Genomic DNA, 220,152 nt, shown 5'->3' with positions numbered 1-220,152 from the left:
GCTGCAGGCGGGCGTTGTAGTCGGCCTGCGCCAGGTCGATCCAGCTGATCTTGGCGCCGGTATAGGCCTCCCACGGCTTCAGGAAGCCGCGGAACAGCACGTTGTGCAGGTTCTGGTTGTTGAGACCCATGAAGGTCAGCTCGACGCCGGCGAATTCGCCTTCCTTGACGTTGGCCTTGGTTGCTTCAAGGCAAAGCTCTCCGACCTTCTGGAAATCGGCATCGGTTGGTTGACCTTTGCCGACACCGGGGATCTGCAGGATTTTCGTGCGCAGCTCGCTGGCGGCGGAGGCCGGACGCGTGAACGCGCCAAGCCCGGCGCCGGATGCGGCGGCGATAGCGGCCATGCTGGCCGCACCCTTCAATATGTCGCGCCGGGTGGCTCCCGCGCCGACCATTTTCTCGTAAAGACCGACTCTCATCTACCATTCCTCCCAGAACAAAGCCGTGAATTGATACGCCAATATTTCGGACGCCGAGACGTCGGCGGTTCTCCTTGATAGTACGGGGACGTGGGACCCCACCCTGCGTCGCCTGGAGTTCCGCTTTCCGGGTGAAAGGTCCGGCATTCGGATTGGCAACTATCACTATTCGCACAACGGGATGCTGTGTCAACGAGAATGGATTTTTATCTATAAGAGACCGACTTGCCCTTGCCGTTGGCGTTGGCTAGCTTCACCGCAACGAGAGGGAGGACGATGGCTCAAGTCGCAATCAGCAAGGTGGCCAAGGCGTTTGGAACCGTCAAGGTTCTGCATGAGGTCAGCGTCGATATCGCCGACGGACAGTTCGTGGTGCTGGTTGGCCCCTCGGGTTGCGGCAAGTCCACGCTGCTCAGAATGGTGGCCGGGCTGGAGACCGTTTCCGGCGGCACGATCGCCATCGGCGACCGCGTCGTCAATCATCTGCCGCCGGCCAAGCGCGACATCGCCATGGTGTTCCAGAACTACGCGCTCTACCCGCACAAGACGGTGGAGCAGAACATGGCCTTTGCCCTCAAGCTGCGCAAAACCGATCCGGCCGAAGTCGCCGAGCGGGTCAAGCGCGCCGCCGACATCCTCGATCTCAATCCCTATCTGAAGCGCTATCCCCGGCAGCTCTCCGGCGGCCAGCGCCAGCGCGTGGCGATGGGGCGCGCCATCGTGCGCAATCCACAGGTGTTCCTGTTCGACGAGCCACTCAGCAATCTCGACGCCAAGCTGCGCGTGCAGATGCGCACCGAGATCAAGGAACTGCATCAGCGGCTGAAGACCACCACGATCTACGTTACCCACGACCAGATCGAGGCCATGACCATGGCCGACAAGATCGTCGTCATGCGCGATGGCCGCATCGAGCAGGTCGGCGCGCCGCTTGAGCTGTTCGACCGGCCGGCCAATTTGTTTGTCGCCGGCTTCATCGGCTCACCGTCGATGAACCTGCTCAAAGGCATCATGCGCAAGGGCGACAAGCCGGGCGTCGAGATCGCTGGCACGCTGTTCCCGATTGCCCCGAACAGCGCCGCGCAAGACGGGCAGGCCGTCGTTTATGGCGTGCGCCCGGAACATCTGGAGATCCATCCCGACGGTGTGCCGGCGAAGATTTCGGTGGTCGAGCCGACCGGCTCGGAAACGCTGGTGTTCCTGCGCTTCGGTGAGGGCGAGATGGTGGCGCTGTTCCGTGAACGCCACGACTTCAAGCCCGGCGACACGCTGACCCTGAAGCCGAGACTCGACCAGATCCATCTTTTCGACGCCGAGACAGGCAAGCGTCTCTGATCTCAACGTCTCTAATCTCAAACGGGCTTCACGAGGACTATCATGCTCAAAGGCATCAATCCGCTGCTCAATGCCGACGTGCTGCAGGCATTGCGGGCGATGGGCCATGGCGATGACCTGATCATCGCCGACACCAACTTTCCGTCGGATTCGGTGGCGAAGCAGACCGTGCACGGCAAGCTGCTGCGCATCGACGCATCGGCGGCGCAAGTAGTGAAGGCGGTGCTGTCGCTCTATCCGCTGGACACATTCGTCGATGACTCGGCCGCGCGCATGGAAATCGTCGGCAAGCCGGACGAGATCCCGCCGGTGCAGAAGGAAGTGCAAAAGGAAATCGACAAGGCCGAAGGCAAGGCCTGGCCGATGATTTCCGTCGAGCGCTATGCCTTCTATGAGCGCGCCAAGCAGGCCTATTGCGTCATCCAGACCGGCGAACGCCGCTTCTATGGCTGCTTCGCCTTCCGCAAGGGCGTTGTGCCGCCGGATGCGGAGTAGCAGCATGGCCACCGGCAAGCCTGTCGTCATATTGGGCGTCTTTGTCGCCGACACCGCCTATCGCGCCGATCGCCAGCCGCGCATGGGCGAAACGATCCTCGGCAATTCGTTCAAGCTGGGCCCGGGCGGCAAAGGGTCGAACCAGGCCGTTGCCGCCGGCAAGCTCGGTGCCGACACCACCTTCCTGACCCGGCTTGGCGTCGACGCCTTCGCCGACATGGCCAAACGGACCTGGCAGGATGCCGGCGTGAAGAGCGCCGTCATCGACACGCCGGAGAGCTATACCGGCGCTGCCTACATCTTCGTCGAGGAGGGCAGCGGCAACAACGCCATCATCGTCAGCCCTGGCGCCGCCATGCTGATCTCGCCGGCCGACATCGAGGCCAACGGGGATCTGATTCGTGGCGCCGGCGTTTTCGTCACGCAGCTCGAACAGCCGATCGACGCCGCGACGCGGGCGCTGGAGATCGCGCGCGGGGCAGGGGTGACGACCATCCTCAACCCCGCTCCCGCGGCAAAGCTTCCCGACCGCATCTACACGCTGTGCGACTATCTCACGCCAAACGAGACCGAGGCCGAGGAATTGACCGGGCTGAAAGTGTCCTCGGTCGATGAGGCGCGGGCCGCCGCCGGCAAGCTGCTTGAAAAGGGTGTCGGCACGGTCATCGTAACGCTCGGCGACAAGGGCGCGCTACTGCACACGAAGAGCCGCTCCGAACATATCCCAGCCATCAGTGCCGGGCCGGTTGTCGAAACCACGGGTGCAGGGGACGCCTTCAATGGCGGCTTCGCCGCAGCGCTGTCGCGAGGCGTGGAGCCGCTGGAGGCTGTGCGCTTCGCCTGCGCCGTGGCCGGCATTTCGGTGACGCGTCCCGGCACCGCGCCGTCGATGCCGACGCTGCAGGAGGTCGAGGCACTGCTGGCGAAGGGCTGAGACAATTGAGGCTCGCGGCCCAACCGAGCCATCAGGCTGTTCCAGCGCTAACGCATGTCGCCAAAAGTGACCTCGGTTTGGGAGAACTGCATACATCAAAACAAGGACCCAAAGCGCGTCGCATGAATCCGCTTCAATGCGACGCGCCCTAGATGTCCCGCAGGCGATGGCCTGACCGCTTACTGCTTGATGTAGCAGCGTTTTTCTTGATCAGGCGCAGGATCGCCGAATGTATCGTTGTCGCATTGGACACCATTGCGGAACACGTCCTGCGTGAATCGGCCGCGCGCCCCGTATCTGACCACCTTGCGGCCATCGAAGTCGCAGTATTCGCCTTCGTCGGCACAGGCCGCCCACCTCTCGCGGCGCGGCTCGTCGTAATTGTCATCCGACTGGTCGCGGTCGCGCATGACGATGAAACACGACTTTGGCCTGCCCGGTGCGGGGTCGCCAAAAACGCGATTTGTGCAGGGTACCGCGTTTCGCTCGAAGTAGCGCGAGGTTGTGCGGCCCCGGGCGCCGTAGACCACCTCGGCGGGATACGGCAGACGACAGATGCCGCCCTCGCGCGCGCACGGCTGCAGCCGGTCGGCCGACGCGGTCGCTGGGAAAAGGGCGGTGGCGACCGTCGTTACGGCACCCAGGTAAACGAGCGTGAATATCGTGCGTATAGGAATGTTTGGTGCGATTGACACTATAAGTCCTCCATACCGTTTCGGCAGCATACCGGTGCAGCTCCGCTACCTGCGAAATGAATCGAGCGCTTTGTGGGCAAATCCGCAAGCGAAATTCGCAAGATCAAACGCGGCTCAACCCAGGCTGAGTCGGTTCAGGAGCTGCTTTTCAGCCTATTGGAGTGGCGTCCCGTTTGCCACACCGTCACGCATGCATGGCGGTTTTTTTGAAGACGGCTGTGAAGACAGTCGGCCCCTTACGGTCGGCACGGAATGATCACCGGCCGCCAGGATACAAGCCGCCGACAAGGCGCAAAGGCCGCGCCTCGACACTTCATTTCTGAAAGTGGACTTTGACAATTCATGTCGACATTTCCCTTGTGCCAAGGGTTTGAAACCCTTGAGAGAAATGGCGCGAGTGACGGGGCTCGAACCCGCGACCTCCGGCGTGACAGGCCGGCACTCTAACCAACTGAGCTACACCCGCGCATTGACGAGCACGTGTCAGCCGTGTTCGTCGTTGGGGCGCTGGATAAGGGGTTCGCCACCGGGTGTCAAGCGCACCAAACCATCATAACAGCAAACTGGAGAAGGTTTTTTGACAGCCGGCGTTTTGTTGACAAATCCGGCCTGCGAACATGGCGTCGCCTGTTCATTTGGCCTTGCGAAGCCGGTCCCGACCGCTTAAAGGTCCGCGCCGGAGCGGGCGATTAGCTCAGTTGGTAGAGCGCTTCGTTTACACCGAAGATGTCGGCGGTTCGAGCCCGTCATCGCCCACCATTCCAATCACCCCACCACTCCACATTGTCCATGAGCGCCACGTCAGTGGCGAATGTCGCGCGCGGTTGGCTGTCTATCGGCGGCCGCATCGCAAACGCGCCTCAGATCGGCATGGATGTTTTTGGTGTTCAACAGCTCGGCTGCTTCCGGGTAACCCTCGGCCAGCAACGCGGCAACAATCTCGCCTGGAGAGGTGTGGACGCCACCTTCCGCTAAAGCATGAGCCCGCTGGTAGATATGGCTTGTTCTGATTTCGTCGACCATTCGCAAACCCCTCGGTTGACTAGAACTGATAGACAACCCTTGAGGTGCGGATGTGTTCCATGCAACTTACGAGGGAATACTTGCCGGCGTCGATGTAAAGATCACGGCGGTACCATCCGGAAATCCTTACCCTCGGGCAGCAATTGTCCGCCGTCGACAACAATCGTCGTGCCGGTGATGTAGCTGGCGTCGTCGGAGGCGAGGAACAGGAAGGCATTGGCGACGTCGCGCGGGCTGCCGAGCCGGCCGAGCGGGATGGAATCCTCCATGTTCTTGATATAGGCGGCACCGCGATGCAGCTGGATGGCTTCGGTCAGGATATTGCCGGGCTCGACGCCGTTGACGGTGATGCCGTAACCGGAGAATTCGAGAGCGGCCGAACGGATGAAGCCGTTGATGCCTGCCTTGGTCGCCGAATAATGGCCGTGGCCCGGACTGGTGACATGCGGACCGGTGATCGATGAGGTGAACAGCATGCGTCCGTAGCGCTGCGCCTTCATCGGCACCAGTGCGGAGCGGGTGGCATTGAAAGTGCCGCGCAGATTGACGGCCATGACGCGGTCCCAGTCGTCGGTGCTGGTATTCTCGATCAACTGCCAGGGATAGATGCCGGCATTCTGCACGATGATGTCGAGCCGGCCGTGATGCTTCAGCGTCAATGCCACCGCGGCCTCGGCGTCGCGCATTTGCGAGATGTCGGTGCCGATGAAAGGAGCGCCAAGCTCATCCGCGGTCGCTTGTCCGGCCTCGACATCGGTGTCGGCGAGCACCAGCCTTGCACCTTCTTCGGCGAAGCGCAGTGCGGTGCCTTTGCCGATGCCGCTTGCGCTGCCGATGATCAGCGCGACCTTGTCGTTCAGTCGGGTCATGTGAGCCGTCCTGTCATGCGAGTCTTTGGCGAATGGTTTGCTTGAAAGCGTCGAGCAGCACGGCGGCCAGCACCAGCAGGCCATGGATGACCTGGGTGAAATTGGCCGGCAGCCCCATCAGATTGATCGCCGTGTTGATGGCGGAGAGGAGAAGCACGCCGGCATAGACGCCGGGCAGCGTGCCGACGCCGCCCTTCAGGCTGACGCCGCCGATCACCACCGCAGCGAAAGCGTTGAACAGCAGGCCGACGCCGAGATTGGCGGTGGCGCCCGAGGTGCGGATCGCCAGCAGCCAGCCGGCAAGGCCGGCAATGGCGCCGGCCAGCACGAAAGCGATGATGAGGTTGCGGTTCACCCGGATGCCGGCGCGGAAGGTCGCCGTTTCGTTGCCGCCGATCATCACCAGGTGCCGGCCAAACGGCGTCTTGGCCATGATCAGCGAGAAGACCACGAAACAGGCGATGGCGATCCAGGCGGTGAGCGGCAGGCCGATCAGCCGCTGGATGCCGAACCAGCGGATGGCGGGTGCCAGATCCTGCGCCGAGCGGCCGCCTGAAATGACCAGGACAAGACCGCGTACCCAGATGTAGGAGGCCAGCGTGATGATGAAGGCGCTCATCTTCACCTTGACCACCAGATAGCCGTTGAAGGCGCCGATCAGGCCGCCGACGGCCAGCGCCAACAGCAGCGACACCGGAACCATCAGCCATTCCGGATGCAACTGGACGCCAAGGCCGATGCCCGACGAGCAGAACAGGATACCGACCGCCATGGCGCTGAGCGCCGCCACCGATTCGACCGACAGGTCCATATGGCCGGCGATGATGACCAGCGCCAAGCCGATCGACATGACGCCGAGCACGCTCGAGGCCTCGATGATGTTGGCGAAGATGCCGAGCTGGAAATAGTTCGGGATGAAGATGGAGAAGACCACCAGCACGAACAGCAGCATGAACCAGACGAGGTTGTCGAGGACGAACTCCAGGGCATGGCGGGTGCGAGGGTTCATGGGCTGATCCGGCTGGCGCATGTCTCCGAAAATCAGTTCGATTTTCGCAACGATGCGCGGATTGGAATTGCGGAGGATCGGCTCCGGGCCGTGAGGGCCCGGAGCGTGCAGGCGAGGTGCCTATTCGACCGACTTGACGGTGTCCGTCGGCGGCTTCTGGTTGCCCCAGAAGGCCGGGTTGTCGACATTTTCCTTGGTGATGGCCGCACCCGGGATCTTGATGTTCGGGCCCCAGGCTTCCTTGGTCACGGTCGATTTCAGGCCAAGCACGTCATATTCGCCGGGCTTGATCTCCTGCTTCTTGACCACCTTGTCCATGAACATGGCGACGGCCGCGGCTTGCGCGTAGAGCGGCTGCTCGACTTCGACGTTGAGCCAGCCCTTGCGGATGAGGTCAAGGCCGACCGGAGCGCCGTTCGAGCTCATCAGCATCACATCGCCGGGCTTCTTGCCGGCAGCCTCGAGCGAGGCGACGGCGGCGACCGAGAGATGAGCGGCATGGCTGAAGATCAGGTCGATGTCGGGGTTGGCCAGCATCTGGTCGGCAACGATGGTGCCGGCGTTGCTGGCTTCCCATTGCATGGCCGGAAGCGAGATGATCTTGACGTCCGGAAACGCCTTCATCTTCTCCTCGAACCCCTTCTGGATGTCGAGCGTGTAGGGATCGCCGGGGTCACCCAGCACCTGCAGCACCTTGCCCTTCACCGAGCCGTTCTTGGCTTTCAGCAGCTTTTCGGCCTGGTCGGCGGCGACATAGCCGATTTCGACCGTGCCGGCGACCGAGGTGAAGTCGGACGGCGTGGAGGTGATCTGGCGGTCGAATTCGACCACCGGAATGCCGGCAGCACGCGCCGCCTCGATGGACGGCTTCAGCGCGTTGAAATCGACGGCGGCCAGGATGATCGCCGCCGGTTTGAGGGCGATGACGTCGTTCATCTGCGATTGCTGGGCGTCGGTCTTGTTGTCGGCGTTCAGCGTCTTCATCTCATAGCCGGTCTGCTTCAGGAACAGCTCCAGCGCACTCACCGAGCCGGTCTGGAACTCGTCGAGCAGTGTCGGCACCATGTAATAGACGACACCCTTGGACTGGGCGAATGCCGGCGTGAGCGTGGCAAAGGCCAGTGCCAGGATACCGAAGACAGCAAGAAGTATTCGCTTCATGTCATTGGCTCCCTGTTAAGCCGGACCCCTCTTTTGTCCCTCAGCCCGCCGGTCCGGCACCGGCAAGCGTCTCTCCGGTGATCATGTTGATCACCGCATCGGGACTTGTTTTGTTGCGTGCGACATCGCCGGCCACGACGCCTTGCCGGATCACCACGATCCGGTCGGCGACCTGAAAGGCCTGCTGCATGATGTGGGTGATGATGACGACGCCGATGCCCTGGCTCGCCACCTGGCGGATCATGTCGAGGCCGCGCCGCGTCTGCTCGACGCCAAGGGCGGCGAACGGCTCGTCGAGCAGCACCAGCTTGCCGCCCCAATGCACGAACCTATTGAGCTCAATGGCTTGCCGCTGGCCGCCCGAGAGGTGCTCGACATTGGTGCGCAGCGACGGAATGCGGGTGCCGGCGCTGGCCAGCGCCTTCTCGACGACGGCCTCCATGGCGCGCTCGTCAAGCACGGGAATGCCGAGAACCTTCCTGGTGATCTCGCGGCCCATGAAGAAATTCGCCACCACGTCGACATTGGTGCAGAGCGACAGGTCCTGGTAGACAGTTTCGATGCCCGCCGCCTTGGCCTCGGCAGGCGATCGGGCGAGAAACTCCTTGCCCTCGAACAGCATGCGGCCCGAGGTCGGCTCCAGTCCGCCTGATATGATCTTGACCAGTGTCGATTTGCCGGCGCCGTTGTCGCCGAGCAACGCCACCACTTCGCCCTTGCCGATCGAGAAGCTGATTCCCTTCAGCGCTTCGATGGCGCCATAGTTCTTGGTGACGTTGTCGAGCACCAGCAGCGGTTCGCTCATGCCGCAATCTCCTTGGCTGTCAGAAGATCGCGGCCGCGTTCACGTTCGGGGGCGAACATCTGACCGAAGCGCGGCGACAGCACTCCCGAAACCGCAAGTGCGGCGGCGCCGCGCAGCACGGAATGCTGCCCTCCGCGCGCGACCATGACCCGGGGCGTCGTGCGGTCCTTGCGCGCCGAGACGGAGTTGTGCAGGCCGTCACCCGAAGCGGCCAGCCGTTCGAGCAGATCGGTGGACGCCAGCCCGCCGAGGATGACCGTTTCAGGATCGAACAGGTTCTCGATGATGGCGATGGCATTGTGAAAGATCGGCGCGACTTCCGCGACCCAATCGGCCTCTGTGCCGTTCCAGCGCCGGAGCGCCTCGAGCGAAAGGTACCTTTCGAGGCAACCGCTGTTGCCGCAGGGGCAAGGCTGGCCGCCGGGAACGACGGGGATGTGCCCGACCTCGCCGGCATTGCCCCAGGCGCCACGCTGCACGCTGCCGTCATGAACCATGGCGCCGCCGAGGCCGACGCCGAAATAGAGGTAGTAATATTCGGAGAATTGCGCGCCGAGGCCGTAGAGCCGTTCGCCCATGGCCGCGGCCGCCATGTCGGTCTCGAAGAAGGCCGGCAGTCCCGTCGAGGCCGCCAGCCGATCGCGCAGCGCCACATCCTTCCAGCCGGTCATGGTGGTCGGGCCGACGAAACTCATGGATTCGACACCGAACGGTCCGGGCAGGGCCAGGCCAACCCCGAGGACCCGCCCGCCGGCCCGCAATCCGGTCAATTCGGACACCATGGCCCCGATCAGCTCGAAGGCGTGGTCGGGCGTCGCGTTCGGGGCCTCGCGGTAAGTGCTCTCGATCACGTCGCCGCTCAGATTGATCAGGGCGGCATTGATGCCGAGCGGGGTGATGTGGATGCCGACGGCATAGCCCCCCTCGGGATTGATCCGCAGCGTCGCCGGCGGCAGGCCGCGCCCCTTCGGTTCCTCGCGCACGGAGAGGATGTAGCCCTGCTCCACCAACTCGCGAACGATGGTCGATACGGTCTGGACGGTGAGGCCGACGCGGCTGGCGATCTCGCCGCGGGCGATCGGCCCATGCAGGCGAATGGATTCAAGCACGATGCGCCGGTTGTACGGCCGCCCGAATTCCTGATTGGTCCCTCGCAATGCCATGCCTTGCGCCCCCGATTGACATCAGGTTCGCATCAAAGATTTATTTAGTCAAATGGAATTCAAAAATAAATCAGAACGTGTTCCAATCCGGGAGAGCCGCAAGCCGCATCCGGGCCTAGGCCCTGTTCACGTCCCGCCTTTGGCCGATTGCGCCATGGCGAAACCGCTTCAATGGTGAGCAAGCATCGCAACCGTTGAACAGAGCATGGAGTAGAGATGATCGAACTGCCGTTTGCCCGCGACGAATACCAGCAGCGGCTTGCCAAGATCCGCGCCGAGATGGCGAAGCGCGGCCTCGAACTCCTTGTCGTCAACGACGTTGCCAACCAGCACTACATCACCGGCTATGATGGCTGGTCGTTCTACACGCCGCAGGTGGTGCTGGTACCCCTGGAGGAGGTCGAGCCGGTCTGGATCGGGCGCGCCATGGATGCGGCCGGTGGCCTCCTGACGGCCTGGATGAAGCCCGAAAACGTGGTTGGCTTTCCGGAGGATCATGTTCAGCGTGCCGATCGTCACCCCATGGACTGGATCGCCAACTGGATCGTCGCCAAGGGATGGGGAAACCGCCACGTCGGCATCGAGCTCGAAGCCTATTATTTCTCGCCGAAAGCGCATGCCCGGCTGGTCGCCGGACTTCCCAATGCGAAATGGCACGATGCCGATCTGCTGGTGAACTGGATCCGTGCGGTCAAATCGGCGCCCGAGATCGCCTATCTGCGCAAGGCGTCGACCCTGGCCGAAGCCGCCGTCGCACGAGCCTTCGAGGTGATCGCGCCCGGTCTGCGCGAATGCGATGCGATTGCCTCGATCCAGGCGGCGCAGATCGCCGGCAGCCCGGATTTTGCGGGCGACATAACCGCTCTTCCGCCGACAATCCTCGGCGGTGAGAATGCCTCGGCCCCGCATATCATGTGGAGCGACAGGCGGTTCGGAGACAATGAGACGATTGCGCTGGAACTCGCCGGCGTCTGCCGCCGCTATGCCGCTGGATTGGCGAGAACGATGCAACTCGGCAAGACGCCGGCGCGTGTCGCGGACACGGCAAAGGCGGTGATCGAGGGCATGGACGCGGTGCTCGACGCGGTCAGGCCGGGAACGGCTGCCGAAGCCGTTGAAGCTGCATGGCGCAAGGTCATCCAGCGTTACGGGCTGAAGAAGGAGTCGCGCATCGGCTATTCCATCGGCGTCGCCTATCCGCCGGATTGGGGCGAACACACGATCAGCCTCAGGCCGGGTGATAAGACGGTGCTTCAGCCCGGCAACGTCGTTCATTCCATCCTCGGCATGTGGATGGACGGCTGGGGCATCGAGATCAGCGAGACCATCCTGGTCACCGAAACCGGCCATGAGACGCTGACGAAGTTCCCGCGAGAGATCCATGTCAAATCCTGAGGGTTCGGCCATGGCAGGCGGTGTTGCCAGTCTCGGCGCGGTCGATATCGACGCCGGCATTCTCGACCAGATGATCGAGATCCGCCGCCATCTGCACCGCAATCCGGAACTGTCGAACAGCGAAGCGAACACGCAGAATTATCTTAGGCAGATGCTGGCCGGGCAGGGAATCGGCGACATTCGCGATGTCGCGGGCTTTGGTCTTGCGGTCGACATTGTCGGCACCGGCAAGCCGTCGAACCGGAAGATTGCCATTCGCGCCGACATCGATGCCTTGCCCATCGAAGAGGAGTCCGGTGTCGACTACGCATCGACCAATCCCGGCGTGATGCATGCCTGCGGCCACGACGCCCACGCCTCGATGGGTTTCGCGGTTGCCGCGCACCTCCATCGATCAAGGGCTGATTTTGGCGGAACCGTCCGCCTGATCTTCCAGCCGGCCGAGGAGGATTCGCCCTCGGGCGGCAGGCGGGTGGTGGAAGAGGGGCTGCTCGACGATATCGACGCCGCCATCTGCCTTCACGTCGACCCCTATACGCCGTCCGGCAAGATCGCGGTCCGTTCAGGTCCCTATACCCTGGCGTGCGACACGTTCGATGCAATCGTCACCGGCGAGGCGGCGCATGCGGCAAAACCCTATGAGGGCGTCGATGCGATTGCCGTGGCCTGCTCCATGGTCGGGGAATTGCAGAAGATCGTCGCGCGCGAGATCGACCCCTACGATCCCCTGGTCATTTCAGTCACCGGCATCAATGGCGGCAGCGCCTACAATGTGATCGCCGGCAAGGTCGCCTTGAAAGGCACTATTCGCAGCGGCAGCGACGCAACCCGCGAGCGGGCCTGGCGGCGCGTTCGCGAAATCCTGGAGGGCATGGCGGCGAGTCACGGCGCCCGTGTGGATCTCGTCATCCACAAAGGCGAACCGGGTGTCGTCAACGATGGCGAGATGGCCGAACTGATCGCCGCCAGCGGCAAGGCGTGTATCGGCGCCGACAATGTTCTCAACACGCCCGGATGGACCATTGCCGACGATTTTGGCTACTACAGCGAGAAGCGTCCGTCGGTCTATTTCCGGCTCGGAATCCGCAACGAGGCGGTCGGATCCGGTTTTCCGCTTCACCATCCCAGGTTCCGTGTCGATGAGGCAGCCTTGAAGATTGGCGCGGCCACGCTGGTTGCGGCGGCGACCAGATTTCTGTCGACGCAACCGGAAAATGCTGACTGACCCAAGCGGTCCAGGGTCGGCTCGTGCCAGCCATGCACGAGCCGGAAACAGGCCTGTTCAGTATTTGATGACCCGGCGTTCGACCAGCACCACGGCACAGAACAGCACGATCGACAGGCAGGATGACAGCACGATCGCCGCGTAAAGCCGGTCGGACTGGTAATTGAAACTCGCCTGGATGATCAGTGCGCCGAGGCCCTTGTCCGAGCCGATCCATTCGCCGACGATAGCGCCGATCACCGCCGTCGCCGAGGCAATCCGGAGCGAGGAGAACAGCATCGGCAGCGCGCGGGGCAGGCGCAGGCTCCAGAAAATCTCCGAACGTGTCGCCGACAGCACCCGGAACAATTCGTGCTCATTGTCGCTAGCCGAATCCAGGCCGCGGATCATGTTCACCAGCGTCGGGAAGAAGCAGATCACCGCGGCGATGACGATTTTCGGTGTCATGCCAAGCCCGAAGATCAGGATGATGATCGGCGATAGCGCCAGGATCGGAATGGTGTTGAAGAACAGCACGATCGGAAAATAGGTCGCCTGCAGGATGCGGTTGTGCACGAACAGGACCGCCAGCAGCACGGCGGCCAGATTGCCGATGACGAAGCCCGCCAGCGCCTCGATCAGCGTTGGCCTCAAATTGTCCATGAGCAGCGCGAAATTCTTCTGGAAGACGCCCGATATGGCCGTTGGCGTCGGCACGATATAGGCCGGCACGCCAAGCAGGGGCAGCAGATATTGCCAGGCGAGAAGCAGTGACGCGGCGCCAAGAACGGGCAGGGCTATTGCCATTTGCGGCGAGAGCGGCACCTGCCTCATGATGCCTGCTCCAGCGCGGTCCGCAGTTCCGCCATGGCGGCGACGATCGCCGGGTCTTCGCGCGTGCAGCGGTTGCCGTCCTGTTTGAGCGGCCGTAGGTCTAAATCCTTGATCAGCCGCCCTGGATTGGCGGCGAGAACGATGACCCTTTCACCGAGATAGGCGGCTTCGGCAATCGAATGGGTGACGAACAGGATCGTCGTGCCGGTGCGCCGCCACAGGTTGAGAAGCTCGTCGTTGAGCCGGTCGCGGGTGATCTCGTCGAGCGCCCCGAACGGTTCATCCATGAGCAGCAGCTTCGGCTGGCCGAGCAAGGCGCGGGCGATGGCCACACGCTGGCGCTGGCCGCCAGAGAGTTGATGCGGCAGGCGTTCGCCAAAGCCGGCAAGGCCCATCAGTTCCAGCAATTCGTCGCTGCGGTCTTCGATCTTGCGGGTCAGGCTGCCTTGTCCGACGCCAAGCGGCAGGCGGACATTGTCGCGCACCGTGCGCCAGGGCAGCAGGGTCGAATCCTGGAAGACGAAGCCGACATCGCGGCGCGAACGCACCGCATGCGGCGTGTCGCCGAGCACGCTGATCGTGCCGCCGAGCGGGTCGAGAAGGTCAGCGACCACGCGCAGCAAGGTCGACTTGCCGCAGCCGGACGGTCCGAGGATCGACAGGAAGGAGCCGGCCTCGACGCTGAGGTCGAGGCCGGAAAGCACCTTGACGGCCGCTTGGCGGCCGTCATAGCCGACATCCAGCCTGCTGGCTTCGATCGCGTTCGCCATCAGGCGGCGGGCGCATCGAGCTTCGGCCGCTCGGCAGCCGAAAGTTCGAGGATCTTGGTGGTGTAGACGTCGGCCGCCTTGGGCCGGCCGTTGGGGTACTGGCCGACCTTGTCGAGCAGCGCCAGCTGATCTTCGATCGAGGCAGGATCGAACGTGCCCCAGCCGTCCTTGGCCGTCGCGCCGTCGAAGGAGAGTTTCAGCACGAGGTCGACGGTCTTCTCTTCCCAGCCAAGGTCCATTTCGGGATAGGCGGCGACCATCTTCTTCACCGCTTCCTGCGGGTTGGCGTGCACCCAGCCCCAGCCCTTGGCGACCGCGCCGATGAACTTGGCCAGCGTGTCCGGGTCCTTTTCGATCGCCGCGTCGGTGGCGAAATAGACGTCGGCATAGGAATTCAGGCCGAGGTCGCGCACCAGAAGGTCGACGCGGTCGTCGCCGACGACGCTGAGCGCCTGCGTGTTGGTGATCCAGCCACCAATGGCGTCGACATCGCCGCGCACCAGCGGCCCCTTGTCGAAGCCGACATTGATGACGGTGAGGTCGGACGCGCTCATGCCGTTCTTGGCCAGGATCTCGTCCATGACGAAACGTGCCGTCGGCTGGATGCCGATCTTCTTGCGCTTGAGGTCGGCCACGCCCTTGATCGGATTCGAGGCCTTGGAGGTCAGCGCATAGGGGCCGGTGCGGAAGCCGCAGGCGATGATCTTCACCGGCACGCCGCTGGCGCGCGCGGCAAACAGCTGTGGCGTCTCGGAGAATTGGCCAAGCTGTGCCGCGCCCGATATCACCGGCGGCACGGTCGAGGCGTTGGGCCCACCCGGGCTGAATTCGACGTCGAGCCCGGCATCCTTGAAGTAGCCATTGGCGACGGCGGCGATATCGCCGATCTGGCCGTTGGACATCAGCCAGTCATATTGGATGATGACCTTGCCGGCGGCCTTCGCGCCCGGCGTCAGCACCAGCTGCATTCCGCCCGATGCCACGGCAACAGCCGCCAGGCCGGACCTCATGAAGCTGCGGCGATTCATGTCGTAATTCCCATTCATTTTTCGCTCCTGTTGCAAGACTGTCTCGTCTCTTCATCGCGCGCCGTTCCCTTGGCGCGGTGTCGTTTACGGCTGTTCGTCGTGGTAGTCGCCGGGGCCGCCGTCGAGCCAGGCGTAGAGTTCCCAAAGCGTGTCGTCCGGGTCGGTGAAATAGGCGCAGCGCGCGTTCCAGACATAGTTTTCGGGCGGGCCATAGAACGGCACACCTTTCGCCGTCAGCTCGGCATGCAGCCGGTCGATCTCCTGGGGCGTATTGAGCTGGACGGCGACGCAGACCTTGTGGGCATGGCGTGGCGACTTCAGTTTCGAAACGCCAGTATGCTGGCCGATATGGTCAATCTCCCAGGCGGCCAGTGTCACGCCCTCGCCATGGAAGTCGGCGAAACCCTCGGCGCGGCGACGCAGGCGAAAGCCGAGCTTGTCGACATAGAACTCCACGGTCCGCTCGATGTTTTCGACGAGAAGGCAGACATCTGAAATTCGATATGCGGTCCCCAGCGACATGACTATTGGCCTCCGTCGGTACGCCGGGTGCGCAATGGCAGTTTGACGCCGACACGGTCGGCCGCGCCGATGATGTGCGCGCGCATTGCAGCCTCGGCAGCCGCCGGGTCACCAGCGACCAGCGCCTCATAGATGCGCACATGCTCACCGACATTGACTTCGACCAGGTCGTGCAAGGGGTTGGTCTGCCGGGCGTAATAGATCGAGCGCCGGATCTGTTCGCAGACGAAGGAGATGAAGGTGTGGATGTAGCTGTTGCCGGTGGCCCGGGCGATTTCGCGATGAAACAAAAGGTCGGCATCGATGCTGCCGTCCTCCCAGCGCTCCTCGCCGCTCATGCGGTCGAGCGCTGCTTTGATGGCGTCGAGATGCTCCTGGTCGCGCCGCTCGGCAGCGAGTGCTGCCGACTCGGCCTCGAGGATGCAGCGCAGCTCGAACAGCCGCTCCATGTTCTGCCCCTCCTTCAGCGTCTCGCGGTCGATGCGGATCGCCGCGCGCTGCTCCGGCGCCAGCACGAAGGAGCCGATGCCTTGCCGTGCCTCCACCATGCCGTCGGCACGCAATTGCGCGATCGCCTCGCGCACCACGTTGCGGCTGACGCCGAATTTTTCGGAGAGCTGTTGTTCCGTCGGCAACAGGGCGCCCGGGTTGAGATCGCCGGACTCGATCTCGCGGCTGAGGAACGCCGCCACCCGATGCGGCAGCGCCTCGACAGTGCCGATGGCGGCCAGTCGTTGTTTCATAAAAAAGTCTCCGTCGCGGGAAAGAGGCAGCCCGGGTTCATAAGCCCGTTCGGATCGAGAGCGTCTTTCAGCGTGCTGACGAGCCGGCGCTGGACGGGGGGCATTCCAGCCCAATAGACACTCTGACGGGTGCGCCCGATGCCGTGTTCGGCGCTGATCGAGCCACCAAGTGCGTTGACGATGTCGTACAACCCGGTGGTGATTGCGGCGCCCCTGGCGCGGGCGTCGGACTCGGCAAGGTCGAGTGGCGGCAGCACGTTGAAATGGATATTGCCGTCGCCTGCATGACCGTAGGCTTGCGAAATCCAGCCCGGATGCTCCAGCGTGACAAAATCGCGGGCCTGGACGATGAGCGTGGGGATGTCGGAGATGCGCACCGACAGGTCGGTGCGCACGTGGTAGCCGCGCTTGGCCTGACCCTCGACCAGCCCCTCGCGAATGGCCCAGAACGCCCTGGCCTGTGCGCCGCTTTCTGCCAGGACGGCGTCAGTGACGAGTTCTTCTTCCATTGTGCGGGCAAGGAAATCCACCAGCAGGGCGCGCAAATCGATGGCGGCACCCGACGACAATTCGAGCAGCACATGGACAGGGGCCGAGACCGGCGCGACCATGTTCGGGTCGATGAGGCGTGCCCGCTCCATGCATTCCGCGCCGATGATCTCGAAGGCGGATATCAGGTCGGAGCATCCGCGTCGGGCTAGTCTGAACAGAGCTATCGCCGCTTCGAATGAAGGTAGCCCCAGATACGCCGTCTCGATCCTGCCGGGTCGCGGAAAGAGCTTCATTTCGACACCGGTAATGATGCCCAACGTTCCCTCGGCGCCGATGAAAAGCTGCTTCAGATCGTAGCCGCGATTGTCCTTGCGCAGGCCGGAAAAGCCGCTCCACAATTCGCCGTCCGGCAGCACCACTTCCAGCCCGACGATGAGGTCGCGAGCCATGCCGTAGCGCAGCACATTGACGCCGCCTGCATTGCTGGAAGCGTTGCCGCCGATCTGGCAGCTGCCTTGAGCGCCGAGTGCCAGCGGAAACAGGCAGTCCTGGTCCTCTGCCGCATCCTTGATGTGCTGCAGGATGCAGCCGGCATCGGCCTGCAGCATGAAATTGTCGGCGTCGACAGAGCGGATCCTGTTCAGCCGCTCCAGGCTGATGACCACCGCACCGCGTGCCGTGCCGATGTCGATCGCGCCCGCGACAAGCCCGGTGTTACCGCCTTGCGGGATTATCGCCAGCCCAAGCGTGCCGCACAGCCGAACCGCGGCCTGGACCTCGGCGACAGATGCCGGTTTCAGCACGGCAAGGGCGCCGCCATGATGATCGCCGGACCAGTCCACGAGGTATTTCGCCATGTTGGCCGCATCGGCGGCCACACCGCCTTGCCCCAGGAGATGCTCCAGGGCGGCAAGGAAGTCAGGCGAAATGCCGTGAATGGTCATTATCGGATTGGCGCTGGTGTTGTGGCGTATGGTTATACATATCATCCTACAACTTAGATCCTGTCAACTCGAACAGGTCGATCTGCCGTGGACAGAGTAGCAGTGCGAGCATAGCTGGTTGATTTTCTACCCCTTCTCACTCAGAAGAGTGCATTGGAGGGGAGGTAATAGTGTCAAAACTTACAAGTTTTTGGAGCGTCACGGTCTCAAGCGAAAGCGCCAGCCGTCAGCTGTTATGTTTCCAGAACGGCGTATGACACAGATATTGCATGAGCGCTGCGTTATCGAGGGTGCTGAGTTTGTGACGCCGCACATAGAAAATGCGTTACTTTTCAACGACCAGCAGCAAATACGAACTTATGCGATTGAGAAGGCCGCGAAGTCCGGTTTTCTACTGGAATTTGGCGTCTTTGACGGGACAAGCATCAACCATTTTGCCGACAGACTTTCATCAGGCGGCGACACGCGGCCGATCTTTGGATTCGATGCTTTTCTAGGTCTTCAGGAAAACTGGGCTGGAACTGACTTCCAAGCCAAGGGCCAGCAGTTCAACAGAAACGGCATTGTGCCGACGGTTCGGCAAAATGTGAGCCTGACAAAGGGCTGGATTGAAGATACGCTTCCAGCGTTTCTTGAGCAGCACCAAGGTCCAATTGCCTTCATTCATATTGACACGGACACCTACACGCCCTGCAAAGCCATTCTCACACTCTGCAAGGACAGGCTCGTCAGTGGCAGCGTCGTCCTGTTTGACGAACTGCTCTGTTACCCAGGATGGCGATTTGGAGAGTGCAAGGCGCTGAACGAGGTGTTGAAGCCAGAGCAATACACTTGGGCGGCCTTCGAAGAACAGCGGGCCGCGCTTGTCATCAACTGATGATAAGGGTTTAACTTTCAGGACTCGCGCGCCTCAGAGATACTGGGCGACCTTCTTGCCGACGGTGAGGAACCGCAAGGGATCGATAGCTTCGCCATTGTGGCGCACTTCATAATGCAGATGCGGGCCGGTCGAGCGGCCGCTGCTGCCGGTCTTGCCGATGACGGCGCCGGCGTCCAGCTTCTCGCCTACGGTCACGTCGATTTCGCTGAGATGCCCGTAACGGGTCGCAAAGCCGTTGCCGTGATCGACCTCCACCATACGGCCATAGCCGCCATTCCAGCCAGCCTTGGTGACGATGCCGGGCGCCGTGACTTTTGCGTCCATGCCGATGGGCGCCCTGAAGTCCATGCCCGAATGGAGTGCGGCGGTGCCGAGGATGGGATCGGTGCGCACGCCGAACGGGCTGGTGACGGAGTGGCCGGGGGCAGGGTTGGCTAGCGGCAGCTGACGGGCTTCCTTCTTGAGATGGTCGAGTGTATCCAGCGCCTCGTCCAGTTCCTTGACCTTGCTGTCGAACATCATCGAACTGTCGAGCGGGATCAGCGGTCCGCCGACATCGCTCTCGTTCTTGCCGAAATCGCTGTCGACCGGCAGGCCCGCCGCCTGGAGCGCCTGGGTGATCGCGTCGGCGCTCTTATAGGCATTGTCCGCGAGCGTGCTGATGCGGGTGAGCTGTTCGTTCTCGATGGATTTCAGCGACTGGTTGATCGAGACGAACAGCCTGTCGGCACGATCGGCGGCGGAAGCGCTGGGCAGCGGATCGGTGCGGGTCGACCACAAGGAGAACGGCCTGGTGTCGGCGGCGCCGAGGTCGGCGCTCAGGCTGGCCACTGCGTAGTTCTGCGCCGGCTGGCTGATGCTGCCGGTCACCTCGGCGTGCTTGTCAGGTTTGGCAGCCGCTGCCGGATCCTCAAGGGGCACCGTTCCGACGTCATTCTCGGCGCGTTCGAGCAGCGGGCCGAGACGGCCGTGCCGCTGGCTGAGCTGTGTCTGGCGTTCAAGCAGTTCGCTGACCTTGGTTTCCATCAATTGCTGGTCGAGCAACTGGCGGCTGGTGATGCGGTCGACCTGGGCGCGAAGTGCTGAAATGCGGTCTTCGTAGGCCTGCTGCATGCGCGCCTGGCGCGCGGTGGTGGCGCCGATCAGGTCGTCGCGCAAAACGAGATAGGACGTGGCCATGAGGTAACCGATGGCAATGGCGGCGAGTGCTGAACCGATGAATGCCGCGAGCCAGGGCCGGATCGTAAAGTGCCTGATCTCGTTGCCGCGAGCGATGATGACCGTGTGGGGTTCCTTGCGCCTGCCGAAGACTGCGGACTGACCGGTTGCGTTCACGGGACCAAGCTTTCGTTTACGACACCACGACTGCCTGATTACACATTATTAGGGTTAACAAAGGCTTTCTGGGCCGATTGCGCGGCGCGGAATGCACGCGGCGCGGGCAAAGGGTTGCATGAAAACCGCCAAGGGAGCGGCCTTCATGCCGCTAAGCCATTGGCAATGAGCAACAATTTGCCGCCAGCAGAACGGCTTGTCGCTCGCGGATCAAGGTCCAGAGTTCCTTAACTGTCTTCGATTGCATTTACTTGACTGTTTTCGATTAAAAGCGTGATGGGGTTTGGGGTTCTATTGAAGATGGCAATCCAAGGGATGCTGAGCGATCTGGTTGGCAAGATGCTCGACAAGTTGTCGGGCACCAGTCTGCTGGCGACCGGGCTCTTGCTGCTGACGGCCCTTGTCAGCGCGCTCGTGGCCTATTGGCGCACGGTCGAGGAGAAGAGCTGGAAGGAGTTCTTCGAGTTCGTTATCCCGCATGAGGTCATCACCCATCCCTCGGCGAAGGCCGACCTGATGTTCTGGGTGACGAAGAAGGCGCTGATGCCCTTCCTGATGCTGCCCGCTGGAATTGTCTTCGTCTCGGCGGTGGGCTACGGCACCAACTGGCTGTTTTCGACACTGTTCCAGTTCCAGCCGCCTCTGATCGAGGGACCGGCCGGGCCGGTGACGGTGCTGGCCTTCACCGTCACCATGCTGCTCGCCTACGACATTTCCTATTATCTCTATCACGTGGCCCAGCATCGCTATCCGGTGCTCTGGGAACTGCATAAGGTGCATCACTCGGCCGAGGTGATGGTCGGGATCACTAAGGACCGGGTCCACCCGCTCGACGAGCTGATGAATCGAGCCTGGGACGGCTTCGTCGTCGGCGTCTGCTTCGGCATCTGGTCGCTGATTTCGCTGAACCTTGTCGAACTGACCGTCTTTGGCGTCAACGTCTATGTCATGCGCAACATCCTGATGATGGATTTCGTCAGGCACACGCATTTCAAGATCTCGTTCGGCCCGCTCAACAATTTGATCCTGTGTCCTCATTGGCATCAGCTGCATCACAGCACCGATCCACGCCACTACGACAAGAATTTCGGGCTGCTGTTCTCATTCTGGGACCGGCTCTTCGGAACATTGTGTGTGCCGAAGCCCGACGAGGACTTCAAGTTCGGGCTGGTCGACCGCGACGTGCGCGACTACCAGTCGCTGGCCGGCCTCTATGTCATGCCGCTGAAGCGGATGTGGGGGCATATTGCCAGGCGCATCAGGCCTGGAAAGCCACGGACTTCGCGATCATCGGAAGGGACACTGCCATGAACGCTCCCTTCGTGCTCGCCATCCCGCGCACACGCACCTTCGAAGTCGTGACATCGGCGGCGCGCCTTGCCGAGATCGCACCGGCCTGGAGCGCGCTCTGGCAGCGGGCCGGCGGGCTTGTCTTCCAGCACCCCGACTGGATCGCGGCCTGGTGGCGCACCACTCCGCATCAGGAGCGGCGCACGCTCAGGATCGGGCTTGCCTGGAGCGGCGACCGGCTCGATGGCGTGATAGCGCTCGCTACCTTCAAGCGCTCCGGCATCCGCATACTCGAATGGGCGGCGAAGGATCACAGCGACTATGGCGATGCGCTGGTTGCACCCGACAGCGATCCACAGGCGATCTCCCGCCTCTGGCAGCACATTTTTGATCAGGGCGGCTTCGACCTCATCTATCTCAACCGTCTGCTGCCGGATGCCGGTGTTCATGCTCTTCTGGACCCGGCCCCGCGCCATGGCACGGCGCTTCGGCCCAACCACCGCAGTGAAATCAGCTACCGTGTCGCAGGCCCCTGGCGCAGTGGGGCGGAATGGTTCGAGACGCTGTCCAAGAAAGCCCGGCAGAACTACCGTCGCGGCCGCAAGCTCATGGAAGAAGGCGGTACGTTGCGCTTCCGCCTGCTGGATGCGGACGAACCGCGCGAGCCGGTGCTCGCACGGGTCGCGGCGCTAAAGCGCCTCTGGCTCGTCAGGCATGGCCGCGTTTCGGACCTGTTCGACAAGGACTCGCCTGTTCTCACAGCGCTTATTTCGGTGCTGGCCGAGCTCGGGCTGTTGCGTATCTTCGTGCTGGAACTTGACGACACGATCGTCGCCGTCTCGATCAATTTCGAGCAGCACGGCACGATGATGGCTTTCATTACCACCTATGATCCCGAACACGAGCGCGCCTCGCCGGGCATGGTGCTGATGATGGATTATATCCAGTGGTCGCTCGACCGTGGCCTTGCCAAAGTTGATTTTCTCTGCGGCGGCGAGGATTTCAAGCGGCGCTTCGCCACCCAATCCGTCACGCTGTCGTCGAAGATCGGCGCGCGTGGCCTGCGCGGTCATCTCGCCGCGCTAGCCGATCGTGTGAGCCATGTTGCGAAATCCTGGCGAGCGCAGCGGCAGCCGAAGCCAGAGACACCCGACGAGTAAGGACGGCTCGTGTGGGCCGTCGCGACGCTCAAAGCGCGCGAACGGCCTCCAGCACCTCTTCCGCGTGGCCCTTGACCCGGACCTTGCGCCAGATCCTGGCGATCCGCCCGTCACGGCCGATCAGGAAAGTCGCCCGCTCGACGCCCATGTATTTGCGGCCATACATCGATTTTTCGACCCACAGATGGTAGGCCTCGATCACCTTGCGCTCCTCGTCGGCGGCGAGGTCGATGGTGAGGCTGTATTTCGATTTGAACTTGTCGTGCTTCTTGACGTTGTCGGGTGACAGACCGATCACGACGGCGCCGGCCTTCTCGAATTCGGGTTTCAGCTGTGAAAAGCTGATTGCCTCTTGCGTACAGCTCGTCGTGTCGTCCTGCGGATAGAAATAGAGGACGACGGGTTTGCCGGACGAGGACGAAAGACTTAGAGACCCGCCGCCATCCCGCGGCAGGTCGAATTGCGGCGCAAGGTCGCCCACGTCGAGGTCAGCCATATCGATGCCCTTGTTTGAGGTTACGCGCGAAGCCACACCGATATAGTGTCGACCGGGGATTCGTCCACGAGCGAATTTGTACAACGGAAGAATGCGTGGATCAGGAGCAACCGCAGCACGAGAAGATCAGGTTCAGGCGTGACGAGATCACCGACCTGGGGACCTTGCCGTCCGCGTGCCGCGTTCCACCGCTCGGTCAGGCGTCGATCGGCCGCGGCTTCCGCATCGTTTCGCGCGTATTTGCCGGCATGGTCGCGCTCGTCCTGCTGGCCGCGGTCGTTGTCTATCTGGTCGGGGCGTCCGGCATCGGCTCCGAGCGGCTTCGGGCGGAAGCGGAAACCGCCATCGAGAAACTCGCCGGCGTCGATGTCCATGTCGCGGTCGGGCCGGCGCGCATCACGCTCGACAGTTCGAGCTTCGTCGCGCTTCAGGTGAGCGACGTCAGCCTGAAGACATCGGATGACAAGCCGATGGCGGATGCCGGCCGCGTGCGCTTCGGCATGCGCCTGATACCGCTGCTTTGGGGAGAGGTGCGGCTGACCAGCGCCAGGATCTCGGATGCCCATATCGTTGTGGCGGCGATGCCGTCCGGTGGCGACTGGACAGCACAATTGCGCAATGAGGACGGCCTCGTCGATCCGGAGAAACTGTCCGACGCCGTGTTCGGCAACATCCATCGCGCGCTGGACGCCGTGCGGGAAGATTCGCTGCGCCGGATCGAACTCAGCAATGTCGAATTCGTGCTGCCCGACACCGGAGCGATCAAACGGGTCAAGATCGCCGACGCCACCGTCGTACAGTCGGGGCCAGGCGGCGTGGAGTTTTCCTCCGAGGCGGATGTCGACGGCAGAAAGGTCACCGTTGCCGCTTCCGCCACCCGCGATATCGTGGCGCACCGGGTGACGGCGCTGAATGCAAGCATCAATCTGGTGGCTGCCGATGAAACCGCTGCCAGCGCAGGCAAGCTGGGTACGGTGGCTTTGAAACTGACAGGATCGGAAGGAGCCGGCGCCACCGCATCAAGGCTGACGGCCGCCCTGTCGTCGACGGGTTCCGTGCTCGATCTTGGCACGCGCGGTTTGCTGCCGGCCGACGTCGATGTCGATGTCACGCTTGTCGATGGCAGCAACAAAATCCAGGTCGACAAGTTGCTGCTGAAAACCGGCCGGTCTTCTTTCAATTTCGGCGGCTCGATAGGGCCAAAGCCCGCGACCGGGGCGGCGGGCGAGGAACCCTCCTATCGTTACGACCTGACCAGTGACGGTTCGACCCTGGCGCCATCGGAGTCGCCTGAGCCGGCGCTGACGTTCCTCGCGCGCATCGCCGGTGTCTATCAAATCAAGAGCCAAAAGTTGGTGGTCGAGCAGATCGCGGTTCGGTCAGACGCTCCCGGCGAGGTGCTCGGCACCGCGGCCGTCACGTTCGTTGACGGCAAAGCTCCCGGCATCAGCCTGGCACTCAACGTCCATGATATGCCGGTCTCGCACGTCAAGCAGCTGTGGCCGTGGTTTTCGGCGCGCAATGCGCGGCTCTGGGTGCTGAACAACCTGTTTGGCGGCCGCGTCGTCGATGGCAATCTTCAGTTCCAGGTTGTGCCGGATCGCCTCGGCAACGGCGTGCCGCTTGCTGCCGACGAGGTGTTCGGCCGCTTCCAGATCGAAGGGTCGCGTTTTGACACCGCCGGCCGCATTCCGCCGATACGCGACGCGGTCGGCGTCGTCGCCTTCCACGGCAATGACGTCGATGTTTCGCTCTCCTCGGGCACTGTCTTCATGCCCAGCGGCCGCACCGTGGCGGCCAGCAACGGAACGCTGACGGTCAAGGCGGCGAACAGCCCGCCGGTCATCGGCGCACTCGACATCGACGTCGAGGGAGAGGCGCCGGCTGTCGCGGAACTCGCCTCCTACGAACCGATCAATGCCATGCGCCATGTCGGCTTCCTGCCGGAGGATCTGTCCGGCAACGTTACCGGTCATGTCCGGGCTGACATTCCGTTGCAATCCGGCGTCGACACCTCGAAACTCGACTGGCTGGTGTCGCTCGACTACACCGGCCTGTCGCTGGCCAAGCCATTCGATGGACAGACCGTGACCGATGCCGACGGCTCGATCACGGTCGATCCCGAAAAGGCAGTGATCTCCGCCAAGGCATCGCTGAACGGCATTCCTGCCGAACTCGCTCTTGTCGAGCCGCTGGCCGATGATGGGCCGCCGCGCAGCCGCAAGGTGGCGCTGGTGCTCGACGACAAGATCCGTGCCGCAGCCATGCCCGGCCTGACGCCGCTGCTGGGCGGAACGGTAAAGGTCGCGATCGACAAGAGCGGCAGCGGCAATCAGAACGTCTCGGCCGACCTGACCAACGCCGGGCTGGACATCCCCTGGGCCGGCTGGAGCAAGGGGGCAGGGGTTCCAGCCAACGTCACCTTCGTCATGACCAAGGCCGGCGACACCACGACGCTGTCCGATTTCAACCTCGACGGCAAGACATTCTCCATCGACGGCACTATCGTACTGGTCAACGGCGCTCTGTCGTCGGCGAAGTTCAGCAAGGTCACCTTGAACCGGGGTGACGATGTTGCGATTTCGGTGAAGCGGTCGGGCAAGGGCTATGCGGTCGACATCACTGGCAACGCGCTCGACGCCCGCTCGCTCATCAAGCAGTTCACGTCCGATGTGGACACCGCAACCAAGACGACCGGAACAGACAACATTTCCGTCAGCGCCGATGTCGAGCAGCTCACCGGCTTCCACGACGAGCAACTGTCCAACCTGAAGCTCGATTACAGCGCTGCCGGTTCCAGGGTGAACGGACTGAAGGTCAGCGCCACGGCAAGTTCGGGCGCGGCCATCACCGTCAGCAACACCACCGGCGGTGGCCAGCGCTCACTTAACGTGCAGTCCGCGGACGCCGGCGCCATATTGAGGTTCCTGAACGTCTACGAACACATGGAAGGCGGCGCGATCACGCTGGCCCTGTCGGGAACCAGCGACGGGCCGATGAAGGGCAAGGTCGACACCAGCAATTTCTTCATCGTCAACGAACCGAAACTCGCCTCCATCGTCTCGACCACGCCGGCCGGCGACAACCGCAGCCTCAACCAGGCGGTCAAGGGCAATCTCGACACGTCGCGGGTGAAGTTCGAGCGCGGTTATGCCGAGATCGAGAAAGGCAGCGGCTATCTCAAGCTGACCAATGGCGTGCTGCGCGGTCCGCGCATCGGCACGACGTTCCAGGGCATTCTCTACGACCAGAACAACAATATGGACATGACCGGCACCTTCATGCCGGTCTATGGCCTCAACCGCATCTTCGGCGAACTGCCCATCGTCGGCGCCCTTCTGGGCAACGGCCGCGACCGCGGCCTGATCGGCGTCACCTACCGGCTGAGGGGCAATGCCAACAAGCCGGTGCTCGACGTTAACCCGCTGTCGGTGATCGCACCGGGCATATTCAGGTCGATCTTCGAATACCGGTGAGCGGCCTCAGGCTGGCCGCACCAGAACGTGCTTTTTCTTGCCTAATGAAAGCTTTACCACGTTTTCCGGACTCAAATCCTGAAGCGTGACCATGCGGCGGTCGTCGCTGACCGACTGGTCGTTGATGCGGACCGCACCGCCCTGGATGTGCCGCCGCGCCTCGCCATTGGACGACGCCAACCCAGCCGTGACCAGCAGCGACAGGATGCCGACGCCGGCCTCCAACGCGGCCTTGTCGGCCTCGACGGTAGGCAATGTCTCGGCGAGCGCGCCTTCCTCGAAGGTTTTGCGCGCGGTTTCCTCGGCCTGGCTTGCCGCGTCGCGACCGTGGACGATCGCCGTCGTCTCCGTGGCCAGGATCTTCTTGGCTTCGTTGATCTCGGAGCCGCCGAGTGCGGCCAGCCGCGCGATCTCATCGAGGGGCAGGCGGGTGAATATCTTCAGGAAGCGCTCGACATCGGCGTCCTCGGTGTTGCGCCAGTACTGCCAGAAATCATAGGGCGAGAAGAGGTCGCCGTTGAGCCAGACAGCACCTTTTGCCGATTTGCCCATCTTGGCGCCCGACGATGTCGTGAGCAGCGGCGTGGTCAGGGCGTAAAGCTGCGGCGTGCCCATGCGATGGCCGAGATCGACGCCATTGATGATGTTGCCCCACTGGTCCGATCCGCCCATCTGCAAACGGCAGTTCTGGCGCCGGGCGAGTTCGACGAAATCGTAGCCCTGCAGGATCATGTAGTTGAATTCGAGGAACGACAGCGACTGCTCGCGGTCGAGCCGCAGTTTGACGCTGTCGAAGGTCAGCATGCGGTTGACCGAAAAATGCCGGCCGACATCACGCAGGAACTCGACATAGTTGAGCTTCATCAGCCAGTCGGCATTGTTGACCATGATGGCGTCGCTCGGGCCGTCGCCGAAACGCAGGATGCGGCCGAAGATGCGCTTGATGCCTTCGATGTTGGTGGCGATCGCCTCAGGCGTCAAAAGGCTGCGCTGGTCGTCGCGGAAAGACGGGTCGCCGATCATCGACGTGCCGCCGCCCATCAAGGCGATCGGCCGGTGTCCGGTCTCCTGCAGCCAGTATAGCATGGTCGCCGAGATCAAATTGCCGATATGCAGGCTGGTCGCGGTGGCGTCGTAGCCGACATAGGCGGTGACCGTTTCCTTGGCGAAAAGCTGGTCGAGGCCGGTCTCATCCGAAATCTGGTGGATGAAGCCGCGCTCGCTCATCGTGCGCAGGAAATCGGATTTGAAGGCAGGCATATTTTGTTTCCCGAAAGCGTCCGCCCGGTCCTGCCGGGCATGTGTGAACGGGCGCGTTTAGCATCCAAGCGCCGTGAGCAAAAGTAGATTCCGGTTTTGCGAGAGATCGCCGATGCGCCAAGGATCACAAGATGCCTGACGATCACCCGTTGTTGAAACGGTGCGACGAGCCGTCCGGGACGAATGCTTGCTTCATCGTTTCGGCTGGCGTAATGAGGCGCCGCGCCAAAGGTTCTTGCAGCCCACGACCTCGAGCGGCACCGCACGGCATCCATTAATGCCATATCCGACGACAGAGCCCCGACGCGACATGCCGGACGCATTGATATCCATCGTCATTCCTTGCAGGAACGAGGCGGCAAACCTGCCGCTGCTGATCGACGAGATCGAGGCGGCGATGGCCGGGCGCGACTTCGAACTGATCATCGTCAATGACGGCTCGACCGACGAGACCGCTGCCGTGCTGGCCGAACAGGCGGCACTTCGCCCGTTCCCGGTGCGGGAATTGCGGCACCAGAAGTCAGCCGGCCAAAGCCTCTCCGTGCGTTCGGGCGCATGGGCTGCGCGCGGCGGCATCGTCGCCACGATCGACGGTGATGGCCAGAATGATCCGCAATACATTCCGGTCCTGGTCGATGCCTTGCGGCAGGCCGGCCCCGATTTCGGCGCAGCCCAGGGGCAGCGCCTCAAGCGCCGCGACAGCAAGGTCAAGCAGCTCGCGTCGCGTTTCGCCAATTGGCTCAGAAACGCCATCCTGCATGACGAGACGCGCGACACAGGCTGTGGGCTGAAGGCGGTCCATACGGATATCCTGCGCAAACTGCCGTTTTTCGATGGCACCCACCGCTTCGTTCCGGCCCTGGTCATCCAGGAAGGATATCGCGTCGTGCATTGCGACGTCGTCGATCGCTCGCGCCGCCACGGCAAGTCGAATTACGGCATTTTCGACCGCGGCCTGCAGGGCGCGCTCGATCTCGGCGGTGTCTGGTGGCTGCGCCGCAGGCGCCGCAGAATGCCAAAAGTAGAGGAAATCAAGCGTGGTTAACGTGCTTCAGGAATTGGGAACCTGGCTTCACCAGGTTTTTGTCAAGCAATTCGACGCTTGGATCCTGCTGGGGTTCATCGCCCAATTCTTCTTCACCATGCGTTTCGTCGTGCAGTGGCTGGCATCTGAAAAGGCCAAGCGCAGCGTCGTGCCCGTCGCCTTCTGGTTCTTTTCCCTGTTCGGCGGCGGCCTGCTGCTGATCTATGCCATCGTGCGTCAGGACCCGGTGTTCATCGCCGGCCAGGCCATGGGCATGTTCATCTATGTCAGAAATCTCTGGCTGATCGCCAATGAGCGCAAGGCGGCGGCGATGACCAAGGTCGATTGAGCGGCCGTCAAGACATGATCAGAGAGGCTCAAGCATGGCGTTGAACAGGAACTACATCCTTCTCTTCCTGTTCAGCCTGGTGATGACGCTTTCGGGGCTGGCGTCCCTGCCGCCGATCGACCGCGACGAGTCGCGCTTCGTCCAGGCCACCAAGCAGATGGCGGAAAGCGGCGACTATGTCGACATCCGCTTTCAGGAGGCTTCGCGTTACCAGAAGCCGGTCGGCATCTACTGGCTGCAATCTGCCGCCGTGACGCTGAGCGGCAAGGGCGCCGAAGCCCCGATCTGGGTCTACCGCACGATCTCGGCACTCGGCATTGCCATTGCGGTGCTGGCGATCGCCTGGACGGGGACCAATCTTTTCGGCGCCAATGCCGGCATCGCCGCCGGCCTTGTCATGGCGGCCATCTTCGCTACGGCCTTCGAAGGCCGCGACGCCAAGACCGATGCGATGCTGCTGGCCTGCTGCGTGGCGGCGCAAGGCGCGCTGGCGCAGATTTATCTGGCATCGCGCCGCAACGAGCCGGTCGCCGGCCATCTCTGGTGGATTTTCTGGATCGCGCAAGGCGCGGCCATCCTGATCAAGGGGCCGATCGCGCCGCTTTTGTCGGCGCTGACCATCGCGGCGCTGTTCGCCTTCGAGCGCGATGGGCGCTGGCTGTCGAAGCTCAGGGTCGGACGTGGCCTGCTGCTGGTCGTGGTGATCGCGCTGCCCTGGCTCGCCGCGATCACCTGGAAAAGCCACGGCGCTTTCCTGCAGCAGGCGGTCGGCAAGGACATGCTCGGCAAGGTCGCCTCGGGCGAGGAATCGCACGGCCTGCCGCCCGGTTTCTACATGTTGACCTATTCGCTGTTCATGTGGCCGTTCGGGTTGATCGCGGTCGGCGCCGGTCTGCAGGCCCTCAATCGTCTGCGCGACGATGTCAGGCTGCGCTTTTGCCTCGCCTGGTACATCCCGTTCTGGCTGGTGTTCGAGCTCATCCCGACCAAGCTGCCGCATTATGTCCTGCCGGCCTATCCCGGCATGGCGCTGCTGATCGGCTGGCTGCTGACATTGCAGCCGGAGGATGCCAATGCGCCGCTGAAGCGCTGGCAGCAATGGTTGTGGTGGTCGACGGCCTTCGGCCTGGTCGTGGTCAGCCTCGGCCTGGCGGCGGTCTGCATCGGGGCGCCGATCTACATCACCCACACCTTCTCCTGGTGGAGCATTCCGGCCGCTGCAGCCGCACTCGGCACGGGCTACTTCGCTTTTTCGCGGCAGTTGCAGGTACCGCTGCCTCGCATCGGCGCCACCGCCGCCTGTGCCGGCATCACCTATGCCTTGCTGTTCGGCGTCATCGCCCCGTCGCTGAAGCCGATCTGGCTGAGCCCGGCGATCAAGCAGGCAGTGCTTGCCAACAAGCCTTGCGACACGACGGTGCTGGCTTCGGCGCGGTATCAGGAACCGAGCCTGGTGTTCCTGGTCGGCACCAAGACGGTGCTGACCGATGTCGGCGGCGTGGCGGAACATCTGCTTGCCGATCCGGCCTGCGCGTTGGGGCTGGCGCCGATCGAGGACGAGCAGAAACTGAATGGCATGCTGTCGGTTCGGGGCAAATCGGTGAACCGTGTCGCCGAGATCGACGGCCTCAACTATTCGTCGGGAGACAAACTATCGCTCGGCCTCTATCGTGTGGCCCCGTGACGGCTCGTCCATGACAGGGTCGAATTCCCAATGCTCGTGAAATCGCGCCCTTCAGTTTCCGGTCGGCTCCTTGGGGTAGGGCGCCGATCCCTAAGCAATTTTCGCGAGACCTCGCAGATCATCAGAAGGCGCTTTGCCGTTCGTCCCGCGCGTTACCCCAACATCGCATGGCCGGTTTGGGTCATGGTTTGGGTGTTGCTGACCGGGGCGGCATTCGTTCGCCTCGATACACCTGCAGGGATGGTTCATGGCCAATGGTCCGGAGCCCGCCTTGCCGAATTCCTGACCCAGTTCGCTCTCGGAGGCTGGTACCTGATCCCGTCAGCGCTTTTGCTCGTCGCGGCCAATCTGACCGATTGGCGCAGCCTTTCGCGGCGGCGGCTGATGCTGGTCTACAACTGGACCTGCCTGGCTTTCCTGGTGCTGAGTTCAGTTGGCCTGTCCGGTCTGCTGGTCAATGTGCTGAAATATGCGATCGGCCGGGCGCGCCCGCTCTACTTCCAGGATTTTGGCGTGCTCGCCCTGCATCCCTTCGCCTTTGACGCGCGCTTCGCCGGTTTTCCCTCAGGCCATGCCACGACGATGGGGGCGGTCTTCGGCGTTCTCCTGCTTTTGTTCCCGAGGCGTTGGTATATTGCCTTGGTGATCACCGCCTGTTTCGCCTCGACCAGGGTCTTCGTCGGCGCCCATTATCCCAGCGACACCGTTGCCGGCTTCGGCCTTGGCTGTGCGTTTGCACTCGTCTGCGGGCTGGTCTTTGCCCGGCTCGGCTTCATCTTCCGTCCGGCAGCATCGGGGTTGCCGGGTCGCAAGGCATCGTTCCGGCTGATTGCTCCGGAAAGATAAGCCGCTGCCGGATTAGTTGCTGTCCAGGCCGCCGTAGGACCGTACCAGGCGAACCATGTCGGATGCGTTGGCGACTTCGTTTTCGAGCCCTTGCGCGACGCCAACGCGGTCGGCGACGGGACGGTTCTGGCTGACCTTCCACTTGCCGTGAATTTCGCTGATCTCGATTTCCAGCCCGATGATACCCTTGATCTGCGACTGGATGAACGGCGCCGGCGCGTCGGTCACCGCCCAGGGGGCTTCGCGGGGGCCCTCCTGCGATAGGGTCAGGTCGGCGATCTGCTGCGCCAGCCAGTCCTGGTCATCGATAACCTTGGCGGTGCCGCGCACCTGCACGATGGCATAGTTCCAGGTCGGCACCACCTTGCCGGTCTCGCGCTTGGTCTCGTACCAGGACGGCGTCACATAGGCGTCGGTGCCCTGGAAGACGATCAGCCGGGGCGATGACGGGTTTTCCGCGATAAGTTTCCAGTGCGGGTTCGCCTTGGCCAGGTGAGCCCGCAGTCTGCCGTTCGGCGACGCTTCTGCGTCGAGCAGGAACGGAATGGCGTCGGCGACCGGGCCGTCAGGCCCGTTCGAGATCAGCATGCCGAGCGGATGCGCCCTGATCAGTCCATGCAGCACGTCAGGCCGCGTTTCCTGGAAATGGGGAGGCTCGTACATCGACGCTGGCGCCTTTCCCTGCTTATCTCAGCCGCTTCGGCCGCGGATCGGACAATTCGCCCGCCAGCCGGCGATCGAGATAGTCGGCGCATTCCTCGATCAGCAGATCGGCGTCGTTGGCGAAAAAGTGGTTGGCGCCGGGCAAGGTCTTCTGCGTGATGGTGATGCCCTTCTGCGTATGCAGCTTGTCGACCAGGCCTTGCACATCCTTCGGCGGCGCCACCTTGTCGGCATCGCCGTGGATGATCAGGCCCGATGACGGGCAGGGCGCCAGGAACGAGAAATCATAGGTGTTGGGCTGCGGCGCGATCGAGATGAAGCCTTCGATCTCGGGCCGGCGCATCAAAAGCTGCATGCCGATCCACGAGCCGAAGGAATAGCCGGCAACCCAGCAGCTCTTCGAATCCGGATGCAGAGACTGGACCCAGTCGAGTGCCGCCGCCGCGTCCGACAATTCGCCGGTGCCGTGATCGAATTCGCCCTGGCTGCGGCCGATGCCGCGGAAATTGAAGCGCAGCGTGGTGAAATCCCGCTTCTGGAACATGTAGAAGAGGTCGTAGACGATCTTGTTGTTCATCGTGCCGCCGAATTGCGGATGCGGGTGCAGCACAATGGCAATCGGCGCGCTCTTTTCCTTGGAAGGCTGGTAGCGTCCCTCCAGGCGACCGGCCGGACCGGTGAAAATGACCTCAGGCATGAAATACTCCACTTGGGTAATACGAATGCGCGGCGCCCGGAACGTGTCTTCCTCTGGCCTTGACGCAGGGCGAGCGTCTTCTTAGAAGCTAGTTTAGAACTGTTCAAAACTGAGTGGCCTGACGTCGAGCCCGGCCACCCGCGCCGCAAGCCGCGTAAATAGGACGGCTCGCCTTGGAATTTCAAGGAAATAACGCCATACGACAACCGAATGGCGTCTGACAGGATCAACTGGACGAAAATGGCCGCAAAACGCGCCTATCTCGACTACAATGCCAGTGCGCCGCTGCTCCCAGCGGCACGCGAGGCTATGGTCGCGGCGCTTGACGTGACCGCCAACCCGTCATCGGTTCATGCCGAAGGCCGCGCCGCGCGGCGCCTGATCGAGACGGCAAGGCGCGAGGTCGCGGCACTGGTGAATGCCAGGCCCGAACATGTCGTGTTCACCTCCGGTGCGACCGAGGCCGCCTCGACGCTGCTTTCACCCGATTGGCAGATGGGGCGCGGCAGCGTGCGCATGAGCCGGCTCTACGTCAGCGAGGCCGACCATCCCTGCCTGTTGAATGGCGGACGCTTCCCGGCAGCGCAGGTGACGCGCATCGGCGTCGATGCCGATGGCATTGCCGACCTGGTTGCTTTGGCGGCGGCGCTTGGCAATCATGACAAGGCCGATGGCCTGCCGCTGGTGGCAATCCATGCCGCCAACAACGAGACTGGCGTCATCCAGCCGATCGATCGGATCGCCGGGATCGTCAAGGCAGCCGGCGGCATTCTTGTCGTCGATGCGGTTCAGGCCGCGGGCCGCGTTTCGATCGACATGTCAGCGGGTTACGCCGACTATTTGATTCTGTCCTCACATAAGATAGGCGGCCCCAAGGGCGTCGGCGCCATCGTTGCCGCTGCCGATCTGATGATGCCGAAGCCGCTGATCAATGGCGGCGGCCAGGAAAAGGGCCATCGCGGGGGCACGGAAAACCTCGCCGCCATCGCCGGTTTTGGCGCTGCTGCACGCGAGGCGCTGGCCGGACTGCCGGAGGTCGATGCGGTGCGCAAGCGGCGCGACGCGATCGAAGCCATCGTGAAAATGCTGGTGCCGGAGGCGGAAATCTTTGGAGCCGGCGCGCCAAGGCTTGCCAACACGACATTCTTCGCTATTGCGGGCGTCAAGGCCGAAACCGCGCAGATCGCCTTCGATCTCGCCGGCGTGGCGCTGTCGGCCGGCTCCGCCTGTTCGTCGGGCAAGGTCGGGCCAAGCCACGTGCTGAAAGCCATGGGTTACGGCGACAGTCTTGGCGCCTTGCGTGTGTCGATCGGTTTGGCGACCGGCGCTGACGACATCGAGTTGTTCCGCACCGCGCTGGCAGGCATTGCCGCACGGCAAGCCGCCAGGGAAAAGGCGGATAGAGAAGAAGCCGCGTAGCGGTTGGACGATTTTGGGCCCTTCGGCCTGGTAGAGCCGTGCGTTTCATGCTGGCCGGGTGAATTTCCGGTCGAGACGCACTATATGGAACTTACGCTGCCGCGAGCGCTTCTTCGGCGTTCATTCCGGTGGTGCCATAGTTTGAAAACTGTCGGGCCTTGACCCCGGCGTGGATGGAGAACGCATATGCCTGCTGTGCAGGACACGATCGATCGGGTCCGAAAGATCGACGTCGACCAATACAAATACGGGTTCCAGACCGAGATCGCTGTCGACAAGGCCCCCAAGGGCCTGAGCGAAGACATCATCCGTTTCATTTCGGCCAAGAAGGATGAACCGTCCTGGATGCTGGAATGGCGCCTGGAAGCCTATCGGCGCTGGCTGACGCTGGAAGAGCCGACCTGGGCGCGCGTCCATTATCCGAAGATCGATTTCCAGGACATCTACTTCTATGCGGCGCCCAAGAGCACGCCGGGCCCGTCGTCGCTCAGCGACGTCGATCCCGAACTCTTGAAGGTCTACGAGAAGCTCGGCATTCCGCTGCGGGAACAGGAAATCCTCGCCGGCGTGCAGAAGACCGATGCCTCCGATCTCGAGGAGCCCAGCGACAACGTCTACAAGTCCGGCCGCGTCGCCGTCGACGCCGTGTTCGATTCCGTCTCCGTCGTCACCACCTTCAAGAAGGAGCTGGCGCAGTCCGGCGTCATCTTCTGCTCGATCTCGGAAGCCATCCGCGAGCATCCGGAGCTGGTGAAAAAGTATCTCGGCTCCGTGGTGCCGACCTCCGACAATTACTACGCGACGCTGAATTCGGCCGTCTTCACCGACGGCTCCTTCGTCTTCGTGCCCAAGGGCGTGCGCTGCCCGATGGAGCTGTCGACCTATTTCCGCATGAACGAGAAGAACACCGGCCAGTTCGAGCGCACGCTGATCATCGCCGAGGAGGGGGCTTACGTCTCCTATCTCGAAGGCTGCACGGCGCCGCAGCGCGACGAGAACCAGCTGCATGCGGCGGTCGTCGAACTGGTGGCGCTCGACGATGCCGAGATCAAATATTCGACGGTCCAGAACTGGTATCCCGGCGACGCCGAGGGCAAGGGCGGCATCTACAATTTCGTCACCAAGCGCGGCGACTGCCGTGGCGACCGTTCGAAGATCTCGTGGACGCAGGTCGAGACCGGCTCGGCGATCACCTGGAAGTACCCGAGTTGCATCCTGCGCGGCGACGATTCCCAGGGCGAGTTCTATTCAATCGCCGTGTCGAACGGTTATCAGCAGGTCGACAGCGGCACCAAGATGATCCATCTCGGCAAGAACACGTCGAGCCGCATCATTTCCAAGGGCATTGCCGCCGGCTTCTCGCAGAACACCTATCGCGGCCAGGTCTCGGCGCACCGCAAGGCGACCAACGCCCGCAACTTCACCAACTGTGACTCGCTTTTGATCGGCGACCAGTGCGGCGCGCACACCGTGCCATACATGGAGGCCAAGAACTCGACCGCGCAGTTCGAGCACGAGGCGACGACGTCGAAGATTTCCGAGGATCAGAAATTCTACGTCATGCAGCGCGGCATTCCCGAAGAGGAAGCGATCGCGCTGATCGTCAACGGCTTCGTCAAGGACGTCATCCAGCAGCTACCGATGGAGTTCGCCGTCGAGGCGCAGAAGCTGATCGGCATCTCGCTGGAAGGCTCGGTGGGGTGATCGTGTCGCAGTTCCGAAACATAGTTTCTGGATTGTTTGCTGGTCTCCTAGGCGGAGCCTCGCCTGTTTTGTCAACGGCACCGGCCTATGCGGTCGAAGAGAAAGAGGTGGGGAACGCTGACAGCCTTCTGCTTTCGATGTCCAAGGAGTTTCTTGAGAATTCCGGATTCGTATCAGGCCTTGGGCTGGATGGTTCGAAGCTCGATTATTCCGTCGAGAGCTTGAAGCAGATCGACACCGCCTTGCAGAAACTCCACGACGAGTTGCCGGACGAAACGGACGGAAAAGATCTGACAGCGGTTGCAGACAAGCAGCTGCAATTCGTCACGCTTAGCTTGGGTTCTTATGTAGGCGAGGTCCTGCGCAGAAACTTAAGGCAAAGTGCCAGATGGGAAGAATTCGAATCGCTTTCGGACGATGAAAGGCAACTGTTCGGAAATGAGAAGGAACTCGGAAACGCCTATTTCATTCGGTGGGCTGATGGAGTGGTTTTCCCTTTGAGCAAGGTGTTGAAGTTCATCAAGAACGGAGACGAGGACAGCGTCTATTTCTACGCGAGGGTGGTTCTCCAGGATACCAAGCAGGTCGATGGCGATGGCACCACAACTTCCCGTTAGCGAAATCTGGTTTGCCGTTCGCTGGCGGCGGCTTTGGGCGGTCCGTCGCGAGGGCAACATCGCGATGGCGAAATACGCCGGCGCGACCGTCATCTCGGCATTTGCCGGCATTCTTTTGGCAGCCTTTGCCAACCTCTACGTCGGCATCGCCGTCTTCGCAGGTTGCTTCGGCCTGTCCTTCTGGTGGTTCAAGGCGCTGCAGCGCAGCCACACCGACTATTCGATCACTTACGACGACTATTTCAGAGAAAAGAACAATGCTTGAAATCAGAAACCTCCATGCCCGCATCGTCGATGACGGCACCGAAATCATCCGCGGTCTGAACCTGACGGTGAAAGCCGGCGAGGTCGCCGCGATCATGGGCCCGAATGGCTCCGGCAAATCGACGCTGTCCTATATCCTCGCTGGCCGCGAGGACTATGAGGTCACCGAAGGCGACATCCTCTACAACGGCCAGTCGATCCTCGAAATGGATCCGGCGGAGCGCGCCACGTCAGGCATTTTCCTAGCCTTCCAGTATCCGATGGAGATACCGGGCGTGGCGACGATGGAGTTCCTGAAAGTGGCGATGAACGAGCAGCGCAAGGCGCGCGGCGAGGAGCCGCTGAAGATCCCGGAGTTTTTGAAGCGCGTGAAGGAAGCAGCCGCTTCGCTCAGCATGGACATGGCGATGCTGAAGCGGCCGCTCAATGTCGGCTTCTCCGGCGGCGAGAAGAAGCGCGCCGAGATCCTGCAGATGAAACTGCTGGAGCCGAAGCTGTGCGTGCTCGACGAGACCGATTCCGGCCTCGACATCGATGCGCTGAAGATTGTTTCCGACGGCGTCAACGCGCTGCGCGCGCCCGACCGGGCTTTCCTGGTCATCACCCACTACCAGCGCCTGCTCGAACACATCGTGCCTGATACAGTGCACGTGCTCTACAAGGGCCAGGTCATCAAGTCCGGCGACAAGTCGCTGGCGCTCGACCTCGAAGCCAATGGCTATGCCGGCGTGATCGGCGAAGCCGCGTGAGATGCCAGAAGGCAAGGTCAAACTGATGAATATGCACACACAACCGCAACGGACACCGGCCGAAACAGCGTTGATCGACGCGTTCGGCGACCGGCTGTCGCTGCTGCCGGGCGACGGCGCTGTGATGCTGAAGCGCGACGACGCGATCGAGGCGATCAAGCACGGCCTGCCGACGCGGCGCGTCGAATCCTGGCACTACACCGACCTGCGCCGGCTGTTGAACGCGGTGCCGGACTTCGATCCGTCAGCGGCGGCAAAAGCCGTTGCACCGATCGTCGAAGGCTCCGCTGTGTTGGCAATCCTGAACGGCAAGTCCGACGCGAAGACGCCTGATATCGAAGGCGTCACCGTGCAGCGCCTGTCGGAAAAGCTGACCGACGGCAGCATTGCGCCGGGCCTCGATCCGTATGGCAGCGATGATGCGATCGGCGCGCTGAACACCGCCTTCGTCGCCGACGGCTACTTTGTCGATATCGCCGATGGCAGGGAATTGGAAAAGCCGATCGAATTGCAGAATGTGCAGGCCGGCGGCCAGACCCATGTGCGCCTGCCGGTTCGCGTCGGCGCCGGCGCCAAGGCCGTTATCGTCGAGCGTCAGGCGGGTGATGGCGCTGCTCTGGTCAGTTCTGTCAGCCAGCTCGTGCTCGGCGAGGGCGCCGAGGTGACGTGGCTGATCGTCCAGGAGCAGCCGGAGACGGCGACGCATCTGGCGCAGTTCAAGGCCCATATCGGCAAGAATGCGAAGCTGACGCTGTTCGTCATGAATGCCGGCGGCAAGCTGGTGCGCCAGGAGATCATGGTCAGGACGACGGGTGAGGGCGCCGACTTCAAGCTGCGTGGCATCAACCTGCTCGCCGGCGATACCCACTCCGATGTGACCATGGTGCTCGACCACGCTGTGCCGCACACGACCTCCACCGAGATCATCCGCAACGTGGTGACCGGCAAGGCGCGCGGCGTCTTCCAGGGCCGCATCAATGTCCATCAATATGCGCAGAAGACCAACGCCAAGATGGCCTGCAACACGCTGCTGTTGTCGGACGATGGCGAGTTCTCGACCAAGCCCGAGCTCGAAATTTTCGCCGATGACGTCATCTGCGGCCATGGCGCGACAGTCACCGAGATCGACCACGATCATCTGTTCTACCTGATGGCGCGCGGCGTCGACGAGAAGAGCGCGCGGGGCTTGCTCGTCAAAGCGTTCGTCGCCGAGGTAATCGAGGAACTGGATGACGAGACGATCGTCGAGGCGCTGGAAGCGCGACTCGACGACTGGTTTGTGACGCACGGGTGAAATGATGAACGCTCCAGGCAAGATCGGAGATTTCTACGACGTCGAGGCGATCCGCCGCGACTTCCCGATCCTGTCGCGCGAAGTCTACGGCAAGCCGCTGGTCTATCTCGACAATGGCGCCTCGGCACAGAAGCCTCAGGTGGTGCTCGACACCATCCAGCACGCCTACAGCCAGGAATACGCCAACGTCCATCGCGGCCTGCATTTCCTGTCCAATGCCGCGACCGACGCTTATGAGAAGGCCCGTGAGACGGTGCGCCGCTTCCTCAATGCGCCGAGCACCGACAACATTGTCTTCACCTCCAACACCACCTCGGCGATCAACACCGTCGCCTATGGCTATGGCATGCCCAATATCGGCGAGGGCGACGAGATCGTGCTGTCGATCATGGAGCACCACTCCAACATCGTGCCCTGGCATTTCATCCGCGAGCGGCAGGGCGCCAAGCTGGTCTGGGTGCCCGTCGACGATCTCGGCGTCTTCCACATCGAGGAATTCGAGAAGCGCCTGACCGACCGCACCAAGCTTGTCGCCATCACGCAGATGTCGAATGCGCTGGGCACGGTGACGCCGATCAAGGAGATCGTGCGCATCGCCCATGCTCGCGGCATTCCCGTACTCGTCGACGGCAGCCAGAGCGCCGTGCATATGCCGATCGACGTGCAGGACCTCGACTGCGACTTCTTCGTCTTCACCGGCCACAAGGTCTACGGTCCTTCCGGCATCGGCGTGCTCTACGGCAAGAAGGACATTCTCGCCGGGATGCGCCCCTTCATGGGCGGCGGCGAGATGATCGAGGAGGTGACGGAAGACATCGTCACCTACAATGAGCCGCCGCATCGTTTCGAGGCCGGTACACCGCCGATCGTCCAGGCGATCGGGCTCGGCGCGGCACTCGACTATATGGAAAAGATCGGCCGCGAGCGCATTGCCGCACATGAGGAAGACCTCAAGACTTACGCGCATGAGCGGCTGCGCGCCATCAACTCGCTGCGCATCTTCGGCGATGCGCCGGGCAAGGGCGCCATCATCTCCTTCGAACTGCAAGGCATTCATGCCCATGACGTGTCGATGGTGATAGACAGGCAAGGCGTGGCGGTGCGCGCGGGCACCCATTGTGCCCAGCCGCTGTTGAAACGCTTTGGCGTAACCTCCACATGCAGGGCATCGTTCGGCATGTATAATACCAGGGCCGAAGTCGACGCTTTGGCCGAGGCGCTCGAAAAAGCGCGCAAATTCTTCGGGTGACGATCATGGATGACGCTAGCAACACCACCGAGGCCGCGCCGGAAGCGGCCATCAATCCGCTGGTTTCCGCTTCGGCCATTCCCGCCGACGAACTCGCGCGGCTGACCGACGACATCGTCTCGGCGCTGAAGACGGTCTATGATCCGGAAATTCCAGCGGACATCTACGAACTCGGCCTCATCTACAAGATCGACATCGAGGACAACCGCTCGGTCAAGATCGACATGACGTTGACCGCCCCTGGCTGCCCTGTGGCTGGCGAAATGCCGGGCTGGGTGGAGAATGCCGTTGGTGCCGTCGAAGGCGTCTCCGGCGTCGAGGTCAACATGACCTTCGATCCGCCCTGGTCCGCAGACCGCATGTCGGAAGAGGCGCAGGTCGCGGTGGGCTGGTACTAGGCAGGTAAAGGCTGGCGCACTTGCGCCAGGGGTAAAACTTCACCATTTTAGGTGAGGAATCATTCGGCAGGCCTTGAACCTGCATGGAATGGAGAAGGAAAAAGAATGGGACGCTTCGCCGTCATCACGATGACCGAAAAGGCCGCCGACCGGGTGCGCGAGATTGTGGCTACCCGTGACAGCGCGCACGGCATCCGCCTCGGCATCAAGAAGGGCGGCTGCGCCGGCATGGAATATACGGTCGACCTGGTGACCGAGCCCAACACCAAGGACGACCATATCGAGCGCGATGGCGCCCACGTCTATGTCGCCCCGGAGGCTGCCCTTTTCCTGTTCGGTACCGAGATGGATTTCGAGCAGACGACGCTGCGCACCGGCTTCACCTTCCACAACCCGAACCAGAGTTCGGCCTGCGGCTGCGGCGAATCCGTCGAGCTGAAGCCGGCCGATCTCAAGGCGTTGGCAGAGGCACGCGCCTCAGCCTGAGCCCCGGTCGAGCTTCCAAATCCACACCGAGCCCGTGACCGGATGGCCGTCGAACACGTGACCGTCACCATATCAATCCGGCCGCATCTGCCCGCCGACGATGCCGCACTGGCGCATCTTTTCGAAGAGATGCAGCGGCACTATCGGGTGCCGTGCCCGCCGTTCGAGACCATCGTTGCCGATCTTGCCGGTCTGCCGGCCGGCGTTGAGATCCTGGTCGCCGAAACGGACAGGATCATCGGTTTTGCCATCTGCTCGACGATCTATCCCGGACCCGGCCTGCGCACCGGCTTCTTCCTGAAAGAGCTTTTCGTCTCTGCGGCCTATCGCGGCAGCGGCGCCGGACGCCTGCTGATGCAGGCGCTGGCGCGGATCGCCCTGCAGCGCGGCCATGGCCGCGTCGACTGGACCGCCGACGGCGAAAATGAGCGGCTGCTGACCTTCTATGACGGCCTAGGCGGTACGAGGCAGCCGGACAAGGTTTTTTTTCGGCTGAGCGGCGATGCGTTCACGGCTTTGGCGAACGAGGAAGGCTGAGGTGGCAACTTAGCTGTTGGCGCAGAGGCCGGCTCACTCCACCCACATGCCCGTCCGCTTGTGCCAGTCGGCGATTGATTCTTCGGGGTAGACGTCGAACGCCTTGTCGCCCTTGCCGATATCGGGCTCGACCCAGTTCGCCTTGTATTTCAGCATCAGATGCACCTTTTCAGGTGGTCTCGGCAGGTCGCTATCGATCGCCGAAGCGAAGGGATGCACCAGCTCCGGCCAGGTCGGGTCGTAGAGCCAGAGCGCCGACCCGCACTTGCGGCAGAAATTGCGCTCGCCGGTCGAGACTTCGCAATGGGGATGCTCGTCGTCCTCGATCTCGGCGCGGTAGACGCCTAGGCTTCTCTTGCCCCTGATGTTCAGCGTTTCGTAGTCGGCGCCGAGATTGATGGCGAAACCGCCGCCGCCCTGCTGCTTGCGGCAGATCGAGCAGTAGCACAGCATGAACGGCACGGGCGTATGGCTTTCCACCTCGAAACGCACGGCGTTGCAGCGGCAGGATCCCTTGAGCAGAAGCGGCATGACAAAAACTCCGACGTAATGGTCTCAACCTGTCAGCATGATTTTGGTTGCGCGATGACAATGTCAAATGCCGGTGACATGATCGCCAAATGGACAATGAACGCATCGCCGAACTGTTCGCGGGGCTGGGCCCGGTCAGCATCCGCAGACTGTTCGGCGGCAAGGGCATCTATTTCGACGGCGTCATCGTCGCCATCGTGCTGCGCGGCGAATTGCTGCTGAAGGCCGACGAGCAAAGCGCCCCCGACTTCGAAGCCGCCGGCTGCAAGCAATGGACCTATACCGGCTCGCGCCACGGCAAGCTGGTCGCCATGCCCTATTGGAGCATTCCAGACAGCGCTTTTGACGATCCCGACGAGATGACGGTGTGGGCACGCCGCGCCTATGAGGCGGGGCGAAGGGCTGGGAAGTGACGCTGCATTTCGAGTCATGGCGGTGCCGAACTATTGGAAACGCCGAGGGACAGCACCCCCCTCTGGCCTGCCGGCCATCTCCCCCGCAAGGGGGGAGATCGGCAGCTTCAGCACCCCGCTAATTTTGCAACGTCGATGATTGGCGAAATCGGCGATGAAAGCTAATCTCCCCCTTGCGGGGGAGATGTCCGGCAGGACAGAGGGGGGTGCTGCCCCGCCGACGTCGGCTGCCCTACAGCGCCTTCGCAATCCGCGCCGCCAGCCGCGCATTGTTTTCGACCAGCGCGATGTTGGTCTTCAGGCTCCGGCCGCCGGTCAGTTCGAGGATTTTGCCCAGCAGGAACGGCGTGACCGCCTTGCCGGTCACGTTGAGCGCCTCGGCAGCCTTCTGCGCCGCCTCGATATAGCCGGCCATCTCTTCAGCCGGGATTTCGTGGTTCTCGGGCACCGGGTTGGCGATCAGCATGCCGCCACCCAGGCCCAGCGCAACCCTGGTCCGGTAGAAATGCGCGATCTCTTCCGGCTTGTGCAAGGTCAGCGGCGCGCGGAAGGGTGACTGCCGCGACCAGAAGGCCGGCATGGTCTCCGAGCCATGGCCCACCACGGGCACGCCGCGCGTTTCCAGAACCTCCAGCGTCTTTTCGATATCAAGGATGGCCTTGGCGCCGGCCGAGACGACGATGACCGGTGTGCGCGCCAACTCGTCGAGGTCGGCGGAGATATCAAAACTCTTTTCGGCGCCCTTGTGCACGCCGCCTATGCCGCCGGTGGCGAACACTTTTATCCCCACCATATGTGCCGCGATCATCGTGGCGGCGACTGTCGTGCCGCCAGTGCGCCCTTGCGCGACGGCAAAGCCGAGGTCGGCGCGTGACAGCTTCATGGCGTCACCGGTCATGGCCAGCGATTCGCGCTCGCCGTCGGAAAGGCCGATCTTGATGCGGCCGCCAACCACGGCGATCGTCGCCGGCACGGCACCGCCGTCGCTGATGATCTTCTCGACATTCGCCGCCATGGCGCCGTTGTCGGGATAGGGCATGCCATGGGTGATGATGGTGCTTTCCAACGCCACCACCGGCCGCCCGGCGGCCAGCGCCTGCGCCACCGGCGCGTGGATGTCGATGAAGGGGCGGGCGGTCTCTGGGGTCATCTGCATCTCCAACCGGAGTGCGGCGCATCGGTCTGGATACGCGCTTCACTCAGGCACTATGAATTTGCCGGTCTCATGCCACTTCCCTGGCCTCCGGCACAAGGGCCAGCGCTTCAGTGAAGCTTGCTGCGCTGAAATCGGGAACGGCGTCGGCGCTTTCGATGGCTAGCGTCGCCGCCGCGACGCCGTCGCGCAAGGCCTGGCGCAAAGGGATGCCGCGCAGCAAGGCCGCGATCGTTGCACCCGCCAGTGCGTCGCCGGCACCGGTGACATCGGCAACCCTCCTCGGCGGCGGCGGCAGGATCGAGAAGGCGCCTGCTTCGTCGAAACCCAGCACCGGTGCGCTGCCCGCCGTCACGATGCCGCTGGCAAGGCCACTGCATCGCAACCCGTCGATGAGATCTCGGTCGGCGGCATCGGCATGCACGCCGGCCAGCGCGATGGCCTCTCGCCGGTTCATGAACAGCTGAGCCAGCGCGCCGAGCACCGGTATCAGCCGGATCACCTTGGCCGGCGAAATGGCAATGGCGAATACAGGTTTGCCGGCGGCAAGCGAAACCAGCCGCTCCAACGCTGCCGACGGCAGATTGGCGTCGCACAGGACGGCATCGGCGGCACTGATCGCCTCGCGGACCTTGGAGCGCCTCATCTGCTTGGGGAACGCCAGATCGTATAGCGCCATATCGGCAAAGCCCACGATCAGTTCGCCCTCGCGGTCAATCAGCGCCGTATAGCTCGGCGTCGTGCGGTCGAGGAACACGGCCGACAGATCGGCAATGCCTGCTTCCGCTATGGCGCGTGAAACCGTGTCGCCCGCCGCATCGCCGCCCCGCATCGAAAGCAGTGAAGCCGAGGCGCCGCGCCGCACCGTGCTGCGCAGCGCGTTGAAGACGCCGCCGCCGACATCCTCGCGCATCGTGCCCGGATTGGACGCGGCCGGCACATAACCGCCGGACACCTGGCCACGCCGGTCGATATGAGCGCCGCCCACGGCCAGTATTTTCTTGGATTTCACCATGCCGGCGATATGACCTTTGTTATTCCAGTCGCACAAGCGCTAGGCTGTGCGACGGAGCTTCGCATGCAAGGCAGCGATTCGGCGGATCGAAACAAGGAAGCCGTCTGGCCCAATGCGAGGTGCCTTCCTGTTCGATGATTTGGTACGAAAAAAGAACAAATCCGGATATTGTTTGTTTTTCAGATATTTGATCCCTCTTGCCAAACGAGAACAAAAAAGGTACAAAATGGCAGGGATTACGGATTGTCCGGCGTTCATTGACGACCAAGGGGTGATGTATCATGGCTCAGAATTCTTTGCGGCTTGTAGAGGATAAGGCAGTGGACAAATCAAAGGCTCTGGATGCGGCGCTGTCGCAAATCGAGCGGGCGTTCGGCAAGGGCTCAATCATGCGGCTCGGCGCGAACGAGCAGGTCGTCGAGATCGAAACGGTGCCGACCGGCTCGCTCGGCCTCGACATCGCGCTTGGCGTCGGTGGCCTGCCGCGCGGCCGTATCATCGAGATCTACGGGCCGGAAAGCTCGGGCAAGACGACGCTGGCGCTGCACACCGTGGCCGAAGCCCAGAAGAAGGGCGGCATCTGCGCCTTCGTCGACGCCGAACATGCGCTCGATCCGGTCTATGCCCGCAAGCTTGGCGTCGACCTTGAAAACCTGCTGATCTCGCAGCCCGACACCGGCGAGCAGGCGCTGGAGATCTGCGACACGCTGGTGCGTTCCGGCGCCATCGACGTGCTGGTGGTCGATTCGGTGGCGGCGCTGACGCCGCGTGCCGAAATCGAAGGCGAGATGGGCGATTCGCTACCGGGCCTGCAGGCCCGTCTGATGAGCCAGGCGCTGCGCAAGCTGACCGCTTCGATCTCGCGCTCCAACACCATGGTCATCTTCATCAACCAGATTCGCATGAAGATCGGCGTCATGTTCGGCTCGCCCGAAACCACCACCGGCGGCAATGCGCTGAAATTCTACGCTTCGGTGCGTCTCGACATCCGCCGCATCGGCTCGGTCAAGGACCGCGACGAGGTCGTCGGCAACCAGACCCGCGTCAAGGTGGTCAAGAACAAGCTGGCGCCGCCCTTCAAGGTGGTCGAGTTCGACATCATGTATGGCGAGGGCGTGTCCAAGACCGGCGAACTGGTCGACCTCGGCGTCAAGGCCGGCGTGGTCGAGAAGTCGGGCGCCTGGTTCTCGTACAATTCGCAGCGTCTCGGCCAGGGCCGCGAAAATGCAAAACTGTTCCTGCGCGACAATCCCGATACCGCGCGCGAGATCGAACTGGCGCTGAGGCAGAATGCCGGGCTGATCGCCGAGAAATTCCTCGAGAATGGTGGCTCCGAGGGCAGTGGCGACGACGGTTTCGAGGACGAAGCCGGCGCGATGTAGGGCAATTGCCGGAGTTCGGCCATAATCCCGGTCTATGATCTGTGGCTTAAGTAACTGAGTTCTGTAGTATCGCGTTCAAAACCGCCGGCCTTCGTGCCGGCGGTTTTCGTTTTTGGGGGACGGCAAGCTCGTCAGTTGGCCCAATTCCGTGTTTCTGGACAGGCTGGGGCGTGCCCGCTAAAAGGCCAAATCTATTTCTGCAAAGCAGAGACCAGTTTCCGCCGGCCGCGCCGGCGGTTTTCGCGAAAAGGCAGCAGTCATGAGTGGCGTGAACGAGATCCGGTCGACCTTTCTCGACTATTTCCGCAAGGAGGGCCACGAGGTCGTGGCCTCGAGCCCGCTCGTGCCGCGCAACGATCCGACATTGATGTTCACCAATGCCGGCATGGTGCAGTTCAAGAACGTCTTCACCGGGCTGGAGAAGCGGTCCTATTCGCGTGCCACCACCGCCCAGAAGAGCGTGCGCGCGGGCGGCAAGCACAACGACCTCGACAATGTCGGCTACACCGCTCGCCATCTGACCTTCTTCGAGATGCTCGGCAATTTTTCGTTCGGCGATTACTTCAAGGAGCGCGCCATCGAGCTTGCCTGGAATCTCATCACCAAGGAGTTCGGGCTGAACAAGGACAAGCTGCTGGTCACCGTCTATCACACGGACGACGAGGCGGCCGGCTTCTGGAAGAAAATCGCCGGCTTCTCGGACGATCGTATCATCCGCATCGCGACGTCGGACAATTTCTGGGCGATGGGCGACACCGGTCCCTGCGGTCCTTGCTCGGAGATCTTCATCGATCGTGGTGAGCACATCTGGGGCGGTCCTCCTGGCAGTCCCGAGGAAGACGGCGATCGCTTCCTCGAATTCTGGAACCTGGTGTTCATGCAATATGAACAGGTGACGAAGGAAGAGCGCGTCGACCTGCCGCGTCCGTCCATCGACACCGGCATGGGTCTGGAGCGCATGGCGTCCATCCTGCAAGGGGTGGAAAGCGTCTTCGAAACCGACCTGTTCCGGCATTTGATCGATGCGGCGTCCTCCGCGCTTGGCCGCGCTCCCGATGCGGAAACGGTGGCGTCCTACCGCGTCATTGCTGATCACCTGCGCTCGTCCTCCTTCCTGGTCGCCGACGGCGTGCTGCCGTCGAACGAAGGCCGCGGCTATGTGCTGCGCCGCATCATGCGTCGCGCGATGCGCCATGCGCAGTTGCTCGGTGCGAACGAGCCGCTGATGTGGAAGCTGGTGCCGGCGCTGGTACGCGAGATGGGCCAGGCCTATCCCGAACTGCTGCGCGGCGAACAGTTGATCACCGAGACGCTGAAGCTCGAGGAGACACGCTTCCGCAAGACCCTGGTGCGCGGCCTCGGCCTGCTCTCCGAGGCGACGGAAACGCTGCATGCCGGCGACATGCTGGACGGCGAGACGGCCTTCAAGCTCTATGACACCTACGGTTTCCCGCTCGACCTGACGCAAGACGCGCTGCGCCAGCGCAGCATCTCGGTCGATCTTGCCGGCTTCACCAACGCGATGGAGCAGCAGAAGGCCGAGGCACGCAAACATTGGACCGGGTCCGGCGAGGCTGCCACCGAGACCGTGTGGTTCTCCGTGCGCGAAAAGACCGGGGCCACCGAATTCCTCGGTTATGAAACCGAGCAAGCGGAAGGTCTGATCCAGGCGCTGGTCAAGGACGGCAAGACCGTCGACAGCGCCGGCAAGGGCGACGCCGTTGCCGTGGTCGTCAACCAGACGCCGTTCTATGGCGAGTCCGGCGGCCAGATGGGCGACACCGGTGTGATCTCCGGCGAAGGCTTTTCGATCGAGGTCTCCGACACGCAGAAGAAAGCCGACGGGCTGTTCGTGCATCTGGGCAAGGTGGCAAGCGGCACCGTCAAGACGGGCGCTGCTGTCGAGCTCAAGGTCAACCATGCGCGCCGCACCGGGCTGCGCGCCAACCACTCCGCCACGCACCTGATCCACGAGGCGCTACGCGAGGTGCTGGGCACCCATGTCGCGCAGAAAGGCTCGCTGGTCGCGCCCGAGCGTCTGCGCTTCGACATCTCGCACAACAAGCCGATCTCGGCCGAGGAGCTCGAAGAGGTCGAGCGCATGGCCAACGAGATCGTCGTGCAGAACAGCCCGGTGACCACGCGCCTGATGTCGGTCGACGATGCCATCGCCGAGGGCGCCATGGCGCTGTTCGGCGAGAAATATGGCGACGAGGTACGCGTCGTGTCGATGGGCACCGGCTTGCATGGCGCCAAGGCCAACCGGCCCTATTCGGTCGAGCTCTGCGGCGGCACGCATGTCAGGGCGACCGGCGATATCGGCCTGGTCCGCGTCGTCTCCGACAGCGCTGTCGCAGCCGGCGTGCGCCGCATCGAGGCGCTGACCGGCGAAGCCGCGCGCAAGCATCTCGACGAGCAGGACAGGCGCCTGAAAGCGGCGGCAGCCGTGCTGAAGATCTCGCCCGCCGACGTGCCGGCGCGTGTCGAGGCTTTGCTTGACGAGCGCAAGAAGCTCGAGAAGGAACTGACGGAAGCGCGCAAGAAACTGGCGCTGGGCGGCGGTGCCGCGGCAGGTGCTCCGTCGGAGAACGAGACCGTCGCGGGCGTCGGCTTCCTCGGCAAGGCGGTCTCCGGCGTCTCGCCGAAGGATCTGAAGCCGCTGGCGGATGCCGGCAAGACCTCGCTCGGTTCCGGCGTCGTCGTCTTTGTCGGTGCTGGTGAGGACAACAAGGCGAGTGTCGTCGTCGCCGTCACCGACGATCTGTTAAGCCGCTTCAGCGCCGTCGACCTGGTCCGCGTGGCCTCCGCAGCACTTGGCGGGCAGGGCGGTGGCGGCCGGCCTGATATGGCGCAGGCCGGCGGACCGGATGCGTCGAAGGCCAACGATGCGATTGCGGCTGTAAAGGCGGCACTCGAAGCCGCATAAACTGCCGGAATCACCCTATGTTCAGACGCAGCGCTTTCCCTCATCTGGCTTCCGCATCTTCTCCCGTGAACGGGGGGAAGGGCGCTCTCGGGCATGATTTCGCTAATTATCGTCGTTGAAGAATGGCCGCGGAGGTCTCGGCCAGCTTCTTTCTCCCCGTGTGCGGGGAGAAATGCTCGGCAGGGCAATGAGGGGCGGCGCTAACGCCGAGCAAGTTCGCTCGATTAGCCAACCTTTTCGGTGCGCACAAAGCTCGGGCGTTCGACCACCCGCGCATACCAGTCCCGGATATCCACGAACCGTGCCAGCAGATCCCGGCCTTCAGCGACCTTGGCGAAATAGGCAAGGATCGGCGCGGCATGCAGGTCGGCCAGCGTCAGCTGATCGCCGAGCAGCCAAGGTCCTTTTGGCTTCAGCGAGGTCAGCACTTTCAGCACGATCTCCGCCTGGCTCAGGCCGCCAGCGATCAGGGCCTCATCCGGCTCAGCCTTTTCCAGCCGCTCGACGGCGACGTCCCAGACCATGGCGCGGTAGCCATAGGCGTCGAGCATGCCTGTCATCTGGCCCATCCTGGCGCGGCCGCGCGCCTCGGCAGGCTGCAACGACGGGCCGTCGAAGGCTTCGTCGATATAGCGCGCAATCGCGTTCGTCTCGAACAGCCGGAACCCGTCATGCTCGAAGGCCGGGATGCGGCCGAACGGGTGATGCTCCAGATACCAGGCCGCAATGCCTTCGGCGGCGAAGATATCGAGCGGCACGAGTTCGTAGTCGATGCCTTTCTCCTCCAGAGCCAGCCGCGCGATGCGCACATAGACGCTGTAATCCGCGCCGTAGAGAGTTGGCCTGGTCATGCTGTCAGCTCTTCGCTTTCGCTGGCCTCAAAAAGCGAAGGCTCCTTTCGGAGCCTTCGCCATCTGGAAATCTGGGTTCTTACCCCATCGCCTTCTGCAAATTCTCGTCGATCTTGTCGAGGAAGCCGGTGGTCGACAGCCAGGGCTGATCGGGACCGATCAAGAGCGACAGGTCCTTGGTCATGAAGCCGGATTCGACCGTCTGGATGCAGACCTTCTCCAGCGTGTCGGCAAAGCGCTTCAGCTCGGCATTGTCGTCGAGCTTGGCGCGGTGGGCGAGGCCACGCGTCCAGGCGAAGATCGAAGCGATCGAATTGGTCGAGGTTTCCTCGCCCTTCTGGTGCTGGCGATAGTGGCGCGTGACGGTGCCGTGCGCGGCTTCCGCCTCGACGGTCTTGCCGTCCGGCGTCATCAGCACCGAGGTCATCAGGCCGAGCGAGCCAAAGCCTTGCGCCACCGTGTCGGACTGCACGTCGCCGTCATAGTTCTTGCAGGCCCAGACATAGCCGCCAGACCATTTCAGGGCGGAGGCCACCATGTCGTCGATCAGGCGGTGCTCGTACCACAGCTTCTTGGCCTTGAACTCGGCCTCGAATTCAGCCTCGTAGACCTCCTGGAAAATGTCCTTGAAGCGGCCGTCATAGGCCTTGAGGATGGTGTTCTTGGTCGACAGATAGACCGGATAGTTGCGCAGCAGGCCGTAGTTCAGCGAGGCGAGGGCGAATTCGCGGATCGACTCGTCGAGATTGTACATGGCCATGGCCACACCGGAGCCGGGTGCATCGTACACATCATGCTCGATCACCTGGCCGTCCTCGCCGACGAACTTGATCGTCAGCTTGCCTTTGCCCGGAAAGCGGAAATCGGTGGCGCGGTACTGGTCGCCGAAGGCGTGACGACCGACAATGATCGGCTTGGTCCAGCCGGGCACCAGGCGCGGCACGTTCTTCATGATGATAGGCTCGCGGAAGATTGTGCCGCCGAGGATGTTGCGGATCGTGCCGTTCGGCGACTTCCACATCTTCTTCAGCTTGAATTCCTCGACGCGCTGCTCGTCGGGGGTGATCGTCGCGCATTTCACCCCGACGCCGTATTTCTTGATGGCGTTGGCCGAATCGATCGTAACCTGGTCGTTGGTGGCGTCGCGGTGCTCGATGCCGAGGTCGTAATATTCAAGCTTCAGGTCGAGATAAGGATGGATCAGCTTGTCCTTGATGAACTGCCAGATGATGCGGGTCATCTCGTCGCCGTCGAGTTCGACGACCGGGTTCGCCACCTTGATCTTCGCCATGAAAGAATGCCTCGTTGCTGGGATATGGGACGGCCTTGCCCGCGTGGGGTTCGGCCAGGGATGCCGCCCGTATATCAAAGCGCTTTTGGCCGCGCAAACGGCGATCGGTCACGAATGTGAAGCCATGGCCGCGATCATTTGCCAAAGCTTCATTTTCGCGGCTGAATATGGCAGGGAACGCTGAAATGCCGCAAACAGCAGTTCATTGACAATCATGCCCGTCACCAAAGATCCCGATAGCACCACGGCCGCCGGTCCGGCCATCATCCTCGTCGAGCCGCAGCTTGGCGAGAACATCGGCATGGTCGCCCGCGCCATGGCCAATTTCGGCCTGTCCGAGCTGCGCCTGGTCAACCCGCGCGACGGCTGGCCGAGTGAAGGCGCGCGCCGCCGCCAGCCGCGCCGACCACGTTATCGACGCCGTGAAAGTGTTCGACGATCTGGCCTCGGCGCTGGCCGACCTCAATTTCGTTTTCGCCACCACCGCCAGGCAGCGCGACGGCTTCAAATCCGTGCGCGGGCCGGTGGAGGCGGGCAGGGTGCTCCGCGCCCGCCACGGCATGGGGCAGCGCACCGGCATCCTGTTCGGCCGCGAGCGCTTCGGTCTCTACAATGACGAGGTCGGCCTTGCCGACGAGATCGTCACCTTTCCGGTCGATCCTGATTTCTCCTCGCTCAACATCGCGCAAGCCGCGCTGCTGATGTCCTATGAGTGGATGAAATCCGGCCTGGAGGACGAGACCAGGACCAATTTTTCCGGTCCGGAGATGAAGCCGGCCAGCAAGGAAGAGCTGCACGGCCTGTTCGCCTATCTCGAAGGCGCGCTCGAAGCGCGCGGCTATTTCCGGCCGGCGCCGAAGAAGCCGAAAATGGTCGACAATCTGCGCGCCGTGCTGACGCGCGCCGGCTTCGCCGAACCGGAGCTGAAAGTGCTGCGCGGCATCATCTCGTCGCTGGACAGGTTCTCGCCGGCGATGCCGCGCGGCGATGGTTCGCCGGGCGATGATCCGAGGCGTTTGCCCGCGGCGGCCGCTCGCGCCCGCAAGGCGGATGCGGCCGCCCATGTAGCTGACGTTAGCGGTGACGATAGTGACACGCCGCCGCTGGGCGGCAAGGGAACCGACAATGACTGACCAGCCGATCCTGATGTTCGATTCCGGCGTCGGCGGGCTGACCGTGTTGCGCGAGGCGCGCGTGCTGATGCCGGACCGGCGCTTCATCTATGTCGCGGACGATGCGGCCTTTCCCTTCGGCGCCTGGGAAGAACCGGCGCTGCGGACCCATATTTTAGAGCTGTTCGCCAAGCTGCTTGACCGGTTTGAACCCGTCATTTCCGTCATAGCCTGCAACACTGCCTCGACGCTGGTGATCGACGCGCTGCGCGACGCCTTTCCGGGCCATCCCTTTGTCGGCACCGTGCCCGCGGTCAAGCCGGCGGCGGAGCGCACGCGTTCGGGCCTGGTCTCGGTGCTGGCGACGCCGGGTACAGTGAAGCGGCAATACACACGTGACCTGATCAGCAAGTGGGCGCAGAAATGTCATGTCCGCCTGGTCGGCAGCGACAGGCTGGCGGGACTTGCCGAGGCCTATATGCGCGAGGGCTTTGTCGACGAGGAGGCCGTGCGCACCGAGATCGCGCCCTGCTTCATCGAGCGTGATGGGATGCGGACCGATATCGTCGTGCTGGCCTGCACGCACTATCCGTTCCTGGTCAACCGCATGCGCAAGACGGCACCCTGGCCGGTCGACTGGATCGATCCGGCCGAAGCGATCGCCCGGCGCGCGCTTTCGCTGCTGCCGCCCGTCGATGGGCCGCTGCCGCAAGGCGAGCCCGATATTGCCGTCTTCACCTCCGGCAAGGCGGATTTCGCCATCAGCCGGCTGATGCAGGGATTTGGACTGGCCGTACGCTAGGCGGTGGCGTAAACCTCGGCCGCTCAAACAGGTTCGAAGACGATGCTGCGCTGATCCGGATCTGCCGAGACCAGTTTCAGCGTCACACCATCACCCTGCTTCAGTCCAGGGGCCTTTACGGTGGCAACGACAGGCATGTCGGCAAGCTGGACACGCACGCCATGGTTGACGTCGGTCACAACGGCCTTGAACGTCTCACCCTCGCGTCCCCTGAGCATCACCGCCTCGGCAAGGTCGATGGCCGCATGGTTGATCTGCGAAGCCCGGGCATCCGAACGTCCCATCACTTTCGGCAATCTGGTGAACGCGTCGGTGACGGCCTGCGGCACGGGCTGGCCGTTGGCGATTGCCAGCGCACAGCGCACGACATAGCGGTCGGCCAGCCGCCTGAGCGGCGCGGTTGCGTGGGCGTAGGTTGCAGCCATCGCCTCATGCCACGGGACGACGCCCTCCTGATAGGGCTGATAGGACGCGCCGGAGCCAGCATGGCGGATTTCCAGCATCAGCGCCGCCTGCTGCTTGTTGGTCGGATCAAGCGTCCGCTGATAGTCGTGCAAGCTGGTGGAGGCCGGCCAGGATAGCCCGAGAGCCTGCGCCGCATTGCGCAGCCTTTGCACCTTGGAAGCGTCGGGCTCCGACATCACCCGGAACAACCCGGTCCGGTGCGCGAACATGGCGTCGGCGATCGCCATGTTTGCAGCCAGCGAAAGCGCGGCGTTGTCCTGTTCGGATTGTAGCAGCGGTCTGAACGAAAGCTTGAATGTGCCGTCGGCGAGCCTTTCAACCTCCTGCTCGGGTGGGTCGACGCGCGACGCGCCACGACGCTGCTCGTTCATTGCCATGCGCCGCGCCATTTCGGCGAAGCCGGCGGGAACGTCGGAGGCCTGCACGCTGTCATAGGCGAGCTTCGCGCGGCTTTGAATGATTGCCCGCTCCGCGCCGTCCAATTTTGTCGCACCGTCCTCTGCGATGCGGACCGTGAAGATGACCGCTGGACGCGGTCCATCCGGCAACAGGCTCGCCGCACCTTCGGCGATTGCCGGCGGGTAGAGCCCGGCCTTGCCGTCCGGCAGGTAAAACGTCTCGCCCCGCGTCCAGGCTTCGAGATCGATGGCGTCGCCGTCCTCGACAAACCAGGCGACGTCGGCAATGGCATAGTGCAGCAGAAGATCACTGCTGCTCGCTTCGATCGAGAACGCTTGGTCGAGATCGGTGGAGGCAGCCGGATCGAGCGTGACGAAGGGTATGTCAGTTCGATTGGCATGCTGGTTCGGCACACGTCGGGCCGCCGCCTCCGCCGCGGCCATGACCTCAGCCGGAAATCCATCCGGCACGTGGAATTCGGTGCGGATTTTCGCCAGGCCGGAGGAGAGAGCTTGTAAGGGGTCTGTCAGAGACTTCATTCAACTGTCCTACACCGGGGCCGCGGACACGGGAAGGCAGCCGACGAGTTCGTCAAAGCCTGGTCCGCAGGCGCTGGAACTGCCGCCCAAGCTCGGCGTTTCTCCTGACAGCAAAGGAGAAAAATCATGCCAGCCAAATCACAAGCTCAGCAAAAGGCCGCCGGCGCGGCGCTATCCGCCAAGCGCGGCGAGACCAAGAAAGGTGAACTCAAAGGCGCGTCGCGCGAGATGTACGAATCGATGACCGAAAAGCAACTCGAGGAATTCGCCGAGACCAAGCGCAAGGGCCTGCCCGAGAAGAAATCATAAGGCGGCCATCAATGATGGTGGTAGTCGCAGCGCTTCACTTTCTTCGTGACCCAGTGGGGACCGCCATTGCTCCAGACACGTCTGGTGATCTTGACCCAATGGCAGTTGTTTTTTCCGCCGGCCACAGCGAGGTTCGGCGAAGCGAGTAGGGTCGGGCCTGCAAGCAGTGCGACCAGAAGCAAGGTTGCGATCTTCATAGGGCTTCTCCATTGCCTGACGTTCGATTTCTAGCGAATCGCGGCAATCATCCCCAATCACGAAGTCGGGAACGTTAGGAGGTTAGGCCACGGGAGGAGCCGCGGGCGTTCCCGGATTTGACAGCCATTCAATGCGAAAGGGCCAGCGACGGATCGCTGACCCTCCTCGGATTTCTTCCAAGAGAAGCTTGCCCCTGGCTAAGCCGGTCTCACCAGCGGTGGCAGCGCCTTACCTTTGTCACGATCACCTTGCGATGACCGTGCCGCCACACCACTCGCTTCTTGACGATGACGCGGCAGACCTGTTTGTGGCCGTGCCAATGGCGCGCCATCGCCGGTTCCGGCGCAACCGCCATCGAACCTGCAAGCACCGCGGCGCCTGCCAAGGTAAGGAAGAACTTCTTCATGCTAATTGGACTCCTCTAGCTCCAGATCCCTTCCTGGTGCCGTTGGCGCAAAACCTCCCGCCACATCCGGCATCGCATAACGTCAGCGACGGTATATGGTTGCGCCATGCCGAGCCAGGCGAAAGCTTGACACCGGTTAAATCTCGGTTTAACCAGCCGCCAACGCCGGGCAGCGATGTCCGGTGTTTGTTTTGTATGCGTAAGACCGGTCGCCTTGGTTTCTGGTTTTGTTTGAACTGACGTGTCCCGTGGGTTTTCCGCCGCGTTGCGTGGGAAAACCCTGTCAGGTCTCGAAAACGGAGGCCAGAGGAGGGCGCGTTTCCTTCACCCGGACCATGAGGTGCCGGGTGTGTTGTTTTTGAAAAGGGAATGCGATGAGCAAGCGCGAATCCGCTAAGTACAAGATCGACCGCCGTCTCGGCGAAAATATCTGGGGCCGCCCGAAGTCCCCGGTCAACAAGCGTGAATACGGCCCCGGCCAGCATGGCCAGCGCCGCAAGGGCAAGCTTTCCGACTTCGGCCTGCAGCTGCGCGCCAAGCAGAAGCTGAAGGGTCACTATGGCGACGTTTCGGAAAAGCAGTTCCGCAAGGTCTATGAAGAGGCCGACCGCCGCAAGGGCGACACCTCGGAGAACCTGATCGGCCTGCTCGAGTCGCGTCTCGACGCGGTTGTCTACCGCTCCAAGTTCGTGCCGACCATTTTCGCTGCCCGTCAGTTCGTCAACCACGGCCACGTCAACGTCAACGGCAAGCGCGTCAACATCGGCTCGTACCGCTGCAAGCCGGGCGACGTCATCGAAGTGCGCGAAAAGTCGAAGCAGCTGGTCATCGTCCTGGAATCGGTCGGCCTCGCCGAGCGCGACGTGCCTGACTACATCGAAGCCGATCATAACAAGATGGTCGCGACCTTCTCGCGCATCCCCGGCCTGGCGGACGTTCCGTTTGCCGTGCAGATGGAACCGAACCTGGTCGTCGAATTCTATTCGCGCTAAGCGAACGCTTTTCTGCGATACCGAAAAGGCCGCCCTTCGAGGCGGCCTTTTTGTTTCATGTTACCGCTTTGCGGTTTCGATTTTCCGGCCGATGCGCTAATCCGGGCGAACGTCACATCCCGGGGCCGCCGCGCCATGAATATGCAGCCAGACATAGAGACGCTTGAACCGATCGCCGAGGGTGGTTTCCATCCGCTGTTCGCCGATGTGCCGTCCTCGGTCGAGTTCAACAAATTGCGCAAGCGGCTGCTGCGGCTGACCCGCCAGGCGGTCGAGGATTTCTCGATGATCGTGCCCGGCCAACGCTGGCTGGTTGCGCTGTCGGGCGGCAAGGATTCCTACGGCCTGCTCGCCATCCTGCTCGACCTCAAATGGCGCGGGCTGCTGCCGGTCGAACTCTTGGCCTGCAATCTCGACCAGGGCCAGCCGAATTTCCCCAAACACATCCTGCCCGACTATCTCAACGCCAACGGCATTGCCCACCGCATCGAATACCAGGACACCTATTCGGTCGTCACCGACAAGCTGCCGCAGGGCAGCACCTATTGCTCGCTCTGCTCGCGGCTGCGGCGTGGCCATCTCTACCGTATCGCGCGCGAGGAGGGGTGCTCGGCGCTGGTGCTCGGCCACCATCGCGAGGACATTCTCGAAACCTTTTTCATGAACCTGTTCCATGGCGGCCGACTCGCCGCCATGCCGCCAAAGCTGCTCAATGACGAAGGCGACGTCATGGTGCTGCGGCCGCTGAGCTATTGCGCCGAGATCGACCTCGAAAAATTCGCCGCCGCGATGCGGTTCCCGATCATCCCTTGCGACCTCTGCGGCAGCCAGGAAGGTCTTCAGCGCAACGCCATGAAGGCGATGCTGGACGATATCGAAAAGCGCATGCCCGGCCGCAAGGACACTATGATCCACGCACTGTCCAACACCAGGCCGTCGCATCTGCTCGACAGGAAACTGTTCGATTTCGCCGCTCTCAACGAAACCCTCACACGCAGGCAAGATGCTCCCGATGACATTTGACGACAACGCGATCGACTGGCTGGCCAGCCTGCTGGCCGAGGCGGCCGACACCGAAATCATGCCTCGCTTTCGCCGGCTGGGCGAGGGCGACATCAGACAGAAGACTTCGGCCGCTGATCTGGTGACGGAAGCCGATGTCAACGCCGAGCGGCTAATCACCGCCAGGCTGCGCCAACGCTATCCCTCGGCCATGGTTGTCGGCGAGGAAGCCTGTTCCGACAATCCGACTCTGCTCGATGGTCTGGGCGATGCCGATCTGGCCTTCGTCATCGACCCGGTCGACGGCACCTTCAATTTCGCCTCCGGTGTGCCGCTGTTCGGCGTCATGCTTGGCGTCGTGGTCAAGGGTGAGACGGTCGCTGGCATCATCCATGATCCCGTTGGCAAGGACTGGCTGATCGGCGCCAAGGGGGCGGGCAGCCATATCCGCCATGCGCATGGCAGCCTGGAGACAGTGCGGGTTGCCGCGAGCGCGCCGATCTCTGAGATGACCGGCGCGGTCTCCTGGCAATACATGGCCGAGCCCGACCGTACGCGGCTGGCCTGCAACCAGACCAAGACGCTGTCGCAGTTCAACTACCGCTGCGCCGCCCACGAATACCGCTTGCTGGCGAGTGGCCATGGTCATTTCGTCGTCTACAACAAGCTGATGCCCTGGGACCATCTGGCCGGCGTGCTGATCCATGCCGAAGCCGGCGGCCATGCCGCGCGCTTCGACGGCACAGCCTATCTGCCATCGCATGTCGGTGGCGGTCTGCTGGTCGCCCCCGACCGGGAAAGCTGGCAGGAGTTGCGCCGCGAACTGTGGGCTGAGTAGGATCAATTCCTGCGGCCCGCGCTTGACCGCCAGGTTTGCGCGGCCGCAAAACTGGCGCTTTCGCGTGGGGCTCTCTGAAATGACATCTCGGTTCGCAATTTTTGCGACGGCTCTTGTTTTGTTTGCAAACGCCAACGCGGCAATCGCGCAAGAGCGTCCCTGCCACAGTGCCGATCCCGTCGACACCCTTAAGGAGATGTCGGACGCCATCTATGCCTGTTGGAAACCGCCGGCGGGAACCGCGGGCATGTCGCTCACGCTGCAGTTCTCGCTGCGCCGCAACGGCACGCTGATCGGCAAGCCTCGCGCCACGTACTCGGATCTCGGGACCGATCCGCAACTCAGCCGGGCCTTCGTGGCATCCATCCTCAAGGCACTCGACGAGGCACTGCCGTTGCCGTTTTCGGACAGTATGGGCGGAGCAATCGCGGGACGCATGCTTGCGCCTCGCTTCACGGCGGCGATTGAAGGTGCATCCTGATGCAGCTTAGAGCTGTTCACCGTTTCACGGAAACGGCGACCCGCTCTAAGTCCTTGTTTTGACGCAATTCCGGACGGAAAACCGTTCACACTTTTCCTGGAATTGCTCTAATGCAGGTCGGTGACATGCCCTGAAACGGGTGGATTGTGCGGCTGGAACATCTTGCCGCGCTCGGCGATGAGGATCATCAGCAGCGCCGCGACCGAGACGCTGCAAAAGCCGGCGGCAAGCGGCGTCACAGTGCCGTTGAAAGCCTGGCCGATCAGCGTGCCGAGAATGCCGCCCAGAAACGTCTGCATGAAGCCCAGGATGGACGACGCCGTGCCGGCCAGCTGGCCGAGCGGCTCCATGGCCAGCGCATTGAAATTGGCGCCAAGCGCACCGAAGGGAAGCATGGCGCTGGCAAAGAAGGTGACGAAAAGCCAGAGCGGCATCTTGATTTCCAGCGAAACGACCAGCCAGGCCAGGCTGATGACCAGAAACAGCAGCAGCGCGCTCTGCGACAGCCGGCGCATGCCGATACGGCCGACAAGGCGCGAATTCAGAAAATTGGAGAAGGCGAGCACGCCCGCAACCCCGGCGAAGATGACCGGGAACATCTCGCCGACGTTGAAGATGTCGACATAAATCTGCTGCGCCGAGGCGATGAAGCCGAACATGGCGGCAAAGACGAAGGTGCTGGCAAAGGCGTAGCAGAGCGCGATGCGGTTGGTAAGCACGATGCGGAAGCCACCGACGACGGAGGCGACCGTCAGGGACCGGCGATATTCGGGACGCAGCGTTTCAGGCAGGCGCAGCAGCGACCACGCCGACACGATCAGCGCGCCGACGGCCATGGTGACGAAGATGTAGTGCCAGGTCGCGAACAGCATGATGAACTGGCCGATGCCGGGCGCAATGACCGGTATCGCCATGAACACCATGAAGATCAGCGACATCACCTCGGCCATGCGCCGGCCTTCGAATGTATCGCGCACGATCGAGACCGCGATGACGCGTGTGGCGGCCGCGCCGATGCCTTGCACGGCGCGGCATATCAGCAGCGTTTCAAAACTTGGCGCGATGGCTGCGGCGGCGGCCGCCGCCACGTAGATGATCAGCCCGGCGACGAGCGGCGAGCGGCGGCCGAACCGGTCCGAGATCGGCCCGAAGAACAGTTGGCCGCCACCAAAACCCAGAATGTAGGCGGTGATCACATATTGCCGGTGGTTTTCATTCTCGACACCCAGCGAGGCGCCGATCTGCTGCAGTGCCGGCAGCATGATGTCGATGGCCAGCGAATTCAGCGCCATCAGCGCCGCGCAGAGCGCAATGAACTCCCAGCGCGGAATAGGCAGTTTGATTGCCAATTGCGGCGCTGATGATTGCTGGTCCACGGCAAGTCCGATCTCTCAAGCAAAAATGCGCCGGCGGGCCGGCGCATTGGCTCGTCTTGGTCCCAAATCAGGGACGTAAAAATTGCCGAGGTGGGGCTGCCCCGGTGTTCAGTGCAGTCGTTACGACCTGCCCGAAACCGAAATCAGGCAGTGGCTTTGACGCTCACGCCCTTTTCGACCAGGAAGGTCTGCAACTCGCCGGCCTGGAACATCTCGCGGATAATGTCGCAGCCGCCGACGAACTCGCCCTTGACGTAGAGCTGGGGGATCGTCGGCCAGTTGGAATAGTCCTTGATGCCCTGGCGCAGCTCTGCAGAGTCCAGGACATTCACGCCTTTGTAGTCGGCGCCGATATAGTCGAGGATCTGGACGACCTGGCCGGAAAAACCGCACTGCGGGAAACCGGGCGTGCCCTTCATGAAAAGGACGACGTCGTTGCCCTTCACTTCATTGTCGATGTAGTCGTTGATACCGCTCATGGAACATCCTTTCACGCCTGTGGGAGTCAGGCTCGAAGCATGTCCTTCAAATAAACCCATAGGTTGCCCGAAACAAGACATTAGCCGCGCCATGGCCGAAATGGCGCAAAGGATGGGCCGGCTTGGGCCAAGCGGGTGTCGGTTGGAACGGCCTCAGTCGGGAACGCTGGTCTGCAGGGCCAGTGCGTGCAAGACGCCGCCCATATTGCCCTTCAGCGCGTCATAGACCATCTGGTGCTGCTGGACGCGGCTTTTTCCGCGAAAGCTCTCGGCCACGACTTCGGCTGCGTAGTGGTCGCCGTCGCCGGCGAGGTCGCGGATCGTCACCTTGGCGTCCGGAATGCCGTCCTTGATCAGTTTTTCGATGTCGTGGGCATCCATTGCCATAGCAGAATTCCTGTTTCGGGCGGGCGGCAACGCCCGTGCGATGAGAGTCGGGATAAACCTAAAGCCTTTCCGGCCGGGTTTGAAGCTGTTCCGTCCGGCACCAACGCGATTGTAGCCTAAGGCGCATTTTCGTCCGGACGGACCGCATCGGCTGTGGGGTCGTCGTCGCGCATCGAGAAGGCACGGCCAAGGCTGAAGACCAACATGTAGAGCGGGATGTTGACCGCCAGGTTGGCGATCGGCAGATAGCTGGTCATCCGCCAGACGGGCGAGAAGAACGGCCGGCCGTAACCATCGCAGGCCAGCGAAGAGCCATACTCCCACAGGGCTCCCAGAATGGCTGCAACGGCGAAAAGCTTGATGCAGGTGACGACCCGGCCTGTCCTTGCGGGTTCCGGCAAAAGCCGGCTCCAAAGCACCAGGCAGACGATCGGAACCGCATAGATGAGGTTCTGCAGCACCAGCATGGGCAGCGTTCCGTTGGCCGAAGCCAGGAACTGCTCACGCCTTTCCAACAGCGGGCAAACCTCGCTCGAGGTCGTCGACAGCAGGAAGAAGACGAACGGTCCGAGGAACCAGAAGAAGAACAGCGACGGCCAGAAAACGACTGCAAGCAGCGCCCGGACGGCCAGTCTCCTGTGATCGAGCATGATCTTTTTCCGAAAACCGGGGTCCACTTTTCGGGATCATGCTCCGCTCAACTGGCCTGGTCCATGAAACGGGGGAACCAGCCTTCGTGGGCGGCCTTCAGGTCGCTGACCGGGATCGCCCTGGCGTCGCCGAGCTTCAGCGTGTCGCCACCGGTCGAGCCGATCCACGGCGCGAAGATGCCGAGTTCGCCCTGCTGCTTGCGGATCGCGTCCCACTCCTCGCCATGCGGGTCGATCGACAGCGTCAGCAGATAGCGGCCCTGATCCTCGCCGAACCAGACCGGGATCGGATCGGTGCCGACAAGCCCGGGAACGGTCGCGCCGATGCCCGACGCCATCGCCATTTCGGCCAGCGCCACCGCGATGCCGCCATCGGAAACGTCATGCGCTGCGGTGATAATGCCGGACGCGATCAGCGAACGGACATGGTCGCCGACACGCTTCTCATGCGCGAGGTCGACCGGCGGCGGCGGGCCATCCGTGCGGCCATGGATGTCCCTGAAATAGACGGACTGGCCAAGATGCGTGCCCCAGGAGGCCGGAGCGCCGACCAGCAGGATCATCTGGCCCTCAGCCGCAAAACCTGTGCGCACCATCTTTGACCAATCGGCGATCAAGCCGACGCCGCCGATGGTCGGTGTCGGCAGGATGCCCTGGCCGTTGGTCTCGTTGTAGAGCGAGACATTGCCCGACACGATCGGGAAGCCGAGCGCGCGGCAGGCATCGCCAATGCCTTTCACCGCGCCGACCAGCTGGCCCATGATCTCGGGCCGTTCCGGATTGCCGAAATTGAGATTGTCGGTGGCGGCCAGCGGCAGCGCGCCGGTGGCGGTGAGATTGCGCCAGCATTCAGCCACGGCCTGCTTGCCGCCCTCATAAGGATCGGCCTCGCAATAGCGCGGCGTCACGTCGGAGGAGAAGGCGAGCGCCTTGGTCGCATGGCCTTCCACCCGCACCACGCCGGCATCGCCGCCGGGAAGCTGCAGCGAATTGCCCTGGATCAGCGTGTCATACTGCTCCCACACCCAGCGGCGCGACGACAGATCCGGTCCGCCGAGCAGTTTTAGCAACGCCTCAGTGACATCGGCCTGCGGAACGTCATTGGCGGCAAGCGGCGCCGGCTTCTTCGGCTCAATCCACGGCCGGTCGTATTCCGGCGCCTTGTCGCCAAGATCCTTGATCGGCAGATCGGCGACCTGGTCGCCCTGATGCAGCACGCGGAAGCGCAGGTCGTCGGTGGTCTTGCCGACAATGGCGAAGTCGAGGCCCCATTTGTGGAAGATCGCCTCGGCTTCCTTTTCCTTCTCAGGGCGCAGCACCATCAGCATGCGCTCTTGGCTTTCCGACAGCATCATCTCGTAGGCGCTCATGCGCTCTTCGCGCACCGGCACCTTGTCGAGATCGAGCTCGATGCCGAGGTCGCCCTTGGCGCCCATCTCGACAGCCGAGCAGGTGAGGCCGGCCGCACCCATGTCCTGGATGGCGATGACGGCGCCGGATGCCATCAGCTCGAGGCAGGCTTCCAGCAGGCATTTTTCGGTGAAGGGATCGCCGACCTGCACGGTCGGGCGCTTCTCGTCGATCTTGTCGTCGAATTCGGCCGACGCCATGGTGGCGCCGCCGACGCCGTCGCGGCCGGTCTTGGCGCCGAGATAGACGACCGGCAGGCCGACGCCCTTGGCTTCCGACAGGAAGATGGCATCGGTCTTGGCAAGGCCCGCGGCAAAGGCGTTGACCAGGATGTTGCCGTTGTAGCGGGCGTCGAAATTGACCTCGCCGCCGACCGTCGGCACGCCGAAGGCGTTGCCGTAGCCGCCGACGCCGGAAACCACGCCGCTGACCAGATGCCGGGTCTTGGGGTGGTCCGGCGCGCCGAAGCGCAGCGCGTTCATCGCCGCGATCGGCCGTGCACCCATGGTGAAGACGTCGCGCAAAATGCCGCCGACGCCGGTCGCCGCGCCCTGGTAAGGCTCGATGTAGGAGGGGTGGTTGTGGCTCTCCATCTTGAAGACGACGCAGTCGCCGTCGCCAATGTCGACCACGCCGGCATTCTCGCCCGGGCCCTGGATGACCTGTGGCCCGGTGGTGGGCAGCGTGCGCAGCCACTTCTTCGAGGATTTGTAGGAACAGTGTTCGTTCCACATCGCCGAAAAGATGCCGAGCTCGGTAAAGCTCGGCTCGCGTCCGACAAGGTCGAGGATGCGCTGATATTCGTCGGGCTTCAGCCCGTGCGCGGCAATGAGCTCTGGGGTGATCGGCACGGAATTGGAAATGGTCATGGGCGGCGATTTATGTCCATGGAGCGGGGATTTTGAGTCCCCTCATATCGCAAGCTTTGCGGCCGATACACCCGTCGAGCGTGGAAAAAAGACAGAAAGCAACAAGGTGACGACCGGGATGGCCTTCACAGTGTGGAATGCAAAGCCGAATGGAACGCTACGATGTGCCGGCCGTTAGGTCTCAACCACTCAGGAGACCGGACCATGGCTACCAAGCAAGGCAAGAAAGACAATCGCCTCTCGGACAAGGAGGCTATGCATATTGCCGAGACCACCGACGTTTCGCCAGGGCAGGCCAAGGAACTGGCTGAAAAGCACGGCAAGGACAAGGCCAGGAAGGAAGCAGCCAACTTCAAGGCCGAAGGCTGAGCCAGGCCCAGCCCTCTCAGGAGAAGCTGTCGTAGCCGGCGCGGCCCTCATCGAGCAGTCGCCGAAGCACTGCAACGCCATTGGCGACATCGCCGCGCTGCCTCGGCTGCGAAACGCCGAAGCGGATGCCGTGAAAGACCTGCTCGGAGCGGCCGGCCTTGAATTCATCCTCGTCGTCGATCAGCACACCATGTTCCAGGCAGGCATTCTTGAAGGTGCCGGAAAGCCACGGGTCGGGCAAAGTCAGCCAGACAAACGGCACCTTGTCGTGCGACTTGAACGCGAAACCGGCCAAAGTCTCGCGCACGATCGCGATGCGGGCGCTGATTTCGGCGATGCTGCGCTTGCGGATATCGCTGGCCTGACCGGAAAGCACCAGGCGGGCATTCACCTCCGCCAGCAGGAAGGGCATGCCGCCGGTCATCATCTTGTGGGCGACACGGATCCGGTGGCGATAGGCAGGCGGGCAGGAGAGCCAGCCGCCGCGCATGCCGGCCGCGACCGACTTCGATAGGCCGCCGGCCACGATGGTTCTTTCCGGAGCATATTCGGCGAGTAATGGTGTCGGGTCATCGGTCAGGTGGCCGTAGAGATCGTCTTCGATTAGAATGACATTGTATTCACGCGCGACCCGCGCGATCGCCTCGCGGCGCGCAGGCGACAAGGTCACCAGCGTCGGATTCTTGGCCGTCGGCATCAGGAAGATCATTCTGGGATGCTTTTGCGCGCAGACGCGCTCGAAATCGGCAGGGTCGAGACCTTCGTCGTCCGATGCCACCAGCGCTGTGCGCCGGCCGATCAACCCGGCGCTGCGCGAGATCTGCGAATAGGTGAGGTGCTCGAAGGCGACATAATCGCCGGGCGTGGTGAGTGCAGCGATCGCCGCCATCACCGCGGCATGGGTGCCGAGCGTCGGAACGATGCTGTCGGCGGCCGGGCGGAAGGCGTTGCGCGACAGCCAGCGGGCGCCGGCTTCGTACCATCGGCCAGGAAAATCGCGCGTATAGCTTGAAATCTCGTGAGGGTGATCCTGCGCGGTGCGCGACAGCACCTCGGCGACAATGACGCACTGACCGACATCGGGCGCTGCCGTGCTGTCGAAACGCAGCTTGTCCTGCGGGGCATCGACGGTGCGCGTGCCTTCCACGCCGACGTCGCGTGCCTCCGGCTTTACGCCGTCGGCGCGCTGACCGAGCACATAGGTTCCCCGCCCGACCTCACCGCTCACCAGCCCGCGCTCGCGCAGCAATTGATAGGCCCGGCCGACCGTGCCGACGGTGGTGCCGATGTCGTAGGCGAGGTCGCGTTGCGGTGGCAGTTTTGTCCCGGCACCGATGACGCCCTGGTCGATGCCCGCTTCAACGGAATCCGCAAGGCGTTGATAGAGCGGCCCGGCGCCGGCGGTCAGATCTGGAAGCCAATTTGTCATGGTGACAATTTTGTATATTGCACCAGAATGTGAGTCAATACATATCAATCGCGCACCAAAAGGGGTGCAATTGATATTTTTTGCAGAAAGAAAATGGATACAATAGCGACAATCCGTCATTCAAGAGCCGCGTTTCCAGGCGAAACGCTACCCCCGTCAGGTCGTAGCGGCTTTGTCGGCCGTCTGGTATGGGTGGTCATCTCGCTGGCGAAATGGATCGACCATTTGCTGGAGCGCCGGCGCGGTCGCCTGGCATTGCTGGAAATGACCGACGATCAGCTCAAGGACATCGGCCTCTCGCGCTGCGATGCCCACCGTGAGGGTATCAGACCCTTCTGGGAATAGACGCCGATCTAACGGACCCGTTTGGTCCCGCGATGGCCGATGCCTTGATCGATAAAAACGGCGACGACGCAGATCACCAGGAACAGCGCGGTGATGGCCAGCGCCGCAATGGCGACACTGGCTGCGCCGTTCTTGGCGACGTCGAGGAAGGGGTAGGGCACCTCGCCAGCGAATGGTGCCCGTATCAGCGCATAGGCCAGATAGCCGATTGGATAGAGCATCCACCGGGATATGTCGCTCCAGCGCGTCCGGCCGTCGGCGCCTGCGATCAGCCACCACAGCACGAACAGAACCGGCGTCACGTAGTGCAGCAGCACGTCGCAGAGCAGGAACAGACCTTGCGGCTGCCAGAGTCGCGCCAGAACCGTGGCATAGACGATGAAGACCAGGGTGATCGAAACCGCGATACCCGCGCGCATCCGGGACCCGACGAAGGCCGGCAGCCACGCATAGAAGCTGGGTGACAGCAGGGATGTGTAGACCAGCACGGCGCCAATGTTGGTCAGGATGGTGAAGAAGCTGAAGTAGAAGACGATCGAGGCAAGCAGGGTGCGACCGGCTTCCATCGACGCTGGAATGCTGATGCAGAACTGCAGGACGAGGCCGGCCAGACCGATGGCCAGACCCACCACCTGCAGGAAGCGGCCCATGGTCAGGCGGTTGCGGCGCAGGCCGGGTTGCCGGCTTGCCAGCGGGCAATGTCCGAGCCGATGCGCGCGCCGAGTGGGTCGTTCATCAGCGGCCCGAAGGCGTCGACGCGGCTCGAATTGCCTTGCGCCTGCACGACCAGCAACGGTTTGCCGCCATAGTGCTTGGCCGGCACCAAAAGGAAGCGCGGCGTGCCGCTGAACGAATTCAGCTCATTGGCCATCTGATATTGCTTGAAAGCTGGATCCTTGCTGGCGATCCAGCACTTGTGTGCGGCGATAGCTACCTGTTCCATGGCCAGCAACGAGGCGCTCTTGCCCGAGGGGACAGGCGTGCTCTTCGGGGTCGATTGGCACGACGCCAGGGCAAAGCCTGCCGCGGCAACCAAGGCGATCGTCTTGCTCTTGATCAAGCGGCACCCATCTCGAGTTCGGACAGAAAGATTTTCTGGCCGTCTGTCATCTCGCCCCACACCCGCGACAAGGCCGGATGCTGCGAAGCGATCTGCTCATAGGCATCGAATTTGGGATAGGCGTCGAGCAGGTCCTGGCGGCCCGTCATGGCGCGGAAATTGTTGAAGATGAACCGGGTCGGCGTTAGCCACGCATCGGCGAAGCTGATGTCGTCGCCGAGCGCGAAGGGGCCTTGCGCCAAGCGCGCCTCGATCGCCGCCAGCCCGTGATGCAGGCGGGCGAATTGGGCGTCGATCTCGGCATTGTTGCGCTTCGGCACGAAATGCAGCTCGAAAAGCTTCATTGTCGGCGTCAGCACGTCGAGATCGGTGATGCGGGCGAACATGCGCACCAGGGCGCGGTCCTTGGAATCGGGCGGCAGCAGCGCCGGCTCCGGGAACCGCTCCTCGAGATACTCGGCGATGACAACCGATTCGACGATGGTTTCACCCGAGCCGGTGATCAGCACGGGAATCCGGTTCATCGGCGAGATGGCGCGAAATGCTTCGGGGATCGGAAAACCCGGCGGCGGCGCGATGATCTTGAGCGGCACGTCCTTGATATAGGCCAGCGCCCGCACGATCGACGAGTAGGGGGACAACGGCCGCGAATAGAGTTTCATGACCGTCTCTCTCCCCAGAGCAATGGACGTGATGTCCTTGTAAACTTTACTGCATTTGCGGCTGAAATCGTCAAGCGGCGATGCCGAGCGCGCCTTCGAAGAGCGCACGACCGTCGCTGCCGCCATGGGCGGCTTCGATCAGGTTTTCAGGATGCGGCATCAGGCCGAGCACATTGCCTTGTTCGTTGATGATGCCGGCAATGTCGTTGATCGAGCCATTGGGATTGGTGCCCTCGGCATAACGGAACACCACCTGGCCTTCGCCTTCGAGGCGGGCAAGCGTTTCGGCGTCGGCGAAGTAATTGCCGTCATGGTGCGCCACCGGCGAGCGGATGATCTGGCCCGGCTGATAGCGGCGGGTGAACATGGTGTTGGCGTTGGTGATCTCGAGCTTGATCTGCCGGCAGACAAACTTCAGCGAGGTGTTGCGCATCAGCGCCCCCGGCAGCAGCCCGGCCTCGACCAGGATCTGAAAACCGTTGCAGACGCCGATGACCGTGACGCCCTTGGCGGCTTTTTCGGCGACCGCCCGCATCACCGGCATGCGCGCGGCGATCGCGCCACAGCGCAGATAGTCGCCGAAGGAAAAGCCGCCCGGAATGGCGATCAGGTCGACATCCGGGATTTCGGTGTCGGTCTGCCAGACGGTGACCGGCGGTTTTCCGGAAATCTTGGTCAGCGCCGCGATCATGTCGCGGTCGCGGTTGAGGCCAGGCAGGAGGACGACGGCTGATTTCATTTTGGTTCGTAAGGCCTCTGAGCTTCGGCTAGTTCGCGCAGGTCGAGACGGCGTTCGATATGTTCGAGCCGATCATCTTGGCGAGCCAGCACACCATAGATGTTCTTCACGTCACTTTCAGTGGCTATCAGATGACCGCGGATGGAGCCTAGCTCGGATTTTACCTCTCCAAGCGTCAAATCCATCCTGTCCAGCCGAGATTGGATGGACTTGAGGACTTCGAATATCAAGCTTCCATCGATTTCAGCCATCAGCCCCTCCGGTACAACCTCAGGTAATGGCTACACTATAATTCTCGATCACCGTGTTCGCCAGCAGCTTGTCGCACATGGCTTTCAGGTCGGCCTCGGCCTTGGCCTTGTCGCTTTCGGCCAGTTCGACGTCGAACACCTTGCCTTGCCGTACCGCGCCGACGCCATCAAAACCCAGGCCGGACAGTGCGTGTTCGATCGCCTTGCCTTGCGGGTCGAGAACACCGTTCTTGAGGGTGACGGTAATGCGGGCCTTGATCACGCTGGACATGCTCCTGTTCTAAAGTATCGGGTTGCAAGCCGCGATCAGTGCGGCTTGCCTTTGACGCCGTCGGTCGAGGCGACAAGCACCGGCCCGGTGGGACGCGGCGGCTCATTCTCGTTCATGATGCCGAGGCGGCGGGCGACTTCCTGGTAGGCTTCGACGAGGCCGCCCATGTCGCGTCGGAAACGGTCCTTGTCGAGCTTGTCCTGCGTCGCCACGTCCCACAAGCGACACGAATCCGGCGAAATCTCGTCGGCGACGACGATGCGCATCATGTCACCTTCGAACAGGCGGCCGCACTCGATCTTGAAGTCGACGAGCTGGATGCCGACACCCATGAACAGGCCGGAGAGGAAGTCGTTGACGCGAATGGCGAGCGCCATGACGTCGTCGATCTCCTGCGGGCTCGCCCAGCCGAAGGCGGTGATATGCTCTTCCGACACCATCGGATCGTCGAGCGCGTCGGCCTTGTAATAGAATTCGATGATCGAGCGCGGCAAAACGGTGCCTTCCTCGATGCCGAGGCGCTTCGACAGCGAACCGGCGGCGACGTTGCGCACCACCACTTCGAGCGGAATGATCTCGACTTCCTTGATCAGCTGCTCGCGCATGTTGAGCCGGCGGATGAAGTGGGTCGGGATGCCCATGCGGTTCAGATGGTTGAAGATGTACTCGGAAATGCGGTTGTTGAGCACACCCTTGCCGTCGATGACCTCGTGCTTCTTCTTGTTGAACGCGGTTGCATCGTCCTTGAAGAACTGGATCAGCGTACCCGGTTCGGGTCCCTCATAGAGGATCTTGGCCTTGCCTTCATAAATGCGGCGGCGATTTTTCATCTGATTTTTTCTCTGGATTTGCGGGCAGGCGGCAAGCGACCAGTTCCTGTCCGTCCGCCTAAATTAGTGCGGCGACGGCGGGGTTCAATGCCGGGTCTATCCCAATCACATCATTTGCTCAATCGGCAAATCCTTCCAATCAACCGCTTTCGGGACTGAAATGCCGCAGCGCAGCATATGACGAAGCGTATTGACCGGCCCGCGACCTTTTGGTTTGTGCTTCAGCAACACACATATCACCTGTCAACGAATCGGATTTGACCCGGAGGGACGCCATGAGCAGCATGAAAGACCGCGAAGAGGGCTTCGAGCGCAAATTTGCTTTCGACGAGGAGCTTCGGTTCAAGGCCGCGGCACGCCGCAACAAGGCGCTCGGCCTGTGGGCCGCCGAAAAGCTCGGCAAGTCGGGCGCTGATGCCGATGCCTACGCCAAGGAAGTCGTCGTCTCCGACATCGAGGAAGCCGGCGATCACGACGTGTTCCGCAAGATCCGCAAGGATTTCGATGCTGCCGGCGTCGAGCAGTCGGACCATCAGATCCGCCGCACCATGGACGAGCTGATGGCGCAGGCGATCGAGCAGATCAAGAACACCTGATCCCGACGGAGCAGGTTCCGCAAAAGTGTCCCGCGGTTTTGCGACAGAACCTGCGACAAACAAAAGGAAGCAGGGTTCCGCAAAAGTGCCCACGGTTTTGCGACAGAAACTGCGATAAGGAATGACTGGACCAATCGACCGCCCGGCCAAGCCGGGCGGTTTTTCTTTGCCTTTGCCGTGGTTTCCGGCTGAAACTGCTGATGTTAACGAGGAAAGAGATTAGATGTCCCTGAAGTCCCGCCTTGCCGCCGATGAAACGCTGATCACCGCCTGGTCGGGTGTGCCGGACGCCCTGACCGTCGAGATTCTCGCCAAACAGGGCTTCGATGCCATCACGCTCGACATGCAGCATGGCGGCCATCATGAGGACAGCGTGCTGCGCGGTCTTGTGCCGGTGCTTGCCGCAAACAAGCCGGCCCTGGTGCGCATTCCGGTCGGCCGCTTCGACATGGCAAGCCGGGCGCTCGATTTCGGCGCCGAGGCAGTCATCGCGCCGATGGTGAATTCGGTGGCCGATGCAAAGCTGTTCGCGGCGGCGATGAAGTATCCGCCGCTCGGCGAGCGCTCGTGGGGGCCGACCTATGCCTTTCCACGCCACGGCAAGGGTGATTATGCCGAATGGCTGCGCGACACCAATCAGCGCACGATGGCTTTTGCCATGGTCGAGACGCGCGCCGCGCTCGACGCGCTTGACGGCATCCTCGACACACCGGGCATCGACGGCATTTTCCTCGGCCCATCGGATTTCTCGATCGCCTGGAGCAACGGCACGGTCGTCAATTCGACGCTGGAAAGCATGATGGAGACGATAGCGTCGGTCGCCGAGCGCACCCGCAAGGCCGGCAAGCATGCAGCGATCTATGTCGTCGAACCGGCAATTGCCGGCCGTGTCGTGTCGATGGGCTACCGCCTGCTCGCCACGGGATCCGAGCATGCGCTGATTTCATTGGGCGCAAAAACTCTGCTGAAGAGCATCAAGGATTCCATCGGCGCCTGAGGCTGCTCTACGCCTTCAGGTCCGTCAGGAATTTGGCGAAGGTCATCGATCCCTCGGGCCAGGGGCCGAAGCCTGAATCCTGGTTGAGATGGCCGGTCTCGCCGGCATCGATGAACAGCGAGCCCCAGGCGCCGGCGATGTCCTCGGCGACATCGAAGGCGCAGAACGGGTCGTTGCGGCTGGCGATTACGATCGACGGAAAAGGCAAGGGCTCGCGCGGATAGGGGCCGAAAGTCATCAGGTGCTTCGGCTTGAGCTTGGGGTTGGCGACATCGGGCGGCGCCACGAAGAAGGCGCCGGCGACCGGCTTGACGAATTGCGGGATGGCCTGCACGGCCGCCGCGACGCCAAGCGAATGCGCAACGATGACGACCGGCCGCTCGGCCTCGTTGACCGCTTTGGCCACGCTCACCGTCCAGTCCTCGCGCACCGGCTTCGACCACTCCGCCTGCTCGACGCGGCGTGCCGTCGACAGTTTCGACTGCCAGCGCGTCTGCCAATGCTCAGGCCCCGAATTGGTGTAGCCGGGAACGATCAGGATATCTGCGTCTTTGACTTTCATGGCGCTGAGATAGCGAGCCCGATTGCCTCATGCAACCGTTGATAAGCACGCTCCTGCTCACAATGGTGAACACCATGTTCGCTTTTCGCTGTCTTGTGTGAACGATCGCGATAGACGATCTGTCGTCAGGAGAGAAACAGCCGTGGGGGCCGGATTTTGGCGCTGACACGACGTACAATGATTGGCGGCGCCGGGCTCCTAGCTTTGGGAGCTTCATCAAGCGTTGCCGCAACGGAGACAATGATGAGCGAACTGCCATTTGCCGCCACCACGCCGGTGAGCGTTGCCCGCGTCGGCCTGAAGGCGCGCGACGCCGAAGGTCTTGCCGCCTATTACCGCAAAGTCGTTGGCCTGCAGGAGTTGAGCCGTGCCGATGGCGCGATCACGCTCGGCGCCGGCAGCCGCCCGCTGCTGGTCCTCGAGCCGGACACCTCCGCCAAGCCCGACGATCCGCGCAGCGCCGGCCTGTTCCATACGGCTTTCCTGCTGCCCAGCCGTGCCGATCTCGGCCGCTGGATCAACCACGCCATATCAGACAAGATCTCTATCGACGGCGCTTCGGACCATCTGGTCAGTGAGGCGCTGTACCTGACCGACCCTGAAGGCAATGGCATCGAAATCTACGCCGACCGCCGTCCGCAGGACTGGAAATGGAACGGCGACAAGATTGCCATGGCGACCGAGCGGCTGAATATTCCGTCCCTTGTCGCCGAAGTGCCGGCAGGCGATGCCGGCTGGCAAGGCGCGCCGGAAAACAGCATCGTCGGCCATGTCCATCTGCGCGTCGGCAGGCCGGAAGAGGCCGAGGCCTGGTGGAACCAGGAATTCGGCTTCGACACTGTGGCCAGATATGGCGGCCAGGCGGTGTTCTTGTCGTCCGGCGGCTACCACCACCACATCGGCGCCAATGCCTGGCAGAGCGCCAGTGCCGGCCGTCGTGATCCGAGCCGGTCTGGTCTGGCCTGGGTCGAGATGCGTTCGGACAATGTGGCCAGCGAGAGCAGCCGTGAGGACCCCTGGGGCACGGTGATCAGGACCGTTCCCGGAAAGGCGTGATTTGACGCTGGCACAGCGTCTTTCTCCCCGTCACTATACGGGGAGAAATGCCCGGCAGGAGGGGCGGCGCCGAGGTTGCGAGGTTATCGTTTCTGACACAAAGCGATGGGTAGCTTACCGCCGAAGTCGGCGCCGCCCCTCATCCGCCTTTCGGGCGTTCGTCGTTCGAAAAGCCAAGCAATTGGCTTTTCGTTCGCTGTGCGGACCACTCCTCACCTCCCCGTGAACGGGGAGAAGGGAAGATCAAGCTTCCCCAAATACCCGCCTGAAAATCGTATCGACATGCTTGGTGTGATAGCCCAGGTCGAATTTCTCGCGGATTTCCGCCTCGGGCAGGGCGGCGGTCACTTCCTTGTCGGCCAGAAGTTCCTCAAGAAAATCAGCGCCTTGCTCCCACACCCTCATGGCGTTGCGCTGCACCAGCCGGTAGGAATCTTCGCGTGATAGGCCGGCCTGCGTCAGCGCCAGCATCACGCGCTGCGAATGCACCAGGCCGCGGAACTTGTTCATGTTCTTCAGCATGTTCTCGGGATAGACGACAAGCTTGTCGATGACGCCGGTCAGCCGCGACAGCGCGAAATCGAGCGTCACCGTGGCGTCCGGGCCGATCATGCGCTCGACCGATGAGTGCGAGATGTCGCGCTCGTGCCAGAGCGCCACATCCTCCATCGCCGGCAGCGCCATGGAGCGCACCATGCGGGCAAGGCCGGTGAGATTTTCCGTCAGCACCGGATTGCGCTTGTGCGGCATCGCCGACGAGCCTTTCTGGCCGGGCGAAAAATACTCTTCCGCTTCCAGCACCTCGGTGCGCTGCAGATGCCGGATCTCGGTCGCCAGCCGCTCCATCGATGAGGCGATGACGCCGAGCGTGGCAAAGAACATGGCATGGCGGTCGCGCGGGATCACTTGCGTCGACACCGGCTCCGGCTTCAGCCCGAGTTTTGCCGCGACATGTTCCTCGACATAGGGGTCGATGTTGGCAAAGGTGCCGACAGCGCCTGAAATCGCACAGGTGGCGATGTCTTCCCGTGCGTGCACCAGCCGCTCGCGGCAGCGTGTGAACTCGGCATAGGCCTGCGCCAGCTTGATGCCGAAGGTCGTCGGCTCGGCATGGATGCCATGGCTGCGGCCGATGGTGACCGTGTCCTTGTGCTCGAAGGCGCGTCGCTTGAGCGCGGCAAGCAGGCCGTCGATGTCGGCGAGCAGGATGTCGCTGGCGCGGGTAAGCTGGACGGCAAAGCAGGTGTCCAGAACATCCGAAGAGGTCATGCCCTGGTGGATGAAGCGCGCGTCCGGTCCGACGAATTCGGCAAGATGGGTGAGGAAGGCGATGACGTCATGCTTGGTGACGCGCTCGATCTCGTCGATCTTCTCGACGTCGAATTTCGCAGCATTGCCCTTTTCCCAGATGGTTTTCGCAGCAGCTTTCGGGATGACACCGAGCTCGGCCAGCGCGTCGCAGGCATGGGCCTCGATTTCGAACCAGATGCGAAACCGGGCCTCGGGCGACCAGATGGCGACCATTTCCGGCCGGGAATAGCGAGGGATCATCGGTCAGTCCTGATGTATCTAGAGCAATCCAGGAAAAGTGCGCAGGGTTTTTCCGTCCGGAATTGCGAAAAAGAAGGAGTTAGAGCGGGTCGGCGGTTCTACCAAACGCTGAACCGCTCTGGGTTAGCCCGCGTCCTAACAGAGGCGGACAAAATGCTCAACGCCGCTGCTGTGCAAACCAGAGGCTGGCGGCAAACAAGGCGACGAAACCAAGCGGAAAATAGAGCCTGATGCCCAGCATCACGAACTGGTACAGCGCCACCGCCATCGTGAAGACGAGCTGAAACCCCCAGGTGAGGGTGAAGACGGGCGCATGCCATTCGGCATAGTAGGACCGGTATTGCAAGGCATAGAGCCCGGCGGTCAGCCCGATCGTCGCGGCGGCAAGGCAAACCATTGTCGCGGCGAAGGCGACCTCCCGACCCCTTCCGAGCGAGACAAGCCGGGCCGCGAACAGGCCAAGCGGAAAGGCCAGGGCGCCGCCGCCCGCAAACAGCAGTGATACGGTGCGGATCTTATCCGGCGTCACCCAACTATCCAGCAAAAGGTTGACGAGCGCACTGGCGCCCATCGTGGCGGCCCATAGCAAGGCGCCGAGAAGTGCCGTGCGCGGCGTCGGTATCGCTCTGTACACGCGGCCAAAGGCACGATTGCGCCTGGCGGGTTGAGCAATGGGTGTCACAGGCGGCCGGTCACGGCGATCCAGCGGAAGTCCGGCCCCTCGAAGCCATATTGGCGCACCGCGATCAGCACCGCATAGGCGCTGAGGCTGTCTAAGGAGAATGTCTGCACAGCACCGATGCGGTAGCCGTTCGGGCAGCCGCGGCTCTTGGGGACCGCCTTGTCCTCGTGCAGCAATTTGGTGGTGCCGCCATCCTGCGCCTCGATGCGCAGCAGCCGAAAGCCATTGATCTCGCCCTGGCTGTCGCAGCCTTCGGTGTTGTTCATGCCGATCTCGTCCAACCGGAACTCGAGCGGCTGGTCGACCGGAGAAAAGATCGGCCGTGGATTGACCACCATGCGGTGCGGATCGGCCGAAAGCTCGGTCACCGGGTTGAAACCGGCGGTGATGCCGCGGTTGGCGCTCAACTCGGCCTGGCTGATAATGGCCTCACCTTTCTGCCGGGCCTGAAGGCGGGCGGCGTCCAGTTTGGCATTCTCGTCGTCGAGCCGGACCCGGATCGGCGTGCCCTTGAGAAAGCTGTCGGTGCTTGTGTCGATGTAATAGCGATTGGCATAGGGAAAGCCCGACCCGTCCTGGACGCCATACTCCTCGAAGGCGAAAACGCCGCCGTCCTTGGTGAAGCCAAGGATTTCAAGCTCGGCGACATCGCCGGCCTGGGCGGCGACCGACGCAGCAAACTGTGCGGCCAGGGAAACGGCAAACAGGAAAAGCAGTCGCATTGTTTCACTCCGACAGCCCCGATCGTTCAATCCCTAGCACGGCCGAATCAAAACGTCGTGCGGGTCAAAAGCCGATGCATCCAATCGGCCCGTCATTTGTTATTGTCGGCAGTCCCAATGGAGAACCACCATGACCGACACCAGCAAAATTCGTGAGCATATGGAAGTGGTCGGCGCCGATGGCGTGCATGTCGGCACTGTCGACAAGGTCGACGGCCAGCGCATCAAGCTGACCAAGGCCGACAGCGGCGAGGGTGCTCACAAGGGTCATCACCACTACATTCCTCTGGCCCTGGTTGCCGAGGTTGATGGCAAGAAGGTGTGGCTGTCGGCGAATTCCGATGTCGCGGTGACCTTCGAGGAAGAAAAATCCGATCCGGTCTGATAGGGCGACCCGCTCTAGCGGCGCGACGACCAGACCTGAAACAGATCGTTGTCGGCTGGCGTCGCGGCAAACACGCCGCGGCTGATGGCGCGCGCCATGGTGGCGCCGGCCGCGGCGTAGAGGTCGATTGCCGCATCGGCTTCGAGCTGGATGCCGCTCCTGCCGGTCGCCAGTGCGAACACCAGATCACCGTCGGCCGGGGTGTGCGTCGGCCAGATGGCGCGCACGAAGCCGTCATGCGCCGACATCGCCAGGCGTTTTGCCGCGGCCTTGGTGAGAACCGCGTCCGTCGCGATGACGGCGATGGTGGTGTTGCCACCGGTCTCCATCTGCCGGCCTGCCTGCTTGTCGCGGTATTTCAGCAAGATGTTCCTGGCATCGTCCGGCATCGGTGAGGGATAGCCAAGCCTGCCGAACTCGTCGCCGATTTCGAACGGCGCTGCCCAGAAATGGCGGGTGCGGCTGACGGTCACCGAGCCGGTCGGGTTGACGGCCGCCAACGCACCGATGGTGACGCCATTGTCCAAAAGCGTCGAGGCGGAGCCCAGGCCGCCCTTCAATCCCGCGGTCAGCGCACCGGTGCCGGCGCCGGTCGTGCCGAGTTCGAAATCCGTGCTGGCGGTTTGCGCGGCCTCATAGCCGAGGTCACGGTAAGGGGGATAGCGGCCCCAGTCCTTGTCGCCGCCATTGCGCAGATCGAACAGGATCGCCGCCGGCACGATCGGCACGCGAAAGCCGCCCACTTCGAAGCCGATGCCGCGCTCGCGCAGCGCCGCCTGCACGCCGGACGCAGCATCAAGGCCGAAAGCCGAACCGCCCGACAGCACCACCGCATGGATCGCCTCGACCGAATTGTGCGGTTCGAGCAGGTCCGTCTCACGGGTTCCCGGCGCGCCGCCGAGGATCTGGACGCCGGCCACCGCCGGTTCGTCGCACAGCACCGTCGTTACGCCGGACTTCAGCCTGGCATCGGCAGCGTTGCCGACGCGCAGACCGGCAACGTCGGTGATCAGGTTGCGCGGACCGGTGCGGAACATCAGTTGCTTTCCAGAGGTACGAAGCGCGTGCCGTCGAAGCGGAAGACGCGGTAAGGGCTCTGGCTGAGGTCGCCCTTGGCGTCGAAGCCGACCGGCCCGATCGCCGTGGTGAAGTCATGCCCGGTCAGCGCCTCGGTCAACGGCTTGCCCGAGGTTTCGGCCAAAGCCGACGCCGCCTTGGCAATCTCGACCGCCGCATAGGCCGGCAGTGCATAGCCGTCGGGCACGATCTTTTGCGCGGAGAAGTTTTCAAGCACTTTTGAGTCGGCGACATCGGCCCATTCGGGCGGTGCGATAATCAGCGTGCCGGTTGCATATGGCACGTCACCGGGCGGCGTGCGCAGGTTTTCGCCACCGGCAAAGACAATGCCGGCCTGCAACTGGCCGGCATCGCGGCCCATGATGGCGATGTCGTCGCCATCGCCGCCGGCAAAGACATGCGTGGCGCCAGCTTTCTTCAGCCGCCCGACCAGACCGATCTGGTTGTCGAGTTGCGGCCGGAACGTGTCGACGAAGACGGGTTTCAGCGCCGCTTGCTCGGCCGCCGCACGAAACGTTTCGGCCATTTCGCGACCGTAGATGGTGCCGTCATCGATGATGGCGAACAGCTCGTTCTGCCACAGGCGGATGAGGGCGGAGGCAACGGCGTTGCGCTCATCGTCGCCGCGCGGCCCGAGGCGATAGACGGGCCAACCGGTCTTGGCGCGGCGGTCTGTCAGGCTTTCGGTGCGCACGCCGATGGTGATGACCGGAATATTGGCGTCCTTGAGGATCGGCATCGCCGCCTCGATAGCGTCGGTGCAAAGGAAGCCGACGACAATACTGACCTTGGCCGCCGCGAAGTCCCTGGCCGCCGCGGCACCCCCATCGGCGGTGCAGGCGTCATCCACGGTCTTGAGTTCGATGCCGTTCGCTTGGGCCGCCAGGCTGGTGCCAGCCGCGATCTGCTTGCCGAGAATTGCCGATGGTCCGGACAAGGGCGCGGCGACGCCGACCAGCAGCGTCTGCGCGTTCGCGCTGTTGGCCACGAACAGCCAGACCAACGCCGCTATTGTTCTCGTCCCAGGTCGCATTCGAGCGATGGAGTCCTCCGTGCCGGCTTTACGCTTTGGCACTATTTGCCGCCAAGACCTAAAGGCTGCCCGGCCTTGGTGCAACACGCGAATTTGGGGATATGGGCCAAGCACTTCGCTTGTGGCGTGTCCTGTCTGGCCATATATGTCAGGACGATACTGGCCATGGAATATTCCCGGTGCTGAAGAAGAACGATATTGGGCCGCAGGCCTATCGCGACGCGATGAGCCATTTTGCTGGCCACGTCCATGTGGTTACAACAGACGGGCCCGCCGGAAAGCGCGGCACGACGGTGATTGCCGCCTGTTCGGTATCGGACACGCCCCCGACCATTCTGGTCTGTCTCAACCGTGAAAATGCCAAGAACGAGCTGTTCGTGCAAAACGGCCGGTTTGCCCTGAACACGCTGGCCTCGCACCAGGAGCCGCTGTCGATCGGTTTTTCTGGCATCACCGGTCTGCCGCTTGAAGAGCGTTTCGCGCTCGGCGAATGGGATGTGATCTCGACCGGCGCGCCGACGCTGAAGGGCGCACTCGCCGTGTTCGACTGCGAATTGATCGACACCAAGGACCTGGCCACCCATCGTGTGCTTTTTGGCAAGGTGACAGGTCTGCGTATGGGCGATAATTTGCGGCCGCTGATCTACCACGCCCGCGGCTATCACGTCCTGGACAGCGGAGCGGCGGCGTTCACGGAGAAAGAATGACCGAACTGAAACCGCGCCCCGTGCCGCGGACGATCGACGAGACGCTCGATCTTCTGACCGGCGCGGACTATGTGGCGGACCGGTCGCTGGCGACCGTGCTTTTCCTGTCGCTGCGCATGAACCGGCCCTTGTTCCTCGAGGGCGAGGCCGGTGTCGGCAAGACCGAGATCGCCAAGGTGTTGGCGCGGGCGCTTGGCCGCCGGCTGATCCGCCTGCAATGCTATGAGGGCCTCGACGTCTCCTCGGCCGTCTATGAGTGGAACTACGCCGCGCAGATGATCGAGATCCGCATGGAGGAGGCGGCCGGCAAGGTCGACCGCTCCGCCATGGAGCGCAACGTGTTCTCCGAAAAATATCTGATCCGCCGCCCGGTGCTCGATGCGCTGACCGGCAAGACGGGGGCAGCCCCGGTCTTCCTGATAGACGAGCTCGACCGCACCGACGAAGCCTTCGAAGCCTTCCTGCTCGAAATCCTGTCCGACTACCAGGTGACCGTGCCCGAACTCGGCACCATCAAGGCCGAAGAGCCGCCGATCGTCATCATCACCACCAACCGCACCCGCGAGATCCACGACGCATTGAAGCGGCGCTGTCTCTATCACTGGGTCGATTATCCCAATGCCGAGCGCGAGCTGGAGATCGTGCGCCGCAAGGTGCCGCAGGCCAACCAGCGGCTTTCGGCCGAGGTGGTTTCCTTCATCCAGAAGCTACGCCAGATCGAGCTGTTCAAGGTGCCGGGCGTTGCCGAAACCATCGACTGGGCCGGTGCGCTGACGGAGCTCGACAAGGTGGCGCTCGATCCCGAAACCGTGTCCGACACGATCGGCGTGCTGTTGAAATACCAGGACGATATTGCCCGCATCGGTTCGGGCGAAGGCCGGCGCATCCTCGACGAGGTCAAGGCCGAGCTCGCGGCGGCGCAGTAGCGGCCATGAACGCGCCGGGTGCTCACCCCAAAGAGGCCGACCCCAGAGAGGCGACGCCGGACGGGCGCATCGCCGACAACATCGTCTATTTCGCCCGCACCTTGCGCAAGGCCGGCATGCGGGTCGGGCCGGCCTCGGTCAAGGATGCCATCGAGGCGGTGCTGGCCGCCGGCATCGGCTCACGCGACGATTTCTACTGGACGCTGCACGCTGTGCTGGTGTCCAGGCATGAGGATCACCCGACCTTCGACGAAGCCTTCCGGCTGTTCTGGAAATCGCGCGAATTGATCGAGAAACTGCTGGCGATGTTTTCGCCGGTGGCGCCTGACGCCAGGGAGAAGCAGAAGCCGCGCGCGGCCGAAAACCGCGTCAGCCAGGCGATGTTCGAGGGCCATCAGAAGAACCAGCCACCTCAGGAAGTCCCCGAGGTCGAGGTCGATGCCCGCTTTACCTTTTCCGGCAACGAGGTGTTGCGCGGCAAGGATTTTGCCCAGATGAACGCCGCCGAGATGGCCGATGCCAAGAAGGCCATCGCCGAGCTGCGATTGCCTTTCGACATGGTGCGGACCAGGCGCTTCAGGGCCGACGCGCATGGACGCCGCATCGACCCGCGCGCCATGATGCGTTCGGCCGCGCGCACCGGCGGCGAATTGATCCTGCCGAAATTCCGCTCGCCCCGCGAAGTCCATCCGCCGCTGGTGGTGCTGGCCGACATTTCCGGCTCGATGAGCCAGTACACGCGCATCTTCCTGCATTTCCTGCATGCATTGACGGAAAAGCGCCGCCGCGTTCACACCTTCGTCTTCGGCACGCGGCTGACCAACCTGACCCGGCAGATGCGCCACCGCGATCCCGATGCCGCCCTTGCCGACTGCTCGGCGGCGGTCAAGGACTGGTCCGGCGGCACGCGCATCGGCGACACGCTGGCCGAGTTCAACAAGCTGTGGTCGCGGCGTGTGCTGGGGCAGGGTGCGGTTGTGCTTCTGATCACCGACGGGCTGGAGCGCGACGATGTCGCCGGCCTCTCGGAGGAGATGGAGCGGCTGCATAAATCCTGCCGGCGGCTGATCTGGCTCAATCCCTTGCTGCGCTTTGACGGTTTCCAGGCACGCGCCCGCGGCGTCAAGGCGATGCTGCCGCATGTCGATGAGTTCCGCTCGGTCCACAATCTCGATGCGCTCGCCGACCTCTGCGCCTCGCTCGACAAGAAATCGGCACAGTCGGTCGATCCGCGGCGATGGATGGACGCTGGCACGAGGCACGCCGCATAGCCATATGTTTATTCACCGGAAAAACAGACTCTGAGAGAAGCGATCATGGACGACAGCATCTATCTCGATGAGGCCCGCGACCCGCTGATTATCGCGGAAGGCTGGATGAAGGACGGCAAGGATGTCGCCATTGCCACTGTGGTCGAGACGTGGGGGTCGGCGCCGAGGCCGGTCGGCAGCCATCTGGTCATCGATGCCGAAGGCAATTTCCATGGCTCGGTCTCGGGCGGCTGCGTTGAGGGTGCGGTGGTGGGCGAGGCGATCGATGTGATCGACTCAGGGAAAGCCAAAATGCTCGAATTCGGCGTCGCCGACGAAACCGCCTGGCAGGTCGGCCTGTCCTGCGGCGGCCGCATCAAGGTGTATGTCGAGCGGTTGGGCTGATCTCAGATGGATCCATACGCCTTAAAGACGTTGAATGCCGAACGACGTGCCCGCCGCGCGGCGATCCTCGTCACCGATCTCGGTGATGGCCGCGATCGCATCGTGCGCGAGGGCGACCAGGTCGCCGGCGATCTCGGAGCCGCGATCGCCAAGGCATTTCGGTCGGGCAATTCCGGCTCGGTCGAGGCGGAAGGGCGGACCTTCTTTCTCAACGCGCATCTGCCGCAGCCGCGCCTCGTGGTGATCGGCGCCGTTCATATCAGCCAGGCGCTGGCGCCAATGGCCAGGATTGCCGGTTATCCCCTGGAGATCATCGATCCGCGCACCGCTTTTGCGACGCCCGACCGCTTTCCCGGTGTCGCCTTGCATGCCGAGTGGCCGGAAGATGTGCTGAAGCGCCAGCCGCTCGACAGCTACACGGCGCTCGCCGCCGTCACTCATGATCCGAAGATCGACGATTTCGCCTTGAAGGCAGCGCTCGACGCCAACTGCTTCTATGTCGGGGCGCTTGGCAGCCGCAAGACCCATGCAAAACGCGTCGAACGCCTGCTGGCCTTGGGTGCCACCGCCGACCAGATCGCCCGCATCCATGCGCCGATCGGGCTCGACATCGGCGCCGCCAGCCCGGCCGAGATCGCTGTGGCGGTGCTGGCGCAGACCATCTACGCCTTCCGCTCGCGCGGCCTCGATGCCTCCGCATCGGCCCAAAGATCGGAATCGATTTTGGAGAAGCACGATGCATAGATTCAAAACAGCAGAGCGTCCTTTGCGCGTCCAACTGGACGCGCGGCGCTCTGCGGGCGCGGTGGCGTGAAATTCGGTCCGATCCCGATTGAGACGGCCGAAGGCGCGGTGCTGGCGCATGCCACCACCGCTGGCGAAATGCGCTTTCGCAAGGCGCACAGGCTGAGCGCCGAAGACGTCTCCATACTCAAGCGGGCTGGCGTCTCGCAGGTTGTTGCGGCCGTGCTTTCCGCGGACGATCTCGGCGAGGACGCCGCAGCGCAAAGAATTGCCGAAAGCATGACTTTCAGCGGCATCGAGGCCAGGTCCGCCGCCACCGGCCGGGTCAATCTCCACGCCAAGGCATCAGGCATCTTCACGGTCGATGCAGCCGTCATCGACGCCATCAACGCCGTCGACCCCGCCATCACCATTGCCACGCTGGCGCGGCATGCCCCGGTCGAACAGGGTCAGATGGTGGCGACGGTGAAGATCATCCCGTTCGCGGTCAGCTCTGCGCTGGTCGATGCGGTCGCCAAAATCTGCGCCGGCGGCGAGATTTTTGCCGTCAACGCCTATCAGCCGGTGCGCGTCGGTGTCATCCAGACGGTTCTACCGGGCATCAAGCCCAGTGTGCTCGACAAGACGCTGCGTGTCACCGAAGCAAGGCTGGCGCGTTCAGGCGGCAGGCTGACGGCGGAACGCCGCACGCCGCATGAGATTGCGCCCGTGGCGGCGGCCGCCGCCTCGTTGGCGCGCGACAACGACATGGTGGTGATCTTCGGCGCTTCGGCGATGAGCGATTTCGCCGATGTTGTTCCGGCGGCGATCGAAATGGCGGGCGGCACGGTCATCCGCGCCGGCATGCCGGTCGATCCCGGCAATCTGCTGGTGCTGGGGACGCTGGATGGCAAGCGCATCATCGGTGCGCCCGGCTGCGCCCGCAGCCCCAAGGAAAACGGCTTCGACTGGGTGCTTGACCGGTTGATCGCCGGCCTTGACGTCACCGCGAAGGACATCGCCGGCATGGGGGTCGGCGGTCTGCTGATGGAAATCCCGACACGGCCGCAGCCGCGCGAGCCGCTGCCGGCCAAGAGCAAGCTCAAGGTCGCCACCGTGCTTCTGGCGGCCGGCCGGTCGAGCCGCATGGGCGGACCGAACAAGCTCATGGCGCTGTTCGACGGCAAGCCGCTGGTGCGCCGCACCGCCGAGCGCGTGCTCGCCTCGAAGGCTTCGGGCACGATCATCGTCACCGGTCATCAGCGCGAGCGGGTGCGAGCAGCTTTGTCGGGCCTCGACGTTACTTTCGCCGACAATCCGGATTTCGCCGATGGCCTGTCCACGTCGCTGAAAGCCGGTATTGCCTATCTGCCCGAAGACACGGCCGGCGTGATGATCGTCCTGGGAGACATGCCTGGCGTTGTGTCGGACGATCTTAACCGGCTGATCGATGCCTTCCGCAAGGCTGGAGGCATTTCCGTGGTCCGCGCTTCGCATCAGGGCAAACGCGGCAACCCGGTGCTTTTGCCGCGCTCGCTGTTTCCGGCCATCGCCCATCTCGAAGGCGATACCGGCGCGCGCCATCTGGTCGAGGCCGAAGGGCTCGACGTCATCGATGTCGAGATCGGCGAGGGCGCTTCTGTCGATGTCGACACACGCGAGGCGCTCGAAGGCGCCGGCGGCGTGCTGCAGGATTGACAAACCTGAACTGAATTAAGCATGGCTGAGCGATGGTTTCCAGTTCACCAGCCTTTGCGCGTCTACCCCCCTCTGGCCTGCCGGCCATCTCCCCCTCAGGGGGGAGTTCAGCAATTTCGATGGCGGCGTCCACCTTGCAACTTTGGAGATTGGCGAAAGCCGAACGCATATCCAATCTCCCCCTTGAGGGGGAGATGGCCGGCAGCCCAGAGGGGGGCGGTCGCGCTCCAAGCCTTTCTGATTTCACTGTTTTTCGTGTTTTCGGGCTCTTATGCCGATGCGCTCGAACTAAAACCCTTCAAGGACGATCTCTTCGCTTACCCGGCCACGCTGTCGTCCGACAGCAACGGCGCCTATACGGTCATCGACTATCGCGAGATGCGCGACATCAACCAGCGTGATGAAGTGCCGGAAAAGCGCGTGCATGCGCAATACACCGACACCAGTGTGCGCAAGGTGCAGCAGGACCTGATGCTGAAGACCGATGCTGGCGATGTCAGGCACGTCGCGGTCGGCAAGACGCAAGGTGCCGGTATCATCGTGCTCTACCTGCACGGGCAGGGCGGCAGCCGCAAGCAGGGCGTCGACGACTTCACCTTCGGCGGCAATTTCAACCGGCTCAAGAATTTGATGGCCGGCAATGGCGGGCTTTACCTCTCACCGGATTTCCCCGATTTCGGCGACAAGGGCGCCGCACAGGTCGCGGCCTTGATCGATCACTATGCCGAGCAGTCGCCGGGCGCGAAGATTTTCGTCGCCTGCGGCTCGATGGGCGGTTCCCTGTGCTGGAAGCTTGCCGCGCGCAACGATACCGGCCGGCGCATCGACGGGCTGCTGCTGCTCGGCTCGCTGTGGGACGACAGTTTTCTCGCCAGTCCCGCCTTCAGGCGTCATGTCCCGGTCTTCTTCGGCCAGGGCAGCCATGACGTGGTCTTTCCCGTGGCGAACCAGGAAGCCTTCTTCCGCTCCATCATCGCTAGGTCGAAAGCCTATCCCTATCCGACCCGCTTCGTCCGCTTCGAGACCGGCACGCACGGCACGCCCATCCGCATGGTCGACTGGCGCGGAACGCTGAACTGGATGCTGTCGAAGGCGCCTTGATACAAAAGGACAAAAGCTTGGAGCGCATCGCGCTTCAGGGTGCGGTGTTGTAGTCGACAATCGTCTGCGGATTTTCTTCGCCATCATAGGACGCGTCGACGTCATACTGAACCAGTGAAAAATCACCGTTACGGAACAAATATGTGCCGGAGTCGGAGGCATCGCCGATGCCGCGCCATTTGTTGAAAGTGGTGATCGTATGGGCGTCCGGGTCATAGTCGGAGTTGGTGGCCCATCCCGTGGTGTGGAAGCCGATCACCGTCACGCTCAACAGCTTGCCGTCACTGTCGTTGTTTTCGTAGCGGATATCGGTCTCCGGTTCGGCGAACTGCAATTGCCGCACGCCGTCGACCTCATCCGTCATATAGTAGATCGAGTTCTCATTGTAGGCGGCGGCCGCACAGGAAAAATGAAACAGCCGCGTTTCCTTGTCCTGATCACCAGGCTGCGCATTCTTGTCCTTGTACTTGATCGAAAAGATTTCCGGCTCATTGGCCACAAGTTCCTTGTCGCACTGGTCGCCATAGGTCGCCAGAAAGGCCTTCTTGGCCTGCTCCAGTGCTACGTCCTTCTTCGGCGGCGGTGGTCCGTCGCCACAGCTTGGCGGCACAGCCTCCTCGAAATCGGCGGTTGAAGGTTTCAGCGCGCCTTTTTCGATATGGATAGGATCGAAGGGCGGCGCCGCCTGGATCTGCGCATTCACCTGGCGCAGCGTGTAGCAGCCGGCAAAGACTTTTTCGCCGCCGCTCTTGTCGGTGGCCCGGATGGCGACAGGGACGTTGTAGAAAATGCTGCCGGCGGCACCCTCGTCTGAAATAGCACCGGTCGTGACTTCGACCTTGTCGGTACCGTCATAGCCCTTGACGAAACTGTCGAAATCCTTAGCCGGCTTGGCATCGCCGTAATACCCCCAGGCGCGGGCGAATTCGTGTCGGTTGATGGCGCTGTAGAGCGAGCGGATGACCGCCTCGGCGCTTGACCGGTCGTCGACATAGGGCGTTTCGGGCGCGTCGTCGGCGGCCAGCGCCGCTTGGCCGGACATGGCAAGGGAGAACAGGGCAGTCGCTGCGAGAAGGACGCGTCTCATCGGGAATCTCCGCTCGATAACGGAAATTCTACCACAGCGATTGCGGCGGCGTGGTGACGTGGAGCCCACGGCGCTTGAAGAATCGTGCGCACAGGCGCTACGTCGCTCCGCCAACGTTCAGGCCGGACAGGAGATTTGACGTGACCATATCGATGTATGAGGCATCCGTGCCCGTGTTTTCAGCCAGGCTGAAAGCACTTTCCAATGTGCTGGCGGCTGCCGAACAGAATGCGCTTGACCGCAAGATCGACCCGCAGGTGTTTTTGACGGCGCGGCTTGCACCCGACATGTTCGCTTTGGCCAGGCAGGTGCAGATCGCCACCGACCATGCCAAGGGCGCGCCGTCGCGGCTCGCCGGCCGTGAGGTGCCGAAATACGAGGACAATGAGGCAAGTTTTGCCGATCTCGAGGCGCGGATCGCCAAGACGCTCGCGCTTCTGGCGACTTTTTCGCCAGCCGATATCGACGGTTCCGACGACAAGGTGATCGAGTTGAAGCTTGGTGGCCGCGAAACGACGTTGGGCGGCATGCAGTATCTGCTGCATGTGGCCATGCCCAACTTCTACTTCCACCTCACCACCGCCTACGACATCCTTCGCCACAATGGCGTGCCGCTGGGCAAGGCGACATTCCTCGGATCGCGTTGAGAAATCAGACTTTGAGATGTCCCGGATCGTTTCGGGACATCTCGCCAGCTGCTTAGCGAATGGACATTTCGCGGGCGATGCGCGGAAAATCGGCGGGCTTGATGCCGATATCGGCGCGATCGGCGCTGCTCATCGAATGAAGCAGCGCGAGTGCTGCGCGGTATCTCAGATGTTCCTGCGGGCGCGGCCGGGCGAACATTTCCGTGAAGAAACCCATGATTCAGGCTCCTGGTTGGTCCTCCACGCCAGCTAATATACGTGAATCGTGACAATTGTGCAGTGCAGCATTTGCATGCCTGCTATGTCCGGATGATTTTCATAAATTTTTTTGCGGCCCGCTGAAACTTCTGCACCGCATGAACCGTAGGCTTCGACGCTGGCACATGGCCAGTTTTTCCTCGCCACTCCTGGCGAATTTCCGGGCTGCATGAAAGTGCAGTCCGGCTTTTTGTTTTAAGGACCGGTCGCGATCCTTCGAACAGCTAAATTCGTTAAGATCGGTGGTATGTATTTTTAACGAGCCGGTTCTATGGTCTGGAAACCTGACAGTCAGGCAAGGTGGAGGCTGACATCGCTACCGGCGCCAAGCGTGATTTCGCTTCGCTGCTCGACGACCTCTTCGTCGCCTCCGACAAGGGCGACGGCATTGAGGGCGACGAGGCCGGCGCGCGTCCGTCAATTCCGTTCGATTATCTCTCGGTCGCCGAGGAACTCCATTCCGGTCGCATCAAGGTGTCGGCCGCCGAGTATCGCGAGGCCGGTGCTGATCTGGCGAGCGAATTCGCCGCCTTGCTCGAACACGCCAAGCTGGCCCTCGCTGCCGAGGACCCGAAGCTCGAGGAAAAACTGCCGCCGATCGATCCGGAATCGATTGCGGCCGAACTGGGACTGAACCAGTCCAAGAGCGCCGCCGATTTCGGCCGCATGCGCCGCAGCTTTGCTTTTACCAACCATCCCGATCGCGTCGCCCCGCATCTGCGCCAACGCGCCGTGATCCGCATGCAGGTCGCCAACATGCTGATCGACGAGGCCAAACGCCGCGCCGTGGCCAGTGCCCGCCGCTAGCAACCGCTGGTTCACGCAAAAGTCGGCCTGGTGAGGCTTGGAGAGCGCCGTGGCTTTCCCTATACATGCAGCCTCCCTCCCGCGCAGACTTCCCTCCGGAGCAGAATTCCATGCACAAACGCCGTCTCGGTCGGACCGATCTTCTTGTCACCCAGATCTGCCTGGGCTCCATGACCTGGGGCCAGCAGAATACCGAGGCCGAAGGCCACGCGCAGATGGACCTGGCTTTTTCGCGCGGCGTCAATTTCATCGACACCGCGGAGCTCTATCCGATCCCGCCCAAGGCGGAGACACAGGGGCGGACGGAAAAGATCATCGGCAGCTGGATGAAAGCCAAGGGCAACCGCGACAAGGTGATCCTTGCCTCCAAGGTCGTCGGCCGCACGGCCAGCGACTGGTTTCGCGGCGACAGGCCGTCTCAACTGGTGCGCGCCGATATCTTCGACGCCGTCGAAAAATCGCTGGCCAAGCTCGGCACCGACTATCTCGACCTCTACCAGATCCACTGGCCGGAACGCGACATCCCCTGGGGCGCCAACCCGACGCGTGTCGGGGCGGTGGCGCGGCGCGCCGATGCCGACGGCGCACCCGCCAACGAAACGCCGATCGCCGAGACGCTTGGCGTCTTTGATGAACTGGTGAAGGCAGGAAAGATCCGCCATTTCGGCCTGTCGAACGAGAGTTCCTGGGGCGTCATGCGGTTCCTTGCCGAGGCCGACAAAGGCGTCGGCCCGAGGGTCGCGTCGATCCAGAACGCCTACAATCTCGTCAACCGCACCTTCGAGGTGAACCTTGCCGAGGTCTGCGAGCGCGAACAAGTGTCGTTGTTGCCCTATTCGCCGCTGGCTCAGGGCTATCTGACCGGCAAATACGACCATGGCGCCCGACCGCAGGGCTCGCGCTCGCAATTGTTCAATCGTGGTCAGCGCTACGAGACGCCGAATGCTGCGGAGGCACAGCTCGAATACAATGAACTGGCGCGCTCCTTTGGTATGGAGCCGGCGCTGTTTGCCAATGCCTATGTGTCGAGCCGGCCCTTCGTCACGTCGAACATCGTCGGTGCGACGACCATTCCGCAGCTCGAAATGGCACTCTCCTCGGTGGATGTCGTCTGGACCGAAGAGATGCAGAAGGCGGTGGACGCGATCCACCAGCGGGTAGGCAATCCCTGTCCCTGATCCGCTCGGCGATAGAATTATTAGGAATAACAGAGGGGTGGAGACAATGGTGGATTTGCCGATCGAGGCCGTGCGTGGAAAATTTCCGGCCCTTTTCCTGACCGACAAGGGGCGCCGTCGCATCTATCTCGACAACCCCGCCGGCACGCAGGTGCCGCAGGCTGTCGCCGATGCGGTGTCGCGCTGCCTGCTCACCACCAATGCCAATCTCGGCGGTTATTTCGAAACGACGATCGCGGCTCAAGCTGTCGTCGACGAGGCGCATCAAGCGATGGCCGATTTTCTCGGTGCGGCGAGCCCTGAGGAAATCATCATCGGCGCCAACATGACGACGCTGACCTACCACATGTCGCGCACACTCGGCCGCACGCTGAAGCCCGGCGACGAGATCATCCTCACCCGCATGGACCATGAGGGCAATGTGTCGCCCTGGCTGCAACTGGCCGAGGACCTTGGTCTCGTGGTGCGATGGCTGGCATTCGATGAAAAGAGCTGGCAGGTCGAAGAGGCGACGCTGGCCGGGCTGCTGTCCGACAAGACGCGGCTGGTCGCATTGAACTATGCCTCGAACCTGACCGGCTCGATCAACCGGGTTAAGTCCCTGACTGCCATCGCAAAACAGGCCGGCGCCCTGGTCTATGTCGACGCCGTCCAGTTCGCTCCGCACGGACTGATCGACGTCAGGGATCTCGGCTGCGATTTCCTGATCTGTTCGGCCTATAAATTCTTCGGTCCGCATATGGGGATTTTGTGGGGACGGCTGGATGTCATCGATGGCCTGAAACCCTACAAATGTCGCTGTTCGTCCGATGGTCTGCCGGAGCGGTTCGAGCTTGGCACGCCGCAGATCGAACTGATGGCCGGCCTCACGGCGGCGGTCGACTATTTTGCCGAACTGGGGGCTGCGGCGGGCGAGGGTGGTTCGCGCAGACAGAAGATCGCCAAGGCGTTCGAAGTCGCCATCGGTTATGAAAACCCGTTGGCGCAAAGGCTGATCGACGGCCTGTCCGACATTTCAGGCTTGACCATCCACGGCATCACCGACCCGAAACGGCTCGGCGATCGCGTGCCGACAGTCTCATTCACCGTCGACGGCATTGTGCCGGAAACAATCGTCCGGCAGATGAACGCCGAAAACATCTTCCTCTGGTCCGGTCACAACTACGCCTGGGAGATCGTCCACCAGCTCGGCATTCCTGCCGAGCAAGGCGTCGTGCGCATCGGTATCGCGCACTACAACACGGCTGGCGAAATCGACGAGACGCTGGAGAGCGTGCACCGGGTCATCGCCATGCTCAGACAGCAGCGCTCGTGAAGTCAGGCTGAGCCTTCACCGCGCCTTGCCGCCAAAGCCGGTGAGGAAGGCGGTGAGGTTGTCGCCAAGTTCGTCGCAGAGATAGCCGCCTTCCTGGACGATGACCGTCGGCAGGCCGAGCTTGGCGATCGCTTCGCCAATGCGGGAGAAACCTGGCGTCGTCACCGAAAGCCCGCCGAACGGATCGCCCTCGAAGGCGTCGAGGCCAAGCGCCACGACCAACGCGTCGGGCGAGAAGGACCGAACACGCTGGAACGCCACCTCGAGCGCTTCCAGAAACGCCGCGTCGGCGGATTTGCGCGGCAGCGGCAGGTTGAAGTTGTAACCAAGGCCCGGGCCTTCGCCACGCTCGTCGGCGTGACCCCAGAAAAATGGGTAAAAGCGCACCGGATCGGCGTGCAGCGAGACGGTGAGCACATCGGGCCGCGCATAAAAAATGCCTTGCGTGCCATTGCCATGGTGCAGGTCGACATCGAGGATCGCCACCCGCGCCGCCTGCTTGCGCAGCATCTGCGCGGCGACGGCCGAATTGTTGATGAAGCAGAAGCCGCCGGCGACATCGGCAAAGGCGTGGTGGCCGGGCGGACGGCACAGCGCATAGGCGGCCGGCGCGCCTGCCATCACGGCTTCGGCGGCTTCGACAGCGCTCCAGGCACTCCACAGCGCGCTTTGCCAGGTCTCGCCCGAGATCGGGCAAGCGGTATCGGCCATATGGTAGCCGGCCTGGCCGACGGCGGAGGCGGGATAGGAGCCGGTGCGGGCGATCGGGTGGATGTTGGGGATGACCTCGGCAGACGCGCCATCGATACGTTGCCAGCGCTCGAAAATATGTTCGAGGAAGTCGAGATATTCGGGCGTGTGCACCGCCGAGACCGGGGCGAGGCCGTAATTGCGTGGCCGCTCGATCGTGCAGCCCGCAGATTTTGCGCCGGCCAACAATCTTTCGACACGCTCGGGTTTTTCCGGATTGGGCTGCGGTGCACCACTGGAAAGAAAGGCCTTGGGGTCGTGGCGCTTCTGCTCCTGCGCATAAAAGGCTTTCATTCCCGCTCCCCATTCCCCGGCCCGTCGGCGAAGGCAAAGAAAGCCTCGCCGATGATCTTCTGCGTCTGTTCGTAACTCGACCAGGCGATGCCCAGCCTCTCGTAGAAGGCCTTGGCACCCTCATTGTCGGTGTCGACGGACAGTCTGAGATAGACGCCCCCGTCCTTCCGGCACTCTGCCGCGACGCGCCGCAGCAGGCGCTCGCCGATCTTGCGGCCGCGAAACCTATCCTCGACATAAAGGTCCTGCACATAGACCCCGGGCCGCCCCATCCAGGTCGAAAAGATCGGGAAATGCAGACACAGGCCGGCGAATTCGCCGCCGACTTCGGCGATCAGGGTGGAGAAGGCAGGCTTTCCGCCAAAGCCGTAGCGGCGGAGATCATCTGATGTGGACGTGATCTCCTGATGGGCGCCGATATGGGTGCCAAGTTTGAGAAGCGCTGCGTGGATGGTTTCGACGTCATCGAGGGTGCCGTGGCGGATGACGGTATCGCTGGTCGCGGTCTGGATCTTGTCTGCCATGGATCAGGTCACGGTTCCAGCTGAGCCGCGCTTGTTCAGGAGATCCTCAAGGTCGCCGATATTGTCTTCCGAAAAGACGCGAATGCCGTTCGCTTCTAGCAGCGCGGTGGTCGTGCCACGACCTGTCACCCGTTTGCCGGCAAAACTGCCGTCATAGACGAAGCTGCTGCCGCAGGACGGGCTGCCATCGGTAAGAACCGCATAGCGGCATCCAGTTTCTCGGGCGAGTTCGAGCGCAAGCTGCCCGGCTTCGAAATAAAGTGCGGTCACATCATTTCCCGTCTGCTCGACCACTCGACCCTGGCCGTGAAGCACCGCGCCGCCATCGACTGCACCGCGAATTTCCGCCGGAGGACGTGGCGTTGAGAAACCTGCGGCAACCTCTGGGCAGATTTGCACAACCCGCCCTTCTTCCTGCCAGCGCATCAGTGTCGGATGGTTGTTGAGCCGGTAGGAGCCGTTATAACGGACGTGACTGCCGAGCAAGCAGGCGGAGACGAGAACCCTTTCCATATCAGCTCCTCCCTTGCCTCTAGAAAGCTACCCTGTCCCCACCCTTCAGCGCCAGCATCTCACGCGCCTCAGCCGGCGTGGCAACCTCCAGCGACAGGCCCTCGAGAATGCCACGGATGCGGCGCACCTGATCGGCATTGGATTTCGCCAGCTGGCGGCCATCGTAGAGACTGTCCTCCAGCCCGACACGGACATTGCCGCCCATCGCCGCGGCGATCGAAATCAGCGCCATCTGCTGGCGGCCGGCGGCCAGTACCGAGAATTGGTAGCTGTCGCCGAACAGCTTGTCGGCGATCCGCTTCATATGGATGAGATTGTCCGGATCGGCGCCGATGCCGCCCAGAATGCCCAGCACGAACTGGATGAACAGCGGTCCCGACACCAAACCGCGGTCGCGGAAATGCGCCAGCGAATAGAGATGGCCAACATCGTAGCATTCGAATTCGAAGCGCGTACCGCAGCCCTTGCCCAGCCTTTCGAGCACGCCCTCCATGTCGGCGAAGGTGTTCTTGAAGATGGTGTCGCGGGTGGCTTCGAGTAGTTTCGGCTCCCATTCGTGCTGCCATTCGCGTGGCTTGTCGAGCATCGGGAACAGCGCGAAATTCATCGAGCCCATGTTGAGCGAACACATTTCGGGCTCGGCCCGCAAAGGGGCCGCCAGCCGCTGGTCCAGTGTCATCAGCGAGGAGCCGCCGGTGGTGATGTTGATCACCGCATCGGTCGCCTGTTTGATGCGCGGCAGGAACTGCATGAACACGTCCGGATCGGCGGTTGGGCGGCCATCTTTGGGATCGCGGGCGTGCAAATGCAGGATCGAGGCACCGGCTTCCGCTGCGGCGATGGCATCGGCAGCGATCTGGTCCGGCGTCACCGGCAGATAGGGCGACATCGACGGCGTGTGCACCGAGCCGGTGACGGCGCAGGTGATGATGACTTTTCGCGGCGCCATTTTTTAGCCCTGGCCTTCGACCGGAAGGGCGAGCTCTGCGGCCAGAACCTCCAGCGAGTCGCCGATGATGGAGATGATCTCGCCGACCTGTTCGCTGGTTACGATCATCGGCGGCGCGACCATGAAGTTGTCGCCGTCGACGCCGCCCTTGACCCTGCGGCCATAGATGATCAACCCGCGCTCGTAGGCCAGATCGAGGAGCCGCTGCGTGGCTTTCTTGCTCTGGTCGATCGGCCGCAACGTCTCGGGATCGGCAACCATCTCGGCACCGGTGAGCAGGCCCTTGCCGCGCACGTCGGCGATGAAGGGAAAGCGCTTCGCCAACCCCCTCAGCCCGTCCATCAGCACATCGCCCATGGCGGCGGCATTGGCGATCAGGTCGAGCCGGTCCATTTCGCCGAGCACGGCAAGGCCGGCGGCGCAGGCAAGCGGATTGCCGGCATAGGTGTGGCCATGCTGGAAGCCGCCGGAAGCGAGCAGCGGCTGCACCAGCCGCATCGGGGCGGCCAGCGCTCCGAGCGGCGCATAGCCCGAGCCCAGCCCCTTCGACAGCGCGACGATGTCGGGCATGCAGTTCCAGTGGTCGCCGCCGAGGAACTTGCCGGTGCGGCCGGCGCCGCTCATCACTTCGTCATGGATAAGCAGGATGCCATAGCGGTCGCAGATTTCGCGCACACGCGCATAGTAGCTGTCGGGAGCCACCAATGCCGCGGTGGCAGCACCGCCGATCGGTTCCATGATGAAGGCGACGACGCTCTCAGGGCCTTCGGCAAGAATCTTCTCCTCCAGCATGTCGGCATAGCGAACGCCGCGTTGCTCCATCGAGAGATTGTCGCGGTCGCGCCAGGCCGTGGGCGCCGGCACTGTCGGCATCACCCGCATCATCGGCTCAAAGGTCTCTGACAGCGCGTCGTCGCCGGTGATCGAGAGCGAACCCAGCGTGCCGCCGTGATAGGAGGGGAAGCGGGTGATCACCTTCCAGCGGCTGGCCTGGCCGGTGGCGACAGCCCATTGCCGTGCCAGCTTGATGCAGGATTCCGTCGCCTCCGAGCCGCCAGAAACGAAGAAGATGCGGTCCATGCCTTCCGGCAGCTTGCCGGCCAGCTCGCGCGCGAGCTCTTCCGCCGGTTCGTTCTCGAAATGCAGCCGGTAGGCGAAGGTGGCACGGTCCATCTGCCGCTTCATGGCGTCGAGCACATTGCGGTTGGAATGGCCGATATTGGCGACCATCGGCCCGCTCGAACCGTCGATGAAGCGGCGGCCGTCCTGCGTCCACATATAGATGCCCTCGGCGCGGTCGATCAGCGGCCGGCGCAGGCTGGATAGGTAGAACAGATGCGATTCTCGCCGGCTCTCGATGTCTTGAGTGGCGGTCTGGGTCTTCGACATGTCAGGACTTTCCAAGGTAGCGATCAAGGACATTTTGGGTGACGCGTTCGACCATCGGGTCTTGTCTTAGCAGGCCGGCCACCCATTCGCAGCTTCCGGCGTGGAACACCTCGCCCTTGCCGCGCGGGAAATTGACGATCATGCCGTTGCCGCGTTTGACTTTTTCGAGATTGGCGTCGCTCGCCTCGCCGAAAAGCGTCTCGGCGGTGAAGCGGCCATCCTCGTCGGTGAGGAACTGGTCCTCGATCGGGATGTCGGCGCTTTCCTCCACCTGGCTCGCCATGCCTACCGCGAGAACCTGCAATCCATCAGGCGCACCGCTGTCTGATGTGGGGTAGGGCAGGCCGCCGCGTATCTCGAAGTCGAGCCCATCGACCTCATAGCCATAGACATGGCCGTCGGCGCCGAGCAGGTCGCCATAATAGATGCCGGTGCCGGCAAAGGCCCAGTGCTCGGGCCGGTAGACCGGAAAGCCGCGCACACCGCGCGGCGCGCAGCCGCCCCAGCCGGCATAGACGCCGCGCGTTGCGTTGAGCCCAAAGGTCGCCGAACCCGGCCGACCGATTTCCGGCGCTTCCCAAGAGTTGGTAGCACGCGTCACGTCGCCGCCTTGGAGATAGGCGGGATCCTCCTTGCGCGCGCGGTATTTGTAGCAGACCTGGCGGCGCCCCTCGTCCTCCAGCCGCGTCTGCCACATGAAATTGCCGGCAAAGCGCGCCGCATGGCCGCCGCGTTCGACGTAGGTGTCGACTGCATCGCGCATTTCCCAGGTCCAGTACTCGTCATGGCCGACGAAGACGGCACAGTCATAGCCGTCGAGAATGTCTGGCGAGACATGCAAATCGTGCTGGCTGGCGAGATCGACTTCGTAGCCGGCCCGCTCGGCGAAGCGGAAGAAGTGGCTGTCATAGCTTGCCCAGCCGGACGAGGCATATTTCTTCGAATGGCCGGTGGCGAGCGCCCACTCCATATGGGGATAGCGTGGCACCGTCTTCGGCGGCACGGCGACTTCCAGCGGCACGCGCGGCGCGTCCTTCGGCAGCACGACGAAACCACGGCACCAGGGCCGTTGCGTCGACACGACGGGCGAATACTGGTCGCGGTTTGGCCCGGTAATGCCCTGGTAGTGGTTGGAGCCGCCCCAGGTGTTGTAGGCAAGCCAGGTGCCCGTCGCCGCCACCTGCAGCACGCGGCCGGGCTTCCTGCCGGGCTGCGGGCTGACGATGAAGAGATGATGGCTGTGGATCGGCCTGCCATCATGGCCAACGGCAGTCAGCGTTATCCGATAGGCACCGGACGGCCAGTCGCTCTCGACACGGAATTCGAAGGCGGCTTCCCAGCCGCAACCCTCGGCGGAACATTGGTCTGAAGTGTCCTGCCAGACCGCCGCTATGCCCGATTTCTCGAACACTTTCGTCTCGGTGGCGCCGTCACGAACGATCGCCGTGTTGAATGCTGGAGCTGTCGAACTGACATGCAGCGTCACCGTCTCACCGGCGCGGTAGGAAAAGCGGTCGCTGTAGCACCAGATCTCGCCGCGCTCGCCATCCATGCCTGGCCATTCATAATAGTGGCCGCGCACGGCGTGGCGGCGCTGCTCTGGCGTCAGTCCGAAATCGGGGAACTCGGTCGGCAGATGGGTCATGGACACCGAAAAAGGTCGAGGCGCGCCATTTCGGCGATCTGGAGGCCGAGCGTCAAATGGAAACGATCAGGCCAGCATTCGTTAGCCGCGCCCTTGGCCGCCTTCAGTAAACGGACTATCTCAGGAAAGGCGGCGTTTCCGCCATGGGGATAGGCATGCTCAGGGTCCAGAAGGTCAAGCTCGACGATATCTACGTGCCGACGGCGCGCAAGAAGACATTGCACCCCGAGACCGTGCGGAGCCTCGCCGAGGATATTCTGGAGAATGGTCTAAAGACGCCGATCCAGGTCCGCCACGACGGCAAGCGCCATATCCTCGTTGAAGGCCTGCACCGGCTTGAAGCGGCCAAGTGGCTCGGCGAGACCGAGATCGACGCCTATCTGGTGCAAGCCAAGCGCCACTGACGCGCGCCTTCGCGGCATTCCCAACTTGCGGCTGTCTCCCGCGAGATGGCCGGCATGTTGCTCTAGGAAGCCCCTGCCCGACGGGGGTGCCTGAGATGCTTGATGCCGCTCATCTCGACGAAATTCGTCGCCGACTCCCAGAGATAGTCACCATAGAGAAATGGTTCGAAAGCCTCCGCGCCGCTCAGTGGCAGCGGCGCGATCTCGGCGTCGACACGCGGCTCGTAGAAAAACGGGATCGAAAACCGTGCCGTCTTTGGCGCAATCACCCGGTGCCGCGTCGCTCGGACACGTCCGCCGGTCCAGCGCTCCAGCAACTTGCCGAAATTGACCGCCAGCGTGCCGTTGGCCGGCGGCACGTCGATCCATTCGCCGGCGAGGTTTTTTGCCTGCAAGCCTTCGACACCGTCCTGCGCCAGCAAGGTGACAAAACCGGAATCGGCATGCTCGCGGCCAATGATGGTGCGTGTCTCCCCCTTGTGGACCACCGAGAAGTCAGGCCCGCTGATGTCGATGCCCGCACTGGCGTCGCGCAGGGGGTAGCGGATCAGGCGCAGCGTCGAGATGCCATGCTCGAAATAGGGATCGAAGATCGTTTCCGGCAGGCCGAGCCCGCGCGCGATCGACCGCATCAGCGCGTTGCCGACTGTCCCCATCGCGCCGTAGTAATCCGCCGCCGCCGTGCGCCAGCCGGGCAGGGTATCTTCGGCCGGCAAGGGCGTCGGCTCGCACAGCGGATCGTCTGAGGCCGAGACGCCTGCCGTATCAGTGAGATCCGGCCCCATGTCGATGCCTTCCTTGTAGGAAACGGCTGTCGGCTGCAGCGGGAACCAGCCGCGATAGACGTTCTTTTTGCTGCGGTCGAAATTCCAGCGCAGCAGTTTCTGCTTCTCAGGTTGGGGAAGGTCGAAGATGCGCAGCAATTGCGCTCTGCCGTGCGGCGTCAGCCAAGCGTCGCCCGGAAAATCCCGAACCGCCATGAAGCCGATCCCCGAGGCAGCGGCCATGATGCTGATGTCAGTGCGGTCGCGGGCGGGCGAGGGCGGCCCGAACAGATCCGCAATGCCGATGGTTTCGATGTCTTGCGCCATGGTGAACTGCATCGCATTCCGATTATCGATGGCGTTGTATCAAAGCTTTTCAATTGACCCTGTCGATCGCGCGACTACCTTGCCGCTTATTTCCTCCATTTGTGGATCAAGGCGATGACTAAACATCACGGCGGTTGCCTGTGCGGATCGGTGCGCTACCGCGCCGACGCGGCGCCCATCAACGAACGCGTCTGCCATTGCCGGCTCTGCCAAAAGGCGATCGGCGCTGCCTTCAACGCGCGCGTGCTGTTTCGCATCGATGATGTGACCATCGAGGGCCCGCTGGCGACCGTGAACACCTCGCCCGATCTCAAGCGCGGTTTTTGCCCGAACTGCGGCACGACGATGTTTTCACGCCGCGACTCCGCCGGCATCATCGGCATCACCACCGGCTCGCTCGACGACCCCTCGGGCTTCAAGCCGCAGATGCATATTTTCACCGCCTCGAAACAGCCCTGGGTGGTGCTCGATGACGGCCTGCCGCAACATGAAGGCGCTCCGCCGCCGGGCTAGGTCTTTCCTTCTCCCACAAGGGAAGAAGGAAGGTGAAACCATGACCAAAATTTAATCCAAAACAACACGCGATAGCCGGCAAAACGTCATTGGCGGGCCATCTTTGTCTTCCTATCTATGCAGCGCGGGCCGGCATTCGAGGAGACGACGGATGAACGACAGCATCAGCACCCTGGACGAGCTTTTGAGCGATCCAATGGTCCTGCTTGTCATGGAGCGCGACCGCGTGCGCCCGGAACAGGTGCGCATGCTGCTCGAACGGGTTCGTAGCCGGGTGGTCGATGACGCACCCGCCGATCGGCCGGTTGTTCCGCCGGCCCATATGGTGGTCAAAAGCTGTTTCCAGCAATGGCTGCGTAACTAGGCGGTCAGTTTGAGCTAGCCGGCAGATAGCTGTAATGGCTGCGGAAATAGGCGATTCTGAAGCCGAGGCGCGCATAGTTGCGATAGGCCGGTCCGTCGCGCTCCTCATGCGGCGCCTCGATGTCGGCGACGAACAGTTTCGCTCCGGCCGCAATACCGTCGCGCACCAGCGCCTCTCCAAGCATGGCATCCAGATCGAAGCTCGGCGCCATGATGCCCGGCACCGGCGCTTCGATGCCGCTCCAGGCCGCGCCGTCGGCGCCGATGAACAGTGAGCGCACCGCCACCACCGTGCCATCCTGCTTGGCCATGTAGTGATGCCAGCCCTGTCGGCCGACCAGAGCCAGCAGCCAAGGCGAAGTGGGCAGCCGGTAGCTTCTGTCGATGAAGCCGGCCCACTCGCTTGCCGTTGCCGTCGTCACGCGTTCGACTGAAACCCCGTCAGCCATGAAGAGCGGCTCGGATGACAGCGGTTCCGCCTCGCGATAAATCCGCTCCCAGCCGCCCTGGCGCTGCAGGCCGCGCGCCTCGAGCCAGCATCTGAGACGTGATGGTTCGGTGTGCGGATTGACATAGAACCAGGGCCGCGAAATGCCGGCGGCCCGGTAATGCGCCAACAGCGCGTCGAGCTGGCTTTCGGAGGCTGGGCTGTCGACGCCGAAATTCTTCACGCAGTTGAAATGGACGAACGGGATCGTCGTGCAGGTGGTCCAGGCGAGGTCGCCTTCCCTGGCGATCGAAAGCCCTTGCCTTGCGGCGAAATCGGCGGGCGCGGCGGCATAGAGGTCGAGCCAGGCACGCACCTCGGCGCGCTCGATGGCGCGGCTCAGGTCACGCGAGACATCCTCGATCGCAATGCCGGGCGGGTGCGGTTCAGGTAGGGGCTGCAATTCTGACAAGGCGGTCAGCATGGCTCTCCTCCATTATTTATCTTACAGTGTAAGATTAGCGAAGAATAATATGAGAGCGCGGCTTGTCAAGCGGCGCATTACAAATCCGTAAATAGGATTCCGGGGATCGCCAGACTATTGCTCGGCGGGGGGCGCCCCTCATGGTTGTTCGACAGAAAGGCTCGATATGGCTGACATCTGCACTCAAGGCATAGACACCGGCTTTGTTGGCCTGGGATATGCCAAGGTCGCCTTTCTCGGCCTGGTGCAAGGCATCACCGAATTGCTGCCGATTTCCTCGACCGCCCATATGCGCATTGTGCCGGCGGTGCTCGGCTGGCAGGATCCGGGGTCTGCCTTCTCCGCCGCCATGCAGCTTGCCGCCCTTGCCGCCGTCATCAGCTATTTCTGGGGCGATGTCAGGGATCTCCTGTTCGGTTCGCTCGACGCGCTCACACGGCGCGATTTCACCGACCGGCATTTCCAGCTGGCTTCCTGGATCGTGCTGGCGACGATCCCGATCGTCATTGCCGGCGTCGCGCTGTCGGGCGTGCTCAACGCCTGCAATTCGCCACTGCGCAGCCTGAGCGTGATCGGCTGGTCCTGCATCGCCATGGCGATCCTGCTGGCGTTGGCCGAGATCTTTGCCCGCCACAAGCGCACCATAGCGGAAGCGTCGCTTGCCGACGCGTTGCTTGTCGGTGTCGCCCAGATCGGCGCGCTGATCCCCGGCGTCTCGCGTTCGGGCTCGACCCTAACGGCGGCACTGGGGCTCGGCTTCAAGCGGGCCGAGGCGGCGCGCTTCTCGTTCCTGCTCGGGCTGCCCGCGATCGCGCTGGCCGGGCTCAAGGAGCTGTGGGAACTGCACAAGGTTCATCTCGACGCCCATGGCTGGTCGGTTCTGGCCACAGGGCTGGTCGTCGCTTCGATCTCCGCCTTCTTCGCCATCTGGGGCCTGATGCGCGTGCTGGAACGTTTCTCCGCCTGGCCTTTCGTCATCTACCGCGGCCTGCTCGGCGTCGTCCTGCTGCTCGGCGTGGCGATGGGATGGCTGGCTTGACAGGCAGTGTTGCGCGCCGGCACCACTTGGATGCATGAGTCGATCCCCCGGAGATGTGATCAGCGGCGTTCATTGACTTCGGAAGATAACACCCTTTAACATTCTGTTAACAAAACAGATGGGTGGGGCCGGATGGCATCCTCGATGGGTTGGCGCCGCAAGGCGAAGGGGCTGGGGCTGGCGTTTGCGCTGTCCGCTTTCTGTGCGGCGGCGAGTTCCGCCTATGCCGCGCCCGTTTCCATGGTTGTCGGCGGCACGACCTCCCAGCCGATTGGCCACTATGATTTTTGCAAGATCCATGTCGCCGAATGCTCGATCCGTTCGCCCAATAGCGAACCGGAACATATGAGCAGCAAGCTGCTGCACGATATCTCGGCTGTGAATCTCTCGGTCAACACACGCGTCAAGCCGATGAGCGACATGGACAATTACGGCAAGGACGAGTGGTGGGCCTATCCCGACAACGGTTTCGGCGACTGCGAGGACTACGCCCTGGAAAAGCGGCGTGAGCTCAACAGCCTGGGCATCGCCGTGGCCAATCTTTTGATGACGGTGGTCCGCAAGCCGGATGGCGAAGGTCACGCCGTGCTGACGGTGCGAACCGACAAGGGCGACTTCATCCTCGACAATCTGACCGACAAGGTCCGCCTCTGGAACCAGACCAGCTATCGCTATCTGAAACGGCAGGCGAGCGACAACACCGGGCACTGGGTTTCAATCCTTGGTGGCGACGAACAGCTGGTCAGCTCGGTCAAATAGTCTCGTCGCCCGGCCGCGCCGGCCGCATATGCTGATCCATGCTCCCGAACCGGTCTTCATAGTGCCGGTCGACGGTGCTATCCACGGCCGCTCGTTGGAACTGGTAATCGGATAGATGCATGGATTTTCTGACACTTCTCAACGCGGCGCCCCTGCTGATGGGTTTGGTCAAGGCCGCGCTGCCGCAGGCGGTCGCCACCACGATGGCATTCGGCCAATGGGTCGCATCGGTGCCGCCGTGCCGCGACTTCGCCTTCGAGGCGAGCAGCTATCTGGTCTGCGAGGTCGACCCTAAACTCTATTCGATCGAACTGTTCTGGAAGGATCCGGCCGGCAAGCCCTTTCAGTCGCTGCACAATCTCGACAACGCCCAGCGCGTCGCCGGCCGCACCATGCTGTTTGCTATCAATGCCGGCATGTATCATCCCGACCTCAGGCCGGTCGGCCTCTATGTCGAGCGTGGCCAGGAGATGGCTGGTGTGAAGACCGGATCGGGAAGCGGCAATTTTTCGCTGCAGCCGAATGGCATCTTCTACATCAGCCAAGGCAAGGCGGCGGTTCGCGCGACAAGGGACTTTGTCAGGAAGCGGCCATCCACGGACTATGCCACGCAATCCGGGCCGATGCTGGTCATCGACGGCCAGCTTCATCCGAAATTCCAGTCCGACGGCACGTCGGGCAAGTCCCGCGACGGGGTCGGGGTGCGCAAGGATGGTGTCGCGGTCTTCGCCATTTCGAACGGCACGGTGAATTTCCATGCATTCGCCCGGCTGTTCCGCGATGCGCTCGGCTGCGATAATGCGCTGTTTCTCGATGGCACGATATCGAGCCTGTTCGCGCCCGCGATTGGCCGCAACGATGATTACTGGAATCTGGGACCGATGATCGGGGTGTTCAGGAAGAGGGGCTAGGCTCGGGCGGTTCGCTTACCCCGGAGCTTGAGCGCGATCACCGCTATGATGATCAAGGCGACCACGGCGATCGCCGCTAACCCGAACAGGCTGGTCACATCGAGCTCGGGGATGCTGCCGGCGCCCTTGGCCACCAGCCATCCCGGCGATAGCACGACCGGAGCCCAGATGATCGCCGACAGGATGTTGGCGATCTGGAAGCGGCGCCGGTGCATGCCCATCATGCCCGCGACCAGCGGCACGGTGGCGCGGACCGGGCCGAAGAAGCGGCCGACGAAAACGGCCAGAAAACCATAACGGTGGAAGAACAGGCGCGCCCTGGCGACCTCGCGGCGATAGCGCTTGAGCGGCCATTTGTGGACGACACCGCGCCCCAGCCATTTGCCGAGGAAATAGGAGATGGTATCGCCGAGCGCCGCGCCGATCATGGCGGCCAGAAGTACGGGCAGAGGCTGGGCGATGCCGGCCCCTACCAGGCCGCCGACGATGATGAGCACCGTCGTGCCGGGCAAGAGGATGCCGACGAGCACGAGGGACTCGCCAAAGGCCAGCAGCCCGACCACGAGGCCGGCCCAGGCCTGATGGTTCTCGATGAAACAAACGCTCTGGTCGATGAACGACTGCACGCGGGCTCCGTGTTGAAAGCGGTTCTCAGCTGCCGCTGTCGAGCAGGCTTCTGAGTTCGTCGAGCTTGTCGTTGACGAGCCAGCCGTAATAATTCTCCACCGGCAGTTTGCGGCCCTTGCCGCCGGCAACCGCCGCGCGCAAATCGGCCGCCCGCTGCCGGGGCTGGCCGACATTGTAGAGCGTCGCCGTGATGCCCGGATTGCCTGATATGTCGAAGCCCTGTTCCTTGTAGGCGTCGATGGCGTCTCGCACGATCGCGGCGATGTAGACGATGCTGCGATCCGGATCCATGACATCGCGATAGATCGCCTGCGGATGATCCGGTGTCAGCGTGTCGTAGCCGCTGACCTTGTTGACGAGGTCGGTGACCTCAAGCGCTGTCAGCGGGCTGATCTGGCCGAGGCCGAAGGTCTGGCCGGCGAAGAAGGGCTGGAAGAATGCCTGCTGGAAGGTCATTGCGTCATAGGTGACGCCGTCGACCGTCTTGCCGCGGAAATGTTCCACCCACACCCTGTCGCGGCAGCTCCACAGTCTGGCACTGTCCTTGGCCTCGGCGCAGGCCGCGAATTCCGGCCGCTGGACAAAGGTCTGCACCGGCACGCCCTTGTAGCGGAAGGCGAAGTCGAGGCCGGAATAGGACAGCGCCTTCACATAATAGGTCTGGACCGAGCCGACGGCCGTCACATTGTAGGTATGTTCGCCGACCAGCGCGCCGACGATATGGATGGGGTCGATATCGTAGGCCGCCGCCACCTGCTTGATGCGCGCCACCAATTTCTTCTCGCGCTTCAGGAGTGCTACGATCTTCTCGTATTTCTCCGCGTAGGTGGTCTTGAAGGCGCGGGTTCGCGTCGCCGATGCATCCGGGATCGTCGGTTGCGTCTGGGAGCGATTGCCGGGAGGAACGACGACCAGCCCGCTGGCATGCGCTGTCCGATCCATGAGCGCGCCGCAGGAGGCGAGGGCTGCGAGCAGGGGGACCAGGAGAAGCCGCTGCAACGCAATCATCGGGCGCCTTTTTGGGAGTCGTGGGAAATGCCGGCGGCAAACGCCGCATCCTCGTCTCAACAGCCACATCATGGCGCTGTCAAGGCTTGGCCGGCCGTCGCCGGCGAATGTCTGAACGGGTCACAGTCATGGTAAAAAACTGATTCAAACTTTATTGGTAATTTCTCGTTCATAACTGGGCTGGTTGTCCGTCGGCTGTCGCCTTCGGTCTGTTGCGTTTTGAGTACAGGTCCAGATGCGGTTACCAGGCGTCGTCAGTTTCGTGATCGCAGCGCTGTGCCTTGCCGGCTGTTCGTCGACATCGGGCATGGACGCGCTCGACATGCAAAAGCCGTCGAACGAGACCACCAGCTCGGTGGTGCGGCCAAGCGCGCCGATTGCATCCGTCCCTGTGGCCAAAGCCAGAGCACGCAAGCTGGCAGAGGCAGCGCCCGCGGACGAACCTGCTCGGCCTTTTGGCCTGGCGGAAGAAGAAACGGCGATGCTTGCAACACCTGAGTTGCCCGACAGTCCTGAGCTGCCCGACAGTGCCGAGCCGTCGGTCGAAGCGGCTGCACTGGTGTCACCGTCGAAGCTATTGAGCCGCAATGGGCCGCCCATGTTTGCCGGGTCGATCATGCGTTACGGCTTTCGTGACGCCAAGCCGATCAATTTCGGCCGCTCCTCGCCCCGTCACCTTGCCGTGCACGGCGTCGACGTCTCGCGTTGGCAAGGCGACGTCAACTGGGGCAAGCTGCGCGCCCAGGGCGCCAACTTCGCCTACATCAAGGCGACCGATGGCGGCGACCATCTCGATCCGATGTTCATGAAGAACTGGCGCAATGCCGATGCCGCCGGGCTGAAGCGCGGCGCCTATCATTTCTTCTACTGGTGCCGCACCGCCGGCGAGCAGGCCGACTGGTTCATCCGCAACGTGCCGAAGATGGATGGCGCCTTGCCGCCAGTGATCGACGTCGAGTGGAATGGCGACTCCTCCTGCCAGCGGCGCCCGTCGCGCGAAAAGGTGCTGGAGAAGATGCAGGTGTTCATGGACAAGTTGGAGCGTCACTACGGCCAGCGTCCGATCATCTACACCTCGCCCGATTTCTATCGCGACAATCTCCAGGGTGCCTTCCTAGACTACCCCTTCTGGCTGCGCGCGGTGGCAAGGCATCCCTCAAAGGTCTATCCCGGCCGCAAATGGCTGTTCTGGCAGTATTCCGGCTCCGGCCTGTCGCATGGCGTGACCGGCCGCATCGACCTCAACGTCTTCCACGGCGACGAGCGGCAATGGCGTGCCTGGGCCGGAGGCGGCGGCCGTCAGATGATGGCGGACTTGGACTAGCCCTTTTAGCGTTGCCGCCGGCTGATCCTCATTGGAGCTGGCGGCTCCCGCCATTCCGCTCCTCGCTTAGCCGCAACCTCGCCCTCAAGTTCATGATTTCGGCAAGCGCCGCGTCGATCATGGTCAAAAGCGTCAGCGTGTCATGCTGGGTTGGATCTGCCCTGACATAGGCGAGCTGGTTCACGATGTCGTTGTCATCGTCGGCTTCATCGCTCATGGCCACTTTCCGGTTGCTATTTTCCAGACGTTCTCATTCGATCCGATCCGCCGTCAAATTGCATCTATATCACTTCGTCGTGTGAATGGCCGCCAGACACCCATCCGCCCAGTCGATCGCCAGACCCTATCTTTTGTGACGGCGACGCGATTCGTCGAAAGTTGCAAAGGCGAGAACCGCGGAAAATGATGAGAAACTGAGCAGCACTGCGGTGACAACCATGAGGTCGTAAGTCGACATGTTCGTTCTCCTTGGGTGATAGCCGAGGAGACAGCACAGGCGACGTATCTGCGTTGATCTGGATCAACGGATTGGTCGATGCGGGCGCCCACCCTTCCGGATCACGTGGGTCCAGTTGGACGGCTGTGTTCGCGGGTGAGGAGGCGCATGTGCCCCCTTCGTCATTGACCTCTTCGTGCTGGGTTCCCTGCCTGGCTAGGATCAAGCCGAGGGCTCGTTGATCATCGCCTCGATGTTGTAGCCGTCGGGGTCGAGCACGAAACAGGCGTAGTAATTCTCGGCATAGGCCGGACGCGGGCCGGGTGCGCCATTGTCTTTGGCGCCGGCCTCCAGCGCTGACTGATAGAACGCATCGACCTCCGCCTTGCTGCCGACGCGGAACGCCACGTGAAGATGGGTGAGCGGCGGCGTCTCGCCGGTTCGCTGGATCTCGAACAGGCAGCCATCGCCGACAGCGAAGGCCCAGAACACACCGTCCTTGCCGAAGGACAGGCGATACCCCAGGGGCGCGAAAGCGCGCTCATAGAAGAGCTTGCTCTTCTCCAGGTCACCCACTTCGATGGTTATGTGATCGATCATTTTGTCCTCTGTTGCGCGTGCGCCTGTAAGCCTATGTCTGGCGCGCTTCCTGTTCTCGAATGTCGGCGGTCTGGGCCAGCACCCAATCCCGGAACACCTTGATCTTCGGTACGTTGCGGCGGCTTTCCAAATGTACCAGCCAATAGCCGTCGCCGTCGGACCCGACGATGTCGAAAGGCTTTATCAGCTGCCCCTTCGCCAACAGCGCGCTGTAGAGATTTTGCGTGAGGATGGCAGCTGCCTGATCGGTCAGTGCCGCCATGGCGTCATAAGCCTGCCCGCCGAGCGCCGGACCGGGGATGATACGAGCGGGCTCGAAGGGCACGCCGGCTGCTTCGAACCAGATTTTCCACCAGGGATCGTCAGGGCCGCATAGCGGCACCTTGTAGAGATCCTCGGGCTGGCGGATGCCGCCGACGCTCTCGGCCAGTCTTGGGCTGAGCATTGGCGTGTAGTCGGCCTTGAACAGATAGTGGGCGGTCAGGTCAGGCCATTTGCCGGTGCCGGTCCGGATGCCGATATCCATGCCCTCGCGCCCGAAATCGACCAGCCTCGACGATGTGTCGACCTTCACGGCGAGATCGGGATGCATCAGCTGGAATGTTCCAAGCCACACGGCCAGCCAGTTCGATGCAAATGTCGCCATGGTCGTCAGCGAAAGCACGCCGCTCGCTCCACCCTTGGTGGCGACCCAGGCATCCGCCAGGGCCGAGAACGCGCCGGTGGCGTGCGGCGCCAAGTGCTGTCCGGCCTCGGTCAAGACGATCTGTCTTGTTTTTCTTATGAAAAGCGGCGTTCCGGCGCGTTCCTCCAGCACTTTGATCTGATAGCTGGCCGCTGACTGGGTCATGCCGAGTTCTTCGGCCGCCTTTGTGAAACTGCCCAGCCGTGCTGCGGCTTCAAAGACCCGGATGGCCCCTAAGGGCGGTAGCTCCCAACTCATGATGCATCAATCCTCCTGATGCATGCTACGCCACGTTCGATTGGAAACCAAGGCCGCAAACAGGCATGCTGTGGTCATCAACTCGAACCTGAAAGGACACGGCAATGACCCTCTACACCACGCTTCGTCGTCCGATGCTCGACCTCTTCACCGCGCCGTTCAGACCCCGCAGGCGCGGCCTGCTCGACCACCGTTCGCTGTCGGATCATTTTCTGCGCGACATTGGCGTGCTCGACGGGCACGTACCTCCCGGCAGCGTTCGCTGAACAAGCTTTTGACCCGCACGGACGCAAGGGAGGGAGAGATGGATGTGTTGTCGCAGGCTCTGGCCAAGAGCCGTCAAACGATCAGTGCCTATGAAGATTACGCGGAACGCTACGATGCCATTGTGCGGCATGTCCCCAACGAGAGAGAGCAGGCATCGCTGAAGCGGCTTGTGGCGATCGCCGGCACAGAAGGCCGGATTCTGGAAGTCGGGTCGGGAGCGGGCTACGATGCGGACTTTCTGGAGGGCCTGGGCGTCAAGGTTCGCCGCACTGACGCGACAAGACGGTTTCTCGAACTGCAGGCCGCACGCGGCAAGCATGGTGAGCTTCTCGATCTCCTCACCGATGATCTCGGCGGCCCCTATGACGCCGTCCTGGCCTTGGCCGTCCTGATCCATGTGCCGCGCGACCAGACCGACCAGGTGCTTGCCAGGATAGAAGGGTCATTGCGGCCAGGCGGCGCCTTCCTCGTATCGATGCGCAATGGCGATGGCGAGACATCAGGCGAATATCATACGGTCTACTGGCGCAGGGACGATTTTGCGGCCCGTCTCGAAGCCGCCGGGCTGGTCCTTCTCCGGGACGATTTCAACCTCGGCCGCAATGACGAAGAATGGAACACGTTCCTGGCTGTAAGGCCGGCGTGAGGGGATCTTTTCCCTTCTTCCACAAGGGGGAGAAGGAGAGGGCGTGCGTTACGCCCGCCCGCCACCTCCCGACTTTGCGAATAAGCGAGACAACGCCGCCGCGGTGCTGTCTAGTGCCGGTTCCTGCACTCCGGGGGGATCAGGGTGGAGCTCAAAATTCTGCTTGTCGGCTTTGCCTGCGCGGTCGCGGGCATGTTGTCGCTCATCACCTTCCTGAAATGGCGAGAGGTAAAGGCGCTCAGCCGCTGGCTGCCGACACCGGGAAAGATCATCTCGTCGCGTGTCGAGGCGCGTGAGGTCAGAAGCTCGGGCGTCGGCTCGGACAGCAGCGATACCACCGAGATGCGCAATTTTCCGGCGATCACCTTCGAATACAAGGTCGGCGGCAAGAAATTTCAGAGCTCGCGCTACAGCGTGAAGGAGAATCTTGGGAATTTCGAAGTCGCCGAGACCCTTGCGCAATTTCCGCGCGGCGCGGAAGTGACCGTCTTCTACAATCCGGCCGATCCGAGCAAAGCCGTGATCGAGCGCACCATGCCCGATGGAGCCTTCAAGTTCATGTTCCAGCTCTCGGCAGGGCTGGTGATCGTCGCGGTCGTTCTGGTGTTTTCCGTCGGCGGCCTGCTCGAGGCCATCCGGCCGCATCTGCCCAAGCCGCAGAATCTCGGAGCCGCTGCACTGCTGCTGTTCATGGGCCTGATGATCCTGCGCATGGGCTTCGCCCAGAAGTCGCTCGCCGAGCAGGCGGCAAAATGGCCGGTCGCCGCCGGCCGCATCGAGTCCTCAGGTCTGCAGGCGCTGCGAAACTATAGCAACTATCGACGTTGGCGCACCGTCTTCAAATCCCGCATCGTCTACAGCTACGGCGTCGCCGGCCAGCGCTACAGTTCTGACCGCGTGACGTTCGGCGCCACCGTCACGGCCTCGCTGCCCGGCCTCGTCAGCGGTCAGGCACGAAGCTATGCCGAGGGCAGCAAGGTCGACGTGCACTACGACCCCGCCAACCCCGCCTCGGCGGTGCTCGAATGCCGGGTGCGCGGGCTCTGGCTGCTGTGGGTCTGTTCGGCAGGCTTTCTCGGCGGTGCTGCCTGGCTGGTCGGGCTGGTGTGAGGACAGGCCTTTGGCTTCCACGACGCTTTCCCGGAGACATCCAGTGATCATTCGCAAACTGGCCTTCGTTTTCCTGGGCCTGCTCGGCCCGATCCAGGCAGCGAGCGCCGGGGAATGCCTGCTGAGTCACGCCACCTACCGCGAGCCGCGCTCGGGCGCGGTTCTGCAATTCCGGCCGCTGGACAACGAGCCGGCGGCGCTGACCGCGCAGGTGTTTTCGCTGAGCGTGCCCAACACCGACAAAAACCTGCCGGCCGACATCACCTGGACCAACGGCAGGAATTCGTTTCCGCTCGGCACCATCCGCCACACCTGCACCGATGACGACCGCGAGGCGGGGCTGCAGGATGGCAGCGGGCTGTGCCGGATATGGGACGGCCAAGTCTATGCCTTGACCGGCGGTGGCGCTGAGCAGCTGAATTCGCGCGAAGCGACACCGGCGCCGAAAGGGCTGCTGTTGCCTGATTTCGGCGTGGCCTTCACCGAATGGGCCGATTTCGCCAACGCCAATCCCAATGGCTCGGCCTGGGATGCCTTCACCTTGACAGGATGCAGCGATGACTAGCACGACGAGATCGATCGCCTGGGCTTGCGCCCTTTCTGCATCCGCGACGATGTCTGCCGTGGCACGCGCGGACGAGCCCGCGCCGTCGCGCCCGCCGATCGACAAATGCGTCTGGGAAAAACTCGCCGACAAGACGATCGGCCTTGCCGCCTGGGTGCAGCGCTGCGATTTCGGCTTTCGCCAGATCCATTTCGAATTCGCAGGCAACGCGCTCGCCATCAAATACAGCGACGGTGGCGCGGCCGACCCTCTGGTCGAGGTGTTCGACATCAAATCAGGCGAAAGGGCCGAGGCTGCGTTGCAGCGCCTGTTCCTGGAAAAGACCGACAAGGCGGTCAGCGCCCGCTGCGTGCTGGCGCCTTACACGGAAGGCACCGCTCCCGCCGGCGTCAAACGCTACACATTCAGCCCCAACGCCGCCTACGCGAAAGAGCTGAAGGCGCTCGCCAACCCCGATGAGGTTCCCGAACCGCCCTGCGGCGACTGGGGCGAAATGCCTGACGGCATCCAGTATTTCGAGGTGCCTGCGGGCGAGGGGTGGAAAGTGCTGTTCGTGCGCATCGGCCAGGATGAGCCGTTGTTTGATGAGCAGACGCTCAGGGTGTTGCCGCAGGGGTGAGGGGCGTCAACGTCGTCGCCTATCACGTAGGCAGTTCTATATCATCGCGGTGCCCAAAGAGCGGGATGCAGCAGAGACGAAAAATCAGCCAACATGCGTAAATGGCGTCTGGACTGTAGGGACTGCCGTCATTGAGAAGGCCGTGTGCCAAGGCATGGCGAATGCTTGGGCCCGGCTTGGAGAGAAATAGGTTGTCGATGTCCGCAATGATCGCTTTGCCAAATGTGTCTTCCAGCTCGGGGCGCATCTGCTCGAAGAGTGCCGAGATGGTTCGATCCTCTTGAATCTGCTTGGCATCATCGAACGTGGTTACGTCGTGGCCGTACATTTTCAAAGCGTGCCGCAGCGAGTTTTCAAGCATCGGCGTTAGAATGTAGAGCGCGCCGGTGTTATTCCCTTCGAAAAAATGAGCAAAACCCCGACTGAATGTGCCGATCACGTTGTTTGGGACAAAAGGGCTATGCCGAAGAAGTCCGTGGAACGTATCTTCGCCAATGTAGAAGCGGTCATTGATATAGCGTCGCGCGACCTCTACCTGGCCAGAGGAATGAAGTTGTCGACGTATTTGCTCTTGGTGAGCTATTTGCACGCGGATGGCGTCATTGTTTTCGTCGTCGCGAAACCCTCCGCCCTCGGACCTATGAATGACCTTGCCCTCATGATCGTGGAACGATGTGCCAAATAGAGAGGACAGCGGGTGGTCGTTGACCGACTTAACGGCGTCCTCAACTAGCTTCTCGGGCTGCGGCGACCTCTCCAGGTCAGCGAAAAGCAATAGCAGGTCTTTGAGCTCGTGCTCCTCTTCGAGCTGTTTTTGAACATGGTCGATGATCTTTCGAAGGTCGATAGGAAGCGAGAAGGGTGACATCTCTTCCGTGATGCCAGCTTGTATATCGATCAGCTTGTGTCGAAGTTCCGTGCGCCGCTCCCGCTTGCCCGGAATCCCATGGTATTCCGCAATCGCTTGGCTCAGCCAGTGCGACGCAAGCATCGCTGATGCATGGCGCTCAGCTTCTGAGACAAGCGCCTCGGCTGCGGCGACACGGCATCGATATTTGCTTTCCTCATCCTTCGCATGATGATGAGCGCGCGCGGCCAAACGCCAGAGCTCAACGATCATATGCGAGTTTGAGGTGGCGTCCCTATCGTTAAGGAATTGCTCAATTCCCGCCCCTAGCTCGCCGGGTGCAGAAATTCCAAAATCCAAGTCCATTTCGAAAAACCAGTGGACCGGGACTGGATTGCCATCGTCGATAGCGCGCGCCCTTACTACCGAAATCCAACTGCGCGCGGCGACTACTTCTTCGTTGTTCCATCCGATAGCGCGTCCGACTGTGAGCGCGCGTCTGAGGGCATCGCGTGCCGTCAGCCCAAGAATGGGGTCGTTTCGATCTAGGCGGTCCCTGAGCCCACCGGAATCTAGTCCCTCTACAATGGCAACATAGGCAGCCACGGCCGCTCTTCCCAAAGCGTTCCGCTTACGCTCAAGAAGCCAGCACACGTCGCTCAGGCGCGCCTTTAAGACTGGATTCTCTGCCCGTTCTGAAGCGTCCGCCAGTGCTAGAATGGGTGCCCCCCGAAAGTCTTCAGGAATCGGTGAGCGTCGGTCCCCCGTGACCATCATGGGGCCAAAGGGCGCGTTACGGTTATTTGGCCGAAAATGAAAATTAGTCACGGCCGAGAGCATCGCAAAAACTCGTGCGACTGGTTCAGCTGTTGCGTCTCCAGGTTGCTCTTGGAGTTTGGCCGCCTCGCGATACACTGTACTTAGATTGGAACAATCAGCTGAGCTACAATTAGCTATCGGCTCTTCGAAATTTAGTCCCTGCATGTCCTCTACAGTGGCCTGCAGCCAAAGAGGGATCACAGTGCTTTCAGTTCGCGACTCGCTGCCATCTCGTTCCTCCTCAGCGACCTCATTCGCCGTCATGGCTACAATCCTCTAGCGGCTTGGACGACTGTGGCAGCCTATCGGTTATTTGCCTTTGGCAGCTTAAGATCAAAATCGACTGTATAGCGTTCGCTGGGATTCGTACCTGTGCGAATCCAATCATAGCGATTTTCATACCGGCTAATGGGGATTCCAGAATTGTATTCTGACTCCCTCAAGGCTCGATATTTCTGCCCGTCATCAATGTAGGTCATTAGCTCAATGGCGTCGTAATCTCCCATTTCTAAAAGACCCATGTCACTGTCAAAATGCTTCGCGCTGATCCATCGAAGCACCTCGTGAATCGAAAGGATTGCCTTTGTTATCCGCTTACCAGTTGCGGGAGCTAACTTATTCGCAATGCCCGTCGATTGCTCTAAGTCGTTGTGAGCAATTCGCTTGTCTCGCCAAGTTCTAGCAAACGACGCTTTTCGGGTCGCTATTTCGGCGCGTTGTTTCAATCTGCCCTTATATCTTGATGGATCAAGGTGAACCAATGTCCAAACGCTTAGGTTCCGTCGCTGCCCAGCCCCAGCCGAGTCGCTCAATCGACAGATGCCCAACAAGACGTGTTCGAGCAATACGCCCTGCATTGCATGCCAGAAGCTCCCGCTACTTTCATTCAGGAGATTAACTCGCTCTTGGCTACCAAATAATGCCTCATAGCGATCCCACGAGGATGAAACCCGCCAAAGTTCTTGGCAGCAGTGGTGGAAGGCAAGCCCATAGTCGTTGCCCAACGCAGCTATATCATTAGGAAGAGCTTCGGCAGCAGTATGGTGTGTCATCGGAGAATCCAAAGAGCTCCGACATTGGTCGGAGCTCCAAGTCAAAACGCGAGATCGTTAGGTTGCTGATGTGTCCTCAGCTGCACCCGCTCGTGGCGCCGCACGTATCGCACTTCTCGCAGGTCCCGTTCCGCACCATGGTAAAGTTCTGGCACTCGGAGCAGGAATTGCCGGTGTAGCCTTGCAGCAGTGACCTGGCGCGGCGGTCGGCGGCGAGTTTCTTCGCTTCGGCCGCTTCATTGGCCGCGGCGTCGGTGAACAGCGCCGCCGTGGCGTCCGAGGTCTCTGAAACCGCTTCCTCGAAGGCGATGTCTTCGGCCAGTTCCTTGGCGCGATCCTCATAATCGCGCTTGTAGGCGACCGCTTCGTCGCTGGCCGGCTTGAGCGCCAGCACGTTGGAGCCGGAGAAGGCGGTCGGCGCCGAGCGGGCAGGGGTGGTGGAGCCGGCGAAGCCCTTCGGCTCGTTGCCGATTGCCCTCGACACCAGCTTCACCGGCGAACCGCGGGTCAGGCCCTTGGAGACGGCGTCGGTCTTGCCTTCGCTGATGCCACGGCCAAGTGCGGTGTTGGAGAAGTCCGACTGGTCGACATGGGCAAGGTCGTTGCGGCCGAGATAGGAGATGGCGAGTTCGCGGAACACGTAGTCGAGGATCGACGTCGCGCTCTTGATGGCATCGTTGCCGATGACCATGCCGGCCGGCTCGAACTTGGTGAAGGTGAAGGCGTGCACATATTCGTCGAGCGGCACGCCGTATTGCAGGCCGAGTGAAATGGCGATGGCGAAGTTGTTGAGAAGGCCACGCAGCGTGGCACCCTCCTTGTTCATGTCGATGAAGATCTCGCCGAGGCGGCCATCATCATATTCGCCGGTGCGCAGGAAGATGGTGTTGCCACCGATCTTGGCCTTCTGCGTATAACCCTTGCGGCGGCCGGGCAGCTTTTCCTGTTCGCGCGACACGCGTTCGATGATGCGCTCGACGATCCGCTCGGTGATCTGCGCAGCACGCGCCGCAGCCGGGGCCGCGATCAGCTGCTCGACCGCATCGTCCTCATCCTCCTCGCCATCGGCGAGCAGCGAGGAATTCAGCGGCTGCGACAGCTTCGAGCCGTCGCGGTAGAGCGCATTGGCCTTCAGCGCCAGCTTCCACGACAGCATGTAGGCGCCCTTGGCGTCTTCCACCGTCGCGTCGTTGGGCATGTTGATGGTCTTGGAGATGGCGCCGGAGATGAAGGGCTGTGCCGCCGCCATCATCTGGATGTGGCTGTTGATCGACAGCGAGCGCTTGCCGATCTTGCCGCACGGGCTGGCGCAGTCAAACACGGCGAGGTGTTCGGCCTTGAGGAACGGCGCGCCTTCCAGCGTCATCGCACCGCAGACATGGATGTTGGCGGCCTCGATGTCCTTCCTGGAGAAGCCGATCGCCGGCAGGATCTCGAACGAGAAATCGTTGAGCTGCTCGTCGGTGAACCCAAGGTCTCCTTCACCCAGTCGGCGCCCAGCGTCCACTGGTTGAAGACGAACTTGATGTCGAAGGCCGACTTCAGCGCCGCATTAAGCGCTACGATCTTGTCGTCGGTGAAGCCTTTCGCCTTGAGCGAGCCGGGGTTGATTGCCGGCGCCTGGTTGAGATTGCCGTGGCCGACCGCATAGGCCTCGATCTCGGCGAGCTGGGCTTCGGAATAGCCGAGCGTGCGCAATGCCTCCGGCACGGCGCGGTTGATGATCTTGAAGTAGCCGCCACCGGCGAGCTTCTTGAACTTCACCAGCGCGAAGTCGGGCTCGATGCCGGTGGTGTCGCAATCCATGACCAGGCCGATCGTGCCGGTCGGCGCGATGACGGTCGCCTGCGCATTGCGGTAGCCATGCTCCTCGCCAAGCTCGATGGCACGGTCCCAAGCGGCTTTCGCATGCTCGACAAGCGCCTGCTGCTTGAGGTCGGAAGCGATCAGCGGCACCGGGTTGACGGCCAGCTTCTCATAGCCGTCCTTGTCGCCATAGGCGGCACGGCGATGGTTGCGCATGACGCGCAGCATGTTCTGGGCGTTGCGGTCATAGTCGGCGAAGGCGCCGAGCTCGGCGGCCATCTCGGCCGAAGTGGCATAGGCCATGCCGGTCATGATCGCGGTGAGTGCGGCGCAGATCGCGCGGCCTTCGTCGGAGTCATAGGGAATGCCCGAGGTCATCAGCAGGCCGCCAATGTTGGCGTAACCCAGGCCGAGCGTGCGGTATTCGTAGGACTGCTTGGCGATCTCCTTCGACGGGAACTGCGCCATCATCACCGAGATTTCGAGCACGATGGTCCACAGCCGCACAGTATGCTCATAGGCAGCGATGTCGATCGTGCCGTCGGCATTGCGGTAGGGCAGCAGGTTGATCGAGGCGAGGTTGCAGGCCGTGTCGTCGAGGAACATGTATTCCGAGCACGGGTTGGAGGCCCGGATCGCACCGGCGGAAGCGCAGGTGTGCCAGTCGTTCATCGTCGTGTTGAAGTGCAGGCCGGGATCGGCCGACGCCCAGGCGGCGTAGCCGATCTTTTCCCAGAGATCCCTGGCCTTCAGCGTCTTCAGCACCTTGCCGTCCTTGCGGGCGGTCAGGTGCCAGTCGGCGTCCTGCTCGACGGCGCGCAGGAAATTGTCCTTCAGCGACACCGAATTGTTGGAGTTCTGGCCCGAAACCGTCAGATAGGCGTCCGAATCCCAGTCGGTGTCGTAGGTCTTGAACGACATCGAGGTATAGCCCTGCTTGGCGAACTGGATGACGCGGTAGATGTAGTTCTCCGGCACCGCATCCTTCTTGGCCGCCCTGATCTCGCGCTTCAGCGCCGTGTTGATGGCCGGGTCGAAGCAGTCATCGCCATTGCCTTCGCAATTGACGCAGGCCTTCATGATCAACTCAAGATGCTTCTTGACGATCTTGGAGCCGGTCACCAGCGAGGCGACCTTCTGCTCTTCATTGACCTTCCAGTCGATGAATTCCTCGATATCGGGGTGGTCGGCATCGACAATGACCATTTTCGCGGCGCGGCGCGTCGTGCCGCCCGACTTGATGGCGCCCGCCGCGCGATCGCCGATCTTGAGGAAGCTCATCAGGCCGGACGAGCGGCCGCCGCCGGACAGCTTTTCGCCTTCGCCGCGCAGCAGCGAGAAGTTCGAGCCGGTGCCGGAGCCGTATTTGAACAGGCGCGCTTCACGCACCCACAGATCCATGATGCCGCCCTCGTTGACGAGGTCGTCCTGCACGCCCTGGATGAAGCAGGCATGCGGCTGCGGGTGCTCGTAGGAGGATTTCGACTTGGTCAGCTTGCCGGTGAAGGGGTCGACATAGAAGTGGCCCTGGCTCGGGCCGTCGATGCCGTAGGCCCAGTGGAGGCCGGTGTTGAACCATTGCGGCGAATTCGGTGCGACGCGCTGAGTGGCCAGCATATAGGCAAGCTCATCGCGGAAAGCGCGCGCATCTTCCTCCGACGTCTTGAAGTAGCCGCCCTTCCAGCCCCAGTAGGTCCAGGTGCCGGCCAGCCGGTCGAAGACCTGGCGGGCGTCGATCTCGGACCCGTAGCGCTCGCCTTCCGGCAGCTTGGCGAGCTCGGCCTCGTCGGCGACGGAGCGCCACAGGAAGGAGGGAACGTCGTTCTCCTCGACCTTCTTCAGCCGCGCGGGGACACCGGCCTTGCGGAAATATTTCTGCGCCAGGATGTCGGCGGCGACCTGGGAGAATTGCGCCGGCACATCGATATTGTCCAAGCGGAACACCACCGAGCCATCCGGATTCTTGATCTCGGAAAGTGCCTTGCGGAATTCGATCTCCGCATAAGCTGATTGGCCTGGCTTGGTGAAGCGACGCTCGATGCGCATTGGTCCGGTCCTTTTGTCTATATATAGCGCTTTTCCCCAGGGATTTCTGCCCCCAATGCGAAACGCGCATGTCCGCCGTCTGCCGGCGTTCGAAAACGGCCGGCTCTCCATTTCGCGATCTCCCCCAGCACTTGCTGCCTGGGCTCCTTAAGAAGCCTCTGTCACAACGCGCAGGGGAACCTCGCGGGTCCCTCAAATCTGATTTTTCGATTCCCTCACTTGAGGGAAATTCACACTATCTAGCGTCGAACCTACCTGCAAACACTAAATATAGTATTAACAGACAATTTATTCCAGTCCGACAATTCTCCCTTTCGTCGCCCCACCACCCACAATCCCAACGCTTCCGCCGGCCTCGTAAACAGGCGGAAATGCCGGCCTCGTAAACAGGCGGAAATGCGGGCAAAAACGCACATAATCCGGGAAAAAGACCGGGCTCAGAACTTTCCGGTCGCACTCTCAACAGGAGCGCATGGCCTATAAAAGGCGACTCGTTTTGCGCCGTCAAGGATTCGTTTGCGTAGCTTTTGTGACCCCAACATCTTGTGTGTCACACATGTGGATAACGGGGATAGAAATGCGCCGCTGCGATTACCGTTTCGGGCGGCGGATTTGCGAGCCGGCGACGATCGGAGGCATTTGTCGGGAGCAATCTGCTCGGCTGCAAAAGCCTGTCAGGGCTCATGCGCCTGATATCAGCCGTAATGCAGCTTCGGCTTGGGCTCGGTGCCGGTGAATTTTACACCGATCCGGTCGTTGCGGCGCCAGCGGACCTCGCAGCGATAGGCGACGCCGTCGAGCGGCACATAGAGAAGGAAACGATCGGGAACCCGCGACTCGAGCGGAACTTTCAATTCGGCGCCGCCCGCATGCTGGTTGCGCAACGTAACACCGACTTCCGAGTTTTGAATGCCGGTGATGACGGAACCGCCCTTGAGCACGCGTGGACGGTGCTCGCGCTTGGGCTCGTTAGGATCCTGTTGAAGTGGGTCTACAGAGTTTGCCATCGATGAATCGCCAGATTGGTCGATTCTTAGCGAAGAAAAATTAGCAAACCATTCATGCGGCACATCGCATGGTTGTGAATCCGCCATAGAACACGCGGAAGATGTCGTTTAGGGGAATCTGTGCGGGTCGGCGCAGAAATAGGCGATGATCTGGCAAAGGTCCGGTTCATTGACCATGCGCATCGCTTCGCTGGAATTGACCCATTTGCGAGTGCGCGAGCGCTTTTCCTTCCAGCGATCGGCGATCCTGTCGACGTGCAGCGGAAACACCAGCACCTCGCAAGGCACTTCTTCGCCTGATGCCAGCACCTTGGCATAGAAATAACGGCCAGCTTCGAGATGGGAGATGTTTCCGCGCAACCCGGCTTCCTCGCCGGCTTCCCGCGCCGCCGCCTCGCAGAGCGGCTCCCTGGCCTCCGGCCAGCCCTTCGGCAACACCCAGCGGCCCGTATCGCGGCTGGTGATCAGCATGATCTCGACGCCGTTCCCGGTATCGCGCCAAGGCAGCGCAGCAACCTGCAGACGGCACGGCGCGGTGCCGAAGAGTCGCCGGACCCTTTCAGCCAGATGGTTGTGCGTCGTTGGCCTTGTCAACATCGGAGAAGCTAACCCCAGCCTCCAGAATCGTTTGCCGCCTTACGAATCTTACGGCTAATTGTGACCAATAAAAGTAAAAACTTTGATCAGGCTGGCCGATTCCCGTCAACGAAGGTCGATTTCACAGGATATCCTGCCCCGCAGGTCCGTCCGCGGAAGCAAATATTGTCATCGGGTGCGGCTTAACTGGAAAAATGCGGCTTGTTGCGAATCAGCCGGCGTGGTCGTCGGCGATCGGCTTCTGGTAGGTGAAGCCCATGTCCCAGGGGAAATAGATCCAGGTGTCCTGGCTGACCTCGGTCACGAAAGTATCGACCAGCGGCCGGCCCTTGGGCTTGGCGTAGACGGTGGCGAAATGCGCCTTGGGCATCATCGCGCGCACGATGCCGGCGGTCTTGCCGGTGTCAGTCAGGTCGTCGATGATCAGCACGCCGGCGCCATCGTCGGCAAGCAGCGCGGGCGTGATTTCCTTCAGCACCTGCAACTGCCCCTGGCTGGTGTAGTCATGATAGGAGGCGACGCAGACCGTCTCGATGACGCGGATGCCGAGCTCGCGCGCAATGATCGCCGCGGGGACCAGACCGCCGCGGGTGATGCAGACGATCGCTCGCCATTGTCCCTTGTTGGCGCCGGAAAGCCGCCAGGAAAGCGCACGGGCGTCACGATGGAACTGATCCCAGGAGACCGGAAAGGCTTTTTCGGGAAGGGACATTTTTCGCGCACTCCGCAGCACGCGAAAGCCGCGTGCACAAAAACAGGGGAATGCGCGCGGAATTAACTGGAAACCCTTGGACTTGGCAAGGGCGACCGGCTGCGATGGCTGTGGACTTATCGCGACAGGAAGGCCGCCACCTGCGTTGTGCGCAGCACCGTGCGCGTCACCCCGCCGAACAGCAGCTGGCGCAGCCAGGAGTGGCTGTAGGCACCAAGCACCAGAAGATCGGCGCCAGTCTCGGCGACCCGGTTCTGGATCATGTCGTCGACCGAGGTGCCGCCCGATTTCTGCACCGAGACGCTGACGTTGGCGCCATGGCGCGACAGGGCCGATGCGATTTCGGCGCCGGCGGCTTCCGGGCTTTCGTCGAGCGTATCGGGCGGATCGATGACCAATATGTCGGTCTTCTCGGCCTCGATGATGAAGGGCAGGGCGTCGAAGGCGGCGCGCGCGGCCTCCTTGCTGCCGTTCCAGGCGAGCAGCACATGTTTGAATGTGGTGACCAGCGGACCCGCGCTCGGCACCACCAGCACCGGCCGGCCGGCATCATAGACCAAGGTGTCGACGTCGGCGCTCGGATCACCACCGGTCTCGCGCTGGGCGGCGACAATGAGATCGGCGGCCCGCACGCTCGAAATGCCGGTCAGCGCGCTGTCGCCGGTAAAACTCTCCAGGCTGCGCCATTCGAAGGAGAGGCCGGAATCCTCGATACGCTTGAGGAAGACAGCCTGCAGCTTGTCGGCCCGCTCCCGGTTCATGTCGGCCGACACCTGCAGGAATTCGGTATCCGGGAAGCCGGTCGCCGACGTGTAGGGCACCGGAAGCGCCTCGGCATGGATGCCGATCAGATGGCTCTCGTAGCGGCTGGCGAGCGGAATGGCGCAGTCGAGTACGCGCTCGGCGTCCTGCTCGTTTTGCAGAATGGCAACGATGGTCTTGAAGCGCATGGTGATCCCTCAATCTGGCGAGCTTCGATCTCGCGTGCAGGGAAACGTTGGCGCGCCGTGCTTGGTTCCGGCCTCAGCTCGCCTTGGCGGCGAAACCCGCCACCATTGCCTCGACATCGGCGCGCGCGGTCTCGAGCGCCTCCTGGCTGCGGGCGCGAACGACCAGTTCGGTCCAGAACTTGCCGTCGCCATACTTTGGATAGGAGCCGATGATCGTGTCCGGATGCGCCTTCTGGATCTCACCCAATGGCCCGCCGATAAGGCCTTCGCCGAACGGACAGTGCACCGTCGCCGACAGCATTTTCGTGCCGGTCTTCAGCGTCGGCACGACATTGTCGAGCATGGCCTGGAAGATCGAGGGCACGCCGGCCATGACGTGGACGTTGCCGATGCGGAAGCCAGGCGCTACCGACACCGGGTTGTCGATATGGTCGGCGCCGCGCGGCATCCGCGCCATGCGCTTGCGCGCTTCGGTGTATTCGATGCCGCGCGCCGCATAGCTTTCGCCCAGCATGGCATAGGCCTTGGCATCGTATTCGCAGGGAACACCGAACGCTTTGGCGATCGAATCGGCGGTGATGTCGTCATGGGTCGGGCCGATGCCGCCGGTGGTGAACACATAGGTATAGCGCGCGCGCACGGCATTCACCGCAGCTATGATCTCGTCTTCCTCATCGGGAACGATACGCACTTCCTTCAGGTCGATGCCTACAGCCGTCATGATATCGGCGAGGTGGCCGATGTTCTTGTCCTTGGTGCGGCCGGACAGAATCTCATCGCCGATGACAAGCATGGCGGCTGTAACGATTTCAGGCATGGAGGGCTCCGGCAGGACGGGTCGCCTGAGATAGCGCGGCGCGTGGCTGTCGGCAATGCCACCCAGGCGGCGAACAATGGCACCCGTTTCGATGCGAGGTTGCAGCGCAACCGGATGCGGGTAAGCTCAAACTGGTTCTGGTCCGGGTGAACAATGCTGATATCGATCCTGTCGTGGCTGCTGGCCCTGTTGTTCCTGCTGGCGGTCCTGGGGATCGCCGGTCTGGTGTCGGCGACACTGTGGATCGCGGCGAAGGCGCAAGGACTGGTGCCGCCGGTGGGAAAATTCGTCGAGGTCGACGGCAACCGCATCCACTATGTCGATGTCGGCGAGGGCAGGCCGATCGTCTTCCTGCACGGGCTTGGTGCGCAACTTCATCACTTCCGGCACACGCTGTTCGGACATTTCGCCCCGGGCTACCGGCTGATCGCGATTGATCGTCCGGGATCGGGCTATTCGGTGCGCGCGAGCGGTGCCACCGGCCGCTTGCCCGAGCAGGCAGCCTTGGTGCGTCGTTTCATTGAAGAATTGGGGCTGGAAAGGCCGCTGGTGGTCGGCCACTCTCTGGGTGGCGCCGTCACGCTGACCCTTGCCGTGGAGCATCCCGAGGCGATTTCGGGCATCGCCTTGCTGGCGCCGTTGACGCATCTGGAAACCAGGGCACGCCAGCGGTTCGACCTGCTCTACATCCCCTCGCGCCTGAAGCGCTGGATCATGGCCTATACGGTGGCGATACCGCTCAGCCTGCGCTATGCGCGGCCGACGATGGAATTCATCTTCGCGCCGCAGGCTTTTCCGGCGGACTACATGGTCGACGGCGGTGGCTGGCTCGGGCTGCGGCCAATCCATTTCCAGGCAACGTCAGCCGATGTCGTGGCCATCGAACAGGATCTCGGCCGCATCGAGCAACGCTATGGCGAGATTGCCATGCCGGCAGGCATCCTGTTTGGAACCGCCGACCGCGTCATCGACATCCGCATCCATGGCGAGCCGATGCGAGGCAAGATCGCAGGGCTCGATTTCGAACCCGTCGATGGCGTCGGCCATATGCCGCAGTTCGTCGAGCCGAGGCGAGTGATTGATTTCATCGAGCGGATTGCCGCCCGCGCGTTTCCATCACCCCAACCTCACGACAATTTCAATGAACCAACCGGCTGACTGCCGGGTTTACCCCGTGTCGCACCCAAGGCGACCAAGACACGGAGTAATGCAATGTACAGGAAACTTCTCGCAGCATCGGTTCTGACGATCGGTCTCGCCACATCGGCGATGGCGCAGTCGTCGGACGCCGCATATTCCAACCATCACAACTGGTGGCCGTTCGGCAACGAAGAGTCTTCAGGCGTCGACCAGAACACGACCGGAAGCATCAACGGCGACCGCTCGGGACTGGATACCCTTGGCAGCACGGGCTCTGCCGGCCCTTGTGCCTACAACACGGCCGGTCCTGACGCGAATGCTCAGGGCAACGTGAACGATCAGTATTGCGGTAAATAGTCCAGCCGCTGGGCAGAAGCTGACCTTGGGACGTCGTCTCTCCTGACGTCTGCGGTCGGCGCCCTGCCTGTTCCTGCCGGCAAGTTCTCTTCTTCAGGCTTTTCTGGAATTGCTCAGTCGGACACTTCGGTCTGCGGCCGGTCGCGGCCATCCGCCAGTTCCTCATGCCATTTGCCCTCGGCATCCTCGTACTGGATGCCGTCCGTCGCACCTGCCACCTGCTGCTCGGCCGAGGCGATCTCGGCGGCGCGCAGCGCATCCTGATGGGTGGGAAATGTCTCCGAGAAGGTCGAACCGACCTTGTAGGCCCAGCCGCCGTCATGCTCGACGATCTTGTAAGTCAGCTTCGCCATCAAAACCTCCGGTTAAAGTCCGCCTGCTCAATGCAGCCGGTCGTCGGACAGCCTGTCGTCGGGCACCAGCACTTCCGATTCCCTGGCGGCCTCGATCAATGCCCGTCGCGCTTCCGCTGTCGAACGATAACCTTCCAGCACTTTGAGGCAAGTGTCGAGGGCATCACGATGACGCGGGCCGCGATTGAGCGGCCACACCGTCATCAGACACTCCGCCGCCTCCTGGGTGCTGCGGATATGGCGATATTTGCCGACATGGCCGAGTTCGACCACGACCGGCGTTTCAAAAGGTTTGTTGTCCATCATGGCCGCAACGCAAAGCAGCCAATTTGGTTGCAAAAGTGGCCGTCAGCCTGCGCCCAAACGTCTCAGAGGCTGTTTGGGAACCTCTACTCCGGCGGCCATCGGGAGCGATTTTCGAGGCCTCAGTAGCCGCAATCGTTGCGCAGCCAGCGGGCGTTGGCCCAGCCGGTCGTGCCGCCGATTTCGACCTGATACCAGTTGCCGCGCCGGTCGAAGATTTCGGTGTGATCGCCGTTGAACAGCTGGCCGATCATCCGCGATGACGAGTTCGGACGTGTGCGCACGGCGAGAAAGCCGCTGCCGGTGGCCAGATTGTAACGGCCGGACAGGCCGTGCACCGTACCCTCGCAATATTGCGCAACGCTCGGCGTCGACGCACCGAGGCAAAACCCGGCGACAGTCACAAGCATCGCAGCCGGCAAGAATGCCTTGAACGACATGATTTCCTCCCAAGCCCGGCCGCGCCCGCCGCAGCCTCACCCAACGTAACAGTTTGCGGCGAGAATTGAAGCGGGCTGTTGCAAACAGTTGGGCAGTATCGGGAGGCCCCGTATCAAGAGAATGGCCCGATCAGCCCGCGGCTTTCATCCAGTGTTCCATCGTCGTCACCGAGCGGGCGAGCTGTGGTGCCGGATGGATCTTTTCGCTGAATGTGGCGGCAGCACGCCAGCCCCAGCGCGGATCGGCGAGGAAGGCACGCGCCAGCGCCACCATGTCGGCGCGACCTTCGGCGATAACAGCCTCGGCCTGCTTCGGATCGTCGATCAGGCCGACCGCGCGGGTCGGGATGCCGGCGCCCTTGCGCACGGCTTCCGCCAGATGCACCTGATAGCCGGGGCCGGTGGGCAATTTCTGCAACGGCGAATTGCCTCCGCTCGAGCAGCAGAGATAGGCGACGCCCTCGGCCTTCAGGGCCTTCGCCACCTCGATCGCATCCTCGACGTCGAAGCCGCCGTCGACCCAGTCCTTCACCGACAGCCGAGCACCGAGCATCAGCTTTGGCACCGCTTTCTTCACCGCCCTGGCGATTTCGACGGCAAGACGCATCCGGTTTTCCAGCGAGCCGCCCCAGCGGTCCGTGCGCTGGTTGGACAGCGGCGACAGGAACTGGAAGATCAGATAGCCATGCGCGGCATGCAGTTCGATGAAGTCGAAGCCGGCGCGTTCGGCCCGTTTGGCTGCTTCGACGAAGCGCTCGATGAGCTGCAGGATTTCTTCCTCATTGAGCGCGCGCGGCACGTTCCAGCCGGTGTCGTAGGCGATGGCCGAGGCCGAGACGGTCTGCCAGGGATCCTCGTTTGGCTGCAGCGGCCCGCCGCCTTCCCAGGGCTTGCGGTTCGAGGCCTTGCGGCCGGCGTGCGCCAGCTGCGTGCCGAATTTCGTGTCCGGCGCGGCGACGCGTCGTGCCGCGTCCAGTGTGCGGCGCGCCGCGGCTTCGTTGTCATCGGAATAGAGCCCGAGGCAGCCATGCGTGATACGCCCGCGCCGCTCGACATCGGTCATCTCCACCGTGACCATGCCTGCGCCGGACATGGCCAGGTTCATCCAGTGGTAAAGATGCCAGTCGCTGGCCGAGCCATCCTCGGCGGAATACTGGCACATCGGCGCGACAGCGATGCGATTGTGGAAGGTGAGGCCGTCGAGCGTGATCGGCTGAAAAAGCGATGCAGTCATGAAAAGGGCTCCTGGGAGGGGAACGCATTATTTAGGCAATGGAACTCTTGCATACCACACACGAGAGAGTGAAACGCCCGCTGGACCAATCACTGTCCCAATTGCACCGGCGCCGGTTCGCGGCTACGCCTGCGCTTGGCAGCAAATACCCGAGGTATCCAATGGAAGATCGCATTCGCATCCGCTCGGAAGAGGTTCTTTCCGACGACTGGGCGGTGCTGAAGAAGACCGTGCTCGACTACCGCCGGCGCGACGGCCAGTGGGAGACGCAGGTCCGCCAGACCTATGACCGCGGCGACGGTGCGGTGATCCTGCCCTACGACCCCAGTCGTTCGACGGTGCTGCTGGTGCGCCAGTTCCGCTATCCCGCCTACGTCACCGGGCACCGCGAACCGCTGATCGAGGCCTGTGCCGGACTGCTCGACGAGAACGATCCGGAAACCGCCATCCGCAAGGAGGCCGAGGAAGAACTCGGCTACCGGCTCAACAAGATTGAGCGGCTGTTTGCGCCTTACATGAGCCCGGGCAGCGTCACCGAGCGGCTGTGGTTCTTCGTGGCCCGCTATTCGCCCGCCGACCGCATCTCGGCCGGTGGCGGCGCGCCGGAAGAAGGCGAGGACATCGAGGTTCTGGAAATGCCGCTCGACGAAGCGCTGGCCGGCATTGCCGACGGCCGCATCGTCGATGCCAAGACCATTATCTTGATCCAGCATTTGAAGCTGAACCCGATGAAGGCCTGAGCCACGCCAGCGCACCTTGCCGTGGTGCTGAAGCGCATCAACGCCGGCTTGCGGCCGAGTTGGTGATCGCCGGCGGCTAACGAAATCGCTAGGTTGACAAAAACCAGCGCCTCAAACAATTTCCAGTCGAGGGAAAAAGTGAGGACATAATGAAGAAGACATATGAAAAGCCGTTGCTGACCAAGCGTGAGCGCCTGCCTTCGATTACCGCGCAGATCGTTCCAATCTCGGGGCCGGTGCAAAACGCCTGATCGCCTCCCAGGGTGAACACATCAAGCCCGCTGGCTCTAACCGGCGGGCTTTTTCATTTCCGGCGCGGGAGCCTCGGCCGCCGGCTCCGGCGGCTCGCCGAAAGGCATGAAGCGGCCGTCGGCTCAAGACTCAATGGATGAAGCCTGATCTAAATCGGTCGTGTGCAGCACTTGCGCGGCCAGGAGGATCTGCGTCACGCTTCGCTGCAGGATTTCCGTAAGGAGAACAGGAATGGCCGCAGCCGAGGACCAAGAGCGCCGGAACTTAGACGCATGAAATACGTCATCGCCTCGCTCTTCGGCGCCTTGCTACTATTCGGTTTCATCGCCCTGGCTGGCTCTGGTCACGGGTGGATCGCGGGCGCGTTCAGTTGCCTGCCATTGGCTGCGGTCTCGTTTGCCGCTTGGCTCAACGCGCTGCGCACTACACCTTCACTCCATATCGCTAACGGACTGCTTGTTAGCGCGTGCGTCGTGCTCGTGGGCACGGCATTTGGCACGCTATCGGAAGGCACGGAGTACTTCCTTGCCTATTGGCGCCTGCAAGGTCCTCTCACCGGGTCTGTTATCGCTCTCATCTATTTCAACTGGGTATTCGCTTATGGGCTCACCTGGTGGCGCCGCCGCGGAGAGACTTAGCTTGCAGCCCTGCCACCGAGATCGAGGCGCGGAACCTCGCCGAGCATTTGCCTCAGGGCTGCGGACAGGCCGGCACGTTCCTTTCGCGGATGAAGTTGCGCAAGGCCTCCATGTCCCGGGACAGAGGCCGATCATCGGAATAATGGGCGATATTTTCCCGGACCATTCGGTAGATGGGGTCGGTGCCAGGCGCACGCGCACCGCGCTGCGCCAGAAAATCATGGGCCTGCGCGGCTGCCATGAGTTCGATCGCCAGAATGTATTCCGCGTTGTCGATAACCGCCAGCAGCTTGTTGGCTGCGACGGTTGGATGCGCAAGAAAATCCTCTTGCAGGCCGGATGTGACGCCGCCGTCGGTCGCCGCCGGGGCGGCCAGACGCCTATTGACGTTGCTGAGCGACGTGGCCGTGTATTGGGCGATCATGAAGCCGGAATTGGCTCCGTCCTCATCGGCAAGGAAGGCCGGCAAATTGTTGACAAGTGGATTGACGAGACGATCGATCCGACGCTCGCTCATTCCAGCCACCTGCGCCAAAGCGATGGTCAGGCCGTCAGCCGCCTGCCCAAGGGCGGGCGCCACCGCATGCGCTTCTGAAACAACCTGAGGATCATCCAAAGACCCGAACACCGCGGGATTGTCGGTGACAGCGGCCAATTCACGGTCGACCAGCTCGGCGGAGCGGTCCAGCACCTCCCGGGCGGCGCCATGAACATGCGGCACGGCGCGAAGACTGAGTGCGTCTTGCGTGCGACTGCCATGGGCCAGCGCAATAAGTTCGCTGCCGTGAAGCCAGCCACGCAGCGATTTGCCCACGTCCTGAATGCCGGGTGAGGGCCTCATCGCCAGGATGGCCTCGCCAAAAGCCGGCATTTGTGCGCCAGCGGCTTCAAGCGTCAAAGCTGCCGCGGCGTCAGCCCATCCTAGCAAACGCTCGGCGCGCCGCACGGCGATGCTTGTCAGGCCGGTTGCGCATGCGGTGCCATTGACGAGGCTCAAGCCTTCCTTGGCGCCAAGCTCCAACGGCTCCAGACCCATCTCGGCCAGGGCCTCGAGCCCGCTCATCGAGCGACCTGCAACGGTTGCGCTGCCTTCACCGATCAAGACCAGTGCTACATGCGCGTTGTGCGTCAAATATCCGGCCGATCCCCGGGACGGCACGTCGGGAACGCAGTCGCGCTCGATAAAGGTGAGCAAATTGCGGACGATCGCAGGGCTCACACCCGAATGGCCATGCGCGAAATTTGCCACTTGAGCAGCAATGATGGCGCGTACGCCGCGTCTCGGCACGAGGTCACCCACGCCGCACGCGTGGCTGCGAATGATATTGCGCGACAGTTTCTTGTGCAGGGCAGGTGCCACGACCTTGCTTGCCAAGGCGCCGACCCCGGTGTTGACGCCATAGGCGCGAATGCCTTTTTCAACGATGGAAGCTACGATCTGGTGCGCAAAAGCGATCCTGTCCCACGCTGCCTGGCTAAGCGCCAGGGATTCGCCTTCGCTCACCCGCGCGATATCGCGCCAGCTGGCGTTTCTATCTATCGTTATTGTCATTGCCCGTTCCGAAATAGCTTTGCGAAGGCGCTGTTGGCGCGCTCGAAAGGCGGCGTGGGAACCTTGCTTCGGCTCCGTACCACCCAACCGAGATGCATATTGGCGATGGAATTGCCGACTGATGCGACTGGAGCGACGTCGTCGGCAATAAAAGACATGCCGTCTGTGATCCGACGCTGGAAATCCAGCGCCTCGTTTGAAGGACAGGATCGCTCGGTCCGCGCCTTCCTGGCTAGCCTGCGCCTCATGCGGCGTTGGCGTCGAGCTGGGCCGTTAGGATTTCATGGAGGCCAAAAGACGCTTCTTGGAATCGTATATTAGCAATAAACAATATATTAATGGCTATAATGCAGCCTTGGCACAGGGATACCTCCCATCGACGTTCCGACATACGCCCTGGAGCGCCGGAACGCTTGGTCAATGCGGAGCAAAACGCATGAGTGTCGGAGCCGCTCTCGGACAATTGCTCCGGCTGATTCATCGCCGAGCCATGAAATTGGCGATGTTGCCGGAGGATGAAAGGGATTCTCACTACGATCACATCCGCCTGTCATGCTGCGCGGCCGCCGAGCACATTGGGCAAGAACCTGACCAGGCAGCCATCACGGCGAACGATATGGTTGAGTTTGTTCGCGCGCTGGTCGGAATCATTGAGATAGGCTCTCGGCCAGACCATGAGCGAAGCGCCGATCAGCGGCCGCCGGTGCTACATTCGGGCAGCCAAGAAAGGGGCACTACGCGCATCTAACAAACAGGGAAGAACGCCACCCTGGGGCAGCGGGAACGAGGCGGCTAACGCTGGTGCTGTACGACGTAGCTGCTGGTCACGGGCGTCGTCGCCGAGGCCGCGTGTCACAAAACCCTTGTGTAGCCGACCGGCAAGCTGTCTCGGGCCGGGCCATGGTTCAATGCATCAGGATCTAGTTGCGCTCGTCGCCTGCTCGCATTGTAAGGCCGCCGGCCGCGATCGGCGCCCGGCTTTCTTCACCTGCATTCCTGACTACGAGGGCCTGCAGGCGAAGCGCAACCGAGACTGGAAGCCGACGTTCGGAAGCGCCAAGCCAGAGACTTAGGACGGCGGCCCAGCGGCTTGGATGCAAGAGGGACTGGCAGCGGAAAGCCGCTGGGCCTGGCCGGCAGTGGCCTTGAGGACGGGACGCGCGTCCGGCTGGCTAATGAATACACCTTTGCTAACATAATCGGGACTTATCAATATGAACGATGGAAGCAGCAAAAGGTGGAGCCCAAGCCGTCCACAACCTACATCGTGAGCTTCGAGAAGCCGCATTGGCGCACCGTCCTTACCACCAAGGACAGGGCCAAAGCGCTGGCGATGGCTAAGGAGAAGGTGCCGGTCCAGGAAATCACGCCGAAGCCGAAGAGAGGCGCTAAACACTCGGCGTAACAAATCCCGCGGGTAAAATGGCCGACGCCAAGGGTGGGAGCTGTGGGCTGTGCGGCGCCGGCCAAGCGGACAATTCAGGTCCGCCGCGCCTCATGCATGACGGATTCGCGGGCGCGTCGGTATGGTGCGATCACGTATGCGCTAGTGGCCATAATATTCGCTTGCGCTAATATAGAAGTGACGTAACGTCAAGCCCCAGCATCTTGGGGATGCGCAACCGTGGGGAAGTACGATGAGAGTGGCAATTTTTTGCGCGGCGATCGTAATCGCTGCGACCGGTATCGCTGTGGCCAAGGAGAAAAAAGTGGTGGTCAGTAATGCTGCGGACCTTTGCTCTACCAAGCATTCGGCCAAGAAGCCGGTGCCGGAGCTGGACTGCAGTTTGACTGGGACGGCCAAATTGCCGGATGGAGCAACGCCGGAGAAACCGCGCCTCGGATACGAGACCAATCCTTGGATTGTCGTCGGGTTTTAGAGAAGCAGTAAGGCACCTAGCGCGGCCATCAGCACGGCAGGCAGCCATACCCAGCATGTCGCGCTGCCGGTAGCGCCAGACCGCGCCGGCGAGCATCAGAGCAGCGATAGCGGCGATGTTGAGCGGGACCATCGCTCTCATATCGCCATTTTTGGGCTGCAAAAGATCGCCTACAGCTGAATTCACAGCACTGAGTGCGGTTTTCCAATTGCGGAGCGGTGCTAGATCACAGGCACAGTCGACCCATCAACATTCTTGCGGCATTCAACTCCAATGACCAGAACACCGCCGGCAGAGTTGCTGAAGGCCGAGAGAGCCTTGGCCAAGCTGTTTCGGCCATCCTTGGTAAGTTGGCCTTGCCGGGTAAAGGCCGCGCCTTGCTTGGCGACGGCCGGCGCTTTGAAATCAAGCTCAGGCCCTCTTGCGTTTCGAGCAGAATTGCCTCCCGCAGGAACGCCTCCCTGCCAGAAACGATATCGTCGAATTCCATTATATGGCCCTCGTTCTGCCATCCTCGGCTACCCCACGGCTACCCGCGTGGAATTTCTTCGGGTAGCCAGCGCCGCCTCAATAAAGCTAATTGCCTTTTAATTACAACGTGGTGCGGACGACGGGAATCGAACCCGTACGATCAGAGATCGAGGGATTTTAAGTCCCTTGCGTCTACCAATTCCGCCACGTCCGCAGGCCAGCCCTTTTCAGATGCCAGACACAGGCAGTCAAGTCGTGTTTTTTGAGCTGTCTGAACACGCACCCCAGAGGAGGGGGCGCGGCGATACTGGTGCGATCGCGGAATTATCCGCGCCGCGCGCAGTGTGTAGGGTGTTTGCACGGCGGACTTGATCCGCCCAGGCCGGCGTCTACCAGGCCCAACCCATTCCCCCGCCCACTGGGGGCGCCGGCCGCCCCTCTTATCGAAATTGCTGGTCACGTTACGTCAGTCGCCGCCGATCGCTATTGGCAGCGCTCAGAACTTGTAGCTGAGATTGACGCCGACGGTGTTCAGCTTCGTATCCTGGTCGCGGCCGACGAAATCGCTGGACCCGTCATAGTGTTCGGAGCCGAAATCGTAGTAGCGATATTGGGCGCCGACGACGAACTTGTCGGTCAGTGCATAGTCGACGCCGGCGCCGACGGTCCAGCCGACATTCGTGCGTGTCTCGGAGAACGCGGAGCCCGAGGCTTGCGACGTCTCGATCCCGGCAAAGGCGACGCCGCCTATGCCGTAGACCAGCACACGATCCATCGTATATCCGGCCTTGGCGTTGACCGATCCGAACCATTTGATGTCGGTGCCGACGACATTTCCGGGTCCGCCGAGTTCCGCCGTGCCGTCGATCGAGGAATAGTTGAGATCGGCCTCGGCGCCGATCACTGCCTGGTCGAACTGCCACAGCCCGGCGACGTGCCCGCCAACGAAACCGCCGTCAATGTGGGGCGAGACAGAAAACGGTCCGCCGTCGTTTCCCGAGATATCGGATTGGCCCCAGCCATAGCCTGCTTGCAGGCCGGCATAATATCCGGTCCAGTCGAAGCCGGGCGCGGTCATCGGCACATCGACCGTCTGGTCGGCTGCGAAAGCCGGCATGGACAGGACGGCAAGAAGACCGGCACTTGCGACCACAAGGCGATACATTCGAACTCCCCGGAGGAAGAGTCGGAAAAATCCTTGGCAATCAGGGTAGACCGATTTGCGACAAAACGGAATCGGATTTCTGGCTGCGGCCGTGTGTCCTAGCCGGAACCGCGTTCTGGAAGCCGCTAACAGCTGGCATTGTCGGACGAATGTAACCGTGCAAGATGGTCTTCTCGCAGGGAAAATCCTGATGAACAGCCTGGCTCGTCTCATTGCTGGAGTAGCCATCGTGCTGCTCGCCTGCGGCCTCGCCAGGGCCCAGCCATTGATGCTCGCCATCGCCAAGGCCGCGGTCGTAGCCGATGCAGCCTCGGGACAGATGGCGCTCAGCCTCAAGATGACGCCGGACAGCGCAAAGGCGTTCGCCGACTTCACCAAGGCGAATGTCGGCAAGGTGGTCGATCTCAGCGTCAACGGTGCCGTGGTGGCCTCGCCGCGCCTGGTCGAACCCATCCTCGGCGGCGAGGTGATGCTCAACGGCACCTTCGCCGCGGGCGAACTCAAGCGCCTCGCGGAACGGATTTCAGCCGGAGGTGCGAAAGTCACGGTCGAGGTAAAGGCCGAACAGCCTTTGTGAGGGTTGGGTAGGCCTATCCGTTGTTTGGCGCTGGTCAAAACCAGGCAGGCTTGGCACAGTCGCGCAAACAGGAGTCCCTTCATGGCAAAGAAGCTGGCGGCGCATGCGACGAAGCCAAAACCCTGGACCGAGATGGCGACGCATCTGGTCGACGTCGCCATGGGCCGCACGCCCGCCGATCTCGTCATCCGCAACGGCCGCTGGGTGAACGTTCACTCAGGCGAGATCATCGCCGGCACCGACATCGCCATTGCTGGCGGCCGCTTCGCCTATTGCGGGCCGAATGCCAGCCACGCCATCGGCCAGGGCACCAAGGTGGTCGATGCCGGCGGGCGCTACCTGGTGCCCGGCCTCTGCGACGCGCACATGCATGTCGAGAGCGGCATGGTGACGGTGACCGAATTCTGCCGCGCCGTCATCCCGCACGGCACCACCTCGATGTTCATCGATCCGCATGAGATCGCCAATGTGCTCGGCCTGCCGGGCGTGCGGCTGATGCATGACGAGGCGGTGGCGATGCCGATCAACGTGCATGTGCAGATGCCGTCCTGCGTGCCTTCGGCGCCTGGGCTGGAGCACGCCGGCGCCGAACTCACGGTTGCCGATGTCGCTGAAGCGATGACATGGGAAAACATCATCGGGCTCGGCGAGGTGATGAATTTCCCTGGCGTCGCCGCCAACGATCCTGTCATGTCGGGCGAGATCGCCGCGACGGTCCATGCAGGCAAGACGGTCGGCGGTCACTATGCCTCGCGTGATCTTGGCCTGCCGTTCCATGGCTATGTCGCCGGCGGACCCGAGGACGATCACGAAGGCACGCGCGCCGAGGATGCCATCGCCCGCGTGCGCCAGGGCATGAAGGCGATGCTGCGGCTGGGCTCGGCCTGGTACGACGTTGCCTCGCAGATCAAGGCGGTGACCGAGGGCGGCATCGATCCGCGCAACTTCATCCTGTGCACCGACGACAGCCATTCCGGCACGCTTGTGCACGAGGGGCATATGGACCGTGTGGTGCGCCACGCCATCCAACAGGGGCTGAAGCCGGTGACGGCGATCCAGATGGCAACGATCAACACAGCCCAGCACTTCAGGCTGGAACGCGAGATCGGTTCGATCGCGCCAGGGCGGTTGGCCGACCTGCTGATTGTCTCCGATCTCGCCGCAATGACCATCGATGAGGTCTATGCGCGTGGCGCCAGGCTGGCCAAGGGCGGCAAGCTGGAGATCGACATTCCGGCCTATGACTACCCGAAGACGGCGAAAAACACCGTCAAGCTCGGCAAGAAGCTCAAGGCGGCAGATTTCGACATCGCCGCCCCCAAGGGCGCCAACGAGGTGCGGGTGCGCGTCATCGGCGTCATCGAGAACCAGGCGCCGACACGGGCGCTGGAAGCGGATCTTGCCGTGGAGGACGGGCTGGTCGCCATGGATCGCCGCAACGATGTCTGCCAGATCGCGCTGGTCGAGCGGCATAGGGGCACCGGCGGCGTCACCAACGCCTTCGTCTCCGGCTTTGGCTATATGGGCGATTGCGCCATGGCGTCGAGCGTGGCGCATGACGCCCACCACATCATCTGCGTCGGCACCAACAAGCAGGACATGGCGCTGGCGGTCAACCGGCTGGGCGAAGTCGGCGGTGGCGTCGTGCTGTTTTCCAAGGGCAAGGAACTGGCGCTGGTCGAAATGCCGATCGCCGGCCTGATGTCGGACGAGCGCGCCGAGATCGTCGCCGCCAAGGCTGAAAAACTGACCGAGGCGATGCGCAAGATGGGCTGTTCCCTGAACAACGCCTACATGCAGCACTCGCTTCTGGCGCTGGTGGTCATCCCGGAACTGAGGATTTCCGACGTCGGGCTGATCGACGTGACGACGTTCCAGAAGGTGGATCTGTTCGTCTAGGGTTGTCGATATTCGGACGAGGCCGGCCTGCGAACGCCGGCTTTCTGCGCTTCCGGGGCTCACCCGCCGGTGACGATGGTCAGCACCTTGAACGGCGTGGTGATCACGACCTCGGCGACCGAACCGACGGCCTTGCCGAGGCCCTGGCCGAGATTGTTGAGCTGTGTCGGATCGGGTTCGTCCGAAGCCAGGCCAGCTGGTGTGCGCAGGCGGTTGCCGAGCAACTGCACCAGGATCGGATTGTCGGCGAATTTCGCATGGTTGAGGCCCCCGTCGCCGCCCTTGGCCTTGGTCAGGTCGACCACGGATACGCCGTAGCTGGCGAGATCGGCGGCATTGCCATAGTCGCCGACACGCGGCTTGTCGCCGGAGATCAGGGAAGACAGTTTGAGCGCCCGGTCGTCACCTGAAAGCAGCACGGCAAACGGCTTGTCTGGCTTGCCGTAGCGGATCATCTGCTTCTTGAACACGTCGACATCGATGTCCGGTGAAGCCAGGATGACATAGCCGAGTTTGCCGCCGAGATCGCGGTCGCCGGTAATGGCAAGCTGGCGCAGCGCCTCCATCGTCAACCAGGTTCCCATCGAATGAGCGATGATATCGATGCTCTTGACCCGCGTCTTGGCGAGCATCCTGAGCGTCGCTTCGAGATCGTCACGGGCGGCGTTGGCGCTGTCCTTGTCGTAGATATAGCCCGTCGTCTTGGCGCTCGACGCCCAGGAAAACAGCACCGGCGTGCCCGGATATTTCGTGTCGTGGGCGATCTGCGTCAGCCGGTAGACACCGTCGTCGAAGCCGTTGTTGAAACCATGCACGAAAACCAGCGCGCGGTCGCCGCGCAAGGCAATGTCGGCGCCGACCGCCTTGGCGAATTGCGGCGCGCCTTCGTAGTAGGTGACGTCCTTGGCGGTGAAATCTTTGGCCGGATTGCTGTTGGCGGAACCCTTGACACGCTCGATGGCGCCGACCTGATGGCTCGTAGGAACCGTGACATCGACACGGGCGAAGCTGGTGGTCAGCGAACGGTCGCCGTCGAACACCTGCCGCGGGTCCTTCGTTGCCTTCTGGCGGGTGGTGGCGACGAATATCTCATGCGTGGCCGCGATGGCGGACGCCGGCACCGCGACCGTCGTCTTGTTGAGCAGATCGTGCGTATTTCCAGCGCAGCCGGCGACCAGCAGCGCGAAAGTTATGGCGACGACACTGTTCAAACGCACGGTCACGCGACGGCTCCCGCAAAGGGGGACGTCAAAGGGGTGACGTCACCAGTCATTCCGATAGAGCCAGAGACCGGCGCGGTCCAGTTCAAAGTGGGCTGGTGCCTCAGCAATGGTGAACAGGCACGGCGAATCCGGGGCGGCGCATCTACTGCCCGAACTGGGTGATGCGGTCGGTCACGTCCCGGTCGCTGGCGAAGCCGTCGTCCTCGCGCAGCCGCTGGCCGATCATCTTCACCAAGGTCGGATTGTCGGCGAATTTCGTATGGTTGAAGCTGTCGCTGCCCTTGACCTTGGAAAGATCGACCACGGTCACGCCGTAGGAGGCAAGGTCTGCCGCATCCTTGTAGTCGCCGACGCGTGGCCGCGAGCCGGCGATCAGGCCCGACAGCCTCAGCGCGCGGTCGTCGTCAGACAACAGCAGGATGAACGGCTTGTCGGGCTTGCCGTAGCGACGCATCTGGCTCTTGAACACGTCGACGTCGATGTCGGGCGAGGCCAGCACCACGTCGCCCAGCTTGCCGCCGAGATCACGGTCGCCGCTGATGGCCATCTGGCGCAGCGTTTCCATGGTCACCCAGGTTCCCATCGAATGCGCTACAATGTCGATGCGCCGCGCGCCGGACTGCTGCAGCATGCGCAAGGTCACTTCAAGCTGGTCACGGGCGGCGCTGGCACTCTCCTTGTCGTAGACATAGTCGGTGGTCCTGGCGCCCGAAGCCCAGGAAAACAGCACAGGCGTGCCCGGATAGCCGGAATCGTGGACGATCTGGGTCAAGCGGTAGACGGCGTCGTCGAAGCCGGTGTTGTAGCCATGCACGAAGACCATGACACGGCCGCCGCGCGCCGCGATATCGGCGTTGAGCGCGCTGGAGAATTTTGGCTGCGTGTCGTAGCCGACAACCTCGGAAGCCATGAAATATTTGGCCGGATCATCCGACTTGCCGCGCGAACGCCGTTCGATCTGGCCAGTCTGATGGATGCCAGGCACGGTGACGTTGACGCGCGCGTAGTTCAGCGTGGCCGAGCGCTCGCCATCGAAAACCTTGTTGGGATCGTCGGATTTTTTGCGCGTCGTGGCGATGAAGATCGAGTGGTTGCCGGCGATTTCCGTCACCGGCGTGGACATGACGGCGCTGCCGAGCAGTTCCTGTGTTTGCGGGCCGGCGCAGCCGGCAACGAGCAAGGCAAGGACAACCGAAAATATCTTCTTCAAAGGCACGTCTGAAATTCCACTCCGGCCAAAAGGCCCATCCACCCCCGCGACACCTCCCGGACAGGGAGAGTGCGGCAGAACTAAGTCATGTCCAGTCGAAATGTGGTCAGCGCCTGGTTACGGCCATCGCACTGTTGCGCGAAAGCCAAAATGGCGGAAGAAATGCCGGAATGTTGGAGAAGGGCAGCACCTCGTGCTTGAGGCGGATGCCGAGCACATTGGCCATAAAAGCACGCCGCGCCTCGATGCGGCTCCAGGCCTCGGGATAACGCACCGCGATCTCCTCGCGCAGTGCCTCGTCGGCGAGCGCGATGCCATCCTCGATATTGGTGGTGAAATAGTCGCTGCCGGTCGCCGGGATGATGTCGACCTGCAACGCCATGCCGGATCGCAATTCGATGTCGGAGCCGGAAAACACCGGCGAATGCATCCATTCGTCGATATGGACGAGATGGCCGGGATTGAGGGAGACGCCAAAGAACGGGTCACCGATGCGGTCATGCACCGCCTTCCACAAAGCGCCGCCCGTCGTGCCGATGCCGATCGCCTCATACCAGTCGACGACCGCGGCGAAATAGGGCGCGACCAGCTTTTCGACATAGTCGCGGATGGCAGGAGGCAACTCCGAGGCGTCCTCGGCCAGGAAGCCGGCACGAGCGTTGAGCGCACCCTGGATGCCATAGGCCATGGTGATCGGGTCGCCACGGTTGATGACATCGAGGCGAGGGCTGGGCAGGCCATAGGCGGCGCGTCTTCCCGCCGACAGCATCGGGTGACAACAATGCGGCAGGCCATTCATCCCCATCAGCCGCGCCGCCTGCAGCTCGGTCATGCCGGGTTCGATACCTCGCAGCACATTGCGCAGCCCTTGCGAGGTGAAGGTCGCGGCAAACTCGAAGGCAGCCAGCTGGTCGGCCTCGTTGATGGCGCGCAGGCCGTCGGTGGGGTTCATCAAAAGATTGGCGGCATTCACAACCGCGCCCCTGTCGCCGACAAGCGTGCGCAGCGTATCGGCAATGAAGGACGGCAGGTCGAGCGTCGTCTCATCGAACCCGGCATCGCCGGCGCCAAAAGGCTTCCAGCCGATGGCGCCGATCCTCTGGCCGGGCTTCAGGCCGCAGCCGGCAAGGATGTCGGGCAGCGCGTCCGAGCGGTCGCGTGGCTGCGCCGGCAGCGAGAAGGTCTGGTAGAGCACGCGCTCGTAAGGCCCATCGCAGATTTCGGCATAACCCCAGCCCTCATTGCCGACGAGAAGTCTTGGCTGCTTGCCGGGAACGACGACCAGCAAGGTCTCCTCGAAACGCGGATCGTAGCCTGAGAGATAGGCAACGTTGGCGGCATGCTCGCGGTCGCCATAGATGGCGAAGGCATCGAAGCCGGCCTTGGCGCCGAGCGCGATCAGCGCTTCGATGCGCGCTTCATAGGTATTTCGGGCAACCAGCGGCATCACCGTCGGCTCGCCGAATTCCGGCAGCGACATGGATTTCAAGCCGACCGATGCGACAGGCATGAACAAACGCTCCCAAGTGCTTGCAAGGATTCTGCGAATGCCCTTTGCGGGAAGGGCATAGATGGCCGGACAATGGCGTTGCGGGGCCGGATATGCAATAGGCAGGATCGGCTGCGCGAGGTCAGGATGAAACAGACAGACGCTGTGCGGCCAGGTTTGATGACAGGGGCGCGGCACAAGGTGACTTTCCGATGACCAATTTTTCCTCCCGCGTTGCCGTCGCCGCCGCGGCGATCCGCCAGATTTTTCCGGAAACGCCGCTGCAGGAAAACGACTATCTGTCGAAAAAGACCGGCGCGCGGGTGCTGCTGAAGCGCGAGGATTTGAGCCCGGTGCGCTCCTACAAGATCCGCGGCGCCTTCAACTTCTTCCGAAAGGCGCTTGCTGCCGGCAATCAGGCCGAACTGTTCGTCTGCGCGTCGGCCGGCAACCATGCACAGGGTTTCGCCTTCGTCTGCCGCCATTTCGGCAAGAAGGGCGTGGTGTTCATGCCGGTGACGACGCCGCAGCAGAAGATCGACAAGACCAGGCTGTTCGGCGGCGATTTCGTCGAGATCAGGCTGGTCGGCGACTTTTTCGACGACTGCTATCGCGCCGCCTTCGAATTCACCGAAAGCTCGGGTGCCCACATGGTGCCGCCCTTCGATCACAAGGACATCATCGAAGGCCAGGCGACGGTCGCCTATGAGATCGCCGACCAGATGCCGGGTGCACGCATGCCCGACATCATCATGCTGCCGGTCGGCGGTGGCGGGCTCGCCGCCGGCGTCACGCATTATTTCGCCGATCAGGGCCGGGAGGCGCGTTTCGTCTTTTGCGAGCCGGCCGGCGCACCGAGCCTGCATGACAGCCTCGCGGCTGGAAAACGGCTCAAGCTCGCCAAGGTCGACAACTTCGTCGATGGCGCGGCGGTGGCCGAAATCGGCCGCGAACCCTTGCGATACCTCAAGGAGTTTGCCGCCGACACAGTGCGGCTGATCCCGGAAAACCGGCTCTGTGCGACCATGATCGAGATGCTCAACGTCGAAGGCGTCGTGCTCGAGCCGGCCGGCGCGTTGGCGATCGACGCGTTGAAGGATTTTTCCAGGAAGGAGATTCGCGGCAAGACCATTGTCGCCGTGGTTTCAGGCGGAAATTTCGATTTCGAGCGGCTGCCGGATGTCAAGGAACGGGCGCTGCGCTATGAGGGCCTGAAGAAATACTTCATCATCCGCTTCCCGCAGCGGCCGGGCGCGCTGCGCGACTTCCTCGAAATGCTGGGTCCGGACGACGACATTGCGCGCTTCGAATATCTGAAGAAGTCGGCGCGCAATTTCGGCTCGGTGCTGATCGGCATCGAAACCAAGGACCGTCGCAACTTCGACCTGCTGAAGGCCAATTTCGAGGCCGAAGGCGTCCAGTATCAGGACATCACCGACAACGAGACTTTGGCGGGGTTCATCATATGAGCGCAAAGGTCTTCATCGCCCTGTTTTCCGGCATCAATGTCGGCGGCAACCGCATCGTCAAGATGGCGGAGTTGCGCTCGTTCTTCGAGGATCTCGGCTTTTCCGATGTCGCCACCTATGTGCAGAGCGGCAATGTCGTGTTCCGGGCCGGCAAGGGCGACGCGGTCGCTCTGACCAAACAGATCGAAGCGGCCTTCGAGAAGAAATGGGGTTTTCATTCGCGCATCATGGTGCGCGATCTCTCCTGGTTCGAACGGCTGGTGAGCGAAAATCCCTATCCGGAAGCCGCCGCCGACCACACCAAGCTCCATGCCTACGCGCTGGAGCGCGAGCCGACCGCCGATGAAGTGGCGCGGCTGGCCGAAAAGTGCACCGGCCCCGAGCGCTTCGAAGTCAAGGGCGACGTGCTCTATCTCAGCGCGCCGGATGGACTCGGCAAATCAGTGTTCGCCAACCTCATTCCGCGCGTTCTGAAGGTGCCTGGCACCGCGCGCAACTGGCGCTCGGTGCTGGCGCTGCTGGAGATGGCCGGCCAGGCCGGCAAAAACTAGATTAGGCCGCCGTCGCCGGCTTCCAGTCGAAGGTCAGTTCCTCGCGGAAAGCAAAGCGCTTGATGTGATCGGCGACGACGCTTTCCAGGCGCTCGATCGACCCGGCTTCGTCGGTCGACACCGTGATGTGCAGCGTGCTTGCATCGGCATCCATTACGGTGCGTCCCAGCGACGTCAGGTCGATGGTGCCATGGGTTGGATCGAATTCGACAGGAAATTTGTGCGCCCAGTGCTTGCACAGCTGCTGCAGATAGCGGCTGGCATGTTCGGTGGCGACGTCGGCACGGCTGGTCGGCATGAGTGAATTCTCCAGAAGGGCAGGCGCCCATTGTTCGACATGGCGCCAGACTTGCCAGGCTGGCGCCACGTTCGGGTAGATAGGTGCCTTCGTGAGAAACGGCAAAGGCGGCCGAGCAAATCCCGCCCGGTGTCAGGTCGACGCCTACCAGCTTCCGGTGTTCGCCATCGAAGCCCAGGGTTCGGCCTTGGCTTTCGCCGGGCCCTTCTGCAGCAGCTCGATGGAGATGCCGTCCGGCGACCGGATGAAGGCCATGTTGCCGTCGCGCGGCGGCCGGTTGATGGTGACGCCGTTGTCCATCAGGTGCTGGCAGGTGGCGTAGATGTCGTCGACCTCATAGGCGAGGTGGCCGAAATTGCGCCCGCCCTTGTAGTCTTCCGGGTCCCAGTTGTAGGTGAGTTCGACCAGCGGCGCCTTGTCGTTGATGCCGCTCTGCTCGTCTTCGGAGGCAGCGAGGAAGATCAGCGTGAAGCGGCCCTGCTCGTTTTCATAGCGGCGGACCTCCTTCAGCCCGAGCTTGTTGCAGTAGAAATCGAGCGAGGCATCGACATCGGCGACGCGGACCATGGTGTGCAGATAGCGCATGTGTTTTCCTCGATTTGTTGGGTTGCGGCGCAACATAGGGTCGGCCCGGTCAAAGGGCAATCTCCGGCTCCCGGCGATGCCGGCAAAGAACAAATCCGGTATTCCCGCAATGAACCGTGAAAAAAGGCAGGGAAGGTCTTGCACACACCGGAAGCCGCGGTGTTAATCTGGTGTCAAGAATCAGTTGCGGTGTTCTTGAAAAAAGGGGGCATTCTTATGGGGGAAAAGGCCTCTTTGACGGGGCGGGCCGGAACCCTTGGCGACGCCTTGACGCGCGACGAAGGCGGCGATGCCGCCGACCTGACCGAAATTGCCGGCGCCATCAAGTGGTTCGATGTGGCCAAGGGCTACGGGTTCATCCTTCCCGATGACGGTGTTTCGGGCGATATCCTCCTCCATGTGACATGTCTTCGGCGGGACGGCTTCCAGACAGCCCTTGAAGGTGCGCGCGTGGTCTGCCTTGTCAAGCAGGGCGATCGTGGGCTGCAGGCCTTCCGCGTGCTTTCCATGGATGTCACCACCGCCGTCCATCCCGCGGAAATGCAGGAACAGCGCACCCACGTCGCGGTGACGCCGGAGAGCGGGCTCGAACGGGCTTTGGTCAAGTGGTTCAATCGCACCAAAGGCTTCGGCTTCCTGACCCGCGGCGAGGGCACCGAGGACATTTTCGTCCACATGGAGACCTTGCGTCGCTACGGCATCACCGAGCTTCGGCCAGGGCAGGTCGTGCTTGTCCGTTTCGGGCGCGGTGACAAAGGCCTTATGGCCGCCGAAATTCACCCCGATATGGGCACCTTGCCGGTTTCGCACTAGGACGAATCGGCCGAGGATCTTGGATGGCTCACAGGAACTGGCTGACGGCGGGCGTGCTTTGCGCCATTGCTGCCGTGATGGTGGCCGCAGGCGCTTTCTTCTATTCGGAACGGCCAACCTCGGCTGACAGCCGGGCGATGATCCTTCCGGTCGACCCGACGCCGCTGATCGTGGTGACGAAGGATGGGAACCGCTCGTTTTCGATCGAAATCGCCGACACCGATGCAGAGCGCGAGGCCGGCTTGATGTACCGCCAGGACATGGCGGACGATCACGGCATGCTTTTCGTTTTCGAGATACCGCAGCAGGTCAGTTTCTGGATGCAGAACACGCCAATGCCGCTTGACCTGATCTTTGTCGGCCAGGATGGCAAGATCCGAGCCATCAAACACGGCGATCCGCAATCGCAGGCTATCATTTCGCCAGGCGTGCCGGTGCGCTTCGTGCTCGAACTCAAGGCTGGCACCGCCGCCAGGAACGGCATCGAGTATGACGACCTTTTGCGCCATCCGGCGGTCGGCACCGTATCTGGCCCCGGCATGCCGCCGGCTGACAAGGGCGATTCTCCGAACGTCGGTTCCAACTGAGCGCCGGGGATCGCCTTCCGATGCAGTTTTTTCCCCATGACGGGTTCGATCTTGCCTTCCTCGACCGCCAGCCGGCGTCGGGCGCGGGCGATCCTGTGCTCATGATCCACGGCTTCGCCTCGAACCATTATGTCAACTGGGTGTCGCCCGGCTGGTTCAAGACGCTCAACGATGCCGGTTATCGCGCCATCGCCTTCGACAATCGCGGCCATGGTTCCTCATCCAAGAGCTATGACGAGGCCGATTATACACCGGCGAAAATGGCTTCCGATGCCGCCGCCCTGCTCGACCATCTCGACATCGAACGGGCCCATGTCATGGGCTATTCGATGGGCGCGCGCATCGCGGCGTTCCTGGCCCTGTCCGATCCGGACAAGGTGGCGACGCTGGTCTTTGGCGGCCTCGGCATCGGCATGATCGACGGTGTCGGCGATTGGGATCCGATTGCCGCGGCCCTGCTTGCCGACGATCCGGCTGCCACCACCCATCCGCGCGGCCGCTCTTTCCGCGCCTTCGCCGACCAGACCCGCAGCGATCGCCGGGCGCTCGCCGCCTGCATCGCCAAGTCACGGGAGTTGCTTGGTGAGGACGATATTGCCCGCATCGCCCAGCCGACGCTGGTCGCGGTCGGCACCACGGACGACATTGGCGGCTCACCGGACGAGCTCGCGGCCTTGATGCCGAACGCCAGGGCTTTCCACATCGAGGGCAGGGATCATATGCTGGCGGTCGGGGACAAGACCTTCAAGCAGCGCGTGCTGGAGTTTTATGCTGAATATCCGCTTTGAGCGGTGAGCCGGGGGCGACAGTGGCACAATGGGGAAGAAGCACCGGCGTGATGCCGGGCGCGGTGGCGCAAGGCAAATTCGGCAAACGTTCGGTCATACTGGCATTGGCGGCCTTCACGGCGGGAGCGCTTGCCATCGCCATAATGGTGGCGATGCCGAGCGATACATCCCAGTCGGTCCAGAACGTCGCCACCGGGTTCTTCATGGCCGTGTTTTTATTGGCGGGGCCGCTGGCACACGTCACCGGGCTCGTCTTCGGCATCATGGCGCTGGTGCGTTCGAACGACAGTCGCTCGCTCGGCCTGCTGGGCATTATCCTCAACGGGCTGTCGGTGGCGGCGGGGCTGGCCATCCTCGCGGCAATGGCGTCGACCATAGGCGCCTTTACCTGACGTTCCGCGCTCTCGCGGCTTGAACCGACTTCGCCAGCACGCACAGCAGTTCGAACATCATCGTCGCACCCGCCAGCGCCGTCATGCCGGCAAGATCGAACGGCGGCGCCACTTCCACGACGTCGGCGCCGACAATGTTCAATCCGTCGAGCAGTCGGACCATTTCCTGCGCCTCGCGGGTGGTGAAGCCGCCGAGCTCAGGCGTGCCTGTTCCCGGCGCCATCGACGGATCGATGCAGTCGATGTCGAAGGTCACATAGGTCGGTCCGGTTCCGGCGATGGCGCGCGCTTCTTCCATGACGCTGGCAGCACCCCGCCTGACGAACTCTTCCATGTAGATGATGCGAATGCCCTGGGCGACTGCCCAGTCATGCTCGCCGGGCTCGTAGATCGAGCCGCGAATGCCGATCTGCACGACACGCCTGGGGTCGAGCAGGCCCTCTTCGATGGCGCGGCGGAAGGGCGTGCCGTGCGTGTAGGGATTGTCGCCGAAATAGCGGTCATTGGTGTCGGAATGCGCATCGAAATGGATCATGCCGACCGGACGATCCCTGGCGACAGCGCGCAGCACCGGCAGCGTCGTCAGATGATCGCCGCCGGCGGACAGCGGAATGGCGCCTGCCGCCACGATCGCCGCGATGCCGTCCTCGATGCGCTTCAACCCGTCCATGAGGTTGATCGGATTGACCGAGAGATCGCCGACATCGGCGACGTTGGCGATGCTGAACGGCTCGGTTCCCGAGACGTGATGCACCCGCCGCATCAGGCTCGACTGGTTGCGGATCTCGCGCGGGCCGTGCCGTGCCCCGGCACGGTTGGTCGTGCCGCCGTCCCACGGTATGCCGACCAGCGCGATGTCGAGCCCCTCGGCGCTCGCCACCGCCGGCAGCCGCATGAAGGTCGAGAGCCCCGCAAAGCGGGGAACAGCCGAAGCGTCGACCGGCTGGAAGAAATTACTGCTCATAGTGTCGGCACCTCGGAAGAATTGACGTTTGACGATTTCGGCGATCCGCGTCTCGTAGTCGTCGGCCTTTTGGGGCCACATGCAAGTGCGCCAGGCGATCTCAGGTGGAAAGTCACGAGGGCTTTTGCAGGGTCTCCAGTGAGCGCGCCATGTTCAGCCTGGCCTGCGGCTCAAAGCGCTGGCGGAATTCCTCGGTGTGGAAGATGTGCGGGCGGGCCAGGAAATCCTTCAGCACTGCACCCCTTCCGGCACGCCACATCGGCTCCTCCACCCAGTCATATTCGCGACGGACCGCGCGCTCATAGGCGTCGAACGCATCTGGTGCGGCACCCAGGATCGACAGGTCCATGTCAAGGAAGAGGCTGGCGTCGCGTGTGGCCGCCGCGTCGTCCAACCGGGGCAGCTGGTGCGTGGCGGTGGCGAGGATCATCGCGCTGATGCGGCTCAGCTGCCCGGCATCGGTACGGCCCGCGAGCTTTTTCTCCGCAAGGGCGGCACTTCTGGCCTCATTGTCCTTGGCCTTGCTGTCATAGATGGCATCGTGGAACCAGATCGCCGCTTCGACGGCTTCGGGATCGCCGAGCAGCCCGCGATATTCGCCGGACAGCGCCAGCATCGCTTCGATATGGACGAGGTTGTGATAATGGCGGTCTTCGGCCCGATAGAAGCCTGAGAGTTCCTGTTTCAGCGGTTCGTCGATCAAGGGCTGGTCTTTCATTTCCATCATCCGTCCAGTTAATCGATCTCAGCCCCTTCGAGTCAAAAAGCCAATCACTTCAAACCTTGCATGGGCCGACGCTCTGAGGAATGTTGCCAGTCGAGAAAAATCCAACCCAGGGAGGCTGACATGACCAATACCCCAAGCAGCGAGACTCCGAGGCCGGGGACGATCGACATGAAGCTGGAGGCAGTCATCATTGCCGTTGCGGACGCCGACTGGTCCAAGCGTTTTTATAGCGGCCTGGGCTGGCGGCTTGACGCCGACTTCGTCGTCGGCGATGCGTTTCGGGTCGTGCAGTTCACGCCACCGGGTTCGCCGTGCTCGATCCATTTCGGCAAGGGCCTGACATCGGCCGCGCCAGGCTCGGCAAAGGGGCTTTATCTCGTGGTGTCCGATATCGAGGCGGCGCATGCCGAACTCGTGGCGCGCGGCGTCGAGGCGAGCGAGGTGTTCCACCGCGCGGGCCCCGGGCAGCCGCCGATCAGCGGCCGGCATCCGGAAGGGCGTAGTTATTCCTCCTATGTCACGTTCAGCGATCCGGACGGCAACAGCTTCATACTGCAGGAAATCACCCAGCGATTGCCTGGACGCGTGGCCGCCAGCGACACGATATTCACGTCGTCGGGCGAGCTTGCCGCCGCACTGCGGCGAGCGGCGGCCGCACATGGCGAACACGAGAAACGGACCGGCGGACAGCACGATGTGAACTGGCCCGACTGGTATGCCGAATACATGGTGGCGGAACAGGCCGGCACGCCGCTGCCGACTTGAACGGCGTCTGTCACACAGCGGTGTCATCGGCGTTGCGCCAGCCTTGAGCCCGCTACCGGATCGCTCCTGCGCCTTCCCGGCAGCCAGGCGCGGAGGCGGCTTTCCGACGGCTTGGCGATCAAGGGTTCGTTTTCCATCGCGGCTTGAATTTGCGTGAACCAAAACCATTTGACGAAGCACTAAGGAAAATTGAGTTCAATCGTGCCATGATTTGGCTTATATAAGCGGCCGGATGACAGGCAAGCCAGCAGGACGCAGGACGAGACGTCGATGAACAGCATCAGCATTTCCCGCCACAGCGCGTTGCAGCCGGTCGATCCGATCTGGCGTTCGATCCGCGACGAGGCGATGGACGCGGTCAATCGGGATCCGCTCCTTGCAGCGTTCCTCTATTCGACGATCCTGAACCAGGAGAGCCTGGAAGAGGCCGTCATCCACCGGATCGCCGAGCGGCTTGCCCATCAGGATATCGGCTCCGATCTCATCCGCCAGACCTTCAAATCGATGCTGGCTGACGACAAGGACTGGCCGACGACGGTGCGCGTCGACATCCAGGCTTATTACGACCGCGACCCGGCCTGCGACCGCTTCATCATGCCGGTGCTCTATTTCAAGGGCTTTCACGCCATCCAGACCCACCGGCTGGCGCATTGGCTGTGGAACCAGGGCCGCAAGGACTTCGCGCTCTATTTGCAGAGCCGCTCGTCCTCGGTCTTCCAGACCGACATCAATCCGGCCGCCCGCATCGGCAAGGGCATCTTCATCGATCACGCCACCGGCCTCGTCGTCGGCGAGACCGCGGTCATCGAGGACGATGTATCGATCCTGCACGGCGTGACGCTGGGCGGCACCGGCAAGGCTGGTGGCGACCGCCACCCCAAAATCCGCCGTGGCGTGCTGATCGGCGCCGGCGCCAAGATTCTCGGCAACATCGAAGTCGGTCATTGCTCCAAGATCGCGGCGGGCTCGGTGGTGCTGTCGCCCGTGCCCCACAACAAGACGGTTGCCGGCGTGCCGGCCCGCGTGGTCGGCGAGACCGGTTGCGACCAGCCTTCCCGCCAGATGGATCAGCTCCTGCCGTCGCAGTCGATGGACCAGGTGGTCAGCTTCGATATCTGATTTTTCCACGCCGGCGCACTGTCCGGCGTTGTTGCGATTTTGACCGGTGGCGCTGTCGCTTCCGGTGCAATACGGCCGGCTTGCCTTTACATCGCCATTGTCGACGTGCCAGAAGCGCCCTTCAAACCAGCAAGCCCGATGATCGGAGAAGACTGTTGAAGCCGGACGAAATCAGAAAGCTGGACGCCTATTTCAAGCGCGTCTTCCAGAACCCCAAGCTTGAGGTCAAGGCACGGCCGCGTAAGGAAGATTCGGCCGAGGTCTATGTCGGCGACGAGTTCCTCGGCATCGTCTTCAAGGACGAGGATGACGGCGACTACAATTTCTCGATGGCGATCCTCGACATCGATCTGGCCTGAGCCGCAAGCCGATGGCGGCCGCGCCGAGCGCGGCCGGCCTCGGCATCTGTCGGTCAATGTCCGGGCTTCAGGATTCGCCCGGCCTCTGCAGTCATCGCCGCGTCAAGCGCCTGCCAGTCGCCAAGGAAGTCCTTGGGAAAACGGTAGGTGAGGCTGAGATCGTCGCCGACATGGATGTCCCGCTCGCAGGGCGCCAGCGATTGACCGGCACTCGGCCCGCTCAGGCAGCGGGCGACGAATGGGTCCTTGCCCCCGCGCTTGCCGACCACCAGAACCTCGTTCAGATAGCCTGATGTCTCGCTGAAACCGTAGACCGTCGTGCCGCCATGTCCCGGAATGCCGGGCTGGACGATCAGCGCACTGTAGATCGGCGCGAACCGGCCGCTCATGTCGCGTGACATCATCTGCTGCTCGAAGGACAGGAAGATGATCTTCCGGTTGGCTTCGGAATGATTGAAATCGTCGCGGGCCGCCTCGCTGTAGCCGTCCATCTCGGGGTAGCGCAGATAGAGGTCGAGACGCGAGGCAACACCGTCGCGCCGGGCCTGGTCGAAACGAATGAAATTGGCCGGCACGGAAATCACATTCTTGCCGATCACCACCTGGCGCACCGTGGTGTCGTCCGTGTATCCGGCCATGGCGATCGAATGGCCGACCCATTTGCCGCCAAGGCTGATCGCCGCCGACAGCAAGGCAAGGGCGGCGAACGCATAGAACACCCGCCTCATCAGCCTGGAATCGACCACGGTGAATTCGGCGCCGTCGGCGATCGCTGCCTGCTTCATCTCGGTCCTCATCCCAACCGCCATTCCCGGTGTCCCTTGACGGCACACATCGCGCGGCACGGCTCTTGCAGCCTTCCTGAAACGACTGTGCGATTTCATGGTAAATGGAAGGTTAAGATGGCTCAGATGGAACTCTTCCTGTTCGCTTTTGTCGTCGGGCTGACGGTCTGCGGGCTGACGGGCTCGACGATGGAGCTGGTGTCGGGCCGCAAGGTCGCCTTTGCCGAACCCTATGTGTCGACCTCGCATGTGCTGCGCTCGCTTATGGCTACAGCTGGCGCCGGGCCGTTCATGCTGGTCAACGCTGCCCTCGATGCCCGGCGCGAGAAACGTATTTCGACGATGGCGCTGCTCTCATGCGGCTGCACGGCGATTGCCTGGTCCCTGGCGCTGGGCATCGTCGTCCTCGCCATTGCCTCATGGACGATCCGTCTCCTAGGGTCCGGCATCTGAGACGATTCGGAGACCGACAATGCCGCTTTATGCGATCGACGGAACGGAGCCCAGCTTCGCGGACGCGGACACAAACTGGATCGCACCCGATGCGACGCTGATCGGCAACGTGCAGGTCGGCCGCAATGCCGGTTTCTGGTTCGGCGTCGTCATTCGTGGCGACAACGAGCCTGTCGTCATCGGCGCCGACACCAATGTGCAGGAACACACGGTCATGCATACCGATCCCGGCTTCCCGCTGACCATCGGCGAAGGCTGCACGATCGGCCACCGGGCTATGCTGCATGGCTGCACGGTCGGCGACAACAGCCTGATCGGCATGGGCGCCATCGTGCTGAACGGCGCCAGGATCGGTAAGAATTCGCTGGTCGGCGCCGGCGCGCTGGTCACCGAAGGCAAGGTGTTTCCGGACAATTCGCTGATCGTCGGCTCGCCGGCCAAGGCGATCAGGGTGCTGGACGACGCGGCCGTCGCCAGGCTGCGCGGCTCGGCCGCGCACTACGTCGCCAATGGCAAGCGCTTCAAGGCGGGGCTGAAGAAGGTCTGAGCCGGCTTGGTCAATAGCTGTTGCCGACCGTTTTAATTACGGGCCAACTCACTGTCCGTTGGAGCCACGCGCGGCCATCGCATCGCGCAACAATGACGCGCCGGCTTCAAAGCCGGCAATGTCGGCTTCCTCGGCGGCTGTCCTGTAGTCGTCGATGCGGGTTTCGAGCATCGGGTCGGCGCCCGCCGCCAAAAGCAGGCGGATCGCATCGAGACTGCGGATGACCACTGAATAATGAAGCGGCGTCCAGTCGTTCACGCCCCGCATGTCTGGATCGGCGCCAGCCTCGATCAACACCCGCACGACTTCCAGCCTGTCGGCCCTGTCGGTGGACAACGCGGCAATGATGGCCGGAAACCCACCGTGATCCCCGTAGTTCGGGTCCGAGCCCGCACCCAGCAGGGTCGAGATGAAGCTGACGGAACTCCAATAGATCGCATATTCCAGCGGATGTCCGAGGCCGAGTTCAAACGGCATGCGCTCGTCGAACCAGCCGGGCGAGCCGCCCAGGACTGCACCTAGCGCCTCGAAGTCGCCGGCCTTGAAGGCATCGTCGATCGCCTTGAACAGGCGATGGCGCTCGCATCGATCTTCCGGGATTTCCAACATCGCCGTGATCCAGAGACGAAAGCAACAGCGGATAGTGCCTCGATCTGCTGCGTGTGAAAAGGGAGGGTTTCGGATGCTCTTGGTGGCTGCGGCCCCTGGACCTCCAGCGCCTACTGCTGAGTGGATTTGTTTTTCCCCTTTTTGCCGGGCGTCGGCTTGATCCGTATCCGCATGGCTCCCCCTTTGGGAGCCTCGATTTCGAATTCGGCTGTGCTCCTCACCAGGTCACTCAGTTTGCTGAAACCATAGGTGCGAGGATCAAAATCGGAGAAGAGGTTCGAGAGCTGCTTTCCGAATGTGCCGAGCAGCACCCAACCATCTTCACTGTCCATCTGGCCGATGACTTTCTTGAGTATGGGCAGCGCGGCACTAGACGATCGAAGCGGCTTCGAAGCGGGCACGGTATCCGGGATGTTCGCCGGGCCACGCAGAAGGTTTTCGGTGTAAATGAATCGACGGCAAGCCTGCCGAAAGCTCTCAGGGGTCTTCTGCTCTCCAAACCCGAACACATCGACACCCTGTTCGCGTATGCGTGCAGCAAGTCGGGTGAAATCACTGTCGGAAGAAACCAGACAGAAACCGTCGAGACGGCCGTTATGGAGCAGGTCCATCGCGTCGATCACCAGTGTGATATCGGAAGCATTCTTCCCGGCGGTATAGGCGAACTGCTGCTGTGGAATAATTGCGTGCTTCGCCAAGATGTCTGCCCAGCCCTTGGATCGAGGGCTGGAGAAGTCGCCATATATCCGGCGCACGCTGGCCTCGCCGATCTTCGCGATCTCTTCGAACAGACCGTCGGCAATCTTGGCGGAGGTGTTGTCAGCGTCGATAAGAACCGCAAGACGTGACGATCGAGCTTCGGTGGACATAAGACCTCCTGCGGCTGATATCTTCTGGAGATATGGCGACGCGAGCACACGCCATGCCATCGAAATTGGATCAATTTTAGCGCCGCCAGAAATGGCGGAGCCGGCCCGGGGACGGGGCCGGCTCCTTTGACCCGGTCGTTGGGGACGGGGAGGGTGGGGACTCGACCGGGTTTCTCGTTGCGTCCTTAGCGGACGCTGGCGACCGCGTCCGAGCGGCCGTCGTTGATCGTTACCCAAACGCCGGAATTCTCCGTCGATTGACGTTTGAGATAGGTGTAGTCGGTGTCCGTCCAGGACAGCACCTTGGTTTCCAGATTGTCGAGAATGAACTCGCCGAGGCTGGTGCGCACGGTCAGCACGGCATGGCCGTCGCCATTCGGCTGGCGCGCAACCGTCATCAAGAGATCACCCGCCGGCACGCCCGCGTCCATCAGTTCGCGGCGCTTCTCCAGCGCGTAATCCTCGCAATCGCCATAGCCATTGTCGGGATAGGCCCAGTACTCCTCGACACCGTAGTTTTCCATGTCGGTGCGCGGCTTGATGCGCGTGTTGACCGAATTGTTGATGTTGACGATCTCCGCCCAGAGCTTGCGGCTCAGGTCGACCGGCTCGCCTTTGGGCGTCCTCTCATTGCATTCGCCAGGAATGCGCTGGCAGAATTCATAATGGCCAACAGGCTGCGTGGTACGTCCGCCGGTGTGCATATAGGCCGGTCCCGCGGCATATGCTGATCCCCAAGCGGAAAGCTGCATCGCCATTGCCATCAGCAACAGCTTGCCCCTCGTTCTTTTCATTTTCTAGTCTCCCCGTTCGAAGGAGACATTGCCACGGCTGGATTTATTTGACGCAAAAGCGCGAAGCAGACTTTAAGTAAAACGCCAGTAGAATAAACATAAAATTTGAATCATTTGAGTATTGAATTGTTTGGATTGCCGAGTTCTCCGGGCGGGATGCGTGGCCTGCGTTGAGCATTGCAGGTCACAGCCTCGGCTGACGGACGGGTGTCGATCGCTGTTGCCAGAAACAAAAAACCGGCCACGAAGGGCCGGTCCGATTGGGCGTCCTGTCCGATCGGGTCAGGCGCGCGGTGTGTTGAATTCGGAATCGAGCGTTTCGGGGCGCTGGATGACGGCGAATTCGATGGCCACGCCATCCTCGAAATGGCGAACGATCTGGCCACGCATGGTGCCGAGCATGACCTGGACGCCGATCGCCGGCTTGACGTCGATCTCGACCGCCGCACCGGACAGCGACAGGTCGATGATCCGGCACTGGTATTGGCGACCGTCGGTGAGCTGTAGCACGCTGGTCGGGTTGCGCGGCGCAACGCGCTCGTGGCGGCGGTCTTCCGGCAGGTCGAGTTCGTGCTTGTTGGCAAGCCATGTCAACTGCGCCGCAAGCTTGTCCTTCTTGCGGTCGGACGCAATCACCGTCATGGCGAAGCCATCTTGCAAGGTGCGGGTGACGACGCCTTCGATGCGGCCGATATGGTCGATATAGGCGATGATTTTTTCGCCGGGCATGCCGATGCGGTCGGTGCGAAACGCAACGTTGCCGGGCGACATGTCGACAACCTGGCAAGGGTGCTCGGTGCGGTCTTCCAGCATGAATCGCCCGTATATCTTGACCCGGACGCGCTGAAAGTTACGCCTTTCAGCTTGGGACGGCGCGTAGTCGACCGCCGCTGACCTCATGACTGCCTACACCCCGTTTGGCATTCCCGCGCGTCGATGCGAAGGACTTCATCAAAGAAGTACAACAAAGCGGGTTAACAAAGGGGAAAAACGAGCCCGCCACACCGTGCGATCATCAACTATTCCTCGCGCCCGCCGTCGAAGACGACGAGATGGCGGATGCGGCGCGCCCGGCCAAGCGCCGAGATCGTATCGGGCGCCTCGAGGTCGGCTGGAACAAGCGAGGGAACGTCGATCGCCGGACGGTTGTTGAGCAGTTCTTTCTCCGGATCGATGACACGGATCGAATCGATCATTGCGTCGGTGATCGGGTCGGCCCCCAGCCAGAACGGCTTTTCGGCGGCGCTGACGACGCCGAGGCAGCGCGGATTTTCGATGCCGCCATCAAGCGGCAAGGCAAGCAATTCGAACTTGTTGGAGCGACCGTTGCGGCTGAAACCCTCGAAGGTGATCAGCACGACGGATTTCTGGTCGAACACGCCGTGTATCAGCTTCGAGACGAGCCGCTGATCCTTCTCGCGCCACAGTGACGGGAAGGAGAACCCCTTGAGTTCGCGGCCATAGCAGGCACAGAGCCTGGTGCCGGCAAGGCGGAAAACGGGGTGCCCGCGTGTATCCTTTTCCAGGATGAACGTATCGGCCAAAAGTGACTTGATATCGGCCGGCTCGACTTCCGATCGCTTCGGAGCAGGGCGTCCGTCACGCAGGCGATTCCAGTAATGGAACAGCGTGATCGATCCGTTTTGGTTCATGGTATGCTGCTCCGCGCATTCTGTCGTCTGATGTCCCATCGGTGAACAGAAGGGCGCCCTCCGATGACTTACATGCGTTGCGGAGCAGGAAGCGTGCCAGCATCGTTAACACTTGTTCACGGGTCGGGGCCGTTAAGGTTAACAACTGGTTTACGTTGCGCCCGAGCGCGCCCCGTGGCACACCGAAACCACTCCAGAAGCGGTCGTTTCGCGACGATCGGCAGCACTTCAGTCAGAGTTTTAGGGGAGCAGGGGGCTCGACCGGCCGTTCAAGGGAAACCTTGGACGGCTTCTTTTTTGATTCGGCGCCCCGTGATTCGCGGTTAACGGCGGGCCTCATTTTTCGCTTGTCGCAGCCCCTGCGGCGGTCCGGTGATCAATGGCGCCGGGATAGCCCGACCCACGGGCGGTGGGGGCAAGCAGCAGCAACATTTGCCAATCACACGCCGCTAAAGAGAAAAATCTGCGTTCCGAGCGGTTCCGTTGCCGCTGTACCCTTTGTGAATTCGCTCCTTGAGGCGCGACGGCGGCGATCCCGCGGTCCGGAGACGTGCCTTGCCAGCGTAATTCTCTGGGGAAACCTTCATGAAGACTTCTATCCTTGGGCTGATCACGGCCGGCCTGCTCGCCAGCGCCATTCCGCTCAGTGCCGTTCACGCTGCCGGTATCGCAGGTGCTCCGGCACCCTTCGACAAGGGTGGCGTGAAAGTGGCGCTCGTCACCTTCATCTCGGCCGGCGATTTCTTTCAGGCCTATCAGGCCGGCGCGACGAAACAGGCGAAAGCGCTGGACATCGACTTGCAGATCTTTTCCGGCCGGCAGGATGCGGCCGCGCAGCGCGACCAGATCGAGCAGGCGATCAATCTCGGCGTCCAGGCCATCATCATCGACCATGGTCAGCCCGAAGCGCTGAAGGACGTCGCGCAGAAGGCGCTCGATTCCGGCATCAAGGTCGTCGCTTTCGACGTCAATCTCGACAACCCGAAGATCCCGCAGGTCGAACAGTCCGATCACGATCTTGCCAAGGCTTCGCTCGGCCAGGCGCTCAAGGACAATGGCACCTCGTTCCAGGCAGGTTATGTCTATGTCGCCGGCTTTGCGCCGCTCGACCGCCGCAACGAAATCTGGGACGAGACCAAGAAGGCCAATCCCGGCATCGTTGAGAAAGCGCGCTGGGGGACCGTCAACGACACGACCGCCGTATCGACAGCCGACCAGACCAAGGCGGCGTTCCAGGCCAATCCCGATATCAGTGTCGTCTTTGCTCCCTATGACGAGTTCGCGCGCGGCGTGAAGCTCGCCACCGACGAGCTCGGCATCTCGAACAAGGTGAAGATCTATTCGGCCGACGTGTCCACCGCCGACATTACCGAAATCACCGCGGAAGGAAGCCCGTGGGTCGCCACTGCCGCCACCAATCCGGCCGTCGTCGGCGCGGTTTCGGTGCGGGCAGCGGCCAAGCTGATCGCCGGCGAGGATCCCGGTCACAGCATCGTCGTCAAGCCGGTGCTGCTGACACAGGAAGAGTTGCGCAAGAATGGCATCAAGACAGTCGAGGATCTCGATGCCAAGCTTCCAGCCTTCGGCCAGAGCGACGCGGCGGCCGCCAGCTGGATCCCCTCTAACTGATCCTCCTTCTCCTCTCCCTCGCGGGCAAGCGAGGGAGAGGAGATATCGATTGGAGATTGGGTTAGCGCTTCTTTCCCAGGCCGAAGGTCAGCGCCAGCGCGCCAACCAGCACGACGCCCTTGACGAAATCCTGCGTGTAATAGGGCGCGTTCAGCATGGTGAGGCCGTTGAGCAGCACGCCGACGAAGATCGCGCCGACCACCGTGCCGATCACATGCGGGCGACGCTTGTCGAGCACGGCATAGCCGATCAACGCGGCTGCCACCGCATCGAGCAGCAGCGAATTGCCCGCCGAAACGTCGCCACGGCCGACGCGCGAGGCCACGATCAGCCCTCCCAGCGAAGCCAGCGTGCCTGACAATATGTAGGCCCAGAGCCGGTATCTCTTGGTCGGCGCGCCGGCAAGATGCGCGGCCGTTTCGTTGCCGCCGATGGCGTAGAAGACGCGGCCCCAGCGCGTGCGCTCCATCAGGAACCAGGCCAGCACGGCGACGATAGCCATGACGACGACAGACAGGGGGATGGTGTCGAAGAGCCGTGACCGGCCGAGGATCAGGAACGCCGGATCGTAGGCGCCGGGGACCGACGAGCCATCGGGAAGCACCATGCCGGCGGTGATCGAGCGGCCACCCGTCGGGATCAGCTGCAGGCCGGCGAGCAGGAACATGGTCGCCAGAGTGGCGAGAAGATCGGGCACGCCGACGCGGACGATCAACAGTCCGTTGACGAGGCCGATGAAGACGCCCATCAGCAAGACCAGCACCATGGTCTCAGCCGCATCCAGCTGCCAGACGACCATGGCATAGCTTGCCGCCATGACCGACGATGCGGCGATGCTGCCGACCGACAGATCGAAGCCGTCGGCCGCCATGGTGATTGACACCCCGACCCCGAGGATCGCCACCACCGAAACCGCCTGCAGGAACGAGAACAGATTGGCTGAGCGGATGAAGGCAGGCTGCACGTGCCAGAACCCGACCACCATCAGCGCCAGCAGCACGAAGAGGGCATAGCGGCGCGTTTCGCGGAAAAGCGAAGTGCGCGAGGCGGATGGCTGTGTCGTCGTCGGATAGGTCATCGGTGGTCTCCGGCCTTGTCGCTCTCGACCTTGCCGATCTGGTCGGTCAGCGAGCCATGGCCGTCTCCGGCCGCATGAAGTGAGTGGTTGCGCATGACCAGGATGCGGTCGGCAACCTCCAGCGCTTCTTCGGTGTCGCTGGTCGCGATCAGCGTGGCCGAACCGCTTTGGCTGTTGCGGATGGCAGCAATCAGATCGGCGCGCGCCCCGACGTCGACGCCTTGGAACGGCTCGTCGAGCAGCAGCAGCCGGCAAGGTGCAGCCTGCCATCGGGCGAGCACGACCTTTTGCTGGTTGCCGCCGGAAAGCTCGTCGAGCGTGTCGCCAGGGCCGCGAGCCTTGATGCCGAGCCGCGAGATCGCGTCGGACGCGACCCGGCGCTCGCGTGCGGCCCGCAGCAGGCCACTTGGAAACCAGCGTCGCAGATGCGGCAGGGCGATCGTGCCGGCGATCGAGGCGCCGGGAACCTCAGGCGGCAGCAATGATGATTGCCAGCGGTCCTCGGCGACCATGAAGACACCGCTTTCGATCGACTGTGCCGGCCCGCTCGAGAGCCACGGCTTTCCATCGAGAACGAAGCCGCCTTGCGCCAGCGTTTCGAGCCCGAAAAGCGCGCGCAGCAGCCGGCTCTTGCCCGATCCGAGCGTGCCGGTGATGGCGACGACCTCGCCGGAGCGCAGGTCAAGATCGAAAGGCTCCGCGCCGGGAACCAGCCGCGCGCCCTTGATGGAGGCAATGATCGGCGCCGTCGACGCCTTGCCGTCATGTGTGGCGGCTTCCAGTGTCCGGCCGATCATGGCCGCGACGGCGGCCGGGAAATCGATTGGCCTGGCAAAGGCGCCGACGATGCGGCCGCCGCGCATGACGACGGCACGGTCGGCGATGGCCGCAAGGTCGCCAAGCCGGTGCGAGATGTAGAGGATTGCCATGCCGCCGGCGCGCAGCCGGTGGATGATGGCGAACAGCCGCTCGGCTTCCGTGGTCGACAGGCTCGACGTCGGCTCGTCGAGGATGAGCACCGAGGCCTTGGCCGCGACGGCGCGGGCGAGGGCGATCAACTGGCGTTCCGCCGGCCGCAGATCGATGAAATCGCGATCGAGCGGCAGATCGAGGTCGATCAGTGCTGCGACCGCGCGCGCCCGCCGGCGGATCGATGCCGTCGAGACGAGGAAACGCCCCGTGCGGCCGCAAAGCTCGTCAAGCAGGAGGTTTTCGGCAACCGTCAATCCCGCCGCACCAGCCTGGTCGGTTGCCTGATGCACCGTCGCGATGCCGGCGGCCTTGGCGGCGCTGGGCGAGGCGAAGGTGACCGTGTTGCCGCCCAGCGTGATCGTGCCGGCGTCGGGCGTGTATGAGCCCGAAAGGATCTTCACCAAAGTCGACTTGCCGGCGCCATTGGCGCCCATCAGCGCCACGATCTCACCGGGCGCGACGGCAAGATCGGCGCCGGCGAGCGCGCGTGTCGGCCCGAAGGATTTCTCGATGCCGGAGACGGAGACGGCGATGGCTGAGGGTGCTGGGGGCAAGATGCGTGAGCTTCGGGTTATGGCATTGCGCTTGGGGCGGCGAGTTATGGCCGTCTTTGTCACCCGTTATGGCGCCGCATTCTAGGGAGGGGGCCTGGCGCTTCCGAGAACGCTCGTTGCAAGTTTCTCAGATCCCGGAGCATTTCCGCTTCGTTTCCTTTCGATTCGTAGCAAATGAGGGTGATCCCGCCCGGGCGTCGGCTGTTTCGAGAAACAGAATTGTTCCAAGTCCGGCATCCTTGCTCTAAAGCTCGCGCATCGAATCCCTGGACCAGACGCGCATGAGTGAACCGGTAAGCCCTTCGGAAATCGAATCCACCGAACCGACGCTGGAGTCCCGGCGCGAGCCGGTGTTCAATCTGCCGCCGATCATCCTGGCGGTGATCGGCATTTGCGCGGCCGTCTTCCTGGTTGAAAACTATCTGCTTACGCCAGCGCAGGATAACGCATTCGTTTCAAACTTCGCTTTCACACCCGCTGGCTACTCCGGCGAAAACCCTCCAACCGTCTATCTGCTGTTTCAACCCTTCACTTACGCGTTCATGCATGGCAGCTGGCCGCATCTGCTGATCAACATGGTGTCGCTGGCGGCCTTCGGGTCGCCGCTTGCCAATCGCTTCGGTGCGCTTCGCTTCGCGCTGTTTTTCGCGGTGACCGGAGTGGCTTCGGTAGTGCTCTTCTGGGCAATTCATCCTTCTGGCGAAGTGCCCTTGGTTGGCGCTTCCGGCGCGATATCAGGCATGATGGGGGCCGCGGTGCGTTTCGGTTTCCGCACTGACCGCTCGGCCGGGAAGGCGGCCTTCGCCGGCCCCGTGCTGCCGATCGCGATTGTGCTGCGCTCGCGTGGCATCATGACCTTTGTCGCTGCATGGATGGCGATCAACCTCGCCACCGGTCTGTTCGGCTTCGCCTTCGGTCTTGACGGCCAGATCGCCTGGGAGGCCCATATTGGCGGCTTCGTCGCGGCCTTCTTCGGCCTGCGCTGGTTCGATCGGCGATGGCAGCCGTCCGAGTGGGAAACCACCGACCACCGCACTTGAAATGCAACCGATCACGGCGCACGATGTTCACTCTTATTTGAAAGCCGGTCAGGGCAGGAACCGGCAGGCAAAAGCAGAGGAGGACGCCATGACGGTTAAGGCAATTCTGGAAAGAAAAGGCCACGACGTGTTGACGCTTGGGCCGAACGAAAAGCTCAGCGAAGCCATCCGCATCCTGGCCGAACACAAGATCGGTGCGCTGGTCATCACCAACGGTGATCGCAAGATCGTCGGCATCCTGTCGGAACGCGACATCGTGCGGGTTGTCGCCAAGGAAGGCGGTGCCGCGCTCGATATCGCCGTGCGGTCGGCGATGACGCCGAAGGTGAAGATCTGCAATGAGAACCACACCGTCAACGAGGTGATGGAGATCATGACCAGGGGCCGCTTCCGCCATCTGCCGGTGGAAAAGGACGGCCTGCTCGACGGCATCGTCTCCATCGGCGACGTGGTCAAGCGCCGTATCGAGGATGTCGAGCGCGAGGCCGACGAGATCAGGGCCTACATCGCCACCGCCTGAGTGGTGAAGGAAACCGCCGGCCGGAGACCCGACCGGCGGAATCATTTCTATCTGTTGTCGAGTTCGGAACGAACGAGTTCGAGTCCGCGCCTGGTGATGTGGTAGGGACCGCCGCCAGACGACGAAACCGCCTTCTTGCGTTTCAGCTTTCGAAACAGGTCGAGATCGAGGCCTGGATAGTGCCAGCCATCACGGGTCAGGCATTTGACCGAGGCGATCCGTCTCTTGTCGTTCTTCTCGATTTCAATGCGTCCGCCCTGCGCAAGCAGGTGCAGGATGCGCTGTTCAATGCGCGAAATATCCATGTGGAGAGTTTCCGGGAAAACAAAAAATGCCGCCGCCGCGAAAGCTTCGCGGCACGGGGTTTCAAGTTTTCTGCCCTGCCTCGCTACGAGGTCAGGGCCTTACCGGGACTGAGCGTAAGTGGACATCCACTCTCCATTGGGACGGGCGTCCTATAGGCGAAAGCGGCTGAAAAGGCCAGTCCGTGGCTTTGCGCTTGTCTCTTTTGGCGGTTTGCACTAGCGAAGTTGCAAATCAAAATTTGCATTAATGCAACTTCCATCATTCCACTCTGCAGGCCGCCATGACACTCATCGATACCCGCACGCCAGACGCGAAACGCCTGATCCCCGGCGCTACCGGTGACTGGGAAATCATCATTGGTCTCGAAGTGCACGCGCAAGTCATCTCGGAAGCAAAATTGTTTTCCGGCGCCTCGACCGCTTTCGGTGCGGCCCCCAATGCCAATGTCAGCCTGGTCGATGCGGCAATGCCGGGCATGCTGCCTGTCATCAACGAGGAATGCGTCAAGCAGGCGATCCGCACCGGCCTTGGCCTGAAGGCGCAGATCAACCACAAGTCGGTTTTCGACCGTAAGAATTATTTCTATCCCGATCTGCCGCAGGGCTACCAAATCTCGCAGTTCAAGCAGCCGATCGTCGGCGAGGGTACTGTGATCGTCTCGGTCGGCCCCGACCGGCAGGGCGAATTCGAGGACATCGAGGTCGGCATCGAGCGGCTGCATCTGGAACAGGATGCCGGCAAGTCGATGCACGACCAGCATCCGACCATGTCCTATGTCGACCTCAACCGCTCCGGCGTGGCGCTGATGGAGATCGTCTCCAAGCCTGACTTGCGTTCCGGCGATGAGGCGAAGGCCTATGTCACCAAGCTGCGCACAATCATGCGCTATCTCGGCACTTGCGACGGCAACATGGATGAAGGCTCGCTGCGCGCCGACGTCAACGTTTCGGTACGCCGGCCCGGTGGCGAGTTCGGCACACGCTGCGAGATCAAGAACATGAACTCGATCCGCTTCATCGGCCGGGCCATCGACTATGAGGCGCGCCGCCAGATCGCCATCCTGGAGGACGGCGGCAAGATCGACCAGGAAACGCGGCTGTACGATGCCGTCAAGGGCGAAACGCGCTCCATGCGCTCGAAGGAAGAAGCGCACGACTACCGCTATTTCCCCGATCCCGATCTTCTGCCGCTGGAATTCGACCAGGCCTATGTCGATGCTTTGGCCACAGGGCTGCCGGAACTGCCCGACGACAAGAAGGCGCGGCTGATCTCCTCGCTGGGTCTGTCGACCTACGACGCTTCGATCCTGGTGTCGGAAAAGTCGATCGCCGACTATTTCGAGAAGGTGGCCGCCGGCCGCGACGGCAAACTCGCCGCCAACTGGGTCATCAACGATCTGCTCGGACAGCTGAACAAGGCCGGCAAGGACATTGAAAATGCTCCGGTTTCTCCCGATCAGCTCGGTGCGGTCATCGACCTGATCAAGGATGGCACCATCTCTGGCAAGATCGCCAAGGACCTGTTCGAGATCGTCTGGAACGAAGGCGGCGATCCGCGCCAGCTGGTCGAAAGCCGTGGCTTGAAGCAGGTCACCGATACCGGCGCCATCGAGAAGGCGGTCGACGAGGTGATCGCGGCCAATCCCGACAAGGTCGAACAGGCGCGCGCCAAGCCGACCATGGCCGGCTGGTTCGTCGGCCAGGTGATGAAGGCGACCGGCGGCAAGGCGAATCCGCAGGCGGTCAACGACCTCGTCAAAGCCAAGCTCGGCATCGAGTAAGGGCCATGTTCGTCCGCACGGCAGGCGAACGTGACCTTGATGCCGTCCGGGCACTGTTGGTCGAAACCTGGCATGCGACGTACGATGCGATCTACGGTGCCGCCAAGGTCACCGAAATCACCGACGAATGGCATTCGATCGCCTCACTGAGGGCGCGGCTGATCAGGCCGAACAGCGACTTCCTTGTTGCCGACGACGGCAAGCGCATTGGCGGCGTGGCTTTCGCCGAAAGCATCGACGGCGGCAAGACGGTTGTCCTGAGACAGCTTTACGTGCTGCCCAGCCTGCAGGGACGGGGCATCGGCGGCATGCTTCTCGACGAGATCATCGAAAGTTTTCCCGAGGCCAACGCCATCCGTCTTGAAGTGGAGGCGCAGAACACGCGCGCCATCGCCTTCTACGAAGCAAACGGCTTCGTGCGATCCGGCGCTGCCGGCGAGCACTCCGGTGCCTCTGGCGAGCCGACGCTGGTCTATCGCAGGCCGCTTGCCGGCTGATCGCTTCGGCGCGCACCTGTCTGGATCACCTTCGCGCGAGCGGTGCGGCAAGGGCTCGTTTTCATTTGACGGCCCAGGGGTCACACACCAAGCTGCTGCAGCTGACCGTGCGGAAGCCGGAATGGGCGCAAGGCGGCGAGGGGGGGGAACCATGCCAAGCTTGCCGGAACTGATGCCGACCCAGGTGTCGGACGAAACCTTTGGTGGCGTCACCTATCACATAGCGGGCGAACTGGTGCCCGTGCTTTCGGTCGACGTGACGCGAATGCCTGTCTATTTCGAGCACCACATCCTGTTGTGGAAGAACTCCACCATCACCATCGGCCTGAAATCGCTCAAAGGGGCGCTGAAGCGCATGATGGCTGGCATGCAGATATTCGTCACCGAGGCGTCGGGAGCGGGCATCATCGCCTTCAGCCGCGACGGGCCTGGCCACATCGTGCCGATCCATCTCAGGCGTGGCGAGGAGATCCAGGTGCGCGAACACCAGTTTCTCGCCGCCACCGGCAATGTCGACTACACATTCGAGCGTGTGCGCGGCCTGGCAACGATGCTGTTTGGCCAGAGCGGCTTCTTCATCGACCGTTTTCGCGGCGATAGCGGTGACGGCATCGTCTGGCTGCACGGCTACGGCAATGTCTTCGAAAAGACGCTTGCCGCTGGCGAGACCATCGACATCGAGCCGGGCGGCTGGCTGTTCAAGGATGTCTCGGTCCGGATGGAAACCAAGATCGACCGCTTGTCGAGCGGCTTCTTCGGCGCCAACATGAATTTCATCGTCAACCGCTTCACCGGCCCGGGCCGCGTCGGCATCCAGTCGATGTATCTGCATATGCCGACAGAGGAGTAGCTCTGACAGAGCGCGAGGGAAGAGCAACCCTCAGCGTGAGCGCAGCGGTGGCGACAGTTCGCGGATCAGCAATTCGAGTTCCCGCTGATCGCCGGTTCCGGTCTTGTCGAAGATCGTCGCCAATTGCGATTTGATGGTGCCGTCGGAAACGCCGCTGGCGGTTGCGATCTTCTTGCGCGTCTTGCCCGCGGCGACATGTCCGGCAACACGTTTTTCCGCGGCGGTCAGGCCAAACAGCGCAGCGATCGCGTCCAGTGCCGGGGTCGGCGTGGCGCCGGCAGCGGCGATGAAGATGGCGGCGGCAGCGCGCTGCGACATCCGCGCCGAAATCTCGCGCCGGGCGAGCGGCATGACATGCGCCACGGCCGGAACGCCGACCCTGGCGAGCGGAATGTTTATGCCGGAAGGTCCAAGCGCGAACTCATCGCGCGTGCCGAGTTCGACCGCGCAACTGATCGCCGCATTGGCTTGCGGATAGGCGAACGCCAGCTGGCCACGCACCGATGACACGGCGGAGCTCTCCATCAGCAGGGCTTCGGCCGCGCAATTGGCGAAGATGATCTGCATGTCATTGGAAACGATCATCACCGGATGATCGAGGCTTTCGATGATCGAGCGAAAAATCTCGGCCTTGCGTCGTTCGGTCTCGAACAAGTCGCCGATCGTCACCGCGCGCCGCACATGCGGCGCAAGCGACGACACCAGTTCGAGATCCGCGGCCGAGATCTGTCGCCTGTCCTTGTCCGTCACCACCATCAGCGTGCCGATGCGGCTCGGCCGCTTCATCAGCGCCACCCAGAAGAAGTCGTCCAGCCGGTTGGGTTCCACCCATTCGCGCACGATGCGGCTTTCGATCCAGTTCTGCCGTGCGTTCGGCCCTTGCAGCGCATAGATGGCATCGACCGTGAAGGGCATGTCGATGTCCATCTTGGGAACGGCCGTTAAGAAGGGCACCTCCGCTCCATAGTCGCGTTGCAGTGGCTCCAGGATCGCGGGATCGCCGCAGGACACCGAAAATCGAGCGCAACTGCTTGCTGTGTCGACAACCGCGAGCATAGCAAGCTGGCCAATCGCCAGCCGGCGAATGGCTTCGAGCGTCGACTGCCAGCGGCCGACGTCGGCAACCGAATCATAAATGGCTTCGACGACCTGCGGCAGGGCGCGGTCGATCGCGTTCGCCAACCTGGACATGGGCCCTCTCGTACCGCCTCCAAGTAAGTGTTAAGTTCCACAGAAATGCTGCGCAGGCTTGCACGATGGGGTCGCCATGTAACTTACTGATGCCGCCATACATCTGTGGATTGTTTCACTGTGGCAAACGGTCGTGCCAGCCTTGCATCGCTGTTCGCGTACTCGATCGGGTGGGGCCGGGCCTATAGGTTCCCAATCCGCCCCTGCGTCATCCCAGCATTTGCTGTGCCGGCTCACGACGGATATGCAGGGACATGATCAAACTGTTCCGCATCGCGGCGCTGGTGCTGCTTGTCATAATCATCTTCGCAACCTTGTCGCCGATCCAGATGCGGCCGCATATAGCCGACCCGAATGTCGAACGCGCCCTGGCCTATGTACTGTTGGGCTTCGCCTTGGCGCTCGGCTTCCCCAACCGAATGTATCAAATCTCGATCTTTGTGGTTGTGGCTGCCGGCATACTGGAGTTGCTTCAGATCATCGATCCCGGTCGCCACGCGCATCTCGCCGATGCACTCGTGAAAGCATCAGCTGGGATTATTGGGATCCTGGTGGGGCAATTATTGGTGAGAACCAGCGGGCGAGTAGGCGTGAGGTAGGCGCGGCAGGAAGCCGAATGCAGCCGATCGACCCTTTGCCCTAGGCGGTGGGAACTTCCACATTGTCGATCAACCGCGTCTTGCCGAGCCAGGCGGCGGCGAGCAGGCGCCCCACGCGGTCGCGGCGCCAAGGCGCCAGCGTCAGGCTTTCGCGAGCCTCGACATAGTCGACTTTCTGGAAGCCGGCGGCGATCAGGGTGCGGCTGGCCCCATCGGTCGCGTCATCTTGTTGTGCACCGGCCGCCAACGCGGCAGCCGCCTTGTGCAGGATCGCGTTGAGCTGGCGGGCGACCGCGAGTTCGGCCTCGCCGAGATAGGCGTTGCGTGACGACATGGCGAGGCCATGCGCGTCGCGTATGGTCGGGGCGCCGATGATCTCGACGGGCAGGTCAAGGTCGCGGCAGAGCTGCCTGACGACGCAAAGCTGCTGGTAATCCTTCTCGCCAAAGACCGCATAGTCGGGCGTTGCCTGCAGAAAAAGCTTGGCCACCACGGTGGCGACGCCTTCGAAAAAGGTGGGGCGAAAGGCCGATTCGAGGCCGGCGGACGGGCCGCCGACCGAAATCCTGGTGGCAAAGCCGGCGGGGTACATCGCGCCAACCGTCGGCGTGAAGGCAAGATCGGCCTTGACCGTCGCCAGCATATCCAGGTCGCGGGTGAGCTGGCGCGGATACTTGTCGAGATCCTCGCTCGGCGCGAACTGCGCCGGGTTGACGAAGATCGACACCACGCAGCGCTCGGCTTTTTCCCTGGCAATCCTGATCAGGGAGAGATGTCCCTCATGCAGCGCGCCCATGGTAGGCACCATGGCGACGCGCAGGCCATCGCGCCGCCAGTCCCGGATCTCGGCGCGAAGAGCGGTGACGCTATCGACGACATGAGGCCGGCTCATGCCTCATCTCCGCCATTTGTTCCCGAAAAGACTTTTGAACCCGAAAAGACATGGGCAGGGCCGGGAAACGTCCGGTCTCGCACCTCAGATGCGTAGCGTTCGGCTGCGTGCGCGATCACGCCGCGCAGATCGGCGTATTCCTTGACGAACTTCGGCACACGGTCGACGGTCAGCCCGACCATGTCGTCAATGACCAGGATCTGGCCGTCGCAGTCGCCGCTGGCGCCGATGCCGATGGTCGGGATGGCGATGCGGTGTGTGATGTCGGCGGCGACCGCCTCGATGGTACCTTCGATGACCACGGAAAACGCGCCGGCTTTTTCGACGGCGAACGCGTCGGCCATCAGCGCCGCGATTGCCTCGTCCGTGCGGCCCTTGATCTTGTAGCCGCCATCCTTCTCCACCGATTGCGGCAGCAGGCCGATATGGCCCATGACCGGAATGCCAGCGGCCACGATCGCCGCGATCTGATCGGCCATGTCGACGCCGCCTTCGAGCTTCACCGCCTGGCAGCCGGTCTCGCCAATGATGCGCCGCGCCGAGGTCACGGCCTGCGCCGCCGAATCCTCATAGCTGCCGGCCGGCATGTCGACGACCACACAGGCCCTGGCCGAGCCGCGCATCACGGCTTGCCCATGCGCGATCATCATCTCGAGCGAGGCGCCAAGCGTCGTCTCATGGCCATGCAGGACCATGGCGACGCTGTCACCGACCAGAAGCAGGTCGACATGCGGATCGAGCAGGCGGGCGACTGGATAGGTGTAGGCCGTCAGGCAAACCAACGGGATACCGCCCTTGCGGCGACGAATCAGCTCGGTGCCGATACGAATGTCGGTGGTCGGCAATTTTGTGGCCAATCGTCACCTCCTTCGGCCCATGGCCGGATTGGATATCGGCATGGGCGCGCTGAGCTTTAGAAAGAGCGGAAAGGCTTGGCAAGCGTGCATCCTGCCGCCTCTTGGGATCACAGGCTTGTGTCGGGTGCCTGGCGCGCCATTTGTGCGCTCCCTGCGGCAAAACCCTTGCCTTCCCGAAGGCCTGACGCCATAAGCAGGAAACAGCGCCGCCAGCGCGAGGGTTCTGAGATGAAGACTTTCCTGACGCAGTTTTTCACCTGGTGGAACAGCCAGACGCTGGGAACACGCCTGCACACCTGGCGGTACGGCAAGAGGGTCGGCCAGGACGAGGTCGGCAATGTCTACTACGAAGGCGGTATCGATTCGGAAGGTCGCACGCGGCGCTGGGTCATCTACCGCAACTATTCCGAAGCTTCGGCCATTCCGCCTGGCTGGCACGGCTGGATGCATCACCGTGTCGACGTCGCGCCGCCGAGCGAAGACTACAAGCCGCGCGAATGGCAGAAGTCGCATCAGCCCAATCTGACCGGCACGCCGGCCGCCTATCGCCCGAAAGGCTCGGTGCTGACCAATCAGCATCGCCCGCAGGTCACGGGTGACTATGACGCCTGGACGCCCGGGTCGTAACGGCCCCTGGATGTAACGGCGCCCCGACTTGTCACGGCACGAAGTGCAGGCCGGTCCTTTATCGCCACAATTGGTGTTTAGCTGCTTGCTGATCAGAAAACGGCGACTAGCCTTGGCGATCGACGGAATCACCCGGGCGCGAACCACCGGTACCCCTATATGAGCTTTTTCAACCTGATATCGACGGGCGGTCTGACGCTAGCCGCCAGCCTCGCCATCAGCACCACCGCCTTTGCCGCTTCGCCCGCACCGGCTGCACCAGCCGCACCCGCACCGGCGGCGCCCGCGGGATCGGATCGCATCAGCAATCCCGTCGCCGAGTTCGCCGGCATCGACAAGATCACCGGCCGCATCATCACCTTCGACGTCTATATCGACGAGACGGTGCAGTTCGGTGCTCTGCAGGTGACGCCGCGCGTCTGCTATTCGCGGCCGCAGACCGAGGAGCCGAGGACCGATTCCTTCGTCGAGGTCGACGAGATCACGCTCGACCGCAAGATCCGCCGCATCTTCACCGGCTGGATGTTCGCCGAAAGCCCTGGGCTCAACGCCGTGGAACATGCCGTCTATGACGTCTGGCTGAAGGAATGCAAGCAGAAGTCGGACGTGCCGGCGCCCGACGCCACCAAGGCTGATGCAAGCAAGGCTGATGCTCCGAAGCCCGCCGCGACCAAACCAGCCGCCGCCAAGCCGAAGCCTGCAGCCAGCCCGGATGTGGAACAGTCCGATCCCGCGGAACCGGACACGCCAGACCCCAACTGATCCCTCGGAACCGTCGTGGCCACCATGCGTTGGACCCGGACGATCGCGCATCGATGCGCCCGGAGGATATTTCGATGTCAGACAGCAAGCGGATCACGGCCAGCAAGAAGGAACTTCTGGAGCTCGAAAAGGGGTTCTGGACCGGTGATGCGGCCTACTACGCGGCCAATGCGGATACCGAATGCCTGGTAGCCTTTCCGAAGATGGCACAGGCAATGGACAATGCGGACCTGGCCAAGACCGCGACCAACCCCAACCGCTGGCGTGATCTCGATATAGAACTCAAGGGAATTATCGAACCCGGTAGCGACATCATCATGCTGACCTACGAGGCGCATGCGACGCGGGAGAATGGCGAACCCTACGCGGCGTTGGTCAGCACCGGCTATGTCCATCGCGTCAACGGTTGGAAGATGATGTTCCATTCACAGACGCCGCTGGAGACTGCAGCGAAGAACTGATCATCTGGGTGGTCCGACGGATCGCTTACTCGGTGATGGATATACCGTGCTCGGAGAGAGCAGCCATTATGTCTTCGATCTCGGTTGAACTGAATTCCCGCTTGGGAAGCAGTTGGTCGAACTGACCCATTGTGACGTCACTGCCCTTTTCGATCAGCGCTTGAACAATTGGCTGCATATCCGCTCGAAGGTGGTTTTCGCTCGACATCGAAGCTCTCCAGTCAAGGAAAGAAGATCGCCTCACCCTTCAACGCATCAGCGAGCATTTTCTCATACTTGCCGCGTGGCACGTCGACAGCGCCGAAGCGCTTGAGGTGCTCGGTGGTGAACTGCGTATCAAGTAGAGCGAAGCCGCGTGCCTTCAAGCGCTCGACGAGATGCACGAGGCAGGTCTTCGACGCATCCGTCGCCTTGGAAAACATGCTTTCGCCGAAGAACACCCGCCCGAGCGACACGCCATAGAGGCCGCCGACCAACTTGTCCGCATGCCAGGCCTCGACCGAATGGCAATGGCCCATGCGGTGCAACTGCACATAGGCCTCGCGGATCGGAGCATTGATCCAGGTCGAGCGGCGCTCCTCGCGCTTTTCGGCGCAGCCGTCGATCGTTGCCTCGAAATCGAAGTCGAAACGGATGTCGAACGGGTTTTTGCGGATCACCTTCCTCAAGCTTTTGGGCGTATGGAAACCGTCGAGCGGGATGATGCCGCGCGTCTCCGGCCGCACCCAGAACACCTCCGGATCGTTGGCGCTTTCGGCCATCGGGAAGACGCCCGAGGCATAGGCTTTGAGCAGGAGGTCGGTGGGGATGCGATAGCCGGGCGCGTAGGGGCGGGTCATCGCGTCCCCGGACTACTCTTCCTTGGCCAGGTATTTTTCCAGCCAATGGATATCATAGTCGCCATTGGCGATGTCGGCATTGCCGACGAGATCGCGAAACAGCGGCAACGTCGTCTTGATGCCGTCGACGACGAATTCATCCAGCGCCCGCCGCAGTCGCATCATGCATTCGACGCGGTTGCGCCCATGCACGATCAGCTTGCCGATCAGGCTGTCGTAGTAGGGCGGGATCTTGTAGCCGGAATAGACGCCGGAATCGACGCGGATGCCGAGACCGCCTGGCGTGTGGAAATGGGTGATCGTCCCGGGCGAGGGCGTGAAGGTGCGCGGATCCTCGGCATTGATGCGGCATTCGATGGCGTGGCCATTGAACTTGATGTCTTCCTGCCTGACCGAGAGACCGCCGCCCGAGGCGACGCGGATCTGCTCATGGACGAGATCGATGCCGGTGATCGCTTCCGTCACCGGATGCTCGACCTGTAGGCGCGTGTTCATCTCGATGAAATAGAACTCGCCATTCTCGTACAGGAACTCGATCGTGCCGGCGCCGGAATAGCCGAGATCGGCAATGGCCTTGGCGCAGATGCCCCCAATGCGGGACCGCTCCTCGGCGTTGAGCGCCGGCGAGGGCGCCTCTTCCCAGACTTTTTGATGGCGGCGTTGCAGCGAACAGTCGCGCTCGCCGAAATGCACACCGCGGCCGAAGCCGTCGCCGAACACCTGCACCTCGATGTGGCGCGGCTTTTCCAGGTATTTCTCGATGTAGACGGCATCGTCGCCGAAGGCCGCACCGGCTTCCGTGCTCGCTGTCTGCAAGGCAATCTCAAGGTCAGCCTCGGTAAGGGCAACCTTCATGCCGCGCCCGCCACCGCCGGCCGATGCCTTGATGATCACGGGATAACCGATCTCGGCGGCAATGCGCCTGGCTTCCTTTTGATCCGTGACGGCGCCGTCCGAACCGGGCACCACCGGGATACCGAGGCGCTTGGCGGTGCGCTTGGCCTCGATCTTGTCGCCCATGATGCGGATATGGTCGCCGGACGGGCCGATGAAGGTGATGTTGTGCGCGGCCAATATGTCCGCGAACTTGGCGTTCTCCGACAGGAAGCCGTAGCCTGGGTGCACGGCATCGGCGCCGGTGATCTCGCAGGCCGCGACGATCTGATGGATGTTGAGATAGCTGTCGCGCGACGGCGGCGGCCCGATGCAGACGCTCTCGTCGGCAAGCCGCACATGCATGGCGTCGGCATCGGCGGTCGAATGCACCACCACCGTCTGGATGCCGAGTTCCTTGCAGGCGCGCAGCACCCGAAGCGCGATTTCGCCGCGATTGGCAATGAGGATCTTCTGGAACATCCGGCCCGCTCTACTCGATCACGACGAGCGGCATGCCGTACTCGACCGGCGTCGCATCCTCGAACAGGATCGCCGTCACCGTGCCGGCGCGCGGCGAGGGGATCTGGTTCATCGTCTTCATCGCCTCGATGATCAGCAGCGTCTGGCCTTCCTTGACCTTCTGGCCGACCTCGATGAACGCCTTGGCGTCGGGCGAGGGCGCTAGATAGGCGGTGCCGACCATCGGCGAGGTGACCGCATTCTTGGACACATCGACCACCGCCGGCGCTGCTGTTGCAGCGGTTTGGGCGGCAGCTGGCGCATAGGTGGGCTGGGGTGCCGCAATCGCGTGGACGGCAGGCGCCTGCCGCGACACACGCACCTTCAGGTCACCCAGTTCAACCTCGATCTCGGTCAGGTTGGTGTCGTTCAGTATGCCCGCCAGATCGCGGATCAGTTGCTGGTCAACACCGGTCTTCTTTATCGACATTTTCGAGCCTTCTGTTTGTTGGCCGGTCATAGGCGTGCGGCCAGCGCCTGTAGCGCCAGCGTGTAGCCGAGCGGCCCAAAGCCACAGATCATGCCGACGGCGACCGGCGCGACCATGGAGACGTGGCGGAATGATTCCCGCGCATGGATGTTGGAAAGGTGAACTTCTGCGACCGGCAGCGGCGCGATCGAACGGATGGCGTCATGGATCGCGATCGAGGTATGGCTGTAGGCGCCTGGATTGATGACGATGCCGGCGGCCTTGTCGCCTGCTTCCTGGATCCAGTCGACAAGATCGCCCTCGTGGTTCGACTGGCGGAAATCGATCTCGAGTCCAAGCGACGCGCCGGCCTGCTTGCAGTCGTCGGCGATCGCAGCAAGCGTCTTGCCGCCATAGATGCCCGGCTCGCGCTTGCCGAGCACGTTGAGATTGGGACCGTTCAGGACGAAAACCGTTTTCAAAAAAGCCGACCTTTTCCGGCGCCGGTATCAAACCGGCGCGCTGGGCCTCTATACCGGGCATAGCCGTCCGCGAAAAGAGCGCAAGTGCGTTCTTTCACTGTCCACAACAGGCCGAAATGCGGCGGTGAAGAAAACCCCCGGCTGGTCAAAGTGCGGCTTTCGCCGCCTCGATCTTTTCCGCCAGCACGTCCTGCCCGAGAGCCCCGAACACGACCTCGTTGCCGACCACATAGGACGGGGTTCCGGTGATCGACAGCTTGTTGGCAAGATCGTAGGTCTTGGAGAAGGCCTCGGTGATCGACGGATCCTTCATCTTCTCGCGCAAAGTCGCCTCATCGGCGCCAAGCGAAAGCGCGATCTTGATCGCGGCCGCTTCGGTGGCGCGTCCCTGGCCGCCGAGCAGCGCATTGTGGAACTCGCCGTACTTTTCCGGCTTCATCAGATGGAACGCCATCGAGACGACGCTCGCTTTCTGCGAATCCGGGCCGAGGATCGGGAATTCCTTGAGCACGAAGCGCAGATCCGGATCGGACTTGGTCAGCGCCCGCATGTCCTCGATGGCGCGTTTGCAGAAGCCGCAATTGTAGTCGTAGAACTCGACGATCGTCACCTTGCCGTTCGGGTTGCCGACGATGCCGTCGAAGCTGGAGTTGAAGATCTGCTCCTTGGCATTCTTGATGACGCCGAGCGCGGCGAGCCGCTGTTCTTCCTTCTGCTTGGCCTCAAGTGCGTCCTGCACTTCGAGCAACACTTCCGGGTTCTTCAGGAGGTAGTCGCGGATGATCCCTTCGACCTCGGTGCGGTCGATCTTGGTATCTGCTGACTTGGTGTCGGCCCCTGCCGTCTGGACAGGCTGAGTCGTCTCGACAGGCTGCGCCGTACCGGCCTTGGCAATCTGGGGGCTGCCGGCGACGAAACCGAAAGCCAGCATGGCAAGGGCCACAGCGATCCCAGTGGTGCCCAGCAGCAGTGCCTTTTTCATCGTTCTCGTTCCTTTTGCCTGTTTCCCGGTGCGGCTGTGTCGCAGCGCGTCGCCTGAAGGTTCACTAGATCTTGCTAGACGATTTGTAGTTTATGATGTCCTGCGCGCGAATCCAGCGCGGCTCGCCGCGCTTCATCTGCTGCTGCGCCCGCATGGCGAAGATTTTCGCATCCTTGTAGTTACCGGAATAGAAATGACCTTCGGCGGTCGCAAGTTCGGCGCCCGGTATGTCACCCAACTCGCCATAAGCCTGCGCCAGATACCGGTACCCGGCGGAATTCTCCTTGTCGCGCCCCAGACCATTGTTGATCTGCACGACGGCCTTCTTCAGCGAGTCGGGCGTGCCGACCGCCATCAGCGCCTGGCCAAGCGAGACAGGCAGCAGGCCGGACCGCACCGGATCGAGGCTGACCGCCTTGGCGTAGGCTTCCGCCGCGTCCTTGGGCTTGTTCGCCTTCATCAAGATGTCGCCGCGCAACTCCTGGAAATAGGGGTTCTTGGGCTGCGCCTTGATCAGGGCGTTGGTCTTGGCGAGTGCGCCGGCGATGTCGCCGTAAAGGTAGGTCGATTGGGCGTCGCCATACTGCCCGGCGAGGCTGCCTCTCATTTTTTGCATCAGCCGCGCTGCAGCGGCCTGGCCTTCCATGTAGACGGCGATCTTCACCCGCATCATGTCATGGCGCTGCTGCAGCGCCGCCGGGTCAGGCTTGTCGACATTGGGGCTCTGCTGCACCAGCACTTCGAGATTGGCGATGCGATCCTGCGGCATCGGGTGGCTGATCCGATAGGGATCGATTTGCGCACCCGACAACGACAGCGCGGTCTGGAAGCGCCGGAACGTCTTCAGCATGCCCATGCCGGACTGGCCGGTGGCGTTGAGATAGGTGATGGCGGAGCGGTCGGCCGTGATCTCCTCGGTGCGCTGGTAGGCGAGAATGCTGCGCTGTGCCATCTCGCCGCCGCCGGCGGCCACGCCCATGCCGGCGCCGGCAAGGCCGCGGCTGTTGGTGGTCGCACCGGCAACGATCGCGCCGGCGCCAAGCAATGTCGCGATGATGGCCATCGTCTTGGCGCGCTCGAGCTGGTCACGCAGTTTCTGCTGGTGGCCGCCGGCGATATGGCCGGCCTCATGCGCGATGACGCCGATGATCTCGTTGGGCGTTTCGGCCGTCATCAGCGCACCGGTGTTGATGAACAGCCGGCGCCCGGTGACGAAAGCGTTGAAGCTGGAATCGTTGACCAGCACGATGTCGATGCCATCATTCGCGAGCCCTGCCGCCTTGAAGATCGGCCGTGCGTAGTCGCGCACCAGAGCCTCGATCTCGGCATCGCGTACCACCGGCACGTTTTGGGCGAACGCGGTGGCCGAACTCGCCACCGCAACCGCGACGCCAAGCGAAAGCGTCGTGAAAACACGCGCAATCCGGGCAATCGTCGATCTGGGTCGGCTCAACATGACGTGTCCACTGGTAGACGAGCGGGCGAAAGATGAAAAGTCGGCACCGGAAAACTTCCTCAACTTGTGATCCTCACATCAATCGGGCATTTGTGCGGCGCATGTATTCGAGGGCATGGCTGCCCAACGTCGGGATAGGGATAAAATGGTCGTTTCGCTCTCACGTCGCGGCAATGTCGAGCCGTTCCACGCCATGGATGTGCTGGCCGAAGCAAACAGGCTGAGGGCTCAAGGTGTGCCGGTGATTTCCATGGCGGTCGGCCAGCCCTCCGATCCGGCGCCCGCACGGGTTCGCGCCGCCGCGGCCAAGGCCTTGGAGCACGGCCGCATAGGCTACACCGACTCGCTGGGTCTGGCCGGTCTGCGCAAGGCGATCGCGGAGCATTACGCGGATCACTATCGGCTCGAAATCGAACCCGGCCGGATCGCGGTGACCACGGGATCGTCGGCGGCCTTCAATCTCGCCTTCCTGGCAATGTTCGACCCGGGCGACCGCGTCGCCATCGCGGCACCCGGTTACCCCGCCTATCGCAACATCATGGCGGCGCTCGGTATCGATGTGGTCGAGATCGAGCTCGGCGATGCGGCCTATCTGCATGCCGGTCATCTGGAGGCCGCGCACAGCGAGAAGCCGCTGAAGGGCGTCCTGTTTGCGAGCCCGGCCAACCCGACCGGCGCGGTCATACCGGCCGACGAACTGTCGGCGCTGGTCAATACAGCGGAGACATTGGGCATCGCTGTCATTTCCGACGAGATCTACCACCGGTTGGCCTATGGCGCCCCGGACACCACGGCACTGGCCTTCGGCAACAGCGTGACGGTGATCAATTCGTTCTCGAAATACTATTGCATGACCGGCTGGCGCATCGGCTGGATGGTGTTGCCGGAGGAGCTGGTGCGGCCGGTCGAGCGCATCGCCCAGAGCCTCTACATCTCGCCGCCGGAATTGTCGCAGATTGCCGCGATCGAAGCCTTTGCCGCGACCGAAGAGCTGGAAGCGGTCAAGGCGCGGTACGCCTGGAATCGCGAGCTTCTGATGAAGCGTCTGCCGGAACTCGGCTTTCCGCTGGCCGCGCCCATGGATGGCGCTTTCTATGCCTTTTGCGATGTCACCCGGCACACCAATGACAGCATGGCCTTTGCGCGCAAGATGCTGGCCGAGGCGCATGTGGCGGCGACGCCCGGCCGCGACTTCGACACCCAGGCGGGTCATCGCACGATGCGGTTTTCCTATGCCGGCAGCCACGGCGACATGGTCGAGGCGATGGCGCGCATCGAACGCTGGTTGAGGTAGCACCCATGCCGGAACTCGAACAGGCCCCCAAACTTGATCAGGCATTGGCCGAAGTCGCCGCCGAAATGGACGAGCGGACCGATCGCGGCGATGTCGCGACCTACATTCCCCAACTGGGCAAGGTCGATCCAAGGAAATTCGGCATCGCAGCCGTCACCAATGACGGTCGCGTGCTGGTGGCGGGCGATGCCGACCAGCCCTTCTCCATCCAGAGCATCTCGAAGGTCTTCACCTTGACGCTGGCGCTCGGCAATGCCGGTGACGCGCTGTGGAAACGGGTAGGGCGCGAGCCGTCGGGCAATCCGTTCAACTCGATCGTCCAGCTCGAGCATGAGAACGGCATTCCGCGCAATCCGTTCATCAATGCCGGCGCCATCGTCATTTCCGACATCCTGCTTGCCGGCCACCAGCCGCGCGAGGCGATCGGCGAGATCCTGCGCTTCATCCAGTTTCTCGCCGACGATGAGACCATCATCATCGACCGCGAGGTCGCCGCGTCCGAACGCGCCACCGGCTATCGCAACTTCGCGCTCGCCAACTACATGAAATCCTTCGGCAATCTTCATCATGCGCCGGAACTGGCGCTCGGCGTCTATTTCCACCATTGCGCCATCGCCATGAGTTGCCGGCAACTGGCGATGGCCGGCCGCTTCCTCGCCAATGGCGGCAAGAATCCAGCGACCGGGCATACTGTGGTGTCTGCCGAGCGGGCGCGGCGCATCGGCGCCATGATGCTGACCTGCGGCCACTATGACGGCTCCGGCGATTTCGCCTTCCGTGTCGGCATTCCGGGAAAAAGCGGCGTCGGTGGCGGCATATTGGGCATCGTGCCGGGGGTAGCGTCGCTTGCCGTCTGGTCGCCCGGTCTCAACGCCAACGGCAATTCCAAGCTGGGTTCGATCGCGCTGGAAAAGCTGGCCAGGATGATGAACTGGTCGATCTTCGCGCCATAGCGTTTTTCATTGGGTTGGAACGTCAGATATGAAAAATCCCGCACCGTCTTTCGGTCGGCGCGGGATTTTTTATCAAAAAATCACTTCAACCAATTGAAAAGCTTAGAAAAAGCCCTTCCGCTGCCACCAGCCGGCACGCTTCGGCTTTTCTTCGGCCTTGGCCTCCGGCTCACTGGCGACGGTTGAGGAAACCACCGGCACAACCGGTGCATCGATGGCCGCCGGCTTGCGTCGGGACGGTCGAGCCTTTGCAGGCTCTTCCGCGACGGCCGCGACCACTGTTTCCTCGGCAACAGCCACCGGAGCCTCAACCGGCGTTTCCGCGGCCGCTTCGACGCCAGTCGTTTCGGCGACGGCCTCGGCGGCTGCCTTCTTCGGCTTGGCTGCGCGACGCGGCTTCTTGGGCTTTTCGGTGCTCGCCACCTCTTCGCTCACCGCAGCCACTGGCTCTTCCGCCGCAGCAACAGCCACCGGCTCGATCGACGCAGGCTCGCTTTCGGAAGCATCAGCCTCGGAAGCCTCGGTCGTTTCGCCGGCACTTGCCTCGGTCTCGCCTTCGCCGTCTTCACGGCGGTTGCGCTTGCCGCCGCGCTTGCCGCGCCGGCGCTTCTTGCCCTGGCTGTCATCCGAAGCCTGCGCCGCCTCGTCAGAGGCGCTGGCAGCGATCGGAGTGGCGTCGTCGGCTTCGCCGTCGTCATCGTCCGCCGCGTTCGCCGATTCGGCGAAATCGCCTGCCGGAGCGGAGACGGATGAGCCGTCCACCGGGGCGCCATGCTCGCGATCGCGGTCCCTGCCGCCGCGACGTCTGCGACGCTTGCGGCGCTTGCGGTCGCGGCCTTCGCCGTCCTCGCCAGCGGCAGGCCGCGGCTGCTGGTTTTGCTGCGGCTGCTGGCGCGGCTGTTCGGCCTGGACCGATACCTCTTCGTCTTCCTCGACGACGACAATCTCGTCCTCGGGCTCTTCCGGCTCGACATAGGCCGGGAAACTGCGCGCCTCGACAAAGCCTTCCGGCTTTTCGGCCAGAGCGCCGCGGAAGATCGCATAGTGCTGCGCGCCAACCGTATCGTCGGCCTCTATGGTGATGGTCAGGCCGAAGCGGCTTTCGAGTTCCACCAGTGTGCCGCGCTTGTGGTTGAGCACGTAGAGCGCGGTCGCCGCCGGCGTCCGCACCGTGATGTGGCTGCGCGAATCCTTGAGCAGGAATTCCTCGATCGCCCGCACCACCATCAGCGCGACCGACGAGTCGGAGCGCACATGGCCGGTGCCGCCGCAATGCGGGCAGGGCTTCATGGTCGATTCCAGCACGCTGGCGCGGATGCGCTGGCGTGACATCTCCATCAGGCCGAAATGCGAGATGCGGCCGACCTGGATACGGGCACGATCGTTCTTGAGGTGATCCTTCAGCCGCTTCTCGACGGAGCGGTTGTTGCGGTTCTCCTCCATGTCGATGAAGTCGATGACGATCAGGCCAGCCAGATCGCGCAGCCTGAGCTGACGCGCGACTTCCTCTGCCGCTTCCAGATTTGTGTGGAGTGCCGTATCCTCGATCGAGTGCTCCTTGGTGGAGCGACCCGAATTGACGTCGATGGCGACCAGCGCCTCGGTCTGGTTGATGATGATGTAGCCGCCGCTCTTCAGCGTCACTTGCGGCTGCAGCATGCGGTCGAGCTGCGCCTCGATGCCGTTGCGCACGAAAATCGGCGTCGTGTCGCGGAACGGCTGAACCACCTTGGCGTGGCTCGGCATCAGCATGCGCATGAAGTCCTTGGCCTCGCGGTAGCCCTCTTCGCCGGAGACGAGAATCTCGTCGATATCCTTGTTGTAGAGGTCGCGCACCGAACGCTTGATCAGGCTGCCTTCCTCGTAGACGAGGGCAGGGGCGGTGGACTGGAGCGTGAGATTGCGCACGTTCTCCCAGAGCCGCATCAGATATTCGTAATCGCGCTTGATCTCGGCCTTGGTGCGGCTCTCGCCGGCGGTGCGCAGGATAACGCCCATGCCCTGCGGCACTTCGAGATCGGCGACGACCTCCTTCAGGCGCTTGCGGTCGACCGCGCTGGTGATCTTGCGCGAAATGCCGCCGCCGCGCGCCGTGTTCGGCATCAGGACGGAATAACGGCCGGCAAGCGACAGGTAGGTGGTGAGTGCGGCGCCCTTGTTGCCGCGCTCTTCCTTGACGACCTGCACCAGCAGGATCTGCCGGCGCTTGATCACTTCCTGGATCTTGTACTGGCGGCGCACCGGCTTGCGGCGGTTGCGCACTTCTTCGAGCGCATCCTCGGCGCCGACCGATTCGATCTCGTGGTCATCGGGATGCGAGGACTGTACTTCCTCCAGCATACCGCGGTCATTGTCGCCGGACGTTGCTTCAGTGCCCTGTTCCGTCTGCGAGACGGGTTCGGAAATCACATCGCCTTCGACCGCGGCGGCGATCGATGTCGGGCCACCCTCGCGGGTTTCGGTTTCGTCCTGTTCGGCGGAACCTTCATCATGGCCGGATGCATCGGCATGCTCTGATGTATCGGCTGCGTGTTCGATGATCTCGGAGGTGTGGGAGATCTCCTCGACAACGATGTCGCCATTGTCGCTACCTTCGCCTGCCTCGCCGGAGCCTTCGCCTGCCTCGCCCGCATCGCGCTTGTGCTCACCGCGGTCGCGGCTCTTGCCGCCGCGCCGACGTCCGCGCCGGCCGCGATCGCGGCTCTGGCGATCATCGCCGTCGCCATCCTCGTCCTCTTCGTCTTCGGCCTCCTGCGCTTCGGCGCGCAGCAGGGCCTGACGGTCGGCGACCGGGATCTGGTAGTAGTCGGGGTGTATTTCACTGAAGGCGAGAAAACCGTGACGGTTGCCGCCATATTCGACAAAGGCTGCCTGAAGGGACGGTTCGACGCGCGTTACGCGAGCGAGATAGATATTTCCTTTGAGCTGCTTCTTGTCCTGGGATTCAAAGTCGAATTCTTCGATACGGTTACCGCGTACGACGACAACGCGTGTTTCCTCCGGGTGGGAGGCGTCTATCAGCATTTTGTTGGGCATTATTTCGTTTCCTCCCGGCAGCCGTCAGCCGCAGCTTGCAAGGCAAAGCCCGCTGCTGCGTGTCTGGAGTGTGGGTGCCGGATGTCTGAATGTCCGCCGGACGGTGCCTGCGCGTCATGGCGGTGCCGCCCGCAGCCATACTGGCGCGGTTTGATGCGGACCTTTCCATGATTGCGCTTGAAGCCATCGTCACCAGCAGAACCTTTTGAACCAAAGCCCGGAAACCGGACCAGCTTGTTTGCTCATACAGAGCCGGCACGGGAACAAACCCGGCCGTTTTCCTCACGCAGGTGATTCCCCCGCCACGGGAGCACACCTGCGAAATTCGTCGCAATCACCTGAACCCTTTTCGCGTGAAGCGAAAGGAGCCGCCTTTTCATCTGACCCTGTAGCAGGAAGCTGCGGAGGAGGGCGGTTCCAGGATTGCAGTGATCCACTATCGCTTTTATGATTTGACGGGGTGGAAGGCAACCCCGATTTCCGATGCCGGCAAAAAGCGGTTCCGTAGCGTAAGCCTGGGTTCCAAACCTTGCATGAAAAGGCTTGGTTAACCTTCTCTGGATACCAATCGTTAATCGAGTTCGCGGCCTAACCGGCACTTCGACGAAACGAGAGGGCGCCTGGCGCCAAACCGGGAGCGACTGGAAGAGAGATGGGACTGGCAGACTTCACAGACAAGGGATGTCGTGTCGGCGGCCGGATTCTAGGCGCTTTATGCCTTCTGCTGCTGGTGGCGATTTCTCAGGCCTTTTCCTCTGTTGCCAATGCCGCCGACGCGCCACTGGTGGCGAAAGGCTACAAGATGGCGGGCGATGCCACCAAGATGCGCATCGTCGTGGGTTTCGATCGCGAACCGGATATCAAATGGTTCTTGCTGCGCGGACCCAATCGTCTGGTCATCGACCTGGCGAATACCAGGCTGGCTATCGACGCCAAGGATTTGAAGCCGCGCGGCCTGGTCAGGGGTGTGCGCCTTGGCGCACTCGGCGAGGGCGTTTCGCGGCTGATCCTGACCGGCAAGGGACCGTTCGCCGTCGACAAGCTGGATGTGCTCAAGAATGAGGACGGCACCGGCTACCGCATTGCCATCGACATGTCGGCCGCCTCGGAACGGGAGTTCGACGCGGCGCTGGCCAACCAGGCGCTGACCACCGGCTCGACGGTGTCGACCGACAAGGGCGGGCGGGTTGGCACCGGGCCGGTCTCCAATCCCGGCCACCGCTTCACCGTCGTCATCGATCCCGGCCATGGCGGCGTCGATGGCGGCGCCGAGGGCCTGAACGGCACCATCGAGAAGAACGTCACGCTGGCCTTCGCCACGGAGCTGCGCGACAAGCTCGCGGCTATCGGCAAATACGATGTCTTCATGACGCGCGACACCGACGAATATCTGCGCCTGGACGACCGCGTGCGCATTGCCCGCCAGCACGAAGCCGACCTGCTGATTTCGATCCATGCCGACACAATCAGCGTCAAGGGCATCCGCGGCGCCACTGTCTACACCGTTTCCGACAAGGCGTCGGATCCCGAGGCGCAGGCGCTTGCCGACCGCGAGAATCTCTCCGACCAGTTCGCCGGCATGGTCATCAAGGACGATAACAAGGAAGTGACCGACATCCTGATCGACCTGATCCGCCGCGAGACGCACACCTTCTCGATGAGTTTCGCCCACACGCTGGTCGGCCAGCTGTCGACCAGCGTCGGCCTCATCAACAATCCGCAGCGTTCCGCCGGATTCAAGGTGCTGAAGGCACCAGACGTGCCATCCGTGCTGGTCGAACTCGGTTATCTCTCGAATGCCAAGGACGAGGCGCAACTGCTCGACGCCGAATGGCGCGGCAAGGCCGCACAAAGCATCACCAACGCCGTCGCGCTGTTCGCTTCCGCCCGGGTCGGACCAGGAACCGGAGGCTGACATGCCTGGCGGCGCCTGCAACCGGAGGCAGCGTTGCCGGATGACAACACCCCAGTGCCTTTATTTCAGGCGCGCGGTCACGAAATCAGGCCTTGCCGTATTTTGTCCACATGGTGGCGACATGGGTTTTCGATTACGGATTGGGACCGGTTCGAAAGCTTGCGTGGAAGGCGGCTTCGTTTAGGAAATTCCCGAACCAAGGACTGGAGCGGGTATGATTCGTCTCATTGGCTATTTCTTCGGCATCGGCACGACGCTGGCCCTTCTGGCTGCGGCGGGCGTTGCGCTTTACATCGGCCATGTAGCAAAGGATCTGCCTGACTACGAAGTGCTGGCCAAGTACGAGCCGCCGGTGACCACCCGCATCCATGCCTCGGATGGCTCTCTGATGGCGGAGTATGCGCGCGAACGGCGCCTGTATTTGCCGATCCAGGCCATTCCGGACCGCGTCAAGGCCGCTTTTCTGTCCGCCGAGGACAAGAATTTCTACAGCCATCCCGGTGTCGACATAACGGGCTTGGGCCGGGCGGTGCTCACTTACGTTTCGGGTGGACCGATGCAGGGTGGTTCGACGATCACCCAGCAGGTTGCCAAGAACTTCCTTCTCACCAACGAGCGCTCCCTGGAACGCAAGGTCAAGGAAGCCATCCTTTCGTTCCGCATCGAACAGGCCTATTCCAAGGATCGCATCCTTGAGCTCTATCTCAATGAGATTTTCTTTGGCTTCAACGCCTATGGTGTCGCCGGCGCGGCACTGACCTATTTCGACAAATCGGTGAACGAACTGACCGTGGCCGAGGCCGCTTATCTGGCTTCGCTGCCGAAAGGTCCGGCCAACTACAATCCCTTCAAGCATGCCGATCGCGCGATCGAGCGGCGCAACTGGGTCATCGGCCAGATGGTCGAGAACGGTTACGTGACCCCCGAAGAGGGTGCGAAGGCGAAGGCCGAGCCGCTTGGTGTCGCCCCACGCCGCACCGGCTCCTATTTGTTCGCGGGCGAGTATTTCACCGAAGAGGTTCGTCGCCAGATCATCGCCCGCTATGGCGAGAATGCGCTCTATGAGGGCGGCCTTTCCATTCGCACCACCCTTGACCCGAAGGTTCAGCTTATCGCCCGCAAGGCGATGCAGAACGGTTTGATGAAATACGACACGCTGCGTGGCTATCGCGGACCGGTGACGTCGATTGACGTGTCCGGCGACTGGGGAGCTCCACTGGGCGCCGTCAAGGGACTGGAAGACGTTCCCGAATGGTCGCTGGCCGTCGTGCTCGACTCCTCGGCCTCAGGCCTCTCGATTGGCCTTCAGCCCGCACGCCAGGCGTCGGGCGAGATCGTCAAGGAACGTGTCGAAGGCACCGTCAGCAAGGACGACATGGGTTTCGCCATGCGCCATCTGGTCGATGGCAAGACGGTCAAGGCCAAGTCGCCGGCCGACGTGCTGAAGCCGGGCGACGTCATCTTCGTGCAGAAGAACGAAGGTTCCGACAATACCTACAGCCTGCGTCAGGTTCCCGAGGTGGAAGGTGGCCTGATCGCGATGGATCCGCACACAGGCCGCGTGCTGGCCATGGTCGGCGGCTTCTCCTATTCGCAGTCGGAATTCAACCGCGCCACCCAGGCGATGCGCCAGCCCGGCTCCTCGTTCAAGCCGATCGTCTATTCGGCCGCGCTCGACAATGGCTATACGCCGGCCTCGGTGATCATGGATGGACCTATCACCATCCAGAGCGGCAACACGACCTGGACGCCGAAGAACTATGACGGCACCGTCGCCGGGCCGGCAACGCTACGCTCCGGCATCGAGAAGTCGCGCAACCTGATGACGGTGCGGCTTGCCAACGACATGGGCATGAAGCTGGTCGTCGAATATGCCGAGCGCTTCGGCGTCTACGATCATCTGGCGCCGTATCTGCCGATGGCGCTGGGCTCCGGCGAGACAACCGTCATGCGCATGGTTTCGGCCTATTCGATCATGGCCAATGGCGGCAAATCGATCAAACCATCGCTGATCGACCGCATCCAGGATCGCTACGGCAAGACCGTGTTCAAGCAGGATGAGCGCGGCTGCGAAGGCTGCAACGCGCCTGAATGGAAGAACCAGCCGGAGCCGGAACTGGTCGACAATTCCGAGCAGGTGCTCGATCCGATGACCGCCTACCAGATCACCTCGATGATGGAAGGCGTGGTGCAACGCGGTACCGGCGCCACCATCGGTGAGCTCGGACGCCACATCGCCGGTAAGACCGGCACCACCAACGACGAGAAGGACGCCTGGTTCATCGGCTACACGCCGAACCTCGTGGTCGGTCTCTATATGGGCTATGACACGCCGCGCGGCCTTGGCCATGGCGCCACCGGCGGCGGTCTTGCCGCCCCGATCTTCAAGGATTTCATGCGTGTGGCGCTGGACGGCACGCCCAATGTCGACTTCAAGGTTCCCGACGGCATGAACCTGGTCGCCATCAATCGCAAGACCGGCATGCGTGCCGCGTCGGGCGATCCGGGCACCATCATCGAGGCCTTCAAGCCGGGCACTGGTCCCGCCGACAGCTACTGGGTGATCGGCATGGGCGCCGACGGCTCCAACGCGTCGGGCGGCCCACTGTCGCCGCAGGCCAACCAGGCCATCCAGGACGGCGGCGGCGGCCTCTACTGAGCGGTCCAATGCCGACTGCTGGGCTGGCCTCTGAGCCGGCCCATTTCGCTTTACACATGGCGGCGCCGTCCCTATGTATCGCGCCGACCGAAGTGTCACTTCAGCAACAGGACAAAATACCAGGCCATGCGCGCGGAAACGCAGAATATTGTCGACGAGATCAGGCAGGCGATAACCCTGCTGAGGAGGCATCTTTGACTGGGATCAGGCCATAAAGCGGCTTGAATACCTGAATGTCCGTGCCGAGGACGCCAGCCTCTGGAACGAACCGCTGGAAGCGCAGAAGCTGATGCGCGAACGCCAGGGCCTCGAGGAAGGCATCGCGTCGGTCAAGGGCCTGACACAAGCGCTGGAAGACAATATCGGCCTGATCGAGCTCGGCGAGGAAGAGGGCGACGAGGGCGTCATCGCCGAGGCTGAGGCGGCGATCCGCTCCATGCAGGGCGAAGCGAAGGCCCGCCAGGTCGAAACGTTGCTATCGGGCGAGGCTGACGCCAACGATACCTATCTCGAAGTCCACGCGGGCGCCGGCGGTACCGAAAGCCAGGATTGGGCCTCGATGCTTTTGCGCATGTACACGCGCTGGGCCGAGCGCCGCCGCTTCAAGGTCGAGGTGCTGGAAGTTCATGATGGCGAAGAAGCAGGCATCAAGTCCGCCACGCTGCTGATCAAGGGTCACAATGCCTATGGCTGGCTCAAGACCGAATCCGGCGTTCACCGACTGGTGCGTATTTCGCCTTATGACAGCAATGCGCGCCGCCATACGTCCTTCTCCAGCATCTGGGTCTACCCTGTCGTCGACGACAGGATCGAGATCGATGTTTCAGAATCCGATGTCCGCATCGACACATATCGCTCGTCCGGTTCGGGCGGCCAGCATGTCAACACCACCGATTCGGCCGTGCGCATCACCCATATCGCCACGGGCATCGCTGTCGCATGCCAGGCCGAGCGTTCGCAGCACAAGAACAAGGCCAAGGCCTGGGAGATGCTGCGCTCGCGTCTCTATGAGGAAGAGCTGAAGAAGCGTGAGGCCGTCGCCAACGCCACCGAAGCCTCGAAGAGCGACATCGGCTGGGGTCACCAAATCCGTTCCTACGTGCTGCAGCCCTATCAGCTGGTGAAAGACCTTCGCACCGGCGTCGAAAGCACCAGCCCGTCGAGCGTGCTCGATGGCGACCTCGACGATTTCATGGAGGCCTCGCTGTCGCAGCGCATCGAGGGCGGCGCGGGTGAGGCCGTGGCGGATCTGGACTAGCGCCGTCCGCCACCAAACCCGGGATTGTGGCCGCTCGCACAGGACGAAGCGTGCCATCACCGACGACGGCTGCCGGAGTTGTTAGATCACCTGGTTGCTGCCTTGGGCGGTCGAGCAACAGGGTGCAGGCCGGCCCCGCAGCAATTTCTTGCGCCGACTCACATTTCGGCTCACCATCGGAGGCAGGAGGAGACAAAAGCATTTATGGCCGGTCGCGGCATATCTGCTGACGATCTAGCCGCTGGGAAGACACGTTCCGGGAACGGGCAAGCGAAACGCTTGAACCTCGTTTGAAAGGAACGTTCCCATGTCTGCTGCCAGTTCCAGATCGGCCATTGCCGTTCCATCGGTGGGCCAGCTTGTCATTCCCCTTTGCGCGGTGATCGCGCTGCTGTCGGCGCCGGCCTTGGCGCATGACGCCAAGCCGACCGCGGCCAAGCCGCAAGGCTGGAGTTATCCGTTTGCCTGCTGCGCGAACTACGACTGCCACGAGGTGTCGCAGACATCGATCAGCGAGCGCCCGGAAGGCTATGTCATCAAGGACACTGGGGAGGTGGTGGCGTACAGCGACAGACGGGTCAAGGATTCGCCCGACGGAGAATTCCATTGGTGCGCGCATCAAGCCGGGCTCGATGCCGGAAAGACCATCTGCCTGTTCGTGCCGCCATCGTCCTACTAGGGTGCGGCCGGTTGTTCAGGCGTAGAGCCTGCTGACGGGCAGTTGTCAGGATCGCTTCTTTATGGTGCCCTGCCGCATGGGCGGCGGACAATGGAGAGGTGATGTTGATGACCATCAAGGCAAGCTGCCACTGCAAGGCGACGACATTCGAGGTTTCAGAGGCACCGCGGACGGTGACGCAATGCACCTGTTCGTTCTGCTCGAAACGCGGCTCGCTCTGGGCCTATTACATCCCGTCACAATTCAAGCTCACCAGCCCGCTGGAAAACGTTTCTGTCTATGAGTGGGGCTCGAAAACCGTAAAACACGGTTTTTGCGCCACTTGCGGCTGCGGCACCTTCACGCAAACACCGGATTGGTCGACCGGCAAGCCGGATTTCGACAATCCCAAGATCAGCGTCAATTCGCGGCTCTTCGACGATTTCGATCTCGACAAGGTTGAAGTGGTGGTCATCGACGGCAAGAATCTCTGGTAGCCGGCCAAGGCGATCGTCACGTAACGGACCCCGGGAAAAGCCGTCGCGGGTATCTTTCCCGTTCCGCTTTTCGCCGCAATTCATGGTACAAGTCGAGGCAAGGGCTGATTTGGCGCCGTCGGAAAAGGCGCGACTTGGAGAGGGACCATAAATGAAGAAGACCGTGCTCGTCGTCGTGGCGACGGCTTTGCTCGTGAGCGCCTGCACCACCACCGACCCCTATACGGGCGACCAGAAGATTTCCAACACCGCCGCGGGCGCCGGTCTTGGTGCCCTGGCAGGTGCCAGCCTTGGCCTGCTTGCCGGCGGCAATGACCGCCGCAACGCGCTGATCGGCGCCGGCATCGGTGCACTGGCCGGCGGCGCCATCGGCGCCACCATGGACCAGAACGAAGCTGAACTGCGCCGGCAGCTTGAGGGCACTGGCGTCAGCGTCACCCGCAGTGGCGACCAGATCATCCTCAACATGCCGTCGGACATCACCTTCAATGTCGATCAGGATGCGGTGAAGCCCGGCTTCTATCCGGTGCTGAACTCGGTCGCGCTGGTGCTGAAGAAATTCAAGCAGACCACGGTCGACGTGTTTGGTCATACCGATTCGACCGGCGGCGAACAGCACAATTTCGATCTGTCGCAGCGCCGCGCGCTGGCGGTCGCCAACTACCTGTCCGGTCAGGGCGTGGATCAGCGCCGCTTCGCCGTCACCGGCTTCGGCAAGACGCGGCCGATCGCATCCAATGCGACGGCCGCCGGCCGCGAGCAGAACCGCCGCGTCGAAATCCAGCTGTCACCGCTCACCTGAGTGGTATCGACCTGCAACGAAACGGCCCCGCAAGGGGCCGTTTTTATTTGAGGAACGTCGACGCTCTTCAGGTACGGCGCAAGAGAATTAGCTAGTTCTAATTGGCGACTTTCCCGCAGTCATGGAAAGGAATAGCATCGTCCCGTTCCAGAGGGGATGAGGCGGTACAACTGGCCGCGCAATCAGCATTTTTCCGCCTCGGTCTTGCACGGCCAGATCAGAAAGTCTGGGAGGAATGCATGACAAGAACAGGCCTTGGGCGCTGCGGCGCCCTCGTTTTGACCGGTGTTGTAGGCGCATGGTTGGGGGTCGGTACGGCTTGGGCCGAGGACGCCAACAAGGCCGACATCGATGCGTTGAAAAAGTCGCTCGCCAAATATGAGGACTACACTGCCGCCGTTCGCGACCTCTATCTGTCGACCGTCGGCTGCGTCTACTACAGCGGCGAAAAGATAGCGGGCTCCATGGAATACCCGAAAGGCGCCATGGGCATCCATTTCGTCAACGTCCCAAGCGTCGGCCAGAAACTCGACCCGATGAAGCCCAACGTGCTGATCTACGAGCCGACCAAGAAAGGCCTGAAGTTGGTCGGCGTGGAATGGCTTGTGCCACTGACCCCGGACGTCAAAGCGCCACCGAAGCTGTTTGGCCAGACCTTCATGGGTCCGATGGAAGGGCACTATCCGCTTATTCCGAGGGAGTTCGTCCACTACGATCTTCACGCCTGGCTGTTCAGGGACAATCCGAACGGCATGTTCAGCCCGACGAACCCGAACGTGAAATGCACCAAGGCCGAGTTTCCGATGCTGGAGAAACCGACCAAGATGATGCCCGGGCCGATGTAACGGCCGAGCCTGGCTAGACACTTACTGCGAAGGCAAGCCGGATCGCTGGCTTGCCTTCCAAAGCGGACGGAGATCAGACCTTGGCGACGATGCGCATGAAGGCCGGCATGTCGTCGCCAAAGCCAACGGTGGTGTCGTTGTCTTCCTGGTGGCGGTGACGGGCAGGGCGGTTGCTGTCGCGCTGCGGCCTGGTATCGCCCCGTTCCGGTGCGCGCTGTTCGTTGCGATCGGAGGATTTGCGTTCGGTGTTGTCCGAACGGATCGCCTCCTTGCGCGCACGCCGTTCACCAATGTCGGCGACGGGCGTCTCAGCCACACCGGGGTGTTCCTGCTGTGCGACCACCGGCGAGGCATCTTCCTCGCTGTGTTTGGCGCGACGTTCGCCGCCCTTCTTGCGCTCGCCCCTGTCCTTGCGATCGTCGTCCTTGCGACCGGCGCGGCGCGGCGCGCCTTTGCCACGGCGCGGAGCATCGTCCTCGCCGCCTTCGCTGGCCACGACCGTCGACAGGTCGCCGTCATGCCACTCGATCTTGTTGCCGATCAGCCGTTCGATGGCGTCGATGTATTTGGTGTCCGACTTCGTCGCGATGGTGAACGACTTGCCGGAGCGCCCGGCGCGGCCGGTGCGGCCGATGCGGTGGACATAGTCCTCGGCATGGATCGGCACGTCATAGTTGAAGACGTGGCTGACATCGGGGATGTCGAGGCCGCGTGCGGCGACGTCCGAAGCCACGAGATAGCGAAGCTTGCCGTCACGGAAATTGGCCAACATTTGCATGCGGGCGCGCTGGTCCATGTCTCCGTGCAGGGCGCCGGCATCGAAATCATACTTCAGCAGCGAGCGGAACAGCTCCGATACCTCGACCTTGCGGTTGCAGAAGATGATGGCGTTCTTCAACTCCGCGTCTTCGGCCTTGATCAGGTTGCGCAACGTTTCGCGCTTGTCCCAGGGCTTCGATCCGGATTTGACCAGCCGCTGGGTAATGTTGGTTGCGGCGGACGCAGCCTTCGAAACCTCGACGCGCACGGGCGCGTGCAGGAATTTTTCCGTCAGCTTGGTGATTTCCGGCGGCATGGTCGCCGAGAAGAACAGCGTCTGCCGGGTGAACGGGATCATTTCGCAGATGCGCTCGATATCGGGAATGAAGCCCATGTCGAGCATCCGGTCGGCTTCGTCGATGACGAGTATCTCGACGCCGTTAAGCAGCAACTTGCCGCGTTCGCGGTGGTCGAGCAGACGACCTGGCGTCGCGATCAGCACATCGGCGCCGCGCTCCAGCTTCTTGTCTTGCTCGTCGAACGACACGCCGCCGATCAAAAGCGCGATGTTGAGCTTGTGGTTCTTGCCGTATCTGATGAAATTCTCTTCGACCTGTGCGGCGAGTTCGCGCGTCGGCTCCAGGATCAGCGTGCGCGGCATGCGGGCGCGTGCCCGGCCCTTTTCGAGGCGGGTCAGCATCGGTAGCACAAAGGAAGCCGTCTTGCCGGTGCCGGTCTGGGCGATGCCCAGAATATCCTTGCCGAGCAAGGCGTGCGGGATGGCACCAGCCTGGATCGGCGTCGGCTGGGTGTAGCCGGCATCGGTGACTGCGGAAAGGACCTTCGGCGACAGGCCGAGGTCTGCGAAGGTCAACGCTTCTTGAGCGGTCGTGGTGTCTGAGGACAAGTGTTGTTGTCTTTGGCTGGTTCGGGGAAGCGCAACGGCGTCTGTCGCGGCAAGCGCCACGCGCCTGCAAGATTGGTATTGCGATTAGGCGCAAGTCCGCGATTTGTCAACAGAAACGGGCGGGATTGGCACGATTGTGAAGTTGTAACCTTAATCGCGATGCTTAATCCGGCCGCTTGTCTGTGTGCCGGCTCAGTAACGGAACTGTTCGGCCAGGATGCGCTCGTTCCAGGAATGATTGGGATCGAACAGCAACGTCGCCGTTGCAGTCGGCGATTCCCGCACCGTCACCGAAGTCACCGCCTTGACCTCGGTGTGATCGGCGGCGGCGTTCACCGGCCGCTTTTCCGGCTCCAGAATGTCGAAGCGCACGGTTGCCTTGTTGGAGAGCAAAGCGCCACGCCAGCGGCGCGGACGAAACGGGCTGACTGGGGTCAGCGCCAGAAGCGGCGCGTCGAGCGGCAAGATCGGGCCGTGTGCTGAGAGATTGTAGGCGGTGGATCCGGCTGGCGTGGCGATCATCACGCCGTCGCAGCTCAGTTCCTCGAGCCGGATCTGTTCATCGACGCTGATGCGGATCTTGGCAGTCTGATAGGATTGGCGCCACAGCGCAACTTCGTTGATCGCCAGCGCCGAAACGGTTTCGCCTTCCGAGGTGACGGCCAGCATTTCCAGCGGGCGGATGGTTTCGGCGACCGCGGCCGCGATTCGCTCAGTGAGCCCCCCGGAACGATACTCATTCATCAGGAACCCGATGGTGCCACGGTTCATGCCGTAGACCTTCTTTCCCGTTCCCATCGTGTCGCGCAAGGTCTGCAGCAGGAAGCCGTCGCCGCCCAGGGCCACCACGACTGCGGCCTCCGCGATCGAACATTGGCCATAACGCGCCGACAGACTTTCCAGCGCCGCCTTGGCGTCTGCTGTGTCGGACGAGACGAAGGCGATGCTGTTAGCGGCTGTGCTCATGGCTCCCCGATCGCGACCGATTGGCGGCGGGTCTGGTCGCGCCAGCGCCGGGGTAGCATGGTGCGGGCGGCTCTGCAAAGAGAGCCGTTGCGCCGGTGGGCAAAGCCATGCCGCGACGGCGTCGCCAGGACCGGCAGGTCGCGCTTCATGACAGGGCGCGAGTGAATGTGATGGTTAAGGCGGGGCTTAAACTCTCGTAAAGGCGGATCGATCATGTTAGCCGGGATGGATGGCGTGGGGGCGCCCGCAGCACCGCAAGTATCCTTCGGGATGCCAAAGGACGCTGTGGCACTTTTGATTTGTGCGCATGATCCCATGGACTAACCTGGATGTTCGGGGGCACGCACCAACCAGACGAGGCCGACATATTGCCGGTAGCACGCCTGATCATCGTCATTCTCATGCTGGGTAGCTTCGCGCTGGTCTTCGCCGAGCTTGTGCGCCAGTCGGAAGCAATGAGCAACAGACCGCAGCCCACGGCGTCACGCTGTGGCGATGCCGCCGGGATGCCTTGCCCGCAAAGGGCACTGTAGGTCGCCAAAATCCGCGCACCTGTCCGCGCCATATATCCCGGTCACGGTTTCATCCTCGGGGGACTGGTCATCGGCTGGCGCAAGACAAGTTTGATCGTTGCAATTGCGGCATCGGTGAAAGCACTGTTAGAAGACTTCCGGATCGGGATAGGACCTTGGTCCCATCGTCCCGGGAAACAAGCCATGCGGCGCGTTGACCGGTCGAGTTTTCTGAAGGGAGTGCGCATGCCGCGCAGTGTGTTGATTTCTGGGGGCTGTGGCTTCATTGGCTCCCATCTTGTCGATCGCCTGCTGCGGCGCGATGATCTGGAAACGCTTGTCGTCGTCGACAATCTGTGGACCGGATTGCGCGACAACCTTGCCCATGTCGCGGACCCGCGAGTCAGCCTGCAGATTGCCGATGCCGAAAGCTTTACGGCCAGCCGGCATTTCGATGAGATCATACATCTGGCGTCACCGGCTTCACCCGTATGGTACATGCGCGAGCCGGTGCGCACGATCAGGGCTAACATAGGGGGTGCGCTCAATCTTCTGTCGCTGCTCAGGCCCGGCGGGCGTTTCTGCTTCGCCTCGACCTCGGAAGTCTATGGCGATCCCATGGTGTCGCCGCAACCGGAGAGCTACCGGGGATCCGTGGACTGCACCGGGCCAAGGGCTTCCTATGATGAAAGCAAGCGCTGCACCGAGGCGCTGCTGTTCGAACAGCAACGCGTCAGCGGGCTCGATGTCCGCGTCGTCAGACTGTTCAACACCTATGGTCCGCGAACGCGCATCGATGATGGCCGCGCCGTTTCGAATTTCGTCAGCCAGGCCCTGACCACCGGAATCCTGACCGTCTATGGCGACGGCTCACAATCGCGCAGCTGGGGTTACGTCGACGATATCGTCGATGGCTTGGAGCGTTTCTTCTGGCGTGACAGCATCTCCCACCGCGGCCCCTTGAACATCGGCAACAATCGCGAGGTCTCGGTTCTCGAGACCGCGAAATTCGTCAGTTCCCTTGTCCCGGGCAGCCGCATCGAACACCATGCGCCTGTCCCGCAGGATCCGACGAACCGGTGCCCGGACTTGACCCTGGCAAGACAGGTTCTTCCCGGATGGGAGGCAAAGACCAGCTATCAGGAAGGGATACGGCGCACCTTCGAATGGTTTCGCCGACAGATTGCGACTGACGGCAGATCGGCGGCGTCAGCCTGAGCCTGGGCCCCAACCCGTCATGGTGACCGTGAAACTGAGTCGAGCTTGCCGGTGAAGTAGGGGCCAAGCACGGTCTCGAAGGCCTTCAAGGCCGCGCCGATCGCCTGATGCATGTCGAGATACCGGTAGGTGCCCAGCCGTCCGCCCAGATGCAGGTTTTTCTCGGCGGCCGCCCGTTCGAGATAACGACGGTACACCGCCTGATCCCGGCGCGTGTCGATCGGATAGTAGGGCTCGTCGCTGCGGCTGGCAAAACGGGAATACTCGCGGCCGATGAGTGTCTTGTCGCTCTTGTGCTGGCGTTCGGGATTGAAATGCCGGAACTCGACGACGCGGGTGTAGGGTACGGCCTCGTCGGCATAGTTCATGATCGCCGTGCCCTGATGATCCGGCGTGTCCATGACCTCGAGATCGATATCGATGGTCCGCCAGCCGAGCTCGCCCTCTGAGTAGTCGAAATAGCGGTCGATCGGACCGGTGTAGACGACCGGCAGGTCTTTTGGCAGCAGCGGTTTGATATCGAAGAAGTCGACACCAAGCCGTGTCTCGATGAGCTCATGCGCGAGCATCTTTTCGAAGATCGCGGTATAGCCATCCACAGGTTGGCCCTGGAAACGGTCGTTGAAATAGCCGTCCTCGAATGTGTAGCGGACCGGCAGGCGCGCGATGATCTGTGCCGGCAGTTCGCGCGGGTCCGTCTGCCATTGCTTGGCGGTATAGCCCTTGATGAAAGCCTCGTAGAGTGGACGGCCGACGAGGGAAATCGCCTTCTCCTCGAGATTGGCCGGCGGACGGTCGCCAAGCTCCGCCGCCTGCTCGGCGATCATGCCGCGCGCTTCATTGGGGCTCAACCGCTTGCCGAAGAACTGGCAGATCGTGGCGAGGTTGATCGGCAGCGGATAGACCTTGTCGCGATAGGTCGAAAACGCACGATGGCGATAGGCCGTGAAACCGGTGAAGGTGTGCAGGTAGTTCCAGACCTCCTCGTTGGATGTATGGAACAGATGCGGCCCGTAGCGATGGATCTCGACGCCGGTGGCGGGATCTTGTTCGGTATAGGCATTGCCGCCAATGTGTTGGCGCCGGTCGATCACCAGCACGCGCCGGCCGAGTTGCGTGGCGATGCGCTCGGCGAGCGTCGCGCCATAAAAGCCTGCGCCGACAATCAGGATGTCGGCCTTTCCAAGCAGGTTCTTGTCCATCCGGCCGTATCCATTCAGTGTTCAGCGTCAGCGCCTTATTCGCTGCTGTTGGTCATGATTCAAGCGAAAAACGACATCCGACTGAAGTGTTTGGAAACGAGGTATTCCGGCTGGATGGATCAAAATATTTTGGTGGCTTTGATCGTCTTTGTATAGGTTAGAAGAATCTTCAGAATCCGAACATTTATTTTGTCGATACCGTTGATCGATCGGTCGAGTAAAAGCGGCCACCGTAGGGTCTTGCATCCATGAAACTTATCGTCGTGACGCCGGCCGGACGCGAGAAGTACCTGCGCCTGCTCAGCCACCATGTTCTGAAAAGTCCCGAGGTGCATGAATGGCATCTGTGGGACAATTGCCGCAACGAAGCCGACCGGGCCTATCTCCGGCGATTGGCAGCCAGCGATCCGCGCTGCAAGATAAAGACGCTTCCAAACGCCGACGGCACCATCGATGTCATCGGCAGGTTCTTTCGCTTCTGTGACGACGCCGACGCTCTCTATCTGCGCCTCGACGATGACGTGGTTTTTCTGGAGGAGGGCTTTCTCCCCAGATTCAAGGCGCGGGCCATGGCGGAAAAGGGGGCGGCCCTCTGGTATGCACCGCTCATCATCAACAATGCGGTCTGCAACAGCCTGATCAAGAATCTTTCCAGGGTTCAGATCGAAGGGCCGCTTACCTGCCAGGCGATGTGCCCCTTTTCCTGGGCACATGCAAGCTTTCCCGAGGCGCTTCACCCGGTCTTCATCGAGGCTGTGCGGACGAACCGGCTGGGTGATTTCCGCGTGCCTGACCGGGACGTCAGGCTGGGGCGCTTCTCGATCAACGCGATCGGGTTTTTCGGGTCGGATATCCTGGAGATCGGCGAACCTTTCTACCCGCCGGGAAATGATGAAGAGGAATGGCTGTCAGCGACCTTGCCGGCAAAGCTCGATCGGCCGGGCAGGGTTTTCGGTGATCTGGTCGCCGCGCATTTCAGCTTCTTCACACAGGAGCAGCGCCTGCTGCAGACCAGCATCCTTGACGACTACTATGCACTCGCCGGCCTGCCGGCTCCGGTTTACGAGAAGCCCGTTGTCCCGGTGAAATTGAAGGATCGTCTGAGGCCGTGGCGAAAGCGAAACAGGAATTCGGGGCCGCGCTACACGATATCGCTTGCCACAGCCGACTGACGTCCGGGCTTCGGTCCGGCCCCGTCCAAACGCTTTCCACCTTACCACCTGCTATAATTGGCGTTTGCCGTAGAAAAGTGTCGGTACGGCCGGCAGAAGGCGCATCAACCTGACCCACCCCCAGCAAGCCCATGGCGATCACGCCGGGCTTGGAATGGCCGGCGCATCGGTTTTCAGCCATGACGGCAACAGGGTGCTCTGCGGGCGCGGATTATCAGCGCAATCGCGGAGCAAGCCGCATTCGTAAAAAGATATTGACTGTATGTTCAGTAATAATTATTCCTGACTTCGAGGATTGAGTTGGCCAGCCGGCGTTGCCGGTGAATGGCCACCAGGAGAGGGGAATATCTTGACAGCCATCCGGCCAGCCGTTGAGGCGAAGGGCGTCACCAGGACTTTTCAGGGACCCGGCCAGGAGCCAGTCAGGGCGCTTGACGAGGTTTCTGTTTCCATTCGCGAGAACGAGTTTTTCACACTGCTGGGACCATCCGGCTGCGGAAAGACGACGTTGTTGCGGCTGATAGCCGGCTTTGATTTTCCGAATGCCGGCGAAATCCTGCTCTACGGACAGGACATCGCGCCGCTGCCGCCGTTCAAGCGGCCGGTCAACACCGTCTTCCAGTCCTATGCGCTGTTCCCGCACATGACGGTGGCCGAGAACATCGGCTTCGGCTTGAAGATGCTGGGCAAGCCCAAGGCCGAGATCGAGGCGCGCGTCGATGCGATGCTGACGCTCGTCCACATGCAGGACTTGAAGAGCCGCCGCACCAGCCAGATTTCCGGCGGCCAGCAGCAGCGCGTGGCGCTGGCCCGGGCACTGGGGCCGCAGCCGAAGGTGCTCTTGCTCGACGAACCCTTGTCGGCGCTCGACTACAAGCTGCGCAAGGAGATGCAGATCGAGTTGAAGCGGCTGCAGCACGAAACCGGCATCACCTTCATCTTCGTCACCCATGATCAGGAAGAAGCACTGACCATGTCGGACCGCATCGCGGTGATGTCGTCAGGCAAGATCCTGCAGGTCGGTACGCCTTGGGACATCTACGATCACCCGGCGCAACGCTTCGTCGCCGACTTCATTGGCGAGACCAATTTCCTGGACGGCACGGTCGAAGGCGCCGCGGATGGCAAGGCGCGGGTCACGCTGCGCTCGGGAGCAAGCATCCTCGCGACCACCGCCAGCGATTTCCAGCCGGGCAGCCAGGCGACGCTGATGGTGCGACCCGAGCATGCCAGGCTCGTCAAGGCCGCCGGCGACCTGACCGGCACGGTCGAGACCGTCGTCTATTTCGGCACCGACACGCATATCCATGTCCGGCTGGCGGACGGCGGTCCCTTCATCGTGCGCCAGCAGAATTCACGTTGTGCCGGCTGCGGCTTCGAAGCCGGCGACAAGGTCGGCATTCAGATCGGCGATGCCGCCGCGCAGCTGCTGAAGGATTAGGTCATGGCGACCGCGAAAGAGATCGCCGACAAGGCCGAACGCAGTGATATCCGCTCGCGCTGGCTGCTTTCCGCGCCGGCGCTGCTGATCGTCTTCCTCGCGGCGCTTGGGCCGCTGCTGATCGTGGTCGTCTATTCCTTCCTAACTCCAGGCAATTACGGCGACGTGAAATGGCAGTTTTCGACCGACGCCTGGGTGAGCGTGCTGCTTCAGCGAGACGTCTTCAACGACACGCTGTCCTTCGCCAGTGCGCATCTGTCGATCTTCTGGCGCTCGGTGTCGCTGTCGGCCATGACCACGATCCTGACGCTGATCTTTGGCTTTCCGACCGCCTATTTCATCGCGACACGACCAGAACACCGGCGCGATATCTGGCTGTTCCTGATCACCATCCCGTTCTGGACCAACCTTTTGATCCGAACCTTCGCCATGCAGGAGGTGCTGCGCAATGACGGCCTCATCAATTGGCTGCTGCAACTGCTGCGGATTACCGATCATCCCATCCAGCTGATGTATACGAATTTCGCCGTCCTGCTCGGCATGGTCTATGTGTTCCTGCCTCTGATGGTGCTGCCGCTTTACGCCAGCATGGAGAAGATCGACTTCCGGCTGATCGAGGCGGGTTATGACCTGTACGCGACGCGGTTCCAGGTGCTGCGGCGCATCATCGTGCCGCTGGTCGCGCCGGGCATCGTCGCCGGCTCGATCCTCGTCTTCATTCCTTCGCTCGGCGCCTATGTGACGCCGCGTGTGCTGGGCGGCGGCACCAATCTGATGATCGGCAATCTGATCGAGCTGCAATTCGGCCAGGGGCGCAACTGGCCGCTCGGTGCGGCGCTGTCGATCACGCTGATGGCGATCGTGATGGTGGCGCTGCTGTTCTACGTCCGCAACATGACAAGGTCGGATGGCAGCCATGGCTAAGCGCTTCGATGTCCGCCAGCAGAACGGCTTCGTCACCATAGCGATGGTGTGTTTCTTCCTCCTCTATCTGCCGATCGGCACGCTCGTCGTCTTCGCCTTCAACGACAACGAATCGCTGGCGATCTGGGAGGGCTTTTCGCTGCGCTGGTTCCATGTCGCCTGGAACAACACGCTGGTGATCGAATCCTCGATCTCGCTCGTTCCAGATCGCAGCCGTCGCCGCCATCCTGGCGACGATCACGGCAACGATGGCGGCGCTGGCGACGACCCGGACCAAGCCATATCGCGGGCTGACCTTCAAATACGCCTTCATCAACCAGCCGCTGATGGTGCCGGAGATCGTCACCGCGGTGGCGCTGCTGATTGTGTTCTCGCGCATCAAGATCTGGACCGGCTATTCGGGCCTTGGATACCTGATCGCAGCCCACACCGCCTTCTGCATCCCGTTCGCCTATCTGCCCATCCGTGCTCGGCTCGAAAGCATGGATCTCTCGCTCGAAACGGCGGCGGCCGACCTCTATGCAGGCAAATGGCAGGCCTTCCGGCATGTGACGCTGCCGCTGCTTTGGCCGGGCATCCTGGCAGGGCTGATGCTCGCCTTCGTCGTCTCGCTGGATGACGTGGTCATCACCGAATTCGTCAAATCCGGCGGCCAGGACACGCTGCCGACCTTCATGCTTGGCCAGATTCGTCGCGGCGTGACGCCGGAAATCAATGCGATCTCGACAGTCTTCCTTGTCCTGTCGATCGGCATTGTCACGGCTTTCTTTTTCTTCAGCAGGAAACGGACCTGAGGCCGCATCGCCGCCGGTCCCAACAATGGGAGCAAAGAGCATGAACTGGAAACTGACCGCGACAGCCGTCGGGCTATCGCTGCTGGCTGTGATGGGCGTGGCGCGTGCCGATGGCGAGCTCAACATTTACAATTGGGGCAACTACACCAACCCCGACCTGATCAAGAAGTTCGAGGAGACCTACAAGGTCAAGGTGACCGTCACAGACTTCGATTCCAACGACACCGCGCTCGCCAAGATCCGCCAGGGCGGCGCCGGTTTCGACATCGTCGTGCCCTCGGCCAGCGTCGTCCCCATCTGGATCAGCGAAGGGCTGCTGCTGGAGACCGATCCCAACAACATGAAGAATTTCAAGAATGTCGATTCCAAATGGGTCGATGTACCGTTCGACCCGGGCCGCAAATACACGGTTCCATGGCAGTGGGGCACGACAGGCATATCGGTCAACAGATCGGTCTATTCGGGCGATGTGAACACGTCGGCGATTTTCCTCGACCCGCCGCCCGAATTGGTCGGCAAAATCAATGTCGTGCCCGAAATGGGGGACATCATGTTCCTCGCCATTGCCTACGAAGGCGGCCAGTATTGCACCGACGACAAGGTGTTGCTGAAGAAGGTGCGCGACAAGCTGGTCGAGGCCAAGGCGAAATGGCTGTCCTTCGACTACGGTGCCGTCGATGGCCTGGGCAAGGGCGACATCGCCGCCGGCGTCAACTGGAACGGCATTTCGCTGCGCCAGCGGCTGCAGAATGACAAGATCGTCTATGGCTATCCCAAGGAGGGCTATCCGATCTGGATGGACAACGTCGCGGTTCTCAAGGACGCCAAGAACGTCGACAACGCCAAGCTGTTCCAGAACTTCATCATGGATCCGCAGAACGCCGCCCTGATCTCGGCCTTTGCCCGCTATTCGAACGGCATCAAGGGCTCGGAAGCCTTCATGCCGGCCGACATGAAGGACGCGCCGGAGGTGAACGTGCCGGCCGAATTCGCCGCCAAGGGCCAGTTCATGGCGGCCTGTCCGCCGGATGTGCAGGCGCTCTACACGAAAATCTGGACCGACCTGCAGAAATAGCCTGATCCCTTGTTTCCGCGCCGCGACATGCGGCGCGGCCACCTCTCGATCCATCAAGCCAAGGCGATCCGGCGATCGCAGGAGACTTTCATGACCGATCTCGACCTCTGCTACATGCCGGCGAGCGAAGCGCTGCGGCGGTTTAAGGCCAAGAGCCTTTCGCCCGTCGAACTGATGCAAGCCACCATCAGCCGCGCCGAGGCGACGAAGCCGACGATCAACTGCTTCACCTTCGAGCATTTTGACGAGGCGATGGAACTGGCCAGGAAAGCCGAGGCGAAATACGCCAAGGGTGCCAAAACCGGCCCGCTCGAGGGTCTGCCGATCGGTATCAAGGACGAGAGCTACATCAAGGGCAAGCCGACATCGCATGGCTCGCTGCTCTCGAAGGATGCTCTTGGCAGTCATACCTCGACGATGAACGAGCGCGTCATCAAGGCGGGCGGCATCGTGCATGCGCGCACGGCGACGCCGGAATTCAGCTGCGCCGGCTATACCTGGTCGAAGCGATGGGGTGTCACCCGCAATCCGTGGAATCGCGATTTCACGCCAGGCGGTTCGTCAGGCGGCGCGGCGGCGACACTTGCTTCCGGCACATCGTCGATCGCCACCGGTTCAGACATTGCCGGGTCGATCCGCATCCCTGCCTCGGCCTGCGGTCTGGTCGGCTTCAAGCCGCCCTACGGCCGCAATCCCGACGAGCCGCCCTTCAACCTCGACTTCTATTGCCACACCGGGCCTTTGGCGCGAAACGTCAGGGATGCGATCCTGCTGCAGAATGTCATGGCCGGACCGAGCCCGCTCGACATCGCCACGCTACGTCCCAAGCTGCGCCTGCCGCTCGACTACAAGCCGATCAAGGGCTGGAGAATAGCCTTTTCCATGGATCTCGGCTCTTTTGAAGTCGATCCAGACGTGCGCAAGAACACGCTTGCCGCCTGTGATGTGTTCCGCTCGCTTGGCGCCACGGTCGAGGAGGTCGACCTGGGCTGGGGCGACGAGGTGCTCAAGGCCGGTATGGCCTATCTCGAGCATCTCTTCGGCGCCTCGCTGGCGCAATTGCTCAAGGAGCACGGCAAGGACATGACGAGCTATGCGCGCCGGTTTGCCGAGGACGGTCAGAGGTCGAAGGCGACGGACTTTGTCGGAACCCTGGAGGTCGCCGCCAGAATGTACCAGACACTGGGCCCGCTGCTGGAAAAGTACGATGTGCTGATCTGCCCGACGAACGCGCTGCCCTCGGTGCCGGCGGAGTTCGACCACACCAGGGACACTGTCGAGATCAATGGCAAGCAAGTGAACCCATCGCTGGGTTGGGTGATGACGACGCCGTTCAATATGATGAGCCGTTGTCCGGTTCTCTCCATGCCCTCGGGCTGGGCTGCGAACGGTGTCCCGACGGGCATCCAGATCGTCGGACGCACCTATTGCGACGCCGATGTGTTCCGGGCGGCACTCGCCTATGAAACGGCACAGGGCCAGTGGTACAGGAATGCCGAGACACGCCCGTCGCTTTGACCAACGGCAGCGTCTGCGACTGGTGCTTGATCTCCGGCGTCGGCTATGGTGAGCCGGGGATTCTCGCCGACAGTTCGAAAGGCCGGATGAAAAATGGCACAACGCGAGGCAACCGCGGCCCAAAAACGCAGGGCTACGATGGCTGAGGGCAGGAGCTCGGCGAACGATGCCGTGTCGAAAGACCGTCGGCGCGAGCGCGGCGAAGCAAGCGTCCAGCGCATCATCGATGCCACCATCGATCTCATCGCGGAGGAGGGCCTGGCCAGCGTCACCATGCAGCGCATCGCCGAACATGTTGGCTCGTCCAATGCGCTGGTGGTTTTCCACTTTCGCAGCAAGGAAAACCTGTTCCGGGCTGTCCTGCAGTATCTCAGCGATCGATACGACGAGTTGTGGGTGACGCTGGTGCGAGCGCCGGGCCTGTCGCCGGTTGAAAGACTACTCGGCGCCGTCGAATGCGCGCAACGCTTCGCCAGGCAGCATCCGAAATGGGTTTCCGTTTTTGTCGTCTTCTCCAGCGACCGCAAGAGCATGCAGATCTACAATGAAATCGGCCTGCCGAGCGATCTCGCCTACACCGCCGAAGCGCGCGAGTTTCTGATCGAGATTTCGCACAGCGGCGGCTATGCCGACGTCGACATAAACACCTTGTCGGAGAGCCTGAACTATCTGGTTCACGGCGCGTGGTACTGGGACCATCTGAACCCTTCGAGCCGTGACACCAATGTGCTGCGCAAGACCATGCTGCTGCTGCTGCATCAGGCATTTCCACGGCATTTCGAACTGATGCGCTAAGTTCTCTCAGGGGTGCTGCCTTAGATGGCAGCCGGCCTGGCGTTTTTGCGCCAGATACTCGTCGATCAGCTGGCGGTAGCGCACCTTGCCGAAGCTTGGGAAATGGCCGCCATGCACGACGGAAACGTCGAGATCGCGCATGGCGAGCAGCGTCTCGACATAGTCTGGGATGTCCGAATGGTAGACGTCGTCGATCAGCGGGCCGTCATAGATGATGTCGCCGGACAACAGGATGCCGGTCTTCTTCTCGTAGAGCGCGATGCCGCCGGGTGAATGGCCGGGTGTGTGGACGACCTCGAAGGCGCGGTCGCCGAGATCGACGACGTCGCCATGCTCGAGCAGGCGGTCGGCCGGGGCCGGCGGGATCCGATAGCGGGACGACTCCCAGCCCTCGGGCAATCGATCGAACATATCGTCGGTCGCATAGCGGTCGGCCACCGTCCATTCATTGCGCGGATCGGCGAGGATTTTTGCTTCGGCCCGGTGCACGCAACGGTAGGGAAATTCGTGATGGCAGCCGATGTGATCGAAATGCGTATGGCTGGCGACGCAGGTGAGCTTGCGCTCGCTGACCAAGGGCACATGTGTGCGCAGGCTGAAATGGCCGAGACCCGTGTCGAACAGCAGATCGCGGTCGCGGCCGCGCACATGCCAGATGTTGCAGCGGAAGAACGGTTTTATCCACGGCTCGTGGATCAGCGTGACGCCGTCGGCCATGCGGATGGTCTCGTACCAGTCTGGCGCGTCGATGACCGGAAGGAGTGCCATTTCAGTCCGCCAAAACGATGATCTGGTCGGTATCGCACGAAACGGCCACAGTGTCGCCGGGCTGGACGGTGGCTGACGCGGGCAGCTTGGCGATGAACTGGAGCGACGGGTCTTCGGTCGAGACGGCAAGCACGCGCTTGAAACTGCCCTGGAAAACGACGTCGGTTACGTCCCCCATGCCGAGACTGGCGGTGCCGGCAGTCCCGCCGAGGAGGAGGTGCTCCGGCCGTATGGCCAGCGCAACAGCCGAGCCCGCAGGCAAGGCGCGGGACACAAGAACCGGTCCGACCGGTGTCGTGACTATGCTTGTCCTGTCCTTGGCCTCAGCCACCTTGCCGGCAAGGATCGTGCTTTCGCCCATGAAGGTCGCTGAAAAACGCGTCGCCGGCCTGGCATAGACGCGCTCGGGCGGTCCTTCGTCCTCGATGCGGCCGTCATTCATCACCACGCAGTGGTCGGCCAGCGCCATCGCCTCTTCCTGGTCGTGGGTGACATGGATGAAGGCGGTGCCGACGCGCTTCTGGATCGCCTTCAACTCGTCCTGCATCTGCCGGCGCAGTTTGAGGTCGAGCGCACCCAGCGGCTCGTCGAGCAGAAGCACCGCCGGCTCGATCACCAGCGCCCGCGCCAGCGCCACGCTGCCGCTGGCCACCGGAGAGCTGGTGCGGTTTCTTGTCGAAGGCGGCAGCCAGCCCAACCAGCGCCAGCGCCTCGCGGGCTTTTGCAGCACGGGTCGCACCGTCTACGCCCTGCATGCGCAGCCCGAAGCCAACATTGCCGCCGACGCTCATATGCGGGAACAGCGCATAGTCCTGGAACACGGTTGTCGTCGGCCGCTTGGCCGGCGGCACAGCGGTGCAGTCCTCGCCGCGGATGAAAACCTTGCCTTCGCTTGGCGTAACGAAGCCGCCGAGGATCGACAACAGCGTCGTCTTGCCGGAACCCGACGGCCCGAGCAGGATCGTGTAGCTGCCGGGCTCGATCTTGAGCGAGACGTTCTTCAGCACCGCCAACTGCCCGAAACGGTGCGAGACAGCGCGGATATCGACCAGGGGCGCGGTCATGCTTTTCTCCGGCGCAACAATGTCAGTTCAAACAGCACGACCAGCACGATGGAGACAGCGAAGACCAGCGAACCGATCGCGTTGGTTTTCGGGTTGAGGCCGGAGCGCAGCAGGTTCCAGATCTCCACCGGCAGCGTGGTGTCGAAGCGGGTGAGCAGGAAGGAGATCACGAATTCGTCCCAGGAGAAGGTCATCGACAGGAAGAAGCCGGCGAAGATGGCGGGCGCCATGACCGGCACGGTGATCAAGAGCAGCACCTTCCATTCCGGTGCGCCGAGATCGCGAGCGGCGCGCTCGATGTTGATCTGGTGATCGCCCATCTGGCTGTAGATGATGGCAAAGCACAGCGGCAGGTTGATCACGACATGGCCGATCCCGGCCGCTAGCAGCGATTTCGGCACGCCGGCCCAGTTGAACAGCACCAAGAGCCCCATGCCGATGATGAGATAGCTGACCGTCAGCGGCAGCGTGATCAAGCCGCGCAGCAGGCCCGAGCCCGGCAACACGAAAAGTGCAAAGCCCCACGCCGAGAGGAAGCCGAGCGTCACGGCGGTGGCCGAGGAGATCGACGCCACCAGCAGTGAATTGACCAGCGCCGAGGTCAGCCGCGCGTCGGAGAGCACCGCTTCGTACCAGCGCAGCGACGGGCCGGTGAAGGGCGGGATCGGAAACGACGTCGCCTGCAGCGAAAACAGCACCAGCACCACCACCGGCAGGAAGATGAAGCCGTAGACGGCAAGCGCGTAGACCCAGGAAGCGACGCGGACAATCCTGCGCATCTCAGGCCCGCTCGATCTTCAGCCAGCGGGCGCAGGCGAGGTAGGCGATGGTGACCACCGCCATCAGGATGATCGACAGCGCCGAGGCTAGCGGAAAATCGCCACGCCGGCCGATCTGCATCATCACCAGCTGCGGCATCAGAAGCTCGTTGTTGCCGCCAAGGATCTGCGGTGTGATGTAGTCGCCGATGCACAGCACGAAGGTCAGGAAGGCGCCGACCATGATGCCGGGCAAGGTCAGCGGCAGGATGACATGCAGGAAGGTGCGCACCGGCCCGGCGCCGAGATCGGCGGCGGCCTTGCGGTAGCTCGGGCTGAGCTGCTTGAGGTTGGCGAAAATGGTCAGCGTCAACAGCATGACGAAGAAATGCACGAAGCCGGTGACCGTCGCGAGCCGAGTGTTGGCGAGCTGCAGCGGCTCGCTGATCAGGCCGGACCCGGTCAGCGCGCGATTGATGACACCATTCTGCGCCAGCACCAGCAGCCAGGAGTAAGAGCGCACGACATAGGAGGTCCAGAACGGCAGCACCGCCAGCATCAGCGCCAGCCTTTGCCAGCGCTCCGGCACCTGTTCGGCGAGAATCCAGGCGAATGGATAGGCGAGCAGCACCGAAACCACGGTGACGATCGCCGTCACTTGCAGCGAGTTCACCATCGCCTGCCAGTAGGAGGGGTTGGTGAAGAACTGGCTGTAATTGCCGAGCGTGAAGCCGCCGCCCTCATGCGCCGTCAGGCTGGAAAACCCCATGGCGATGAACGGCAGCACGAAGAACAGCAACGTCCAGCCCAACGCCGGCGTGACCAGCGCCCAGGGCAGGGCACGGCCCGCCCGGGGCAGGGCGCGCCCGCTGTTTCCGGCTGTGCTCATGAGCGGTATCTGCTCATTTCGCCTGCAGCATTTCGGTCCACATGTCCTGCATCTTCTTGTCGAGATCGGCGTTTGGCGCCGGATAGGCCTGGGCGCGGGCAAGGAAGCCCGGCTGCTCGTCGAAACGCAGCACCTTCTTCTGGTCGTCGGTGAGCGCCGCCTTAGTGTTCGCCGGCATGCCCCAGTAGCAGGAGGAGGTGGCAAGCCGCGCCTGGCCTTCCGGGCTCATAATGTATTGGATGAATTTCAGCGCCAGATCCTTGTTCTTGGACTCCTTGAACATGGCCAGCGACTGCGACCACAGCACCGCGCCTTCTTTCGGGATCGAGAAGTCCAGCGCCGGGTTCTCTTTCGCCAGCCCCGCCGTCACCCATTCGCCCCCGCCGACCAGTATGTCGACCTCGCCGGTCGCCAGCGCCGTCTGGCTGGCGGTCACTTCGCCGACCAGTTTGGCGTTGGCCTTCATCTTGAGAAGCTCGTCCTTGAGGGCGGGAAGGTCGGCTTCGGTCAGCTCCGCGGTCTTCTTGCCGATGGCCAATGCAGCCATGCCGATGACCGGCAGGTAATAGTCGTAGATGGCGACCTTTCCCTTGTACTTGTCGCTGGTCAGCGACGCCAAGGACTGCATGTCGGCCGGATCGACCTTGGTCTTGTTGAAGCCGATCGTGTTGTAGCCGAATTTTTCGGTGATGCCGTAGCGCTTGCCGCCGACCACGGTGGAACCGTCCATCTTCACTTGCGGGAAGAGGTCGGCCAACGGCAGCTTGTCTTCCGGCAGCGGCTCGAACAGGCCCTTTTCGACGCCGCGCGGCACGTCGATCGAGTCGATCACCATCACGTCCCAGTCGCCTGGCTGCGACTGTTCGACGATGGCGAGCCCAGCGCCCGTGCCCTCGAATTCCTTGACATTGACCTTGACGTTGTTGGCCTCCTCGAAAGGCTGCAGCAGCGCTGGATCGGAATGGTCGCACCAGATCAGCGCGTTGAGATCGGCTGCCTCGGCGAGGCTGCCTGCCCCAAGCAGCAGTGCCGTGGCGGCGCACGCCGCGTGCAGATGGCGCTTCAGGGCGGAAAGTGGTTTTCCGGATTTGACGGACATCGAGTGTTCTCCCTTGCCTTTGTGGCTTCTTGCAAAAAGTTGAACCAATTCTAAAATTGAGTCAATTCTGTTTTTGTGGCAAGAGGCTGATATGAGCGGATTGCGGGCAAGGCAAAAGGCGGACCGGCACAGGCGCATCATCGAGGCGGCGGCAGCGCTTTTTCGCGAAGCCGGCTATGAGGGCGCCAAGATCGAAGCGATCGCCAGCCAGGCCGAAGTGTCGATCGGCACGATCTACAATTACTACGAGAACAAGGGCGACATCCTCGGCGCCATCGTCTCATTGGAAGTCAATGAGGTGCTCAACGCCGGACGCGGCGTCGTCGCCCGGCCGCCCGCCAATGTCGGCGATGCGCTGGACACGCTGATCGGCATCTATATCGAGCACTCGCTGCATTATCTCAGCAAGGAGATGTGGCGGCAGGCCATGGCGATCTCGACGCAACTGCCCGACAGCCCGTTCGGCCAGGCCTACACCGCGCTCGACCGCTCACTCACCGAACAGATCCGCGCGCTGATCGCCCGGCTGCAGGAGATTGGCCTGGTGCGGAGGGATATCGATGGCACAGCACTCGGCGAACTGATCTTCAACAACATGAACATGATGTTCATCGAATTCGTGAAGCGCGACGAGGCGAAGATACCGGAGTTACGCGCGGCGATACGCAGGCAGAACCGGATATTGGTGGCGGCGATCGGGGTGTGAAGTGGCGCGCCTAAATAGTCGCCCCCCGAGTGAGCGGCAGAAAATCTTGTTATAATTGTTCAATTTTGATGCGGCGGCAAACCTAAACTTTCCACATTAATGAGTTGTCTCGACACGTATCAGTCAGCAAACCAGCTATCTGTCGCGGCCACGCTGCCAACGCCTAAAACCCTAGCACCCACAGAAGCCGCAAGCGAAGTTTCTGCTATATCTAAAAGCTCCAATGGAAATCTATGCCCTCGGGAGCAAATATCTACAGCAACGTCCTCGGCAAAAAGCGAAGATCGCCTGATTCTTTCAGCGCCAAGGCCAAAATGAATCATAATATTCTTCTCTTGCGCCGCCTCAATATATGGGAGCGCAGTTTTCCAGTCAATATCTTCCCTTAATACAACCTCATTCAATACGTCAGATATCATATCGAGATATGCTTCGCTAAGAACAGATGGATCAGGAAATCTATTGACTATGGCTAACCATGCTGATTTTGATGGTCTCTTAAGTATGAAAACATAAGTCAATCGATCTGAGGGCGTGATGGGTAACGGACCACTTGATTTCTTTGAGCTCTCAACCTGTGTTCGATAATTTGATTGTAAGCGCATTGCGTTTAAAGTTTTCACGAGCGCAGTCCACTCGGGCACGCTCATTTCGTCAACTGCCTTCGTGAAATCACCCGGCAATTTTGCTATCATCTTCTCGGGTAAAAATAAAAATAAACAGAGAAAGAAAAACCTATTCCAAAGTAAATCTTTGCCAGAGAGAAACTTTAACTCTTCGCTCCACCAGTTAAGATTTAAAGCGTTCTGCCGAGCACGGCATGCGAACACTAAAAGGCGCCGATCATGTCCGTCGCCTTCAGAGAATTTATATCTCATCTTATTTGCAATGGCGGCCGCCATCTGCATGAATGCCCACCTGTCACCCCATACGATTCGGCATTGCTCTATAAACGAGTCCCAAGGTTCCGCGTCTTGGCGCAGGTTTCCTAACGTCGATTGCAGTAGGGCTTCGGACCTCAGCCACAACGACGCCATTGCAGGACCTCCCAACGCATTCAGGTCAAGATCCTTTAGGCGTTCTTCTGAATCTGGTGCAGCGTAACGGTAGGAGTGGCGGTGTATCGTGGACCAGAGAGGGGAGTCCTGGTTTGCCTCTCGGATATCGATGTGCAGAACGCTAGTAAGCAAGAATGAGACATTCATGTAGAGGTGACCTATCGCTGAGACCCGGGGCTGAGGGCCGTGGATCGAAAAATAGCCAGGGCCCCCGTCAAGGAACAACTCCTCCATGAGTGCTTGCCATAGGTTTCCCTCCTCTATTATATCAAATCGTTCGGCCCAAAGAAATCGAGACAATAACTTGCGCCCAACTCGCTGATATAACTCAAGTCCATCCGCAATATCCATTTTTTCAATTATACCGAAATAGCTTCCTATGTCACTCCACAGAGCCTTGTCTTCCAGCGAGTCCAATAGGCCGAGCCAATATTTGTGTAACTCGTCTGCAGTCATGTTTGCAGACATGAAGGAGCTTGCAGCATAGCGTCGGTCGGATGGGCATCGCCTTTCCATATACTCTCGGCAGGCGACGAGAAGCCGGTCGCGAGCATCTCCTGGTGGCAAGGTAAACGGAGTATCGGCTTTGCCCACAAAACGTTTAGAAAGGAGCAATGAAAACGTTGGCTCAGTAAGATTATTCTTTACGAGCCGCATGACAAGTCTTGGCTGTTGACTAAACACGTGATCGGCTAAAAGCGTGACGCGCATCTCTGGGATATGGCTCAAATATTTAAAATCTCCTGAGGCTTCGATTGACTCAAGGCCATCTATCAGAGAGGACAACTCGCCGCTACTATAGCACCCGGCAAAGAATCGTGTAACGTTAAGCCAATAAAAATTCCTGGCAAGCCCATCGAATCTATCAGGAAGCGCGCCCGGCTTGTGGTCTCCGGATGGGGAATAGGGTGCTGTGTCATGCAAGTATCTTGCTGCAAAATACTCACGTAATGGTTGGACTTCGAATTCGAAAGTTCCTTGAACGCGAGATACTAGAGCAACTACTCGCTCAACGATGCCGGTAAAGAGCGCGTCTACTTTATTCGTTTGGTAACCTTGCCGCTTCAAAAAAGAATCGATTGTCTCTCGAAGTCTCTGTTCCGAAATTAACCCTGTCCCCTTTTCGCTTTCCGCCTCTACGTGAAGCATCCAAGCAAGATATCTATGTATGTTTATAAGAAGTACCCTATTATCTCGTACAACTGCACTTTTTTCAGCCTCTCTGTCTAGAAATATATCTATGTATTTGTCGTACAGTGCGGTTCGTTTGTCGGGAAGAGACGCTCCCTGAACTGAAATGAGCGTCAATAAAATCGATAGCTGCATTGGATTGTATGCCAAGTTTCTGACGTGCGCTTGGCTTAATTTTTCAGTAAGAACCCGTATTACCTCGCGCTTTTCGTTGACGTCGCTTTCTCGCCCATCGAGCCATTTTTTGGCGTATTCAAGTATCGCGGGCGTTGACAAGGCGGTGATTTGCACATGCTGCCATTCGTCATGGGGAAATCCGGGCGAATTTGCGAACGCTGCTGGGCGGCTTGTGACAATAAATTGGAGGGAGAGCGCGCTCTCTTCAAGGCGAGTAGCCGCGTTGGACACCTCCGTTACAATTCTATTGCGAAGCTCCGTGTCTGCAACTTCGTCGAAGCCATCTAAGACAATTAGCAGCTGTGCCTGTTTCGAAATTGATGTTAGGTCGCTTGCTGAAAATGTGTGCCCGGTGTTGCTGGAGATATGAGCAGCAATAAAGCTCTCAAGAACATGGCTGCTGGCTTGCGTCCGTCTCGCGGACGGGTCGTCACTGAATGGATCAAGCCCTCCAAGCCAGCGACCATAGTCGCGCATATCAAGTCGAAATGGAATTCGCGAGTCGTTTGGCCTGTGCTCCTGTTTAATTGCGCTGAGCTCAGGCTTGGAAAGAAGGGACATTCTGTGGATTTGACAAAGGTATTGCGTAATAGTCGATTTACCTTGTCCCGGAGCGCCTTCTATAACGACCCTTTTACATTGATCTACAAATGGTCTGTACAGCAAAAGTTGTAGAGCACCTGGAAGTTTCGCAGTGTCATTCGTTTCTCCAGTTCTGGAATGCAGGCCGATTGAGCGCTGATCTACGAGAGTTGCATTGATCATCTGCACCCACTCCGCATGTGCTTGCGTATCGTGTGCGGCAACGATGCGAGCCGGGACATCGACAAACAGGTCTTGAATCGGCCGCTCGAGATCCACTTGCTTGAATTTCAGCTTTTGATCATAGCGATATTGGTGCGCCATAAAGGCACGTAGTGCATCAGTTCGAAGTTGCGATGATGAATCTCCTTTAGTAGAAAAAAAGTATTCCAGTAGGTCGGTGGAACGGATAATTTCCGGATAACTCCATTTAATCGCAGGTTGTCCGTCGACGCGGCTTTCGATATCATCTCGCCACCAGCAATGTGTTTCAATTCCAAAAAGTTCTGATAGCTTTTCATTGATTTTATCTATAGAACCCGCCCCCGGGTGGCTAGTGCCGATGGCGCTCGTTATTAAATAGTAAGATGTTGCTCCTTGAGAAATCAATTTTTCTACTTTACTGGACTCTGTTTCGACAACAGAAGACACAATGTCACGGGAGTCGCGAGTAGAAGGGTCTCTTACATATTTGACTTGAAATACGACAAATCCTCCGGTGCCAGATTTATTCCAGATTCTGGAAAATGCATCTCTGCCTCCATCCGGCTGTCCGACCGGCAAGCATTGTAATTTTGGAAATTGCTTTATCAACAAAGCTTGAGAAAATTGCTGAAATCGTTCGTCGCCTAACGCTTCGAGATTATATCGCAACTTCTAGTCCCCCCAGAATCGACTTTCCATTATCATATAGACTGTTCCGAACGATCTATCGATCAGTGCAGGCGAACGCACTGGTTTTGTCGATGACACTCTTCGAGCCCCTATAAGTTCGTCTGAACCGTGAACGCATTCTGGTCGGTGCTAGGCGCTTCAAAAAGCTGCTGAGTTTCTTGTGGCTTCGGGAATTTCATCCGAACTGGTGCCTCCTGACGGAATCGGAACACCGACCTTCGGTTCAGAAAACCGTTGCTCTACCAACTGAGCCACAATGGCACGGCGCTCCGGCTATACGCCGCCAGAGCCGGATTTTGGCGGCGGCGATCGGGATCTGAGTGGGATTGCGGCTGGGCGATGGGCCAGATCGGCTGAGTGGTGTGGGTGTCTTTAGTGCAGCGAAACACTCGAGAGCCGGGCCATAGAGGTGCCTAAGTTCAGTGCGTAGCTAGGCACATGCGGATAGTGTGTAGGAGGGGCAATGCGCATCTTTTTCGGGGTTCTCCTGGCATCCGGTATGGTTTCCAGCCTTAGGCGCTGACATTGAAGGGTCCATGAAGCAATTTGGCCTCACGGGCGCGTGGTCGGCGGATTGCAGCAAGGACATTTCTCAGCCGACGATGGATAGAGTTACGTTTGCGGTACCGTCCGGCGGAGGGGCGACAGCGACCATCCTGGACAAGCACGGCGGCGTGTTGGTTACCACTGTCGATGAAATCACTGAATCGGCAATCGTTGCCGGCGATGAAATCGGGATCGGCCTCCACCCCGTAACGGTCACCCGATCAGATGGCAAAACGGCATCCCAGCACGACTACGACAATATGCATCTTGTCTTTCAGAAGGTGGGAGCAAGGATCGAGGTGGTTCGGGTCCGGTTCGAAGGCCTGCCGGAAATCCAACGGTCGGCTTTCTTTGAGAAATGTCCAAACTAGAGGATTGATCATATCGGCGTGGGTTATGGCGGGTGGAAACTGGTGCCCCCGGACGGAATCGAACCGCCGACCTTCGGTTTACAAAACCCCGAGACCGCACATAACTGGAAATCATTATAGGTAACCGGTTATGCCGTAATTTATTGAAAATACAGAAAAATGCCGAAAGATCGATCCAGAAACTATCACTACACCTCCTTGCGCATAATCGGCAGTGTTGTTACCTTTTGTCACCTTTATGGCGATTTGAGGTAACACAGCTATGCCGAAGTTGAAGCTCACCGATGCCACTATCAAGGCGCTGCGGCAGCCGCAGAGCGGCCAGATTGATTATTTCGACACCCTGTTGCCGTCGTTCGGCGTACGCGTGGCATTTACCGGGCGTAAGACCTTCTTCGTATTCGACCGCGTTGGCGGCAAGCTCAAGCGAATGACGCTTGGCCGTTATGGCCTTCACCCTCTGCTTGGCTTGGCCGAGGCGCGCGACAAGGCGAGGGCCTTCAAGGCCAGTGCCGAACGCGGTGCCGATCCTGTCGTCGAAGCGAAGCGGCAAGCGGCGGCGACCGGCGCCGGCACGTTCGGCGCGGCGGTCGAGAGCTTCCTGGCCAGTGAGAAGCCGCGCCTCCGCCCGTCGTCCTACCGCGACCACATTACTTTTCTGCAAGGCCCTCTCGTGGCTGATTGGACAGGCCGGCAACTCGCGTCTATCAGCCGCGCCGATGTGGCTGCGGTTCTCGACAAGATGAAAGACCACGCGGCCACCAGCAACCGATCCTTCGCAACCATGCGCCGGTTCTTCAATTGGTGCATCGACCGCGATCTAATCGAACATTCGCCGACCGACCGCATGCGTGCGAGGTTCGCGCAAGCCCGGCGCGACCGGGCATTGAAGCCCGACGAACTGGCGATAGTGGCGGCAGCATTGCGCGATGACGACGCAACACTTCGTGTCATGTACGGCGTCAAAAAGGCCACCGGCTTGGCCGGTTTGTGGTGCGATTTCTTCGAGGTGTTGTTGCTAACGGGGCAGCGGCGCAACGAAGTCGCTGGCATGATGTGGGATGAGTTGCGCGACCTTGATGGCAACGAACCAGCCTGGGAGTTGCCGAGCAGCCGCTCCAAGAACCATCGGCCGCATATCGTGCCGTTATCGCCTGCGGTCGTCGCGATCCTGAAACGGCGCAAGGCGCAAGCGGACACCGAACGGAAGATAGCGGAAGCCCTCGCAAAGCAGAGCGGCGGCAAACTGGAGCGCCTGCCATTTGTCTTTTCGGGCAGTGGCGGCAAGGAACCCGTCTCGGGTTTCAGTCGTGCGAAGGCCACCCTCGACAAGCGCGTGTCGACGGTCTGCAAAGCCCTTGGCCGTTCGGTCATTGAGCCTTGGACGGCGCACGACCTGCGGCGAACGATGGTCACGGGTATGAATGAGCTTGGCGTGGCTCCGCACGTCGTCGAGGCGGTCGTAAACCACGTAAGCGGCGCGGCCAAGGCCGGCGTGGCCGGCGTCTATAACCGGGCGCTCTATCTGATCGAGCGCAAGGCGGCTTTGAATGCCTGGGCTGCATATGTGGAAAAACTGGACCCGCCGACGCAACGCCGATGATGCACCCCACTATCGGGGATGGTGGTTAACCTAAGCGTGGAGTCTCCGCGTCTAAACGCCAGCTACTACAGGAAACATTCTTCATTAGCTTCGACCTAATCGGGAGGGGCCGGGTTGTCGAAACTACTGATCGTTGTGCTGCTGCCTTGCAACCCACTGTGTGTGTTCTCGCGAGAAGGCTTGCTCAGCTTCATTGACAAAGATCGAGAAGGCTGCCTCTCCGTCAACCTCTGCGATCTTTCCTTGAATGATTCCAATCTCGTGTGCCGTCAAAGTAAATGATGCGGCAAGTTCATTGAATTTCTTAACTTGCATCCAGCCGAGCACCGAGGAGGCCAAAACGAGCACTGGTTCAACAGGCCAAATTGACCATTCAGGAAGAGTTATCCTGCTCAAAGCAATCCCTATTGCCACCGCGTAAGCACCAATTCCGAACAGAAACCATCGCCTGCTCGCTTTCTTATTGGCGGATGCCTTCTTTGCATACCATGCGCGTTGTTCTCGGACCCGATGGAGATCGTAGTACGATTTCCTTTGTTCAAGGGCCAGCGCTCGTGTGCTCTCCATACTTTGAGTGACCTGATGCTTTGCGGCGCTATCAGGAGGCATTTTGTTACCGATGTGCCGGTTCGCTTCAAGGATTCCGAGTAAATAGTTTCGAAACTCAGCCCTCCGCACCGCCAGGTTGTCTGCATCACCAAACGGCTCGGCTCGCATACAGTACTTCCAGACCGACGTTTTTATCGACTCGGCAAGTGCTCGGCCGCGATACCAGTCCTGCTCTGGCTTCGTGGAATTGCGCCAAATCATCAATCCCAAAGATGCAATGATTATACCGGCTGTAGCTGCGTGATGGTATTTATTATCCATCACCTCCATAACAAAAACTGCCGATGTAATCAGCAGAACGTATTCCCACCAAATAAGTCGAAGGTAGAACTTCTGCGACCTGTCCGATAGTTGGCTAGCTGTTTCGTAGAGTGCTGGGTACTCGAATGCCGAGGCGACTTCGGCTGGAGTTGCGTTCATGGCGTTATCGCCCGTATGCCGGCTACAATGGAAGCCGAGTTCCAACTTACCATCATTGTGGCTGCGTCGGAAACCGCCTTGGGAGTGCGCTCTGCTCCCCAAGGGACAATGCCAAGGATGGGCTTTCCCAACAGCTTGGCAAAATCTATCTCATATTGAATCCAATCGCTATGACTCACGTACATGCCCGCGACAATCACGACACATTGGACCGGTCTAATTTGGCTTTTTAGTTGATCACCCAATTGCGCACTCGTGAGACCATCAAAGGCCTTCGATTCAGGCACTGAATAATTAGTCCAAATGAAATTACTCGCATCATTCAGGAACCTGACGGCGCGCTCATAGCCATCACTGTATTTCCATTTATGACTTATAAAGAGCCGGTAGTTGTGTAAGTACGGCATAGGTCCCCCCCGAATAGGGCTGACTATGATGGAACGTCCGATGCCGGCCAAGGTGTTTATTTCTAAAAACACAGCAAAATCTTAAATGCATTCGATAGGATTGGGCCCCCACTGGAGAGCTTGACGCATCCAATCGTATCTTGTCCATGCTGCAATGAGACAGGCAAGGGTGAAGGACGCCGTCCTACAGTGAAACTCGATGCGGGGGCCGGGTGGAGAGGGAAAAATGTTCAACTTGATTGTGCGCTCGGCGGATTGGGATACGAATCAAGAGGCCATGCCTTTGGATCGCGTATTTGAGTACACAAACGAGAATCTTGCCGCTTACTATAGGCAAGGCAACACCGTTCGGCTTGATGAACTGGCCCGGATGCCGTGCCTTTTCATGAACGAAGGCATAGGCACCGAAACCGCTTACGTCGGCCAGATCATCCAACCTCGTATTATTGGCGGTCAGATAGTTTTTGAGTACGCGATTGACCGCGACGTGCCTCCTTTGCAAAACAGCTTCATCTACGGAAATCGGATTATGCTGGGCATGCCCCAGGAATTCGAGTTTTCTCGCAATCACTGGGCAATTAAGGAAGTCGACCTTTATCGCTTTCTTCTGAGAACCGTCAGACCACGCCGCCAACGCCCAACTGTTTTCCAGATTGCCGAGCATGAGAACGTTGAGCCAGCTCTCGCGTCCGCAATGATGCCTTTCGATGGCGCATTCAACCCGGTTTATACGAGCATTCAGGAAGCAGCAGCCAGCGTGGGTCTACGTTGCCGCCGCGCAGATGATATCTGGGAGAATGCCGCGATAATCCAAGATGTAGTTACACTTATCGACCGCTCGCGTGTTGTGATCTGTGACTGCACTGGTCGAAATCCGAATGTCTTCTACGAGGCGGGTATCGCTCACACCTTAGGACGGGAAGTTATCCTTATCACACAGAATGGAAACGACATTCCGTTTGACCTGAGACACCTCCGCCACATTCACTACCTCAACAACGGTGAGGGGCGCGCGGCGCTGGCCGCTGCCTTGCAAGCTCGGCTCGAAACTATCTTCGGACACTAGTCTGAAGCCACATGGACGAGCTAGCGATGGCGGCCTCTGAGCGGGTGCCAATCTGAGGTGCCGCCGCAGGAAGCGACACGCTGCCAAGGTTTCGACTCGGCAACGTGAGCAGGACGCGGCGGCAGAGCCGTACAGATGGACCCGCGCCGCTTGCACCGCCGTGTCAGCTCGCCGGGGCGCCGTGCTGGTAGTCGGCCGCCTTACCTGGGCGCGCACTTGGTAGGTGCCGCATTGCGGCGGTCAGTCTGGAACGCCAGCCCCGCTTCGGCGGGGCTTGTCGTTGCGTCGTCGTCCTCGCGATATATGGCCGCTATTTCGCCCCGTATCTTGGAAAGCCGCCGCCGTTCGGCCTCGCCGGCTTCAAACGCCTCGGCTGTTTCAGTCACCTTCCGGCGCAAGGTATCGACAGTGAAGCCTCTCGGAAGCGGGAAGCGGAGCATCGAAAAGCTGCCAAGCTTGGACGTGCAGAACATGGCAGGTTCGGGAGGCCACGGCGCACTATCACCAGTGGCCGCGAAGGCATCGAGAACGGCGAAAATCTCGTCGCTGGCGTTGCTGAAATCGGCTCGCATGATGTAGCCGCCGCCACGGCACACCGGGCAGTTATTGCCGTGCTCGGGCACCGGCCGAACTAGCGACTTTCCAGTGCCAAGGCAGGGCGGGCAAGGCTGCCAGTCCTGCACGGCAGTCGAGGCCACAATGCCACCGTTGCAGCCATCGCATCCGAAGTTGAGCGCGTCGAGGTCATGGGCGGGCCGACCGCAGCCGGCGCAACGGCCGATCGGGGGAAGTTTCAAGCTGTGAATCATGACGTATAGAAGTCCTTATCGAAAGTGCTGGAAGATTTGGGCTGGCGGCCATATGCCGGGCTGAAAACGTCATAATCCGTGCCCTCAGCAAGGCGGCCACGGGGCTTGCGGCGCTTAACCTTGTTCATCACGACGTTTGCGTCGCCGCCGCCTAGCAGCACGTATTGCAACGCCTCGGCGATGTGGCTGGGGAAGTTCTTCGCCGGGTGTTCGTCGTGCGCAAGCCCGTTCACGCTCGACCGCAGAGCGCGGTAGTGATAGCCGCCGTTGCAGGCTTTCCGGAGTGTCGAACAACTCGGCGAGATGAGGACGCCGGCCTTGCCGTCGACAAGCCGTCCAAACGCGGCCAAAACAACCTCCAGCCGCATTGTCCAGTCGTTCGAGGGCGCCGGCTGGGTTTTCCAGCCCGTGTACTCGCGAAAGATTTCGATGGCTGTCCGCTCGTCCGTTTGGGCGCGCTGGGTTCCGGCCGGGTCGGCATAGACCGCCGCCACGCGGTGCGCCGGATAGTTCTGCGCTACGTGCGCCGATAGGGCCTGGGCAAACCGCACCACGCCCGTGTCTTCGGTGCAAAGCTCGCTCAGGATCAGCCACCGGCCGTCAACAAGGCGCTGAGCAATAACGGCTGCGGGGGTCAAGCCCCAGTCGACGCCGATCAGCAACGGCAGATCGGGGACGGCGGCCAGGGGCGAGGCGGCCACATGCACGCTGTCGCGGAAATTGGAATAGACGGGCTTGCCTTCCTGTAGGTGGCCCCAATCCCCGTGAACATAGACCTTGACCCATTCGATGTCCTTACCCGCGAGCAGCCGCTCGTAGTACTTCCGGCCATCGGGCAGGTTGCCGATATTCTCCGCGTCCGGGCTCAGGCCGGAGGGTTGCCGGAAGAACTCGAAACCTTCGGGGCGATCGTCGTCGCGCGCGAACAGGTTGTAGAGCCAATGGTCATCGGCGCACGGATTGGTGTCTAGGATAATGCCCGCCCAGGACGGGCCGCCTGCGACCTTCGCCGGGAAGCGCCCGACGCGGCCAGTGAGAGCGTCGAAGATGGCTTTGGGCACCTCGCGCGCCTCATTGATCCAAGCCCCGGTAAGCTCCAGCGAGAGCAATTTTTTGACATCGTCCTCGGAGTCAAGCGCCAGGAAAATCACCTCCATATCGATGTCGCCGGTTTGCAGCTTGTAGGTCATCGGCGGGTTGTGGTTCCATTGGCCGGTGCCCGCCGTCCAGTCCTTGAACGTCTTGACAGTGGTCAGGCTCAATTCTGGATAGGTGCTTCGGATCACGGCAAACCGCGTCCGCCGCTTCCCGTCAGGGCCTTTCCGCTGTTCGGCGGCGCGCCATAGCAATTCCATCGCGCAAGCCGACGACTTGCCCGAGCCAAACGGCCCCATGATCAGCCGGACAAAAGCATCAGTAGCGTGGAAGCGCTCGACGGTCGGGCCGGCGTATTCATAGACGACCTCACGAAGCGGGCCACCGCCGCCTTGGCCAAGAGCCGTGCTGGTCATGAGGGCGGCATTATTCATCGGAGCCGCGCCTTTGGCCGGGGAAGATGAACGCCACGTCGCCCTGATGCCGGATATCCATCCGGTCATTGAGGTGGCCATGTAGCTTGGCCAGGAGTTCGGACGCGCGCACGGCTGCCGTCGCATTGCCGCTGCTGTAAGCGAACTCGCGATCCGCGACCATGTTGGCGGAAGCCTTGTCGAAGTCGTAAATCGCGCGACGGCTGAGCAAACTGTCGATCGCAGCAAGCGCGGTGCGGATTTCGGGCCGCTTCATGAGTTGATGCCCGCTCGCTTTTGCCCGATTGCGCAAGCCGCTGTAGCCGGTCGAGCGAACCGCCGCAGAGGCGTTTCGCCCATTGATGATGAAATGCCGGACGAAATCGGCTTGCTGCGGTCGCAGCGGCTTGAGGATGGCCTCAAATGCCGCTTGGTCGCTGGCGCTTAGACCAGCGGGGAGCGGCGGCGGTGCGGAAACGGGGAAAACGGTCGCGTCGAGCTTGCCGCCGCCGGAAGGCCGGCCACGGCGTTTGACCACGGGAGTGGCTACGGGAACGGGCAGATTTTCAGTCATTGTTGAGGTTCGCGATTTTGGGCCGCGCCAGGCATGGGCGCGGCAATAAAGATCAAGCCTTCGTGGCGCGGGAGACGACGATTTGAAGGCCCTTGCGCTCGGCCAGGCGGAGCGCGTGCAGCGGATGGGTAGGCGCCATCAGGCTGGTGACGTAGTCGGGCCGCGCTTCAAGCTCGCTGAGACGCGCCTTGGCCACGGCCGGGTCAGTCGGCACAAGCGGCGAGCCGTCGTTGGGGTCGAGCCCCAACGGAAATTCCTTGAGGAAGTCGGACGGGAGCGCGTTCACTGGTTGCCTCCGGTCTTGGACGGAATGACGTTGCTGGACATAGGGGCGTTTTCCTTCTGGTCAGTTGAGGCTGGAAAGCGCGAGCAAATCGGCGTTGCTAGCCTTGATGCGCTCGGCGATGTGCGTGGCCAGAGGGCGGCCGTTGGCATCGCGCTTGCCGTGGATGGCGTCCGCGTAGAGCCATTTCAGCCCAGCGTCGTACAGGTTGGCGTCAATGCCTTTGCGAATGTCGCCGTGATCAGCAAGGCCGGCACTGGCCGGAATGGCGAGTTTGATGTCGGTTGTCGCGGTTGCCAGATCGGCGACAGCGCGGCCCAGGGCGGCAATCGCAACCTCGGCGCGGTCAGCAGCCTCGTCCCGCTTGGTCGCCAGCGCCGCGACTACCGCTCTTTCCTCTCTCCGCCGGTTGGCTTCCTGTTCGGCAACGACAGCGACGCGGCGTTCCTGCAATGCGGTAGCACGCTCCTCCTCAAAATAGAGATCGCCGGCCAACTCGTTGAGCTTGGCGCTCGCATCTCGTGCCGGCTTGTCGTTGCCCTCGCTGGCCAGGCGCTCGCGAATGAAGGCTCTTGCCTGCTTGATCTTGGAAGCGATGGCGCTGGCCGCTTCGTGAGCGGCTGCAATCTGCTTGTCGATGCCGGCAAGCTGGTCTTTGAAGGGAAGGACGGAAGGCACTGCGGTACTCCATAACGGGCTAGGCGCGTTTGCGCGGTTTCGACTTGATGAGACTAGCTTATCACAAGTAAAAACCAGCAAACAACCCAATTATACGAAGTAAATATATTACGGATCGGCAATACGCATACTAAGAGATAATAGAAGATACCATCATATACTTATTTATCGATGCATAGTCGCAAAAATAATAGGGGAAGCGGCGAGTCGGGATGTGGCGCTGAACCATAGCCACGAAAGAGAGCAGGCTTTTCAGAGCGCTCGGCTCCTTGGGGTGTGCATGCCGGCACACCCCCTCCGGCTGGAAGCATGCTTGCCGCGCGGGTCGAGCAGCCACAGGGAGAGCGCTGCCACAAAGGCGACGAGGTGTCCGATAAGGTATACCTTTTTAGCACGGCCCGATTGACTGTACCCTTTGCGTCCATTATCTTAGTGTCCACATTGGTCTAAAGCGAAGGGTACATACATGGCCATCGTCGGATATGCCCGAGTGTCCAGCACCGGGCAGGATTACGAAACGCAGGTGGAGAAGCTGACTGCGGCCGGCGCCACCAAGGTTTTCAGCGAGAAGCAATCGGGCCTCGACCGGAACAGGCCGGAATTAGCCCGCTGCCTGGAATACGTGCGAGAGGGCGACACGCTGATTATCAGCAAGCTTGATCGGCTGGCGCGGTCGACCGGCCATTTGCATCAGATCGCCGACGAGTTGGCGGCCAAGGGCGTGGGCTTCAAGGTGCTGGATGATAGTGGTGTCGACACGACCACGCGCACCGGCAAGCTTGTTTTCGGAATCCTGGCGAGCATCGCCGAGTTTGAGACGGCGCTACGCAAAGAGCGCCAGATGGAGGGCATCGCCAAGGCCAAGGCGGCGGGCAAGGCAGGCGGCAGGCCGCCGAAGGTGACGCATGAGGTGGTGGCGCAGATCAAGCAGGCGAGGGCGGACGGCCTCTCAATTCGCCAGACGGCGGCGCTGGTAGGATTCTCAAAGGCCACAGTGCAGAAGGCCTTGGCGTAGCCTGTCGTCTGTCGAGTTTCATCAATCCCGTTTCAAAGAGGCCGCTTGCCTTTATTGGCAAGCTCCTGCTCTCGCTTCCGTCT

At 61.9% G+C, this 220,152-nt stretch carries 233 protein-coding genes, 4 tRNA genes and 4 pseudogenes (2 of these 241 only partly in view); 117 read left to right on the top strand and 124 right to left on the bottom strand.

The features are described from left to right. Positions 1 to 421 carry the 5' portion of an ABC transporter substrate-binding protein gene (locus tag AC56QX_RS25985; protein WP_027042385.1) on the bottom strand. The gene continues 1,247 nt to the left of window position 1, outside the view, so the window shows 421 of its 1,668 coding nt (coding positions 1–421); the start codon lies at positions 419 to 421; its stop codon lies off the left edge, out of view. Positions 422 to 697: 276 nt separating this feature from the next. Between AC56QX_RS25985 and AC56QX_RS25980 the strand changes: the two genes are divergently transcribed. The 3 genes from AC56QX_RS25980 to rbsK are packed head-to-tail and all read left to right on the top strand — an operon-like array spanning position 698 to position 3,185. Beyond that, positions 698 to 1,756, top strand: coding sequence for an ABC transporter ATP-binding protein (locus tag AC56QX_RS25980; protein ID WP_497111343.1), 1,059 nt, complete (start codon positions 698 to 700; stop codon positions 1,754 to 1,756). A 42-nt stretch (positions 1,757 to 1,798) separates the two neighbouring features. After that, on the top strand, positions 1,799 to 2,251 hold the full coding sequence (locus AC56QX_RS25975; protein ID WP_497111342.1) for an RbsD/FucU family protein: 453 nt from the start codon (positions 1,799 to 1,801) through the stop codon (positions 2,249 to 2,251). Positions 2,252 to 2,255: 4 nt separating this feature from the next. After that, positions 2,256 to 3,185, top strand: coding sequence for a ribokinase (gene rbsK / locus AC56QX_RS25970; protein WP_497111340.1), 930 nt, complete (start codon positions 2,256 to 2,258; stop codon positions 3,183 to 3,185). Between the two features lie 179 nt (positions 3,186 to 3,364). Here the strand turns inward: rbsK and AC56QX_RS25965 are convergent, their stop codons facing one another. Together AC56QX_RS25965 and AC56QX_RS25960 are read right to left on the bottom strand one after the other, a co-directional pair. Further along, a complete protein-coding gene (locus AC56QX_RS25965; protein WP_497111338.1) occupies positions 3,365 to 3,880 on the bottom strand; it encodes a hypothetical protein in 516 nt (171 codons plus the stop codon). Between the two features lie 389 nt (positions 3,881 to 4,269). Beyond that, positions 4,270 to 4,346 (bottom strand) — tRNA-Asp (locus AC56QX_RS25960). Positions 4,347 to 4,563: 217 nt separating this feature from the next. Here AC56QX_RS25960 and AC56QX_RS25955 point away from each other — a divergent pair. Further along, positions 4,564 to 4,639, top strand: a tRNA-Val gene (locus tag AC56QX_RS25955). A gap of 42 nt (positions 4,640 to 4,681) precedes the next feature. Here the strand turns inward: AC56QX_RS25955 and AC56QX_RS25950 are convergent. The 6 genes from AC56QX_RS25950 to AC56QX_RS25925 form a co-directional block, all read right to left on the bottom strand. Further along, a complete protein-coding gene (locus tag AC56QX_RS25950; protein ID WP_497111336.1) occupies positions 4,682 to 4,903 on the bottom strand; it encodes a hypothetical protein in 222 nt (73 codons plus the stop codon). Between the two features lie 101 nt (positions 4,904 to 5,004). Next, on the bottom strand, positions 5,005 to 5,772 hold the full coding sequence (locus AC56QX_RS25945; protein ID WP_497111335.1) for an SDR family NAD(P)-dependent oxidoreductase: 768 nt from the start codon (positions 5,770 to 5,772) through the stop codon (positions 5,005 to 5,007). A 13-nt stretch (positions 5,773 to 5,785) separates the two neighbouring features. Then, complete coding sequence (locus AC56QX_RS25940; RefSeq protein ID WP_497111333.1) at positions 5,786 to 6,781, bottom strand: ABC transporter permease; 996 nt, start codon at positions 6,779 to 6,781, stop codon at positions 5,786 to 5,788. Between the two features lie 120 nt (positions 6,782 to 6,901). Continuing rightward, positions 6,902 to 7,942 (bottom strand): sugar ABC transporter substrate-binding protein, encoded by a 1,041-nt coding sequence (locus AC56QX_RS25935; protein ID WP_027057230.1) that lies wholly within the window; start codon positions 7,940 to 7,942, stop codon positions 6,902 to 6,904. A 40-nt stretch (positions 7,943 to 7,982) separates the two neighbouring features. Further along, on the bottom strand, positions 7,983 to 8,747 hold the full coding sequence (locus AC56QX_RS25930) for an ATP-binding cassette domain-containing protein (RefSeq protein WP_464610833.1): 765 nt from the start codon (positions 8,745 to 8,747) through the stop codon (positions 7,983 to 7,985). Next, on the bottom strand, positions 8,744 to 9,910 hold the full coding sequence (locus AC56QX_RS25925) for an ROK family transcriptional regulator (protein WP_497111332.1): 1,167 nt from the start codon (positions 9,908 to 9,910) through the stop codon (positions 8,744 to 8,746). The genes AC56QX_RS25930 and AC56QX_RS25925 overlap by 4 nt, the downstream gene beginning before the upstream one ends. 216 nt (positions 9,911 to 10,126) lie before the next feature. On the opposite strand from AC56QX_RS25925, the gene AC56QX_RS25920 reads away from it, so the two are divergent. Together AC56QX_RS25920 and AC56QX_RS25915 are read left to right on the top strand one after the other, a co-directional pair. Continuing rightward, positions 10,127 to 11,305, top strand: coding sequence for a M24 family metallopeptidase (locus AC56QX_RS25920; protein ID WP_497111331.1), 1,179 nt, complete (start codon positions 10,127 to 10,129; stop codon positions 11,303 to 11,305). Next, positions 11,292 to 12,530, top strand: coding sequence for a M20 metallopeptidase family protein (locus AC56QX_RS25915; RefSeq protein WP_497111330.1), 1,239 nt, complete (start codon positions 11,292 to 11,294; stop codon positions 12,528 to 12,530). Before AC56QX_RS25920 ends, AC56QX_RS25915 begins: the two co-directional genes overlap by 14 nt. 57 nt (positions 12,531 to 12,587) lie before the next feature. Here the strand turns inward: AC56QX_RS25915 and AC56QX_RS25910 are convergent, their stop codons facing one another. The 6 genes from AC56QX_RS25910 to AC56QX_RS25885 form a co-directional block, all read right to left on the bottom strand. Beyond that, positions 12,588 to 13,343 (bottom strand): ABC transporter permease, encoded by a 756-nt coding sequence (locus tag AC56QX_RS25910; RefSeq protein ID WP_497111328.1) that lies wholly within the window; start codon positions 13,341 to 13,343, stop codon positions 12,588 to 12,590. Continuing rightward, positions 13,340 to 14,113 (bottom strand): ABC transporter ATP-binding protein, encoded by a 774-nt coding sequence (locus AC56QX_RS25905; protein ID WP_497111327.1) that lies wholly within the window; start codon positions 14,111 to 14,113, stop codon positions 13,340 to 13,342. The genes AC56QX_RS25910 and AC56QX_RS25905 overlap by 4 nt, the downstream gene beginning before the upstream one ends. Beyond that, positions 14,113 to 15,141: an ABC transporter substrate-binding protein gene (locus AC56QX_RS25900; RefSeq protein ID WP_497117896.1), complete on the bottom strand. Its 1,029-nt coding sequence runs from the start codon at positions 15,139 to 15,141 to the stop codon at positions 14,113 to 14,115. Before AC56QX_RS25900 ends, AC56QX_RS25905 begins: the two co-directional genes overlap by 1 nt. A gap of 84 nt (positions 15,142 to 15,225) precedes the next feature. Next, positions 15,226 to 15,663 (bottom strand): VOC family protein, encoded by a 438-nt coding sequence (locus AC56QX_RS25895; protein WP_497111326.1) that lies wholly within the window; start codon positions 15,661 to 15,663, stop codon positions 15,226 to 15,228. A 2-nt stretch (positions 15,664 to 15,665) separates the two neighbouring features. Next, the gene (locus AC56QX_RS25890; protein WP_497111325.1) at positions 15,666 to 16,406 is read right to left on the bottom strand and encodes a FadR/GntR family transcriptional regulator; all 741 of its coding nucleotides are present in this window, start codon (positions 16,404 to 16,406) and stop codon (positions 15,666 to 15,668) included. Beyond that, complete coding sequence (locus AC56QX_RS25885) at positions 16,403 to 17,887, bottom strand: FAD-binding oxidoreductase (protein ID WP_497111324.1); 1,485 nt, start codon at positions 17,885 to 17,887, stop codon at positions 16,403 to 16,405. Before AC56QX_RS25885 ends, AC56QX_RS25890 begins: the two co-directional genes overlap by 4 nt. A gap of 208 nt (positions 17,888 to 18,095) precedes the next feature. On the opposite strand from AC56QX_RS25885, the gene AC56QX_RS25880 reads away from it, so the two are divergent. Further along, positions 18,096 to 18,719: a class I SAM-dependent methyltransferase gene (locus AC56QX_RS25880; RefSeq protein WP_497111323.1), complete on the top strand. Its 624-nt coding sequence runs from the start codon at positions 18,096 to 18,098 to the stop codon at positions 18,717 to 18,719. 33 nt (positions 18,720 to 18,752) lie between these two features. Here the strand turns inward: AC56QX_RS25880 and AC56QX_RS25875 are convergent, their stop codons facing one another. Next, entirely contained in the window at positions 18,753 to 20,057 is a 1,305-nt protein-coding gene (locus tag AC56QX_RS25875; protein WP_497111322.1) for a M23 family metallopeptidase, read from the bottom strand. Between the two features lie 315 nt (positions 20,058 to 20,372). Here AC56QX_RS25875 and AC56QX_RS25870 point away from each other — a divergent pair, with 315 nt between their 5' ends. Together AC56QX_RS25870 and AC56QX_RS25865 are read left to right on the top strand one after the other, a co-directional pair. Beyond that, the gene (locus AC56QX_RS25870; RefSeq protein WP_497117894.1) at positions 20,373 to 21,368 is read left to right on the top strand and encodes a sterol desaturase family protein; all 996 of its coding nucleotides are present in this window, start codon (positions 20,373 to 20,375) and stop codon (positions 21,366 to 21,368) included. Further along, entirely contained in the window at positions 21,365 to 22,507 is a 1,143-nt protein-coding gene (locus AC56QX_RS25865; RefSeq protein WP_497111321.1) for a GNAT family N-acetyltransferase, read from the top strand. The genes AC56QX_RS25870 and AC56QX_RS25865 overlap by 4 nt, the downstream gene beginning before the upstream one ends. Positions 22,508 to 22,535: 28 nt before the next feature. Here AC56QX_RS25865 and AC56QX_RS25860 read toward each other — a convergent pair whose 3' ends face one another. Then, entirely contained in the window at positions 22,536 to 23,003 is a 468-nt protein-coding gene (locus AC56QX_RS25860; protein WP_172229501.1) for a peroxiredoxin, read from the bottom strand. Positions 23,004 to 23,098: 95 nt separating this feature from the next. Between AC56QX_RS25860 and AC56QX_RS25855 the strand changes: the two genes are divergently transcribed. Beyond that, positions 23,099 to 26,479: a hypothetical protein gene (locus AC56QX_RS25855; protein ID WP_497111320.1), complete on the top strand. Its 3,381-nt coding sequence runs from the start codon at positions 23,099 to 23,101 to the stop codon at positions 26,477 to 26,479. Between the two features lie 6 nt (positions 26,480 to 26,485). Here AC56QX_RS25855 and tyrS read toward each other — a convergent pair whose 3' ends face one another. Continuing rightward, positions 26,486 to 27,739: a tyrosine--tRNA ligase gene (tyrS, locus tag AC56QX_RS25850; protein WP_497111319.1), complete on the bottom strand. Its 1,254-nt coding sequence runs from the start codon at positions 27,737 to 27,739 to the stop codon at positions 26,486 to 26,488. A gap of 310 nt (positions 27,740 to 28,049) precedes the next feature. Between tyrS and AC56QX_RS25845 the strand changes: the two genes are divergently transcribed. The 4 genes from AC56QX_RS25845 (at position 28,050) to AC56QX_RS25830 (ending at position 31,642) form a co-directional block, all read left to right on the top strand. Next, a complete protein-coding gene (locus AC56QX_RS25845; protein ID WP_497111318.1) occupies positions 28,050 to 28,784 on the top strand; it encodes a glycosyltransferase family 2 protein in 735 nt (244 codons plus the stop codon). Then, the gene (locus AC56QX_RS25840) at positions 28,777 to 29,112 is read left to right on the top strand and encodes a lipid-A-disaccharide synthase N-terminal domain-containing protein (RefSeq protein ID WP_027028626.1); all 336 of its coding nucleotides are present in this window, start codon (positions 28,777 to 28,779) and stop codon (positions 29,110 to 29,112) included. Before AC56QX_RS25845 ends, AC56QX_RS25840 begins: the two co-directional genes overlap by 8 nt. A gap of 34 nt (positions 29,113 to 29,146) precedes the next feature. Continuing rightward, positions 29,147 to 30,796 carry an ArnT family glycosyltransferase gene (locus AC56QX_RS25835; protein ID WP_497111317.1) on the top strand — a complete coding sequence of 550 codons (1,650 nt, stop codon included), beginning with the start codon at positions 29,147 to 29,149 and terminating at the stop codon, positions 30,794 to 30,796. Between the two features lie 183 nt (positions 30,797 to 30,979). After that, positions 30,980 to 31,642: a phosphatase PAP2 family protein gene (locus tag AC56QX_RS25830; protein ID WP_497111315.1), complete on the top strand. Its 663-nt coding sequence runs from the start codon at positions 30,980 to 30,982 to the stop codon at positions 31,640 to 31,642. Between the two features lie 12 nt (positions 31,643 to 31,654). Here AC56QX_RS25830 and AC56QX_RS25825 read toward each other — a convergent pair whose 3' ends face one another. Next, positions 31,655 to 32,305 (bottom strand): FMN-binding negative transcriptional regulator, encoded by a 651-nt coding sequence (locus AC56QX_RS25825; protein ID WP_497111314.1) that lies wholly within the window; start codon positions 32,303 to 32,305, stop codon positions 31,655 to 31,657. Between the two features lie 22 nt (positions 32,306 to 32,327). Beyond that, positions 32,328 to 33,002, bottom strand: coding sequence for an alpha/beta hydrolase (locus tag AC56QX_RS25820; protein WP_027042409.1), 675 nt, complete (start codon positions 33,000 to 33,002; stop codon positions 32,328 to 32,330). Positions 33,003 to 33,242: 240 nt separating this feature from the next. Here AC56QX_RS25820 and AC56QX_RS25815 point away from each other — a divergent pair, with 240 nt between their 5' ends. From AC56QX_RS25815 to AC56QX_RS25770, 10 genes are all read left to right on the top strand, one after another. Beyond that, positions 33,243 to 34,421, top strand: a complete 1,179-nt coding sequence (locus AC56QX_RS25815) for a cysteine desulfurase family protein (protein WP_497117892.1) — start codon at positions 33,243 to 33,245, stop codon at positions 34,419 to 34,421. 186 nt (positions 34,422 to 34,607) lie between these two features. Further along, the gene (gene sufB, locus AC56QX_RS25810; RefSeq protein ID WP_497111313.1) at positions 34,608 to 36,125 is read left to right on the top strand and encodes a Fe-S cluster assembly protein SufB; all 1,518 of its coding nucleotides are present in this window, start codon (positions 34,608 to 34,610) and stop codon (positions 36,123 to 36,125) included. After that, positions 36,122 to 36,742, top strand: a complete 621-nt coding sequence (locus tag AC56QX_RS25805) for a hypothetical protein (RefSeq protein WP_497111312.1) — start codon at positions 36,122 to 36,124, stop codon at positions 36,740 to 36,742. The genes sufB and AC56QX_RS25805 overlap by 4 nt, the downstream gene beginning before the upstream one ends. Beyond that, positions 36,720 to 37,007: a hypothetical protein gene (locus AC56QX_RS25800; protein ID WP_497111311.1), complete on the top strand. Its 288-nt coding sequence runs from the start codon at positions 36,720 to 36,722 to the stop codon at positions 37,005 to 37,007. Before AC56QX_RS25805 ends, AC56QX_RS25800 begins: the two co-directional genes overlap by 23 nt. Further along, entirely contained in the window at positions 37,000 to 37,755 is a 756-nt protein-coding gene (gene sufC / locus AC56QX_RS25795; protein WP_023810312.1) for a Fe-S cluster assembly ATPase SufC, read from the top strand. The genes AC56QX_RS25800 and sufC overlap by 8 nt, the downstream gene beginning before the upstream one ends. Before the next feature lie 25 nt (positions 37,756 to 37,780). Continuing rightward, the gene (sufD, locus tag AC56QX_RS25790) at positions 37,781 to 39,049 is read left to right on the top strand and encodes a Fe-S cluster assembly protein SufD (protein WP_497111310.1); all 1,269 of its coding nucleotides are present in this window, start codon (positions 37,781 to 37,783) and stop codon (positions 39,047 to 39,049) included. Positions 39,050 to 39,053: 4 nt separating this feature from the next. After that, positions 39,054 to 40,298 carry a cysteine desulfurase gene (locus AC56QX_RS25785; protein WP_183458589.1) on the top strand — a complete coding sequence of 415 codons (1,245 nt, stop codon included), beginning with the start codon at positions 39,054 to 39,056 and terminating at the stop codon, positions 40,296 to 40,298. Positions 40,299 to 40,303: 5 nt separating this feature from the next. Then, positions 40,304 to 40,696 (top strand): SUF system Fe-S cluster assembly protein, encoded by a 393-nt coding sequence (locus AC56QX_RS25780; protein ID WP_497111309.1) that lies wholly within the window; start codon positions 40,304 to 40,306, stop codon positions 40,694 to 40,696. Positions 40,697 to 40,801: 105 nt separating this feature from the next. Further along, the gene (gene sufA / locus AC56QX_RS25775) at positions 40,802 to 41,182 is read left to right on the top strand and encodes a Fe-S cluster assembly scaffold SufA (protein ID WP_027036998.1); all 381 of its coding nucleotides are present in this window, start codon (positions 40,802 to 40,804) and stop codon (positions 41,180 to 41,182) included. Positions 41,183 to 41,311: 129 nt separating this feature from the next. Further along, a complete protein-coding gene (locus tag AC56QX_RS25770) occupies positions 41,312 to 41,719 on the top strand; it encodes a GNAT family N-acetyltransferase (protein ID WP_497117891.1) in 408 nt (135 codons plus the stop codon). Positions 41,720 to 41,752: 33 nt separating this feature from the next. Here the strand turns inward: AC56QX_RS25770 and AC56QX_RS25765 are convergent, their stop codons facing one another. Next, entirely contained in the window at positions 41,753 to 42,250 is a 498-nt protein-coding gene (locus tag AC56QX_RS25765) for a GFA family protein (protein WP_497111308.1), read from the bottom strand. Between the two features lie 89 nt (positions 42,251 to 42,339). On the opposite strand from AC56QX_RS25765, the gene AC56QX_RS25760 reads away from it, so the two are divergent. Then, the gene (locus AC56QX_RS25760; protein ID WP_096445265.1) at positions 42,340 to 42,663 is read left to right on the top strand and encodes a TfoX/Sxy family protein; all 324 of its coding nucleotides are present in this window, start codon (positions 42,340 to 42,342) and stop codon (positions 42,661 to 42,663) included. Positions 42,664 to 42,895: 232 nt separating this feature from the next. Here AC56QX_RS25760 and AC56QX_RS25755 read toward each other — a convergent pair whose 3' ends face one another. Together AC56QX_RS25755 and AC56QX_RS25750 are read right to left on the bottom strand one after the other, a co-directional pair. Next, complete coding sequence (locus AC56QX_RS25755; RefSeq protein WP_497111307.1) at positions 42,896 to 43,813, bottom strand: pseudouridine-5'-phosphate glycosidase; 918 nt, start codon at positions 43,811 to 43,813, stop codon at positions 42,896 to 42,898. A gap of 73 nt (positions 43,814 to 43,886) precedes the next feature. Beyond that, on the bottom strand, positions 43,887 to 44,831 hold the full coding sequence (locus tag AC56QX_RS25750) for a carbohydrate kinase family protein (protein ID WP_497111306.1): 945 nt from the start codon (positions 44,829 to 44,831) through the stop codon (positions 43,887 to 43,889). 281 nt (positions 44,832 to 45,112) lie between these two features. Between AC56QX_RS25750 and recA the strand changes: the two genes are divergently transcribed. Both recA and alaS read left to right on the top strand, forming a co-directional pair. Then, positions 45,113 to 46,213, top strand: a complete 1,101-nt coding sequence (gene recA, locus AC56QX_RS25745; protein ID WP_027042422.1) for a recombinase RecA — start codon at positions 45,113 to 45,115, stop codon at positions 46,211 to 46,213. Positions 46,214 to 46,472: 259 nt separating this feature from the next. Beyond that, the gene (gene alaS / locus AC56QX_RS25740; protein WP_497111305.1) at positions 46,473 to 49,139 is read left to right on the top strand and encodes an alanine--tRNA ligase; all 2,667 of its coding nucleotides are present in this window, start codon (positions 46,473 to 46,475) and stop codon (positions 49,137 to 49,139) included. A 224-nt stretch (positions 49,140 to 49,363) separates the two neighbouring features. Here alaS and AC56QX_RS25735 read toward each other — a convergent pair whose 3' ends face one another. Beyond that, complete coding sequence (locus AC56QX_RS25735) at positions 49,364 to 49,990, bottom strand: glutathione S-transferase family protein (RefSeq protein WP_497111304.1); 627 nt, start codon at positions 49,988 to 49,990, stop codon at positions 49,364 to 49,366. Positions 49,991 to 50,069: 79 nt separating this feature from the next. After that, positions 50,070 to 51,281 (bottom strand): NADP-dependent isocitrate dehydrogenase, encoded by a 1,212-nt coding sequence (locus tag AC56QX_RS25730; RefSeq protein ID WP_497111303.1) that lies wholly within the window; start codon positions 51,279 to 51,281, stop codon positions 50,070 to 50,072. Between AC56QX_RS25730 and AC56QX_RS25725 the strand changes: the two genes are divergently transcribed. Continuing rightward, positions 51,268 to 51,465 (top strand): hypothetical protein, encoded by a 198-nt coding sequence (locus tag AC56QX_RS25725; RefSeq protein ID WP_497111302.1) that lies wholly within the window; start codon positions 51,268 to 51,270, stop codon positions 51,463 to 51,465. The two genes, AC56QX_RS25730 and AC56QX_RS25725, sit on opposite strands and share 14 nt — an antisense overlap. Here AC56QX_RS25725 and AC56QX_RS25720 read toward each other — a convergent pair. Further along, a complete protein-coding gene (locus AC56QX_RS25720; RefSeq protein ID WP_497118071.1) occupies positions 51,390 to 51,599 on the bottom strand; it encodes a hypothetical protein in 210 nt (69 codons plus the stop codon). The genes AC56QX_RS25725 and AC56QX_RS25720 overlap by 76 nt on opposite strands. On the opposite strand from AC56QX_RS25720, the pseudogene AC56QX_RS25715 reads away from it, so the two are divergent. Beyond that, positions 51,583 to 52,414: pseudogene (locus AC56QX_RS25715) on the top strand (RNA methyltransferase). The gene AC56QX_RS25720 and the pseudogene AC56QX_RS25715 overlap by 17 nt on opposite strands. Further along, positions 52,407 to 53,195 (top strand): glutamate racemase, encoded by a 789-nt coding sequence (murI, locus tag AC56QX_RS25710; protein ID WP_497111301.1) that lies wholly within the window; start codon positions 52,407 to 52,409, stop codon positions 53,193 to 53,195. Before AC56QX_RS25715 ends, murI begins: the two are co-directional and overlap by 8 nt. Before the next feature lie 23 nt (positions 53,196 to 53,218). On the opposite strand, the gene AC56QX_RS25705 is transcribed toward murI, so the two are convergent. Continuing rightward, complete coding sequence (locus tag AC56QX_RS25705) at positions 53,219 to 54,598, bottom strand: RNB domain-containing ribonuclease (protein WP_497111300.1); 1,380 nt, start codon at positions 54,596 to 54,598, stop codon at positions 53,219 to 53,221. Between the two features lie 126 nt (positions 54,599 to 54,724). Here AC56QX_RS25705 and AC56QX_RS25700 point away from each other — a divergent pair, with 126 nt between their 5' ends. Next, complete coding sequence (locus AC56QX_RS25700) at positions 54,725 to 54,907, top strand: DUF3008 family protein (protein WP_497111299.1); 183 nt, start codon at positions 54,725 to 54,727, stop codon at positions 54,905 to 54,907. A gap of 8 nt (positions 54,908 to 54,915) precedes the next feature. Here the strand turns inward: AC56QX_RS25700 and AC56QX_RS25695 are convergent, their stop codons facing one another. Together AC56QX_RS25695 and AC56QX_RS25690 are read right to left on the bottom strand one after the other, a co-directional pair. Next, positions 54,916 to 55,104, bottom strand: coding sequence for a hypothetical protein (locus tag AC56QX_RS25695; RefSeq protein ID WP_497111298.1), 189 nt, complete (start codon positions 55,102 to 55,104; stop codon positions 54,916 to 54,918). Positions 55,105 to 55,313: 209 nt separating this feature from the next. Continuing rightward, a complete protein-coding gene (locus AC56QX_RS25690) occupies positions 55,314 to 55,511 on the bottom strand; it encodes a hypothetical protein (RefSeq protein ID WP_027028656.1) in 198 nt (65 codons plus the stop codon). A gap of 374 nt (positions 55,512 to 55,885) precedes the next feature. Here AC56QX_RS25690 and rpsD point away from each other — a divergent pair, with 374 nt between their 5' ends. From rpsD to AC56QX_RS25670, 4 genes are all read left to right on the top strand, one after another. Further along, positions 55,886 to 56,503, top strand: a complete 618-nt coding sequence (rpsD, locus tag AC56QX_RS25685; protein WP_027028657.1) for a 30S ribosomal protein S4 — start codon at positions 55,886 to 55,888, stop codon at positions 56,501 to 56,503. Between the two features lie 135 nt (positions 56,504 to 56,638). Then, complete coding sequence (gene ttcA, locus AC56QX_RS25680) at positions 56,639 to 57,526, top strand: tRNA 2-thiocytidine(32) synthetase TtcA (protein ID WP_497111297.1); 888 nt, start codon at positions 56,639 to 56,641, stop codon at positions 57,524 to 57,526. Continuing rightward, positions 57,516 to 58,343, top strand: coding sequence for an inositol monophosphatase family protein (locus AC56QX_RS25675; RefSeq protein ID WP_497111296.1), 828 nt, complete (start codon positions 57,516 to 57,518; stop codon positions 58,341 to 58,343). The genes ttcA and AC56QX_RS25675 overlap by 11 nt, the downstream gene beginning before the upstream one ends. A 22-nt stretch (positions 58,344 to 58,365) precedes the next feature. Beyond that, positions 58,366 to 58,824 (top strand): UCP034077 family protein, encoded by a 459-nt coding sequence (locus tag AC56QX_RS25670; protein WP_497111295.1) that lies wholly within the window; start codon positions 58,366 to 58,368, stop codon positions 58,822 to 58,824. Between the two features lie 107 nt (positions 58,825 to 58,931). Here the strand turns inward: AC56QX_RS25670 and AC56QX_RS25665 are convergent, their stop codons facing one another. The 5 genes from AC56QX_RS25665 to purL form a co-directional block, all read right to left on the bottom strand. Continuing rightward, positions 58,932 to 60,200 (bottom strand): multidrug effflux MFS transporter, encoded by a 1,269-nt coding sequence (locus AC56QX_RS25665; protein WP_497111294.1) that lies wholly within the window; start codon positions 60,198 to 60,200, stop codon positions 58,932 to 58,934. Positions 60,201 to 60,343: 143 nt separating this feature from the next. Beyond that, positions 60,344 to 60,679 (bottom strand): Grx4 family monothiol glutaredoxin, encoded by a 336-nt coding sequence (gene grxD, locus AC56QX_RS25660; RefSeq protein ID WP_095201472.1) that lies wholly within the window; start codon positions 60,677 to 60,679, stop codon positions 60,344 to 60,346. Positions 60,680 to 60,832: 153 nt separating this feature from the next. Then, on the bottom strand, positions 60,833 to 61,066 hold the full coding sequence (locus tag AC56QX_RS25655; RefSeq protein WP_010909092.1) for a BolA/IbaG family iron-sulfur metabolism protein: 234 nt from the start codon (positions 61,064 to 61,066) through the stop codon (positions 60,833 to 60,835). 116 nt (positions 61,067 to 61,182) lie between these two features. After that, complete coding sequence (locus AC56QX_RS25650) at positions 61,183 to 61,716, bottom strand: hypothetical protein (protein ID WP_497111293.1); 534 nt, start codon at positions 61,714 to 61,716, stop codon at positions 61,183 to 61,185. Positions 61,717 to 61,763: 47 nt separating this feature from the next. Next, positions 61,764 to 63,995 (bottom strand): phosphoribosylformylglycinamidine synthase subunit PurL, encoded by a 2,232-nt coding sequence (purL, locus tag AC56QX_RS25645; RefSeq protein WP_497111291.1) that lies wholly within the window; start codon positions 63,993 to 63,995, stop codon positions 61,764 to 61,766. A 204-nt stretch (positions 63,996 to 64,199) separates the two neighbouring features. On the opposite strand from purL, the gene AC56QX_RS25640 reads away from it, so the two are divergent. Further along, positions 64,200 to 64,364, top strand: a complete 165-nt coding sequence (locus tag AC56QX_RS25640; protein ID WP_172350798.1) for a hypothetical protein — start codon at positions 64,200 to 64,202, stop codon at positions 64,362 to 64,364. Between the two features lie 16 nt (positions 64,365 to 64,380). On the opposite strand, the gene AC56QX_RS25635 is transcribed toward AC56QX_RS25640, so the two are convergent. Continuing rightward, complete coding sequence (locus AC56QX_RS25635) at positions 64,381 to 65,793, bottom strand: aminotransferase-like domain-containing protein (RefSeq protein ID WP_497111288.1); 1,413 nt, start codon at positions 65,791 to 65,793, stop codon at positions 64,381 to 64,383. A gap of 93 nt (positions 65,794 to 65,886) precedes the next feature. Between AC56QX_RS25635 and AC56QX_RS25630 the strand changes: the two genes are divergently transcribed. Further along, positions 65,887 to 66,138, top strand: a complete 252-nt coding sequence (locus tag AC56QX_RS25630) for a DUF1127 domain-containing protein (RefSeq protein ID WP_497111286.1) — start codon at positions 65,887 to 65,889, stop codon at positions 66,136 to 66,138. Between the two features lie 8 nt (positions 66,139 to 66,146). Here the strand turns inward: AC56QX_RS25630 and AC56QX_RS25625 are convergent, their stop codons facing one another. The 7 genes from AC56QX_RS25625 to purC all read right to left on the bottom strand — a co-directional run bounded on the left by AC56QX_RS25625 (position 66,147) and on the right by purC (position 69,951). Next, positions 66,147 to 66,788: a Pr6Pr family membrane protein gene (locus AC56QX_RS25625; protein WP_497111284.1), complete on the bottom strand. Its 642-nt coding sequence runs from the start codon at positions 66,786 to 66,788 to the stop codon at positions 66,147 to 66,149. A gap of 2 nt (positions 66,789 to 66,790) precedes the next feature. Further along, positions 66,791 to 67,198: a hypothetical protein gene (locus AC56QX_RS25620; protein ID WP_477221283.1), complete on the bottom strand. Its 408-nt coding sequence runs from the start codon at positions 67,196 to 67,198 to the stop codon at positions 66,791 to 66,793. Next, a complete protein-coding gene (locus tag AC56QX_RS25615; protein WP_497111283.1) occupies positions 67,195 to 67,860 on the bottom strand; it encodes a glutathione S-transferase family protein in 666 nt (221 codons plus the stop codon). The genes AC56QX_RS25620 and AC56QX_RS25615 overlap by 4 nt, the downstream gene beginning before the upstream one ends. Positions 67,861 to 67,930: 70 nt before the next feature. Then, a complete protein-coding gene (gene purQ, locus AC56QX_RS25610; protein ID WP_032930048.1) occupies positions 67,931 to 68,599 on the bottom strand; it encodes a phosphoribosylformylglycinamidine synthase subunit PurQ in 669 nt (222 codons plus the stop codon). Then, on the bottom strand, positions 68,596 to 68,850 hold the full coding sequence (locus tag AC56QX_RS25605) for a hypothetical protein (RefSeq protein ID WP_497111282.1): 255 nt from the start codon (positions 68,848 to 68,850) through the stop codon (positions 68,596 to 68,598). The genes purQ and AC56QX_RS25605 overlap by 4 nt, the downstream gene beginning before the upstream one ends. Positions 68,851 to 68,869: 19 nt before the next feature. Continuing rightward, complete coding sequence (gene purS, locus AC56QX_RS25600; RefSeq protein WP_095788262.1) at positions 68,870 to 69,112, bottom strand: phosphoribosylformylglycinamidine synthase subunit PurS; 243 nt, start codon at positions 69,110 to 69,112, stop codon at positions 68,870 to 68,872. A 44-nt stretch (positions 69,113 to 69,156) separates the two neighbouring features. Then, the gene (gene purC / locus AC56QX_RS25595; protein WP_027028673.1) at positions 69,157 to 69,951 is read right to left on the bottom strand and encodes a phosphoribosylaminoimidazolesuccinocarboxamide synthase; all 795 of its coding nucleotides are present in this window, start codon (positions 69,949 to 69,951) and stop codon (positions 69,157 to 69,159) included. A 275-nt stretch (positions 69,952 to 70,226) separates the two neighbouring features. Here purC and AC56QX_RS25590 point away from each other — a divergent pair, with 275 nt between their 5' ends. Both AC56QX_RS25590 and AC56QX_RS25585 read left to right on the top strand, forming a co-directional pair. Continuing rightward, on the top strand, positions 70,227 to 70,547 hold the full coding sequence (locus tag AC56QX_RS25590; RefSeq protein ID WP_091578294.1) for a DUF1476 domain-containing protein: 321 nt from the start codon (positions 70,227 to 70,229) through the stop codon (positions 70,545 to 70,547). Between the two features lie 223 nt (positions 70,548 to 70,770). After that, complete coding sequence (locus AC56QX_RS25585) at positions 70,771 to 71,544, top strand: HpcH/HpaI aldolase family protein (protein ID WP_477221288.1); 774 nt, start codon at positions 70,771 to 70,773, stop codon at positions 71,542 to 71,544. 7 nt (positions 71,545 to 71,551) lie between these two features. Here AC56QX_RS25585 and AC56QX_RS25580 read toward each other — a convergent pair whose 3' ends face one another. After that, on the bottom strand, positions 71,552 to 72,106 hold the full coding sequence (locus tag AC56QX_RS25580) for an RBBP9/YdeN family alpha/beta hydrolase (RefSeq protein WP_497111281.1): 555 nt from the start codon (positions 72,104 to 72,106) through the stop codon (positions 71,552 to 71,554). A 243-nt stretch (positions 72,107 to 72,349) separates the two neighbouring features. Between AC56QX_RS25580 and AC56QX_RS25575 the strand changes: the two genes are divergently transcribed. Beyond that, entirely contained in the window at positions 72,350 to 73,162 is an 813-nt protein-coding gene (locus AC56QX_RS25575; protein ID WP_497111280.1) for a VOC family protein, read from the top strand. 243 nt (positions 73,163 to 73,405) lie between these two features. Here AC56QX_RS25575 and purB read toward each other — a convergent pair whose 3' ends face one another. From purB to AC56QX_RS25560, 3 genes are all read right to left on the bottom strand, one after another. Then, entirely contained in the window at positions 73,406 to 74,713 is a 1,308-nt protein-coding gene (purB, locus tag AC56QX_RS25570) for an adenylosuccinate lyase (protein WP_497111279.1), read from the bottom strand. Positions 74,714 to 74,870: 157 nt separating this feature from the next. Further along, on the bottom strand, positions 74,871 to 75,335 hold the full coding sequence (locus AC56QX_RS25565; RefSeq protein ID WP_497117889.1) for a hypothetical protein: 465 nt from the start codon (positions 75,333 to 75,335) through the stop codon (positions 74,871 to 74,873). Positions 75,336 to 75,391: 56 nt separating this feature from the next. Then, on the bottom strand, positions 75,392 to 76,117 hold the full coding sequence (locus AC56QX_RS25560; RefSeq protein WP_497111278.1) for a DUF2259 domain-containing protein: 726 nt from the start codon (positions 76,115 to 76,117) through the stop codon (positions 75,392 to 75,394). A gap of 130 nt (positions 76,118 to 76,247) precedes the next feature. On the opposite strand from AC56QX_RS25560, the gene AC56QX_RS25555 reads away from it, so the two are divergent. Beyond that, positions 76,248 to 76,502, top strand: coding sequence for a DUF2171 domain-containing protein (locus AC56QX_RS25555; protein ID WP_096445325.1), 255 nt, complete (start codon positions 76,248 to 76,250; stop codon positions 76,500 to 76,502). A gap of 14 nt (positions 76,503 to 76,516) precedes the next feature. Here AC56QX_RS25555 and AC56QX_RS25550 read toward each other — a convergent pair whose 3' ends face one another. Beyond that, the gene (locus AC56QX_RS25550; protein ID WP_497111277.1) at positions 76,517 to 77,539 is read right to left on the bottom strand and encodes a P1 family peptidase; all 1,023 of its coding nucleotides are present in this window, start codon (positions 77,537 to 77,539) and stop codon (positions 76,517 to 76,519) included. Continuing rightward, positions 77,539 to 78,612 (bottom strand): branched-chain amino acid ABC transporter substrate-binding protein, encoded by a 1,074-nt coding sequence (locus tag AC56QX_RS25545; protein WP_497111276.1) that lies wholly within the window; start codon positions 78,610 to 78,612, stop codon positions 77,539 to 77,541. Before AC56QX_RS25545 ends, AC56QX_RS25550 begins: the two co-directional genes overlap by 1 nt. A 179-nt stretch (positions 78,613 to 78,791) precedes the next feature. Between AC56QX_RS25545 and AC56QX_RS25540 the strand changes: the two genes are divergently transcribed. From AC56QX_RS25540 to AC56QX_RS25510, 7 genes are all read left to right on the top strand, one after another. After that, positions 78,792 to 79,319: a flavin reductase gene (locus AC56QX_RS25540; protein WP_475451074.1), complete on the top strand. Its 528-nt coding sequence runs from the start codon at positions 78,792 to 78,794 to the stop codon at positions 79,317 to 79,319. Further along, a complete protein-coding gene (locus tag AC56QX_RS25535) occupies positions 79,316 to 80,245 on the top strand; it encodes an AAA family ATPase (RefSeq protein ID WP_497111275.1) in 930 nt (309 codons plus the stop codon). Before AC56QX_RS25540 ends, AC56QX_RS25535 begins: the two co-directional genes overlap by 4 nt. A 5-nt stretch (positions 80,246 to 80,250) precedes the next feature. After that, entirely contained in the window at positions 80,251 to 81,516 is a 1,266-nt protein-coding gene (locus AC56QX_RS25530; protein ID WP_497111274.1) for a vWA domain-containing protein, read from the top strand. A gap of 45 nt (positions 81,517 to 81,561) precedes the next feature. Continuing rightward, positions 81,562 to 81,900 carry an XdhC family protein gene (locus AC56QX_RS25525; RefSeq protein WP_497111272.1) on the top strand — a complete coding sequence of 113 codons (339 nt, stop codon included), beginning with the start codon at positions 81,562 to 81,564 and terminating at the stop codon, positions 81,898 to 81,900. A 6-nt stretch (positions 81,901 to 81,906) separates the two neighbouring features. Further along, complete coding sequence (locus AC56QX_RS25520) at positions 81,907 to 82,644, top strand: XdhC family protein (protein WP_497111271.1); 738 nt, start codon at positions 81,907 to 81,909, stop codon at positions 82,642 to 82,644. 66 nt (positions 82,645 to 82,710) lie between these two features. Continuing rightward, positions 82,711 to 84,321 (top strand): NTP transferase domain-containing protein, encoded by a 1,611-nt coding sequence (locus AC56QX_RS25515; RefSeq protein WP_497111270.1) that lies wholly within the window; start codon positions 82,711 to 82,713, stop codon positions 84,319 to 84,321. A gap of 246 nt (positions 84,322 to 84,567) precedes the next feature. After that, the gene (locus tag AC56QX_RS25510) at positions 84,568 to 85,422 is read left to right on the top strand and encodes an alpha/beta hydrolase family protein (protein ID WP_497117887.1); all 855 of its coding nucleotides are present in this window, start codon (positions 84,568 to 84,570) and stop codon (positions 85,420 to 85,422) included. Between the two features lie 34 nt (positions 85,423 to 85,456). Here AC56QX_RS25510 and AC56QX_RS25505 read toward each other — a convergent pair whose 3' ends face one another. Next, a complete protein-coding gene (locus tag AC56QX_RS25505; protein WP_497111269.1) occupies positions 85,457 to 86,509 on the bottom strand; it encodes a DUF1176 domain-containing protein in 1,053 nt (350 codons plus the stop codon). Positions 86,510 to 86,649: 140 nt separating this feature from the next. Here AC56QX_RS25505 and AC56QX_RS25500 point away from each other — a divergent pair, with 140 nt between their 5' ends. Further along, entirely contained in the window at positions 86,650 to 87,156 is a 507-nt protein-coding gene (locus AC56QX_RS25500) for a DUF1993 domain-containing protein (protein WP_497111268.1), read from the top strand. A 52-nt stretch (positions 87,157 to 87,208) separates the two neighbouring features. Here AC56QX_RS25500 and AC56QX_RS25495 read toward each other — a convergent pair whose 3' ends face one another. Then, positions 87,209 to 87,373 carry a hypothetical protein gene (locus AC56QX_RS25495; protein WP_096445344.1) on the bottom strand — a complete coding sequence of 55 codons (165 nt, stop codon included), beginning with the start codon at positions 87,371 to 87,373 and terminating at the stop codon, positions 87,209 to 87,211. Positions 87,374 to 87,714: 341 nt separating this feature from the next. Here AC56QX_RS25495 and AC56QX_RS25490 point away from each other — a divergent pair, with 341 nt between their 5' ends. The 3 genes from AC56QX_RS25490 to AC56QX_RS25480 all read left to right on the top strand — a co-directional run bounded on the left by AC56QX_RS25490 (position 87,715) and on the right by AC56QX_RS25480 (position 90,714). After that, on the top strand, positions 87,715 to 88,221 hold the full coding sequence (locus AC56QX_RS25490) for a hypothetical protein (protein WP_497111267.1): 507 nt from the start codon (positions 87,715 to 87,717) through the stop codon (positions 88,219 to 88,221). A gap of 110 nt (positions 88,222 to 88,331) precedes the next feature. Beyond that, positions 88,332 to 89,399: an aldo/keto reductase gene (locus AC56QX_RS25485; protein WP_497111266.1), complete on the top strand. Its 1,068-nt coding sequence runs from the start codon at positions 88,332 to 88,334 to the stop codon at positions 89,397 to 89,399. 46 nt (positions 89,400 to 89,445) lie between these two features. Then, positions 89,446 to 90,714, top strand: a complete 1,269-nt coding sequence (locus AC56QX_RS25480) for a cysteine desulfurase-like protein (protein ID WP_497111265.1) — start codon at positions 89,446 to 89,448, stop codon at positions 90,712 to 90,714. A 15-nt stretch (positions 90,715 to 90,729) separates the two neighbouring features. Here AC56QX_RS25480 and AC56QX_RS25475 read toward each other — a convergent pair whose 3' ends face one another. The 6 genes from AC56QX_RS25475 to AC56QX_RS25450 are packed head-to-tail and all read right to left on the bottom strand — an operon-like array spanning position 90,730 to position 96,778. Beyond that, entirely contained in the window at positions 90,730 to 91,758 is a 1,029-nt protein-coding gene (locus AC56QX_RS25475) for a histone deacetylase family protein (RefSeq protein WP_497111264.1), read from the bottom strand. Continuing rightward, the gene (locus tag AC56QX_RS25470) at positions 91,755 to 92,282 is read right to left on the bottom strand and encodes a GNAT family N-acetyltransferase (RefSeq protein WP_497111263.1); all 528 of its coding nucleotides are present in this window, start codon (positions 92,280 to 92,282) and stop codon (positions 91,755 to 91,757) included. The genes AC56QX_RS25475 and AC56QX_RS25470 overlap by 4 nt, the downstream gene beginning before the upstream one ends. Before the next feature lie 3 nt (positions 92,283 to 92,285). Beyond that, positions 92,286 to 92,795: a 2-thiouracil desulfurase family protein gene (locus tag AC56QX_RS25465; protein ID WP_497111262.1), complete on the bottom strand. Its 510-nt coding sequence runs from the start codon at positions 92,793 to 92,795 to the stop codon at positions 92,286 to 92,288. Between the two features lie 19 nt (positions 92,796 to 92,814). Then, a complete protein-coding gene (kce, locus tag AC56QX_RS25460; protein WP_497111261.1) occupies positions 92,815 to 93,744 on the bottom strand; it encodes a 3,5-dioxohexanoate:acetyl-CoA acetone transferase in 930 nt (309 codons plus the stop codon). 3 nt (positions 93,745 to 93,747) lie between these two features. Further along, entirely contained in the window at positions 93,748 to 95,133 is a 1,386-nt protein-coding gene (locus AC56QX_RS25455; protein WP_497111260.1) for an aminotransferase family protein, read from the bottom strand. A 1-nt stretch (position 95,134) separates the two neighbouring features. Further along, entirely contained in the window at positions 95,135 to 96,778 is a 1,644-nt protein-coding gene (locus AC56QX_RS25450; protein ID WP_497111259.1) for a N,N-dimethylformamidase beta subunit family domain-containing protein, read from the bottom strand. Between the two features lie 155 nt (positions 96,779 to 96,933). Between AC56QX_RS25450 and AC56QX_RS25445 the strand changes: the two genes are divergently transcribed. Next, positions 96,934 to 97,182 carry a ParB N-terminal domain-containing protein gene (locus AC56QX_RS25445; RefSeq protein WP_497111258.1) on the top strand — a complete coding sequence of 83 codons (249 nt, stop codon included), beginning with the start codon at positions 96,934 to 96,936 and terminating at the stop codon, positions 97,180 to 97,182. Between the two features lie 62 nt (positions 97,183 to 97,244). On the opposite strand, the gene AC56QX_RS25440 is transcribed toward AC56QX_RS25445, so the two are convergent. After that, positions 97,245 to 98,273: an isopenicillin N synthase family dioxygenase gene (locus AC56QX_RS25440; protein ID WP_497111257.1), complete on the bottom strand. Its 1,029-nt coding sequence runs from the start codon at positions 98,271 to 98,273 to the stop codon at positions 97,245 to 97,247. Positions 98,274 to 98,387: 114 nt separating this feature from the next. Between AC56QX_RS25440 and AC56QX_RS25435 the strand changes: the two genes are divergently transcribed. Beyond that, entirely contained in the window at positions 98,388 to 98,786 is a 399-nt protein-coding gene (locus tag AC56QX_RS25435; protein WP_497111256.1) for a GFA family protein, read from the top strand. A 151-nt stretch (positions 98,787 to 98,937) separates the two neighbouring features. Further along, the gene (locus AC56QX_RS25430; protein ID WP_497111255.1) at positions 98,938 to 99,150 is read left to right on the top strand and encodes a hypothetical protein; all 213 of its coding nucleotides are present in this window, start codon (positions 98,938 to 98,940) and stop codon (positions 99,148 to 99,150) included. Positions 99,151 to 99,154: 4 nt separating this feature from the next. On the opposite strand, the gene AC56QX_RS25425 is transcribed toward AC56QX_RS25430, so the two are convergent. Beyond that, entirely contained in the window at positions 99,155 to 100,060 is a 906-nt protein-coding gene (locus AC56QX_RS25425; protein WP_497111254.1) for a hypothetical protein, read from the bottom strand. Between the two features lie 166 nt (positions 100,061 to 100,226). Between AC56QX_RS25425 and AC56QX_RS25420 the strand changes: the two genes are divergently transcribed. The 3 genes from AC56QX_RS25420 to AC56QX_RS25410 all read left to right on the top strand — a co-directional run bounded on the left by AC56QX_RS25420 (position 100,227) and on the right by AC56QX_RS25410 (position 102,769). After that, positions 100,227 to 101,099, top strand: a complete 873-nt coding sequence (locus tag AC56QX_RS25420; protein WP_497111253.1) for an undecaprenyl-diphosphate phosphatase — start codon at positions 100,227 to 100,229, stop codon at positions 101,097 to 101,099. Positions 101,100 to 101,231: 132 nt separating this feature from the next. After that, positions 101,232 to 101,858, top strand: coding sequence for a transglutaminase-like cysteine peptidase (locus AC56QX_RS25415; protein WP_497111252.1), 627 nt, complete (start codon positions 101,232 to 101,234; stop codon positions 101,856 to 101,858). A gap of 119 nt (positions 101,859 to 101,977) precedes the next feature. After that, complete coding sequence (locus tag AC56QX_RS25410; protein ID WP_497111251.1) at positions 101,978 to 102,769, top strand: phosphodiester glycosidase family protein; 792 nt, start codon at positions 101,978 to 101,980, stop codon at positions 102,767 to 102,769. Here the strand turns inward: AC56QX_RS25410 and AC56QX_RS25405 are convergent. Together AC56QX_RS25405 and AC56QX_RS25400 are read right to left on the bottom strand one after the other, a co-directional pair. Beyond that, positions 102,766 to 103,395 carry a DedA family protein gene (locus tag AC56QX_RS25405; protein WP_497111250.1) on the bottom strand — a complete coding sequence of 210 codons (630 nt, stop codon included), beginning with the start codon at positions 103,393 to 103,395 and terminating at the stop codon, positions 102,766 to 102,768. The genes AC56QX_RS25410 and AC56QX_RS25405 overlap by 4 nt on opposite strands. A 25-nt stretch (positions 103,396 to 103,420) precedes the next feature. Beyond that, a complete protein-coding gene (locus AC56QX_RS25400; protein ID WP_497111249.1) occupies positions 103,421 to 104,338 on the bottom strand; it encodes a DUF1402 family protein in 918 nt (305 codons plus the stop codon). A 301-nt stretch (positions 104,339 to 104,639) separates the two neighbouring features. On the opposite strand from AC56QX_RS25400, the gene AC56QX_RS25395 reads away from it, so the two are divergent. After that, positions 104,640 to 105,728, top strand: coding sequence for a glycoside hydrolase family 25 protein (locus AC56QX_RS25395; protein WP_497111248.1), 1,089 nt, complete (start codon positions 104,640 to 104,642; stop codon positions 105,726 to 105,728). Positions 105,729 to 105,756: 28 nt separating this feature from the next. Here the strand turns inward: AC56QX_RS25395 and AC56QX_RS25390 are convergent, their stop codons facing one another. The 3 genes from AC56QX_RS25390 to AC56QX_RS25380 all read right to left on the bottom strand — a co-directional run bounded on the left by AC56QX_RS25390 (position 105,757) and on the right by AC56QX_RS25380 (position 107,707). After that, a complete protein-coding gene (locus AC56QX_RS25390; RefSeq protein ID WP_497111247.1) occupies positions 105,757 to 105,945 on the bottom strand; it encodes a hypothetical protein in 189 nt (62 codons plus the stop codon). A gap of 441 nt (positions 105,946 to 106,386) precedes the next feature. After that, on the bottom strand, positions 106,387 to 106,764 hold the full coding sequence (locus AC56QX_RS25385) for a VOC family protein (protein ID WP_497111246.1): 378 nt from the start codon (positions 106,762 to 106,764) through the stop codon (positions 106,387 to 106,389). A gap of 31 nt (positions 106,765 to 106,795) precedes the next feature. Further along, on the bottom strand, positions 106,796 to 107,707 hold the full coding sequence (locus AC56QX_RS25380; RefSeq protein ID WP_497111245.1) for a LysR family transcriptional regulator: 912 nt from the start codon (positions 107,705 to 107,707) through the stop codon (positions 106,796 to 106,798). Positions 107,708 to 107,811: 104 nt separating this feature from the next. On the opposite strand from AC56QX_RS25380, the gene AC56QX_RS25375 reads away from it, so the two are divergent. From AC56QX_RS25375 to AC56QX_RS25355, 5 genes are all read left to right on the top strand, one after another. Beyond that, entirely contained in the window at positions 107,812 to 107,973 is a 162-nt protein-coding gene (locus tag AC56QX_RS25375) for a hypothetical protein (protein WP_497111244.1), read from the top strand. A gap of 38 nt (positions 107,974 to 108,011) precedes the next feature. After that, on the top strand, positions 108,012 to 108,620 hold the full coding sequence (locus AC56QX_RS25370; RefSeq protein WP_497111243.1) for a methyltransferase: 609 nt from the start codon (positions 108,012 to 108,014) through the stop codon (positions 108,618 to 108,620). Positions 108,621 to 108,764: 144 nt separating this feature from the next. Further along, the gene (locus AC56QX_RS25365) at positions 108,765 to 109,730 is read left to right on the top strand and encodes a DUF3592 domain-containing protein (protein ID WP_497111242.1); all 966 of its coding nucleotides are present in this window, start codon (positions 108,765 to 108,767) and stop codon (positions 109,728 to 109,730) included. A gap of 43 nt (positions 109,731 to 109,773) precedes the next feature. Then, the gene (locus AC56QX_RS25360; RefSeq protein WP_497111241.1) at positions 109,774 to 110,295 is read left to right on the top strand and encodes a hypothetical protein; all 522 of its coding nucleotides are present in this window, start codon (positions 109,774 to 109,776) and stop codon (positions 110,293 to 110,295) included. A gap of 49 nt (positions 110,296 to 110,344) precedes the next feature. Then, entirely contained in the window at positions 110,345 to 110,914 is a 570-nt protein-coding gene (locus AC56QX_RS25355; protein WP_497117886.1) for a hypothetical protein, read from the top strand. Between the two features lie 22 nt (positions 110,915 to 110,936). Here the strand turns inward: AC56QX_RS25355 and AC56QX_RS25350 are convergent, their stop codons facing one another. The 8 genes and pseudogenes from AC56QX_RS25350 to AC56QX_RS25315 all read right to left on the bottom strand — a co-directional run bounded on the left by AC56QX_RS25350 (position 110,937) and on the right by AC56QX_RS25315 (position 121,567). Further along, the gene (locus AC56QX_RS25350; RefSeq protein WP_497111240.1) at positions 110,937 to 112,844 is read right to left on the bottom strand and encodes a DUF7380 domain-containing protein; all 1,908 of its coding nucleotides are present in this window, start codon (positions 112,842 to 112,844) and stop codon (positions 110,937 to 110,939) included. Positions 112,845 to 112,882: 38 nt separating this feature from the next. Then, positions 112,883 to 113,632: an AbiU2 domain-containing protein gene (locus AC56QX_RS25345; RefSeq protein WP_497111239.1), complete on the bottom strand. Its 750-nt coding sequence runs from the start codon at positions 113,630 to 113,632 to the stop codon at positions 112,883 to 112,885. A 76-nt stretch (positions 113,633 to 113,708) separates the two neighbouring features. Continuing rightward, positions 113,709 to 117,484 (bottom strand): annotated as a pseudogene (locus tag AC56QX_RS25340) (vitamin B12-dependent ribonucleotide reductase). Between the two features lie 695 nt (positions 117,485 to 118,179). Next, on the bottom strand, positions 118,180 to 118,491 hold the full coding sequence (locus AC56QX_RS25335) for a PilZ domain-containing protein (protein ID WP_497111238.1): 312 nt from the start codon (positions 118,489 to 118,491) through the stop codon (positions 118,180 to 118,182). 108 nt (positions 118,492 to 118,599) lie between these two features. Next, positions 118,600 to 119,088 carry an NUDIX hydrolase gene (locus tag AC56QX_RS25330; RefSeq protein ID WP_497111237.1) on the bottom strand — a complete coding sequence of 163 codons (489 nt, stop codon included), beginning with the start codon at positions 119,086 to 119,088 and terminating at the stop codon, positions 118,600 to 118,602. A gap of 211 nt (positions 119,089 to 119,299) precedes the next feature. After that, positions 119,300 to 119,800 carry a xanthine phosphoribosyltransferase gene (gpt, locus tag AC56QX_RS25325; RefSeq protein ID WP_027045568.1) on the bottom strand — a complete coding sequence of 167 codons (501 nt, stop codon included), beginning with the start codon at positions 119,798 to 119,800 and terminating at the stop codon, positions 119,300 to 119,302. Between the two features lie 116 nt (positions 119,801 to 119,916). Continuing rightward, positions 119,917 to 120,750 carry a universal stress protein gene (locus tag AC56QX_RS25320; protein ID WP_497111236.1) on the bottom strand — a complete coding sequence of 278 codons (834 nt, stop codon included), beginning with the start codon at positions 120,748 to 120,750 and terminating at the stop codon, positions 119,917 to 119,919. A 73-nt stretch (positions 120,751 to 120,823) separates the two neighbouring features. After that, a complete protein-coding gene (locus AC56QX_RS25315) occupies positions 120,824 to 121,567 on the bottom strand; it encodes a competence/damage-inducible protein A (RefSeq protein ID WP_497111235.1) in 744 nt (247 codons plus the stop codon). A gap of 153 nt (positions 121,568 to 121,720) precedes the next feature. Between AC56QX_RS25315 and AC56QX_RS25310 the strand changes: the two genes are divergently transcribed. Both AC56QX_RS25310 and AC56QX_RS25305 read left to right on the top strand, forming a co-directional pair. Further along, positions 121,721 to 122,725 (top strand): alpha/beta fold hydrolase, encoded by a 1,005-nt coding sequence (locus tag AC56QX_RS25310; RefSeq protein ID WP_497111234.1) that lies wholly within the window; start codon positions 121,721 to 121,723, stop codon positions 122,723 to 122,725. A gap of 54 nt (positions 122,726 to 122,779) precedes the next feature. Further along, positions 122,780 to 123,064 carry a hypothetical protein gene (locus AC56QX_RS25305; protein WP_497111233.1) on the top strand — a complete coding sequence of 95 codons (285 nt, stop codon included), beginning with the start codon at positions 122,780 to 122,782 and terminating at the stop codon, positions 123,062 to 123,064. A gap of 113 nt (positions 123,065 to 123,177) precedes the next feature. Here AC56QX_RS25305 and AC56QX_RS25300 read toward each other — a convergent pair whose 3' ends face one another. The 4 genes from AC56QX_RS25300 to AC56QX_RS25285 form a co-directional block, all read right to left on the bottom strand. Continuing rightward, positions 123,178 to 123,417 (bottom strand): DUF2188 domain-containing protein, encoded by a 240-nt coding sequence (locus tag AC56QX_RS25300; protein WP_140607517.1) that lies wholly within the window; start codon positions 123,415 to 123,417, stop codon positions 123,178 to 123,180. A gap of 27 nt (positions 123,418 to 123,444) precedes the next feature. After that, positions 123,445 to 123,723, bottom strand: coding sequence for a DUF982 domain-containing protein (locus AC56QX_RS25295; protein WP_019857850.1), 279 nt, complete (start codon positions 123,721 to 123,723; stop codon positions 123,445 to 123,447). Positions 123,724 to 123,842: 119 nt separating this feature from the next. Continuing rightward, positions 123,843 to 124,160, bottom strand: coding sequence for an SH3 domain-containing protein (locus AC56QX_RS25290; RefSeq protein ID WP_497111232.1), 318 nt, complete (start codon positions 124,158 to 124,160; stop codon positions 123,843 to 123,845). A 130-nt stretch (positions 124,161 to 124,290) separates the two neighbouring features. Next, a complete protein-coding gene (locus AC56QX_RS25285; RefSeq protein WP_497111230.1) occupies positions 124,291 to 125,394 on the bottom strand; it encodes an NADH:flavin oxidoreductase/NADH oxidase in 1,104 nt (367 codons plus the stop codon). A 161-nt stretch (positions 125,395 to 125,555) separates the two neighbouring features. Here AC56QX_RS25285 and AC56QX_RS25280 point away from each other — a divergent pair, with 161 nt between their 5' ends. The 3 genes from AC56QX_RS25280 to AC56QX_RS25270 all read left to right on the top strand — a co-directional run bounded on the left by AC56QX_RS25280 (position 125,556) and on the right by AC56QX_RS25270 (position 127,024). Next, positions 125,556 to 126,134 carry an NUDIX domain-containing protein gene (locus AC56QX_RS25280; RefSeq protein WP_497111229.1) on the top strand — a complete coding sequence of 193 codons (579 nt, stop codon included), beginning with the start codon at positions 125,556 to 125,558 and terminating at the stop codon, positions 126,132 to 126,134. A 149-nt stretch (positions 126,135 to 126,283) separates the two neighbouring features. Further along, positions 126,284 to 126,385 carry a putative RiPP precursor gene (locus AC56QX_RS25275; protein ID WP_497111228.1) on the top strand — a complete coding sequence of 34 codons (102 nt, stop codon included), beginning with the start codon at positions 126,284 to 126,286 and terminating at the stop codon, positions 126,383 to 126,385. A 273-nt stretch (positions 126,386 to 126,658) separates the two neighbouring features. Further along, entirely contained in the window at positions 126,659 to 127,024 is a 366-nt protein-coding gene (locus tag AC56QX_RS25270; protein ID WP_497111227.1) for a hypothetical protein, read from the top strand. Positions 127,025 to 127,076: 52 nt separating this feature from the next. Here the strand turns inward: AC56QX_RS25270 and AC56QX_RS25265 are convergent, their stop codons facing one another. Next, positions 127,077 to 128,576 (bottom strand): HAL/PAL/TAL family ammonia-lyase, encoded by a 1,500-nt coding sequence (locus tag AC56QX_RS25265; RefSeq protein WP_497117885.1) that lies wholly within the window; start codon positions 128,574 to 128,576, stop codon positions 127,077 to 127,079. Between the two features lie 1,090 nt (positions 128,577 to 129,666). Here AC56QX_RS25265 and AC56QX_RS25260 point away from each other — a divergent pair. Both AC56QX_RS25260 and AC56QX_RS25255 read left to right on the top strand, forming a co-directional pair. Beyond that, a complete protein-coding gene (locus AC56QX_RS25260) occupies positions 129,667 to 129,981 on the top strand; it encodes a hypothetical protein (RefSeq protein ID WP_497111226.1) in 315 nt (104 codons plus the stop codon). A 232-nt stretch (positions 129,982 to 130,213) separates the two neighbouring features. After that, complete coding sequence (locus AC56QX_RS25255) at positions 130,214 to 130,456, top strand: hypothetical protein (protein ID WP_497111225.1); 243 nt, start codon at positions 130,214 to 130,216, stop codon at positions 130,454 to 130,456. Between the two features lie 221 nt (positions 130,457 to 130,677). Here AC56QX_RS25255 and AC56QX_RS25250 read toward each other — a convergent pair whose 3' ends face one another. From AC56QX_RS25250 to AC56QX_RS25240, 3 genes are all read right to left on the bottom strand, one after another. Then, the gene (locus tag AC56QX_RS25250) at positions 130,678 to 130,968 is read right to left on the bottom strand and encodes an AlbA family DNA-binding domain-containing protein (RefSeq protein ID WP_497111224.1); all 291 of its coding nucleotides are present in this window, start codon (positions 130,966 to 130,968) and stop codon (positions 130,678 to 130,680) included. Positions 130,969 to 131,055: 87 nt separating this feature from the next. Next, a tRNA-Leu gene (locus AC56QX_RS25245) sits at positions 131,056 to 131,141 on the bottom strand. Positions 131,142 to 131,423: 282 nt separating this feature from the next. After that, the gene (locus tag AC56QX_RS25240; RefSeq protein WP_497111223.1) at positions 131,424 to 132,092 is read right to left on the bottom strand and encodes an outer membrane protein; all 669 of its coding nucleotides are present in this window, start codon (positions 132,090 to 132,092) and stop codon (positions 131,424 to 131,426) included. A 190-nt stretch (positions 132,093 to 132,282) separates the two neighbouring features. Between AC56QX_RS25240 and AC56QX_RS25235 the strand changes: the two genes are divergently transcribed. Together AC56QX_RS25235 and ade are read left to right on the top strand one after the other, a co-directional pair. Next, complete coding sequence (locus AC56QX_RS25235) at positions 132,283 to 132,669, top strand: SecDF P1 head subdomain-containing protein (protein WP_497111222.1); 387 nt, start codon at positions 132,283 to 132,285, stop codon at positions 132,667 to 132,669. Between the two features lie 81 nt (positions 132,670 to 132,750). Continuing rightward, a complete protein-coding gene (ade, locus tag AC56QX_RS25230) occupies positions 132,751 to 134,568 on the top strand; it encodes an adenine deaminase (protein ID WP_497111221.1) in 1,818 nt (605 codons plus the stop codon). Positions 134,569 to 134,627: 59 nt separating this feature from the next. Here ade and AC56QX_RS25225 read toward each other — a convergent pair whose 3' ends face one another. The 3 genes from AC56QX_RS25225 to AC56QX_RS25215 all read right to left on the bottom strand — a co-directional run bounded on the left by AC56QX_RS25225 (position 134,628) and on the right by AC56QX_RS25215 (position 138,511). After that, complete coding sequence (locus tag AC56QX_RS25225) at positions 134,628 to 135,785, bottom strand: alpha/beta hydrolase (protein WP_497117884.1); 1,158 nt, start codon at positions 135,783 to 135,785, stop codon at positions 134,628 to 134,630. A 148-nt stretch (positions 135,786 to 135,933) separates the two neighbouring features. Then, entirely contained in the window at positions 135,934 to 137,007 is a 1,074-nt protein-coding gene (locus tag AC56QX_RS25220) for an alpha/beta hydrolase (protein ID WP_497111220.1), read from the bottom strand. Between the two features lie 100 nt (positions 137,008 to 137,107). After that, positions 137,108 to 138,511, bottom strand: coding sequence for an aminopeptidase P family N-terminal domain-containing protein (locus AC56QX_RS25215; protein WP_497111219.1), 1,404 nt, complete (start codon positions 138,509 to 138,511; stop codon positions 137,108 to 137,110). Positions 138,512 to 138,702: 191 nt separating this feature from the next. Here AC56QX_RS25215 and ilvA point away from each other — a divergent pair, with 191 nt between their 5' ends. Together ilvA and AC56QX_RS25205 are read left to right on the top strand one after the other, a co-directional pair. Then, positions 138,703 to 139,959 (top strand): threonine ammonia-lyase IlvA, encoded by a 1,257-nt coding sequence (gene ilvA, locus AC56QX_RS25210; RefSeq protein WP_497111218.1) that lies wholly within the window; start codon positions 138,703 to 138,705, stop codon positions 139,957 to 139,959. Then, positions 139,956 to 140,510 (top strand): DUF1697 domain-containing protein, encoded by a 555-nt coding sequence (locus AC56QX_RS25205; RefSeq protein WP_497111216.1) that lies wholly within the window; start codon positions 139,956 to 139,958, stop codon positions 140,508 to 140,510. The genes ilvA and AC56QX_RS25205 overlap by 4 nt, the downstream gene beginning before the upstream one ends. Position 140,511: 1 nt before the next feature. Here AC56QX_RS25205 and AC56QX_RS25200 read toward each other — a convergent pair whose 3' ends face one another. Together AC56QX_RS25200 and gloA are read right to left on the bottom strand one after the other, a co-directional pair. After that, positions 140,512 to 140,808 carry a DUF2218 domain-containing protein gene (locus tag AC56QX_RS25200; RefSeq protein ID WP_497111215.1) on the bottom strand — a complete coding sequence of 99 codons (297 nt, stop codon included), beginning with the start codon at positions 140,806 to 140,808 and terminating at the stop codon, positions 140,512 to 140,514. Positions 140,809 to 140,952: 144 nt separating this feature from the next. Beyond that, positions 140,953 to 141,393, bottom strand: coding sequence for a lactoylglutathione lyase (gene gloA, locus AC56QX_RS25195; RefSeq protein WP_027045589.1), 441 nt, complete (start codon positions 141,391 to 141,393; stop codon positions 140,953 to 140,955). Positions 141,394 to 141,609: 216 nt separating this feature from the next. Between gloA and AC56QX_RS25190 the strand changes: the two genes are divergently transcribed. Genes AC56QX_RS25190 through AC56QX_RS25175 form a run of 4 tightly spaced genes read left to right on the top strand, consistent with a single transcriptional unit; the run spans position 141,610 to position 143,973 of the window. After that, positions 141,610 to 142,206 (top strand): cold-shock protein, encoded by a 597-nt coding sequence (locus AC56QX_RS25190; protein WP_032916789.1) that lies wholly within the window; start codon positions 141,610 to 141,612, stop codon positions 142,204 to 142,206. 23 nt (positions 142,207 to 142,229) lie between these two features. Beyond that, positions 142,230 to 142,793: a DUF192 domain-containing protein gene (locus AC56QX_RS25185; RefSeq protein ID WP_497111212.1), complete on the top strand. Its 564-nt coding sequence runs from the start codon at positions 142,230 to 142,232 to the stop codon at positions 142,791 to 142,793. A gap of 20 nt (positions 142,794 to 142,813) precedes the next feature. Then, positions 142,814 to 143,581 carry an alpha/beta fold hydrolase gene (locus AC56QX_RS25180; protein ID WP_497111211.1) on the top strand — a complete coding sequence of 256 codons (768 nt, stop codon included), beginning with the start codon at positions 142,814 to 142,816 and terminating at the stop codon, positions 143,579 to 143,581. A gap of 20 nt (positions 143,582 to 143,601) precedes the next feature. Then, complete coding sequence (locus AC56QX_RS25175) at positions 143,602 to 143,973, top strand: hypothetical protein (RefSeq protein ID WP_497111210.1); 372 nt, start codon at positions 143,602 to 143,604, stop codon at positions 143,971 to 143,973. Here AC56QX_RS25175 and speB read toward each other — a convergent pair. Further along, positions 143,966 to 144,937, bottom strand: coding sequence for an agmatinase (gene speB / locus AC56QX_RS25170; RefSeq protein ID WP_497117882.1), 972 nt, complete (start codon positions 144,935 to 144,937; stop codon positions 143,966 to 143,968). The genes AC56QX_RS25175 and speB overlap by 8 nt on opposite strands. Positions 144,938 to 145,049: 112 nt before the next feature. Beyond that, entirely contained in the window at positions 145,050 to 145,655 is a 606-nt protein-coding gene (locus AC56QX_RS25165) for an HD domain-containing protein (RefSeq protein ID WP_497111209.1), read from the bottom strand. A 129-nt stretch (positions 145,656 to 145,784) separates the two neighbouring features. Here AC56QX_RS25165 and AC56QX_RS25160 point away from each other — a divergent pair, with 129 nt between their 5' ends. The 3 genes from AC56QX_RS25160 (at position 145,785) to AC56QX_RS25150 (ending at position 147,907) form a co-directional block, all read left to right on the top strand. Beyond that, positions 145,785 to 146,429 (top strand): VOC family protein, encoded by a 645-nt coding sequence (locus AC56QX_RS25160; RefSeq protein WP_497111208.1) that lies wholly within the window; start codon positions 145,785 to 145,787, stop codon positions 146,427 to 146,429. Positions 146,430 to 146,699: 270 nt separating this feature from the next. Next, the gene (gene cysE, locus AC56QX_RS25155) at positions 146,700 to 147,548 is read left to right on the top strand and encodes a serine O-acetyltransferase (protein WP_172229279.1); all 849 of its coding nucleotides are present in this window, start codon (positions 146,700 to 146,702) and stop codon (positions 147,546 to 147,548) included. 155 nt (positions 147,549 to 147,703) lie between these two features. Then, entirely contained in the window at positions 147,704 to 147,907 is a 204-nt protein-coding gene (locus AC56QX_RS25150; RefSeq protein WP_006200852.1) for a DUF3126 family protein, read from the top strand. A gap of 53 nt (positions 147,908 to 147,960) precedes the next feature. On the opposite strand, the gene AC56QX_RS25145 is transcribed toward AC56QX_RS25150, so the two are convergent. After that, positions 147,961 to 148,692, bottom strand: a complete 732-nt coding sequence (locus AC56QX_RS25145) for a hypothetical protein (RefSeq protein WP_497111206.1) — start codon at positions 148,690 to 148,692, stop codon at positions 147,961 to 147,963. A gap of 117 nt (positions 148,693 to 148,809) precedes the next feature. On the opposite strand from AC56QX_RS25145, the gene AC56QX_RS25140 reads away from it, so the two are divergent. Further along, positions 148,810 to 149,145: a DUF6949 family protein gene (locus AC56QX_RS25140; protein WP_497111204.1), complete on the top strand. Its 336-nt coding sequence runs from the start codon at positions 148,810 to 148,812 to the stop codon at positions 149,143 to 149,145. Between the two features lie 19 nt (positions 149,146 to 149,164). After that, positions 149,165 to 149,692 (top strand): gamma carbonic anhydrase family protein, encoded by a 528-nt coding sequence (locus AC56QX_RS25135; RefSeq protein ID WP_497111203.1) that lies wholly within the window; start codon positions 149,165 to 149,167, stop codon positions 149,690 to 149,692. A gap of 48 nt (positions 149,693 to 149,740) precedes the next feature. Here AC56QX_RS25135 and AC56QX_RS25130 read toward each other — a convergent pair whose 3' ends face one another. The 5 genes from AC56QX_RS25130 to AC56QX_RS25110 form a co-directional block, all read right to left on the bottom strand. Continuing rightward, positions 149,741 to 150,301 (bottom strand): ankyrin repeat domain-containing protein, encoded by a 561-nt coding sequence (locus AC56QX_RS25130; protein WP_497111201.1) that lies wholly within the window; start codon positions 150,299 to 150,301, stop codon positions 149,741 to 149,743. Positions 150,302 to 150,411: 110 nt separating this feature from the next. Continuing rightward, the gene (locus AC56QX_RS25125; protein ID WP_497111200.1) at positions 150,412 to 151,170 is read right to left on the bottom strand and encodes an NYN domain-containing protein; all 759 of its coding nucleotides are present in this window, start codon (positions 151,168 to 151,170) and stop codon (positions 150,412 to 150,414) included. A 185-nt stretch (positions 151,171 to 151,355) separates the two neighbouring features. Further along, entirely contained in the window at positions 151,356 to 151,964 is a 609-nt protein-coding gene (locus AC56QX_RS25120) for a transglutaminase-like cysteine peptidase (protein WP_497111199.1), read from the bottom strand. A 282-nt stretch (positions 151,965 to 152,246) separates the two neighbouring features. Beyond that, a complete protein-coding gene (locus AC56QX_RS25115) occupies positions 152,247 to 152,864 on the bottom strand; it encodes a PilZ domain-containing protein (RefSeq protein ID WP_497111198.1) in 618 nt (205 codons plus the stop codon). 119 nt (positions 152,865 to 152,983) lie between these two features. Next, positions 152,984 to 153,616, bottom strand: a complete 633-nt coding sequence (locus tag AC56QX_RS25110; protein WP_475451003.1) for a PAS domain-containing protein — start codon at positions 153,614 to 153,616, stop codon at positions 152,984 to 152,986. A gap of 597 nt (positions 153,617 to 154,213) precedes the next feature. Here AC56QX_RS25110 and AC56QX_RS25105 point away from each other — a divergent pair. Beyond that, complete coding sequence (locus AC56QX_RS25105; protein WP_497117880.1) at positions 154,214 to 155,245, top strand: substrate-binding domain-containing protein; 1,032 nt, start codon at positions 154,214 to 154,216, stop codon at positions 155,243 to 155,245. A gap of 61 nt (positions 155,246 to 155,306) precedes the next feature. Here AC56QX_RS25105 and AC56QX_RS25100 read toward each other — a convergent pair whose 3' ends face one another. Both AC56QX_RS25100 and AC56QX_RS25095 read right to left on the bottom strand, forming a co-directional pair. Next, entirely contained in the window at positions 155,307 to 156,323 is a 1,017-nt protein-coding gene (locus AC56QX_RS25100) for an ABC transporter permease (protein WP_497111196.1), read from the bottom strand. After that, positions 156,320 to 157,849 carry a sugar ABC transporter ATP-binding protein gene (locus tag AC56QX_RS25095; RefSeq protein ID WP_497111195.1) on the bottom strand — a complete coding sequence of 510 codons (1,530 nt, stop codon included), beginning with the start codon at positions 157,847 to 157,849 and terminating at the stop codon, positions 156,320 to 156,322. Before AC56QX_RS25095 ends, AC56QX_RS25100 begins: the two co-directional genes overlap by 4 nt. Before the next feature lie 281 nt (positions 157,850 to 158,130). Here AC56QX_RS25095 and AC56QX_RS25090 point away from each other — a divergent pair, with 281 nt between their 5' ends. Together AC56QX_RS25090 and AC56QX_RS25085 are read left to right on the top strand one after the other, a co-directional pair. Further along, the gene (locus tag AC56QX_RS25090; protein WP_497111193.1) at positions 158,131 to 158,889 is read left to right on the top strand and encodes a rhomboid family intramembrane serine protease; all 759 of its coding nucleotides are present in this window, start codon (positions 158,131 to 158,133) and stop codon (positions 158,887 to 158,889) included. 88 nt (positions 158,890 to 158,977) lie between these two features. Further along, positions 158,978 to 159,409: a CBS domain-containing protein gene (locus AC56QX_RS25085; RefSeq protein ID WP_027051720.1), complete on the top strand. Its 432-nt coding sequence runs from the start codon at positions 158,978 to 158,980 to the stop codon at positions 159,407 to 159,409. 47 nt (positions 159,410 to 159,456) lie between these two features. On the opposite strand, the gene AC56QX_RS25080 is transcribed toward AC56QX_RS25085, so the two are convergent. Next, complete coding sequence (locus tag AC56QX_RS25080) at positions 159,457 to 159,714, bottom strand: YjhX family toxin (RefSeq protein ID WP_497111192.1); 258 nt, start codon at positions 159,712 to 159,714, stop codon at positions 159,457 to 159,459. Positions 159,715 to 159,995: 281 nt separating this feature from the next. Here AC56QX_RS25080 and gatB point away from each other — a divergent pair, with 281 nt between their 5' ends. From gatB to AC56QX_RS25065, 3 genes are all read left to right on the top strand, one after another. Further along, positions 159,996 to 161,495: an Asp-tRNA(Asn)/Glu-tRNA(Gln) amidotransferase subunit GatB gene (gene gatB, locus AC56QX_RS25075; RefSeq protein ID WP_497111190.1), complete on the top strand. Its 1,500-nt coding sequence runs from the start codon at positions 159,996 to 159,998 to the stop codon at positions 161,493 to 161,495. Between the two features lie 5 nt (positions 161,496 to 161,500). Beyond that, the gene (locus AC56QX_RS25070; protein WP_497111188.1) at positions 161,501 to 161,992 is read left to right on the top strand and encodes a GNAT family N-acetyltransferase; all 492 of its coding nucleotides are present in this window, start codon (positions 161,501 to 161,503) and stop codon (positions 161,990 to 161,992) included. Positions 161,993 to 162,143: 151 nt separating this feature from the next. Then, positions 162,144 to 162,842 carry an AIM24 family protein gene (locus tag AC56QX_RS25065; RefSeq protein ID WP_477221383.1) on the top strand — a complete coding sequence of 233 codons (699 nt, stop codon included), beginning with the start codon at positions 162,144 to 162,146 and terminating at the stop codon, positions 162,840 to 162,842. Positions 162,843 to 162,872: 30 nt separating this feature from the next. Here AC56QX_RS25065 and AC56QX_RS25060 read toward each other — a convergent pair whose 3' ends face one another. Beyond that, positions 162,873 to 164,033 carry a LuxR family transcriptional regulator gene (locus AC56QX_RS25060; protein WP_497111186.1) on the bottom strand — a complete coding sequence of 387 codons (1,161 nt, stop codon included), beginning with the start codon at positions 164,031 to 164,033 and terminating at the stop codon, positions 162,873 to 162,875. A 254-nt stretch (positions 164,034 to 164,287) separates the two neighbouring features. Between AC56QX_RS25060 and AC56QX_RS25055 the strand changes: the two genes are divergently transcribed. Continuing rightward, on the top strand, positions 164,288 to 164,632 hold the full coding sequence (locus AC56QX_RS25055) for a VanZ family protein (RefSeq protein ID WP_497111184.1): 345 nt from the start codon (positions 164,288 to 164,290) through the stop codon (positions 164,630 to 164,632). 40 nt (positions 164,633 to 164,672) lie between these two features. On the opposite strand, the gene panC is transcribed toward AC56QX_RS25055, so the two are convergent. Then, complete coding sequence (gene panC, locus AC56QX_RS25050) at positions 164,673 to 165,524, bottom strand: pantoate--beta-alanine ligase (RefSeq protein WP_497111183.1); 852 nt, start codon at positions 165,522 to 165,524, stop codon at positions 164,673 to 164,675. Then, positions 165,521 to 166,381 carry a 3-methyl-2-oxobutanoate hydroxymethyltransferase gene (gene panB / locus AC56QX_RS25045; RefSeq protein WP_497111181.1) on the bottom strand — a complete coding sequence of 287 codons (861 nt, stop codon included), beginning with the start codon at positions 166,379 to 166,381 and terminating at the stop codon, positions 165,521 to 165,523. The genes panC and panB overlap by 4 nt, the downstream gene beginning before the upstream one ends. Positions 166,382 to 166,609: 228 nt before the next feature. Between panB and AC56QX_RS25040 the strand changes: the two genes are divergently transcribed. From AC56QX_RS25040 to AC56QX_RS25030, 3 genes are all read left to right on the top strand, one after another. Next, complete coding sequence (locus tag AC56QX_RS25040; RefSeq protein WP_027045618.1) at positions 166,610 to 167,008, top strand: NADH:ubiquinone oxidoreductase subunit NDUFA12; 399 nt, start codon at positions 166,610 to 166,612, stop codon at positions 167,006 to 167,008. 159 nt (positions 167,009 to 167,167) lie between these two features. Next, positions 167,168 to 167,770 carry a DUF2155 domain-containing protein gene (locus AC56QX_RS25035; RefSeq protein ID WP_497111179.1) on the top strand — a complete coding sequence of 201 codons (603 nt, stop codon included), beginning with the start codon at positions 167,168 to 167,170 and terminating at the stop codon, positions 167,768 to 167,770. Positions 167,771 to 167,844: 74 nt separating this feature from the next. Beyond that, on the top strand, positions 167,845 to 168,231 hold the full coding sequence (locus AC56QX_RS25030) for a hypothetical protein (protein WP_497111178.1): 387 nt from the start codon (positions 167,845 to 167,847) through the stop codon (positions 168,229 to 168,231). A 25-nt stretch (positions 168,232 to 168,256) separates the two neighbouring features. On the opposite strand, the gene AC56QX_RS25025 is transcribed toward AC56QX_RS25030, so the two are convergent. From AC56QX_RS25025 to AC56QX_RS24995, 7 genes are all read right to left on the bottom strand, one after another. Continuing rightward, complete coding sequence (locus AC56QX_RS25025; protein ID WP_497111176.1) at positions 168,257 to 168,439, bottom strand: RNA polymerase sigma factor region1.1 domain-containing protein; 183 nt, start codon at positions 168,437 to 168,439, stop codon at positions 168,257 to 168,259. A 13-nt stretch (positions 168,440 to 168,452) separates the two neighbouring features. Continuing rightward, positions 168,453 to 169,070, bottom strand: a complete 618-nt coding sequence (gene aat, locus AC56QX_RS25020) for a leucyl/phenylalanyl-tRNA--protein transferase (protein ID WP_497111175.1) — start codon at positions 169,068 to 169,070, stop codon at positions 168,453 to 168,455. Positions 169,071 to 169,082: 12 nt separating this feature from the next. Further along, on the bottom strand, positions 169,083 to 170,426 hold the full coding sequence (gene accC, locus AC56QX_RS25015; RefSeq protein ID WP_477438007.1) for an acetyl-CoA carboxylase biotin carboxylase subunit: 1,344 nt from the start codon (positions 170,424 to 170,426) through the stop codon (positions 169,083 to 169,085). Between the two features lie 10 nt (positions 170,427 to 170,436). Further along, entirely contained in the window at positions 170,437 to 170,895 is a 459-nt protein-coding gene (gene accB / locus AC56QX_RS25010; protein WP_497111173.1) for an acetyl-CoA carboxylase biotin carboxyl carrier protein, read from the bottom strand. A 26-nt stretch (positions 170,896 to 170,921) separates the two neighbouring features. Then, positions 170,922 to 171,356, bottom strand: a complete 435-nt coding sequence (gene aroQ, locus AC56QX_RS25005) for a type II 3-dehydroquinate dehydratase (protein ID WP_497111171.1) — start codon at positions 171,354 to 171,356, stop codon at positions 170,922 to 170,924. A 145-nt stretch (positions 171,357 to 171,501) separates the two neighbouring features. Next, a complete protein-coding gene (locus AC56QX_RS25000) occupies positions 171,502 to 172,338 on the bottom strand; it encodes a DsbA family protein (protein ID WP_497111170.1) in 837 nt (278 codons plus the stop codon). 64 nt (positions 172,339 to 172,402) lie between these two features. Continuing rightward, complete coding sequence (locus AC56QX_RS24995; protein ID WP_497111169.1) at positions 172,403 to 173,794, bottom strand: M48 family metalloprotease; 1,392 nt, start codon at positions 173,792 to 173,794, stop codon at positions 172,403 to 172,405. Positions 173,795 to 173,939: 145 nt separating this feature from the next. On the opposite strand from AC56QX_RS24995, the gene AC56QX_RS24990 reads away from it, so the two are divergent. After that, the gene (locus AC56QX_RS24990) at positions 173,940 to 175,088 is read left to right on the top strand and encodes a pyridoxal phosphate-dependent aminotransferase (RefSeq protein WP_497111168.1); all 1,149 of its coding nucleotides are present in this window, start codon (positions 173,940 to 173,942) and stop codon (positions 175,086 to 175,088) included. A 5-nt stretch (positions 175,089 to 175,093) separates the two neighbouring features. Then, the gene (locus AC56QX_RS24985) at positions 175,094 to 176,041 is read left to right on the top strand and encodes a glutaminase (RefSeq protein ID WP_497111167.1); all 948 of its coding nucleotides are present in this window, start codon (positions 175,094 to 175,096) and stop codon (positions 176,039 to 176,041) included. Between the two features lie 102 nt (positions 176,042 to 176,143). Here AC56QX_RS24985 and AC56QX_RS24980 read toward each other — a convergent pair whose 3' ends face one another. Further along, entirely contained in the window at positions 176,144 to 179,077 is a 2,934-nt protein-coding gene (locus AC56QX_RS24980) for an Rne/Rng family ribonuclease (RefSeq protein WP_497111166.1), read from the bottom strand. A gap of 652 nt (positions 179,078 to 179,729) precedes the next feature. On the opposite strand from AC56QX_RS24980, the gene AC56QX_RS24975 reads away from it, so the two are divergent. The 7 genes from AC56QX_RS24975 to AC56QX_RS24945 all read left to right on the top strand — a co-directional run bounded on the left by AC56QX_RS24975 (position 179,730) and on the right by AC56QX_RS24945 (position 187,711). After that, positions 179,730 to 180,992, top strand: a complete 1,263-nt coding sequence (locus tag AC56QX_RS24975; protein ID WP_497111165.1) for an N-acetylmuramoyl-L-alanine amidase — start codon at positions 179,730 to 179,732, stop codon at positions 180,990 to 180,992. A 214-nt stretch (positions 180,993 to 181,206) separates the two neighbouring features. Further along, positions 181,207 to 183,651, top strand: coding sequence for a penicillin-binding protein 1A (locus AC56QX_RS24970; protein WP_497111164.1), 2,445 nt, complete (start codon positions 181,207 to 181,209; stop codon positions 183,649 to 183,651). Positions 183,652 to 183,777: 126 nt separating this feature from the next. Continuing rightward, a protein-coding gene (gene prfB, locus AC56QX_RS24965; protein WP_497111162.1) for a peptide chain release factor 2 occupies positions 183,778 to 184,909 on the top strand; the annotation gives its coding sequence in 2 pieces (ribosomal slippage) (positions 183,778 to 183,843 and positions 183,845 to 184,909; 1,131 coding nt in all). A 307-nt stretch (positions 184,910 to 185,216) separates the two neighbouring features. Then, positions 185,217 to 185,588, top strand: coding sequence for a hypothetical protein (locus AC56QX_RS24960; protein WP_497111161.1), 372 nt, complete (start codon positions 185,217 to 185,219; stop codon positions 185,586 to 185,588). Positions 185,589 to 185,695: 107 nt separating this feature from the next. Then, positions 185,696 to 186,064, top strand: a complete 369-nt coding sequence (locus tag AC56QX_RS24955; protein ID WP_497111160.1) for a GFA family protein — start codon at positions 185,696 to 185,698, stop codon at positions 186,062 to 186,064. Between the two features lie 151 nt (positions 186,065 to 186,215). Next, a complete protein-coding gene (locus AC56QX_RS24950; RefSeq protein ID WP_172229213.1) occupies positions 186,216 to 186,866 on the top strand; it encodes a YiaD family glycine zipper/OmpA-like lipoprotein in 651 nt (216 codons plus the stop codon). 239 nt (positions 186,867 to 187,105) lie between these two features. After that, on the top strand, positions 187,106 to 187,711 hold the full coding sequence (locus tag AC56QX_RS24945; RefSeq protein WP_497111159.1) for a hypothetical protein: 606 nt from the start codon (positions 187,106 to 187,108) through the stop codon (positions 187,709 to 187,711). Positions 187,712 to 187,784: 73 nt separating this feature from the next. On the opposite strand, the gene AC56QX_RS24940 is transcribed toward AC56QX_RS24945, so the two are convergent. Both AC56QX_RS24940 and AC56QX_RS24935 read right to left on the bottom strand, forming a co-directional pair. Beyond that, positions 187,785 to 189,377 carry a DEAD/DEAH box helicase gene (locus AC56QX_RS24940; RefSeq protein ID WP_497111158.1) on the bottom strand — a complete coding sequence of 531 codons (1,593 nt, stop codon included), beginning with the start codon at positions 189,375 to 189,377 and terminating at the stop codon, positions 187,785 to 187,787. Positions 189,378 to 189,569: 192 nt separating this feature from the next. Next, positions 189,570 to 190,343 carry an NAD kinase gene (locus AC56QX_RS24935; RefSeq protein ID WP_477438039.1) on the bottom strand — a complete coding sequence of 258 codons (774 nt, stop codon included), beginning with the start codon at positions 190,341 to 190,343 and terminating at the stop codon, positions 189,570 to 189,572. Between the two features lie 329 nt (positions 190,344 to 190,672). On the opposite strand from AC56QX_RS24935, the gene AC56QX_RS24930 reads away from it, so the two are divergent. Beyond that, on the top strand, positions 190,673 to 190,876 hold the full coding sequence (locus AC56QX_RS24930) for a hypothetical protein (RefSeq protein WP_497111157.1): 204 nt from the start codon (positions 190,673 to 190,675) through the stop codon (positions 190,874 to 190,876). A gap of 225 nt (positions 190,877 to 191,101) precedes the next feature. Next, the gene (locus tag AC56QX_RS24925) at positions 191,102 to 192,073 is read left to right on the top strand and encodes an NAD-dependent epimerase/dehydratase family protein (protein ID WP_497117879.1); all 972 of its coding nucleotides are present in this window, start codon (positions 191,102 to 191,104) and stop codon (positions 192,071 to 192,073) included. A gap of 17 nt (positions 192,074 to 192,090) precedes the next feature. Here the strand turns inward: AC56QX_RS24925 and glf are convergent, their stop codons facing one another. After that, positions 192,091 to 193,275 carry a UDP-galactopyranose mutase gene (gene glf, locus AC56QX_RS24920; RefSeq protein ID WP_497111156.1) on the bottom strand — a complete coding sequence of 395 codons (1,185 nt, stop codon included), beginning with the start codon at positions 193,273 to 193,275 and terminating at the stop codon, positions 192,091 to 192,093. Positions 193,276 to 193,523: 248 nt separating this feature from the next. Between glf and AC56QX_RS24915 the strand changes: the two genes are divergently transcribed. The 7 genes and pseudogenes from AC56QX_RS24915 to AC56QX_RS24885 all read left to right on the top strand — a co-directional run bounded on the left by AC56QX_RS24915 (position 193,524) and on the right by AC56QX_RS24885 (position 200,994). Then, the gene (locus AC56QX_RS24915) at positions 193,524 to 194,447 is read left to right on the top strand and encodes a hypothetical protein (protein ID WP_497111154.1); all 924 of its coding nucleotides are present in this window, start codon (positions 193,524 to 193,526) and stop codon (positions 194,445 to 194,447) included. A gap of 358 nt (positions 194,448 to 194,805) precedes the next feature. Further along, positions 194,806 to 195,888: an ABC transporter ATP-binding protein gene (locus AC56QX_RS24910; RefSeq protein ID WP_497117878.1), complete on the top strand. Its 1,083-nt coding sequence runs from the start codon at positions 194,806 to 194,808 to the stop codon at positions 195,886 to 195,888. 3 nt (positions 195,889 to 195,891) lie between these two features. Beyond that, entirely contained in the window at positions 195,892 to 196,812 is a 921-nt protein-coding gene (locus AC56QX_RS24905) for an ABC transporter permease (protein WP_497111153.1), read from the top strand. Further along, a pseudogene (locus AC56QX_RS24900) lies at positions 196,805 to 197,606 on the top strand (ABC transporter permease). The gene AC56QX_RS24905 and the pseudogene AC56QX_RS24900 overlap by 8 nt, the downstream one beginning before the upstream one ends. Before the next feature lie 40 nt (positions 197,607 to 197,646). Continuing rightward, a complete protein-coding gene (locus AC56QX_RS24895) occupies positions 197,647 to 198,681 on the top strand; it encodes an extracellular solute-binding protein (RefSeq protein WP_497111152.1) in 1,035 nt (344 codons plus the stop codon). 90 nt (positions 198,682 to 198,771) lie between these two features. After that, positions 198,772 to 200,199, top strand: a complete 1,428-nt coding sequence (locus tag AC56QX_RS24890; protein WP_497111150.1) for an amidase — start codon at positions 198,772 to 198,774, stop codon at positions 200,197 to 200,199. Positions 200,200 to 200,337: 138 nt separating this feature from the next. After that, on the top strand, positions 200,338 to 200,994 hold the full coding sequence (locus AC56QX_RS24885) for a TetR/AcrR family transcriptional regulator (protein WP_497111149.1): 657 nt from the start codon (positions 200,338 to 200,340) through the stop codon (positions 200,992 to 200,994). 6 nt (positions 200,995 to 201,000) lie between these two features. On the opposite strand, the gene AC56QX_RS24880 is transcribed toward AC56QX_RS24885, so the two are convergent. The 5 genes and pseudogenes from AC56QX_RS24880 to AC56QX_RS24860 all read right to left on the bottom strand — a co-directional run bounded on the left by AC56QX_RS24880 (position 201,001) and on the right by AC56QX_RS24860 (position 205,572). Then, complete coding sequence (locus tag AC56QX_RS24880; protein ID WP_497111148.1) at positions 201,001 to 201,762, bottom strand: MBL fold metallo-hydrolase; 762 nt, start codon at positions 201,760 to 201,762, stop codon at positions 201,001 to 201,003. Between the two features lies 1 nt (position 201,763). Continuing rightward, positions 201,764 to 202,826, bottom strand: a pseudogene (locus AC56QX_RS24875) (ABC transporter ATP-binding protein). Then, on the bottom strand, positions 202,823 to 203,605 hold the full coding sequence (locus tag AC56QX_RS24870; protein ID WP_497111147.1) for an ABC transporter permease: 783 nt from the start codon (positions 203,603 to 203,605) through the stop codon (positions 202,823 to 202,825). The pseudogene AC56QX_RS24875 and the gene AC56QX_RS24870 overlap by 4 nt, the downstream one beginning before the upstream one ends. 1 nt (position 203,606) lies before the next feature. After that, positions 203,607 to 204,473 (bottom strand): ABC transporter permease, encoded by an 867-nt coding sequence (locus AC56QX_RS24865; RefSeq protein ID WP_497111146.1) that lies wholly within the window; start codon positions 204,471 to 204,473, stop codon positions 203,607 to 203,609. Positions 204,474 to 204,486: 13 nt separating this feature from the next. Next, a complete protein-coding gene (locus AC56QX_RS24860) occupies positions 204,487 to 205,572 on the bottom strand; it encodes a polyamine ABC transporter substrate-binding protein (protein WP_497111144.1) in 1,086 nt (361 codons plus the stop codon). A 91-nt stretch (positions 205,573 to 205,663) separates the two neighbouring features. Here AC56QX_RS24860 and AC56QX_RS24855 point away from each other — a divergent pair, with 91 nt between their 5' ends. Next, positions 205,664 to 206,278, top strand: coding sequence for a TetR/AcrR family transcriptional regulator (locus AC56QX_RS24855; protein ID WP_497111143.1), 615 nt, complete (start codon positions 205,664 to 205,666; stop codon positions 206,276 to 206,278). A 119-nt stretch (positions 206,279 to 206,397) separates the two neighbouring features. Here AC56QX_RS24855 and AC56QX_RS24850 read toward each other — a convergent pair whose 3' ends face one another. Together AC56QX_RS24850 and AC56QX_RS24845 are read right to left on the bottom strand one after the other, a co-directional pair. Beyond that, complete coding sequence (locus AC56QX_RS24850) at positions 206,398 to 210,159, bottom strand: NACHT domain-containing protein (RefSeq protein WP_497111142.1); 3,762 nt, start codon at positions 210,157 to 210,159, stop codon at positions 206,398 to 206,400. Positions 210,160 to 210,365: 206 nt separating this feature from the next. Then, a tRNA-Arg gene (locus tag AC56QX_RS24845) sits at positions 210,366 to 210,433 on the bottom strand. A gap of 283 nt (positions 210,434 to 210,716) precedes the next feature. On the opposite strand from AC56QX_RS24845, the gene AC56QX_RS24840 reads away from it, so the two are divergent. Further along, entirely contained in the window at positions 210,717 to 211,097 is a 381-nt protein-coding gene (locus AC56QX_RS24840; RefSeq protein WP_497111141.1) for a hypothetical protein, read from the top strand. 262 nt (positions 211,098 to 211,359) lie between these two features. Beyond that, positions 211,360 to 212,700 carry a tyrosine-type recombinase/integrase gene (locus AC56QX_RS24835; protein ID WP_497111140.1) on the top strand — a complete coding sequence of 447 codons (1,341 nt, stop codon included), beginning with the start codon at positions 211,360 to 211,362 and terminating at the stop codon, positions 212,698 to 212,700. Positions 212,701 to 212,823: 123 nt separating this feature from the next. Here the strand turns inward: AC56QX_RS24835 and AC56QX_RS24830 are convergent, their stop codons facing one another. Together AC56QX_RS24830 and AC56QX_RS24825 are read right to left on the bottom strand one after the other, a co-directional pair. Further along, the gene (locus tag AC56QX_RS24830; protein ID WP_497111139.1) at positions 212,824 to 213,729 is read right to left on the bottom strand and encodes a DUF4231 domain-containing protein; all 906 of its coding nucleotides are present in this window, start codon (positions 213,727 to 213,729) and stop codon (positions 212,824 to 212,826) included. After that, positions 213,726 to 214,136: a TIR domain-containing protein gene (locus AC56QX_RS24825; protein WP_497111138.1), complete on the bottom strand. Its 411-nt coding sequence runs from the start codon at positions 214,134 to 214,136 to the stop codon at positions 213,726 to 213,728. The genes AC56QX_RS24830 and AC56QX_RS24825 overlap by 4 nt, the downstream gene beginning before the upstream one ends. 226 nt (positions 214,137 to 214,362) lie before the next feature. Here AC56QX_RS24825 and AC56QX_RS24820 point away from each other — a divergent pair, with 226 nt between their 5' ends. Beyond that, complete coding sequence (locus AC56QX_RS24820) at positions 214,363 to 215,202, top strand: hypothetical protein (protein ID WP_497111136.1); 840 nt, start codon at positions 214,363 to 214,365, stop codon at positions 215,200 to 215,202. A 200-nt stretch (positions 215,203 to 215,402) separates the two neighbouring features. Here the strand turns inward: AC56QX_RS24820 and AC56QX_RS24815 are convergent, their stop codons facing one another. The 5 genes from AC56QX_RS24815 to AC56QX_RS24795 are packed head-to-tail and all read right to left on the bottom strand — an operon-like array spanning position 215,403 to position 219,054. Then, entirely contained in the window at positions 215,403 to 216,011 is a 609-nt protein-coding gene (locus tag AC56QX_RS24815; RefSeq protein WP_497111135.1) for a hypothetical protein, read from the bottom strand. Beyond that, on the bottom strand, positions 216,008 to 217,540 hold the full coding sequence (locus AC56QX_RS24810; protein WP_497111134.1) for a phage terminase large subunit: 1,533 nt from the start codon (positions 217,538 to 217,540) through the stop codon (positions 216,008 to 216,010). The genes AC56QX_RS24815 and AC56QX_RS24810 overlap by 4 nt, the downstream gene beginning before the upstream one ends. Then, complete coding sequence (locus AC56QX_RS24805; RefSeq protein ID WP_497111133.1) at positions 217,533 to 218,093, bottom strand: terminase small subunit; 561 nt, start codon at positions 218,091 to 218,093, stop codon at positions 217,533 to 217,535. The genes AC56QX_RS24810 and AC56QX_RS24805 overlap by 8 nt, the downstream gene beginning before the upstream one ends. 52 nt (positions 218,094 to 218,145) lie before the next feature. Further along, positions 218,146 to 218,379 carry a hypothetical protein gene (locus AC56QX_RS24800; RefSeq protein WP_497111132.1) on the bottom strand — a complete coding sequence of 78 codons (234 nt, stop codon included), beginning with the start codon at positions 218,377 to 218,379 and terminating at the stop codon, positions 218,146 to 218,148. Positions 218,380 to 218,439: 60 nt separating this feature from the next. Then, positions 218,440 to 219,054, bottom strand: a complete 615-nt coding sequence (locus tag AC56QX_RS24795; protein ID WP_497111131.1) for a hypothetical protein — start codon at positions 219,052 to 219,054, stop codon at positions 218,440 to 218,442. A gap of 466 nt (positions 219,055 to 219,520) precedes the next feature. Between AC56QX_RS24795 and AC56QX_RS24790 the strand changes: the two genes are divergently transcribed. Continuing rightward, positions 219,521 to 220,069, top strand: a complete 549-nt coding sequence (locus AC56QX_RS24790) for a recombinase family protein (RefSeq protein ID WP_497111130.1) — start codon at positions 219,521 to 219,523, stop codon at positions 220,067 to 220,069. Positions 220,070 to 220,101: 32 nt separating this feature from the next. Here AC56QX_RS24790 and AC56QX_RS24785 read toward each other — a convergent pair whose 3' ends face one another. Beyond that, positions 220,102 to 220,152: the 3' portion of a hypothetical protein gene (locus AC56QX_RS24785; RefSeq protein ID WP_497111129.1), read on the bottom strand. 114 nt of this gene lie beyond the right edge of the window; the window shows 51 of its 165 coding nt (coding positions 115–165); its start codon lies off the right edge, out of view; it ends in the stop codon at positions 220,102 to 220,104.

Source organism: Mesorhizobium sp. RCAM 06353, assembly GCF_059683585.1.
Note: the sequence above shows the minus strand (reverse complement) of the source record. Positions and strands in the feature narration are given on the sequence as shown.

Bases quoted from the DNA above. Each gene is read 5' to 3' on its own strand.
- AC56QX_RS25980 (WP_497111343.1), top strand. From the start codon at position 698: ATGGCTCAAGTCGCAATCAGCAAGGTGGCCAAGGCGTTTGGAACCGTC.
- AC56QX_RS25975 (WP_497111342.1), top strand. From the start codon at position 1,799: ATGCTCAAAGGCATCAATCCGCTGCTCAATGCCGACGTGCTGCAGGCA.
- rbsK (WP_497111340.1), top strand. From the start codon at position 2,256: ATGGCCACCGGCAAGCCTGTCGTCATATTGGGCGTCTTTGTCGCCGAC.
- AC56QX_RS25950 (WP_497111336.1), bottom strand. From the start codon at position 4,903: ATGGTCGACGAAATCAGAACAAGCCATATCTACCAGCGGGCTCATGCT.
- AC56QX_RS25945 (WP_497111335.1), bottom strand. From the start codon at position 5,772: ATGACCCGACTGAACGACAAGGTCGCGCTGATCATCGGCAGCGCAAGC.
- AC56QX_RS25940 (WP_497111333.1), bottom strand. From the start codon at position 6,781: ATGAACCCTCGCACCCGCCATGCCCTGGAGTTCGTCCTCGACAACCTC.
- AC56QX_RS25935 (WP_027057230.1), bottom strand. From the start codon at position 7,942: ATGAAGCGAATACTTCTTGCTGTCTTCGGTATCCTGGCACTGGCCTTT.
- AC56QX_RS25930 (WP_464610833.1), bottom strand. From the start codon at position 8,747: ATGAGCGAACCGCTGCTGGTGCTCGACAACGTCACCAAGAACTATGGC.
- AC56QX_RS25925 (WP_497111332.1), bottom strand. From the start codon at position 9,910: ATGGCATTGCGAGGGACCAATCAGGAATTCGGGCGGCCGTACAACCGG.
- AC56QX_RS25920 (WP_497111331.1), top strand. From the start codon at position 10,127: ATGATCGAACTGCCGTTTGCCCGCGACGAATACCAGCAGCGGCTTGCC.
- AC56QX_RS25915 (WP_497111330.1), top strand. From the start codon at position 11,292: ATGTCAAATCCTGAGGGTTCGGCCATGGCAGGCGGTGTTGCCAGTCTC.
- AC56QX_RS25910 (WP_497111328.1), bottom strand. From the start codon at position 13,343: ATGAGGCAGGTGCCGCTCTCGCCGCAAATGGCAATAGCCCTGCCCGTT.
- AC56QX_RS25905 (WP_497111327.1), bottom strand. From the start codon at position 14,113: ATGGCGAACGCGATCGAAGCCAGCAGGCTGGATGTCGGCTATGACGGC.
- AC56QX_RS25900 (WP_497117896.1), bottom strand. From the start codon at position 15,141: ATGAATCGCCGCAGCTTCATGAGGTCCGGCCTGGCGGCTGTTGCCGTG.
- AC56QX_RS25895 (WP_497111326.1), bottom strand. From the start codon at position 15,663: ATGTCGCTGGGGACCGCATATCGAATTTCAGATGTCTGCCTTCTCGTC.
- AC56QX_RS25890 (WP_497111325.1), bottom strand. From the start codon at position 16,406: ATGAAACAACGACTGGCCGCCATCGGCACTGTCGAGGCGCTGCCGCAT.
- AC56QX_RS25885 (WP_497111324.1), bottom strand. From the start codon at position 17,887: ATGATATGTATAACCATACGCCACAACACCAGCGCCAATCCGATAATG.
- AC56QX_RS25880 (WP_497111323.1), top strand. From the start codon at position 18,096: ATGACACAGATATTGCATGAGCGCTGCGTTATCGAGGGTGCTGAGTTT.
- AC56QX_RS25870 (WP_497117894.1), top strand. From the start codon at position 20,373: ATGCTGAGCGATCTGGTTGGCAAGATGCTCGACAAGTTGTCGGGCACC.
- AC56QX_RS25865 (WP_497111321.1), top strand. From the start codon at position 21,365: ATGAACGCTCCCTTCGTGCTCGCCATCCCGCGCACACGCACCTTCGAA.
- AC56QX_RS25860 (WP_172229501.1), bottom strand. From the start codon at position 23,003: ATGGCTGACCTCGACGTGGGCGACCTTGCGCCGCAATTCGACCTGCCG.
- tyrS (WP_497111319.1), bottom strand. From the start codon at position 27,739: ATGCCTGCCTTCAAATCCGATTTCCTGCGCACGATGAGCGAGCGCGGC.
- AC56QX_RS25845 (WP_497111318.1), top strand. From the start codon at position 28,050: ATGCCGGACGCATTGATATCCATCGTCATTCCTTGCAGGAACGAGGCG.
- AC56QX_RS25835 (WP_497111317.1), top strand. From the start codon at position 29,147: ATGGCGTTGAACAGGAACTACATCCTTCTCTTCCTGTTCAGCCTGGTG.
- AC56QX_RS25830 (WP_497111315.1), top strand. From the start codon at position 30,980: ATGGTTTGGGTGTTGCTGACCGGGGCGGCATTCGTTCGCCTCGATACA.
- AC56QX_RS25825 (WP_497111314.1), bottom strand. From the start codon at position 32,305: ATGTACGAGCCTCCCCATTTCCAGGAAACGCGGCCTGACGTGCTGCAT.
- AC56QX_RS25820 (WP_027042409.1), bottom strand. From the start codon at position 33,002: ATGCCTGAGGTCATTTTCACCGGTCCGGCCGGTCGCCTGGAGGGACGC.
- AC56QX_RS25815 (WP_497117892.1), top strand. From the start codon at position 33,243: ATGGCCGCAAAACGCGCCTATCTCGACTACAATGCCAGTGCGCCGCTG.
- sufB (WP_497111313.1), top strand. From the start codon at position 34,608: ATGCCTGCTGTGCAGGACACGATCGATCGGGTCCGAAAGATCGACGTC.
- AC56QX_RS25800 (WP_497111311.1), top strand. From the start codon at position 36,720: ATGGCACCACAACTTCCCGTTAGCGAAATCTGGTTTGCCGTTCGCTGG.
- sufC (WP_023810312.1), top strand. From the start codon at position 37,000: ATGCTTGAAATCAGAAACCTCCATGCCCGCATCGTCGATGACGGCACC.
- sufD (WP_497111310.1), top strand. From the start codon at position 37,781: ATGAATATGCACACACAACCGCAACGGACACCGGCCGAAACAGCGTTG.
- AC56QX_RS25785 (WP_183458589.1), top strand. From the start codon at position 39,054: ATGAACGCTCCAGGCAAGATCGGAGATTTCTACGACGTCGAGGCGATC.
- AC56QX_RS25780 (WP_497111309.1), top strand. From the start codon at position 40,304: ATGGATGACGCTAGCAACACCACCGAGGCCGCGCCGGAAGCGGCCATC.
- sufA (WP_027036998.1), top strand. From the start codon at position 40,802: ATGGGACGCTTCGCCGTCATCACGATGACCGAAAAGGCCGCCGACCGG.
- AC56QX_RS25770 (WP_497117891.1), top strand. From the start codon at position 41,312: ATGCAGCGGCACTATCGGGTGCCGTGCCCGCCGTTCGAGACCATCGTT.
- AC56QX_RS25765 (WP_497111308.1), bottom strand. From the start codon at position 42,250: ATGCCGCTTCTGCTCAAGGGATCCTGCCGCTGCAACGCCGTGCGTTTC.
- AC56QX_RS25760 (WP_096445265.1), top strand. From the start codon at position 42,340: ATGGACAATGAACGCATCGCCGAACTGTTCGCGGGGCTGGGCCCGGTC.
- AC56QX_RS25755 (WP_497111307.1), bottom strand. From the start codon at position 43,813: ATGACCCCAGAGACCGCCCGCCCCTTCATCGACATCCACGCGCCGGTG.
- AC56QX_RS25750 (WP_497111306.1), bottom strand. From the start codon at position 44,831: ATGGTGAAATCCAAGAAAATACTGGCCGTGGGCGGCGCTCATATCGAC.
- recA (WP_027042422.1), top strand. From the start codon at position 45,113: ATGGCTCAGAATTCTTTGCGGCTTGTAGAGGATAAGGCAGTGGACAAA.
- alaS (WP_497111305.1), top strand. From the start codon at position 46,473: ATGAGTGGCGTGAACGAGATCCGGTCGACCTTTCTCGACTATTTCCGC.
- AC56QX_RS25735 (WP_497111304.1), bottom strand. From the start codon at position 49,990: ATGACCAGGCCAACTCTCTACGGCGCGGATTACAGCGTCTATGTGCGC.
- AC56QX_RS25730 (WP_497111303.1), bottom strand. From the start codon at position 51,281: ATGGCGAAGATCAAGGTGGCGAACCCGGTCGTCGAACTCGACGGCGAC.
- AC56QX_RS25720 (WP_497118071.1), bottom strand. From the start codon at position 51,599: ATGGCGCGGGCGACCATGCCGATGTTCTCGCCAAGCTGCGGCTCGACG.
- murI (WP_497111301.1), top strand. From the start codon at position 52,407: ATGACTGACCAGCCGATCCTGATGTTCGATTCCGGCGTCGGCGGGCTG.
- AC56QX_RS25705 (WP_497111300.1), bottom strand. From the start codon at position 54,598: ATGAAGTCTCTGACAGACCCCTTACAAGCTCTCTCCTCCGGCCTGGCG.
- AC56QX_RS25700 (WP_497111299.1), top strand. From the start codon at position 54,725: ATGCCAGCCAAATCACAAGCTCAGCAAAAGGCCGCCGGCGCGGCGCTA.
- AC56QX_RS25695 (WP_497111298.1), bottom strand. From the start codon at position 55,104: ATGAAGATCGCAACCTTGCTTCTGGTCGCACTGCTTGCAGGCCCGACC.
- AC56QX_RS25690 (WP_027028656.1), bottom strand. From the start codon at position 55,511: ATGAAGAAGTTCTTCCTTACCTTGGCAGGCGCCGCGGTGCTTGCAGGT.
- rpsD (WP_027028657.1), top strand. From the start codon at position 55,886: ATGAGCAAGCGCGAATCCGCTAAGTACAAGATCGACCGCCGTCTCGGC.
- ttcA (WP_497111297.1), top strand. From the start codon at position 56,639: ATGAATATGCAGCCAGACATAGAGACGCTTGAACCGATCGCCGAGGGT.
- AC56QX_RS25675 (WP_497111296.1), top strand. From the start codon at position 57,516: ATGACATTTGACGACAACGCGATCGACTGGCTGGCCAGCCTGCTGGCC.
- grxD (WP_095201472.1), bottom strand. From the start codon at position 60,679: ATGAGCGGTATCAACGACTACATCGACAATGAAGTGAAGGGCAACGAC.
- AC56QX_RS25655 (WP_010909092.1), bottom strand. From the start codon at position 61,066: ATGGCAATGGATGCCCACGACATCGAAAAACTGATCAAGGACGGCATT.
- AC56QX_RS25650 (WP_497111293.1), bottom strand. From the start codon at position 61,716: ATGCTCGATCACAGGAGACTGGCCGTCCGGGCGCTGCTTGCAGTCGTT.
- purL (WP_497111291.1), bottom strand. From the start codon at position 63,995: ATGACCATTTCCAATTCCGTGCCGATCACCCCAGAGCTCATTGCCGCG.
- AC56QX_RS25640 (WP_172350798.1), top strand. From the start codon at position 64,200: ATGGCTACCAAGCAAGGCAAGAAAGACAATCGCCTCTCGGACAAGGAG.
- AC56QX_RS25635 (WP_497111288.1), bottom strand. From the start codon at position 65,793: ATGACAAATTGGCTTCCAGATCTGACCGCCGGCGCCGGGCCGCTCTAT.
- AC56QX_RS25630 (WP_497111286.1), top strand. From the start codon at position 65,887: ATGGATACAATAGCGACAATCCGTCATTCAAGAGCCGCGTTTCCAGGC.
- AC56QX_RS25625 (WP_497111284.1), bottom strand. From the start codon at position 66,788: ATGGGCCGCTTCCTGCAGGTGGTGGGTCTGGCCATCGGTCTGGCCGGC.
- AC56QX_RS25615 (WP_497111283.1), bottom strand. From the start codon at position 67,860: ATGAAACTCTATTCGCGGCCGTTGTCCCCCTACTCGTCGATCGTGCGG.
- purQ (WP_032930048.1), bottom strand. From the start codon at position 68,599: ATGAAATCAGCCGTCGTCCTCCTGCCTGGCCTCAACCGCGACCGCGAC.
- AC56QX_RS25605 (WP_497111282.1), bottom strand. From the start codon at position 68,850: ATGGCTGAAATCGATGGAAGCTTGATATTCGAAGTCCTCAAGTCCATC.
- purC (WP_027028673.1), bottom strand. From the start codon at position 69,951: ATGAAAAATCGCCGCCGCATTTATGAAGGCAAGGCCAAGATCCTCTAT.
- AC56QX_RS25590 (WP_091578294.1), top strand. From the start codon at position 70,227: ATGAGCAGCATGAAAGACCGCGAAGAGGGCTTCGAGCGCAAATTTGCT.
- AC56QX_RS25585 (WP_477221288.1), top strand. From the start codon at position 70,771: ATGTCCCTGAAGTCCCGCCTTGCCGCCGATGAAACGCTGATCACCGCC.
- AC56QX_RS25580 (WP_497111281.1), bottom strand. From the start codon at position 72,106: ATGAAAGTCAAAGACGCAGATATCCTGATCGTTCCCGGCTACACCAAT.
- AC56QX_RS25575 (WP_497111280.1), top strand. From the start codon at position 72,350: ATGAGCGAACTGCCATTTGCCGCCACCACGCCGGTGAGCGTTGCCCGC.
- purB (WP_497111279.1), bottom strand. From the start codon at position 74,713: ATGATCCCTCGCTATTCCCGGCCGGAAATGGTCGCCATCTGGTCGCCC.
- AC56QX_RS25560 (WP_497111278.1), bottom strand. From the start codon at position 76,117: ATGCGACTGCTTTTCCTGTTTGCCGTTTCCCTGGCCGCACAGTTTGCT.
- AC56QX_RS25555 (WP_096445325.1), top strand. From the start codon at position 76,248: ATGACCGACACCAGCAAAATTCGTGAGCATATGGAAGTGGTCGGCGCC.
- AC56QX_RS25550 (WP_497111277.1), bottom strand. From the start codon at position 77,539: ATGTTCCGCACCGGTCCGCGCAACCTGATCACCGACGTTGCCGGTCTG.
- AC56QX_RS25545 (WP_497111276.1), bottom strand. From the start codon at position 78,612: ATGCGACCTGGGACGAGAACAATAGCGGCGTTGGTCTGGCTGTTCGTG.
- AC56QX_RS25535 (WP_497111275.1), top strand. From the start codon at position 79,316: ATGACCGAACTGAAACCGCGCCCCGTGCCGCGGACGATCGACGAGACG.
- AC56QX_RS25530 (WP_497111274.1), top strand. From the start codon at position 80,251: ATGAACGCGCCGGGTGCTCACCCCAAAGAGGCCGACCCCAGAGAGGCG.
- AC56QX_RS25525 (WP_497111272.1), top strand. From the start codon at position 81,562: ATGGACGACAGCATCTATCTCGATGAGGCCCGCGACCCGCTGATTATC.
- AC56QX_RS25520 (WP_497111271.1), top strand. From the start codon at position 81,907: ATGGATCCATACGCCTTAAAGACGTTGAATGCCGAACGACGTGCCCGC.
- AC56QX_RS25505 (WP_497111269.1), bottom strand. From the start codon at position 86,509: ATGAGACGCGTCCTTCTCGCAGCGACTGCCCTGTTCTCCCTTGCCATG.
- AC56QX_RS25495 (WP_096445344.1), bottom strand. From the start codon at position 87,373: ATGGGTTTCTTCACGGAAATGTTCGCCCGGCCGCGCCCGCAGGAACAT.
- AC56QX_RS25485 (WP_497111266.1), top strand. From the start codon at position 88,332: ATGCACAAACGCCGTCTCGGTCGGACCGATCTTCTTGTCACCCAGATC.
- AC56QX_RS25480 (WP_497111265.1), top strand. From the start codon at position 89,446: ATGGTGGATTTGCCGATCGAGGCCGTGCGTGGAAAATTTCCGGCCCTT.
- AC56QX_RS25475 (WP_497111264.1), bottom strand. From the start codon at position 91,758: ATGAAAGCCTTTTATGCGCAGGAGCAGAAGCGCCACGACCCCAAGGCC.
- AC56QX_RS25470 (WP_497111263.1), bottom strand. From the start codon at position 92,282: ATGGCAGACAAGATCCAGACCGCGACCAGCGATACCGTCATCCGCCAC.
- AC56QX_RS25465 (WP_497111262.1), bottom strand. From the start codon at position 92,795: ATGGAAAGGGTTCTCGTCTCCGCCTGCTTGCTCGGCAGTCACGTCCGT.
- kce (WP_497111261.1), bottom strand. From the start codon at position 93,744: ATGGCGCCGCGAAAAGTCATCATCACCTGCGCCGTCACCGGCTCGGTG.
- AC56QX_RS25455 (WP_497111260.1), bottom strand. From the start codon at position 95,133: ATGTCGAAGACCCAGACCGCCACTCAAGACATCGAGAGCCGGCGAGAA.
- AC56QX_RS25450 (WP_497111259.1), bottom strand. From the start codon at position 96,778: ATGACCCATCTGCCGACCGAGTTCCCCGATTTCGGACTGACGCCAGAG.
- AC56QX_RS25445 (WP_497111258.1), top strand. From the start codon at position 96,934: ATGCTCAGGGTCCAGAAGGTCAAGCTCGACGATATCTACGTGCCGACG.
- AC56QX_RS25440 (WP_497111257.1), bottom strand. From the start codon at position 98,273: ATGGCGCAAGACATCGAAACCATCGGCATTGCGGATCTGTTCGGGCCG.
- AC56QX_RS25435 (WP_497111256.1), top strand. From the start codon at position 98,388: ATGACTAAACATCACGGCGGTTGCCTGTGCGGATCGGTGCGCTACCGC.
- AC56QX_RS25430 (WP_497111255.1), top strand. From the start codon at position 98,938: ATGAACGACAGCATCAGCACCCTGGACGAGCTTTTGAGCGATCCAATG.
- AC56QX_RS25425 (WP_497111254.1), bottom strand. From the start codon at position 100,060: ATGCTGACCGCCTTGTCAGAATTGCAGCCCCTACCTGAACCGCACCCG.
- AC56QX_RS25420 (WP_497111253.1), top strand. From the start codon at position 100,227: ATGGCTGACATCTGCACTCAAGGCATAGACACCGGCTTTGTTGGCCTG.
- AC56QX_RS25415 (WP_497111252.1), top strand. From the start codon at position 101,232: ATGGCATCCTCGATGGGTTGGCGCCGCAAGGCGAAGGGGCTGGGGCTG.
- AC56QX_RS25410 (WP_497111251.1), top strand. From the start codon at position 101,978: ATGGATTTTCTGACACTTCTCAACGCGGCGCCCCTGCTGATGGGTTTG.
- AC56QX_RS25400 (WP_497111249.1), bottom strand. From the start codon at position 104,338: ATGGATCGGACAGCGCATGCCAGCGGGCTGGTCGTCGTTCCTCCCGGC.
- AC56QX_RS25395 (WP_497111248.1), top strand. From the start codon at position 104,640: ATGCGGTTACCAGGCGTCGTCAGTTTCGTGATCGCAGCGCTGTGCCTT.
- AC56QX_RS25390 (WP_497111247.1), bottom strand. From the start codon at position 105,945: ATGAGCGATGAAGCCGACGATGACAACGACATCGTGAACCAGCTCGCC.
- AC56QX_RS25385 (WP_497111246.1), bottom strand. From the start codon at position 106,764: ATGATCGATCACATAACCATCGAAGTGGGTGACCTGGAGAAGAGCAAG.
- AC56QX_RS25380 (WP_497111245.1), bottom strand. From the start codon at position 107,707: ATGAGTTGGGAGCTACCGCCCTTAGGGGCCATCCGGGTCTTTGAAGCC.
- AC56QX_RS25375 (WP_497111244.1), top strand. From the start codon at position 107,812: ATGACCCTCTACACCACGCTTCGTCGTCCGATGCTCGACCTCTTCACC.
- AC56QX_RS25370 (WP_497111243.1), top strand. From the start codon at position 108,012: ATGGATGTGTTGTCGCAGGCTCTGGCCAAGAGCCGTCAAACGATCAGT.
- AC56QX_RS25355 (WP_497117886.1), top strand. From the start codon at position 110,345: ATGTCTGCCGTGGCACGCGCGGACGAGCCCGCGCCGTCGCGCCCGCCG.
- AC56QX_RS25350 (WP_497111240.1), bottom strand. From the start codon at position 112,844: ATGACGGCGAATGAGGTCGCTGAGGAGGAACGAGATGGCAGCGAGTCG.
- AC56QX_RS25345 (WP_497111239.1), bottom strand. From the start codon at position 113,632: ATGACACACCATACTGCTGCCGAAGCTCTTCCTAATGATATAGCTGCG.
- AC56QX_RS25335 (WP_497111238.1), bottom strand. From the start codon at position 118,491: ATGGCAAACTCTGTAGACCCACTTCAACAGGATCCTAACGAGCCCAAG.
- AC56QX_RS25330 (WP_497111237.1), bottom strand. From the start codon at position 119,088: ATGTTGACAAGGCCAACGACGCACAACCATCTGGCTGAAAGGGTCCGG.
- gpt (WP_027045568.1), bottom strand. From the start codon at position 119,800: ATGTCCCTTCCCGAAAAAGCCTTTCCGGTCTCCTGGGATCAGTTCCAT.
- AC56QX_RS25320 (WP_497111236.1), bottom strand. From the start codon at position 120,750: ATGCGCTTCAAGACCATCGTTGCCATTCTGCAAAACGAGCAGGACGCC.
- AC56QX_RS25315 (WP_497111235.1), bottom strand. From the start codon at position 121,567: ATGCCTGAAATCGTTACAGCCGCCATGCTTGTCATCGGCGATGAGATT.
- AC56QX_RS25310 (WP_497111234.1), top strand. From the start codon at position 121,721: ATGCTGATATCGATCCTGTCGTGGCTGCTGGCCCTGTTGTTCCTGCTG.
- AC56QX_RS25305 (WP_497111233.1), top strand. From the start codon at position 122,780: ATGTACAGGAAACTTCTCGCAGCATCGGTTCTGACGATCGGTCTCGCC.
- AC56QX_RS25300 (WP_140607517.1), bottom strand. From the start codon at position 123,417: ATGGCGAAGCTGACTTACAAGATCGTCGAGCATGACGGCGGCTGGGCC.
- AC56QX_RS25295 (WP_019857850.1), bottom strand. From the start codon at position 123,723: ATGATGGACAACAAACCTTTTGAAACGCCGGTCGTGGTCGAACTCGGC.
- AC56QX_RS25290 (WP_497111232.1), bottom strand. From the start codon at position 124,160: ATGTCGTTCAAGGCATTCTTGCCGGCTGCGATGCTTGTGACTGTCGCC.
- AC56QX_RS25285 (WP_497111230.1), bottom strand. From the start codon at position 125,394: ATGACTGCATCGCTTTTTCAGCCGATCACGCTCGACGGCCTCACCTTC.
- AC56QX_RS25280 (WP_497111229.1), top strand. From the start codon at position 125,556: ATGGAAGATCGCATTCGCATCCGCTCGGAAGAGGTTCTTTCCGACGAC.
- AC56QX_RS25275 (WP_497111228.1), top strand. From the start codon at position 126,284: ATGAAGAAGACATATGAAAAGCCGTTGCTGACCAAGCGTGAGCGCCTG.
- AC56QX_RS25270 (WP_497111227.1), top strand. From the start codon at position 126,659: ATGAAATACGTCATCGCCTCGCTCTTCGGCGCCTTGCTACTATTCGGT.
- AC56QX_RS25265 (WP_497117885.1), bottom strand. From the start codon at position 128,576: ATGACAATAACGATAGATAGAAACGCCAGCTGGCGCGATATCGCGCGG.
- AC56QX_RS25255 (WP_497111225.1), top strand. From the start codon at position 130,214: ATGAGAGTGGCAATTTTTTGCGCGGCGATCGTAATCGCTGCGACCGGT.
- AC56QX_RS25250 (WP_497111224.1), bottom strand. From the start codon at position 130,968: ATGGCAGAACGAGGGCCATATAATGGAATTCGACGATATCGTTTCTGG.
- AC56QX_RS25240 (WP_497111223.1), bottom strand. From the start codon at position 132,092: ATGTATCGCCTTGTGGTCGCAAGTGCCGGTCTTCTTGCCGTCCTGTCC.
- AC56QX_RS25235 (WP_497111222.1), top strand. From the start codon at position 132,283: ATGAACAGCCTGGCTCGTCTCATTGCTGGAGTAGCCATCGTGCTGCTC.
- ade (WP_497111221.1), top strand. From the start codon at position 132,751: ATGGCAAAGAAGCTGGCGGCGCATGCGACGAAGCCAAAACCCTGGACC.
- AC56QX_RS25215 (WP_497111219.1), bottom strand. From the start codon at position 138,511: ATGCCTGTCGCATCGGTCGGCTTGAAATCCATGTCGCTGCCGGAATTC.
- ilvA (WP_497111218.1), top strand. From the start codon at position 138,703: ATGACCAATTTTTCCTCCCGCGTTGCCGTCGCCGCCGCGGCGATCCGC.
- AC56QX_RS25205 (WP_497111216.1), top strand. From the start codon at position 139,956: ATGAGCGCAAAGGTCTTCATCGCCCTGTTTTCCGGCATCAATGTCGGC.
- AC56QX_RS25200 (WP_497111215.1), bottom strand. From the start codon at position 140,808: ATGCCGACCAGCCGTGCCGACGTCGCCACCGAACATGCCAGCCGCTAT.
- gloA (WP_027045589.1), bottom strand. From the start codon at position 141,393: ATGCGCTATCTGCACACCATGGTCCGCGTCGCCGATGTCGATGCCTCG.
- AC56QX_RS25190 (WP_032916789.1), top strand. From the start codon at position 141,610: ATGGGGGAAAAGGCCTCTTTGACGGGGCGGGCCGGAACCCTTGGCGAC.
- AC56QX_RS25185 (WP_497111212.1), top strand. From the start codon at position 142,230: ATGGCTCACAGGAACTGGCTGACGGCGGGCGTGCTTTGCGCCATTGCT.
- AC56QX_RS25180 (WP_497111211.1), top strand. From the start codon at position 142,814: ATGCAGTTTTTTCCCCATGACGGGTTCGATCTTGCCTTCCTCGACCGC.
- speB (WP_497117882.1), bottom strand. From the start codon at position 144,937: ATGAGCAGTAATTTCTTCCAGCCGGTCGACGCTTCGGCTGTTCCCCGC.
- AC56QX_RS25165 (WP_497111209.1), bottom strand. From the start codon at position 145,655: ATGAAAGACCAGCCCTTGATCGACGAACCGCTGAAACAGGAACTCTCA.
- AC56QX_RS25160 (WP_497111208.1), top strand. From the start codon at position 145,785: ATGACCAATACCCCAAGCAGCGAGACTCCGAGGCCGGGGACGATCGAC.
- cysE (WP_172229279.1), top strand. From the start codon at position 146,700: ATGAACAGCATCAGCATTTCCCGCCACAGCGCGTTGCAGCCGGTCGAT.
- AC56QX_RS25145 (WP_497111206.1), bottom strand. From the start codon at position 148,692: ATGAAGCAGGCAGCGATCGCCGACGGCGCCGAATTCACCGTGGTCGAT.
- AC56QX_RS25140 (WP_497111204.1), top strand. From the start codon at position 148,810: ATGGCTCAGATGGAACTCTTCCTGTTCGCTTTTGTCGTCGGGCTGACG.
- AC56QX_RS25135 (WP_497111203.1), top strand. From the start codon at position 149,165: ATGCCGCTTTATGCGATCGACGGAACGGAGCCCAGCTTCGCGGACGCG.
- AC56QX_RS25130 (WP_497111201.1), bottom strand. From the start codon at position 150,301: ATGTTGGAAATCCCGGAAGATCGATGCGAGCGCCATCGCCTGTTCAAG.
- AC56QX_RS25125 (WP_497111200.1), bottom strand. From the start codon at position 151,170: ATGTCCACCGAAGCTCGATCGTCACGTCTTGCGGTTCTTATCGACGCT.
- AC56QX_RS25120 (WP_497111199.1), bottom strand. From the start codon at position 151,964: ATGAAAAGAACGAGGGGCAAGCTGTTGCTGATGGCAATGGCGATGCAG.
- AC56QX_RS25115 (WP_497111198.1), bottom strand. From the start codon at position 152,864: ATGAGGTCAGCGGCGGTCGACTACGCGCCGTCCCAAGCTGAAAGGCGT.
- AC56QX_RS25110 (WP_475451003.1), bottom strand. From the start codon at position 153,616: ATGAACCAAAACGGATCGATCACGCTGTTCCATTACTGGAATCGCCTG.
- AC56QX_RS25100 (WP_497111196.1), bottom strand. From the start codon at position 156,323: ATGACCTATCCGACGACGACACAGCCATCCGCCTCGCGCACTTCGCTT.
- AC56QX_RS25090 (WP_497111193.1), top strand. From the start codon at position 158,131: ATGAGTGAACCGGTAAGCCCTTCGGAAATCGAATCCACCGAACCGACG.
- AC56QX_RS25085 (WP_027051720.1), top strand. From the start codon at position 158,978: ATGACGGTTAAGGCAATTCTGGAAAGAAAAGGCCACGACGTGTTGACG.
- AC56QX_RS25080 (WP_497111192.1), bottom strand. From the start codon at position 159,714: ATGGATATTTCGCGCATTGAACAGCGCATCCTGCACCTGCTTGCGCAG.
- gatB (WP_497111190.1), top strand. From the start codon at position 159,996: ATGACACTCATCGATACCCGCACGCCAGACGCGAAACGCCTGATCCCC.
- AC56QX_RS25070 (WP_497111188.1), top strand. From the start codon at position 161,501: ATGTTCGTCCGCACGGCAGGCGAACGTGACCTTGATGCCGTCCGGGCA.
- AC56QX_RS25065 (WP_477221383.1), top strand. From the start codon at position 162,144: ATGCCAAGCTTGCCGGAACTGATGCCGACCCAGGTGTCGGACGAAACC.
- AC56QX_RS25060 (WP_497111186.1), bottom strand. From the start codon at position 164,033: ATGTCCAGGTTGGCGAACGCGATCGACCGCGCCCTGCCGCAGGTCGTC.
- AC56QX_RS25055 (WP_497111184.1), top strand. From the start codon at position 164,288: ATGATCAAACTGTTCCGCATCGCGGCGCTGGTGCTGCTTGTCATAATC.
- panC (WP_497111183.1), bottom strand. From the start codon at position 165,524: ATGAGCCGGCCTCATGTCGTCGATAGCGTCACCGCTCTTCGCGCCGAG.
- AC56QX_RS25040 (WP_027045618.1), top strand. From the start codon at position 166,610: ATGAAGACTTTCCTGACGCAGTTTTTCACCTGGTGGAACAGCCAGACG.
- AC56QX_RS25035 (WP_497111179.1), top strand. From the start codon at position 167,168: ATGAGCTTTTTCAACCTGATATCGACGGGCGGTCTGACGCTAGCCGCC.
- AC56QX_RS25030 (WP_497111178.1), top strand. From the start codon at position 167,845: ATGTCAGACAGCAAGCGGATCACGGCCAGCAAGAAGGAACTTCTGGAG.
- AC56QX_RS25025 (WP_497111176.1), bottom strand. From the start codon at position 168,439: ATGTCGAGCGAAAACCACCTTCGAGCGGATATGCAGCCAATTGTTCAA.
- aat (WP_497111175.1), bottom strand. From the start codon at position 169,070: ATGACCCGCCCCTACGCGCCCGGCTATCGCATCCCCACCGACCTCCTG.
- accC (WP_477438007.1), bottom strand. From the start codon at position 170,426: ATGTTCCAGAAGATCCTCATTGCCAATCGCGGCGAAATCGCGCTTCGG.
- accB (WP_497111173.1), bottom strand. From the start codon at position 170,895: ATGTCGATAAAGAAGACCGGTGTTGACCAGCAACTGATCCGCGATCTG.
- AC56QX_RS25000 (WP_497111170.1), bottom strand. From the start codon at position 172,338: ATGAAAAAGGCACTGCTGCTGGGCACCACTGGGATCGCTGTGGCCCTT.
- AC56QX_RS24995 (WP_497111169.1), bottom strand. From the start codon at position 173,794: ATGTTGAGCCGACCCAGATCGACGATTGCCCGGATTGCGCGTGTTTTC.
- AC56QX_RS24990 (WP_497111168.1), top strand. From the start codon at position 173,940: ATGGTCGTTTCGCTCTCACGTCGCGGCAATGTCGAGCCGTTCCACGCC.
- AC56QX_RS24985 (WP_497111167.1), top strand. From the start codon at position 175,094: ATGCCGGAACTCGAACAGGCCCCCAAACTTGATCAGGCATTGGCCGAA.
- AC56QX_RS24980 (WP_497111166.1), bottom strand. From the start codon at position 179,077: ATGCCCAACAAAATGCTGATAGACGCCTCCCACCCGGAGGAAACACGC.
- AC56QX_RS24975 (WP_497111165.1), top strand. From the start codon at position 179,730: ATGGGACTGGCAGACTTCACAGACAAGGGATGTCGTGTCGGCGGCCGG.
- AC56QX_RS24970 (WP_497111164.1), top strand. From the start codon at position 181,207: ATGATTCGTCTCATTGGCTATTTCTTCGGCATCGGCACGACGCTGGCC.
- AC56QX_RS24960 (WP_497111161.1), top strand. From the start codon at position 185,217: ATGTCTGCTGCCAGTTCCAGATCGGCCATTGCCGTTCCATCGGTGGGC.
- AC56QX_RS24955 (WP_497111160.1), top strand. From the start codon at position 185,696: ATGACCATCAAGGCAAGCTGCCACTGCAAGGCGACGACATTCGAGGTT.
- AC56QX_RS24950 (WP_172229213.1), top strand. From the start codon at position 186,216: ATGAAGAAGACCGTGCTCGTCGTCGTGGCGACGGCTTTGCTCGTGAGC.
- AC56QX_RS24945 (WP_497111159.1), top strand. From the start codon at position 187,106: ATGACAAGAACAGGCCTTGGGCGCTGCGGCGCCCTCGTTTTGACCGGT.
- AC56QX_RS24935 (WP_477438039.1), bottom strand. From the start codon at position 190,343: ATGAGCACAGCCGCTAACAGCATCGCCTTCGTCTCGTCCGACACAGCA.
- AC56QX_RS24930 (WP_497111157.1), top strand. From the start codon at position 190,673: ATGTTCGGGGGCACGCACCAACCAGACGAGGCCGACATATTGCCGGTA.
- AC56QX_RS24925 (WP_497117879.1), top strand. From the start codon at position 191,102: ATGCCGCGCAGTGTGTTGATTTCTGGGGGCTGTGGCTTCATTGGCTCC.
- glf (WP_497111156.1), bottom strand. From the start codon at position 193,275: ATGGACAAGAACCTGCTTGGAAAGGCCGACATCCTGATTGTCGGCGCA.
- AC56QX_RS24915 (WP_497111154.1), top strand. From the start codon at position 193,524: ATGAAACTTATCGTCGTGACGCCGGCCGGACGCGAGAAGTACCTGCGC.
- AC56QX_RS24905 (WP_497111153.1), top strand. From the start codon at position 195,892: ATGGCGACCGCGAAAGAGATCGCCGACAAGGCCGAACGCAGTGATATC.
- AC56QX_RS24895 (WP_497111152.1), top strand. From the start codon at position 197,647: ATGAACTGGAAACTGACCGCGACAGCCGTCGGGCTATCGCTGCTGGCT.
- AC56QX_RS24890 (WP_497111150.1), top strand. From the start codon at position 198,772: ATGACCGATCTCGACCTCTGCTACATGCCGGCGAGCGAAGCGCTGCGG.
- AC56QX_RS24885 (WP_497111149.1), top strand. From the start codon at position 200,338: ATGGCTGAGGGCAGGAGCTCGGCGAACGATGCCGTGTCGAAAGACCGT.
- AC56QX_RS24880 (WP_497111148.1), bottom strand. From the start codon at position 201,762: ATGGCACTCCTTCCGGTCATCGACGCGCCAGACTGGTACGAGACCATC.
- AC56QX_RS24870 (WP_497111147.1), bottom strand. From the start codon at position 203,605: ATGCGCAGGATTGTCCGCGTCGCTTCCTGGGTCTACGCGCTTGCCGTC.
- AC56QX_RS24865 (WP_497111146.1), bottom strand. From the start codon at position 204,473: ATGAGCACAGCCGGAAACAGCGGGCGCGCCCTGCCCCGGGCGGGCCGT.
- AC56QX_RS24860 (WP_497111144.1), bottom strand. From the start codon at position 205,572: ATGTCCGTCAAATCCGGAAAACCACTTTCCGCCCTGAAGCGCCATCTG.
- AC56QX_RS24855 (WP_497111143.1), top strand. From the start codon at position 205,664: ATGAGCGGATTGCGGGCAAGGCAAAAGGCGGACCGGCACAGGCGCATC.
- AC56QX_RS24840 (WP_497111141.1), top strand. From the start codon at position 210,717: ATGAAGCAATTTGGCCTCACGGGCGCGTGGTCGGCGGATTGCAGCAAG.
- AC56QX_RS24835 (WP_497111140.1), top strand. From the start codon at position 211,360: ATGCCGAAGTTGAAGCTCACCGATGCCACTATCAAGGCGCTGCGGCAG.
- AC56QX_RS24830 (WP_497111139.1), bottom strand. From the start codon at position 213,729: ATGAACGCAACTCCAGCCGAAGTCGCCTCGGCATTCGAGTACCCAGCA.
- AC56QX_RS24825 (WP_497111138.1), bottom strand. From the start codon at position 214,136: ATGCCGTACTTACACAACTACCGGCTCTTTATAAGTCATAAATGGAAA.
- AC56QX_RS24820 (WP_497111136.1), top strand. From the start codon at position 214,363: ATGTTCAACTTGATTGTGCGCTCGGCGGATTGGGATACGAATCAAGAG.
- AC56QX_RS24815 (WP_497111135.1), bottom strand. From the start codon at position 216,011: ATGATTCACAGCTTGAAACTTCCCCCGATCGGCCGTTGCGCCGGCTGC.
- AC56QX_RS24810 (WP_497111134.1), bottom strand. From the start codon at position 217,540: ATGAATAATGCCGCCCTCATGACCAGCACGGCTCTTGGCCAAGGCGGC.
- AC56QX_RS24805 (WP_497111133.1), bottom strand. From the start codon at position 218,093: ATGACTGAAAATCTGCCCGTTCCCGTAGCCACTCCCGTGGTCAAACGC.
- AC56QX_RS24790 (WP_497111130.1), top strand. From the start codon at position 219,521: ATGGCCATCGTCGGATATGCCCGAGTGTCCAGCACCGGGCAGGATTAC.